We start from the raw sequence: 228,297 nt of genomic DNA on the forward strand, positions 1-228,297 counted from the left end.
CGACCCGTGCGACCCCGTGCGACAGCGGAAAGTACGGCGAAATCCGCGCCATCTGCGGCTCGCTCAGCAGGAACAAATCATCCATCACCGCCTCCTCATCAGAGACGGTGAATCACAGATCATTCCTAATTAATAGGTCCTGAGCCTAGCGGCGCGCGGCCTCGAGCCCGGCGGCCAGTGCGCTCGCCAGGGCAGCTCTCTGGATGGCCATGAACGCCGCTCCATCGATGCGCTGCGGGTTTCCCCCGCGCGCGCGTCGCACCCGTTCGGTCAGGGCCTGGGCAAAAGCCACCGGCTCGTCCGCGAGCGAGAAATTCGCCGGCAGGGCTGTAAAGCCGCGACAGGAGAGTGTCGTCGCCACGGCTGGCATGCCGAGCTGCATCGCCTCGATCGTCTTCAGCTGCACGCCGGTTCCGGCGCGGCTCGACAAGGCCAGCACATGGCAGGATTGGAGGAAGGTATTTGCGTCAGCGATGCGCCCGATCAGTCGCACCTGGGCGGGGACCGGTGGCATCTCCACCGGAAGGCGTCCGGCGACGGCAACCGAGATATCGGTCGGAAGGAGCGGAGCGACCTCGCGCAAGAACCAGTCGAGACCGATGAAGTTCGGCTGCCAGGTCCAGGTTCCGATCATGCCGATGTCGAAGGCCGGTGCGACCGGCTCCGCCATGGCGGCCGGCTGCGGGCCACTGCCCGAGACGAGTGGCAGGACCGCCGCCTTCCCTGCGGCAGGGCCGAGTGCGCGTCGGTCCTCCTCGGCCAGCGTCCAGATATAGCTCACCTCGTTCCAGAGGCGCGTCTCGACGGCTTCCAGCAACCTGGCCTCGCGGGCATAGAGCCAACTCATCAGCCCGGTGCCGGCATGCGCTGCATTCTGCCGGGCGGAGACATGCTCGATATTATGTTCCACCAGCACGCAGGGCCCGAGCGTGGTCAGCTCCGGAAAGGCGCCAGGCAGCATCACCGAGTTGAGAATCAGCGCGTCGAAAGGGCCGCGCGCCCTTACTGCCTCGACCAGTTTGCCGGCTCCGGCGAGCCGCAGCTTGGCGCAGGCGACAGGCAGGCCGTGGCTGAGCGCATATCCGAGCCATTGCAGCTTGCGGCTGGCGGGCGCGACCGCATTCTCGATATCGACGGCGCCGATCACCATGGCCTGAGAGGGGTCGGCCGGCACTTCGCCCGGGCGCAGGAAACCGAAGGCGGTGACCTCGTGCCCTGCGGAGCGCAGCGCATCGAGGATTGCGGCATTGGCGATCTCGAAGCCGGTATCGGGCCTTGCAACCGGGATCAGCGAGGTGATGAAGGCAAGACGCAACGGGGCCGATCCTGACGATAGGGATGGCCGTGAGAGAGGCGTCAGATGTTCGGTCGGGTCAAGTTCGGCGACGAACTATCCTGAACATCAGGTGTGAGAGTGTGCGCGCCGGCGCAGGATCGCCGACACCGAACCTTAAGCGGAGATGTGGCATGCTGGGGCACCATGGCTGACCCCCTCCATCATTCCGCCGGCAATTTGGAAGGCGCCTCGCGACGCCCCGCCATTCCCGGGTTCGATGCACCCGAGACCTTCGAGATCGTCGCAGCTTCGCCAGAGGCGGCGCTGCAAGGCGTCGAAAGCGTGATTTGCGTGCCGACCTTCAAGCGGCCGGAGCTGCTGGAGCGCACTTTGCGCTCTCTGGCCGCGCAGCAAGGCGGGCATGATTTTGCGATCATCGTCGTCGAGAACGAAGGCGTCGAACGCGCCGGCGCGGAGCGGGCGAGTGCCCTTCACGCTGCGGGGCTGTTCAAGGGATATGTCATCGTCGAGCCGCGACAGGGCAACTGCAAGGCCTATAATGCCGCCTGGCGCTGCGGGCTGACCCGCCTTCCCGCGCTGAAGCAGGTCCTCGGCATCGATGACGACGAGGAGGCGCTGCCGCTGTGGCTCGACGCTTTTCTGCGTGCTGCGGCAACTGCGCCGGCCCAGCTCTTCGGCGGCTCGGTGACCCCGGTCTTCGACGATCAATCGCGAGCCTGGCTAAGCGCACACCCGGTCTTTCGATCGCATTATGCTGTCTCGGGCGAAGTGCCGATCCTGTTCTCGAGCGCCAACTACCTGATCCGGCGCGAGGTGCTGGAGGCACTTGGCTTTCCCTTTCTCGACGAGAGCTTCGATTTCACCGGCGGCGGCGACAGTGACTTCTTCCGGCGCAGCAAGGAAGCCGGCTTCCGTTTCTGGTGGGTCCAGGACGCCGCGATGCGCGAGACCATGCCGAGGCGCCGCACGGAATTCAGCTGGATCGCGGCCCGCAGCCTGCGCAACGGCGCGATCTCGGCCACGATCGAGCGTCGACTCGATCCATCGGCGCGGGGGCGGCTCAGGGTTCTGGCGAAGAGTCTAGCGCTGCTCGCAGCCTCGCCCTTTCGCGGGCTCGCGCTCGGCTTGCGCACCGGCTCGGCGACGATCGGGCTCTATCACGCGCAGGTGGCGCTCGGTCGCCTGATGTCGGAGCTCGGCGTCAGCAACGAGCAGTACCGCAAGCCGGACAAGAACTAGGACGTGCGGCATGGCGAGCGGTGATGCAGCTCCGATCGGAGCGGAGCGCTTTTGCTGGGGCATTATCGGAACCGGCGTGATCGCGCGGCAGTTTGCGGCCGATCTCGCGTTGCTGCCGGACGCGCGGATCGGCGCGGTCCAGTCCCGTGCGTTGGAGAAGGCGCAAGCCTTTGCGGCCGAGTTCGGCGCTACCGTCGCCTATGGCGATGCCGAGACCCTTCTCGCCGATCCGGCCATCGATGCGCTCTACATCGCGACGCCGAACGCCTTGCATGTCGCACAGGGCCTCCGGGGTATTGCTGCCGGCAAGCCGGTCTTGATCGAAAAGCCGATCGCCCTCACCGCGGCCGATGTTCACAGCGTGATCGAGGCGAGCCGGGCGCATCGCGTCTTCGCGATGGAGGCGATGTGGACGCGCTTCCTGCCGGCCGTGGTGGCGGCGCGCGAGCAGGTGGCGGCGGGGCGGATCGGCAAGGTTCGGCGCATTCGGGCGGATCTCTCCTATGTCCGCGAGGACATCCCCGGCAGCCGCTTCTTCGACCCCGCGCTGGGCGGAGGCTCGGCATTCGACCTTGGAGTCTATCCGGTCTCGCTTGCCTTGCATTGGCTTGGCAGTCCCGAGCGCGTCACAGGTCGGTGGTTGGAGGCGCGCAGTGGAGTCGACCGGCGTTGCGAGATCGTCCTGCACTATCGGGAGGCGGTGGCGGAGCTCTCCTGCGGCTTTGATCGCAATGGAGGAAACCAGTTCGTGATCGAGGGGGCCGCAGGCGCGATCCGTCTGGATGCGCCCTTCCTCAAGGCGCAGCGGCTGACCCATTATACCACCGCGGCACTTGGGAGCTCGTGGCGAGGGCCACGGCTCCGGAATGGACCGGCCGGAAAGCTGCTCGACCGCCTGCCGATGCCGGGACGCACCCGAGAGATCTACAGCTTTGCCGGCAATGGACTGCAGTTCCAGGCCCGTGCCGTGATGGATGCCGTTCGGAGCGGCGAGACTGGCTGCGCAACCATGCCGCTCACCGAAAGCGCGGCCGTACTGAATATCATCGAGACGGTCCTGGCGCAGCCGCCAGTCAAAACCTTCTGATCAGAAACGGCTCTGCATCCGATAGGGCTGCGGCAGGTCGCGGGCATTGTTCAACGCCAGCGCAAGCTCGGTGATGTGGAGTGCGAGCACGCCCGAGAAGACGGGCTTCTGCTTCGCCGCAATCGCGATTGCCTGGTCGGCGATGCCGCGCGCGAAATCGATTTGCGAGGGGAAAGCCGGCAGCGCGGACCGGCCCGTGGCGGCGGGGTAGGCGAGTTTGCGGCCGGGCTCCGGCTTCCAGGGCAGGAAGCGGCCGAGCCGCGCCTCGACGCGGTTCGCCAGCAGGCGGGGGAGGCTGCGCGGTGCATCCGTGCGCTCGAGATGGATTGCGGATCGGTTGTCCCAAAGGTCGCGGACCGTGATCGTTCCCTTGTCTCCGAGAATCTGCAGCGAGCGGTCCTTGGGTGCGGCCAGGCCACAACTCAACCGGGCGACGGGGCCGGAGCGAAAGGTGAGGCAGCCGACCGAGAAATCCGGGGCCATGGTGATGGTCTCGGTGCCGGGCCCCTTGTCCGGGAATGTCACCGCGGAGAACGCGGTCAGGGCTTCGACCGCGCCGAAGAGCGAGACGAGCCAGGACAGTGCGTAGCCCGCATGCTCCAGCGTGCAGCCGATCTCGAACTCATGCAGGCCAGGCCATGGTGCGCCGGAACGCGACCGCCAGGTCGCCCAATTGCCCCGGAAGACCGGACCGTCCTCCATGGCGGCATAGATCAGCCGCGGCGTTCCGATGGCCCCCTGCGAGAGCGCATCTCTCACCAGCCGATGAGCATCGCTGAGGCCGTTCGCCGGTGCGGTGGCCAACGTCAATCCAGCGGCATCCGCAAGGGCGACGAGTTCGCTGGCCTGCTCGAGCTGCATGGCCAGCGGCTTTTCACAATAGACATGCTTGCCTGCGGCGAGCGCCTGCCTGGTGATCTCGTAATGGCTTTCGGGCGTCGTCAGGTTGACGACGATGTCGACCTGCGAGTCGGCGAGCACAGCCTCCAGGCTCTCATAAGGCCTCGCGCCGTGAAAGGCGCAGAACGCCCGGAGGCGGTCCGGCGAGCGATCATAGACGCCGGCAAGCTGAAGCCCGGGATGGTTGGCCAGCGTGGTCATGTAGTAATCGGCCACGAATCCTGTGCCGATAAGCGCGATCTTCATCACGGTGTCCTGTCTGGCGATCGATGGCGACGGCGGCGCTCAGGCTTCGTTGCTGACGAAGCCGCGGATCTTGGCTGCGTTCCGGCCCAGCGCCGTACTTGCCTGCTGGAGTTCGCCCGCGCCGACCTCACCCTCGCGAACGACCAGCACGATGTCGTCGACCGCATCTGCAAAACGCTCCGTGAAAGCGTCGGAACCCAGCGAGGCACCATCGATGAAGACCGGCCCGAAGCGGCGGGCCGCGCTGAAGAAGTCGTGGCTGATCTGTTCGGCTGTGACGAGTTCCGGATGCCCCTTGCGCGGGACGAAAAACAGGCCGGTGCCCTCGTCCTGCAGCGCCGCACGGATCAGGCTGGCGCTGCCGGAGACGATCTCGTGCACTCCTGCCTGCGCGTCCGGCGCGAAGACCGATGTCAGGCTGTTTCCGCCGAGGCCGGCATCGACCAGCATGGCCGGCAACCCCGCCTGCGCGGCATCGAGCGCGAGGTTGAGCGCCAGCGTCGAGGCGCCGGCATTGCGGCGCAATCCGACGACGAAAACCCGCCGACTGGGACTGCCCTGGCTGGCGAGTTCGGTTCGGATGCCGCGGATCGCCCGGGCGAAGGAGGCATTCGGCTTGTCGATGACGTCGACGAGATGAGCCTTGGCCTGAAAGACCGAGCGCACTTCGCCATCCCGCCGCCAGCGTCGATGCCTCACGGCAGGCAGTTTTGCCAGCAAGGCCAAGGGGGGAGCTGCGGGGGCTCGCACGACCTCCGGAGTACGGGCTGGTTGACCGCCTTGAATCGCCATGAAACGCCGCCATCCGGTCCTGGCGGGGGCCGCGACCGCATCAGGGGAAGGCGGTTCCGTGGCCGCAGCGACCACGGGGACGGGATCGGCAGGAGCGGGCGGGGGCGATGCCTGAGCGGCAACAGGCTCGTGGCGATTGCGGAATGGCCAGCGGCGCAGCCCGGCAGGCGGCGCAGGCAGGGAGCCGCCAAACAGCGCCAATCCGAGTGCGGCGATCGCGCCCAGACCGCCCCCGGCGATGCCTCCGAGCATGACGACGGTGCGCCTGCTGACGCCGCTCTTCTCGAGCGCCGGCATGGCCATGCTGATGACGCGCGCATTGGTCGTGTCGATACCGGACAGTTCCCCGGTCTCACGTGCCCGCCGCAGGAAGGCGTCATAGACGGCGCGCGAGGATTCGATCTCGCGTTCGAGCTCGCGCAACTGCACCGAAGCGCGGCCGGCGCTGTATTGCTGCCTGGTCAGCTCCTCGACGCGCCGCGCGATCTGCCTCTCGGCATCGACGGCGCGGTCGTATTCGATCTTGGCGGCGCGCGCGATCCGGGCAAGTTCCTCGTTGATCTGCCGGCGCGCATCGCGCACCTGAGCCTGCGCCGCGGCGAGCGCGGGGTGACGCGAGCCGAGCGAGGCCAGCAGATCGGCTTCCTTGCTGAGCGCCGCGCCCAACTGGGACCGGAGTGCAGTCATGGTGTTCGAGGCGACCGCCTCGGGTATGGCGCCGGCCTCGATGCTCGAGGCGCGCGTCGCAAGCGTCTGGTCGTATTTCGCCTTGGCTTCGCTGACCCTGGTGCGCAAGGCGACGAGCTGGGCATTGTTCAGCGCAAGCTGTTCTTCGCCGATCGACTTGCCGCCTGCACCGACGAGGCTGTTGGCTTCCTTGTATTTCTCTGCCTTCTCCTCGGCGATGCGCAGGCGGTTGCGCAGTTCCTCCAGGCGCCCGGTCAGCGCGCCGGTGGCGCGTTGCGCAGCGTCGGCACGGACGGAAGCCTGGTCGTCGAGATAGGCGGTGGCAAGCGCATTGGCGATCCGCGCCGCCTTCTCGGGATCGCGCGAGGTCACCGAGATGTCGATGACGAAGGTCCGCTCGCCACGCCGGACCGTGACGTTCTTGTCGAGCGCTGCGAGCGCGTAGAGCAGGCCGTCTCGAGAGGAGGTGCTGCTGCCGGAGAGAAGCCGACCCAGCCCGCTCTTGGGGGCCTCGCCGCCGAATTCCGGATCCTTGTCGAGGCCCTCGCTCTTGACGACGCGCGCCTTGATGCTGTCCGAGGCGATGATGCGCGCCTGGCTTTCGAGATAGGCCGTAAGCGAGGTCGGGTCGCTGCCGACCGCATTGGGCGAAACTTCGTTCTGCAGCACGCGCAGATCGCGCGGATCGATGAAAAGCTGGGCGGTCGAGACGTATTTCGGCGGAATGAACAGGCTTGCCAGAGCGGCAAGGAGGGCGCCTGCCAGCGCCGCCGCTATGATCAGTCCCTTTCGGCTCCACAGCGTCTGAAAGAGCCAGGCCGGGTTGGTCAGGCGCGCCAATGCTGACGGCACGGCTCCGCCGGCCGCCGGCTCCGTGCGGCTGCCGGCCTGTTCGGTTCTGCTGAGCTCGCCATCGGCGGTCTCGGTCGTGAACATGACGCTACGCTTCACTCAAACCTGCCCGGCCCGGGATGATGATGGTCGTCACCCCGGCGGACATCGAACTCACCAACACCGCTCAGCTCGTCCCCAGCCGATAACGGTCAAGTACCTTCATCATCGGCTTCGGCCTGTAGTCCTCATCGAGGGGGAGTGGCCGGGCCTTGGCAGAATCCTTACGCGCGAAGGTCTCTCCGATCCATGAATAGCGGTCGCTGAGGCCCCAGGTGACGATCGCCTTGGGCTGGCGCGCGGAGACCACCGCATTCAGGAAGGTCGAAACGAGGTTTGCCGCGGTGCTGTCGCGCTCCCGCGATACAGCCGGCAGCTTCCAATCGATCACGTCGAGTTCGGTAATCTCGACATCGACGCCGAGCGTGCCGAGATCCTGCATGAAATGCTGCAAGCCGGCCGTATCGATGGCGCGTTCGCCGTACAGATGGGCCTGCATACCGAGCCCATGGACCGGGATGCCCTTGTCGCGCAGGTCCCGGATGATCGAGAGAGCCGCGGCGCGGCGCCTCACGATGCGCGGATCGGTATCCTCGAAATCATAGTCGTTGATCACCAGCCGCGCCTCCGGATCGATCTGGGCCGCGGTCCGGAAAGCGATCTCGATATGTTCGGGGCCGAGCAGGCGCTGCCAGATCGTGTCGCGATAGGGCTCCTCGAGGGTCGGATCGTGGGCGATCACCTCGTTGACCACATCCCAGGTCGCGATGACGCCCTTGTAGCGGTCCACGACGGTCTCGATATGGCTGATCAGCTCGCGCTCGGCTTCCGCCTTCGTGCTCATCTCCTTGGCCCAGGGCGGCAAGGCCATGCCCCAGAGCAAGGCGTGGCCGCGCAGGGCCTGCTTGTTGCCGCGTGCGAAGGCGACCAGCTCGTCGGCTCCGGAGAAGTCGAACCGGGAGCGGTCATGCCGGAGCGCTTCCCATTTGAGGTCGTTCATCGGGACGATGACGTTGCAATAGGTCTTCAAAGCCTCGCGGTAGCGCGGGTCGGCGCGGAAGGGCTCGATCTGCGCGGCCGAGCCGAATGGAATGGCGGGTCGGCCGACCTGCGCGAGACCGGCGCTCGGCCACGCCAGGGCGAGGCCGGCAGTTCCGGCCAGGGCGTCGCGCCTGGTGATGCGGCTCATGTTCCGTTCCGATTCAGGCAGCTGCGCGGGGCAGCGCTTCCCGTGCTTCGTTTAGGGTCGCTCAATGCCTTTGCGTTAAGCCAGGTTCGGGCTCAATTTTGGCGTGAGCAGGGCCCGAGCCAGCTCTCGCCGCCGCCGCAATGGACTCCATGTCGCCAGATCGTGCCACCATATCCGCCTACCTTACGATCCTGAGCGGCTCAGCCGGTCGTCTCATTATCTCTCTTGTATATTTCCTCATCGTTGCGAATACGTTGACCCTTGGTGAGTTTGGCCTGTTCGCGACGGCCTCCTCGACAGGACTCATTCTCTCGCGGTTGCTGGCTTTCGGCTTCGTCTCGCCGGTCTATCGCGTCGCCACGGTCAAGCCGCGTCTCCTCGGCGCCTATCTCGCCGGCTTTGGCGGGCTTGCCGTCCTGTCGCTGCCGCTGATCGCTGCAGTTGCCGCCCTGGCCTATGTCGCCTTGTTCAGGGAGCGGCTGGATCTTCTTCCCTTCGCCCTGATCATCGTCGCCGAGGTGCTCGGCTGGCGCCTCGTCGAGGTCGTCGCCATCATCAATAACGGCCTGAGGCGTTTCAGGCAGTCCGCCCTGCTCGTCATCATCGGCTCCTCGCTGCGCACGCTTGCTGCGGTTGCCTTCTATGGTCTGGGCCATGCGAGCCTGGAAACCTGGGTCTGGGCCTATCTCGGCACTACGATCCTGTCCGCGGTGATCGCGCTGACGCTGTTTCTGCCGCCGCTGCGCCTGCGTTTCGTTAGGGCGCTCTATCCCCGCCGCATGGCCGATGCCGTATTCGCGGGCGCGGCCGACATCGTGTTCTACGTCCAATCCGAACTCGACAAGCTGCTGATGCTGGCGCTCGCGGGAGAACGCACCGCGGGGCTCTATGCCATCGCCATGCGCGTCATCGATCTTACCGCGATGCCGGTGCGCAGCTTCAACCAGATGCTGGTCCAGAAGATCATGAAGGATCGCGGCCTCGGCGGCGGCTGGCGACGCAAGATGCTGGTCGAACTCGCGATCGCGTTGGTCTCGATCGGCGGACTGGTCGCCATCGTCATTCTGCTGATGCCGTTTCCCGGCGCGCTCGGTCGCAACGTCTCCGAGGCCGCCTATCTCTTCCTGCCGATGTTCGCGGTGCCTGCCTTCCGCAACCTCGTCGAGTATCACGCCGAGTTGCTCTATGCGCGGGAGCGCACCGGCTCGCGTATCGCGCTGCTCTGCGCCATCACCGCGCTCAAGGCGGCACTGATCGCCTGGGTGATGATTCGCTTCGGCCAGGAAGAGGCCTGGGCCCCCTGGTTCAACGCCGTCTTCGGCGCAGTCTATCTGCTCTCCGCCACGGTCACCTATCGGTTGCTTGGCCGGGCCCGCTGAACCGGGACTATTGTGCTTCGAACAGCTCCTTCAGGCGCTCGACGGGCTGCCCGATGAAGGATTGCACGCCGACCGCGACCTGTCCCGGTTCCAGGATGTCCTCGAAGCTGCGCAACGTCGCCAGCTCGCCGACATCTTCGGGAAACCAGTAAACCTTGCAGAGCTCGTGCTCGTCCGGCCAGTGGCCGGCGGCTTCGAGCCCGAGCACGCGTTCGACGAAGTAGCCGTAGATCATGTATTCCGAGAATTGCCGGTGCGTGGCGATCGCTTCGACCCAGCTGCGCCCGGCTATCTCCTCGATGCGCGTCATCATCGCCAGCACGGCGTCCCGTCGCCAGCTGACGAGATTGTTGATGTAGTCGGGACTGGGAAATGCTGGTTCCGGCAGTCCGAGCAGGCGGGCCGCCATCATGCACCAGTCGGTATGCTGGGCCATGGCGCCGGTGATGCCGTCGGGCTTGCGGTAGAGGCGGACCGTCCCGTCCCGGCCGAGGCGCGTGACGTCGAAGGGCCGCAGGAACATCATGTCGGAATCGGCGAAGATCACCACGTCCTCGTGGCTCTTCATCGGAAAGGCAAACTTGCGCAGCTGTTGTGCGTGCCAGCCGCGCAGTGGCGGCAGACCTCGCCGCAGGGCACCGAGGCCCGTCCAGACCCGGCGACGTCCGAGCCTCAGGAGATCGGGCCGGGGTTTCAGCCAGGAGGGCAGAAGCTCTGCTTCCGCGATCACCCGCCGTCGCGGACCTTCCAGCGGCTTGAACAGCGCGACGTCCCGATCCTCGACCAGAAGGTAATGGGCCGTGTGGCCGGTGACGAAACGGTCGATGCTGGCGCAGAGCAGCCGGCAGCGTTCGAAGTCCCCGGCATAGCTCGGCGTCGCGATGGCGTAGCTGAGGCTCATTGCGTCGGACCGCGGGGCTGGAACCTGATGCGCAGCATCCGCAGCAGGAACGCGGGGTTGCCGAGCACATAGCGCCGCCACAGCCGGCGGGGCTCCAGCAGGAGGCGGTAGAGCCATTCCAGCCGCAGACGCCGCAGGACGTCTGGCGCGCGCTCGACCTCGCCTGCCACGAAATCGAACAGCGCACCAATACCCGCTGCGATCGTCGCGTGCCGGAGCGTGATCTTCTCTGCAATCCAGCGTTCCTGAAGCGGATTTCCGAAGGCCACGAGCAGGAGATCGGGCGGGCTTTGGGCCAGCTGCGCCAGAAGCCCGGCCTCTTCGCTCTGAGCAAAATAGCCGTGGCTCAGCACGGTGAAGCCGTGCCGTGGGTAATCCTGAGTCAGGCGCGCCGCAGCGCGCTCGGCCACACCTGGCTGTCCGCCCAGCAACGTCACGCGGAGAGGACGGTTTTGCGCGGCGAGCAGGGCCGGAATGAAGTCGGTGCCATTGAGATTTGCGGGGAAGGACGCGCCATAGAGAAGACGGGAGCCGATATCGACGCCGATTCCGTCCGCAAGCACCAGGAAATCCTTGAGCTGCGCCTGCAGCCTTGCGTCCACGGCGGCCAGGTTGACGAGGTTCGCATTGCAGAAGGCGAGCTTCACCTGGCGGTGACGGGCAAGGGCCGTGTCGAGCACGGCGAGCGCCTGCGCGCGATCGAGCACAGCCACATCGATGCCGCCGATATCGCGGCGGGCATGGTCGGGATGGTCGGTTGGCTGCGTGTGCGATGACATGTCGAAGAATGAAATGGCAGTCACGATCTCGTTCATTTCGAGGCGTTTTCGGTTCCCGTCTTGGCCGCTCACGCCGGTGGATCACGCCAAGCCCGATGGACGGTGAACAGCCCTTGACCCTGACTACCATCAGACCGGCTGCCGAGGAGTTGCGGAACGGGATTGGCGCTGTCTCATAACGGGACGCCGTCATGTCGGTCGTTGCAGCCGGATTCCCTGGCCCCTTCGTGTCGCGGCCGAACTCCGCTCTCGGCGTCTCATTCCGGCGCGTGACCGAGCGGCATGGCGCTTGCCGCTCGCAGCCGTGAGAGCAGTTGGAAGGGAGCGTCCTGTTCCGTTCCGGAGCGCTCGCCGCCGGCCGTCAGGCCGTTGTGGCTCCGGAGAGCCTGCCGCGATGATGAGCGTCAACGATCTGAACTATGCGGCGGCTGCTGCCGACGAACGCGCCAATGCCTGGCGGCACTGGATCGGTCTCGTCACGGCGCTGACGGACGCGGTCGTGGTGCTGACGATCGTGTCGCTCGCCTCCGTGGTCTACCACCTCCAGGCCTACGGCCATTTCGGCGATGTCAGGATCACACGCGAGCTGGCGATGATGATCGCGGCGGTCTTCGTCTTCACCAATGTGATGCGCGGTCGCTACCAGCTCAGCCATTATCTCTCTGCCAAGGGGCAGATGGCCTCGGCCTTCACGGTCTGGAACATTACGATGGTGGCCTTCATCGCCGTCGCGTTCCTCGCCAAGATCGTCGATCATTATTCACGCGCCGTCGTGCTCGTGACCTACCTGGCCGGTATTCCGCTAATCACTCTGGCGCGTGCCGGCATTGCCCGCATCATTTCAGTGGCCAGCAAGACCGGCCGCATCACCACGGAGCGGGTGTTCCTGATCGGCCGTGAACCCGACGTGATGTCCTTCGTCTCGCGCCATCAACCCTGGAACATGGGCTTCGCCATCGTCGACGTCGCTTTCCTGCACAGCAACGACGCGCGCCGCATCAACGATCCGATGGCCGCGCTCAAGGCCGATCTGGTCACCGCTGCAGGGCGCTGCCGGCAGATGCGGCCGGACGCGGTGTTCATCGCCTTGCCCTGGTCGGATCAGGAGACGATCGATGCCTGCATCGATGCCTTCATGAACCTGCCGGTCGCGATCCACCTCGCGCCCGAGCGGATCATGGATCGGTTCGACAGCCCCCATATCGTGAGCATCGGCTCGTTCGCCAGCCTGCGGCTGACGCGCCCGGCGCTGTCCACCGCTGCGATCGTCGCGAAGCGCGGCTTCGACATCATTGCCGCTTCGACCATCCTGCTTCTGGCGTTGCCGGTTCTGCTGATCATTGCCGGGTTGATCAAGCTCGACTCGCGCGGACCGGTGTTCTTCCTGCAGCGGCGCTACGGCTTCAACCAGCAGCCCTTCAGGATCTTCAAGTTCCGCACGATGACGACGACCGATGACGGCGACGTCATTCGTCAGGCGACGCGTAACGACCCGCGCATCACGCGCATCGGCCGCTTGCTGCGCCGCTTCAATCTCGATGAGCTGCCGCAGCTCATGAACGTCATCGCCGGTCAGATGTCTCTGGTTGGGCCGCGCCCGCATGCGCTCGCCCATGATCACGCGTTCCAACGCAAGATCGCACTCTATGCCCGGCGCCATAATGTGAAGCCGGGCATCACCGGCTGGGCTCAGGTCAACGGCCTGCGCGGTGAGACCGACACGGACGAGAAAATGGCCAAGCGTGTCGCATTCGATCACTGGTACATCGACAATTGGTCGTTCTGGCTCGATCTCGGCATTCTCCTGCGCACGGTGTTCAGCGCGCGCGCCTATCTCAACGCTCAATAGTCGACGCGCGGCTCTGCCCCGATTTGCGCAGACCGGCATGGCACCGAGCGCGCTGGCCTAGCGGAAATCAGGCCGCTACCGTGCAGTCCGACTTCTCAGCCGGGGGCTTGCCATGAACCAAATCGATTTAGACGGTCGCGTCGCCATTGTGACCGGTGGAGCGCAGGGGATTGGCCGTGCGGTTGCCGAGCGCTTCGCGGCGAGTGGCGCCAAGGTCGAGATCTGGGACCTCGATGGTGCGCTTGCGGCGAAGGCGGCGGGCGAGATCGGCAAGGGCGCGACCGGGATCGCCATCGATGTCACCGATGCTGCGGCCGTGAAGCGGGCGGCCGACGCGCTCGAGGCTCGCCTCGGCAGTGTCGATATCCTCGTCACCAGCGCCGGCATCGCGGGCCCCAACCTGAAGACCTGGGAATACCCGCTCGACGAATGGGCGAAGATCATGCGCCTGAATGTCGATGGCACGCTGCATTGCTGCCAGGCGGTGATACCTGGAATGCTGAAGCGCAATTACGGCCGGCTGGTGCTGGTCGCGTCGATCGCCGGCAAGGAAGGCAACCCCAACGCCTCGGCCTATTCCGCCTCGAAGGCGGCGGTGATCGCCTTGACCAAATCGCTCGGCAAGGAACTCGCCGACAAGGATATCGCGGTCAACTGCATCACGCCCGCGGCGGCGCGGACCCGCATCTTCGACCAGATGAGCGAGGAGCATATCGGCTACATGCTGGCCAAGATCCCGCGCGGCCGTTTCCTGCAGCCTGACGAGGTCGCCTCGATGGTCGGTTTCCTGGCTTCCGCCGAAAACAGCTTCACCACAGGCGCGGTGTTCGATCTGTCGGGCGGGCGCGCGACCTACTGATCCCGATCCGCGCCGCGCGGTTCTGCGCGGCGCGGATCCCCTTCGGTCAGAGGCGCTGGCCGACATTGATCCGGTTGCCGTCCGGATCGGCGAAGACGAAGGACCGCAGCCCGTATTTCTGGTCCCGCAGCCCCTTGATGATGCGCAGCCCTTCGCGCTGGCAAATCGCGTGCAGGGCCTCGGCATCTCCGACCATCAGATGGGCGACGTTGAATGGCGCAGCGGGATGCGTCTTCTGCAGGGTGAGATGCAGTTCGGCTTCATCGCGCTTCAGGATCATGAAGCCGACGGGCACACCGTTCTCGAAGATTTTTCGGAAGCCGAGCACCCGTGTGTAGAAGTCGTGGGCCTTCTCCATGTCGCGTACTGGCAACATAGCGGCAATCCGTCCGAAGCGGATTCCGTGGTCGGTTGGGTCGGTCATGGCAACGTCTCGCGATGGGGAGCCGCTTCATCCGGTACCGGCGGTGCGGCGCGGACGAGTGCTTTCCAGGGGGGTGAAGAGAGACGGTGCTCCGGCTGGATGATTAGCAGGCGGATGGGCCGTCATGCCAGTCATGGAAATTCGATCCTGGGGCGCCTCTGGCTGCTTCCCCCACCGGGCCGATGCGCTATGGTTTCGCCATGACCGCCTCGCTTCCCTCCGCCGCCGTCCTTGGTGCCCGCGCCTTTGCCGCACTCGATGGACTGAACCGCTTCACCGACGAGCCGGGCAAGATCACCCGCCTCTACCTGTCCCCTTCGCATCGGCAGGCTGCCGAGTGGACGAAGGGCGCGATGGAAGTGGCGGGGCTCGACGCCTTCATCGATGCCGCCGGATCGGTCCAGGGCCGACGCGACGGCGCAAAGCCTGGCCTTCCCGCCGTGCTGATCGGCTCGCATATCGATACGGTGAAGGATGGCGGCCGGTTTGACGGCAATCTCGGTGTCATCGCCGGTATCCTTGCAGCACAGGCCCTTCGCGATGCCGGCATCGTCCTGCCCTTCGCGCTGGAGGTCGTCGCCTTCGGGGACGAGGAGACGGTGCGCTTTCCGACCTCCCTTTCGACCTCATCGGCCCTGATCGGGCATTACGATCCGGCCTGGCTCAATTCGCGCGATGAGGATGGCGTGGTGCTGCGCGACGCCCTCGTCGCCTTCGGCGGCGACCCGGCGGGAATTGCTGCGCTGAAGCGCAAGCCCGGCACCGTAATGGCCTATCTCGAAGTCCATATCGAGCAGGGTCCGGTGCTGGAGAGCGAAAACGAGGCCGTCGGCATCGTTACGGCCATCAACGCCCAGAAGCGGGCCCGGGTCCGCGTCACCGGCGAGGCCGGCCATGCCGGGACGGTCCCGATGGCGCTGCGCAAGGATGCACTTGCCGCTGCCGCGGAGATGGCGCTGGCGCTCGAGGACATCGCGGCTGCGCATGAGCAGGCGGTTGGCACGGTCGGTGTGTTCCGGCCCGATCCGGGCGCCACCAATGTCGTGCCCGGCGCGGTCGACTTCTCCATCGATTTCCGTTCTCCGCGCAACGAGACGCTCGCGAGCATGGACAAGGCCATTGCCGAGCGCTTCGCCGCGATCGCGGCTCGGCGCGGTGTCGGGTTGGAGATCACGCCCTATTCGCAGGAAGATGCGACGCCGATGGCGGAGCGGCTGCAGGGGGCCTTTGCGACGGGCATCGCGCGTACGGGCTCGAACCTCGGTGCTCGCCGTCTCCCGTCCGGCGCCGGCCATGACGCCATGGCGATGGCACGCCTCTGTCCCTCAGCCATGCTCTTCGTCCGCTGCGAGAGGGGCATCAGCCATTCTCCGCTCGAGAACATGACCGAACTCGACGCCGGCATCGCGATCCGGGTGCTACTCGAGACCATCCTGGAGCTGGCGCGGCAGGAGGGGTAACCCCTCGTCCTGCTCGGCTGTACGCGCCGAGCAGCTATTTTCGTGCAAAAGCCGCGTGACGGCTGGCCTTACTCGAGCGCCCCGACCACGGCCTCGACCGCCTCGACGATCGCGCCCGAGCGCACCAGCGCCGTCGCCTGATTCATCTCGGCGGCGTACCAGCGGTCGCCATCGAGCGCGGGCGGGATCGTCTCGCGCAAGGCGTCGAGCGCCGCCTGCGTGCCCCGGCCGAGCGGATGGCCCTTGGCGGTCTCCGCGATCAGGGTCAGCGCCTGGCAGGCCATCAGGATTTCCATGGCAATGATCATCTCGACATTTTCGACCACGGTGCGAGCCTTTCGGCCGCACCAGGTCGAGTTCGAGACATGGTCCTCGGCATTCGACTTGCCGGGGATCGAATCGACGGATCCCGGCGACGACAGCGTCCGGTTCTCCATCACCAGCGCCGACATCGAGCACTGCACCGTGGCGAAGCCGGTATTCAGGCCGCGCTTGCCGGCGAGCAGGTTGCGCGGCAGGCCGTAGCTGAGCGTCGGGTCGATCAGCCGGGCGAGGCGGCGCTCGCAGATCGAGCCGAGATCGGTCATGGCAATGGCGAGCAGGTCCATCGCCTGCGCGACGTATTGGCCGTGGAAATGACCGCCGGAGATCACGGTGTAGCTGCCGCTTTCCTCGAAGATCAGCGGGTTGTCCGTGGCCGAGTTGGTCTCGGTGCCGATGACGCGCAGCACGTAGTCGAGGGCCTCGCGTGCCGGACCATGCACCTGCGGGCCGCAGCGCAGCGAATAGACATCCTGCACGCGTGGTGACGGCGGCTTGCCGGGGGTGCGGCCGATCTCGTCGGGGTAGATCGTCTCGCGGGCCGAAGCCGAGCAGCGCTTCGAGCCCTGCGTCAGTTTCAGGATATTGCGGGCCACCAGCCCCTGGCCCGGATGGGGACGCGCGGCGTGGACGCGCGGATCGAAGGCTGCAAGCTCGCCCCGCATCGCCTCCAGCGAAAGCGCGAGCCCGATATCGGCCGCCTTGACCAGGCGTTTGGCATCCTCGCTCGCCAGGACGCCGAGCGCGAGCGAAACCGTCGAGCCGTTGATCAGGGCAGAGGCATCCTTGGCGCCGAGCGGGAAATCCGGTGTGAGGCCAGCCTTCGCCAGCGCATCGCGCGCCGGCATGCGCTTGCCCTTGTAGATCGCTTCGGCTTCGGCGAAGCCACAGACAGCCGCCGACATATGGGCGAGCGGGGCGAGATCGCCGGAGGCGCCGACCGAGCCCTTCTGCGGGATCACCGGGTGCACGCCGGCATTGAGGCAGGCGAGCAGGCGCTCGACGAGCTCGACCTGGGGGCCGGAATAATTCGAGGCGAAGGCATTGGCGCGCAACAGCATGGTGGCGCGCGTCACGTCTTCAGCGAATGGCTCTCCGATGCCGGTCGCGTGCGCGTAGACGCTCTTGCGCTGATATTCGGTCATCTCCGACATCAGCACGCGCTGGTCCTTGAACAGGCCGACACCCGTGTTGAAGGAATACATGAACGGCGCATCGTCGGTCATGAAATGCGCATCGATATGGGCGCGTGTCGCCGCAATGCGCTCGTGTGCCGCCTTGGCGAGGCCGGCCTTCTCGTAGCGACCGGAAGGGCCCGGCCTTGCGACCTTGAGAACCTGCTTGCCCTTGAGCGTGCGCCCGTCGATCGAAACCGCCATGCTCGTCCCTTCCGCGTGGTCCGTTCTGTTTCCTCTGGTCTAGAGCATGGCATCCGAAAGGGGAAACCGGCTTTCCGGCGGTTTTTGCGCCCTAACTCCTTGATCCAAGACGGATTCAGGTTTCAAACCAAGCAGCTTTGCCGTTTCGTGAATAATCGGCCGGTCCTTGTGGCGTGGCTGCAGCAATGAAAACGGCCGTGCACTGATGGGCGAGGTCAAGATTTGGAATTGGTGGCTCAGCCCCCGGCAGCGCATTGTGCGCCGAACGCCTCATCTTGAGCGCTCCTGACAACGGATTCGCCTGCCAATGCCTCGCATGATCGACTATTTCTTCACGCTGTCCTCGCCCTGGGCCTATCTCGGCCATGCGACTTTCCTCGAGACCGCCAAGCGCCATGGCGCGACGGTGACCTACCGGCCGATGCCGGTGCGGGCGGTTTTCGACGAGACGGGCGGACTGCCGCTACCGAAGCGCCACCCCTCGCGCCAGCGCTATCGTCTCGTTGAGCTGCAGCGCTGGCGCGAACGGCGTGGCTTGCCGCTGGTGTTGCAGCCGAAGCATGTGCCGTTCGATCCTTCCCTGGCGGATCGCTTCGTCACCGCCGTGGTGGCGGCTGGCCATGATCCCGATGCGTTCCTGCGCCGCGCCTTCCACACCATCTGGTCGGACGAGCGGGACATGGGCGATCGCTCGGTGATCGCCGGGCTGGCCACTGCGGAGGGGCTTCCGGCCGAGGCCCTGCTGACGGCCGCCGAGAGTGCGGCGAGTTCTGAGCGCTATGAAGCCAATCGCGTCGACGCGATCGCTGCCGGTGTCTTCGGGGCGCCCTCCTATGTGCTCGATGGCGAGGTTTTCTGGGGCCAGGATCGCATCGAACTCCTCGACTCCGCTCTGGCGAGCGGGCGGGCTGCCTATCTCCCGCAAGCCTGATCAGCCTCTCGCAAAGCTGATCTGACGCGACGCCTCGGGTGCCCTGCGCCCGAGGCGCTGGCATGCCGTGCCCCACGCGATATGGTTCAGGAACGCCTCCTTGGCGTGCTCAAGAATTCAATCGATTAAGGGAGAGCCGAGCGCGATGACACAGCATCATTCGACACCGAACTGGCCGCAATTGGCTGATCTCAGGGGCAAGAGAGTACTGATCACCGGGGCCAGCACCGGCATTGGCGCGGCGGCTGCGCGGGCCTTCGGTGCCAATGGCGCTCGCGTCGGCGTTCACTACAATGCCAGCCGTGACAAGGCGCAAGCGGTGGCCCGCGAGATCGAGGCGGCCGGTGGCAAGGCTGTGCTGATTGGCGGCGACGTCACGGAGAGCGGCGAGATTCCGCGCATCATGGCCGAGGCGCTTTCGGGCCTCGGCGGACTCGATGTGCTGATCAACAATGCCGGCGGGTTGGTGAAGCGCGTGCCGGTCACCGATTATGACGATGGCATCATCGACGACATCATCGATCTCAACATCCGCCAGGTCGCGCATTTCATGCGCGAGGCGGCCAGGACCCTGATCGCGCAGGGCACGGGCGGCAGCATCGTCAATGTCAGCTCGGTCGCGGCGCGCATTGGTGGCGGCCCAGGCTCCGTGCTCTACGCCGCCTCAAAGGGGTTCATCTCGACGGCGACCCGCGGCTGGGCTCGCGAACTGGTCAAACACAGGATCCGGGTCAACGCCGTTTCGCCCGGGGTGATCATGACACCGTTCCACGAGCGCTACTCGACCCCCGAGCAACTCGCCGCGATGCAGGCCGGCATCCCGATGGACCGGCTCGGCAAGGCGGATGAATGCGTCGGCGCGTTCCTCTATCTCGCCTCCGAGACACTCGGCAGCTTCGTCACGGGCCAGATTCTCGAGGTCAATGGCGGCCAGTACATGCCGTAACGGTCGTTCCGTAACCGCCCCCGCGACACCGCGCACCATTTCGCGTTAGGCTCCTCTCTCGTAGGAGAGGCCCGTCGCAGGAGGCCACCGATGGACTACGAACACTTCTTCCGCACGGAGCTCGACGCGCTTCGCACGGAGGGACGCTACCGGGTCTTCGCCGATCTGGAGCGAATCGTCGGGCGCTTTCCGCGTGCGCGCTACCATGGCGCGGACGGGCCCCGCGAGATCACGGTCTGGTGTTCCAACGACTATCTCGGCATGGGCCAGCATCCCGACGTGCTGGCCGCGATGCAGGAGGCTCTTGCCGGTTGCGGCGCTGGTGCCGGCGGCACCCGCAATATCAGCGGCACCAACCACTACCATGTGCTGCTTGAGCGGGAACTGGCCGACCTGCACGGCAAGGAGGCAGCGCTTCTCTTCAACTCCGGTTACATGTCGAACTGGGCCTCGCTCTCGACACTGGCCTCCCGGCTCCCGGGCTGCGTCGTCCTGACCGATGCGCTGAACCATGCCTCGATGATCGAGGGCATCCGGCATTCGCGCGCGGAGAAGCTGATCTTCGCCCATAATGATCCCGACGATCTGCGCCGCAAGCTGCAGAGCATCGATCCGGCCCGGCCCAAGCTGATCGCCTTCGAGTCGGTTTATTCGATGGACGGCGATATCGCCCCGGTCGCCGCTTTCTGCGACATCGCCGACGAGTTCGGTGCCATGACCTATATCGACGAGGTCCACGCTGTTGGCCTCTACGGGCCGCGTGGCGGCGGCATCAGCGAGCGCGACGGCCTCAGCGATCGCCTGACCCTGATCGAGGGCACGCTGGCCAAATCCTTCGGCGTGATGGGCGGCTATATCGCTGGCTCGGCCGCGCTCTGCGACTATGTCCGCAGCTTTGCCTCGGGCTTCATCTTCTCGAGCTCCCTGCCGCCGAACCTTGCGGCGGGGGCGCTCGCCGCGATCCGTCATCTCAAGACGAGCTCAGTGGAGCGCGAGCGCCAGGCCGACAGGGTCATGGCGTTTAGGAGTCGGCTCGACGCGGTCGGCATCGCGCATCTCGCCAATCCCAGTCATATCGTCCCGGTGATGGTCGGCGACGCGGGCCTGTGCAAGGCGATCAGCGACGAGCTGCTGGCGCGCTTCGACATCTATGTCCAGCCCATCAACTATCCGACGGTGCCGCGCGGCACCGAGCGGCTGCGCATCACGCCGTCGCCGCTGCACAGCGATGCGGATATCGATCAGCTCGTGGTGGCGCTGACCGAAATCTGGAGCAGGGTGGGACTGAAGCGCGCGGCATAGCCGCGCCGACCTCTCCCGAACGGGAGCTCGGGAACCCATTCCGGAATGCTCTGGGTCCCGGCTCTGCACTTGGCTGAGGGGCGGCCCTCAGACCGCCGCCAACGCACGCTCGAAATCGGCGATCAGGTCGTCGGGATGTTCGAGCCCGACCGAGAAGCGCACCAGCCCGTCGGTGACGCCCATGCTGGCGCGAATCTCCGGCGTGAAGCGCTGATGGGTCGTCGTGGCGGGGTGCACGATCAGGCTCTTGGCATCGCCGAGATTGTTGGAGATGCGGATCAGCTTGAGCGCATTGAGCAGGCGGTAGACGGCCTCCTTGCCGCCACTGACCTCGAAGGCGATCAGGGTCGAGGGACCGCTCATCTGGCGCGCAATGATCTCGGCTTGCGGATGATTGGGGTCGCCCGGAAAGATCACTTTCGGCAGCTTGGGCTGCTTGGCCAGCCAGGCCGCAAGGATCGCGGCGCTCTGCGCCTGCCGGTTGACGCGCAGCGGCAGCGTCTCCAGGGCCTTCAGCATCACCCAGGCGTTGAAGGGCGACATCGCCGGCCCGGTCTGGCGCAGAAAGGTCTGGATCTCGCTCTGGATCAATTCCTCCGAGGCGAGGACCAGTCCGCCGAGGCAGCGGCCTTGCCCGTCGATATGCTTCGTTGCCGAGTAGACGACGCAGTCGGCACCGAGTTCGAGCGGACGTTGGAAGAGCGGGGTCGCGAAGACATTGTCGACCACGAGCTTGGCGCCGACCTCCTTCGCCAGCGCGGCGACGGCCGCGATGTCGATGACCTCGAGTGTCGGGTTCGCGGGGCTTTCCAGGAAGAAGACCTTGGTGTTGGGCTGCACGGCCTTCCGCCAGGCCTCGATATCGGGGCCGTTCACCAGCGTCGATTCCACGCCGTAGCGCGGCAGATGATCCTCGACGACATAGCGACAGGAGCCGAACAGGGCCTGCGCCGCGACGACGTGGTCGCCAGCACGCACCAGGCTCATCACTGCTGCCGTCACGGCGGCCATGCCGGTCGCCGTAGCGCGGCAGGCTTCGGCCCCCTCGAAGGCGGCCATGCGCTGTTCCAGCATGGTCACGGTCGGGTTCGAGAAGCGGGCATATTGGAAGCCCGGATCCTTGTTCAGGAAGCGCGCCTCGCATTGCTCGGCGCTGTCATAGACATGGCCCTGCGTCAGGAAGAGCGCTTCCGACGTCTCGCCGAACTGCGAGCGCAGGGTGCCGGCATGAACCAGCCGCGTTTCGGGATGCAGCGCCTTTGCGCCAGCGTCTGGGCCTGACATGAACTGAACTCCGACCGTTCGTTATAACGGACAAGGGGAATAACAGCTCAGCCATCGTTCGTAAAGACGGACAAAAATTCTCCGGAAGGAACGCCCGAGATCTGCGCCTTAGATCATCGGGCCGGATATAGTATCCGGTCCGTTGATCTAACTATCTGTGATTGCATCGGCTTCCCCGAAAACCGCAATCCACTTTTCGGGCCGATGTCTTAGCGTGACGGTTTCGGCGGGCGCCCGAGCGGGGTGAGGAAGCCGGTGAGGTCGGTCGTGACGTGGTGGACATGGCCGGCTTCAATCGCGGCCTGCTCCCAGGCTTCGCGGAACGGGTCCGGCGTCTGCGGCAGGATCAGCACGGTCTTCATGCCGAGCGCGTTGGGGACCAGCAGGTTCCTCTCGATGTCCTCGAACATGGCGGCGCGGCTGGGATCGACCGCATGTTTCGCCAGGAAATGCTCATAGGTCGCGCGCTCGGGTTTGGGCAGGAAGCCAGCCTCGACGATGTCGAAGATGTCCTCGAAATGGTGGAGGATACCGAGCTTGCCCGCGACATTCTCGGCATGTCCGCGCGAGCCGTTGGTGAGGATGAGCTTGCGCCCCGGTAGGGCGGCGATGGCGTCGCCAAGCGCGGGGTTGGGATCGAGCAGGGAGAGGTCGATCTGGTGCGCGAAATCGAGGAAATCGTCGGGATCGACGCCGTGTTCCTCCATCAATCCCTTCAGGGTCGTGCCGTAGCGCTGGTAATAGTATTTCTGCAGCGCCCGCGACGACAGCCCGTCGAGCCCGAACAGCTCGCCGAGGAACAGCGTGATGCGCTCATCGACCTGCGGCCAGACTTTTGCCTCGTGCGAATAGAGCGTGTTGTCGAGATCGAAAACCCAGTGCTCGACATGCGCAAAGGCTTCCGCATTCGGCAGGAGCGGCGTAACGGCGGATATGATCGGTTTCTGATTCATGGGCTATGTCATGTGGCGACGTCAGCGTCGCATGCAAGTCTTCCGCAAAGGTTTACCGACGTGCGACGACACTGGCCGATCGGCGGTCAGGCTGCTGACCCGCGATCAGAGCAATGATCAGGCGGTTCTCTCAAGCGCCGCATGTGGCGTGAACGGGTCGCGCATGAGACACATGCGGCCCGTCTCCCTACCTTTCGTCCCGAAATGACCTGGCGCTTCGCGCCGGGACACGCGCGATATCCTCTCGCCGTCGTGACGTGGTGCGGACGAGTGCAAGACCGACCATGGCCAGCGAGAGGCCGAGGCCGAGCGCGATGGTGATCGAGTAACCCATGATGGCTCCTCCCGAGACGCCCCCGGGAGGATGATGAACCTGTCGTTGCCGGCACGCATCACCGGCAAAGGTGGATCACCTTCTGATGATGGTGCCCGAGCCGGTATCGGTGAAAAGCTCGATCAGCGCCGCGTGCGGGATCTTTCCGTCAAGGATGACGACCGCCTCGACGCCCTTTTCGAGCGCGTAGATGCAGGTCTCGATCTTCGGGATCATGCCGCCGGAGATGGTGCCGTCCGCGATCAGGCGGCGGCATTGCTCCACCGTAAGCTCCGGAATCAGGTTCTTGTCCTTGTCGAGCACGCCGGGCACATCGGTCAGCAGCAGCAGGCGCTTGGCGTTGAGTGCACCGGCTATCGCGCCCGCAAAGGTATCGGCATTGACGTTGTAGGTCTGGCCGTCGGCGGCGGCACAGACTGGTGCCAGCACGGGGATCAGCTCCGCCTTCAGCACGGCCTCCAGCACGCTGATGTTCACCGCTTCAGGCTCGCCTACAAAGCCAAGATCGAGCACCTGCTCGATCTTGGAATCGGGATCGACGACGGTGCGGGTCACCTTGCGGGCGGTCACCATATTGCCGTCCTTGCCGCAGAGCCCGATCGCCTTGCCACCCTCGCGCGAGATGTAGCCGACGATCTCCTTGTTGACCGAGCCGGCCAGAACCATCTCGACGACATCGACGGTTGCGCGGTCGGTGACCCGCAGGCCCTGCTTGAACTCCGACTTGATGCCGAGCTTGTCGAGCATGCGGGCGATCTGCGGGCCGCCGCCATGGCAAACGACCGGCTTCAAGCCGGACTGCTCGAGCAGGACGATATCCTCGGCAAAATCCTCGGCGGTCGCGGCATCGCCCATGGCGTTGCCGCCATATTTGATCACGATGATTTCCTGATCGTAGCGCTGCATATGCGGCAGCGCCTGAACCAGCAGTTCTGCCGATTGCGACGGCGTCAGGTGGACGGCGGGATTGATCATCGGCAGGCTCCGCGGGACGCGAGGATCGCGCGCCGGGCCTTCTAGCCGAAGAATGCCCGGGGCGGAAGCCGGCGGGCGCGGTTCAGCTACGCCGCGCGAACAGGGCAGAGAAGGCCAGAGCGAGCCAGCCGGCCAGCATCAGGAAGCCGCCAGCAGGTGCGGCGCCCGCAAAGAGCCGCTCATCATAGAAGCCACGCCGGGTGAGATCGGCGGCAAAGAGCGCGACGCCGAGGATGATGACGGAGAGCGCGACACGCGCCAGCAGGTCGGAGAGCAACCCGGCCTTGCGTGCGGCCGTTGCGCCCAGGATCACGGGAGCGTGGGTCAGCAGCATCTGGCCGGCGGTCTGGAGGCCGCTCGTGCCTGGGCCATGCGCTGCCGCAGCCAGGAGCGTCACGCCCGCAAGGCCCATCAGCGCGGCCAGCGTGAGATGAATCTTTGCGGCGCTCATGGCAGGATCACTTTCTCTGGACCGGACCGAAATGCTGGCGTGCGGGGGCTCGCGAGGAGGACTGGCCGGATTGCCTCGCCTCCCTCACCATCACGGCAGCCGCGAGGCTTATGCCCGCTCTGCCAATACGCGCGCGATCGCTGCGCGCAGCTCCGGAATGCCGAGGCCCTTTTCGCTCGAGGTGAGCAGCACCTCGGGGAAGGCGGCCGGCCGGCGCTTGATCTCGTCGAAGGTCGCTTCCTGCATGAACTGCTGGTCGGCCTTCTTGATCGCGTCGCCCTTGGTCAGCACGACCTGATAGGAGACGGCGGCCTTGTCGAGCGTCTCCAGCACCGCGCCGTCGACATCCTTGATGCCATGGCGGGCGTCGATCAGCACATAGACCCGCATCAGGTTGGAGCGGCCGCGCAGATATTCGTGAATCAGATTGGTCCAGGCCGCGACCTTGTCGCGCCCGACGGCGGCATAGCCGTAGCCGGGCATGTCGACGATGGTCAGGCGCTCATCATGCCCGACCTGGCGGAAGAAATTGAGCTGCTGGGTACGGCCCGGCGTATGCGAGGTCCGCGCCAGCGCGTTGCGCCGCGTCAGAGCATTGATCAGGCTCGACTTGCCGACATTGGAGCGCCCGGCAAAGGCGATCTCCTGGCCGACCATGGGGGGCAGGTCGTCGATCTTGGTCGAGGCCCAGACGAAATCCCAGGGACCTTCGAAGAGCTTGCGAGCGCTCTCGATCTCGTCCGGAGTGAAGGGGGTTGTCGTGCTTGCTGTCATGGGTCCTGCCTACACGGCGGCGCGCAAGGCGTCGATGTTGGCGCCGGCGATTGCACCGAGATTGCGGGAGATTGTCTCTGCATCCCAATCCCACCAACGTATGGCGAGGAGTTCCGCGATCGTCTCGGCCGGGAAGCGCATCTTTACGATCTGACCGGGATTGCCGACAACCACCGCATAGGCTGGCACATCGCGCGAGACCTGGGCCCGTGTCCCGATGATGGCGCCGTCGCCAATCGTCACGCCGGGCATGATCACCGCCTCGCGGCCGATCCAGACATCATTGCCGATCACCGTGTCGCCACGCAGGCCAAGCTTGTCCGGCGTCATCTCGGGAGCGCCCTCGAATCCGAACATCTGGAATGGATAGGTCGAGAAGCCGCTCATCGGGTGGTTCGCGCCATTCATGATGAACTGTGCCGCCTGGGCGATGGCAACGAATTTTCCGATGATCAGCCGGTCGCCGATGAAGTCGAAGTGATAGCGCACGCAGCGGCCGACGAAGTGCTCCGGCCCGCGCGAGTCGTCATAATAGCTGTAGTCGCCGACCTCGATCAGCGGGTGGTCGACGACGGCCTTCAGGAAGGCCGTGCCCTTCCAGCCCGGGATCGGGTGAAGGGTCCGCGGATCGGGAAGCGGCATGGAGGCTCCCTTTCGAAGGCAGCGTGAACGAGGTCCGAAAAAAGCAAAAAGCCCCCCTCCCGAGGGAGAGGGGCGTCGCGTCGCAGCCCGGAGGCTTACTTCGCCTTGTTGCTGTTCGCCGGCTTTCCGGGCGCCGGCGTCGCCGTTGCTGCCGCCGCAGCCGGCTTCTTGCTGAACATGCTCTTCAGATTGTCGAACAGTTCGATCTTCACACCGTGCTTGCGCATGATGAAGCCCTGCTGGACGATCGAGAGCAGGTTGTTCCAGCTCCAGTAGATCACCAGACCGGCCGGGAACGAGCCGAGCAGGAAGGTGAAGAACACCGGCATCCAGGTGAACATCATCTTCTGCACCGGATCCGGCGGCTCCGGGTTCATCTTCATCTGGATGAACATGGTGATGCCCATGAAGATCGGCCAAGCGCCAATCATCAGCATCGCGGGCACGGCGAAGGGCAGCAGCCCGAACAGGTTGAAGACCGAGGTCGGATCGGGCGCGGCAAGATCCTTGATCCAGCCGAAGAACGGCGCGTGCCGCATCTCGATGGTGATGAACAGGATCTTGTAGAGCGCAAAGAAGACCGGGATCTGCACCAGCACCGGCCAGCAGCCGGCGAGCGGGTTGATCTTCTGGGTCTTGTACAGCTCCATCAGAGCCTGCTGCTGCTTCATCTTGTCGTCGGCGTAGCGCTCGCGAATGGCGAGCATCTCCGGCTGCACCGCCTTCATCTTCGCCATCGAGGCGTAGGACTTGTTGGCGAGCGGGAAGAACAGGGCCTTGAGCAGCACGGTGACGATCAGGATCGAGACGCCGAAATTGCCGACGTGCTTGTAGACCCAGTCCATCACGAAGAAGAGCGGCTTGGTGATGAAATAGAACCAGCCCCAGTCGATCATCAGCTCGAAGCGCTTGATGCCGAGATTCTTCTCGTAGCCGTCGATGGCCGCGACTTCCTTGGCGCCGGCGAAGAGCCGGGCATTGGCGGTCGCGCTGGCGCCCGGCGCGACCGTGACGGCCTCGCCCAGGAAATCGGCCTGGTAGGTGTGCGAATTGCCGGTCTGGACCGAGGAATAGCGCCCGTCATACTTGCGCTGCTGATCGGGGATGACCGCGGCCGCCCAGTACTTGTCGGTGATGCCGAGGAAGCCGCCGACGGCGTCCTTCCAGACCTTGCCGGTGGTGCCGGGCGAGAGCGCCGGCTCCTTGTCGATCTTGTCGTAGGTGTATTCCTGCAGGCCCTGCTCGCCGAGATTGCCGACGAGGCCTTCGTGCAGCACGTAGTAGCCGAGCGTATGCGGCTTGCCGTGGCGAACCACCTGGCCGAACGGATACAGCGTGACCGGCGCACCGCCCTTGTTCTCGACCTCGTCGCGGATCGAGAACATGGCGTTGTCATCGACCGAGATCATCCGCTTGAACAACAGGCCCTGGCCATTGTCCCAGGTCAGCGTCAGCGGCGTACCGGGGCGCAGCACTTGGGCGTCCGCGGTCCAGACGGTCGTCGCATTCGGCAGCACCACATTGGCGCCGGGTGCGGCGACCCAGCCGAAATCGGAATAATAGGCGTTGGGTCCGCCGAGCGGCGAGAGCAGCACGATGTTCGGGCTGCTGCGGTCTACGGTCTCGTGATAGGCCCTGAGCGAGACGTCATCGATGCGCGCGCCGGTGAGCGAGATCGAGCCGGCGATCTTGGGCGTGTCGATCTTGACGCGCGGACCGCGTGCGAGCGCCTGCTCGCGGGTCTCGACAGCAGCGACGGCCTGGGCCGTGCCGGGAGCGGCGGTCGCTGCCGGCTGGCCTGGAACGGTCGCCGGAGCCGGAGTAGCCGACGAGCCCGGCTGGGCCGTCTGGGTCTGCGCCTGCTGGCTCTGCTGCGCGGCCTGCTTCTGCTTTTCCATCTGCGGCACGCCGTAGAAGAACTGCCAGCCGAGCAGCACGACCACCGACAGGGTGATCGCCAGAAGCAGGTTGCGATTGTCTTCTTTCATCATGACCGGAAACGGATCTCGCTGAATGCCCCGAAGGGCTTTTGGCCTAAGGCTGGGGACGGGTGCCACCACTGGTGGGGCGCTTATCGGTCGGCCTGCGGCCGGGTTTTGCGGGTCTGGCGCGATCGAGCGCGACGGAAAGATCGGCGATCAGCGCGGAAAACGGAGCTGTCAGCACCTCGCGCCGCGCGACGATCACGAGATCGCAGGGCCGGTCGGCCTGGGCGGCAAGGGCTTGTTTCGCGGCGGCGCGCAGACGGCGCCGGATGCGGTTGCGCTCAACGGCATCGCCGACCTTGCGGGAAGCGGTCAGGCCGAGGCGCAGGCCGTGACGGCCTTCTTCACCCGCGGCATCGCGCACCTGCGCCGTGAAGGCAGGCGAACGAAAACGGCGGCCATGCTCGGCCGCCGCCAGAAACTGTTTGCGTTCGGTCAGACGGGCGTGGCGCATGGCGATGGGCCTGTCTTCCGGAAACGGCGCGCAGGTCACGCGCCGGTCGCTCAGGCCGACAGGCGCTTGCGGCCATGCGCCCGGCGGGCGGCGATGACCTTGCGGCCACCCTTTGTCGCCATACGGGCGCGGTAACCGTGGCGGCGCTTGCGAACCAGCTTGCTGGGTTGATAGGTTCTCTTCACGGTCCGTCTCCGGGGCCTTGTTCCGGCATGGCGACCGGGTTCCCGCTGGGGAAAATCGGCCGGCCAAGCCTGTCATGCAAAAGGGGCGGCGCCGCCCGAAAGGCTGCGCAGGTCGCGGGCTTATGGCGGAAGGGCGGGGGCGAGTCAATGCCGAAGGCGCATCCTGCGACGATGCCGCGCGGATCGACAGGCCCGGCTCCTCGGCCCGCCCGTGCCTTGAAGACGTTGATCAACAGGAGCCGCGACGCAGTCGGCGTGCAGAGGGCCTTCGATCGTGAAAAGAGGCAGGGCGTCGCCAGGGGCCGCCCGTGCGGCAAGGCTGACGACGCCGAGGTTCATCGGGCCGGCTCTGTCATAGAGCGGCTCGCGCCGGCGCTGGGGAGGCGGCCGAGCGGCTGGTTTCGGTCAGATGCGATCCTTGATGCCCATGCGCAACATCTCTTCGCGCGGCAAAATCATCTCTTCGCGCGGCAAAATCTCTTCGCGCGGTAGGAGGGGAAGCGCCCGGGCGAACTGCGCGACAAGGCGTAGCTCGCGCTTGCGCTCTCGATCGACATGCACGATATAGCGCCCGGGAGGTTGGCGAGGGACGTCTCACTCGCCAACCGGGTCAGGTCCGGAAGGAAGCAGCCCTAACGAGACCGAACGGGTCTTCGTCCAGCCTCCCACTTTGCGGCTGCCTTGCGCGCTGCTCCCGCTTGCCAGGTCTTCGATCCAAGCCTTGGATCGGGGCCGCTCCTGCCTCGTCCCGGCCGGAGTATTGCAAGTCCGGCGTTGACCGTCGCCTCCCGATTGGCGAAAGCATGCGGATGACCGACGAGACCGCCGCTGCCGATTCCGTTGAAGAGCTGGGTTTTCCCGGCCTCGCGCCAGCGCCCGTCGCGACCGCGGCGCCTTACCGGGTGCTTGCGCGCAAATACCGTCCGGCCCATTTCGGCGACCTGATCGGCCAGGACGCCATGGTGCGTACTCTGACCAACGCCTTCGCCGCCGGCCGCATCCCGCAGGCATGGATGCTGACGGGCGTCCGCGGTGTCGGCAAGACGACCACGGCCCGCATCCTGGCGCGTGCCCTGAATTTCCAGAGCGCGGATGGGGCGGGTGGGCCGACCACCGATCTCTCGCGTTTCGGCTTGCATTGCCGCGAAATCATCGAGGGCAGGCATATCGACGTGATGGAGATCGATGCCGCCTCGAACAATGGCGTCGACAATATCCGCCAGATCAACGACAGCGTGCGCTATGCGCCGGTCTCCGCACGCTACAAGGTCTACATCATCGACGAAGTGCACATGATGACCGGGGCGGCGTTCAATGCCTTCCTCAAGACCCTGGAAGAGCCGCCGCCGCACGCAAAGTTCATCTTCGCCACCACCGAGATCCGCAAGGTGCCGGTGACGGTGCTGTCGCGCTGCCAGCGTTTCGATCTGCGCCGGGTCGATGGCAGCCTGCTCGTCGGCCATCTCTCGAACATCTGCAAGGCCGAAGGGGTCGACGCCGAAGAGGAGGCGCTCGGTGCCGTCGCCCGCGCCGCCGAAGGCTCGGTTCGCGATTCTCTCTCGATCCTCGACCAGGCCATCGCCCATGCGGCCGGCCGAATCACGCTCGAGGATGTGCGCTCCATGCTCGGCCTCGCCGACCGGGCCCGCGTCATCGACCTGTTCGAGTCGGTGATGAAGGGCGATATCGCGGCGGCGCTCGGTGAACTCAGGGCGCAATATGATGCCGGTGCCGATCCGGTCGTGGTGCTGACCGATCTCGCCGAGTTCACCCATCTGGTGACGCGTCTGAAGCTCGTGCCCGAAGCCGCCCGGGATAACGGCCTGAGCCAGGCCGAGCGCGTGCGCGGCAGTGATTTCGCGGCCCGACTGTCGGTGCGCGTGCTGGCCCGCGCCTGGCAGATGCTGTTGCGCGGCATGGCTGAGGTGAAACAGGCCGACAGGCCGGTGATGGCGGCCGAGATGGTGCTGGTCCGTCTCACCCATGCGGCCGACCTGCCGACGCCCGACGAGGCCATGCGGATGCTGCGCGACGGCAATGGCTCTCCCGCCGGATCGGGCAATGGCGGGGGGGGCGCAGCGCCCCGCCCTCCCTCCGGTGGCGGCAACACGGCGCTCGCGGCACGGCCTGTGCTCGCCAGCGCGAACCCCGCGCCCGCTGCCGCCCCTCGTGCGGTTGCGGCCCCGGCCGTGCTCGTCGCTTCGATCGAAGATATCGTCGCGCTCGCCTCGCAGAATCGCGACATCACCTTGAAGATTGCGCTCGAGCGCGATGTGCGGCCCGTTCGCTTCGAACAGGGGCGGATCGAGTTCGCCCTGGTCGAAGGTGGTTCACGCACGCTCGCCAATGATCTGTCGCGCCGCCTCAAGGAATGGACGGGACAGACCTGGATGGTCGTCATCGTCAATACGGAGGGGGGCGCGACGCTGCGCGAGCAGGCCGTTGCCGCCAAAGACCAGCGCGAGAGCGACGCTGCCGCTCATCCAGCGGTGAAGGCTGTCCTGGAGCGCTTTCCCGGCGCCCGCATTGTCAACGTGCGCGATCCGCGCGCGGCTGAAGCTGCCGAGGCGCAATCCTCGGGCTCGGCCGACGATGATTACATGTCTGATGCCGAGCCGCTGTTCGACGACAGCGAGCCGGATTTCGACGGCGTCGATTTCTGACACTTTCGCATACGGAGAGACACCATGCGCGACATGATGGGCCTGATGAAGCAGGCGCAGCAGATGCAGCAGAAGATGGCCGATGTTCAGGCCGAGCTCGACACGATCGAGGTCGAGGGCGCCTCCGGCGGCGGCATGGTCACCGTGACGATGACCGCCAAGGGCGCGCTCAAGTCGGTCCGGATCGACCCGAGCCTGATGATGGCCGACGAGCGCGAGATACTCGAGGATCTGATCGTCGCGGCCAGCACCGACGCCCGCGCCCGCGCCGAGCGGGTGATGCAGGAGCGCATGGCTGAGATCACCAAGGGCCTGCCGATCCCGCCCGGCATGAAACTGCTCTGAGCTGCAGGCCCGCATGTCACGCGCCATTGCCGGCCCCGAGATCGAGCGGCTGATTCAGCTTCTCGCCAAGCTGCCGGGCCTCGGGCCGCGTTCGGCCCGGCGCGCTGCCCTGCATCTCGTCAAGAAGCGCGAGCAGCTTCTGGGCCCGCTCGCCGAGGCCATGGCGACCGCGCGCGAACGCATCGTCGTCTGCACGACCTGCGGCAATATCGATACCAGCAATCCCTGCTCGGTCTGTCGCGACGCCCGCCGCGACGATGGGGTGATCGTCGTCGTCGCGGACGTCTCCGACCTATGGGCGCTCGAGCGCTCGGGCGCTGTTTCAGGGCGCTATCATGTTCTGGGCGGCGTGCTCTCGGCGCTCGACGGCATCCGGCCCGAGCACCTGACGCTCGATGCGCTGGTGGCCCGTGCCTCCGACCCGGCCGTGAAGGAGGTCATCCTGGCGCTCAACGCCACGGTCGACGGGCAGACCACGGCGCATTTCATCACCGATCTGCTTGCCCATTTGCCGGTCAAGGTGACGAAGCTCGCCCATGGCGTGCCGGTCGGCGGCGAGCTCGACTATCTCGACGACGGCACGCTCGCTGCCGCCATTCGCCAGCGCACGGGCTTCTGATCCGGGCTTCGTCCCGTCAGAACTTGTAGCTCAGGCTCGTGCGGACGCTATGCAGCGTCGAATCCTGATCGGTCGTCACGCCAAGGAAGGCGCCGCGCGCCAGGCGGTTGAACCGGCCGAAATCGGTGTAGCGGTATTCGACGCCGGCGATCAGGTGGTCGGTCAGCGCAAAGGAAAGACCGCCGCCCACGCTCCAGCCCGAGCGCGATGTCTGGGCGCTGTCACGTGCTCCCGAAGCCGGATCGAAGAGCTGCTGGTCGAACTCGGTGAAAGTCGCGCCACCCGTGGCATAGATCATGAAGCGGTCCATCGCAAAGCCCAGGCGACCGCGCACCGAAGCCTGCCAGTCGCGTTTCACCTCACCGATGCCGAGGGCATGACGGAAGCGCCCATCGCTATTCAGGGCCTCGATATCGCCTTCGATGCCGAGGACATAGGAGCCGAACTGGTAATTGAAGCCGGCATGTCCGCCGCCGAGCACCGAATCGGTATCGGAGGTGAAAGCCGCGCCGATGCCGTTGGCGGCGATGAAGCGGGTGCGCTCCGAGCCCCAGGAATAACCGATCTGGCCGCCGGCGTAGAACCCGGTCCAGGAAAAGAATTCCGGCAGTGCAGGAGCCGGCGGCAGCGTGCCCTTGCGATAGGGCATGTCCGCCGCGGAGGCCGCGCCGCCAGCCAGAAGTGCGAGGCTCGCAAGGCCGGCTTTCAGGAACATCTTCATCGCAGGTCTCTGTATGTCGTTCGCCGATCGGGTGGCCAGATACGGTGCCTCCCGTCATCCGGGACGAGGAGGTCGCAAGCCTTTGCTGACGCATGTGAAGCGCGCGTTTTCTGGCTCTGATTAGGAACTGTTAAGGTTAACAAACGGATAAGCGGCCTGGGGTGGCCCGCCGCGCAGGGAACAAACTCGTCGTCCGCCCGGTTTGCCCTAGGCTGGTGCCAGGCCGCGTGTCGACCCACCGCGGCGGCGGAGACTTTTCATGGCCTTCTTGAAACGCATCACGGGCGCAGCGGGCGCGGGGGTGGCGCTGGGCTACGTGGCCGAGGCGATCTCGCGCTGGCGTGCGCGGCCTTCGCGAGAGGAGGTTGCACGCGGCCGCGACGCGGCTTCGCCGCTCGAGATGACCTGGCTTGGCTGGAAGGATGTCCTGCTGCGCTTTGCCGGCAATGTTGCCGATAACCGTCTCAGTTCTCTGGCTGGTGCGGTCGCCTTCTTCACCCTGCTTTCGCTTGTCCCGGCGCTCTCGCTCCTTGTCGCGCTGTACCGCTATTTCACCGACCCGCTGACCATCGCCGGCCAGCTCGACAGCCTCACCACGGTCTTTCCGTCCGCCGCACGCGAGTTGATCCGCGAGCAGGCGATGCGGCTTGCGACACAATCCACCACCGGCCTGTCCCTTGCTGTCCTGGTCAGCCTGCTCGTGGCGGCCTGGAGTGCGAACGCCGCGGTCAAGGCGGTCTTCGATGCGCTCAACATCATCTATCGCGAACGGGAGAAGCGCAGCTTCTTCAAGCTGAACCTGATCTCGCTGATGACCACGCTGAGCGGGGTCGTGCTGCTGATGGCGGCGCTGATCGCGATCGCCATCCTGCCGGTCATCTCCGCGTTCTTCCCGTTCCACTACGAACTCGAGCAACTGGTCCGGCTGGTGCGCTGGCCGACCTTCGTCGTGATGGCGACGCTGGCGATCGCTTGCCTCTACTGGATCGGACCGAGCAGGCGGCGGCCGCGCTTCGCCTGGGTCATGCCGGGCGCGGTCGCCGCCTCGCTGCTCTGGGCCGCCGCGTCATGGGCCTTCTCCTGGTATGTCGGCACGCTCGGCAATTACACGGCGACCTATGGCTCGCTCTCGACGGTGGTGGTCTTCATGACCTGGCTCTGGCTGTCGGCGATGATCGTGCTCGCCGGTGCCGAACTCAATGCCGAACTCGAGCATCAGACCGAGCGCGACACCACGATCGGCCGACCCAAGCCTCTCGGCCGCAGGGGCGCGACCATGGCGGACAGGGTCGGTGCTGCCATGGCGGACGAGTAGGCGATGCTGGATCCCGACGACACGCGCCAGAGCGACCTGCGCAGCGGTTCGAGCCCCTGGCGTGCAGATGCCGGACATCCGCGCGGCGAGACGCTTGAAGCGGATCTTCGCTGCGACGTGGCGATCATCGGCGGCGGCATCACCGGCGCGATGCTGGCGGAACATCTGACCGCGCGTGGGCGGAAGGTCGTGCTCGTCGATCGCGAAAGACCGGGCTTCGGCAGCACAGTGGCCAGCACGGCGATGCTGCAATGGGAGATCGACCAGCCCTTGCGGCGGCTTTCGGCGCTCTACGGCTTCGAACGGGCGGCGGATATCTATCGGCGCAGCCTTCGGGCCGTGGTGGGGCTTCGTGAGCTGGTCCTGGACCAACAACTGCGCTGCGCCTTCCATCCCCGTGACACGGTCTATCTCGCAGCTGGCGAGACCGGGGCGCGTGAATTGCTGGACGAGCATCTCCTGCGGGAGCGCGCTGGCCTGCCCGGCTCACTGCTCGGCCATGACCTGCTGCTGCGCGAGTTCGGATTCGACCGGGCGGCAGCCATCGTCTCGCCCGGATCGGCGGAAGCAGACCCCCTTAGCCTGTGCCACGCCCTGCTCGGCGTGGCGGCAGCGCGGGGCGCGCGTCTTATCCGCGACGAGGCGGTGGCATTCGATGGCCAGGGTCGCTCCGCCATGGTCCAGCTCGGCGCTGGCCACACGATCGAAGCCGGACATGTCGTGCTGGCAACCGGCTATGTCATGCCAGATTGCGTCCGGAGCGATCTGCATCGCATCGCCTCGAGTTGGGCATTGGCGACGCAGCCGCAGCCCGCACAGGCGCTCTGGCCTCGGCGTGCGCTCGTCTGGGAGGCTTCGACGGACTATGTCTACTGCCGGACCACGGACGATGGAGGCATCGTCATCGGAGGCGAGGACGAGGCGAGCGATGACGCCGATCTGCGCGAGCGTCTCGGGCCGGAGAAGACAGAGGCGCTGCTCGGCAAGCTCGCGGCCCTTGTGCCGGCTGCGCGGCTCTCGCTTGCTCACACTTGGTCCGGGGCCTTCGGCCAGACCGGGGACGGGTTGCCGCTGATCGGGCGGGTCCCTGGCCAGCCACGCCTGCTGGCGGCCTATGGCTATGGCGGCAACGGCATCACCTTCAGCTTCCTCGCGTCTCGTCTCCTCGGCGCCCTGCTAGAGGGCAGGGAGAAGGCCTGGTTCTCTGATTTTGCGATCGACCGGCCGAGCCCAGTCTGACGGCCCCGCGATATTGCGCGGCTGCAATCTTGGTCTTGCCACGCCAAGGGGCGACACTGGCTCGGTTTCTTGCCATTTGAAGACTGCGGCGGACGTCGGGCCGCATCATTCTCGGAGGCGGCGATGCTCACGGTTCAGGACAAGGTTTCGTCACCGGTACGGCTTGAGGCCTATGACGCGCCCCTTCATATTGGCGCGGTCTCCTTGCGGGTGCGCGATCTGCCGCGCCTGACGGCCTTCTATCGCGACGCGATCGGGCTGACGCTGATCTCGGAAGAGCCCGGCCTCTCCGTGCTCGGTGTCGACGGCGTGCCGCTGGTGCGGCTCGAAGGGGGGGCGAGCGCACCGGTATCGGCCGCCGGCCTCTTCCATCTCGCGATCCTGCTGCCATCGCGCCGTGACCTCGCCAACTGGCTGGCGCATGCGGCCAGGACCCAAGTGCCGCTGGAAGGCGCCTCGAACCATCTCGTCAGCGAGGCGCTCTACCTCTCCGATCCGGAAGGCAACGGCATCGAAATCTATCGTGATCGCAGCCGGCCGGAATGGCCGCGACTTGATGGCGGCGCCATCAAGATGTCGACAGATCGGCTCGATCTCGACCTGCTCCTGCGTGAGTCGGACGGAGCCGCCTATCCCGGCATGCCGACTGGCACGGGCATGGGGCATGTTCATTTGCGCGTCGGCGACACCGCGCAGGCCGAGGGCTTCTACCGCGATGGGCTCGGCTTTGACGTGATGGTGCATTATCCCGGCGCCAGCTTCCTCGCGACCGGTGGCTACCATCACCATATCGCCGTCAATGTCTGGGGCAGCCGGGGGGCAGGCCTGCGGGCTGACAGCGATGCGGGGCTCGCGAGCTTCGAGCTCGTCGCCGCTGACGATCCGGCCTTCGCGGCGATGCGGACGCGGATGATCGCTGCCGGCGGTCGAGATCAGGGAGGCACCGTTACCGTTGCCGACCCCTGGAATAACCGCCTGATCCTGCGTCGCTAACACATCGGCCCGAAAGGTGGGGTGCGGTTTTCGGGAACGCTGATCCAGGCTTCGATCCTAGCGCGTGAGCAGATGGCTGCGGCGTGTACCGCCGCCATCGGGCTTGAAGCCCATGGCTTCCCAGAAAGCGGCCGCGCCGGAATCCGCGGCGTTGAGCGAGAGCCTCGGCGCCAGCGACAGCCCTTGTTGCACGAGTGCGCTCGCCAGCAGGCGGCCGACGCCTCCGCGCCGGCCGGTCGGCCGGACATAGACATGGCGAATGCGCAGGAGGTCGGGCGCCGGGTCATAAGGGTCCGGCGTCACCGCGCCGATCGCGGCGAGCACCCCATCGCGAAACACCGCAAACAGGGTATTCCGCTCGTCGGCGTCACGATAACGGCCGGATTGCCACTCGTCCCGCAAACCGTCGACGAAGCGGTAGCCTTCGGCCGCCGCTTCGTCCTGCAGGGCAGAAAAATCGTCCGGCAGCGTTTCGCTGAGCCGGACGACCTGAAGCGCGCTGGAGATCACAGGCCTTCGAAGAGAGCGCTCGAAATATAGCGCTCGGCGAAGGAGGGGATGATCACGACGATGGTCTTGCCTTCGTTGCCGGGCCGCGCTCCGATTTCCAGCGCGGCAGCGACTGCCGCGCCCGAGGAGATGCCGGCCGGGATGCCTTCGAGGCGGGCCAGCGCGCGAGCCGTGTCGAAGGAGGTCTGGTTGCCGACAGTCACGACCTCGTCGATCACCGAGCGATCGAGCACGCCGGGAACGAAACCGGCGCCGATGCCCTGGATCTTGTGCGGACCGGGTTGACCGCCGGAGAGAACCGGGGAGTCTTCAGGCTCGACCGCGATGACCTTCAGCCCGGGCCGGCGGGGCTTCAGCACCTGGCCGACACCGGTGATCGTGCCGCCGGTGCCGACACCGGAGACGAAGATGTCGATCTCGCCGTTGGTGTCGTTCCAGATTTCCTCGGCGGTCGTCCTGCGGTGAATCTCGGGGTTGGCCGGATTCTCGAATTGCTGCGGAATGATCGCACCCGGGATCTCGGCCCTGAGCTCTTCGGCCTTGGCCACGGCACCGCGCATGCCGCCCGGGCCGGGCGTCAGCACGAGTTCGGCGCCGAGCAGGGCCAGCATCTTGCGACGCTCCAGCGACATCGTCTCCGGCATGACCAGGATCAGGCGGTAGCCGCGCGCGGCAGCGACGAAGGCGAGCGCAATGCCGGTATTGCCCGAGGTCGGCTCGATCAGCGTGCCGCCCGGCTTCAGAACGCCTGAGGCTTCGAGCGCATCGACCATGTTGACGCCGATACGATCCTTGACGCTGGAGATCGGGTTGAAGAATTCGAGCTTGGCAAGGATCGTCGCCTTGACGCCGCGTTCTGCCGGGAGACGGTTCAGCCGCACCAGCGGAGTGTCACCGATCGTATCGGTGATCGACTCATAGACCCGGCCTCGACCGGGCGCCTTGTCCTGTGTGGGATTGAGCTTCTGTGCTGCTTCGGCCATAGCGGCCTCCCTTGCGTCATATGGTCAGGATGGAAGGGCTAACGTATTTCACATCTTCTGTCGAATAATTAAGTTTAATCACATAATTATATTGTGAAATCGGCTCTCTTGGCGATCTCTCCGAAGACCGACTTCTGCTCGGACTGGCGACAAAGATCTTCGACGGTGACGCTGTCGAGCTCGGCCAGGAAGGCATCGGTCGCCCGCCTCAGCGCCGGGCCGACCACCTCGTCGATAAGGCGGGACTGCGGCAGGGGCGTGGTTTCATCGCTCGTTTCCTGCATGGCCGCACGCGCGATATCGCCGGCGGTGATGCGGCGGCGTTCGCGAGCGAGCTCATAGCCGCCGCGCGGACCGCGCACGCCCTTCAGGATGCCGGCGCGCACGAGCGCCTGCAGCATGGTTTCGAGATGGCGCGGCGGCAGGTCGTGGCGTGCAGCCAGGAATTTGGCGGCGACGGGCGACGGGCGAGCATGCAGCGCGATATCGACGACTGCGGCGACGGCGAGAAGGCTGCGGTGCGAGAGCGGCATCATTGGCCGCCACCTTGCGCCGTCGCCTTGCTCCCAGCGATGCCGGTCGAGCCGAAGCCGCCGTCCCCGCGCGCGGTCTCGTCGAGTGTGGCAGCCTCGACCAAGGCCGCCTGTGAGACCGGGGCGACCACGAGCTGGGCGATGCGGTCGCCGTGCCGGATCACGAAGTCTTCTACGCCGAGATTGATCAGGATCACCTTGATCTCCCCACGATAGTCGCTGTCGACGGTGCCGGGCGAATTCAGCACCGTGACGCCATGCTTGAAGGCGAGGCCCGAGCGCGGCCGGACCTGTGCCTCGAAACCTTGCGGCAATTGCAGCACGATCCCCGTCGGGATGAGACCGCGTCCGCCCGGAGCCAGAACGCAGGGCTCATCGGCGGCCAGGGCGGCACGGAGATCCAGGCCGGCGGCGCCGCTGCTCTCATAGGCCGGCAGCGGCAGGTCGGCGCCATGGGGCAGGCGCTTGATGGGAAGCGTGACCATGGCGCTCAGCGGTCCGTCTCGCTGGCCTGCGGCATGCGCGCCAGATGCGCAATCAGCCGGCTTGCGACCTCGCCCTTGGGCAGGGTCGGCCAGGTTTCGACATTGTCGGAGGTGACGAGATGCACGGTGTTGGCGTCGCCGCCCATCACTCCGGTGCCGCCGACATCGTTTGCGACGATCAGGTCGCAGCCCTTCTTTGCCAGCTTGGCGCGGGCATAGTCGATCACGTGGTCGGTCTCGGCGGCGAAGCCGACGACGAGGGCGGGGCGATCGATCTCGCGTGAGGCGATCGTCGCCAGGATGTCGGGGTTCTCGACGAGGGCGAGGGCAGGCGCGCTCGCGCCGGCCTGCTTCTTGAGCTTGCCGGGCGCCTCTTCCGCAACGCGCCAGTCGGCGACTGCGGCGGCGAAGATCGCGATATCCGCCGGCAGCGCGCCTTCGACTGCGGCCAACATATCGCGGGCGGACTCGACATGGATCGTGGTCACCCCCTCCGGATCGGCGATCGCGACCGGGCCGGACACCAATGTCACGCTGGCGCCCGCGTCCGCGGCGGCGGCTGCGATCGCGTGACCCTGCTTTCCGGAGGAGCGGTTGGCGATGTAGCGCACGGGGTCGATCGGCTCATGCGTCGGCCCGGAGGTGATGAGCACGCGCTTGCCGGCGAGCAGCTTGGGGGCACCGGACGCGCCGCCCGGACTGCGACCGAGGAAGCCGATCGTTCCACCCGGGGAGAGCCGGGTTTCGCCGGCCAGTGCCTGTTCGATCGCCGCCAGCAGCTCATGAGGCTCGGCCATGCGGCCGGGTCCGTTCTCGCCTCGCTCGGCCATGGCACCCGAGTTCGGCCCGACCACGAGCACCCCGTCCTTCTCGAGCTGCGCCATGTTGCGCCGTGTCGCCGGGTGCTCCCACATGCGCGGGTTCATCGCGGGCGCGATCAGGATGCGCTTGTCGGTGGCGAGCAGGGCCGTCGAGGCAAGGTCATTGGCAAGGCCCGTCGCCATCTTGGCGATCAGGTCGGCGGTCGCGGGGGCGACGACGACCAGATCGGTCGAGCGCGACAGCGCGATATGGCCGATATCGGCTTCGTCGGTCAGCGAGAACAGATCGGTGAAGCAGCGTTCGCCCGCCAGCGACGATACGGCGAGCGGCGTCACGAACTCTTCGCCGGCTTTGGTCAGGATGCAGCGCGAGGTGACGCCGTGATCCTTCAGGCGCCGGATCAGCTCCAGCACCTTGTAGGCGGCGATACCCCCGCCGATGATCAGCAGAACGGAGCGAGATGCGGACAAGGGCGGGCTCCCGAGGCAAGAAGCCCTTCACCTAGCATCGCGGAGGCGCGGCTGTCATGGGGTGGACGTGCAGGGGCCTCTAGCGGAAGGGCGGCTCGTCGAAGGAGCGCAGCTTGCGTGAATGGATCGTGCTGCCGGCTTCCTTGAGCTTCTCCAGCGCTGCCAGTCCGATTTTCAGGTGCTCGCCGACAGCGCGCTCATAGAAGGCGTTGGCGGCGCCCGGCAGCTTGATCTCACCATGCAGCGGCTTGTCGGAGACGCAGAGCAAGGTGCCGTAGGGCACGCGTAGCCGGTAGCCCTGCGCTGCGATGGTCCCGGATTCCATGTCGACCGCGATGGCGCGCGACAGGTTGATACGGCGGCGCTCCTTGGTCCAGCGCAGCTCCCAGTTGCGATCGTCCTGCGTCACGACGGTGCCGGTGCGCAGCCTCTGCTTCAGCCGGTCGCCCTTCTCGCCAGTGACCTCGGCTGCAGCCTGCTGCAAGGCGACCTGGACCTCGGCGAGCGCCGGAATCGGAATGTCCGGCGGCACATGGTCATCCAGGATGCCGTCCTGGCGGAGATAGGCGTGGGCCAGCACGTAGTCGCCGATGATCTGCGTCTGCCGGAGGCCACCGCAATGGCCGACCATCAACCAGCAATTCGGCCTGAGCACCGCGAGATGGTCGGTGATGTTCTTCGCATTGGACGGGCCGACGCCGATATTGACCAGCGTGACGCCTTCGCCTCCAGCGCGGATGAGGTGATAAGCCGGCATCTGGAAGCGATGCCAGGGCGCGGACATCACGCGCTCGGCGGCGCTGACATCGATGCCTTCGCGGTCGATCCGGATCCCGCCCGGCGCGACGAGTGCCTCGGCGGTGCCGGCCTCGATCTCGGCCAATGCCAGCCGCACGAACTGGTCGACATAGCGATGGTAGTTGGTCAGCAGCACCCAGGGCTGCACCATCCGCCAGTCGGTGCCGGTATAGTGGACCAGCCGCCGCAGCGAATAATCGACGCGCACCGCATCGAAGAGCGAGAGCGGGCGTGGCTCGCCCTCGATGATTTCGAAGGTGCCGTCGGCGATCTCGTCGCCGACCAGCGAGAGCAGCGGCGTCGGGAAATGCCGCGCAAGCTCCGCGGGCGAGATCCGGCCGCCGCCCAGTTCGTCGCCGCCCTCGATTGCATAGGGGTAGGGGATTTCCTGGGTGCTGATGCCCGTCTCGATGGTGGCGCCGTATTCCGTCACCAGGGGGTCGAGCTGGTCGAGCAGATAGGCCCGGAACTCGGCCGGCTGGGTCACCGTGGTCGAGTAGATGCCGGGCGCCGCAAATTTGGCGAAGCCGCGGCGTGTCGCTGCCGGCAGCTTCGACGGCTCATAGGTGACGCGCAGCATCGGGTAGCGATAGCGGGCGCGCTCCTCCGGCGTCGGCGGCTGTCTCGTGTCGAAGAAGCGTTGGAGATCGGCGCGGAGCGCGTCCTTCGCTTCGGCATAAAGCGCCTCCAACCGGTTGATGGCGTCATGCGGTGTGGCGGCGATCTCGAAGCTCATGGCTGACTCTAGCCGGCTGCGGGCGCTCCTGACAACAACTGGCATCGCGCCGGCCGATGGTCGGAAGGCCGGGCGTTCAGCGGTCTCGCAACGGGCGCTTGACGTTACGGCTTTGGTGCATTAGTAAACCGATCAGTTAATTAACCGATCGGTTTAGTTGATGTCGCCGGACCACCTCAGCGCCACGCTCTCTGCCCTCGCCGATCCCACCCGGCGGGCCATCCTGGCGCGCCTCGCGCTGGGGGAAACCTCGGTCAAGGAGTTGGCGGAACCTTTCGCGATGAGCCTCCCGGCCGTCTCGAAACATCTGAAGGTGCTCGAGAAGGCCGGCCTGATCTCCCGTGGCCGCGAGGCGCAGTGGCGGCCCTGCCGGCTCGATCCCGGCCCGCTGCGCGATGTGGCTGCCTGGCTCGAGCACTACCGGGTCTTCTGGGACCAGAGCCTGGACAGGCTGGAGAGCATGATTCTGGAGCTGAGGACTGAGGACCAGAATGCGGCGCTGTCGTTGAGCCCGCCTTCGAAGGGGACGGACGGACAATGATCGCGGCCCGTCATCGCCCCGGAATCCAGGCGGTTTTGCCTGCTCGCCAGGCGGTCTTGTCTGCTCGCAATGAGATCTTAGATCCCAATCAAACAACTTTGGAGAGCATCATGTCTCTATCGATTACCGAGCCCGCCTTCGCAGAGCCAAGAGCCAAGCTCTGGACGGGACGGGTGCTGAGCGGTGTCGTCGTCGCGTTCCTGCTGTTCGACGGCGGTATCAAGCTGGCGCCCCTGCAGGTGGTCAACGATACCCTGCAGCAGCTGGGATATTCGGGAAGCAATGAGCTGGCCCGGGGGCTCGGCGCCATGACGCTGATCATTGCGCTGCTCTATGCCTATCCCCGCACCTCCATTCTTGGCGCCGTGCTGCTTACGGGGCTGCTTGGCGGCGCCATGGCGACGCATCTGCGCGTCGGCAGCCCGCTCTTCAGCCACCTCTTCTTTGGGCTCTATCTCGGCCTCATGGCCTGGGGCGGACTCTACCTGCGCGATCCGAGGCTGCGCGCACTCATCCCGCTGCGAAGCGCCTAGCAGCTTTCGCCACTCCCTCTCGATCCGTCACAGGAGCGTTCCGTGCTCAGCACCCTTCTTTGGGCCATTGTCGCCATTCTCGCCCTCGCCATCGTCGTCGTGCTCGTCCTGGCCGCGATGAAGCCCGACAGCTTTCGCGTCCAGCGTTCGCTCGCCATCAACGCACCGCCGGAGCACGTCTTTCCGCTGATCAACGGGTTCCGGAGCTGGGGTGACTGGTCGCCCTGGGAGAAGAAGGACCCGGCGATGAAGCGCAGCTTCAGCGGCGCGGAAAGCGGCCTCGGTGCGGTCTATGCCTGGGACGGCGACAAGAATGTCGGGCAGGGCCGCATGGAGATCGTCGAGGCCTCGGCTCCCCGCAAGGTTGGATTGAGGCTCGATTTCATCAAGCCCTTCGAGGCTCATAACGACGTCACATTCGCGCTCGAGCCCCGCGGTGGCGCCACCGAGGTGATCTGGACCATGACCGGCCCGGCACCGTTCCTCACAAGGATCATGCACGTCTTCTTCAACGTCGATCGCATGGTCGGGCGCGATTTCGAAACCGGCCTCGCCAATCTGAAGGTGGCGGCCGAGCGCTAGAGCCGTCTCATTCCCGAAGATCAAGCAAGGAGGAGGATGCGCCTATGCAGACTGTCGAACCACAGGACGAACATCGCTGGCTTCAGCAACTCGTCGGCAACTGGGCTTATGAATCGAACTGCTCGCCTGACAAGCCGGACGAAATCTCCAAGGGCTCGGAGACCATTCGCTCCATCGGCGACCTCTGGATCGTTGGGGAGAGCAAGAGCGAGATGCCCGGCGGAGATCCCGCGACCATGCAGATCACGCTTGGCTTCGATCCCCAGAAGGGCCGTTTCGTCGGAACCTGGCTGGGCTCGATGATGGCGATGATCTGGACCTATGAAGGCTCTCTCGACGACAGCGGCAAGATCCTGACGCTCGAATCCGAAGGGCCCAGCTTCTCCGGCGACGGCACGACGTCGAAATATCGGGACATCATCGAGATCAGGAGCCCGACCGAGCGGCTGTTCTATTCGAAGGTTCTCGGTGCCGATGGCAACTGGACCGAGTTCATGAGAGCTCGCTACCAAAGAATCTGATCCGCCACGCCATCCAAGGCCGGCGCGACCGGCCGTTTCTCAAGGGAATAGCCCAATGAAGCTCTCGACCTATCTGATGTTCAACGGCAATTGCGAAGAAGCGTTCACGACCTACCAGAAGGTGCTCGGCGGCAAGATCACCGCGATGATGAGCCATGAAGGCACGCCGGCGGAGAACGACGTCTCGCCGGAATGGCGCAAGAAGATCATCCATGCCTGCCTGGAGCTCGACGGCCAGATGCTGATGGCGTCCGATGCGCCGCCGGACCGCAGCAGCGGCCCGATGCGCAGCGTCTATGTCAACGTCATGGTCAACGAGGTCGCCGAGGCCGAGCGCATCTTCAAGGGGCTCTCGGAGGGCGGCCAGATCCAGATGCCGATCGGGGAGACCTTCTGGTCCAAGAGCTTCGGCATGCTGACCGACCGCTTCGGCACGCATTGGATGGTCAATGCCGAGTTCAAGAACGGATGAGCGCTGGCTTCTCCGAAAAGGCCCTCGCCGACATGGCCGCCGCGATGCGCGGCCATGTCACGCGCGGTGCCGTCGCCGGGATCGTCACGCTGATCGCCCGGGCGGATGACGTGCATGTCGAGACCTTCGGCCTGGCCGATTTCGACAGTGCTGCGCCGATGCGCCGCGATGCGATCGTCCGTATCGCCTCGATGACCAAGCCGATGCTGGCGGTGGTGGCTCTGTCGCTCGTCGAGGATGGAGCGATCGGGCTCGATGACGCCGTCGAGCCTTGGTTGCCGGAGCTGGCGGACCGCCGGGTCCTGCGCAGCATCGCTGGCCCGCTCGACGACACCGTGCCGGCCCGCCGATCAATCACGTTGCGCGATCTGCTGACGCTCAGGCTCGGCATCGGCGCGATCATGGCGCCGCCGGGCCGTTACCCGATCCAGCAGGCAATGGCCGATGCCGGCGTCGCGCCCGGTCCAATGAGCCCCGAGATGTCGCCCGACGCCTGGATGAAACGGCTCGGCTCCCTGCCGTTGATCCACCAACCCGGGGAAGTCTGGATGTATCATACCGGCTTCGACGTGCTCTCGGTGCTCTTGGCCAGGGTTTCCGGCAAGCCGCTTGATGATCTCATGCAGGAACGTCTGTTTCGACCGCTGGGCATGGTCGATACCGGCTTCAGCGTGACGGCGGGCCAGGCCGGACGACTGGCCAGCGCCTATCGTCTCGATTCGGACGCGGGCCGGCTCGTCCTGTTCGATCGCGGCGCCGGAGGCGCGTTTGCGCGCGCGCCCGCCTTTCCCTGCGAGCTGGTCTCGACGGCCGACGATGTCCTGAGATTTGCGCGCGTGCTCCTGGCGCGCGGGCAATACGGCGGGCAGGGCATCCTCTCGCCAGGGACGGTCGAGCAGATGACGCGGGATCAGATCACGCCGGAGCAGAAGGCGGTTTCACCGTTCTTCCCGGGCTTCTGGGAGAGCACGGGCTGGGGCTTCGGTCTTGGGATCGCGACGCAGCCCGATCCGATCTCGGCGGTTCCCGGGCGCTATGGCTGGGAAGGCGGGTTCGGCACCAGTCTCAATATCGACCCGCATCGGAACCTCGTCACGGTCTTCCTGAGCCAGAGACTGATGCAGGGTCCGGAAGACGCCGCCCTCGGCCAGGAATTCCAGGTCCTGGCCTATCGGGCGGTCGCCGGCTGAGGGGCGTCAGCTGAAGATGCTGTAGGCCAGCAGGCCCGCGATCAGCCACAATGCCCAGTTGCCCCAGCGGTTGCGCCGGGCTTCGGCCCGGCCAATCTCCTGGATGCTGCGTTCGTCCAGGACAAAGCCCTGGCGCGAGGCGTCCTCGAGTTGACCCAGCACACGCTCGGCCCGAGCGGCCGTTTCAGGAAGGCTGGCGAGCGTCGAGAGCATGGACTGGGCGCCTCGGCTGACTTCCTCGATCTTGCCGAGAGGGCCGAGATTGCGGGTGATCCACTCGCGCACCACCGGCTCGGCCGTCTTCCACATATCGAGCTGCGGATCGAGCGAGCGCGCTACACCTTCGACCACGACCATGGTCTTCTGCAGCATGACGAGTTCGGTCCGGGTCGCCATATCGAACAGCCCGGTGATCTCGAAGAGAAGGGTCAGAACCTTCGCCATCGAGATCTCGTCGGCACGCCGGTCATGGATCGGCTCGCCGACGGCCCGGATCGCCTGGGCGAAGTCCGCGACATCGTGATGGGCCGGAACATAGCCGGCCTCGAAATGGACCCGGGCCACACGGGCGTAATCGCGCGTGATGAAGCCGAGCAGGATTTCGGCGAGGAACCGCCGTTCCTTGAGGCCGAGCCGGCCCATGATGCCGCCATCGACTGCAACCAGCCGGCCCTGCGCATCGACGAACAGGTTCCCCGGATGCATATCGGCATGGAAGAAGCCGTCGCGGATCGCGTGCTTCAGGAAGGACTGGATGACGGTGCGGCCGAGCGCCACGAGGTCATGGCCGGCAGTACGCAGCGCTTCGACATCGGAGAGGCGAATGCCGTCGATCCATTCGTCGACGAGCACCTCGCGCGCCGTCAGCTGCCAGTCCGGCTTCGGGACGCGGAAATCGGCATCGTCCCTGGTGTTCTCGGCGAATTCCGAGAGCGCTGCGGCCTCGAGGCGAAGGTCCATCTCCATGGTGACGGAGCGCGCCAGCGTCTCGACCACGCCGGAGAAACGCAGGCGCCGCGCCTCGTGCGAGCGGCTCTCGGCGAGTTCGGCGCCGAAGCGCATCGCCGCCAGGTCGCGGTTGAACCGGTCACGGATGCCGGGCCTAAGCACCTTGACCGCGACCTCCGAGCCATCCTTCAACCGTGCGCGATGGACCTGGGCGATCGAGGCGGCCGCGACGGGCTCGCCGAATTCGGAGAACAGCGCCTCGACTGGCTCGCCATGCGCGGCTTCGATCGCGGCGCGGGCCTGTTCCATCGGGAACGGCGCCATCCTGTCCTGAAGCGCCGACAGGTCTTCGGCGATCTTCATCCCGACCACATCTGGCCGCGTCGCCAGAAACTGGCCGAACTTGACATAGGACGGACCAAGCCGGGTCATCGCAGCGGCAAGGCGCGTGGCCGAGGAGCCGGCGCCCCGGCGCTCGATCAGCCGGCCGACCCTGATCAGCGCACGTGCCGCGGGCGGCAGAACCGACGGATCCACCAGCGCGAGCGCGCCTTCGCGAGCCAGAACGAAACCAACCCGCGCCATGCGGGTGAAATGGGCGATTGAGGAGATCATGCTGGAAGGCGGGCCGTCACAGCTTCCAGCCGGAATGCAGTGCCACGACCCCACCGGTCATGGGCGTGAAGCGCGCCCGCCGGAAGCCGGCTGCTGCGATCATGTCGGCGAAAACCTGTGGTTTCGGGAATTTGCGGATCGATTCGACCAGATAGCGATAGGGCTCCGCATCTCCCGTCACGAGCCTGCCCATCGGTGGGATCAGGTTGAAGGAATAGGTCTCGTAGATCTTGTCGAGCACCGGCACGTCGACATGGCTGAATTCGAGGCAAAGGAAGCGCCCGCCGCGCTTCAGGACGCGATGCGCCTCCGTCAGCGCCTTGTCGATGCGTGGCACGTTGCGAATGCCGAAGGCGATCGTATAGGCGTCGAAACTGTTGTCCGGCAGGCCGAGCTCCTCGGCATTGCCCTGTACGAAGCGGATGCGGCCATCGCCTGGAAAGCGCTTCTGCGCGCGTTCGCGCCCGACGCTCAGCATCTCGCCATTGATGTCGAGCACCGTCACATCGGTTGCCGGGCCGCCGGCTTCCAGGACCTGGAAGGCGACATCGCCCGTGCCGCCGGCCACGTCGAGATGGTGGAAAGCCCGGTCGCGCGGCGGCTTCAGCGTCGAGATAAGGGCATCCTTCCAGAGCCGGTGCAGGCCCGCCGACATCAGGTCGTTCATCAGGTCGTAGCGGCCGGCGACCTTGTGGAAGACGTCGTCGACCTTGGCCTGTTTCTCGGCGAGCGGCACGGTCTCGAAGCCGAAATGGGTGGTATCGGAGGCTGCTGTCACGGCTTGGCCCGGAGCTTGTGTTCTGGTGAGGCGGTAACTAGAGCCGGATGAATAGCGAAACGAGCGAGCCTTGTCGCGGCCCGTCTCGACGCATGCTGAAGAGCGAAGTGCAATGCCCGAGCTTCCCGAGGTCGAAACCGTCCGCCGTGGGCTGGAGCCCGCCATGCTCGGCCAGGTGCTGGCCCGGGTCGAGCAGCGCCGGCCTGATCTGCGCTTTCCATTGCCTGAGCATTTCGTCGAGCGCCTGACTGGGCGGCGGGTCGAGGGCCTGTCGCGCCGCGCCAAGTACCTGATCGCCGATCTCGATGATGGCGAGGCGCTGATCATGCATCTCGGCATGAGCGGCCGCTTCGTGGTCGAGGCGCCGGGCACGCCACCCACCGAACCTGGCGCTTATTACAACGAGATCGGCCGGCACCTGCAGCACGATCATGTCGTCTTCCATCTCGGATCGGGAGCGCGCGTCACCTATAACGATGTCCGTCGCTTCGGCTTCATGGATCTCCTGCCGCGTGCCGACCTGGAGAGCTCGAAGCATTTTGCGGGAATGGGAATCGAACCTCTCGGCAACGAGCTCTCCGGCGAAGTCCTGGCAAAGCTCTTTGCCGGCAAGCTCGCGCCGCTGAAGGCGGCGCTGCTCGACCAGCGGCTCGTGGCAGGCCTTGGGAATATCTATGTCTGCGAGGCGCTGTTCCGGGCGGGGCTTCACCCGGAAGCGGCGGCCGGTACGATCACGACGCCAACCGGTCGGCCCCGCGAGGCAGCCCATGCGCTCGCACAGATTATTCGCGAGGTTCTCGAGGAGGCGGTGGCCGCTGGCGGCTCGACCTTGCGCGATTTCGCCCATGCCGACGGCTCGCTCGGTTATTTCCAGCACCGCTTCAAGGTCTATGACCGCGAGGGCGACCCATGTGTCACGCCCGGCTGCGGCGGCCTGGTGAAGCGGCTCGTCCAGTCCGGTCGCTCGACTTTCTATTGCGAGCGCTGCCAACCGAAGCGCTGAGCCAACGTCATATCGCGCGGAGCGGTGTCGGCGGCACGGCTTCCGCAGGGTTCGAAAGCCGCCTTTGCGCGGCCGCGCATGGACCGCGCCCGCGGCCCCCGCTAATGCTGCACGCGAAGCATCATCCGGGAGGCCGCCATGGCTTATGAGACCATTCTCGTCGAGGTGAAGGGCAAGGTGGGCGTCATCACGCTGAACCGCCCGCAGGCGCTGAATGCGCTCAACGGCCAGCTGATCGGCGAGGTCAACACGGCGATCGATGGTTTCGAGAAGGATGCCGGCATCGGCTGCATCGTCATCACCGGCTCGGAGAAGGCCTTTGCCGCCGGCGCGGACATCAAGGAAATGCAGTCCCGCACCTTCCCCGAGACCTATCTCGACGACAAGTTCGAGCCGTGGGACCGCATTGGCCAGCGCCGCAAGCCGATCATCGCGGCGGTCGCGGGCTTTGCGCTCGGCGGCGGCTGCGAACTCGCCATGATGTGCGATTTCATCATCGCCGCGGACAATGCCCGCTTCGGCCAGCCGGAGATCAATCTCGGGGTCATTCCCGGCGCCGGCGGCACGCAGCGCCTGACCAAGGCGATCGGCAAGGCCAAGGCCATGGATCTCTGCCTCACCGGCCGCATGATGGACGTGAACGAGGCGGAGCGCTCCGGCCTCGTCGCCCGTATCGTTCCGCTGGCCGACCTGATGACGGAAGCGCTGAAGGCGGCCGAGGCGATCGCGGCGAAGTCGCTGCCCTCGGTGATGATGGTCAAGGAATCCGTCAACCGGGCCTTCGAGGTCACCCTGAACGAGGGGCTGCGCTTCGAGCGGCGCGTGTTCTCCTCGCTCTTCGCCACGCAGGATCAGAAGGAAGGGATGGCCGCCTTCTCCGAGAAGCGGCCGCCGGATTTCAAGAACCGCTGAACCCAGTCATGAGCGGGGCGAATGCCGGGGCCGACGATCTTTGATTTGCGGCTCAGCCCCGCTTGCTGACACGATGGGGGTTCTCTTCGAAGCTTAGGGATACCAGATGAACGCTGCCGCTCCTTCCGCCACGGGCGGGCTCGTCCTGCCGACCTATGAGGATGTCGTGACGGCGGCGGGTCGCCTCCAGGGCATCGCACACCGGACGCCGGCACTGACCTCGCGCACGGCCAATGCCCGCACCGAGGCCTCGCTGGTCTTCAAGGCCGAGAACCTGCAGCGCATGGGCGCCTTCAAGTTCCGTGGCGCCTTCAACGCGATCTCGGCGCTGAGCGCCGAACAGAAGCGTGCTGGTGTCGTCACCTTCTCCTCGGGCAATCACGCTCAGGCGATCGCCCTGTCGGGCAAATTGCTCGGCGTGCCGACCGTCATCCTGATGCCGCAGGATGCGCCTGCCGCGAAGGTTGCGGCGACCCGTGGCTATGGCGCCGAGGTCGTGCTCTTCGACCGTTACAGCCAGGACCGCGATGCGCTCGGCCGCGAGATGGCCGAGACCCGCGGCCTCTCCCTGATTCCGCCCTATGACCATCCCGATGTCATTGCCGGCCAGGGCACCGCCGCCAAGGAGCTGATCGAGGAGGCTGGCCCGCTCGATATCCTGCTGGTCCCCCTCGGCGGCGGCGGTTTGATTTCCGGCGCGGCTCTCGCGGCCAAGGCGCTCAACCCCGGCCTCCGCGTCTTCGGCGTCGAACCGGAGGCCGGCAATGACGGCCAGCAATCCCTGCGGAGCGGCAAGATCGTCAAGATCGACGTGCCCAAGACCATTGCCGACGGCGCCCAGACCGCCTTCCTCGGCCAATACACCTTCCCGATCATCCAGAACCTCGTCGAGGATATCGTCACGGTGCCGGATGCGGCGCTGATCGAGACGATGCGCTTCTTCGCCGAGCGCATGAAGCTCGTGGTCGAGCCCACCGGTTGCCTTGCGGCTGCAGCGGCCTTCACCGGGGCGGTTCCGGTCACGGGCAAGCGTGTCGGCGTCATCATCAGCGGCGGCAATGTCGATCTTGCTGCCTTCGCACGCTTCGTAGGGCCTTCGGCATGAGCAGGATCGAGACCATCGCCTCGCCCGAGGTGCCGGCCCCGGCGGGGCATTATGCGCATGCCGTGGCCTATAAGGACCTCGTCTTCGTCTCCGGCCAGCTCGCTCCCCGCCCTGACGGCAGCCATAGCTCGGCCGAGCCCTTCGCCGTCCAGGCGCATCAGGCGCTGGTCAACATGCTCGCGATCCTCACGGCGGCCGGCTGTGCGCCGTCCGATGTCGTCAAGGTTACGGCCTATCTGGTCGGGGTGGGCAACTGGCCCGAGTTCAACCGGATCTACGCTGAGGCCTTCGGCGATCACCGCCCTGCGCGCTCGGTCGTGCCGGTGCCCGAGCTGCATCATGGCTACCTGATCGAGATCGAGGCTGTGGCGGTCCGAAGGGGCTGATCTGGCGTTCCTGGCGTGATACGGCCATTCCGGCGTTGACGCGGCCCGCACAAGATACTATAGGCCAGCGTCTCGCGACGGCTAGCGCAAGCAACCGCCGCCGCACATGCATTTCAATCAAGGTAGCGGCCCGAACCCGCCAGGCAAATCCGCCGGGTGTTCGGTCGCAATGAAGACGAGGACGATCGATGGCCAATACGACGTCGGCCAAGAAGGCCACGCGCAAGATCGCGCGGCGCACCGAGGTGAACAAGGCGCGCCGCAGCCGTATGCGCACCTTCCTGCGCAAGGTCGAGGAGGCAATTGCCTCGGGCGACAAGGGGGCCGCTGCGGAGGCGCTCAAGGCCGCTCAGCCGGAGATCATGCGCGCCGCTCAGAAGGGCGTCGTTCACAAGAACACCGCTTCGCGCAGGGTCTCGCGCCTGGCGCATCGGATCAGCGCTCTCGCTTCCTGAGCGGCGTTCTGCAGAGCAGTTTCGGACTAAGAAAAGCCCGGCCGTCAGGTCGGGCTTTTTGTTTGCTGTGTTAACCGACCGTTAGGCAAGCCTGACTGCCGCAGACGAGAAAAATCTCATCCGCGGGGCCGATTCAGTAATCTTTCCGCTGCGTTATGGGGTTGACTTCGGTTGTGGTTTCAGGGCGCCAAAAGGTGCTTTTTTCGCCTTTTGGCCGCGCAAATAAATCCCATATTTTTCATGACGTTAGCGGGCAAAGGAATCTGTTGTCGGGAATCGCCGGAGCTTCTACCTGCGTCTCCGTCGCTTCCCGAAAAAAAGATTCGCGCTCCGCGCGCAGCCTCCGCCGTAAAAAAAACGTTAAGTTCCCCAACCTATTGGGCCTGCCTTGCCCATAGGTCATGGGGCCTCTGAAAGGGCTTGAGTCTCCGAAGCCGGCTGACTGGGATATTGCCCCCGTTCGAGGCGCCCCTGTAAGGTCCCTTCATCGCCGGGCGGACAGCAATGACCTCCGGTGGTTTCCAAAGATTAACGGCGTTTTTGGCTCACGCCCCAGAGGGGAGAGGATGCGGCTCTTTGTCTGTTTGAGTTGAGATGAAGTAGCGGCTCCGTCCTTCGGCGAGCCTTCTAAGCGTAATCAGAAATGGATCGAGAGCCTGTCACCCGCCGGCGCATGCCGTCGAGTGGGCGTCATTCCCTTTGTCCAAACAACAGCTCCGGCAGGCGGTCCACCAAGAGCCGCCGCCGATGGCGCATCTCTTGATATTGAAATGGGGCACGAAATGTTCGAGCGGCAAGCCATGGACGAGATTACCGATGCGAAGGCTGTGCCGGCGTCTGTGATCGCGACCACGACTGCGAGCATCCAGGGGGAGGGAGCAGCGCTTTCCCTGACTGAAGCCTGGGACCGCGTGCGCCGCCGCCTGCGTGCCGAACTCGGCGAGGATGTTTTCTCCAGCTGGTTTGCGCGTGTCGAGATCGGCGGCCTCGTCGATGGCGTGGCCTATCTCACCGTGCCGACCCGTTTCCTGAAGAGCTGGCTGGAGGCGCATTATGCCGAGCGCCTGCGGGCGCATTGCCTGGCCGAGTTGCCTGCTGCCAATGGCATCCTGCTTTCGGTGCGCCAGGCTGCCCGGGATGCCATTCCGGCCGCGGTCCGCGAGGCTGCCATGGCTGCCCCGCGTGCGGCGGCGCCCGAGCCCGTCATGGCCGTTCGCTCGGCGGAGGCCGGGTCCCTGCCCTGTGAGCAGGAGCTTGTTGACGCCTGCGGCACGATGCTCGACCGGCGCCTCAACTTCCAGAGCTTCATCGTCGGCAAGTCGAACCAGCTGGCCTTTGCAGCGGCCGAGCGAATTGCCGCGGCCCCGGCCGGATCGACCCCCTATAATCCGCTCTACCTTCATGCTGGGGTCGGGCTCGGCAAGACGCATCTCCTGCAGGCGATTGCTCAGGATGCGCGCAATCATGGCAAGCGCGTGGCCTATTTCACGGCGGATCGCTTCATGTATGGTTTCGTCGCGGCCCTGAAGTCGCAGACGGCGCTCGCCTTCAAGGAAAAGCTGCGCGGCATCGACCTGCTGATCGTCGACGACGTACAGTTCATCCAGGGGCGCTCGATCCAGCAGGAGTTCGGCCACACGATCAACGCCTTGATCGATGCCGGCAAGCAGATCGTGGTCGCGGCCGATCGGCTTGCCAATGATCTCGAAGCGCTCGACGAGCGCATCCGTTCGCGGCTGGCCGGCGGGCTTGTCGTCGAGGTCGGCGAGCTTGACGAGGCGCTACGCGTGAAGATTCTCGGAAGCCGGCTCGAGTCGCTGCAGGCGGCGCATTCGAGCTTCCACGTCAATTCCGACGTGATCGCCTATGTTGCCCGCGTCATCACCGCCAATGGTCGCGATCTCGACGGCGCCGCCAATCGGCTGCTGGCCCATGCCACCTTGTCCGGCAATGCGGTGACGCTGGAAACAGCCGAGGCGGCGATCCGTGACCTGGTCCGGACCCGCGAGCCGCGCCGCGTCAAGATCGAGGACATCCAGAAGCTGGTCGCCACCCGCTACAATGTCAGCCGGGCCGATATCCTCTCCGAGCGCCGCACCGCGGCAGTCGTGAAGCCGCGCCAGATCGCCATGTATCTGTCCAAGGCGCTGACTCCGCGTTCGCTGCCGGAGATCGGCCGCCGCTTCGGTGGCCGCGATCACACCACCGTGCTGCACGCCGTGCGCAAGATCGAAAAGGCGATCGCCGAAGATCGCCTGCTGCATGACGAGGTCGATCTCCTGAAGCGGATGCTGCAGGAGTGAGCTGCCTGCCGCGCTATGCCCCGAAGGCGAGCGCGGCTTTGGCTGTGGCCGGTTGTGAGAGCGCCCTTGCGCCACCGGCGTGCGTCCTGCAATGTCGCGGGCCATTCCGTCGCCCGCGCAGCCGCTGCTCGGGCGCTAGCACGCCAGAAGACAGACGATGAAGGTCACGGTCGAACGTTCTACGCTGTTGAAGTCGCTGGGTCATGTCCACCGCGTGGTGGAACGCCGCAACACGATCCCGATCCTGTCGAACCTTTTGCTGAGCGCGGACGGTGCCGGCCTCAAGCTGAAGGCGACCGATCTCGATATCGAGGTCGTCGAGACTGTGCCTGCCGATGTCCCGGAGCCGGGCGCGACGACCGTGCCGGCACATACGCTCTACGATATCGTGCGCAAGCTGCCCGACGGCGCCCAGGTCTCGCTCGAGACGACGGGTGAAGCGGGGCTGACGCTCCGCTCCGGCCGCTCGCGTTTCATGCTGCAAACCCTGCCCGAGGGCGATTTCCCCGACATCACCGCGGGCGAGATGGCGCATCGCTTCACGCTCGCCGCGGGTGAGCTCAAGCGCCTGATCGACAAGACCCAGTTCGCGATCTCCACCGAGGAGACGCGCTACTATTTGAACGGCATCTATCTCCACACCATCGAAGTCGAAGGCCGCAGCCTGCTGCGCGCCGTCGCGACGGACGGGCACAGGCTTGCCCGCGTGGATACCGCGGCTCCGAGCGGGGCTGCCGGCATGCCGGGCGTGATCGTGCCGCGCAAGGCCGTGGCGGAGATCCAGAAGCTGCTGGAGGATGGCGACAGCGAGGTCTCGGTCGAGCTCTCCGCCACCAAGATCCGGATCGCGACGCAGGCGGTGGTGCTGACCTCCAAGCTGATCGACGGCACCTTCCCGGATTACCAGCGGGTGATCCCAAGCGGAAACGACAAGCGCCTGACCGTCGACAAGGGCGATTTCGCTGCCTCGGTCGATCGTGTCTCGACGATCTCCTCCGAGCGCGGCCGCGCGGTGAAGCTGTCCATCGCCGATGGCCGCCTGACCCTGTCGGTCACCAATCCCGATTCCGGATCGGCGACCGAGGAGGTCGAGGTCGATTATGATGCGAGCCCGCTCGATATCGGCTTCAACGCCCGCTACCTGATGGATATCGCTGCGCAGCTCGATGGCGACACGGCCCTCCTCAAGCTTGCCGATCCCGGTTCGCCGACCGTGATCCAGGATCGCGAAGGTGCGTCTGCGCTCTACGTGCTGATGCCGATGCGGGTTTAGGCCGCGCTCGCATCTTGACCACGGTCGCGCGCCTGATCCTTCAGGATTTCCGCTCCTATGAGGCCCTCGATCTCGCGATCGGGGGCCAAATCGTTGCGCTTGTCGGTGAGAATGGCGCCGGCAAGACCAATCTGCTCGAAGCCGTGTCTCTGTTCGCGCCGGGCCGGGGGCTGCGCCGCGCCGATCTTTCCGGCATGGCGCGCCAGGCGGGCCCGGGCTCCTTCGCCGTATCGATTGCGCTCGCGGAGGATGGGCCGCGCCTCGGCATCGGGCTTGGCAGCGAAAGCGACGGGAGGCGTGCAAGGCTTGCCCGCATCGACGGGGTCCAGGTCGGCTCGGCGCTGGCTTTCAGCGACTATCTCCGCGTGGTCTGGCTGACGCCGGATCTCGACGGCTTGTTTCGTGGCGCGGCCGGCGACCGCCGCCGCTTCCTCGACCGGCTCGTGCTTGCGGTCGATCCAGGCCATGCGACACGCTCGAACGCGCTAGAACGGGCATTGCGCTCGCGCAACCGGATCCTCGAGGACACTCCGCAAGAGTCGTCCTGGCTTGAAGCGATCGAGCGAGAGATCGCCGAACTCGGCGTGGCTGTGGCTGCCGCGAGGGCCGAGACGGTTGGCCGACTGGCGATGATCATCGCGGCCAATGGCGACGACGCATCTCCCTTCCCCTGTGCCGCGCTCGGCCTTGAAGGCGAGATCGACCGGCTTGTGGCGGGGCTGCCGGCACTCGATGCCGAGGATCGCTATCGCGACATTCTGAGGCAGGGGCGCCAGCGCGACCGCGCGGCCGGGCGCACCCTTGTCGGCCCGCAGGCGTCGGACCTCCTCGTTCGCCATGCCGCCAAGGATATCCCGGCCGAGCAGGGCTCGACCGGCGAGCAGAAGGCCCTGCTGATCGGGCTCGTGCTTGCGCATGCGAGGCTGGTCCGGAGCATGAGCGGGCTTCCGCCACTGGTCTTGCTCGACGAAGTCGCCGCCCATCTCGATCCGCGTCGGCGCGCGGCGCTCTATGCCGAACTCGGCGAGCTGGGCTCGCAGGTCTGGATGACGGGTGCCGATCCGGCGTTGTTCACCGATCTGCCGGCAGGGGCGCAGTGTTTCACCGTGACATCCGGGCAGGTCGAGGCCATCGGCTGACGTGCTTGAGCTGGGCTGATCCGTCAGATCACGCGTCGCAATGAGACGCCTCGGGTGCATTCTGCTAGGGTTGCCGCTGCTCTGAAGAGGCTGCTCCCATGGAACTCACAGGCCTTCTGGTATTTGCCGGCGTCTATTTTCTGGCGGTCGCTTCGCCTGGTCCTGCGGTCGCTGCCCTGGTTGCGCGCTCGCTCGGCACCGGCTTTCGCCGCTCGCTTCCCTTTGCGGCGGGAATCGTCGCAGGCGATCTGATCTGGTTCTCCTGCACGGCGCTTGGCCTTGCGGTGCTGATGCAGAGCTTCCATGGACTCTTCGTCGCGATCAAATATGCCGGCTGTGCCTATTTGCTCTATCTCGCCTGGAAACTCTGGACCGCCCCGGCCGAGGCGCCGCGTCAGCCGCCGAGTGCCCGCGGGGAGGGCTTGCGGCTGTTCTTCGGCGGCATCGCGCTGACGCTCGGCAATCCCAAGGTCATGGTGTTCTTCCTGTCGATCCTGCCTCTCGTCGTCGATCTCGGCCGGATGACGATGCTCGCCTTCGTCGAGGTTGCGTTGCTGCTGACCCTGATCATAGGCTCGACGATGCTCGCCTATGCCTATGCCGCGGATCGGGCTCGGCGGCTGGTGGCGAGCCCGACGGCGATGCGTCGGATCAATCGCCTGACTGGCGGCGTCATGGCCGGTGCGGCGGCTGCTATCGCCGCTAGGAGCTGAAAACCAGTTCCATCGCCCCCAGGATGGTCGCGGCTTGGGGCTGGCCATTGCCGCCAGCCTCGGGCAAACCCTTCGGCATGCCGCAATCTCGCGAATCACAGGCGCGCGCGACGCTGAAATCCGTCTTCGGCTATGACGATTTCCGCCCGGGACAATGGGAGGTCATCGCGGCCGCGCTGGCGGGAAACGACGTCTTCGCGGTGATGCCGACCGGCTCCGGCAAGTCGATGTGCTATCAGCTGCCCGCACTGGTCACGGGCGGGCTGACGCTCGTGGTCTCGCCGCTGATTGCGCTGATGCGGGATCAGGTCGGGCAGTTGACGCGGGCCGGTGTCGCGGCGGCTTCGCTCAACTCGATGAACAGCGAGAGCGAGGCGGCGGACGCCTGGGCGAAGCTCAACGCCGGCGACCTGCGTCTGCTCTTCGTCTCGCCGGAGCGATTGGCGGGGGAGGGACTGGTCGCTCGGCTGCGCAGGCTCGGCGTTGCCCGGCTTGCCATCGACGAGGCGCATTGCGTCTCGCAATGGGGGCATGATTTCCGCCCGGAATACCGCCTGCTTGCCAAGGTTCGCGAGGCGCTCGGGGGCGTCCCGGTCACGGCACTGACGGCCACTGCGGATCGGCAGACGCGCGATGACATCGCCCAGCAGCTGTTCCCGAAGCCGCCTGTCACCGTCATTCATTCCTTCGATCGGCCGAATCTGAAGCTCGCCTTCGCCCCGAAGGACCAGCCGCGGCGCCAGATCGCCGATTTCCTGAAGCGACATCGCGGCGGCAGCGGCATCGTCTATTGTTCGTCGCGAGGCCGGACCGAGCGCCTCGCCGAAGGCCTGCGCGAGCAGGGCTACAAGGCCTTTGCCTATCATGCCGGCATGGAGCAGCAGGAGCGCAACCGCAACCAGGACCTCTTCCTGCAGGAGGATGGTGTGGTGATCTGCGCCACCATCGCCTTCGGCATGGGCATCAACAAGCCCGATGTCCGCTTCGTCGTCCATGCCGACATGCCGGGCTCGATCGAGGGCTATTATCAGGAGATCGGCCGTGCCGGCCGCGACGGACTGCCGGCCGATACGCTCACCCTCTATGGCGTCGAGGACATGGCGCTGCGCCGCCGCCAGATCGACGAGAAAGCGATCGACGACGAACGCCGGCGCATCGAGCATAAGCGTCTCAGCGCGATGACCGATCTGTGCGAGTCGGCACTCTGCCGGCGCTCCACACTGCTCGCCTATTTCGGCGAGGAGACGCCGCCTTGCCGCCATCGGGAGGCACAGTTCCGCTGCGATCTCTGTGGTGGAGAGGCAACGCTCCAGGATGCCACGCTGGATGCCCGAAAGCTGCTCTCGGCAGTGGCGCGCTCGGGACAGCGCTTTGGCGCCGGGCATCTCGCCGATATCCTGACCGGCACGATGAGCGAAGCGGTTCGCCGCCAGAACCATGACGGGCTGAAGACCTTCGGCGTCGGCAACGACAAGCCCAAGGCCGCCTGGGCAGCCCTGACCCGCAAGCTCTTCGCCGCCGGCGCGCTCGCGGAAGCCAGCACCGAACATGGCGGTTTCCGCCTGACGGAGAAGGGCGAAGACATCTTGTTCGGACGCGAGCCGATCGCGCTCAGGGCCGATGCCCTCCCCGTACGGCGCGGTCGCCCTGCCGACCGTGGCGCGCGGGCCGATGGGCTCGATGAAGGCACCGCTGCCCTGTTCGAGCATTTGCGCCAGCTCCGGCTGACGATTGCCCGCGAGGAAGGCGTGGCGGCCTATATCATCTTCACCGACCGCACGCTGATTGCCATGGCGCGCGAGCGGCCGCTCGGGCTCGATCAGATGCGCGGGATCGAGGGCGTCGGCGAGCGCAAGCTCGCCCAGTATGGCGCGGTCTTCGCCGATGCGATCGCGGGCTTTCGGGGATAGCGGGGCAGTCCCGTCACGATGCGCCGGGGCTGCCCCTGCGCGCACGTACGCGTACGCGCGTGAAAAAGCCACCGTTCCCGCCTATATTCATGATACGAATCAAGACGATCGCGGGCATAGCCTCGCCCGCTGAAGGACCCCGACATGAGTGATGCTGCCCGCGACCTTGAAGACGCTGCCTATGGCGCCGATTCCATCAAGGTTCTCAAAGGCCTGGATGCGGTGCGCAAGCGCCCCGGCATGTATATCGGCGACACCGATGACGGCTCGGGCCTGCACCACATGGTCTACGAGGTGGTCGACAACGCCATCGACGAGGCGCTGGCAGGGCACGCCGATCTCGTCACTGTCACGCTGAACGCCGATGGCTCGGTCACGGTCACCGATAACGGGCGCGGCATCCCGACCGATATCCACAGCGAGGAGGGCATTTCCGCCGCCGAGGTCATCATGACCCAGCTCCATGCCGGCGGAAAGTTCGACCAGAATTCCTACAAGGTTTCGGGTGGCCTGCACGGCGTCGGTGTCTCCGTCGTCAACGCGCTCTCGGTCTCGCTCAAGCTGCGCATCTGGCGTGGCGGTAAAGAGCATTTCATGGAGTTCCACCATGGCGACGCCGTCGCGCCGCTCGCCATTGTCGGCCCGGCCGGCGACAAGCGCGGCACCGAAGTCACCTTCCTGCCCTCGACCCAGACCTTCACGATGGTCGAGTTCGACTACAAGACGCTCGAGCATCGCCTGCGCGAACTCGCCTTCCTGAATTCGGGCGTTCGCATCGTCCTCACCGACGCACGCCATGCCGAGGTCGTTCGTGAGGAGCTGAGATATGAGGGCGGCGTGGAGGCCTTCGTGCGCTATCTCGACCGCGCCAAGGCCCCCGTCGTCGACAAGCCGGTGGTTCTCGGCGCCGAAAAGGATGGCATCACCGTCGATGTCGCCCTGTGGTGGAACGACAGCTACCACGAGAACGTGCTCTGCTTCACCAACAACATCCCGCAGCGGGATGGCGGCACGCACTTAGCCGGCTTTCGTGCTGCGCTGACTCGCCAGATCACCGGTTATGCCGAGAGTTCCGGCATGATGAAGAAGGAAAAGGTCTCGCTCACAGGAGACGATTGCCGCGAGGGTCTGACGGCGATCGTTTCGGTGAAGGTGCCGGACCCGAAATTCTCCTCGCAGACCAAGGACAAGCTGGTTTCCTCCGAGGTGCGTCCCGTCGTCGAGAACATCGTCAATCAGGCGCTTTCGACCTGGCTCGAGGAGCACCCGAATGAAGCCAAGACCATCGTCGGCAAGGTGGCGGAAGCTGCCGCGGCCCGCGAAGCGGCCCGCAAGGCACGCGATCTGACCCGGCGCAAGGGCGCGCTCGACATCGCCTCGCTGCCCGGCAAGCTCGCGGATTGCCAGGAGCGCGACCCCGCCAAATCAGAACTCTTCATCGTCGAGGGTGACTCGGCCGGTGGCTCCGCCAAGCAGGGCCGTGCCCGTGAATACCAGGCAGTGCTGCCGCTGCGCGGCAAGATCCTCAATGTCGAACGCGCGCGCGTCGACAAGATGCTCTCCTCCGAGCAGGTCGGTACGCTGATCATCGCGCTCGGAGCCGGCATCCGCGAGGAATTCAACATCGAGAAGCTGCGCTACCACAAGATCATCATCATGACCGACGCGGACGTGGACGGCGCCCATATCCGCACCCTGCTGCTGACCTTCTTCTTCCGGCAGATGCCGGAGGTGATCGAGCGCGGGCATCTCTTCATCGCCCAGCCGCCGCTCTACAAGGCGGCGCGCGGCAAGTCGCAGACCTATCTCAAGGATGAGCGCGCGCTCGAGGAATACCTCGTCGACTCGACCTTGGACGGTGCTGTTTTCCGGACAGGAGACGGCATCGAGCGCGCCGGTCCCGACCTGCGCAGTCTGATCGACGAGGCGCGCGGCGTACGCAACACGCTGTCGCAGCTCCATTCGCGCTATGATCGGCGCATCGTCGAGCAGATGGCGATCGCGGGCGCGCTACATCCGTTGACCAACGAGAGCGATGCGCAGGCCAGCGAGGCCGCGGCCTATGTCGCGCGGCGGCTGGACGCGATCTCCGATGATCTCGAGCGCGGCTGGGAAGGCCGGGTGGAGGACGGCAGCTTCACCTTCTCGCGCCTCGTGCGCGGCGTGAAGCAGGTCGCGGTACTTGATGCCGGCCTGCTTGCGAGCGCCGAAGCGCGCAAGCTCGCTGCGGCAGCCGTCTCGCTGCAGGAAGCCTATGCCAAGCCGGGCGTGCTCAGCCGCAAGGGCGATGATCACATCGTCAATGGCCCGAGCGATCTCTTCGACGCGGTCAGCGCCATCGGCAAGAAGGGCGTCTCGCTGCAGCGCTACAAAGGCCTCGGCGAAATGAACCCCGAGCAGCTCTGGGAGACGACACTCGATCGCGACGTGCGCTCGCTGCTCAGGGTCAAGAACGACCAGAATGACGAGGCTGACGATCTCTTCGTCAAGCTGATGGGCGACGTCGTCGAACCCCGTCGCGACTTCATCCAGAGCAACGCACTGAACGCGACCGTCGATACGTGACGGCGCGGCCCTGGCGGTCCGTGACCCGGACCGATCGTGCCGCCCTGCTCCACGGACGCCTCCCTTGAGTGGTGTGCCAACACCACCACTCAAGCGCGTAGGTGCCGTCGGATGGGGGCGTCCTGGGATGCCCATCAGATCGGCTGATATCAAATCTGCGCGACAGCGAGCTTAGGGAAGAAAACAGAGGCGTAGCGAGATGCGCGCGGACAGAATCGCACTGCGGGCTCCCGCGGCTACGCGGGCAGTCGCTGAGGCCTGAGGCGAGGGCATCAGGGTTTCTTTTCGTTGGGTGCCTGCGTTGCCGCAGTGATTGCCGCGATCAATCGCTGGCGATTGTCGAGCACGAAGGCCGTGAAGGTGTCCTGACCGACGATCGACCTCAGCATGGTCGGCAACATGCCGTAGAGCTTGAGGGCGAAACCGGTCATTGCAGCGTCGTCGTTGATGAGACCGGAGGCCTTCTGCCCCACGAAGTCCGTGATGAGATGCTGGTTCTGGCTCACCAGCGCGACGATCTCCGCTTCGATTTTATCTTTCACGGCTTCGAACATGAATCACCTCGGTCGGCACGATCGGGAAACCAAGAGTATCGGCCCGCAAACGGGAATGTGGCTCTCAGGCTCATGCTAGACGCTATCCGGATCAGGCGGGCGTGTCGCCGAAAGGAGGCAATTGGCTTCAGAGCGCGTCACCTGAACCGAGATGCCGACACGGTTTCCGATGATGTCCGCGGATGTTGCCCTTTCAGCGTCGACTGGTTCGCGTCAGGCGGGTCTGCAATCCGCGCTGCAGGCCCTCGACCGCTGCGATGATTGACCCACCGTGTCTCGCTGTCACCGCGAGCGAGATCAAGGCCGCTGGAATGGCCACGATAATCGCGCCGAAGAGGTCGGATGGGTAGTGGACACCGACGTAGACGCGCGACCAGCCTACGAGCGCACCAACCGCGGCAGCAAGGCAGGCCACCCCGTATTGCCGCACCAAGGCAAGCACAGCCACAACCACCGCGAAGGCGAGGGCGTGATTGCTCGGGAAGGAGGCGCTGGAGCGGTGATCGACCAAGCTGTGCCCGAGGCTGACCATGAAAGGACGAGGCCGAAAGGCGATGAGCCCGATCACGAAACTCATGGTTACTGCGATGACCAGGGCAAGAGTGACGGCAAAGGCGAGAAGCCGCCGCCTTCGAGAGCCGCGGATCCACAGGACGACGATGTAGAAGGGAATCAGGAGAATCACGAAGCGAGTGACCGCTATCGCGAAAAGAGCGACATAAGAGCTTGGGCTCGGCCCGGCATTGAGAGCAAGGAACAGTTCGGTATCGAGTGCGAGCATCGGCGAGAGAATCGGTCACGATCTTGGGGGACGGCTGTCGCACACGATGCGGTGGCGGGCGAATGAAATTTACCGGCCTTTCCTCGACCGTATGGAGGCCGTGCGCCTGCGGCTCCTTGGAGGGTGGGAGCCTGTCTCGGCCCGATTTTCATCGCAGCCTTCGTTCTCGACGCTTCCGGGATCGTCTTCGTCCTGATGCCGAGCCTGTTGCCGCTCTGCTGGAGATCGAGCCCGTATCAGAGGGATGACACCGGTCGGGACCGCCGGCTTTCTGCTTTGCAACGGCGACATCAAGGCCTCCGCATCGATCGAAAGCATGGCGCGATGAGCGCGCGGCGAGCACGGCTGGACCGCTCGTAACGGATGTCCGATTCCGGGCCCTGGCGCCTCGGCAAGTGGCGCTTGAAACGCGGAGATATTTAGCCGTCTGCACATGCTTGCGTTCAGCAGAAATTATTACGATCTAACAATAATTTCTGCTGGCGGAGACCTCGTTCGGTTCCATTTTTGGGAGCCCTGTGCAAATTTGCACAGGAGCGCGCCAAAGGGTTCCCTATGAACAAGCCGATTCGTCCGCCGATCAACGCCCAGCAAGTCGCCGATCGCGCCGGCGTGTCGCGTTCGGCGGTGTCGCGCACCTTCACCGAGGGCGCCAGCGTGTCGGAGTCGACGCGCGCCAAGGTGCTCCTGGCAGCCGCAGACCTCGGCTATCACGTCAACCATCTGGCTCGCGGCCTGACCAGCCAGCAATCCGGCATCGTCTGCCTTTTGATCGGCGAAATCGCCACGCCTTACCAGTCGGCCTTGCTCGATGTGGTGACGCGGCGGCTGCAAGCCATGGGCAAGGTCGTGATGGTCTTGAACACGGCGGGGCAGGCGGAAGCGACAGAGGCCGCGTTACGCCAGACGCTCAATTACCGCGCGGACGCTACCGTGGTCGTGTCGGGCAGTCCTTCATCCTCGCTCGTGGAGACCTGCGTCGCCAACGGCCAGCGCGTCATCCTGATCAATCGCGACGATCTGCTCGAAGGAACCCAGCAGATCCTCGTCGACAGTTCCGGCGCCGCTGCCGAGGCGCTGATGATGCTGCGGCGCGCTGGCTGCGAGCGCATCGCTGTCGTCAGTTCGACCGCCGGCACGCCCAGCATCGTGGCGCGCGAAGTCAGTCTTTCGGTTGCTGCCGCCAAGGCCGGGGTCGACGTGCAGCTGTGCCGTTTCGGCCCGACGGGTTACGCCACGGGCGCTGAGACGGCGCGTCAGCTTTTCGCCTCGGCGGCGCGGCCGGATGGCGTCTTCTGCGTCACCGACCTGCTGGCATTGGGCTTCATGGATGCGGCGCGGAAGGAATTTGGCCGGCGCGTCCCCGAGGATCTCTGTGTCATCGGCTTCGACGATATACCGCAGGCCGGCTGGGCTGCCTACGAGCTGACGACCTTCCGCCAGCCGCTCGACAGCATGGCCGACCATATCGCAACAATCCTGGAGGGCGGCTGCCTGGTCGAAGGCCCCATCAACCTGCCGGCTCAGACGGTCTGGCGGCGCAGTGTCCGCCCCTGAGACGGCGTGACGACGAGCGCCTTGAGATCCAGCGCGACATCAAGGGTCGGCATGCGGTCGAGATAGCGCCCGAGCAGGCTGATGAAGGCGATGAGCCGCCCGGCCAGCCCCATGGCTTCGGCATGATGCAGTTCGCCGATCCAGCGGCGATAGACGGCAAGGCGCGCTTCAGGCACCAGATCGAGCGCGAGGTCTGCTGCCTTGCGCAAGCGGTACCAGTCCTCGGCGAGGGCGGTCAGGGCTATGTCGCCCGTGCTGGCAGCCGGCGTTGCCTGTGGCCAGAGCAGTCTCTCCAGATCGGCGAAGCGGTGGGTGCGTGCGAACTCCGCCATATCTCGCGGCCATTCGCGTGCCATGTAACGGGCCCCGACGAGGGCGCACAGATGACGGTCGAGAAAGCCAAGATGGCCGCCGGCGCTGACAGCCTTCGGTGACGGATCGCCGGCGGCGCCCGCCTCGCGGCTATAGTCATCGAACGCGGCATCGTGACCGGGCACGTCGTCGAGACGGATGGTGCGTAACCGCACGTGGTCCGTGGTGACATCGAGCAGCTTCATCGCCGGAGCGAAGCCGACCGGCGATGGCACGGCGATGTTGAAGAAGCCCCCATATTCGTCCCGGAACACGGCGGTATCGTTCACGTGCAGATGGCCGGAGAGGTGAAGACGCACGCCGGTCTCGGTGAAGCACCGCGCCACCTCCATGGTCGGCGCGCGCCGGGCGAGGCCGGAACTTGGGAAAAGTGTGCACTCCAATGCCGAGGCGCCGGCGAGTGCGTCCAGCACCGGATAATGCGAGAATGCGACGAGAGCCTTGCCGCCGCGCCGAGCTCGCTCGGCGACGTCGCGCATCCAGGGGAGCAGATGCGGACGCGTGCGCAACACTGCAGACCAACCGCCATCCGAGGGATCGAGCATCTGCGCGGGATCATCGAGATCAGTTGCCCCGTCGCGCGGCGCGACGATGTTGGCGTCGATGGAGAGCAGCCACAACCCCGCAACGGGCTCGATCAGATATGATGCGTCGATCATATCAAAGCTCTTGGCTCCGTCAGGGCTGGCGGCACGGACCGTTCGCGAGCTCCAACGGGCATCGCTGCCAAACGGCGTTTCAAAATGCAGGTCGTCGGTGCGAGGTTGGAAGCCGAGATCGGCCATGAGCGTCAGCGCCTCGGGCGCGCCGAGCATGGCAGTCTCCGGCGACGAGATCGCGGCGCCACCCGGTGCGGCGTGGCTCCCGACGATGACCCGGCTGCCGTCGCGCCCGACGAACTCCTTGCGCTGCGGCCGGCCCTTCAGCGCCCAGAAATCGTGATTGCCGGGTGTCATGAATACGCGCAGGCCATGGCGACGCTCGTACTCGGCGATGAGCGCGACGGCGACTTCGATATTGTGCCGCTGACCATCGTCGGTGAGATCGCCGGGAACGATGACAAGCCTCGCGCCTTCCGCAACAGCGCAATTGAGCGCGGCGCGGAAGGCAGGAAGGCTCTCGTTGAATACGCGGGTGGACGCAGCTGTATCGGCCCAGCTGCGCACCGCGCCCGTAAGCCCCGCCCCCGTTGGTCGCCAGGCGACGTCATGCACATGCGGGTCGGCGATGACGGCGATGCGGTATGTTGGGTTCAATCAGCCAACTCCGGCAGAGGGCCGTGCTCTTCCGGATGCGCGGCGATGTCGTCCTCGATCATGCGCGCCCAGCGAGCAGTCCGCGCGGCGGCGGCGATCAGCATGGGCTTGGGCGTCTCATGCCACTCGTCGGGACGGAGTTCGCGCTTGCCGCGAACGTAATTGATGGCGTCCTCCAGGGTGGGAAACTCCGCTGGGAGACGCAGATGCAGAAACAGCGCCACCAGGATGACGGAACGCGACCGCCCGGCCCGGCAGCTGACCAGCACATTGCCGCGCTCGCGCACGGAATAGGACGGCTTCTCCGGCAGAATCTGGTCGAGTGCGCCCTTCAGCTGAAAATAGCCGGCCAGCATCATGGTTTGCGGGTTGCCCGGTCCGTCAACGATACCAAGCTTGTAGTAGCGGATCGGGGCATGCCCGAAATCGACGTCGTTCAGCGCGTCCGGCGCCGGCTCGGCCACGTAGTTGAAGTCGAGATTGACGGCGCAGTTGAGCACGGTGGTGATGCCGTGCCGCTTCAGCAGCGGGATATCGGACGCGCCTTCTCGCCCGCCGACATAGAGATCGATGCCATAGCCGGGCAGGTTCTCGTAGACGCGCGAGATATGCGGTCGGTCATAGCGGGGCGTGGGCATTTCAGTGGCAGAAACGTCTCTGGTCGGAGCCATAAGGGGTACTCGCCAATTCCGGATCGAATGAGTTTGCACAGCTGTTCACTATCGCTCGCTCGCAGCCGCTCGTGCAGATGCAATGACGCAGTCCACTCCTGCGGTGACCGCGCCGCCGCAACGGCACGGCCATCTAGGCGACGCGTCGCCTTCGCCCTTCGGAGACCTCGCGCGCGACGCGATCGAGCGTCGGATAATTCGCCCCCGCGCCTACAGCGACATAGCCCGGGTGGAGGAACGCGGGCGCGGTCGGCGCCACCTTGCCGAGGTCGTGCGGGGTGTAGCGGCCGCCCGCCTTCTCGAGGATCAGGATGGCGGCGGTGACGTCCCAGGCGTTGACGCCGAAACCGGCGGCGGCGTCGACCCAGCCGGCCGCGACATGGGCGATGCTGAGTGCGGCGCTACCCGGTCGTCGCAGGGTCGCGAAGGTGCGTGTCAGTTCGCCGAAACGGCCGAGCGCGACCGCTTCGCCGTCGTTGCGGAAGTCGCGCGGCACCGGATAGCCGGTGATCAGCACGGCGTTGGCCTCGTCGGGGGCGGCACGGCTGGCGAGCGGTTGCCCGTTGAGCCAGGCCCCGTTCCGATCGGCGAGGAACAGGTTGCCACCGATCGGATCGAGGATGGCCCCGGCGACGGTCTCGCCGTCGACCACCGCTGCCACCGACGTGCACCAGAACGCCATCCCGCTGGCGAAATTGGCCGTACCGTCGATCGGATCGACATACCAGTGCACCGCGCCGCTCCCGACCGAGCCGCCTTCCTCGCCGACGAAGGTCGAGTCGGGAACCTCCCGGAACACGAGATCGCGGATCACCGCCTCGGCGCGGCGGTCATGCTCGGTGACGGGGTCGTGCCGGTCGCGCTTGAAATCGACCACCATGCCGGCGCGAAACGCGGCCGTGAGCGGCTCCTGAACGGCGAGAACGGCCTTGCGGGCAATGTCGGCGATCGTCGTATGCAGCATTGTCTGGACTTCCGGCTCAAGGGGCGCGGTGTGTTAGCGCTTGTAGTGGATCTGCCAAAAATCCTGCCAATCCTGCCGCTTGTCCCAGTCGTCGAGGCCGGTCTTGGCGTCGTAGGGAAACAGGCGGTCCAGCACGACGGCGACACCCGACGGCTCGTCCTTGGGGACCGGGATCGCCTTGCTGGTCGGCAGCTTGCCATCTTGCATCTGCGGCATCAGCCCCTCTTCCGTCAGAATGTAGCGGACGAAGAGTTTGGCGGCATTTGGGCTTTTGGTGCCTTTGGCGATGAGCGCAAGCTTGGTGTAGCTCCAGCCGACCCAGGGCTGAAGCGTCTTGCAAAGGCCAAGCTTGTAGCCCTTGTCGGCGTTGTCGCGGAACTTGGCGGAGCTCAGCAGCCCCATGAACGGCGCCTTCTGCCCGGGCGCCCCAACGGCGTCGGAAATGCGGTCGTCATTCTCGGACACGAGCGGCGCGTTCTTCGCCAAAGCCGCGAGCCATTCCGCGGCAGCGGTCTTTTGCCGCGGGACCAGCGCCTTGCCGTAGTGCGCCTTGTAGGCGGCAGCGAGCGCCTCGTTGCCGTGCTGGGCCAATTGGTTGAACCAATCAGTATAGGTTCCCTTGGTCAGCGGATCGATGAAGGCGACGCGACCCTTCCATTCTGGTTCGGTCAGCTGCCAGACATTGGAAATCGGGCAGGTCGCGCCGTGGATTTCGGTGTTGTAGGCCCAGACATTGGCGTTGACGGAAATGGCGAGCGGGTCGCGGTAGCCGGCCGGGATCTCGCCGGCGAGATCGGCAGGCAGGTAGCTTTCCAGTACCTTGGCCGGCAGCATCTGGCCGATGACGGCCGGCGTGTCGGTCAACAGCGCCACGTCTCCCTTGACGTTGCGGCTCTGGCTCTCGCGCAGCAGCATTTCGAGCTGGGTGTTGGCCGACACCTTCTGCCCCGTCGCGCTGAGGCCGTACTTGGCCGAGAACGCCTTGGCCATGTCGACGATCTTGCCGGTGCTGTCGTAGATGGTGATCGGCGGCTCTTTCCTGGCCGCGGCGATCAGACCGCTGAGGTCGAACGGCTCGACGGCGATGGTTGGAGTGGCGGCGGCTGCCAACGCAACGGCCAGCAGCGGTGCTCTCCAGTAGGCGCTCATGGTCGTTCCTCCCTTGTGCGGCTTGCGAGCTGTTGCACCCACGCCGCTTGCTTGTTGGGTTCGCGTGCAGGGCGCCGTCAGCGCCTGAGGTTGACGCGCCACAGGTCCTGCCAATCCTGGCGCCGCTCCAGATCGCTCGTGGACGACGCCAGATCCCACGCCATCATCCGGTCGAGGGAACGGCCGATGCCCGAGGGCTCATCAGCGGGCAAGGCGATCTTGGGGTGCGTCGGCACCTTCCCGTCGACGAGTTGCGGCGCCAGCCCCGGCTCGGTCAGCAGGTAGTTGATGAACAGCTTCGCCGTGTTGGGGCTCTTCGTGCCGGCCGCAACGACAGCCATGCTGGGATAGAGCATGCCGGCGAAGGGTTGCATGTCGCGGCAGATCGTCAGGCTGAACTTCTTGTCGATGTTGTCGCGGAACTTGGCGACCGGCACCATGCCGAAAAACGGCTGCTTTTGTCCGGGCGCGCCGACGGCGGCGGCGACAGCGGTCGAATCGGCGATGAGCGGCCCGTTGGCGGCCAGCGCCTTCACCCAGGCGGCGGTCGCCGAGCCCTGCCGCTTGTCGAACGGCTTGCCGAAATGCGTCGCATATGCGGCCGCCATCGCGGCGTCGTGGTGCGTCTCCAACTGGTTGAACCAGTCGGCATAGGCCGGCCTCTCCAGGGGGTCCATCAGGGTCACCAGACGCGACCATGCCGGTTCGGTCAGTTCCCAAACGTTCTTGACCGGGCAGGATTGCGATGCCGCGCCGTTATAGCTCCAGACATGCGGGTCGGTGACGAAGACCAGCGGATCCCGCGCATTTTTCGGCAACAGGTTCGCCGCGTCGTCGGGCACGTAGGAGGTGACGACCTTCTTGGGCAGCAACTCGGCCGCGACCGACGCCGTGTCGGCCGCAAGCGAGATGGAGGCGAGCGCGGCACCGGCGCGATGCTCCCGAATGAGCAGTTCCACCTGGCCTGCCTCGCTGACCTTCTTGCCGGAGACTCCAAGTCCATAGATCTTGTTGAAGGCGTTGGCCGTATCGACGATCTTGCCGGTAACGGCGTAGACCGTCATCGGCGGCTCGGCCTTCGCACGCTCCGCGAGCAGCTTCAAATCCTCGGCCATGGCGGCCATTGCAGCGACCGACGCGGCGACCGCCAGGCCGGTGCGGAGTGCAGCCCTCGTCATGACAAGCATGGATCCCTCCCGTTTTCTGTCGTTGGGGGCGTTCATTGGACAGCCGTTTGCGCGAGGACGTCGTCGGCACGTTGGAGACGCTGGCCGTCGCGCGAAAACACATGCAGCGCTGCCGGTCGGACGTGGAACCAAATCGTGTCGCCGACCTTGTGGCGCGGCGCCTCGTTGGCGGTCGCGAATGTCTTCTTGCCGCCCGAAGTCAGCTCGACGATCCAACTGCCACCGGTCGGAAGGATGCCGGTCACGACCGCCTCGTCGGCGAAGTTGCCGAGAGGCACCGCGTCGGCCGAGTCGGCAATCTGAATGGTTTCGGGCCGGAGCCCGAGCGAGCCGATATCGGCATCGGGGCCCAGCCGGGCCGTGAGAAAGGTCACCGCGTGCCGCCCGACGACGTCGTGCGGGGCAGCGCCGATCTCGAAAATGTTGATCGGCGGGCTGCCGACGAACTCGGCAACGAAACGGTTGGCTGGCCGGTCATAGATGTCGTTCGGCGTCCCCATCTGTTGCAGCGAGCCCTCGTTCATCACCGCAATTGTGGTTGCGAGCGTCATCGCCTCCCATTGATCGTGCGTGACGAAGACGATGGTGGTGCCGAACTCGGCATGGATGCGCTTCAATTCGGCGCGCATTTCCAGCCTCAGTCGGGCGTCGAGATTCGACAGCGGCTCGTCGAGCAGCAATACGCCCGGATTGACCACAAGCATGCGGGCAAGCGCCACGCGCTGCTGCTGGCCGCCGGAGAGCTGCGACGGATACCGTCCCCGGTATTTTTCGATGTCGAGCGCCTTCATGACGCGGGTGACGAGAGCCTCGCGTTCGGCCTTCGGCACCTTGCGCAGGCGCAGGCCAAAATCGGTATTGCGCTCGATGGTCAAGTGCGGCCAGAGCGCGTAGCTCTGGAATACGAGGCCGAGCTCGCGCTTTTCCGGCCCGACGAACAGGCCCTTGGAAATGCTGTCGACGACGCGCTCGCCGATGCGGATCTCGCCGCCGGAGAGGTTCTCCAACCCCGCGATCATCCGCAAGGTCGTCGTCTTGCCGCAGCCGGATGGGCCGAGCAGGCACATGAACTCGCCATTGGCGATCTCGAGATCGAGATTCGACACTGCGTTGGGCGAACCGGCGCCGTAGCTCTTATTGGCGTTTTCCAGGATGATCGCGGGCATCAGCTGCCTAGTCCTTCCGCCAGGTTCGTCTTGGTGAGCTTCTGCGCCGCCAGAGTGCCGAAATAGGCGATGGCCGCGATGATCAGGACGACCGCGTTGGCCGCCTGCGTGTAGTGATAATCGACGAGGCGCATCGAGAAGGTGGTCAGCACGTCGGTGCTGGGCACGGCGAGCATGACGAACAGGCTGAGCCCCTTGATGCCGGAGATGAAGGGCAGGAGGATGCCGGTCATCAGCGAACCCTTCTGGATCGGTACGACGACAAGGCGCATGCGCGCGAGCCAGCCTGCGCCGACGACCTGGGCCGCCTCCTCCGGATCTCTGCCGAGTTGCATCATGGCGGAGATGCCGGCGCGCGAGGCATAGGGCATCTGGTCGGCGATGAGTGCCAGGATCAGGATGAGCGAGGTGCCATAGAGCGCCGGAATCGGCCCGCGCGGCACCGCAAACAACGAGAGATAGGCGGCTGCGAAGGCGATGCCCGGCACGAGATAGGGCATGAACGTCACCTGGCGCAGGACGGCGGCGAGTGGCCGGACCGCCGTGCGCACCACGACATACCCGGTGATGATGCCGAGCAGGCCCGAGCAGGTCGAGGCCAGGCCGACGATCCATAATGTATTGAACGCCGCCTGCCACAGGTCCGGGCTGAGCAGGATGCCGGTGCGCATGGCGACCGTTGGCAGATTCCAGCCGATCCAATAGTCGAGGGTGAAGTTCGACCATGAAAAATCCGCCGGTACACGCATGACCGTCGACAGGAACAGGGTCAGCAGTGGCACGCCGACGCTGGCGGCGTAGACGCCCGCGGCGAAGCCGGTGGCCGGCCAGCGCCAGATGCCGAGCCGCGCCGGCCGGTTCATGGCGCCCTTGCCGCCGACTGTGACGAAGCGTTGCGCCTCGCGCACCAGATAGGCGTCGATCAGGATCGTGATGATGCCGATCAGCATGATGGCGCCGGCGATCACCCCGGCCACGCCGGTCTGGCGCGAACCGATCGAGCGGTACAGCGAGGTCGCGAGAACGTCGTACTTCACCGGCAGTCCGAGCACATAGGCGACGCCGAACTCGCCAAGGCACTTGGCGAAGATCAGCACCACCGCCGACATCAGCGCCGGGCGCATCAGGGGCAGGATGATCTTCAGCGCGATAGCCCCGCGTCCGGCACCGAGGACGCGAGCCGAATCCTCAAGCTGACTGTCGAAGCGGCGCAGCGCCGAGCCGAAGAGGAGAATGACGAACGGCGTGTAGTGCAGCGCCAGGATGAGTGTGATCGGCACCTGGCCGTAGGCGAGCCAGTCCGGCGGGGTGAAGCCGAGGCTCTCCATCCAGCCGGCCTGTCCGCCGACCGTGCGGTTCTTGAACAGCGTCGTCCAGGCGAGCGCAAAGGTCCAGGCCGGCAGCATATAGGGCACGATAAGGGCCGTCGCGAACCACTGCCGCGCGAACATGTCCGTGCGGCAGATCAGCCAGGCGATCGCCGTGCCGACGACGACGGCGATGCCAATGGCGCCGGCGGCCACCATCAAGGTGTTGCGCAGCGGTTGCCAGAACAGGTTCGCCGCCACCGGCGATGTGAAGGCGCGGGTGAGGTAATAGGTTGTGAGGCTGCCGACCTCCGCGGCGGTCCGGCGCTCGTCGCCGAACTGCACGGTCACCGCATCGCGTAGAATGGAGACAACCGGCACGACGATGAGATAGGCAAACAGAAGCGCGGCGAAGAGGCCGATGATGGTCGTCGGCTCGCGCAGCGCAACGCGGAGCCGGTAGCGCAGCCGACATGTCCAGGCCGGTGACGGGATGGCGTTCGCCCGGGCCCGTTCCCGGCCACTCTCGCGGCGTGGCGCGACGGCGTTACCGGTGGTCATCGAGGCGCCCTATTCCGCGCAAGGGCGGACGCCCGCTGAAGCGGGACACGTCTTGGCCATCGTACCCTCCCTCTCCCCGCACAGCCTTGCAAAGAACGCTCTGCTGTGGGGCAGCTCTTATTTAGCTCTGATCGTGGGGCTGCACGCAGCTTGACCCGATCCGTTGCGTATCAAGCTCAACGCAAACGGCAGGCCTGTCAATCGCAATTTTGCACATGCGTGCAAGCGCGAATCTCGGCAGGTTGTGGTGAACCTCGACCGCGGTTTGCGACGCGATCCTCGCGTTTGAGCACGTTGGGCGGGCGCCGTTGGCCAAAGCGGCTACGGCCCGGCGGCTGCGATCATCCGCCTCGGCGGAACCGTCATGGGAGCACTCTCATCATGGGAGCTCTTGGCGGTCCGACCTCCTCAACCGGGCGGGCCAGACGTCAGATCCAGGCAGCTCGGCGGGGCCGTCACTCCGCATCCAGGCCGGCGTCGCATTCGTCGATCAGCCAGGAGCGAAAGCTCGAGACCTCAGCACGCATTCGGGAGAGCCTCGGCGTGAGAAGATAGAAGGCCCGCTCCGACGCGACACGCAGAGCCGTGCCGAATGGTGCCGCCAGGCGTTGCCCGGCGAGATCCTCCGCAACGAGAGCAGATGGCGCAAGCGCCACGCCCTGGCCGTCAAGCGCGGCAGCAAGGGCCAGCGCGGTCTGGTTGAATCGGCGTCCGACCGTTGGTGGGGTCGATGCGTTCGCCAGTTCCAGCCAGAGCGGCCATGCGTCGTGGGCGTCGTGAAGGAGCGTCGCTCCTGCAAGGTCGTCCAGGCTCGAGAGTGTCTTGGCGATGGATGGGCTGCAGACTGGAAAGAGATCGTCCGCAAGCAGGCGCCGGGCATCGAGCGAGCGCTCGAAGGGCGGAGCTGACAGACGCACTGCGAGATCCGGCAGGCCATGTCCTCCGAGGCGTTCGGTCGATTCCGACGCCAGGACGCGTACCTCGACATCCGGCGCAATCACCGAGAATTTCCCGAGCCGGGGAATGAGCCATCTTGCCGCGAAGGAGGGGGTGACAGTGACCGTCACGCCGCGTCGTTCGCGTTCCTGCGTGGGTTCGATTGCGGCCATGGCGCCCGCGATAAGTGCGAAGGCCCGTCTGATCTGTGGATGAAAGGCCCGCCCGGCCGCGGTGAGCGCGAGGCCGCGCGGCTCCCGCTCGAACAGGGCGACCCCGAGGCTGGCCTCCAGGGCGCGAACCTGTTGGGCGACAGCGCCATGCGTCACATTCAACTCTTCCGCCGCAAGGCGAAGATTGAGATGGCGCGCGGCCGCATCGAATGCGCGCAAGGTCGCGAGAGGGGGCATTCGTGACATGATGAGGGTGTAGCAACGCTACAGGGACACCGCACGGAAAATCCATGGTTCGGGGCGTCCTCGTCGCCTACGACCAGCTGCAGCAGGCAACCAGGGGAAAGTCCATGACTCAGAAAGTCGCGATCATTACGGCCGGTGGCAGCGGGATGGGGGCTGCCGCCGCGCGCCGTCTCGCCAAGGACGGTTTCGCGGTTGCCATCCTGTCCTCATCCGGCAAGGGCGAAGCCCTGGCCCATGAGCTCGGCGGCATCGGAGTGACCGGTTCGAACCAGTCCAATGACGATATCAAGCGCCTCGTCGATGCAACTGTCTCTCGCTGGGGGCGCATCGACGTTCTCGTCAACAGTGCAGGCCATGGCCCGCGCGCGCCGATCCTGGAGATCCCGGACGAGGACTGGCATCGCGGCATGGAGGTCTATTTCTTGAGCGTCGTGCGGCCAGCCCGACTGGTGACGCCGGTCATGCAGGCTCAACGCTCCGGATCGATCATCAACATCTCGACGGCATGGGCCTTCGAGCCCGACGCCATGTTCCCGACATCGGCCGTGTTCAGGGCCGGGCTCGCCTCCTTCTCCAAGATTTTTGCCGACAAGTACGCAGCGGACAATATCCGCATCAACAACGTGCTCCCCGGCTGGATCGACAGCCTGCCGGCCACCGATGAGCGGCGCCAGCGCGTGCCGCTGCAGCGCTATGGCAGGAGCGACGAAATCGCGGGCACGATCGCCTTCCTTGCCTCCGACGATGCCGGCTACATTACCGGACAGAATATTCGGGTCGACGGCGGCATCACGCGCGGGATCTGAGCAACAGCGCGCGCTGGGCTCTTGAACATTTGGGTGGCTTGCGGAAAACGCTCGCGGGCCCCTCAGGCGCGCCCGGAAATGCCCTTTCCCCCACAAGGCTCCTTCCGACAGAGGGCTCTTGCCCGGTTGTCCCGGGGGGAGCGTGGCTCCCGTCAGGGCGGAGGTGCACGCCGGTGACGGGCTGTCTGGATGCTGCCGGCCGCTCACGGGCGGCCGCCTCCGGATGGGCTGAACACCGACCAGCCCGTCGCTTCGGCAATGCGCTCCAGTGCGAGGGTGCCGAGGCGGGAATTGCCGCATTCGTTCAGTCCGGGCGACCAGACGGCGATTGCGGCCTTGCCCGGCGCGATCGCCAGGATGCCGCCGCCGACCCCGGATTTTCCGGGCAGGCCGACGCGGAAGGCGAAGTCGCCGGAAGCATCGTAATGACCGCAGGTCAGCATCAGGGCATTGATGCGGCGGGCTCTTTGCGCCGAGATCACCCGCGCTCCGCCGGGCGAATGCAGGCCGCCGAGCATCAGGTAGCGTCCGGCCATGGCGAGCTGCCGGCAGCTCATGGCGATGGCGCATTGGTGGAAATAGACGCCAAGCGTCAGCGGCGCCGCATGCGTCAGATTGCCGAAGGCCTTCATGTAATTGGCCAGCGCAATGTTGCGGAAACCGGTCTCCTGTTCGGCGCGGGCCACGGTCTCGTCGATGACGATCGTCTCGTCCTCCGCGAGATAGCGGATGAAGCGCAGCAGTTCGCCGATCGCGACGCGCGGTTCATGCCCGGCGAGATTGACGTCGCTGACGACGAGTGCGCCGGCATTGATGAAGGGATTGCGCGGAATGCCCTGTTCGCGCTCGAGCTGGACGATCGAATTGAAGGGGGTTCCGGAAGGCTCGCGTCCGACGCGGCGCCAGAGCGTGTCGCCGACCTTGCCGAGCGCCTGGGTCAACGCGAAGACCTTGGAGACGCTCTGGATCGAGAAGGGCTCTTCGGCATCCCCGGTAGCATGCGTTGCGCCATCGGAGGTGACGATGCAGAGGCCGAACTGTCCGGGATCGACATGGGCGAGCGGCGGAATATAGCTCGCGACCTCGCCCCGCTCGGGATGGGCGGCCATCTCCTCGGCCACCTCGTGGACGATTCGTCCGATATCTGCCACGGCCGCTCTCCACTTTCCCGCACGGCAGGAAGCCCGAGGGCGGCAAGAGGGTCAAGATTGCGGCGCGCCAGACCGACCTTGCAAGGGGCCGTCGTTGCGGTGCTGCGGGCGACGATGCTTCGCTGCCGGACGACGCGGTGGGCGTGCGGCATTGCCTGGCCAGGATCGCTTTGGCGACATGTCGTGGGGGGGAGCGCTGCGAGCTGCAGCAAGCCGCGAATCTTGGGCTCAGTGCAACTGGCGGGCCGAGCTGACCAGCAGCGGCGCGCCGGGGAAGGGCCGGTCGAGTTCGCTCTGCGACGCGGACGCGATCATGCAGCGAGACTTGCCGCGCGACTTGGCCTGATAGAGTGCGCTGTCTGCCGCTGCGAGCAGGGCCATCATGTCGGTCCCGTGCTCCGGAGCAAGCGCAATCCCGACCGAGGCCCCCACGGTGACCTCGTGCTTGTTGTCGAGTTCGTAGGGCCGTGAGATCTCGCGGATCAGCCTTTCGCCGAAGCCGAGAAGTTGCGCGGCTTCGGTTTGCTCGGACAAGACGATGAACTCGTCTCCACCCATCCGGGCGGCGAGATCGCCATTGCGGATCATGCCACGCAACCGCTCGGCGACGAGCTGCAGCAGCCGGTCTCCGGCCATATGGCCGTAGCTGTCGTTGACGGCCTTGAAGCCGTCGAGATCGAGATAGATCAGTGCGAGCCGCTTCTGTCCGGCTTCGCGGGCGAAATGCGCGTCGAGTGCCTTCGTCAGGCCCGAGCGGTTCGAGAGCCCGGTCAACATGTCGTGGCGCGCATGGAACTCGTTCTCGCGCTCGGCGCGCATCGTCGTGACCAGCATCTTGTTGAGCGTGCGGGTCGCCCGGCTCATGCTGAAAAGATAGAAGGGGATCTGCATGAAGACGATCAGCATGATCGGCTCGCCGAGGAAGGGCGCGGCAAAGCAGCAGGCCCCGAGCGTGAGGAAGATCATCACTCCGGCGAGTCGTGGCGCCCCGTAATTGCGGAAGCAGATGCCGCCGACCATTGCGGCGGCCGACAGGCAGGCGAGCGTGGCCACCACCCAGTCGCCGCTGCTCAGGCTGATGAAGGTGCCGTAGCCGACACCGCCGGCCCAGGCGACGCCGAGCAGGATGTAGAGATCCGTTGGTGTTTCCTTGCCCTGCCTCGCCCGCTTCTGGGCGACGAGCAGCACGAAGAGCCGCGTCACGCAGCAGAGGACCTCGAAGGCGCACCAGAGCACGAATGGCAGCGTCGGAATCCGCATCGCGATCAGAAACGACACGGCGATGGTGTTGATCACGCCGCCGGCGAAGATCGGCAAGGTGCCATAGAGGCTCCCAATCAAGGCGACCCTGATGTCGGCGGGCACATCGGGGCCAGCATCGGTCAGCCAGCGCGTCAGGCGCCAGCGCGGCAAACTATAGCTTGATGCCTGGCCATTCATTCGCGTGTTGCAACTCCCTGGCCGTGAGGTCCTGGAAGAGACCGGGTCGAGACCAGTGCTCTTGTTCGCGGCTCATAGGGCCGAGCTGTTACGATTCCGTGTGGAAGGCATAATGACTTGCGAACTTCCCTAGCGTCGGATCGTCACGCCGCCGCGACTACAGGCCCTTGCCGGAAAGTTTGAGCAGTCGGGCCACCTGGGCATCCAAGAAACCGCTGCTGCGCGCATCGGTGAGGTTGCCATCGGCATCAAACATCTTGTCAGCGAAACTGACGGCGACCATCTCGGGCACCATCAGCGCGCCGAAGCCGAGTTCGAGTGAGGTTCGCAACTGGGTCAGCCCGCGATAGGCGCCGAGCGAGCCGGTGGAAGCTCCGCCGAGCGCCACGACCTTGCCTGCAAGGCCGCTGGCGGGGGCGCCAGGCTTGGCCGTCGATGCCCAGTCGAGCGCGTTCTTCAAGGCCGGGGCGTAGCCGGCATTGTATTCGGGGCTGGCGATGTAGAGGCCGTCATGCGCGTCGATCAGCGCGCGCAGCTCATGGGCTGCCTGCGGCGCGTTTCCGAAGCCGGTGGCATCGACCAGGGGAAGCGGATAGTCGCCGAGCGAGATCTGCTTCACCTCTGCGCCGGCGGCACGCAGCCTCCTTGCCGCCAGCGTCGCGAGCTTGGTGTTGAGGGAGCCCTCGCGCCAGGAACCGGCGAAAACGAGAATTCTAGGTTCTGGCATGTGACGACCCCATGACCTGGCCGGAAAGCTCCGGCCTGTCCGCGATCAGGAAAGCCTGCACTCTTGCTGGCGGCCTGGAAACCCGGGCTGCGGTATCGACACCATGCGCGGGAGGGCGGTTGGGACCATCGCCAGGGAGCCGTCGCAGTCCTATGCCGCGCGACGATAGACCCAGACGCGGGCCGGCGGGATATTCCGCAAGACCCAGTCGGACACCATGGCCTTGAGGCCCGAACCCTTCCGCGGCACCGGCGAGATCACGGAGTAAGTGAACTGGATAAAGGGCGCGCCCTGGATGAGCAGCGTGAAAGCGTCCTTGACAAGGGCCGTGCGCGTGGCCGGCGGGCGTGTGAATAGCGGCAGGCTGGAGACGACCGCTACGGCCTTCTCGCTCAGATGCCCGGCAAGCGTCGTCGATAGCGCATAGGCGTCGCCTTCCACCACGGTGGCGCGCGGAAAACGTTCGCGCAGCAGCGTGCAGAATTCGGGGCTGTACTCGACCAGGATCAGCCTGGACTCGTCGATGCCGCGTTCGATCAGCGCCTCTGTCACGGGGCCGGTTCCGGGGCCGATCTCGATCACCGGACCAGGTACGCTCGGATCGACGAAGGAGGCCATGCGGCGCGCCAGGAACGGGCTTGACGGCGTCACCGAACCCGTGCGCAGCGGGTCGTCGATCCAGGATTTCAGGAAGCGGGCATCGTCGCCGAACTTCGCCTTGGCCTCATTGACCCGCGTCTTCAGCTTCCCGGCCGTGTTGCGGACCTCGCCCTCGACCTTGTAGCGCACGGCAGCGACCTTCAGCTTGGCCTCCGCCACGCTATCTGTCAGCTCTGCGGCCGTGACGCGCATTTCACCCTCGATGCGAGCGGCAACGCTCGATTTGCCGAGCCGTCCGGCAAGCGCGCCGCGAGAATCCCGGGTGGTGGAAGAACGCGTCATGAAACCTCAGGCCTCGCCCCGTTAGCCGAAGCATCAGAACGAACAGATACCGCTAGCGAGCAGAATTGACGTTAACCGTCAAGAAGTTCGGGTCAAGAGTGCGGCGTAGCGGTTGAGCTGTTTCAGATCAACGGTCTCGGATGGCGTTCCCGTTCGAAAAGCAGCGCCATGCGCGCGGTCAGCCGCGGGTTGAGCAAGGTGAGCCGTCCTCCGGCAAGCGAGAAGAGGCCGGCGCGGCGCAGGCGGGACCAGGTTTTGCTGGTGTGGACAAGTGACAGGCCAAGCGCGTCTGCGAGGTGCTGTTGCGACAAGGGGAACTGGAAACTGTTGTCGCTGACGAGATCGAGCGCCTCGGCCCGGCGATAGAGCGAGATCACCAGCGCTGCGATGCGCTCGCCCGCATTGCGCTGGCCGACCGAGGTCAGGTTCTCGTCGATCAGGCTCTCCTCGCGGGAGCCGAGCCAGGCGATCTCGTATGAGAGCGACGGCATGTGCACGAAGAGGTCCCAGATCCGCTTGCGCGGAAATGTGCAGAGCTCGACATCGGTCAGCGCCTCGATGCCATGTTGGGCCGCGCTCAGAAGCGAAGCCTGCAGCCCGACCAGATCGCCCGGCAGCAGGAAGTTCAGAATCTGACGCCGCCCGTCTGAGAGCGATTTGTAACGAAAGGCCCAGCCGGAGAATAACGTAAAGAGCTCGGCATCTTCCTGGCCGGGATGAATGACCTCCGATCCGGCAGGAACGGAACGATGATCAATCTTCATCCGCTGGATGAAGCGGACTTCCTCATCGCTCTTGTCCTTGAATGCCGCCTTCAGCCGCAAAGGACAGGCCAGGCAAGGCACTCCGAGCCGGGCTATGCTGGCATGGTCGGGCATGGTCTTCATGACGCCATTATGCGCGGGGGAGCCGGCATAGCTCAATGTCGAATCGCATGCTGCGTGCGGTGCAACATATCCTTTGCAATTGGCGGAACTGGCAGAAGCGTTGCGGCGTTCTAGCGCCGTGGAGCGTGCCGATCTCCAGCCTCCGGTTTATGATTGCGACACCTCGCGATGATGCTCCGGTCAATGACATCTCGGGCGGGAGTTGCAAGGCCATGGCTGAGACGCCGCAACCATCCAGGCGGTCGCGCATGCGGCAGTTTTTCCGCATCGCGCTGCGGTTCTGGAGCGGTGAGACCCGGTTCCGCGCCTGGGTTCTGACGATAGTGGTGCTGGTTTTCGTCGCTGCGCAGACGGCGAGCGCCGTCGGCATCAATAGCTGGAACCGGTACTTCTTCGATGCGCTTGAAAAGCGCGATACCGGCGCTGTCTGGTCGGTGATCGCCTGGCTGCCGGCGCTGGTCATCGCATTCAGCCTGTCGCTGTCTGCCCTCGTGATCAGCCGCATGCTGCTCCAGGCGCGATGGCGGGAGGACCTGACCAGGCGTCTTGCCGGCTGGTGGATCGCTGATCAGCGCTATTACCGGCTCGGCTTCCTCACCAAGAGGCAGACGGCTCCCGAATACCGGATAGCAGATGACGTCCGGCTCGCGATCGAGCCGCTCGCCGAATTCGCGATCGGCTTGATCAGCGCGGCGGTGACGGCCGCGACCTTCGCCGCCATCCTCTGGCAGGTCGCAGGCTCAGCTCACTTCATGCTCGGTGGCGTGGCGATCGTGATCCCGAGCTACATGGCGCTGGCCGCGATCGTCTATGCGGCGGTCGCGTCGCTCGCGGCCTATCTCACCGGACGACCGCTGGTCGCTCGCATCGCGGCCAAGAACGAGGCCGAGGCCCAGTTCCGGGCAGAAATGACGCGATTGCGCGAGAATGCCGAGAGCATCGCCCTGATCAAGGGCGATGCCGACGAGCGTGCATCGGTTGGCGAGAACTATGGCCGCGTCCTGGCCGCCTGGCTCCGCGTCATTCGCCAACAAGGCGTGATCGCCTTGGTGCTCAACACCAATGGTGCCTTGTTTCCGATCGTGCCGCTGCTGCTGATCGCGCCGAAATATCTCTCGGGCGAGGTTACGCTCGGGGCCGTGATGCAGGTCGTCGCGGCGTTCAGCGCCGTTCAGGCCGCGCTGATTTGGTTCGTCGACAACTTCGTCAGGCTGGCCGAGTGGTTTGCCTCCGTCACCCGGGTCGACGAGCTTGTCGAAGAGCTGGAGGCGCTCGATGTCGGCACGATCATGGTCGGCGAGACCCAGATCTCGCTCGGCGAGAGTGATGACGGCGCGATTCATATCAAGGAGCTCTCGCTGGCGCACAGCAATGGGCGCATCGTCATCGCAGACGCGACGGTTATCATCGAACTCGGCGAGAAAGTTCTGATCGTTGGCGAGAGCGGCTCCGGCAAGAGCACGCTGATCCGGTCGCTGGCCGGCCTCTGGCCCTGGGGTTCAGGCTCGATCCAGGTGCCTCGCGGCAAGAGCATCGCGTTCGTGCCGCAGAAGCCCTACTTGCCTCTCGGCAATTTCAGGACAGTCCTGCTCTATCCCGATTCCGAGATCCCCGTCAGCGACGAGACCATCATTGCCGCCCTTCGGCGCTGCGGCCTGGCCTACATGGCCAAGCGCCTGAACGAGGAGGACAATTGGGATCGCGTCCTGTCCGGCGGCGAGCGTCAGCGCGTCGCCTTCGTGCGCTTGCTGATCCAGAAGCCCGATATCATTATCATGGACGAGGCGACTTCGGCCCTCGATGAGGACAGCCAGAATTCGCTCCTTGGACTGTTCGAAGGCGAGCTCGCACACGCGACAGTCATCAGTGTCGGTCACCGCCCCGGCCTTGAGGATTTCCACGACCGCAAGATCACCCTGGAGAAGCGTCTCGCCGGCGCGCATCTGAGCTCGCGCCGGATCGGCAAGTCGCTCTGGCGGCTGTTTCGCAGTCGTCAGCCCGCCAACGAGGACGAGGAGGCCTGAACCGCCGCTCCCGGTTTCGTGATCGCTGCCACCCGCACAACGGGAACCGAACGGCCGGCGTCGCGTTCTATTCGACGTAAACCGGTCAATGGTGACCGGTCGTGGCGTAGGGAGAGACAGATGTTGAATGACAGCCTTGCCCCCATCAAACGCGCCTTCGCCTTCTTTGGAATCATGGGCGCGGTGGTGGCCACGCTGACCTTCGGCTCGGCTCTCCAGAGCGCGACCGATCAAAGTTCGACCTCCGTTGCGGAGGCCAAGATTCGAAACAACGTCCCGACGGATAGCCAGCTGGCATCGGTGGATCCCGCCCAGAGGGTCGCTGATCGGACCAAGCGCGCCATCGCGACCTCCCAGGAGGCTCGCGTGACCGGGCCGGTCGCCAGCGTTATTCGCTGAGCCGGAACCTACTGCGGGATAGCGCAATCAGGGGCGCTCAGTCGCGGTGCGACGGGTGCCCCGCGCGCTTGTCACGCGTGAAGCCGCCTTCGGGCGGCTTGTTTTGTCCGTGGCCGCGCTGACTGCCATGAGGCGCATCGCTTGGCCTGGAGGGTTCTGTGCAGCTGCGTATCCGTCACGCGACGACCTATCGCTACGCCCAGCCGGTCGAGTTCGGACCGCATCGCCTGATGCTGAGGCCGCGGGACAGTTTCGACCTGCGCGTCGTGGAAACCGCGCTCAGCATCACTCCGGCGGCGCATTTGCGTTGGATGCATGATGCCTATGGCAATTCGGTTGCCATCGCGAGTTTCGAGGGGCAGGCCGACAGCCTCGACATCGTCAGCGAACTGGTGGTCGAGCGCTTCGGACCGGCCCTTCCGAGCCCGGTGCTCGCGTCCGACGCGGCCATGACGGGGGTTGTCTACACCCCCTCCGAACGCGCGGCGCTACAGCCCTATCTGGCACTGGCAAGCGCCGATCCGGATGGCGCCCTCGACCAATGGCTTCTCGCCTTTCGCGCGCGGAGCGGCACCGGCACCGGGTACCTGTTGCGGGATCTCGCTCATGCCATCAATGACGCATTGAGCTACGCCATTCGCTATGACGAGGGCACACAACACCCGCTCGACACGCTACAGCTGGGGAGCGGCTCCTGCCGTGACTATGCGTGGCTGTTTATCGAGCTGGCGCGCCGCCTGGGCTTCGCTGCCCGGTTCGTGACCGGCTATATTCACGAGCGTACGCTGGAAAGCGGTGGCCTCGTCTCACCGGCTGGCCTGACGCATGCCTGGGCCGACGTCTTCATCCCCTTCGACGGCTGGGTCGAGTTCGATCCGACCAATGATCTGGTGGCGGACCGCCAATTGCTGCGCATCGCCGTCGCCCGCGTTCCTGAGGACGCATCGCCGGTCTCCGGCAGCTATACCGGGCTCGCTGGAGCCTTCCTTGGCTTGACCGTCGGGGTCAGCATCGAGCCGGTCGAGACGGGCGCCTGCTGAGCAGGCTCAGTCCCGATGCACGATGCGCCAGGAGCCCAGTGAGCGCCCGCCCGGCGCGGAGACCTCGGTCGCCGCGATCTGCGTCAGGAGACCGGCGAAGAGCTTGGGGGGCTCGGCATGGTCGATCTCGCGATCCGCCTTGATGCTGATCTCGATGGTCTCCTCATCGATATCGGCAGCGGTGACCGTCACGGTGAGGCCCGGTCCGTGCCGCAAGGCGCGCCCCACCACGTCGACGATCAGGAAGCCGAGCGGAATGATCCGGTCGACGGAAAGGGACGACATAGTCTCGATCTGGCTGATCAGACCCTGGTCGCGGCGGCGGATGAGGTTCGAGATCATCGTCATGACGTCGTCGAGGAACAGGTCGACGCGGACAGGCTGCATTTCTCCATCGGCGAGCGTGAAGCGATAGGCTGCCGAGAGGACGTGGACGCGGCATTCGGCGTCGGCGAGCGCTAGCCTGGCTTCGCCGCGGGAATCGCGCTTGGTCAGCCCGATATAACTCTGGACGACCTGCAGGCTGTTCTTCACCCGGTGATGTAGCTCGCGCACCAGGAAGCGATTGTCGTCGAGGGCGTTCGAGAGCTTGCGCTGCCGCACCTCCTCCTCCTCGACCATCGCGTTGAAGGCCTCCGCCACGCTCCGCATGTCGCTCGGCATATCCGCCGCAATCGGGGCCCGGGCACTCGAGAGTTTCGCACGTGTCCTGGCCGCCGTTTCGATGCCGCGCAGCCAGCGCACGCAATGCCGGTCGATTGCGCGCAGGTAGACGAAGCAGAGCAAGGCGAGGGTGAGGAGCGGGGTCAGCAGCAAAATGAGGAACTGCGTCTGGGCCGCACGTTCGGCTGCGTTGTCGAAACTCGCGATCACGTAGAGGTCAGGCTCGGCAACCATGCGGGCGGCATAGGCGCGGTTGGGTCCGGCCCTGCTTGCCGCCTCCCAGCGCGCCTTGACCTCGGGCACCACTTCCAGCGCCGGCAGCCAGGACTCGTCGCCTTCATCGGCTCCTCGGCTGGTGACGATTCCGCTGCCCCGATGGATCAGTGCGACTGCAAGGCTTTCATCGCTCTCGCCGAGGTCGAAGACCTTGTTGAGCAGGTCGGAGTCGGCGAGCAGCAGAGCTTCCTGCGCAGGCTGTTCGGGATCGTTACTATGAGCATAGACTGCGAGATAGCGCTGCCGATCGAGGATGAGATCGTCATAACGCACGGTCGCCAGTTCCGTGCCCGCCCAGATTCGGACCGGTGGTTTGGCGCTCAGTCGCTCTGCGGTCGCGGCAAGCTTGGCGGAGGTGACATGCGGATCGAGCGAGACCGAGCAGATCTCGCCGTTGCGCATCTTGAGGTGAAGGGCGCTGTAACCGGTTACCCGCTTCAGAATCTCTTGGGCGGCCGCATCGCAATCCCTGCTGCTCGACGTGCCCACGGCCGCGGCCGCCGTCAGCAACGAGCGCAAGGCGCCGCGATACCAGACGCGAGCGCGCACGGCATAGTCATCCGCCGTGCGGATCTGGAAAGTCTGAATTGAGGCGATGACCGTTCGATAGGTCGTGATCGCGGCGATCGCCGAAAGGCAGGCGATCGGCAACGCGATTGCGACCAGCAGAGCGAGAAGCCTGCCGCGGACGGTCTTGAACCGCGCCAGTCGCATCAGGGTCGGATGGGTTCGGAGCTGGTCCTGTGAACCGCTGCTGCGCTCTGACGATCGGGCCCGAGATCATCGAGACCTTTGATCGACAGCAGCTCCGCAAGCTTGGTGCGCGCCCTGTTGACGCGGCTCTTGATGGTGCCGATCGCGACGCCGCAGATCTCAGCAGCCTCCTCATAGGAAAGGCCCGTTGCGCCGACCATGATCAGCACTTCCCGCTGCTCCTCCGGCAGCTTGGCCAAAGCCTTGCGGAAATCGGCGAGATCGAGATGGCTCTCCTGGTTGCCGTGCACCGCCATGCGCTCGGCATAGGTGCCTTCACTGTCCTGCACCTCGCGGCCGCGCTTGCGGTAGAGCGAGTAGTAGGTGTTGCGCAGGATGGTAAAGAGCCAGGCGCGCAGACTGGTGCCCGGTTCGAACTTGTCCGAGTTGCCCCAAGCCTTGAGCAGGGTGTCCTGCACCAGATCGTCCGCGAGCTGCATCGAACCCGAAAGCGACGCCGCAAAGGCGCGCAGGTTCGGGATTTCCTTGATCAGGCCGTCCTTGAACTCAGGGGCGCTCATCACTTGCTTCCTCAGCGGATGAACGGCTTTCCTTGGCTTCCAGCTGCGCCAGCAGAACCAGGAATTTGTCGGGGATGGGTGCGTTGATCAGATCGTCGTAATGCGCCTTGAGCGACCGGCCGATCGACTCCTGAACCCTGGGGTCCAGAATGGCTTCGAAATCCGTCTCTTCGCCCCCGTTCGGCTCTGGCATCTCGATCTTCATACCACTCATCATACCCTCGCGCCGACGCCGCTCCGCTCTTGCTGCAGGGGCGGCCGGATTGCCCTGTTCAACCGTCTTCCACATCCCGGCCGATCATGATCCGCCGGAGCATCATTGACACGTATGCTGCCAGATAACGGTCTAGTTTCAGAAAAGTTCCGGGCAAATCGTAAAATAAATTGCTTGTCAGAAACACGTTGCGGGTGCTCACTTTCGGCAGGTTGAAGAAGGACCAATCAATGTCGATTGCGAAGGAAATTGCCCCGCATCTGCCCTATCTGCGCCGCTTCGCGCGAGCTCTGAACGGCACGCAGGCGAGTGGCGATGCCTATGTCGTTGAAATGCTCGAAGCGCTCGTCGTCGATCCAAATTCCTTTCCGCGGGACGTCGATGCCCGCACCGGACTGTACAGGACTTTCCTGAAGCTCTGGTCGTCGGTCGGCATCAACAACCAGTCTTCGGGCGGTGTGGAGCGCTCGTCGGCCGAGCGCAATCTCAGTGCGCTGACGCCGCGTCCACGGCAGGCCTTCCTGCTGCGCACCGTCGAGGGCTTTTCGCTCGATGAGGTCGCGGTGATCATGGAGGTCTCGGCGGCGGAGGTGGCAAATCTCGTCCAGGTCGCGGGACAGGAAATCGCCGATCAGGTCGCCACCGACGTGCTGATCATCGAAGACGAGCCCATCATCGCGCTCGATATCGAAACGATGGTCGAAGAGCTGGGACATACGGTGACCGGTGTCGCCCGGACCCATCGCGAGGCGATTGCATCTGTCGCGAAAAAGCGGCCGGGCCTGGTGCTGGCCGACATCCAGCTTGCTGACGGCAGTTCCGGCCTCGAAGCTGTCAATGAGATCCTGAGCGCGATCGACGTCCCGGTGATCTTCATCACGGCCTATCCGGAACGCCTGCTGACCGGAGACCGGCCCGAGCCTGCCTTCCTGATCACCAAACCGTTCCAGCCGGAAGCGGTGAAGGCGGCGATAAGTCAGGCGCTGTTCTTTGACCGGCGCGCCGGTCGCAAGGCCGCCTGATACAGCTCAGTATGATACCGGGGTCCGTGGCGTCATGGCGCAACGGACCCTTTTTCGTGCGCCTTACCAGCCCAGAAAATAGACGATCAGAAGTGCCGGAAACGGCAAGGCGACGATCATCGGCGCAATCCATTTCATGACATCTCTCCTGGCGCGTGGCCGGCTCACGACCGCCGCCTCTTGGTTATTGCAATCAGGCCGGTGATCGCCGCTGCGGCGAGCGCAGCGAAGAAAACGATCCTTGCGGCCATCGTCGCCAGCCCCGGCACACCGCCAAAAGCCAGCATCGCCGCAACAAGCGCTGCGATCAGGAATGTCACGGCCCACCCGGACATCGAGAAACCTCAGAATACAACATGCATCGTTGAAGCAACGGTTCTGCCGCCGCAAAGGTTCCGACTCGGTGGCTCGGGGCAGACGAGAGGTGAAGGGAACAAGTCTTACACACCCTGCGTTGCCTCAGGTGCGTTCCGAAATTTGAAGGACGCCGAGAACGACAAGGCTGATGCTGCTCGATAGCTTTCCGGATGCGACGGACGCGGCCATTTTATTTGGCAGCTACGTATGAACCAGCGCTCAGATCACTCTGGCTGTCCTTCTCGTCGTTGCGCCGCTTTCGCTCCCTTCTGAAATGGTGACGGGGGCCTGAATGAAGGAGGGAATGCTGCGATGACGACCAGGGGCATGGGGCTGGTGGTGCGGGTGTGCTGCATTGGCGCGGTGGCCGCCATGCTGCCCCTTGGCACGCCTTCCAAGGCCGAGCCGGCCCCACGTACTCAGACGGAGCGCACTGCGCCCGTTGGCGTGCCGCCACCGCGCCCTCGGGATTTGGCTATACCTCCGCCTGCGCTGCCCTCCGTGTCGGCTCCCGCGGAACAGTCGCCTGCGAAGCCGGTCGAACCGCAGTCACCCGTCACCTCTACTCCTACTCCGCCCGGAGAAGGCGCCTGCATGCGGGCATTGGCAGCCATCGCGGGCAATCGCATTCGTCAACCCGATGCGAAGCAGTACCGGGCAACGGACCCGGCCTGCCGGGTGCAGGAGCCGGTCGTCGTGGAGGCGCTTACCTACCGTGCGAGCGACGGGCCGGGGACGGTTGTCTTCGCGCCGCCGGTCACGATCAGCTGTGCCATGGCGACGACGGTTTCGCAGTGGCTTGACGATACCGTCCAGCCCCTCGCCCGAGGGCATTTTGGGCGGGAGCTCTCGCGTCTTCAGGTTGGAGGTGGCTATGAGTGTCGTCGGCGCAACCGCTCGACGGCCGGCCCGGTCAGTGAGCATGCGACAGGTCAGGCGCTCGATATCTTCGCTTTTGTCATGGGTGAGGAACGGTCGGGCGGTGTCCGTGTCATGGTCGAGAAGCCGGCAGGATTGGCTCAAGACCGTTTTTTGAAGTCGGTGAGGCAATCGGCGTGCGGGGCTTTCGCGACCAGCCTAGGCCCGGGCTCGGACGCCGCCCATGCCAATCATCTGCATGTCGATATTCAGCCGCGCCGCTCAGCCGCGGCGCGCTTCTGCCAATGACGGTGTGTGCCGTCGCTCAAGCGACGTTGTCGGAGATCTCGTCGAGTTCGACGCGGGTGAGCCGCCAGGGATCGCTTGGGCGAAACAGGGCCACAGGAACCCGGCCGGTCTCGGCCTGCGCGCGGCGGATCGCGAGAATATCGAGCGCCGTGGTTCGGTCGAATCCCGACGCAATCAAATCCTCAAGTTCCCAAAAGGGAGGGAGCCGATCCGGCTCGCTGCCTGTCGGGATCAGCGTCGCTTGCAGAGGAGGGCTAATACGAGTGAACATCTCACGTTTCCGTCCAGGGGCGGAATTGGAACGCAACGCTCCTGCCTAGGTTCCAGACTGATTGGGAACTGTGGAGCTATTGCGGCATTTTTTGGTAACCATGTTGTCAGGAGATTCGTCATGATCCATCGGCCTGCCAAAATTGTCGCCGCAACCGCGTTCTGCGTTGCCGCCTTGAGCGCTCTTACAACCACGGCTGCGAACGCACAGAGCGGGGCCCCGGCAGGTCGGCTGAGTTGCCATGTCGGCGGCGCACTCAACCTTATCGTGACATCGCAGAAGCCCATGGAGTGCCGCTTTACGCCGCGCCGCGGGCCCGTGCAGCGCTATACCGGCGTTGTGCGCGGTTTCGGGCTCGATGTCGGCTCGTTCAAGCGCAGCAGCATGGGCTGGCGTGTCTTTGGTCCCTATGCGCGAGCCCCCCTGGGGGCGTTGGCGGGCACTTATGTTGGCGCAAGCGCCGGAGCTTCGGCGGGGACGGGAGGATCGGTGAACATGCTCATCGGCGGCGTCGAGAAGGATGTCACGCTGCAGCCTCTCTCACTGCAGACCCTGCGCGGCTTCAATGTCGCCGTCGGCGTTACCGGTCTCGAGCTTACGCTCGCGCCGTCGTCTTCACCGTCGCGTGGGCGCCGCTGACGTCTCGCAACTTGCTCAAGACGGCTTCTGCAAAGGGTTACGCTTCGATAACCTTCTTGCCGCATGTTTAGCTCAATTTGGAGCTTTCCGTCGCGGTGCGTCCCGCGTGCCGGAACAACGCCATGCTTCGCCGCGTTCTTCACCCAGAGGCGAAAGTTCCATGGCAGGTCGAGAAAGGACGCGGGATTGATGAGCCAGATCCGCATCCTGATCGTCGAGGACGACCCGTTCATCGCGATGGATATCGAGTATGCCGTGATGGACAAGCTCGGGGAGGATGCCGAGCTCATCATTGTCGGTTCCGTCGAGGAGGCTCGACGCGCCATCGGCTCGCCGGTTTCCTGCGCATTGCTGGACATCGACGTTGTCGGCGGCAAGACGTTCGACGTTGCCAAGAGCCTGCTCAGCAAGGGGACGCCGATCGCGTTCGTGTCCGGTGCGACACCGGGCGATGTGCCGGACGCGCTGCGCCAGGTGCGCTTTCTGCGCAAGCCATTCTCGCCGCGCGAGATTGCAAGCTTCGTATCACGGGCATTGAAGGCGAACTGACGGCACCCTGCTGTTCCGTTCAGGGCAGCTCACTGTGCTCAGTCTCTCTTGGGGAATATCAGCGTGACCCGGGTTCCAGGGCGCTCTGTGCCCGGGGTGCGGGCGGCGACGTCCATGGTTGCCCGCATGCTGCGTAGCAGGCTCGCAATGACCGTCTGACCCAGCCCCTTGGCCTCGGCCTGGGGCGGCATTCCGACGCCGTCATCTTCGATCGTCAGGACGAGTGTCGGGGCTTCGGTGCCGTCACCTCTGCCGAAGCGAATGACGACCCGCCCGGTCATGTTCCCGGGAAAGGCATGTTTGATCGCGTTGGTGACGAGTTCGTTGACGATCACCACGAAGGAGACCGCGTCGCGCCCGGGCAGCCGGATCGAATCCATATCGAGATCGATCGAGATGGGGCGGCCCTCCGCCGCCTTGCCGATCTCGTCTAGCAGGTCCTCCATATAGGGGCGGGCGTCGATCTCGTCGGTCTCGATGTCGAGACGCAGCCGGCGCTGTCCGGCGGCGATCGCCTGGATGCGCGATTGCGCCTGGGCGAGGGCCGCCTTCACCGCTGGCTCGCGCGTCTGCCGGCTCTGAACATTGAGCAGCGCGGAAACCATGGCGAGGTTGTTGCCGACGCGGTGGTTCACGTCACGCAGAAGCGCCTCGATGCGTAATCGCTCCGCTTCGAGCTGCTGCGTGCGCTCACTGACGATCTGTTCGAGTTCCGCATTGGTCATCGCGAGCGCTGCAGAGCGGCGCTGGCGCGTACGGACCTGCAGCCATGCCGCGAATGCGAGCCCTGCCAGCGCCACCACGATTCCGATGCTGGCCCAGAGCCGGCGGCGCTCCTCACGGCTGCTTAAGGCGACCAGCTTGATATTCTCGGCGAGCTGGATCTGCTGGATTGTCCCGCGCAGTTCGTCCATCGCCGCAATGCCGTGCCCGTCGCGGATTTGGGCCAGCGCCTCAGCCTGCCGGCCTTCGCGAGCAAGCGCTATCGCTGCCTCGAGTTCCTCGAATTTGCGGGCCATTTGGGCGCGCACCAAGGCCACCCGCTCGCTCTGCTGCTTGTCGTCGGAGACGAGGCGCTCAAGCGCCTCAAGGTCGGACGGAGCGGCCGCACGGCCAGACGTATAGGGGGCAAGATAGAGGGGCGTACCAGTCAGCATATAGCCGCGCTGCCCGGTTTCAGCATCCCGCATGTGCCCGAGCAGGCGTTCGGCCTGTTCACGAATCTCGACCGAATGAGCCACCTCGCGCGAGGTTTCGATCGCTTGCGAATTGATCCAGGCCGCCAGGATGATCGCAACCCCGACGACGGTGATGGCAGCAATGGTCGTGGTCGCGGAGCGCAGCCGCCGGGCCAGCGTCGGCAATGGCGATAGAAAGATCGGGCCTTGCGGCCTTGCTTGGGCGGACATGGGCACCGTGATAGCCGACCGAAGTCACAATCCCTATGTAAAAAGACAGGATTCGTCCATCCTCAGGGCCGCGCAACGCCAATGAGGGCGCCGCGACGGGGCTCCGGAGCGAGGTTCTCAGCTCTCTCCCTCGGCGCCATCGTCCCCCTTGAAAAGCTGACGTCCGAGGATCGCGCCCAGGATCACCACGCCGCCGACGAGAACGGTGCTCCACTTCTTGCGGGAGCTCAGCAGCGAGGCCGCGACCGGAGCGGCGGCCAGGGCGGTTGCAGCGAAGGGCGGGGGCGGCCGGCGACGGCTGTTGATGAAAGCCGCGATCGCGAAGACCAGAAGACCGGCAATAACCAGCCCGCCGGCGATGATCAGGCTCGCCTGGACCTTGCCATAATGCAGCTCCAGCACCGCATGCAGGGCGCCGAGCGCGAAGCCGACGGCGCAGATCATCAGCAGGACCGCCAACCCGTACAGGCCGTAGACGACGATATTGCGCTTCACCCTGCCGCGGATTTCCGACGCCAGCAGTGCTCCCAGCCCCCCGATCATGATCTCAGCGTGCCGAAAGGAAGCCGACGAACAGACCGACCGCTGCGGCCACGCCAAGCGCGCGCAACGGGCGTTCCTGGATTTCCGCGACGATCAGGCGCTGCAATTCGGTCGCCTGCTCCTTGGCGACGTCGACCATCTTGTCGGTATCGACCCCGACGGCCCTGAGCTTTTCGCTCACCGTCGCCGCGAGGTCTTCGGCGCTGCGAGACAGGCTCTCCTCGACATTCTCGGCTTCGCCGCGAACGCGGCGCCCGGCTGTAGTCGCGCGCTTGGCGATGTCGTCGGCGCCGGCTGCGATCTCATCCCCGGCGCTCTTGACGGAGGTCTCCGCCTGACGCTTCGCGGAAGTGGCGGTCTTGGCCATGTCTGTCGTTCCCTATGTCTGGAAAACCGGTTCCGTCGAGAAATCGACGCGTCATGGTGGCAACGCGCCATCCTCGCTCCGGTTCCGCGAACTGCTCGGTGATCAGCCTGGCCGTTAAGCCGGTTTGGTCTCCTCGCCAGCGTCGTCAAGCTGCGTCTTGCGATACCGCGCGAACTCCTCTTGCGCCACCATGGCAACGAGGAGGATCGGAGTCGAGAGCACTGCGCCCGCCGGCCCCCAGAGCCAGAGCCAGAAGATGAAGCCGATGAAGACCAGGAAGGGCGACACCGTCAGCGTACGGCCAACGAAGACGGGGGTGATCGCGTTCCCCTCGAGAAGGTGGAGCACGAAATAGGTGGCTGCCGGCCAGGCCGCGCTGAGGAGCGAAGGCGCATCGAGCAGGGCGCCGGCAAACAGCATCACTGTGACGATGATCGGGCCGATGAAGGCGAGATAGTTGAGGAGGAAGGCGAGTGCACCCCAGAATACCGGAAAGGGGAGTCCAGCGAGCCAGGCGATCGCCATCGAGGCCAGGCCCATGCCGAGATTGATCAGAGTGACGAGGCCGAAATAGCGGGCGACCCGCACTTCGATCTCCTCGAAGAAGGATCCGGCGGACCGGCGTGCGCCATGGCCGAGGCAGAGCCTGAGGACGCGCGCCTTGAAAATCCGGCGGGTCGCCAGCCAGAAATACACTGTCGCCACGAAGATCAGCAGCCCGCCGGCGGCAGTGGAGGAGCCGAGCGCGATATCGAAAAGCGGATTGCCTTGCGAGACGTTCAGTTCCATCCCGCTCTTGCCGGAGAGGCTGGCCGCCATCTTCTTGAATTCGTCCATGAAGACAAGGACGCCGGCCAGTTTCGAGCGCAGCGCGGCCAGCATGGCCGGGAACTGATCGCTCCAGCTTGCGATCGGCACTGCCAGCACCGTCAGGGAACCGACCAGGAGCAACACGCCGACAAGGACCACGATAAAGGCAGCCAGGAGCTGCGGCACGCCATGGCGCACCAGCCAGTCGACGACCGGGCCGAGCACGAGGCCGAAGATCACCCCCGCGGTGACAGGCAGGGCAATGACCTTGGTGATGGAGAGTGCCGCAGTGGCCAGGATCACGAAAATGCCGACGATGGCATAACGCAGGATCAGGTCATGCTCGTAAGGCGTGACGGTGCTGCCGCTCTCCTCCTCAACGACCTCAGGCTCCACCATATAGCGCGGAAAAGGCCTCCAGGCCGACGTGTTGAGCATGATGCGTTACCCCCGCGCGCGCCGAGGCACGACGGAACGATAACGTCAGTGCGGCCGCTCTGGTTCCCGCCCGGTCTGGCTCGCGGTCAGTGCGCCTCGTCCCAATTGCCGGCCGCGCGCGCATCGACCTGGAGCGGCACCCGCAGCTGTACGGCCGGGTGCGGCGCCTCGACCATCACCTTGGTGATCACCGGCAAGGTTGCCTCGACCTGAGCGTCTGGCACTTCGAAAACGAGCTCGTCATGCACCTGCAGCAGCATGCGGGCATCGAGCCTGGCCTCAGTCAGGGCTCCTTCCATCCGGATCATGGCACGGCGGATGATGTCGGCCGCCGAGCCCTGGATCGGTGCGTTGATCGCCTGACGCTCGACAAAGGCGCGCTCGGACGGGTTCTTCGAGGCGACGGCCGGGAAATGGCAGACCCGGCCGAAGATCGTGGTGACATGACCGTTCGCTCTGACCGCCGTCTTGGTCTGATCCATATAGTCGCGGATGCCGGGGAAGCGCTCGAAATACTTGCGGATATAGGCGCCCGCTTCCTCGCGCCCGATGCCGAGCTGATTGGCGAGGCCGAAGGCCGAGATGCCGTAGATGATGCCGAAATTGATCGCCTTGGCGCGCCTGCGCACCTCGCTCGGCATGCCCGCGACCGGCACGCCAAACATTTCCGACGCGGTCATGGCGTGGATGTCGATTCCGTCGGCAAAGGCCTGCCGGAGCTGCGGTATGTCCGCGATATGGGCGAGAAGGCGCAGCTCGATCTGGCTGTAGTCGGCCGAGATCAGTTTGTGACCCTTCTCCGGAATGAAGGCCGTGCGGATCTTGCGACCCGCTTCGGTGCGGATCGGGATGTTCTGGAGATTGGGCTCAGAGGAGGAGAGCCGCCCCGTCGTCGTCGCGGCCAGGGCATAGGACGTGTGCACCCGGTTGGTCGCCGGGTTCACGTAGGCCGGCAGTGAATCGGTATAGGTCGATTTCAGCTTGGCGAGCTGGCGCCATTCCAGGATCTTCGACGGCAGCGGGTGGCCCTGCTCTGCGAGATCTTCGAGCACGCCGGCGCCGGTCGCCCATTGTCCGGTCGCGGTCTTCTTGGCGCCAGCGAGTCCCATCTTGCCGAACAGGATGTCACCGAGCTGCTTGGGACTGCCGATCGTGAACTTCTCGCCGGCGATCTCGTAGATCTCATCCTCGAGCCGCGCGAGCCCCTGCGCGAAGTCGCCCGAGAGCCGCGACAGGATCTGCCGGTCGATGGCGATGCCGCGGCTTTCCATGCGCGCGAGAACGGCAACCAGGGGCCGCTCGAGCGTCTCATAGACGGTGGTCTTGCTTTCGGCTGTCAGGCGGGGCCGGAGCGCGCGCCAGAGCCGCAAGGTGACGTCGGCATCCTCCGCCGCATAGGCGGTCGCCTTTTCCAGATCGACCTTGTCGAAGGTCACCTGTGCCTTGCCGGTGCCCGCGACCTGCGAATAGGGGATGGTCTCGTGGCCAAGATGCAGCTCCGAGAGCTTGTCCATGCCGTGGCTGTTATTGCCGGCATCGAGCGCATAGGAGATCAGCATCGTGTCCTCGATCGGGGACACGGCGAGTCCGTGACGCTGCAGGACGAGCAGGTCGTATTTCAGGTTCTGGCCGATCTTCAGCACGCCGCTATCGGCAAGCAGCGGTTTCAGCGCCGCGACTGCGTCGGCGACGGGAATCTGGCCCTCCAGCATACCACCGCCGAACAGGTCGGTGCCGCCACGATGCTGCAACGGGATATAGCAGGCGCGGCCTGGCGCGACGGCGAGCGAGATGCCGATGAGATCGGCCTGCATTGCATCAAGCGAGTTCGTCTCGGTGTCGAGCGCGACCTGGCCGGCCTCATAGGACCACGCGATCCAGCGCTGGAGATCGGCGAGCGTGCGCACGCATTCATAGGTCGAGCGGTCGATCGGCAGCTTCGCGACCTCGTCGCGCCGCTGTGCCACGAGATCGGCCGGCTTCATCCCGCCATCTGTCGCGGAGGCTGCCGCGATGGGCGCTTGCGCCGAGCCTGGAGCCGCGACCGTTCCGTTGGTCGTGGCGGCGATCGCGTCACCGGCCGGTCCGTCCGTGCCGGCATAGAGCGCCTTGAGCTCGGCTGCACGCGATCCGCCGGGTGCGAGCGCCGGGTCGGGGTCGACTGCCGCGACATCGACCTCGTAGGCCTCGGCAACGCGCTTGGTGATGGTGGTGAACTCCATCGCCTTGAGGAAGGCGACCAGCCTGGCCGGATCGGGCTGGTTCAGTGTCAGGTCGGCAAGCGGTGTCTCGACCGCGACATCGTCGACCAGGGTGACGAGCTTGTGCGAGATCCGGACCTTCTCGACCACCTCGGGATTGGTCAGCGTCTCCCGGCGCTTCGGCTGCTTGATCTCGCCGGCGCGCGCCAGCAGCGTCTCCAGATCGCCGAACTCGCCGATGAGCTGGGCAGCGGTCTTGATGCCGATCCCGGGCGCGCCCGGCACATTGTCGGTGGCATCGCCGGCAAGCGCCTGCACGTCGACGACCTTGTCGGGCGTCACGCCAAAATACTCGACCACCTCGGGCTCGCCGATCTTGCGCTCGGCACGAAAGCCCTTGCCCTTCGATGCGTCGCCGGAGGCAGGGTCGTACATGGCGACGCCCGGCCGCACGAGTTGCATCAGGTCCTTGTCGGCCGAGACGATCAGCACGTCGGCCCCAGCCTCGCGCGCCTGCCTGGCATAGGTCGCGATCAGGTCGTCGGCCTCGTAGACATCCTGCTCGACCGGGATCAGGCCGAAGGCACGGACCGCCTCTCGCATCAGCGGGAACTGCGGAATCAGGTCGGCCGGGGGCTCGGAGCGATTGCCCTTATAGGCCGGGTAGAGAGCCTTGCGGAACGAGTTCTCCGTCTTGTCGAAGACGATGGCGAGGTGGGTCGGCTTCACGCCGAGCACGCCCTCGCGCACGAACTGGAAGAGCTTGGTCGCAAACAGCCTCACTGCGCCGGAGGGCAGTCCATCCGAGCGCGAAAGATACTTCCGGTCCTGATTGATCGACTGGAAATAGGCGCGGAAGATGAAGTTCGAGCCGTCGACGAGAAAGAGATGGTCGCCGGGCTTGAGGTCTGGTGCGGTCGTGCTCATGGCGCGGACCTTATGCGGGCGGCGCGGCCGGGTCCATTGCATCCGGGGCGCGATTCGCAGCAAGCTGCGCCAAAACACGTCAGGAGCGAAACGTCATGAGTCCCCACGTCACCATGCCTCTGGTTTTCGAGGGGGTTCCCGAGGATCAGATGCAGGGGCGCGCCGAGGCCTTCCTTACCCGCATGCGCAAGCGCCGCACGGTGCGCGACTATTCGCAGCGGCCGGTTCCGCGCGAACTGATCGAGACGGCGGTTCGGGCTGCCGGAACCGCTCCGTCCGGTGCGAACCAGCAGCCCTGGACCTTCGTCTGCATCTCCGATCCGGAGCGCAAGAAGCTGATCCGAGAGGGGGCTGAAGAGGAGGAGCGTGCCTTCTATGCCGGTCGGGCCGGCGAGGAATGGCTCGGTGCGCTTGCCCATCTCGGCACCGACGACAACAAGCCCTTCCTCGAAGAGGCACCCTGGCTGATCGCAATCTTTGCGCAACGCTGGGGTTATGATGCGCAGGGCCGCAAGGTGAAGCACTATTACGTACCGGAATCGGTCGGCATCGCGACCGGCTTCCTGATTGCGGCGCTGCACGATGCCGGGCTCGCGACCCTGACCCATACGCCGGCGCCGATGAATTTCCTGAACGAGATCTGCGGGCGGCCGGACAATGAGAAGGCGTTGATCCTGCTCGTCGTCGGCTATCCCGCCGATGACTGCCTCGTTCCGGCGATCGGCAAGAAGCCGCTGGAGGAGATCGCGAGTTTCCTTTGACTGGGTCGGAGCCTGATGCTCGCCGCTGCGGCGAGCATCAGGCTCCTGAACACGAGCCTCGATTGCCGAGGGGCGCGCATGGTCGGAGCGGACTTGGCCATGACGGACCCTATTTGGGCTCAGGGGCCCCGCCGGCTTACGCGGTGATCGCGTCGATCTCAGCCAGTTCATCGGCATTGAGCGTCCAGCTCGCGGCCTTCACATTGGCTTCGATCTGCTCGGGCCTGGTGGCGCCCGCGATGACGCTGGAAACGACGGGCTGAGCCGCCAGCCAGGAGAAGGCCAGCTCGACCATCGTCTTGCCGTGCTTCTCGCAGAAGGCGGAAAGCTTCTCGGTCTTCTGCCAGTTCGTCTCGGTCAGGACCTCGTTGGCGCGCTGGGCCTCACGCGTCATGCGCGCGCCGTCCGGCATCGGCTGATTGCGCTTGTATTTGCCGGTGAGCATGCCGTTCGCGAGCGGGAAATACGGCAGGAGCCCCATGCCAAAATGGCGGGCAGCCGGAATCAGCTCCTTTTCCGCGCCGCGCACCAACAGGCTGTACTCGTCCTGGCAGGAGGCAAAGCCCTCGATGCCATGGTTGCGCGCCGTCCAGTAGGCATCGGCGACCTGCCAGCTCGGCAGGTTCGAGCAGCCGATATAGCGCACCTTGCCCTGGCGGATCAGGTCCTCGAGCGTGCGCAGCGTTTCCTCGATGGGGGTCAGCGGGTCCGGCCGGTGGATCTGGTAGAGGTCGATCCAGTCTGTCTTCAGCCGCTTCAATGAAGCTTCGACGGCCTCCACGATATAGCGCCGCGAGCCGCCCTTCTTGATGCCCTCGGCATCCATGTCCATGCCGAACTTGGTCGCCAGCACGATGTCCTTGCGGCGTGCGCCCAGGAGTTCGCCGAGAGCCGTCTCCGAGCCGCCCCGGCCGCCATAGATGTCGGCGGTGTCGAACAGGGTGATGCCGCTCTCGATCGCCTTGTCGACGACTTTGCGGGCCGCCTCGAGATCGATCCGGCCGCCGAAATTGTTGCAGCCGAGGCCGACGAGCGAAACGCGCAGGCCGGTACGGCCGAGATTGCGGGTAAGCATGATGTGATCCTCCCAGAGAGGGCGGCAGAGGATCAGAGCCAAGGCGACGTGGCAATCGCCGCTATCGTCATTCGCGGGCTGCGCGAGGCGCAGGTTCGCAGAAGCCCGCAGATGCCAGGTCGTTCACAACGAAAAATGGCCGGGCGAGGGGCCCGGCCATCCTGCAGTCGCCGTTACGCCACCGCTTCCTTCTGCTTCTGCGAACGCTTGCGCTCGTTGGGGTCGAGCACGCCCTTGCGCAGACGGATCGACTTCGGCGTCACTTCGACCAGCTCGTCGTCGTCGATCCAGGCGAGCGAACGCTCCAGCGTCATCCGGATCGGCGGCGTCAGGCGCACGGCCTCGTCCTTCGAGGTGGTGCGGATGTTGGTGAGCTTCTTGCCCTTGAGCACGTTCACCTCGAGATCGTTCTCGCGGGTGTGCTCGCCGACGATCATGCCCTGATAGACCTTCCAGCCGGGCTCGATCATCATCGGGCCGCGATCCTCGAGGTTCCACAGTGCATAGGCCACGGCCTCGCCGGTTTCCATCGCGATCAGCACGCCGTTGCGGCGCCCGCCGATCTCGCCCTTGTAGGGCAGGTAGGCATGAAACAACCGGTTCATGATGGCCGTGCCGCGCGTGTCGGTGAGCAGCTCGCCCTGGTAGCCGATCAGGCCGCGGGTCGGAGCGTGGAAGACCAGACGCAGGCGATTGCCGCCCGAAGGCCGCATCTCAAGCATATCGGCCTTGCGCTCCGACATCTTCTGCACGACGACGCCGGAATGCTCCTCGTCGACGTCGATCACGACCTCTTCGATCGGCTCGAGCAGCTGGCCGTCCTCGCCGCGCTTCAGCACGACGCGGGGGCGCGAGACGCCGAGCTCGAAGCCCTCGCGCCGCATCTGCTCGATCAGGATGGCAAGCTGCAATTCGCCGCGGCCGGAGACGATGTAGCTGTCCTTGTCGGCGGCTTCCTCGACCTTGAGCGCGACATTGCCCTCGGCCTCCTTCAGGAGCCGGTCGCGGATGACGCGGGTGGTGACCTTGTCGCCCTCGGTGCCGGCCAGCGGGGAATCGTTGACCATGAAGGTCATCGACACGGTCGGCGGATCGATCGGCTGCGCCTTGATCGCGGTCTCGACCGACGGGTCGCAGAAGGTGTCGGCGACCGAACCCTTCACCAGTCCGGCGATCGAGACGATGTCGCCGGGAATGGCTTCTTCGATTGGTGTGCGCTCGAGGCCGCGGAAGGCCAGGATCTTGCTGATACGGCCGGTCTCGACGACGGTGCCGTCGCCCGACAGCACCTTGATGGTCTGGTTCGGCTTGGCCGTGCCGGAGACGACGCGGCCGGTGATGATGCGGCCGAGATAGGGGTTGGCCTCGAGCAGCGTCCCGAGCATCCGGAACGGGCCTTCCTCGATGCGCGGCTCGGGCACATGGCTGAGGATCAGGTCGTACATCGGGGCAAGGCCCTGGTCCTGCGGACCGGCCGGATCATGCGCCATCCAGCCCTGCTTGCCCGAACCGTAGAGGATCGGGAAATCGAGCTGCTCGTCATTGGCGTCGAGCGCGGCGAAGAGATCGAAGACCTCGTTGATGACTTCCTGGACGCGAGCGTCGGGCTTGTCGACCTTGTTGATCGCCACGATCGGGCGCAGGCCAAGCTTCAGTGCCTTGGAGACGACGAACTTGGTCTGGGGCATCGGGCCTTCGGCCGCGTCGACCAGCACGATGGCGGAGTCGACCATGTTCAGGATGCGCTCGACCTCGCCGCCGAAATCGGCGTGGCCCGGAGTGTCGACGATGTTGATGCGCGTATCCTTCCAGACCACGGAAGTGGCCTTGGCCAGGATGGTGATGCCGCGCTCTTTCTCGAGCTCGTTGGAATCCATCACGCGCTCGATCACGCGCTGGTTTTCGCGATAGGTACCCGACTGCTGGAGCAGCTTGTCGACCAGAGTCGTCTTGCCATGATCGACGTGGGCGATGATGGCGATATTGCGCATGGACATGCGTGGGGTACCTTTTCAGGACCGCGAGCCGGCGCGGAAAGCCCGGCCGGCGCAGTTCACTTTCGTATGGGATTCTGGAATTCGTTGCGCTGCACATAAACGCTAGAGGGCGTTTGGGCAACCTTGATCGACAGCTGCCCGGCAACAGGGGCAGCGCTGGCGCATGAAACTCAGCGGGCGGTGGTCTGCAATTGCCGCCAGACCCAATAGGAATAGCTGAAGGTTGCGGCCATCAGGGCGGCCAGCCCGAGCAGCGTGGCCGTGGCCAGGACGAGGGGTGCCGCGGCGCCCAGCGCGAGGCCGAAGAGGGCAAGGCCGAGGCAGACGGAGCCCCAGCCATAGAGCCTGTGGGTCCTCTGCCAGACCCGCTCGTCCGAAAGCGTCCATGGCGTCCTGACGCCAAATAGCTGCATCGAGCGCGTCTTGGCTGCGACATTGCCGGTGACGACCAGGAAGAGGCCGAGCATCGCGGTCACCAGGCGTGGAACATCGGCCGCATACCCAAGTGCGTGCGCAATCAGAAGCGCGTGGCACGCCGCGATCATGAGCATAACGGCGCTCCATGTTGCGGTGTAGGCCTTGCCGGAGCGGGCAAGATTGTCGGCGCGGGGCTCCATGCGCGGCAGCAGCGCGAACAGTGCCGTGACGAACCCCGCGATGACGGGCAGGCTGAGGAACGCCACCCAGGGCCCGGCGAAGCCGTCTGGCTGGCCGTCGATCCCGAAATGAATGGCGATCCGGGCATCGGGCGACACATGCATCAACGCATAGGTCGAAGCGACGAGCATGCTGCCGAGGACGGCAAGGCTCAGGGTCATGGTGGAGCGGATCATGATTGAGCGTCCTTTGGTTTGGCCGCGCGAGGCCTCGGTTCGAGAGCGAGCCCGAAATGGTCGAGGAACAGACACATTGCCTCTTCGAGCACGGACAGGTTCAGGCGGTAGGTGATGGTGGTGCCGAGCTTGTCGCTCTGGATCAGGTCCGCCTCGCGCAAGACGGCGAAATGGCCGGACAAGGTGGGTTTGGCGAGGTTGAAACGGGCCGCGATCTCTCCGGCCGTCATGTCCCGTTCGCGCAGCAGCCGCAGGATTTCACGGCGTGTCGGGTCGGAGAGCGCTTTGAAGACCATGTTCATCTTCGTTATTTAGGAAATTACCGAAGTAAAAGCAAGCTGCCATGCTCATGCATGCCCCAAGTGGCGGGGCTGGAAGCTGCCGGATCACGCGGCCGGCGTGCCCTCGGCGTCGAGAAGGGTCTGCCTGCGCTCGGCTACGGCGCGCCCGACCTGATCCATGGCGAGCCGGTATGCGGCGAGGCCGCTGGCGTCGACATCGCCGCTCGAAAAATTCGAGAGCACCTCGGCCAGGATCGCATCGGCCGTGCGTTCGAAATTCTGGAGGGCGGTCTCGTCCTGTTCGGAGCGGATGGCGGAGAGCATCGCGACAAGCCGGTCTAGCCCCGCCATGGCCTTGCGTCGGCGGAGCGTGCTGTCATGGCTGAGCAGGCCGGCGAAACCGGTGCCTAGCAGCGAAAGCGCCATCACGCCCAGATAGAACCAGTCGCCATAGCGTTCGAAGAAGGTTTCCTGCTCTCCGTCGATGAAGGCCGCCGCGCCGGAATGAACCGGCAGCGGTGTGTCCTTGTCGGTCGAGGGTGTCTCCAGTCCCTGGATCGACGGGAGCTCAGCCGCCAGCGTCAGCCTGAGGGCCAGCAGGTCCTTGACGAGATCCCCGACGACGGCGTCGTCGAGGCTTTGGGCCGCAACCAGCCGTGAAGTCACGGAGATCGTCGTCAGGCTCTCGGAGGGGCGCGGCGGGTCTCCGCCGAGCGCGCCGCGCACGATCTCTCCGGTTTCGATCGATCTGTGCCGCGCGGTGATCGCATCCGCCGCGCTGATCGGAATGAGGACCGGGTCGTCGCCCCAGGCCAATTTGAGCTTGCTCAGGCCGTCATTGTTGATGCGCGAACCGACGGCGTTGATCGAAAAGAACGCATCGATCCTGCGTTCGCGCGCGGCGGGTACGATCTCTTCGGAGTTCAGCCCGACGATCTCGACCTCCTCCGGCTTGACCTCGTATTGCGCCAGCACGCGCTTGAGCAGCGCGATATTGCCTGCCGGATTACGCACCACGCCGATCCTGCGCCCGCGCAGATCGGCGATACGCCCGATTGCGGTTTCCTTGTTGGTGATCAGGAAGGGGAAGGTGCGGCGGGTGATCAGGGCGGTGTCGGCATTCTCCGGCAGCGCGATATCGGGACGGATGATGGCGAGATCGGCCTGGCCGCTGTCGACGCGCTTGGCGCTCTCCTCGGAGCCCTCCGTGAGGATCAGGCGAAGCCGGATCGAGGATTTTTCGCGGCTGAGCCCCTGTACGAAGCCTGCGGCCATGCGCGCATCCTCCGATCCGAGCGGGCCGACGGCGAGTCTGAGCGTCCGGGGTTGGTTCAGGACGTAGAAGACCGACGCGGCGATACCGAAGATCGCCAGCAGGCCCGCCAGAGCCATGAAACCGCGCCGCCCCATGCCGGACCAATCCTGACCGCTTTGCCGTCGCCCCCGCGACGCGCTTGGCTTCGCTCGTGATCATGTCGCAAGTGGGGCGCGCCGCAAGAGGGCATGGCGCACGGGGACATGGAGGTTGCCGGGCCCGCGGCAGATGTCCTATTGCCGGGGAATGTCGCAAAGCTCCGATGCCTTCACCGTCAAGATTTGCGGTCTCTCCACGCGTGAGACGATGGCGGCGGCGCTCGCCGCCGGTGCCGACATGGTCGGGCTGGTCTTCCACCCGAAGAGTCCGCGCTTCATCGATATGGCTCGCGCGATGGCGCTCGCCGAGATGGCGCGCGGCCGCGCCGAGATCGTGGCCCTGATCGTGGATTTCGATGTGGCGCGGGCAAGGGAACTCGTGGACGCGCTCAGGCCGGACTGGCTTCAGCTGCATGGCCGCGAGACGCCGGAGCAGGCGCTGGCGCTCAAGGCCGCGACCGGTCTTCGCGTGATGAAGGCGCTGGGTGTCGCTGCTCCGTCCGATCTTGCCGCCATGTCCTCTTATGTCGCGGTGACGGACCGCATCCTGCTCGATGCCAAGCCGCCGAAGGATGCGGCCTATCCCGGTGGCCACGGCCGGCCCTTCGACTGGACGATCCTGTCTGGCCTCGACCCGGCTTTGCGCTTCATGCTATCGGGCGGCCTCGATCCGGCGAATGTTGCCGATGCCATCCGCATTGCCCGGCCTGCCGGGGTAGATGTGTCGTCCGGCGTCGAAAGCGCGCCCGGCGTCAAGGATATCCGCCGGATCAGGGATTTCATCGCCGCCGCACGTCAGGCGGCGCAGGATTTGAAGAAGGCAGGCCCGACATGAACGCGCCCCGCAATCCGAATACTTATCGTTCCGGGCCCGACGAGAACGGCCGGTTCGGCATGTTCGGTGGTCGTTTCGTTGCCGAAACGTTGATGCCCCTGATCCTGGAACTGGAACAGGCCTATGATGCCGCCAAGGCCGATCCGGCCTATCACGCCGAGATGGCTGGTGGCCTCAAGCACTATGTCGGCCGGCCGTCGCCGCTCTATCTGGCCGAGCGCCTGACGGATCATTTCGGGGGCGCAAAGATCTATCTCAAGCGTGAAGAGCTGAATCACACCGGCTCGCATAAGGTCAATAATGTACTCGGCCAGATCCTGCTGGCGCGGCGCATGGGCAAGAAGCGCATCATCGCCGAGACCGGCGCCGGTCAGCACGGCGTCGCCACCGCAACGCTTTGCGCGCGCTACGGCCTCGAATGCATCGTCTATATGGGCGCGGTCGACGTCGCCCGTCAGGCGCCGAACGTCTTTCGCATGCAGATGCTGGGCGCCACCGTGGTGCCGGTCGAATCCGGAACCAAGACGCTCAAGGACGCGATGAACGAGGCCCTGCGCGACTGGGTGACCAATGTCGCGACGACCTTCTACTGCATCGGCACGGTGGCCGGCCCGCATCCCTATCCCGCCATGGTCCGCGACTTCCAGTCGATCATCGGCAGGGAAACGCGCGAGCAGATGCAGGAGCTCGAGGGGCGCCTGCCGGATTCGCTGATCGCCTGCATCGGCGGCGGCTCGAACGCCATGGGGCTGTTCCACCCCTTCCTCGACGATCCCACGGTCGAAATCTATGGCGTCGAGGCGGCCGGGCACGGCATCCCGAGCGGCCTGCATGCCGCCTCGCTGACGGGCGGGCGTCCCGGCGTGCTGCATGGCAACCGCACCTATCTGCTGATGGATGATGACGGGCAGATCAAGGATGCGCACTCGATCTCGGCCGGTCTCGACTATCCCGGCATCGGCCCTGAGCATTCCTGGCTCAACGATGTCGGCCGGGTCAAATATCTGTCCGCCACTGACGAGGAGGCGCTGGAGGCCTTCCAGCTCATCTCCAAGCTCGAAGGCATCATTCCTGCCTTGGAATCGGCACATGCGCTTGCTCGTGTAGCCGAGCTTGCGCCGCAAAAGCCGAAGGACCACCTGATGGTGGTCAATCTTTCCGGTCGTGGCGACAAGGATATTCCGCAAGTGGCGGAGATTCTGGCGGGACGGTGATGCCGGCCCCGTCCGATAGCCTGAGGATAAAACGATGAAGAAGACGATTCTGCTCGCCGCCATGCTGGTTCTGTCTGGCCCCGTCATGGCCCAGACCGCGAACACGGTGGCTCCCGCCGAGGGAATCGTCATCCGGACCGAGGGCGAGGTCAGGGTCAGGCCCGATATCGCGATCCTGCAGGCCGGCATTGTCAGCGAGGGCAAGACGGCCGCCGAGGCTCTCGCCCAGAACACGCCGGCGCTGGCCAGGCTGGTCGAAGCCGTCAAGGCGGCGGGCATCGCCCCAGCCGATCTGATGACCTCGCAGGTCTCGCTGATGCCGCGCATGACGCAGCCTTCCATGTCTCCCGGTCCGAAGCCGCCGCGCGCCGCCACGATCGACGGCTACGAGGCCCGCACCGGCTTGACCGTCACCGTGCGCGATCTCGCCAAGGCCGGTCCGCTGATCGACGCGCTGGCAAAGGCCGGCGCGAACGAGATGTCCGGCATAAGCTTCGGGCTGGCGGACGAGAGCAGGGCCAAGGATGCCGCGCGCCTGAAGGCGGCGGAGGCGGCGCGTGCGCGGGCCGAACTCCACGCCACGGCACTCGGCGTCAAGGTCGGCGAGCTGGTCTCGATCGTCGAGGCTGAAGCCGAAATCCCAGGCCGCGCCGCGGGCGATGTTCGTGCCTTCCGCATGGCGGCTGGTGCTGCACCGATTTCGGTCGAACCCGGCGAGATCACGATGACGAGTTCGCTGCGTACGGTTTGGCGCATCGCGCCCTGAGCCCTCGCCAGCCCGCCCCCTTCATGCTAACCGCACGCTCATGACAGAGACCGGCCAGACCCGCATCCAGTCCCGCTTCGCCGCTTGCGCTGCCCAAGGTCGGGCAGCGCTGGTGACCTTCGTCACCGCTGGCGACCCGGATTTCGAGACCGCAAGCGCGATCCTCAATGCCCTGCCTGAGGCAGGCGCGGATGTGATCGAGCTCGGCGTGCCCTTCACCGATCCGATGGCCGACGGCGTCCCGATCCAGCTCGCGGGCCAGCGGGCCTTGAAGGCGGGGCAGACGCTGAAGAAGACGCTGGCCATGGTCGAGTCCTTCCGCAAGGCCGGCCATGACACGCCGATCGTGCTGATGGGATACTACAATCCGATCTGGGCCTATGGCGTCGAGCGCTTCCTGCAGGATGCGCGTCGGATCGGCGTCGACGGGCTCATCGTTGTCGACCTGCCGCCGGAAGAGGATGTGGAGCTCTGCCTGCCGGCTCTTGAGGCCGGTATCAGCTTCATCCGTCTGGCCACGCCGACGACCGACGACAAGCGCCTGCCGAAGGTGCTCAGCAACACCTCTGGCTTCGTCTATTATGTCTCGATGACGGGCGTAACCGGTGGCGCGATCGTGAGCTACGACGCGGTCGGCGATGCGGTGGCCCGGATCAAGCGCCACACCGATCTGCCGGTCGCTGTCGGCTTTGGCGTGAAAACGGCGGCCGATGCCGCAGCCATCGCGAAGGGCGCCGACGGGGTCGTCGTCGGCTCCGCGCTCGTCGAGCGGGTTCGCCTCTCGCTGGATGCGGACGGCAAGGCCACGGACAAGACGGTTTCGGCGGTCACCTCGCTGGTTGCGGAACTGGCTGCCGGCATCCGCACGGTCTCCAAGGCGGCCTGACCCGGCCGCTCCAGTCACACGTTTCAAGGATGATCCGATGAACTGGATTTCCGAAGTCGTTCGCCCGCGCATCAAGACCCTGTTCAAGCGCGAGAGCCCCGAGAACCTCTGGATCAAGTGCCCTGATTCCGGGCAGATGGTCTTCCACAAGGACGTCGAGGCCAATGGCTTCGTCATTCCGGGCTCCGACCATCATATGCGCGTCACCGCGCAGGATCGGCTGCGCCTGACTTTCGACGAGGGCAAATGGGTCGATGTCCCGCTGCCGGAGGTCGCGGTCGATCCGCTGAAGTTCCGTGACGAGAAGCGCTATGTCGACCGCCTCAAGGACGCGCGCGCCAAGACCGGCGCGGCCGATGCGTTCAAGGTCGGCTTCGGCCGCGTCCAGGGCCTGCCCCTGACGATTGCCGTGCAGGACTTCCACTTCATGGGCGGCTCGCTCGGCATGGCGGCGGGCGAAGCCTTCATCAAGGGCGCCGAGACTGCGCTCGAGAAGAAGACACCCTATGTCGTGTTCGCCGCCTCCGGCGGTGCGCGCATGCAGGAGGGCATCCTCTCGCTGATGCAGCTTCCGCGGACGACGGTCGCGATCAGGCGTCTGCGCGCGGCTGGGCTGCCCTATTTCGTGGTTCTGACCAACCCGACCACCGGCGGCGTCACGGCTTCCTACGCGATGCTGGGCGACGTCCACATCGCCGAGCCGGGCGCCCTGATCGGTTTCGCGGGCCCGCGCGTCATCGAGCAGACCATCCGCGAGAAGCTGCCCGAGGGCTTCCAGCGCGCCGAATATCTCAAGGATCACGGCATGGTCGACATGGTTGTCCATCGCCATGAGATTCCGGCGACGCTGGCGCGGCTGGGCCGCCTGCTGACCAAGCAGTCCGAGCCGGCAGCTGATGCCAAGCAACCGGTCGGGCCGGTCCCCGAAGCGGCCTGACACGGATAACGGACGGCCGGAGGCCGAGCGCATCATGGGGTCTTCCGACACGCTGCTGGCGCGCTTCCTGGCGCTGCATCCCAAGCTGATCGATCTCTCGCTCGGCCGCATCCTGACCTTGCTGGAGCGGCTCGGCGACCCGCACAAGCGCCTGCCGCCGGTGATCCATGTCGCCGGCACCAATGGCAAGGGTTCGACCATCGCCTTCATGCGGGCGATTCTCGAGGCGGCGGGTCTCAGCGTCCATGTCTACACTTCGCCGCATCTGGTGCGCTTTCATGAGCGCATCCGGCTCGGTCAGCCGGGCGGCGGTCGTTTCGTCGACGAGGCCGTGCTGGTCGAGGCACTGGAGCGCTGCGAACGGGCCAATGCCGGCGACCAGATCACCTTCTTCGAGATCACCACTTCGGCCGCCATGCTTCTCTTCTCCGAGCACAAGGCCGACGTTCTGCTGCTCGAGGTCGGTCTCGGCGGTCGCTTCGACACCACGAATGTCGTCGCCCATCCCGCCTGCACGGTGGTGACGCCGGTCTCGATGGACCATGCCGAGTATCTCGGCGATACCGTCACCAAGATCGCGGGCGAGAAGGCCGGCATCTTCAAGCGCGGCGCCCCGGCCGTGATTGCGCCACAGGAACCGGAGCCGACGGCCGTGCTCGAAGCCGCGGCCGAACGCGTGGGCGCCTCGAAAATTCTGATCGGCGCGCAGGACTTCAACATTCACGAGGCGGGTGGACGGCTGGTCTACGAGGATGGCGACGGCCTGCTCGATCTGCCGTTGCCGCGCCTCACCGGGCGTCATCAGCACGTCAATGCCGGTACGGCCATAGCGGCCTTGCGCGCAGCCGGATATGGCGGCCTGCCGGCCCGCGCCTTCGAGCAGGGCATGCTCAATGCCGAATGGCCGGCACGGCTGCAAAGGCTGGCGCGCGGCCAACTCGCCGAACTCGTGCCTGCTGGCGCCGAGCTATGGCTCGATGGCGGCCACAATCCCGATGGCGGCCGCGTTCTTGCGCAGGCGATGGCCGACCTGGAGGAGAAGAACCCGGCTCCGCTCGTCATGATCGCGGGATTGCTCTCGACCAAGGACGCAACGGCGACGCTCGGGCATTTCAAGGGGCTCGCGCATGCGCTCTTTGCCGTGCCGATCCACAACCAGCTTGCTGCTCGCCCGGCCGAGGAGGTTGCGGCTCTCGCGCGGGTCGCCGGGTTGAATGCCGAGGTCGCGGGCTCGGTCGAGCAGGCGTTGCGCGAGATTGCAGTGCGGACCTGGCGGGGGCCGCCGCGCATCCTGATCTGCGGCTCGCTCTATCTGGCCGGCGAAGTGCTTTCGGCCAACGGTACGCCACCGGTGTAGTACCGGCACGGATGGGGAGAGTGCGATGCAGGCCCGGCAATTCGGAGCAAATGGCCCGTCGCTCCCCGTCATCGGCCAGGGCACCTGGAACATCGAACTCGCCGATCAGGCCGGCGCGGTGGCGGCATTGCGTCGCGGGCTCGACCTTGGCCTGCGCCATCTCGACACGGCAGAGATGTATGGCTCTGGCCGCTCGGAGGAGATTGTCGGAGAAGCCATCGCCGGGCGACGAGACGAGGTCTTCCTCGTTTCCAAGGTGCTGCCGTACAACGCCTCTCGTGCGGGGACGCGCAGGGCCTGCGAGGAATCGCTGAGGCGGCTGCGCACCGACAGGCTCGACTGCTTCCTGCTGCATTGGCGCGGCTCGTACGCGCTGGAGGAGACTTTCGCAGCCTTCGAGGACCTGAAGCGCCAGGGCAAGCTTCTGTCCTGGGGCGTCAGCAATTTCGACGTCGATGATCTCGACGAGGCGCTGGCGATTGCCGGCGAGGGCATCATCGCCTGCAACCAGGTCCTTTATCATCTCGGCGAACGTGCCATCGAGCATATGGTCATCCCGTGGTGCGAGCGCCACGGCGTTGCGGTGACCGCCTACAGCCCATTTGGTCAGGATGATTTTCCCTTAGCCGCAAGTGCCGGCGGCCGCGTGCTCACCGATGTTGCGATCACGCATGGAGCAACACCGCGTCAGGTCGCGCTTGCCTTCCTGACCCGCCAATCCCCGGTCTTCGCGATCCCGAAGGCCGCCAGGGCCCAACATGTCGAGGACAATGCCGGTGCGCTGAGGCTGCACCTGAGCGGCAGCGAGATCGCGCGGATCGACGCTGCTTTTCCACGTGGACCCAAGCCCCGTTCCCTGCCGATGTTGTAGTGGCGCCTGCAGGTCAAGCCGGCCGCGCGGAAACCAAGTTGCGGCTTTCTGCTTTACAACTGGGGGCTGAAGGGCGTTTCCTAGAGTAAAGGCGGCGGAGCATCGCATCCGACAACGCCGAATTCTTGCAACGGTTGCGTCTTCAGGAGTGGTGTGATGCGTCGCGTCCTCGGCGTCCTCGCCGTATTGTTTCTTTCGCTTGCCGGCTTGGCTTCGGCCCAGGCCGGCGTTCAGGTCCGCGTCGACCTTGCTGCCCAGCGCATGCAGGTGACGACCACTGACGGAGAGATCTACAATTGGGCGATCTCATCCGGCCGCAAGGGGTTCCGCTCGCCCAACGGCGTCTATAGCCCGACGCGGCTGGAGCGGAGCTGGTACTCCCGTAAATATGGCGGAGCGATGCCCTATTCCGTGTTCTTCCGTGGTGGCTATGCCATCCACGGCACGACAGCGGTGGGCGCACTCGGCCGGCCGGCATCGCATGGCTGCATCCGGCTGCATCCCGCCCATGCCGCCAAGCTGTTTGCGCTGGTCAAGAAGCACGGTGCCGGCCAGACGCGCATTGCGCTGAATGGAGCCAGCTCGGACGGGCTGTCGCAATTTGCCAGGGCAGGCGGTGCCAAGAGCAAGCTCGCGAAGGCGCCTCAAAAGAGCAAGGTCGCCCTCGCGCAGTCGAAATCCAAGCAGCGTGCGGCCGCGATCGCGCATCAGCGTGGCGCGCCGAACTGGGACGCGGCGCGTGATCAGCTCTTCATGCGGCCGACCCTGCCGCCCAACGCCTATGGCTACCAGCCCTACCGGGCCGGGCCGACCTGGAGATAAGGGGTCAGATCGCCTCCACGGCGATCCGCATCCAGCCGCTGAGCGTCTCGCCCGGCTGAAGCCGGGTGAGCGGAGAGGCCGCGCGCGCTGCAGCCTCGCTCGGCGAACCGATGGCGTGGCTTTGCGGCTCGACGCAGAGGAAGTCGGCACCAGGAGGCGCCCATACGACCGGGCAGCGAAGCGTTTCGCTTGCCGTGACGGTGATGGCGACGCCGCGCGACGGTGTTTCCATGCGCGCAGTGCCATCCCAACTGAGGAAGCTCCAGGCCGTTTCTGCCTGAGTTGCGAAGAGCGGGTTGGCGGCATAGGGGCCGCCATCTGCGAGCGGTTGCGAGCCGGTCGCGCGGAAGCCGTTGCCGAGGATCAATGCGCCGTCGGAGCGCATCCTGAGGCGCGTATCCGCCGCCGCGGGAAACCAGGGATGCAGCCCGAAACCAAAGGGTAGGGCCACATCCGCCTCGGTTATGATCGCAAGGGCGATGGTCATACCGGAATCGTCGAGGCTGATCTCCTGCCGCGCGCGGTAGCGGTAGGGATCTTCACCGGCGCTGCGCCGATGTTCCAGGACGGTATGGCCGTGGTCATACCGCAGGACCTCCCAGTCCGACTGCCAGCCGAAGCCATGAATGCTGCCTGTTCCCGCAGGATCGTTGGCCGGCACCCGAAAGCGCTGCTCGCCATCGTCGATGACGCAATCGAAGGCGCGATTGGCAAAGGGCAGCATGGCCCAGCTGCCGAAGCGATTGGGGGCCGCGATCGAGGGAACCGCCCCCGCCGGCGCCCGCAGAAGCGAACGCAACTGCCCGTCAGGCGCGCGCCATTCGAGCGCGGTCACCATCGCACCGACCTCGGGCGCGATCGCGGCGGAGAGAGGCCCGGACTGCAGGGTAAGCATCGTGATGTCCTTACTTGATCAGCGGGCGTAGCATCGCCTGCATCGAGCGCATGCGCGGCAGGAACTGCGCCACCATCTCCTCCGCCGAGGTTCGCTGCACCTGCCCGGAAATATTGAAGGCGGCAACGGTCTCGCCACGCGCATTGGCGAGGGGGAGTGCCATCGAGATCAGGCCAAGTTCCAGTTCCTGATCGACCACGCTGTAACCCTGTTCGCGTGCCGCCGCCAAGGCGGCCATGATCCGTTCCGGCTCCGTTACGGTATGAGGCGTCAGCGCTCGCGGCCGGCCGGCCAGAATCCGTTCGCGGGCCTCGTCCGGTGGCAGCGCTGCGAGAAGGACGCGCCCCATCGAGGTGCAGAAGGCGGGCAGGCGCGAGCCGACGGAAAGGCCGACGGACATGATCCGCCTCTGCGCCGAACGCGCGATATAGACGATCTCGTGCCCGTCGAGCAGCGAGGCCGAGGAGGATTCATGGGTTTCCTCGGACAACCGCTCCAGGAAGGGCTGGACGAGCTGGGGCAGGGCGCTGGAGGCCAGCCAGGCATGGCCGAGCCTGAGCACGCGCGGCGTCAGCCGGAAGAACTTGCCGTCGAATTCAGCGTAGCCGATCCTTGTGAGCGTCAGAAGGCAGCGCCGGGCCGCCGCGCGAGACAATTCGGTGGCGCGCGCCACGTCTGCAATCGTGAGCTTCTCATGCGCCGCGTCGAAGCATTCGATCACGGCCAGCCCCTTTTCCAGGGCGGCCATATGGTCGCGATCCGACGTTGCAGTGTCCAATCTTGACCCCTGTTGACGCAATGGGTATTGTTCGAAAATCAAAACTATGTGCGATTAACGCACAAAACGAGGGGATGTCAAGGTGGCTGAGTTCGTCTCCCTCGCCGAGGGAATCGAGACGGTGGTGCGTGACGGCTGCTCCGTCGCGATGGAAGGCTTCACTCACCTCATCCCGCATGCTGCCGGGCATGAGGCGATCCGTCAGGGCCGCAAGCGGCTGACGCTGATCCGCATGACGCCGGACCTGATCTATGATCAGATGATCGGGGTGGGCTGCGCCGAGAAGCTGGTCTTCTCCTGGGGCGGCAACCCTGGCGTAGGCTCGCTGCATCGCCTGCGCGATGCAGTCGAGAATGGCTGGCCGCATAAGCTCGAGCTTGAAGAGCACAGCCACGCCGCCATGGCCAATGCCTACGAGGCGGGCGCCGCCAACCTGCCCTTCGCGGTGTTTCGCGGCTACAAGGGCGTCGATCTGCCCAAGGTCAATCCCCGGATCAAATCCGTCACCTGCCCCTATACCGGGGAAGTCCTGGCGACAGTTCCCGCCATCCGGCCCGACGCCGCCGTCATTCATGCACAGAAGGCGGATCGCGAAGGCAATGTCCTGCTCGAAGGCATTGTTGGCGTGCAGAAAGAGGCCGTACTGGCGGCCAGGCGTTCGCTGGTTACCGTCGAGGAGATCGTCGAGGACTTTGGTCCACGCAATGCCAATGCCGTCATCCTGCCGTCCTGGGCGGTGACCGCCATCGCCAGGGTGCCGGGCGGAGCCTACCCATCCTACGCCCACGGTTATTACAAGCGCGCCAACGACTTCTACATTGCCTGGGACAAGATCGCCCGGGAGCGCGACACATTCATGGCCTGGATGAAGGCAAATGTCCTGGAGCAGGGGCCGGAGGTGTTTGCGCACCATGCCGGCCTTGCTCGGCAGGCAGCGTGAGGATCAGCGCCATGAGCGATACTCCCATGAGCCATACTCCCATGAGCCACACGCCCACCGAGATGATGAGCATTGCGGCTGCCCGCCTGCTGACCAATGACGATGTCTGCTTCGTCGGTATCGGCGCACCCTCGGCCGCCTGCAACCTGGCGCGCCTGACCCATGCCCCGAAGATCACGCTGATCTACGAATCCGGTACGCTCTCGACCCGTCCCTCGGTGCTGCCGCTCTCGATCGGCGACGGCGAACTCTGTGATACCGCGCTGACCACGGTCGGCGTGCCCGAGATGTTTCGCTACTGGCTGCAGGGCGGCCGGATCACCATTGGTTTCCTGGGCGGTGCGCAGATCGATCGCTACGCCAATCTGAACACCACGGTCGTCGGGGACTATGCCGCGCCGAAGGTGAGGCTTCCCGGCGGCGGCGGCGCGCCGGAAATCGCCAGCAATTGCGGCGAGATCTTCATCACGATGGCGATGGGCTCGCGCGCCTTCGTCGAAACGCTGCCCTTCATCACGTCCTTCGGCCACGGCAAGGGCAGGGGCGATCGGGAACGGCTCGGCCTCAAGACCAAGGGGCCGACCAAGGTGATCACAGATCTTTGCGTCATGGAACCCGATGCCGAGACCGCCGAGCTGACTGTGACTGCGCTGCATCCTGGCGTGACGCGGGATCAGGTTCAGGCCGGTTGCGGCTGGACCTTGCGTTTCGCTGGCGAACTCGTCGAAACTCCGGCGCCGACCGTGCAGGAGATCGAGATCCTGCGCGATCTGCACGCCCGGACCAAGCGAGCGCATGGAGTAGCGGCATGAGCCTGATCTATCCACGCGATGGCCTGAAGGCCCATCCGCTCAACGCGTCGCCGGCCTATACGAGCACGCTGAAGCGCGCCCCTTCGCAGCCGTTGATCCTGCTGCCGCATACGCTGTCGGAGATCAGCGGTCCGGCGTTCGGTCATAGCGCCGTGCAAGCCGGCGATTCGGATCTCACCCTGCAGCATGAGGGCGAGCCGCTCGGCGAGCGGATCATCGTGACGGGCCGGGTGCTCGACGAGGATGGCAGGCCGGTGCCGCATACCCTGGTCGAGATCTGGCAAGCTAACGCGGCAGGGCGCTACGTCCATCTGCGCGATCAGCATCCCGCGCCGCTCGACCCGAATTTCACGGGAGCTGGCCGCGCCATGACCGATGCGGAAGGGCGCTATCGCTTCGTCACGATCAAGCCCGGCGCCTATCCCTGGCGCAACCATCACAATGCCTGGCGCCCGGCCCATATCCATTTCTCGTTGTTCGGGCCGAGCTTCCTCTCGCGCGTGATCACCCAGATGTATTTCCCGGGCGATCCGCTCTTCGCCTACGACCCGATCTTCCAGTCGATCCCGGACGCGAAGGCACGGGAGCGCCTGATCTCGCGCTTCGACATCGACACGACCGAACCGGAATGGGCGCTCGGATACCAGTTCGACATTGTCCTGCGCGGTCGCGACGCGACGCCGCTCGAGGAGCCGCATGATGACTGAGCGCAAAGCCCCCTTGGGCCTCACCCCCTCGCAGACGGTCGGCCCCTTCTACGCCTATGCGCTGACGCCCCGCGCCTATGGCGGTTCGGAGCTGGCCAATGAGCGGATTGCAACCGAAGGCGTCGCGGGCGAACGCGTCACCATTCGCGGCCATGTCCTCGATGGCGATGGCGAGCCGGTCCCGGACGCCATGATCGAGGTCTGGCAGGCCGACGCGGATGGACGCCACAATGCCGGGAGCAATGCCGGCTTCACAGGCTTCGGCCGGGCGGAAACCTCGCCGGAGGGCTTTTTCCACTTCGAGACGGTGCGGCCGGGCGCCGTGGAGGGGCTAAACGGTACGAGGCAGGCGCCCCATCTCGCTGTCTCGGTCTTCGCGCGCGGGCTCCTGCTCCGGCTGGTGACCCGCGTCTATTTCTCGGACGACCCTGCCAATGCGTCCGATCCCGTGCTCGCGCTGGTCCCGCATGAGCGGCGTGAAACGCTGATCGCGCAACGTGGCCCGGACGGCGTCTTCCATTTCGACATCCGGCTGCAGGGCGAAGGCGAGACGGTGTTCTTCGACGTCTGAGCCCGTGCGGCATGTGCGGGCTTGACCCCGGCTTGCGGGCCAAGGAGATAGTCGGGTCAGCGCTCTGCTTCGCCCGCGCCTGATGCGGCAAGGCAGGGCCATGACCGACGCCGTGCCGGAGCCCGCCATGCCGAAACCCTTGATCGCGCTCGACTGGGGCACCACCCGTGCCCGCGCCTTCCTCATCGGCGCGGACGGCCACGTGATGGACCGGCGGGTTGCGGATCAGGGCATCCAATCCGTGTCGGCGGGAGGTTTCCCGGCCGCTTTCGAGGGGATCGCCGGTGATTTCCGCCGCAGGCGGCCGGATGCCGCGATCGTGCTCGCCGGCATGGTCGGCAGCCGCAATGGCTGGGTCGAGGCGCCTTACGTCGCGTGCCCGGCCTCAATCGAAGCGCTGGCAGATGCCGGCATCGCGGTGACGCTGGAGGACGGAACACGCGCAACCGTGCTGCCCGGCCTGTCCTGGGACGATGGTTCCTTCGATGTCATGCGTGGCGAGGAAACTCTGATCGTCGGACTCGGTCTCGACGAGGGCATTGCCTGCTTGCCCGGCACCCATTCGAAATGGGCTGAAGTGCGGGCCGGCCGGATCGCGCGCTTTGCCAGCTTCATGACCGGCGAGATCTACGGCCTGCTGCGTCAGCATTCGATTCTGGCGCGCCTCGCCGAAGAGCCCTCTGGAGACGACGCAAGCACCGGCGCCGCACGCGGTTTTGCTGCAGCAGCGCGGCCTGCCGGGCTGCTCAACGCAGCCTTTGCGGCGCGTACCGAGGTGCTGGCGGGGCGAATGGGCGGCGGCGCGGTCGGGCCCTATCTCTCGGCGCTTCTGGTCGGCCAGGAGATTGCCGGCGTGCAGGCGTTGTTCGGACGCCCTGCCACGGTCCATCTCGTGGCCGATGGAGCGCTGGCTGCGAGCTATGGAGCGGCGTTCGAGACGGCGGGCCTGCCCTTCCGAATCACGACACCGGAAGACGCCTTTGTCGCGGGTGTGAAGCGTCTGGCTGCGAGGCTGGTGGCGTGATCACCGTCTTCGGATCGCTGAATGTCGATCTGGTCACGCCCGTCGAGCGCCTGCCGGGAGCCGGCGAGACGGTGATCGGACCGGGCTATGCGCTGCATCCCGGCGGCAAGGGGGCGAACCAGGCGCTTGCCGCCCGCCGGGCGGGCGCCGAGGTCGTGCTCGCCGGCGCTGTCGGGCGTGACGCCTTTGCCGAGATCGCCCTGTCCCTGCTGGCCGTCGACGGAGTCGACCTCGCGCTTGTCGAGCGGGTCGAGGCGCCGACGGGTGCCGCCTTCATCGCGGTCGATGCAGCCGGCTCCAATCAAATTGTGGTGGCGGCCGGCGCGAATGCCCAGGCCCGGGCCGCTGGCTTGCGCGACCTGCCGCTTGGCCAGCGTAACATCCTGTTGCTGCAGCGCGAGGTTCCGGAGACGGAGTGCATCGCGGCGGCCCGGCTGGCGAGGCAGGCGGGCGGGCGCGTCATCCTGAACCTGGCGCCGGCCGGCACGCCTGCTCCCGAATTGCTCGATTGCCTGGACATGCTGATCGTCAACGAGCACGAGGCGCTGGTGCTTGCCAGCGCTTGGGGTTGGGCCGAGCGGGAGCCTGACGCCTTTGCGCAGCGCGTCGATGCCGAGCGCGGCATTGCCTGTGTCGTCACGCTCGGTGGCGAGGGCGTCGTCGGCTGGCATGGCGGCGTTCGCCGCCGCCTCGAAGCGCCGAAGGTCGAGGTTGTCGACACGGTCGCGGCCGGAGACAGCTTCGTCGGGGCCTTCGCGGCGGCGCTCGATGCCGGCTATGGTTTTTCAGGCGCGCTTCAGCGCGGGCTCGCAGCCGGCTCGCTCGCCTGCACGGTGTCCGGTGCGCAACCAAGCGTGCCACGCCGGCCGGAGATCGAGGCACTGGCCGGTGCCGGCTTCCTCTGAGATGCCCTCGATGTGGATGACGATACGTTAAGCCTGTTTGGATTCATCGGGTCGGAGCTTGGCCGAACCCGCCAATCCGCCCCTTCCCATTCATTCTTCGGCAGTGTCCCAGGTGCAGCATCCCGGGAACGTGGCGGAGACTGAAAGCAGATGGCGCAACGGCCCATCATCTGGGCACTCGGAATAGCCTTTACCGTCGGTTATGGCGCGATGTCATACGGCACGCGTCTGGCAGGCTATGTCGAGGATGATGACACGCCCCGCGCGGCGGCTGTCGCCACCGGTGCGCGACCGCCCGCGTCACCGCCTCCAGTCGCCCGATCGATCGAACCTCCGATGGTCACCGTGGCGGCCGATTCTCGCGGTCACTACATGGTCCATCCGACCATCGACAATTACCGCGTCAGGATGCTGGTCGATACCGGTGCGAGTTTCATCGCGTTGACGGAGAGCGATGCCCTGGGGCTCGGCATCCGCCCTGCAGCTTCCGACTACAAGATCACGCTGCGCACAGCCAACGGCGTCGTACGGGGCGCCCGGGTGAACCTGCGCGAGGTCAGGCTCGGTGCTATCATCGTGCGCAATGTCGAGGCCATGGTGCTGCCCGCAGGCGCCCTCTCCGTCAGTCTGCTTGGAACCTCTTTCCTGAGCAAGCTCAAGGGCTACGAGGTCCAGACCGGTCGCATGATCCTGCGCGGTTAGGCGGTCTCCGGCGTTTCCTAATCGGCCGCGATCCGCTATGCCAAGTGTCCGTCAAGACGGCGTCGCTGCCGTGTCACGGTCAGGCTGCATTCATGTGGCTTGATGCTTCGTTCGCCCTGCATGTTCCCTTGCAATGGATGCCTTGATGTTCCCGAAGCCACTGCCTGAGCTGTTCCCGAATACCTTCGAGTATGAATCCCTACCGATGGTGAAGCCGACGGGGTTCCGCGAATATGACGCGCGCTGGTTCTTCGGCAAGGAACTGAACCTGATGGGCGTGCAGGCCGTCGGCATGGGCCTCGGCACGCTGATCAAGCGCATGGGCATCAAGCCCGAGATCGTCACCGGCCATGATTTCCGGGGCTACTCGTCGTCGATCAAGATGGCGCTGGTCACCGGCCTGATGGCGGCGGGCTGCAAGGTCCATGATATCGGCCTCGCCATGTCGCCGATGGCGTATTTCGCCCAGTTCGCGCTCGACGTTCCCTGCGTCGCGATGGTCACGGCCTCGCATAACGACAATGGCTGGACCGGCGTGAAGATGGGCGCGCAGCGCCCTGTCACCTTCGGCCCCGACGAAATGGGCCAACTCCGCGACATCGTGCTCGCGGCCGATTTCGAGCTGTCGGGCGGCGGCTCCTATGTCTTCGTTCCCGATTTCCCGGCTCTCTACATCAAGGACCTGACCAACCGGCCGAAGATCACGCGCAAGCTCAAGGTCATCGCGGCTTGCGGCAACGGCACGGCTGGCGCCTTCGCCCCGCAGATCCTGGAGGCGATCGGCTGCGAGGTCATCCCGATGGATGCCGAGCTCGACCACTCCTTCCCGCGTTACAATCCCAACCCCGAAGACATGAAGATGCTGCATGCCATGGCAGATGCCGTGAAGCAGCATGGCGCTGATGTTGCGCTCGGCTTCGACGGCGACGGCGACCGCTGTGGCGTGGTCGACAATCACGGCGAGGAGATCTTCGCCGACAAGATCGGCGTGATGCTGGCGCGCGACCTCGGCAGGCTGCATCCGGGAGCGCAGTTCGTCGTCGACGTGAAATCGACCGGTCTCTTCATCACCGACCCCGAGTTGCAGAAGCTCGGGGTGAAGACCGATTACTGGAAGACCGGCCATTCCTACATCAAGCGCCGCGTCCGCGATCTAAATGCGCTGGCGGGGTTCGAGAAGTCGGGCCATTTCTTCTTCAACGCGCCGGTCGGGCGCGGCTATGACGATGGTGTGGTCACGGCGCTGGCGGTCATCGACATGCTCGACCGCAATCCGGACAAGTCGATGGCGGAACTCTATGCCGCGGTTCCCAAGACCTGGGGCACGCCGACCATGGCCGCCAAATGCGCCGACGAGATCAAGTACGAGGTCAGCGATCGCGTGACGAAGCGGATCGAGGCCATGCAGACCAAGGGCGAAACCATCGCCGGCCAGAAGATCCGCGACGTGATCACCGTCAACGGCGTTCGCGTCGTCAACGAGGATGGCACCTGGGGGCTGGTCCGCGCTTCCTCAAACAAGCCGGAGCTTGTCGTCGTCTGCGAAAGCCCGGTCTCGGAAGCGCGGATGCGCGAGATGTTTGCAGCCATCGACGGCGTGCTGCGCGAAAACCCGGAGGTCGGCGCCTACAACCAGACGATCTGAGATCGTCAGGCCGGTTCGCTCTGCGCGAGCCGGCCCTGTCCGGTATGGATCATCGGTCCGGCTATCCGATCCAATGATCTAAACTTCTATATTTGCATGGGCTTTCCCGAAAGCTGCAACCCAATTTTTGGGCCCGTGCTTCAGGTCGGACACATCGCCAAGTTTGCGCGCTCCACCTGTTCGACCTTGGTGGTGCCGCCGATCTTGCCCAGGCGCGGGCGCATGTAGAGATCGGTGCTCTTGATATTGATCGTGCCCGTGATGGCTGAGCCGATCGTGGGAGTGTAGCGATAGGTGGTGCGGGCCAGAATCACCGAACTGTTTGGCACTCGCAGGTCTGTCGGCAGGGCGAATGCGGAGCCGCGCGACAGCGCGCTTCCGGTCGGGTTCGAGTCGCTCCAGCAGACTTTGGCGTTCCCAGAGCCGTCGACCACGATACTGGCGACCACCATGCTAGGGGGTACCTTGGTAAATGGCTCCATCACCATGGTGCTCGCGGCGAAGATGTTGGCGAGTTCGGTATTGCTGATCGTGGCCGCTTGCGAGGTGAGATCGGCCAAGGTCCGGTTGAGCTGAGTGACCTTGCGATCGATCATCACGCCTTGAGCCACCTGGACCACACCAAAATAGATGGTGAGCATCGGCACGAGGATCAGTGCAAACTCGACCGCAGCCACGCCCTCGCGCTCATGAAGCAAACGTTGAAGGCGGTGCTGAAACCGCGCCGCCGAACCATGGGAAGAGGGAAACTTCGCCATGATGTGCTCTTAACTTTTCAGGCCAAGAAATGGCTCGGTACGGAACGTCGTGGTGGCGATGAGTGCGCGTCGATCGGTGCCAAGGTTCACCAGCGCGCTATTCCAGCTGCTGACCAAGACGGGGTATTCAAGCACCGCTCGCACGACGAGGATCTGGCTGGGCTGTGGATCGGCGTAGCCAAAGCCGGACGTATCGAGCGCGCCCCCTTTGACCGGATTGCTTCCGGTCGTGCCAGTGCGAGCAGTTGCGAAAGACGTATAGGTCCGGACATCGATCGTTAGATTGTCGCAGTTCATCAGTCCCGGAGCGTTGTTGCAGAGGTCTCGCTTGAAGGCCTCCGTTTTTGCGGCGGCGCTGCCTGAATAGCGCGTGAGCGCTTCACCGGTCAGGAGTTGGCGTGACGTCTGGGACACAGCTTCCTCGAGAATCTGGCTTGTCCAGAACATCAACGCCGTTTCGAGAATGGCGAACATCAGCATGAGGAACGGGATGCCGATGAACCCGAATTCCACGGCCGTGACGCCGGCCTCGTCGCTCCGGAAGCGCTTGATGACGTGCCAGGGACGCTGTCTCTCGCGGCGGCTCCGGATGCTGTCTCGCACGGTCACGTGAATCGTCATGGCCTGATACATCCGATAGCGGCTTGACCACACGTCCTGAGCCAGCGCGATGCGACGGCTTGCCCCAAGCGGGAACGGCGGTGCCACCACCGATCCACTCGGAGGCTACACAGAAAGGATTTCCGATCTGTTAGGGGCCCATGCGGTGAAGCGCTGTCAGCGTTAGCTAGTCATTCACCCTGCTGCGCCAATCGCTCCGTCTTCGCCTATTTTTCGTTGCCGGTCGCCAGGGCGTTGCGGCGAGTGGTCTGGCCACCGACCTCGCCGAAATAGCGATTGGCGTCGCCGAGCTGCATCGAAGGCTGGCAGGTTGGTGTGCAGGAGTAGCTCTCGCGCTCCAGCCCGCGCTGGACTGTGAGAATGGAATCCGCGGCGGCGCTCACGCGCACGAGGGATTCGGCCAGAAGGGTGCCGCTTGCGTCGAGTGCGATCAGGTTGGTCACACCGAAGCTCTTGCCGGTCACCACCATGATTCCGTTCTTCTGGACGGTGACGTCGGCGATGCCGGGATTGCCAACGATAACGGTCTGCGCCCTTTCCGGCAGCCTTACGACCTTGGCATGATCAACGGTGACGACGACGGTCTCCGGTCTGTTCTGCTCGGCTGCAGCCTGAACCACCCGGGCCGGGGCCAGCAGGAACAGAGTCGACAGGGTCGCTGCCAATATCCAGCCGCGAAAGCGATGAGGGGCCGTGGAGGGCAGGACAGTCGACATGGCGTGCGGCCCAAGATTTCCAACATCGGGAGCAAAGCCGAAAATGATGAATCAATCCCTAAGGCCTTCAGAATGAGGCGATTAGACCGGTCTCTGCATCTAGAAGGCGCCGTGTTCAGTTTTGTATTTGACCTATCAATGCCAGAGTGTCGTTCGTAACCTAAGGAAATATGCTTCTGATGGAGCGTATAATATTAGAAAATAGAAACTTTGAGTAAAAATTCACTATTCTAATGGCTCATCTATGTTGTAAATTCGACGTTAACCATCGAGTAGATGTTTTTGAGATCGCACGAATTCTTCGGTTCGTTTAACTGATCGGCAATAAGCGAGAGGTAATGTCCTCCTTGTCGCTGACCGAAGCCGCTCAGAGCGAAGGCAGCAGTCAAACCGTGGTGTAAAAGGAGTTCTCCCATGAAGAATCTGTTCGCTCGCTTCGCCAAGGACGAGTCCGGCGCGACCGCTATCGAGTACGGCCTGATCGCCGCTCTTATTGCCGTTGTCGCCATCACCGCGATGACCTCGGTCGGCACCGGCCTGACCGCCAAGTTCAACGAGATCGCGACCGAGCTCAACAAGTAAGCGACTCGCGGGCAGCGTCGCCGCTGCATGCAAGAGCTCTGGAGCGCTCCGGTTTACCGGGGCGCTTTTGCCTTTGAGGTAAGGCTTTGGTGACGTCGCTCCAGTCATGATGCATGGAGCCCTCTCTGCTCCTGGGTAGCCTCATGACGCTCGTTCTTATCGCCATGCTCGTGGTCTTTCCTGCTGCGATGGCTTACGCCGCGGCAAGCGATCTCTTCACCATGACCATTTCGAACAGGCTCTGCCTCCTGGTCATCGCCCTGTTTGCGCTGTGCGCCGGGCTTCTCGGAATGCCGTGGGGGCAGATCGGCTGGCATGTGGCGGCGGGCGGTCTGATGCTCGTTGTCTGTTTCGGCCTATTCGCCGCTGGTTGGATCGGTGGTGGCGATGCCAAGCTGGCGGCTGCAACAGCGCTTTGGTTCGGCTTCGAACAGCTCATGCCCTATCTCATGCTCGCTGCGGTGCTCGGTGGCGTGTTGACGCTCCTGATCGTAAAGCTGCGCTCGGGCCCGTTGCCGGCTCTCGCCGAGAACTGGTCATGGGCGAAGCGCCTGCATGCGGCAAACCAGGGCGTACCCTACGGAATAGCGCTGGCCTTGTCGGCGTTGATTGTCCTCCCGGAGACGGCTGTCTGGCGTGCTGCCATCGGCGTTTGAAGCCAGAGCTGAGGGTGAGACCGGCGAAAAATATACGTCCGATTAACCATAAGTTGACGATTCCCGCGGCACGATCCCCGACCAGAGCCAGCTCGTGTTGGCTGGGGATCGGTTGCCATGAGTCCTGCCCGCATCATCATCCTTGCTGTCGCGCTGATTGCGGGACTGGGCGCAGCGCTGCTGATCCAGCGCCCCAAGACGCCCTCGACGCCGGTGACGCGCTACGAGCCTGCACCCACGATCCCGGTTCTGGTCGCTTCGGCGGATATCCCCGTCGGCAACACGCTCACATCCAGCGACATGAAGTGGATCGACTGGCCCCTCGCCAGCATTCCATCGGGCGTCGTACGCAAGGACGAAGCACCCGAGGCTGAGACCGAGCTCGCCGGTCAACTGGCGCGCTTTGCGGTGTCGGGCGGCGAGCCGATCCGGCGCGAAAAGCTCATCCGTACGGACGGCACGGGCTTCCTCTCCGCGGTGTTGCCAGCGGGAAAGCGGGCCATCGCCATCAGCACGGACAGCCGTGGTGCCAATACGGCAGGCGGTTTCATCCTCCCCAACGACCGGGTCGACGTCGTCCGTACCTACAAGGAGGATAACGGCCCCAACGCGAACGAGAATTTCGTGAGCGAAACCATCCTGGTCAATGTCCGCGTGCTGGCGATCGGCCAGAACATCCAGGAGCGCAACGGCGAGAAAGTTGTCATCGGCGAGACGGCTACGCTCGAACTCGAGCCGCGTCAGGTCGAGGTCGTGGCCCAGGCGCAGAAGACCGGCACGCTCTCGCTTGCTCTACGCAGCCTCAAGGATGCAGGCGATGCCGGCCGACCCGCTGAAGAAGGCGGTTTGACCCTCGTGCGCTACGGCGTGACTAGCAGAAGTGTGAAGCCATGATCGTCAATCGCACTTTCGCATCTGCCGTTTCGGTCTTCGCGCTTCTCATCTCGGCTGCTTCGGCCGGAGCCCAGTCCAGTGGGCCGGCCCCCGTTCTGAACGTCAGTTCCAGTGAACACGCCATTGCGCGCAAGCTCGACCTCTCGATCGGCCGCTCGGTGATCGTTGAGCTGCCGCGCGACGCCAAGGAGGTCTTCGTCGCCAATCCGAAGGTGGCCAACGCAGTCGTTCGCTCGGCCCGCAAGCTCTTCATCATCGGCATTGCCGACGGCTCGACCTCGATGTTCGTCATCGATGCCGAAGGTCGCCAGATTTCCGCACTTGAGATCGAGGTCGGCCGAGATCTGAACGTACTGCGTCAGACGCTACGCGCGGCAATGCCGAGGGCGCAGATTGATGTCAAACCGGCGGGAAACTCGATTCTGCTGACCGGCAATGTCGCCAACGCTTCTGAAGCGACCCAGGCGGTCGACATCGCCAATGCCTTCGTTGGAACCTCGAGCGGATTGTTCACCTCGTCCAAGGGAGCAGTAATCAATTCGATGACCATCCGGGGCCGCGATCAGGTCATGGTCAAGGTCGTGGTTTCCGAGGTCTCGCGAAAGGCGATCAAGCAGCTCGGCATCAATTCGACAGGCGAATGGAAGCTGGGCAATTTCTCGGTCATGCCGACCCTCGACAATCCCTTCCCTCTGCAACCGCAGGCATTGGCCGCTACCGCCGTTACTGCTGGGATCGGCAATTCCAGTAACTTTACCCTGCGTGCACTTGAACGCGCGGGCCTCGCGCGCGTGCTGGCCGAACCCACCGTCACGGCAATCTCAGGTGAGAGCGCCAAATTCACGGCCGGCGGCGAAGTGCCGGTGCCGAAGGGCTACAACTGCCAGGATCCAACCGCCGCTTCCGTCTATGGGCGCTGCATGTTGCAGATCGAATACAAGCAGGTCGGTGTCGCTCTCAACTTCACGCCGATTGTCATGTCCGACAACAAGATCAGCATGCGCATCGCGACCGAGGTCACGGAACTCGATTTCGAGAACCAGCTCCGGCTGACCGACACGCGCAACTCGGGGCAGGAAGCCATCAACGCCCCAGCCTTCCGCGTCCGGAAATCGGACACCACTGTCGAGCTGCCATCGGGAGGGACATTGGCAACCGCGGGCCTGATCCAGCGCGTTTCGAAGCAATCGATCAACGGCTTCCCCGGTTTGATGAACCTGCCTGTCATCGGCGTGCTCTTCCGCTCGCGCGACTACCAACGCGAGGAGACGGAGCTGATGATCACGGCCACCCCCTATATCGCCAAGCCGATGGAGCCGAACCAGATCCAGCGCCCGGACGACGGCTTTGTCGATGCGCATGACGCACAGGCCATTCTGCTTGGACGATTGAACAAGATTTACGGCACCAATGGCGGGCCGCTGCCCCAGGCCTACAAGGGCCGGGTCGGCTTCATCGCCGACTGAGGATGCTTTCATGAACATGCAAGGGGTGGCTCTGGCCATGACCGATCGAGGACCGTCGAGGACAAGCCGCTGGCCTCTTGCCGTCGTTCTGGCTGCTGGCGTCGCGCTCGGGGGGTGTGCATCGAAGACCGACGTTACAGGTTCGATCAGCGCCAGCGATCTGCGCGAGCGGCATCCGATCGTGCTGCGTGACGCGCCTCGTTCGCTTGATGTCTTTGTCGTACGGGCCGGTGCGGGGCTGGACAATCGCCAGGCCGAGGATGTCGCGAGCTTTGCCGCAGAATACCGGCGCAGCGGGCGCGGGGGGCTCGTTGCCCAGGTGCCGACTGGCGGCGGCCGGGAAATGGCAACGCATGGCACGCTCGAATCGGTGCGCAGGGCCCTGGCGCGTGGCGGTGTGTCGCCTGCCTCGCTCTCGATTAGGACCTATCCCATCGCAGACCCGAATCTCGCCTCGCCCATCCGCCTGTCATTCGCCTCGCTGCAGGCGGGCCTGCCGCATTCCTGCGGGCAATGGACCCAGGATGCGGGTGTGTCCGACTGGAAGTTCGACGGCTCGAACGAAACCATGTGGAATTTTGGCTGTTCCAGCCAGGCGACGCTCGCGGCACAGGTTGCAGATCCGATCGATCTGGTCCGCGGCCGTAGCGAGGGGCGCTCCGACATCGTCAAGCGCATGAATGCGATCGGCAAGTTGCGTGAGGGCAAGGATCCCTCGACCCAGTATCGGCAGGAAACGCCGCAGATCAACTCGGCGGTCGGAGGGCGCTGATGGATCCGACGCAGAATTTCGAGACTCAGTTGGCGGGCGGTGCCGGGGACGAGGTCATCGCGCCGTTGCCGCGCATCACGCTCCAGGCCTTCTGCGAAACGCCGGCCATCGCCGCTGCCATGCAGACTGCGAGTACCGATCGCCGCATGGAGAAGACGCATTCGCGCGTCCAGATGGGGGGGGCGGCGGCCGCAGTCGAGGCGTTCCGGACCGCACCTACGCCCAATGTCATTGTGCTGGAAACGGTGTCCGACGGCGCCACGCTCGTCAGTCATCTCGATGCTCTGGCCCAGAGCTGCGATGCTGGCACGAAGGTCGTCGTCATCGGCCATGTCAATGACGTCCAGCTCTATCGCGATCTGATCCGCCGCGGCGTCAGCGATTATCTGATCGCTCCGCTCGAACCGCTCGATATCCTCCGCACCCTGTCCGAGCTCTATGTCGCGCCCGGGGCTCGCAATCTCGGCCGCATCGTCGCCGTGATGGGTGCCAAGGGCGGTGTCGGCGCCTCGACCGTGGCCCATAATGTCGCCTGGGCCATGGCACGCAATCTCGATGCCTCGACCGTAATCGTCGATCTCGACATCGCCTTCGGCACGGCGGGGCTCGATTTCAACCAGGATCCGCCGCAGGGCATCGCGGAGGCCGTATTTGCGCCGGATCGGCTCGATGCCAATATGCTTGATCGCCTGCTCTCGCGTTGCAGCGACAATCTCGCCTTGCTGGCGGCGCCGGCGATTCTGGACCGGACGCTCGACCTGCCGGAGGACGCCTTCGAGCAGCTCTTTGACCTGTTGCGAGCCAGTGTGCCTTGCGTGGTTCTCGATGTGCCGCATCTCTGGAGCGGCTGGGTCAGGCGCTGCCTGATCGGTGCTGACGAGGTCATGGTCGTCGCGGGGCCCGAACTCGCCTCGCTGCGAAACGCCAAAAATCTGATCGATCTGGCGCGGGCCAGTCGCCCAAATGATTCCCCGCCGCGTCTGGTGCTCAATCAGGTCGGCTTGCCCAAGCGGCCCGAGATCGATGCGGGGGAATTCGCCAAGGCCCTGGGTGTCGAGGTGCTCGCCACGATTCCCTTCGACGCGCAGGTCTTCGGCACAGCCGCCAATAATGGGCAGATGATTGCGGAGGTCCAGTCCGGCGGCAAGATCAATGAGGCCTTCATTCAGATTGCAAGCACGCTGACCGGTCGCGGCGAGGCCCGGCGCGGTAAGCGCAGCCTGCTGGAGCCGCTGGTCGCCAAGCTCAAGCGTCGCAGGGCTTGAGCGGTGGGGGTCTTGTTCGCCACTGCCTGCTCGCTCCGACCGGCCGGCTGGCCGTTTCCCGGCGCGAAAGGGGGATGACATGTTCGGAAAGCGATCCACGAACGCTGCGACGGCACCAGCTCTGAACCCAAGGCCCGCCGGCCCGGCTGCGGCTGCGCGCCTGCCTGAGTTGACTGTGCCTCCGACCGACATGCGCCGTCAGGTGCCGGCAGCTCCCGTGGCTCCGGTCGAGACACCGAAGTCCGATGACTATTACCAGATGAAGAGCATGATCTTCGGGGCGCTGATCGAGGCGATCGACCTCTCTCAGCTCGCGAAGCTCGACGGTGAATCGGCGCGGGAGGAAATCCGTGACATCATCAACGAGATCATCTCGCTCAAGAACGTCGTGCTCTCGATCGCCGAGCAGGAGGAACTGCTCGACGACATCTGCAACGACGTGCTCGGCTACGGTCCCCTGGAGCCGCTACTGGCGCGGGACGACATCGCAGACATCATGGTCAACGGTGCCTCACGCACCTTCATCGAGACCGGTGGCAAGATCCAGCTGACCAATGTTCGCTTTCGCGACAACGCGCAGCTGATGAACATCTGCCAGCGCATCGTCAGCCAGGTGGGCCGGCGCGTCGACGAATCCTCGCCGATCTGCGACGCTCGCCTTGCCGACGGTTCGCGTGTCAATGTCATCGCGCCGCCGCTGGCGATCGACGGACCGGCCCTCACCATCCGCAAATTCAAGAAGGACAAGCTGACGCTGGATCAGCTTGTCCGCTTTGGCGCGATCTCTCCGCCTGGTGCGGAAATCCTCAAGATCATCGGCAAGGTGCGCTGCAACATCGTGATTTCCGGTGGTACGGGCTCAGGCAAGACGACGCTGCTGAACTGCCTGACCAATTATATCGACCTGGATGAGAGGGTCATCACCTGCGAGGACGCTGCCGAATTGCAGCTCCAGCAGCCGCATGTCGTGCGGCTCGAGACGCGCCCACCCAATCTGGAGGGGACAGGCGCGGTCACCATGCGCGATCTCGTCAAGAACTGCCTGCGCATGCGGCCTGAGCGAATCATCGTCGGCGAGGTGCGTGGCCCGGAAGCCTTCGACCTGTTGCAGGCGATGAACACGGGCCATGACGGTTCAATGGGGACGCTGCACGCCAATACGCCGCGCGAATGCTTGAGCCGTATCGAATCCATGATCACCATGGGCGGGTTCAGCCTGCCTTCGAAGACATTGCGGGAGATGATCTGTTCCTCCGTCGATGTCGTCATCCAGGCGCAACGCATGCGCGACGGCTCGCGCCGGATCACCCATATCACCGAGGTGATGGGGATGGAGGGCGACGTCATCATCACCCAGGACCTGATGAATTATGAGGTTCTCGGCGAGGATGCCGCAGGCAAGCTGATCGGGCGGCACCGCTCGACGGGCATCGGCCGCCCGCGCTTCTGGGAGCGGGCCCGCTATTTCGGCGAAGAGCAGCGGCTTGCCACGGCGATTGACCAACTCGCGGTCCAGGATGAAGCCAATGCTGCTTGACCGCGGCGATGGACGGAACTGAGCCATGGACCTGAGTGTCATCGCGGTTGTCGTACTTGCGACCCTCGCGGCGGGGGGCGTGGTCTACGCGCTGTTTTATCCGCTGTTGAGCGGCCAGAACCGGGCGGAGAAGCGTCGCAAGGAGTTTACAGGGCCGGTCGCCGCAAGGACGGTCGATCGTGAGGTCCAGGCGCGGCAGAAGCGCGGCCAGATCGCCCAGAGCCTCAAGGATATCGAAAGCCGCGAGAACGCCCGCAACAAGCTCACGCTTGAGGTCCTGTTGCTGCAGGCTGGGCTGAACTGGAATCGTCGCAAGTTCTACGTCATCAGCGCGATATCGGCGGCGGTAACCGGCATTCTGTTCTTCCTTGCGACAGCCAATTCACTGCTCCTGCTGGTGGGGCTGTTCATTGGCGGCTTCGGCCTGCCGCGCTGGTTCCTGTCGCGGACCCGATCGAAGCGCCTCAAGAAGTTCGGTAACGAATTTCCGAATGCAATCGACGTCATCGTGCGCGGTATCAAGTCCGGCTTGCCGCTCAATGACTGCCTGCGGATCATCGCCGCCGAAGCCGTCGAACCGGTCCGGTCGGAGTTTCGTCTGATTATCGAAAGCCAGGGGCTGGGGCTGCCGCTGACCGAGGCCGCAGCCAAGCTCTATGAGCGTATGCCCTGTGCCGAGGCTAATTTCTTCGGAATCGTGCTGGCGATCCAGCAGAAGACCGGCGGCAATCTCGCGGAGACCCTTGGCAATCTGTCGAAGGTCATTCGCGAGCGCCGGAAGATGCGCGACAAGATCCAGGCGGTTTCGATGGAAGCGAAGGCCTCGGCTGCGATCATTGGATCTTTGCCGCCGGTCGTTGCGATCCTCGTCTATCTGACCAGCCCGCGATATATCGAACTGCTTTGGCTTACTCAGATGGGCAAGGTTGCGCTCGTAGCGAGTGGCGTCTGGATGCTGATTGGCATCATGACAATGCGCAAGATGATCAATTTCAGCATCTGAGGCTGCACAAATGATCGCCCTCATCGCAGATAAGCTCGCTGACAGCCAGTTCCTGGTCGCACTGCTCGCCGCCGTTGCCGCAGCCGCGACGGTGCTGACTCTTGCGATGCCGCTGGTCGAGGGCAACGATCTCAACAAGCGCATGAAAAATGTGGCGATCGAGCGCGACAAAATCCGGGCGCGTGAACGGGACCGCCTGAACCGGCAGAAGGACAAGGTCTCGCTGCGGCAGGAACCAAAGGCGTTCATGCGGCGCATCGTCGATCAGTTCAAGCTGGGCGACTGGCTCGGGACCGAAACGGCGAAGAAGCAGCTCGCGATGGCGGGTTATCGCGGGCCGCAGGCCGAGATCGCTTTCCTGTTCTTCCGGTTGGTAACGCCGATCTGCCTCTTTCTGTTCGCGCTCTTCTACGTCTTCTTCATCAATGATTTTGGTCAGCCGCTTCCGATCCGGATAGGCATCGCGATTGGCGGTGCCTATCTCGGCATCAAGGCGCCGGAGATCTTTCTCTCGAACCAGATCTCGAAGCGCCAGGCTTCGATGCAGCAGGCCTTTCCCGATGCACTCGACCTGCTGCTGATCTGTGTCGAGGCGGGCATGTCGATCGAACATGCCTTCCGCAAGGTCTCGACCGAGATAGGTGGCCAGTCGGTACCCCTGGCCGAGGAGTTTGCGCTGTGCACGGCCGAGCTGTCCTACCTGGCTGAGCGTCGCCAGGCGTACGAGAACCTTGCGGTCCGCACCGGGCTCGAGGGTGTCAAGTCAGTTTCGACGGCACTGGTTCAGGCAGAGCGCTATGGCACGCCGCTGGGCACCGCGCTGCGTACGCTGGCGCAGGAAAGTCGCGACCAGCGCATGATGGCGGCTGAGAAGAAGGCTGCCGCCTTGCCACCAAAGCTGACGGTACCGATGATCCTGTTCTTTCTGCCGGTGCTCTTCGTCGTCATCATGACGCCGGCAATCATCCAGGTGATGAAGCTGAAGTAACCTCGTGGGCTCGACCGGCGAGCCGCCACGCGCATATTGGCGCTGAGCAAGGGCAAAGGGGCGCGCAGCGAATGCAGCAGATCCCTCCCGACGGCTCATATGCTCGTGGGTTGAAGGCCTCGCCGTGGTGACCGGCCTGCCTAACCCTGTGGGATGGACCGATCCGCTTGCTCAGGCTGCGCAGATGCCGCGGTCTTTGCCTTGCTGCCGCCCTTGAGCATGTTCCAGCTATTGGGCTGGCTGACGCTGCGCTTGAGATAGGCGATGGTTGCGGCTGCTTCGGCCGGGCTCTGGTCCTGCTGTGCCAGCGTTTCCGCTTCGCCAAACCTGCCCTGCAGGCCGAGCACCAGCACGAGATTCTGCCGTATTCGCGCGTCGGCCAGGTTGGAGTTCGACGCCTCGCGCAGCACGCGCTCGGCCTCGGGCAGGCGCTTTGACAGCGCGAGCGACAGGCCGAGATTGGACATCACCGTGGGCTCGCCGGGAGCGAGCTTGAGGGCGGTCTCATAGATCTGCTGGGCGCGGGCATGTTCGCCAAGCTGGTCGGCGACGGTGCCCTGCGCCGACAGGATGCGCCAGTCCGGACGCTCCGGCGAATGGGCGCGCGAGAGCACCTCGTCTGCTTCCTTGTAGCGGCCGTTATCGGCCAGCGAACGGCCATAGGCACCGAGCATCTCGCGATCGTCGTTGTGTATGAGGACAGCGTTCTGCAGAACGGCGAGAGCCTGGGCATTCTGGTCGAGCGCCCGCAGCGCGCGGGCATAGTAGAAGGCGGAGTTCCGGTCCTTCTGGTTCGCGTCGTAGCGCTTGCCCCATTGGTCGGCCTCAGTGCGCCATTCGGCGGGTCCGCGTGGCTGGGTCGGGGCGGATCGCCCGATGGAGCCGGTGATGTCGCCGATCCCGCCGCGGCTTTGGCAGCCGGCCAGGGCGAGCGAGGCGAGGCAGACGGCTGCCAACACCCGGACGCGGGAGGCCGCAGACGAAGGATACAAAACTGCGGAGAAGCAGCGGGACATGGGCCAGAGTGCCTTGCCACGAGAGAGAACTGGTCGTTCTGGTGGTAAAACGTTAACCCTAATGCTTCCTTAACTGGCCTCGCCGCTCACTCCTTCGAACAGGTTCCTTCAGCCGTGCACAGCCTGCTCCTTGCCTCTGCGCCATCCGCCGTCCCGGTTCATCTCGTCTCGAAGGCGGGCTGGCCGGCACTCATCGAGCGCCTCGCGCCCGAGGCCGCGCGCTTTGCGAAGGCCCATGGCTTCGCCGCGCGTCCCGGGCAGCATGTCGTGCTGCCGGATGGGCTGGGCGCTGTCAGCGCGGTGCTCCTTGGTGTCGAGGGGGCATCGGCGCGCCGACGCGATCCATTTGCTCCCGGCCGGCTCGCCGCGGTACTGCCGGAGGGCGATTATCGTCTGGAGGGCGAGATCGATGATTTCGGCCTTGCGGCGCTGGGTTGGCTGCTTCAGTCCTATCGTTTCGAGCGCTACCGCAAGCCGCAGCCGGTCCGCGCTCGGTTGGTATTGCCCGAGGGCGTGGATGGTGTGGAGCTGAGCGCGCTCGCCGAGGCGGTCGCCTTTGCCCGCGATCTCATCAATACGCCGGCAAGCGACATGGGGCCCGCCGAGATCGAGGCCGCGATCCGTCAGCTCGGGCAGGATTTTGGTGCGAGCGTCGCCAGCCAGGTCGGGGACGATCTGCTCGAGCACAACTTCCCGATGATCCATGCCGTGGGCCGGGCGTCGCCGCGCGCTCCGCGCCTGATCGACCTTGTCTGGGGCAATCCGGCCGATCCCAAGGTGACGCTCGTCGGCAAGGGGGTGGCGTTCGATACGGGCGGGCTCAACCTCAAGACAGATGCCGGCATGCTGCTGATGAAGAAGGACATGGGCGGTGCCGCGGCCGCGGCTGCCGCTGCGCGGATGATCATGCAGGCGAAGCTTCCGGTACGGCTGCGCCTCCTTGTGCCCGCCGTCGAGAATGCCGTTTCCGGTACATCGTTCCGCCCGGGCGATGTGCTCCGGAGCCGCAAGGGGCTGACGGTCGAAATCGGCAATACCGACGCCGAAGGCCGGCTCATCCTGGCCGATGCGTTGGCCTTGGCGGATGAGGAAGCCCCGGAGCTGCTGATCGACTATGCGACGCTGACCGGTGCCGCCCGCGTTGCGCTCGGTCCCGAGCTGCCACCCTTCTACACCCATGACGAGGGGCTTGCGGTCGAAATCTCCCGGCTGGGGCAGGCGGTAAACGACCCGGTCTGGCGCATGCCGCTCTGGCCGCCCTATGACGGGCTGCTCGACTCCAAGATCGCCGACGTCAACCACGTCTCCGGGGGCTCGTTTGCCGGCTCCGTCACGGCTGCGCTCTTCCTCAATCGTTTCGTCGAGAAGACACAGTCCTACGCGCATTTCGATATCTATGCCTGGAACCCATCGTCGAAGCCCGGCCGCCCCGAGGGCGGCGAATGCCAGGCCGCGCGTTTGACCTATGCATTGGTCAAGCAGCTCTATCCGAAGGTCCAGGGATGAAGCCCGGCGATCTCCGCGCGGCATGCCATCGATAGTCGGCGGTTAAGTCTGTTCGACGAGAGCGATTGCAGCTGCGGCTTGGCGCGATAATGATACGGACCCGTAACGATCGGGGTTCGTATCAGTCATGGCGTTGGAGATCAGGCCTTCGCAGGCGCTCAGGCTCTGGCGGCAGGTGCATCTCGATCTGGTGCATGACGGTCAGGCGGACCTCTCGGCCCGCCAGACCGCGATCCTGCTGACGATCTATCTCGAGTTGCCACCGCATACCGTGCGCGGCCTTGCTCAGCAGCTCGGCGTCACCAAGCCCGTGATTACCCGCGCGCTCGACACGATGGGCAAGCTCGGCCTCGTCACGCGCAGGCGCGACGAGTTCGACCGGCGCAATGTCGTGATCCAGCGGACCGTGGCCGGGGCCCTCGCTGTCGAACGGCTTGCCGACCTGGTGGTGCAACGGGCGCGTGATCTCGGGCCGGGTTGAGCAAAGGCGTCTTCGCGCAATGACAGGCGCCGGCTATGGTGCCCGCATGAACACGATTCTCGACCGCCGCCTGACCCCAGCCCGTCCCGACCTCGCCGCCCGGCATCTGATCGGCCAGGTCGAGGCGCGCGCCTTCGCCGATCCCGTCACCATGCGCGTCGTTGCCCCTTCCGCACCGGTTCGGCGCGAGCCGCGCCCCGATGCCCCGCTCGATACCGAGGCACTCGCGGGCGAGGTCGTGCTGGTTTACGAGCAGCATGAGGGCTGGGCCTGGGGCCAGCTCGGCGCCGACGGCTATGTCGGCTATTTGCCGGACGATGCGCTGCGCGCCGATGTGCCCGCGCCGACGCACTGCGTTCGTGCATTGCGGACCTTCGTCTATCCCGGAGCCTCGATCAAATTGCCGCCGCTTGCCGCGCTCTCGCTCGGCGCCGGCCTGGCCGTTGCCGGCGAGAGCGGCAATTTTTTCGTACTCGCGGATGGTGGCCATGTCTGGCGCACGCATCTCGCGGAACTCAGCGAGGGCGAGACCGATTTCGTCGCCGTTGCCGAGCGCTTCGAGCATGTCCCCTATCTCTGGGGCGGCAAGACAAGCCTCGGTCTCGATTGCTCCGGCCTCACTCAGTTGGCTCTGGCCGCGGCCAGGATCGCTTCGCCGCGTGATTCCGACATGCTGGAAGCGGCGATAGGCGAGCCAATCGCCTTCGACGAGAGTCTCCTCGGCCTGAAGCGCGGCGACCTCGTTTTCTGGAAGGGGCATGTCGGCATCATGACCGATGCCGAGACGCTGCTGCACGCCAATGGCTATACGATGACGGTCCATCGCGAGCCGTTGCGCACCGCTCGCGACCGGATCCTGGACAAAAGCTTCGGCGCCATCACCAGCATCCGGCGGATTGCTGGCGCTTAGATCATCGGACCGCAATCGTATCCGGTCCGATGATCTAAGTCTTTGTGTTCGCATCGGTTTTACCGAAAATCGCAATCCACTTTTCGGGCTGATGCTTTAATCCAGCGCTTTCAGCCGATAGAGTGCGTCAAGCGCAGCGCGTGGCGTCATCTCGTCGAGATCGAGCGCGGCGAGCGCTTCGCGCAATACGTCCGGGCCAGGTTCGGCCGCCGCAACTGGTGCAGGTCGCCGGGCTGGAGCCGCAAAGAGCGGCAGATCATCGACCAGCGAGGCGACAGGCTTCTCGCGCTCCGTCTTCTCCAGCTCTCCGAGAATGGCGCGGGCCCGCTCGACCACGGCCGGCGGCAGGCCGGCAAGCTTGGCGACCTGGATGCCATAGGAGCGGTCGGCGGCACCGGGCACGACCTCGTGCAGAAAGACGACCTCGCCATTCCACTCTGTCACGCGCACAGTGGCATTGGTGACGCGGGCCAGCCGGTCTCCAAGCGCTGTCAGCTCGTGATAATGAGTCGCGAACAACGACCGGCAGCGATTGATCTCGTGCAGGTTCTCGATGGCGGCCCAGGCGATCGACAGGCCGTCGAAGGTCGCCGTGCCGCGGCCGATCTCGTCGAGAATGACGAGCGCGCGCGGCCCGGCCTGATTCAGGATCGCGGCGGTCTCGACCATTTCGACCATGAAGGTCGAGCGCCCCCTGGCGAGATCGTCGGCGGCGCCGACGCGTGAGAACAGCCGGTCGACAATGCCGATATGGGCGCTGGCGGCGGGCACATAGGAGCCCATCTGCGCCAGCACGGCGATCAGTGCGTTTTGCCGCAGGAAAGTCGATTTACCCGCCATGTTCGGGCCGGTGATGAGGCAGATGCGTCCGCCGGTGTCGGCTCCGCCAAGAGCCGAGAGCTCGCTGTCATTGGCGACGAAGGGTTTTCCGTCGCGCTTCAGTGCGGCTTCGACAACCGGGTGGCGCCCCCCCTTGATGGTGAAATCGGCGCCGTCATCGACGAGGGGCCTCGTCCAGTTTTCGTTGGCCGCGAGTGCCGCAAGGGCCGCGGCAACATCGATCTCGGCGAGCGCGAGCGCTGCCGCCTTCACAGGCTCGGCTTCGTCGAGAACGGCGGCATTGAGCGAGGCGAAGACCGAGAGTTCGAGCTTCAGTGCGCGGTCGGCGGCGGAGGCGATCTTCGATTCGAGCTCGCCGAGCTCGACCGAGGAGAAGCGCATCGCGTCCGACATGGTCTGACGGTGGACGAAGGTGGCGCGCCAGGGCTCCCTCAGGAAGTCCTCGCCGGCGGCCTGCGGCACCTCGACGAAATAGCCGAGCATCGAATTATGCTTGATCCGCAGGGTGCGGCAGCCGGTTTCGGCCGCATAGCGCGCCTGGAGCTGGGCAATGACCTTTCGCGAATCGACCTGGAGCAGCCTGAGTTCGTCGAGGGCCGGGTCATAGCCGTCGCGCACGAAGCGTCCGTCGCGGCGGTTGAGCGGAAGATCGTCGGCCAGCGCCTCGGTCAACCGGGCGGGCAGGGCCGGGTCGGTTGCGGCCAGCGTTCGGGCGGCCTGGGTCAGGGCTTCCGGCAGAGTGTCTTGGTCGGCGAGCGACTGCGCGATCGCCCGTGCCGCACTCAGGCCTGCGCCCAGCGCCGCCAGGTCGCGCGGACCGCCGCGATCGAGCGAGAGCCGGGCGAGGGCGCGGGCGATATCCGGCACGTGGTCGAGCTCTCCGCGCAGGGTCTCGCGCAGGGGCGCATCGTTCAGCAGCGCCTCGACGGCGTCGTGCCGCATGGCGATCGCCGCCGGCTCGGTCAACGGCCCGGCAAGCCGCTCCGCCAGCAGCCGCGCTCCGCCGGGGGTCACCGTCCGGTCGATGCTGGAGAGAAGGCTGCCGGTTCGCTCGCCCGAAAGCGTGCGCGTCAGCTCGAGATTGGCGCGTGTCGCAGCGTCGATCAGCATGGTCGCGCTGCCGGAATCGCGTACGGGTGGCGACAGGGGTGGGCGCGCGCCGAACTGGGTCCGCTCGACATAGGCTAGCGCTGCGCCTGCGGCTGCAATCTCGGCGCGGCTGAAGGCGCCGAAGGCATCCAGAGTGGCTACGCCGAAGAACTCCTTGAGTCGGCGCTCGGCCGAAGCCGCATCGAGGCCCTCGCGAGCCAGTGGGGTCACCGGCACTGTGAGTTCGCGCCAGAATTCCTTCAGCTCGGGGTCGTCGTGGATCGCCTCCGGGCAAACGATCTCGCGCGGCTCAAGCCGGGCGAACTCGACGGCGAGCCGCTCCGGCGGGGCCTCCATGACCGAGAAACGTCCTGTCGAGATGTCGACCGACGCGAGGCCGTAGAGCGCGCTCGAATCGCTGAGCTTGCGGCGTGCAACCGCGACCAGAAGGCTGGCGCGGCCGGGTTCCAGCAATCGCTCTTCGGTGATGGTGCCGGGCGTCACCAGTCGCACGACGTCACGCTGGACCACGGATTTGCCGCCGCGCTTCTTGGCTTCAGCGGGGTCTTCGGTCTGCTCGCAGACGGCGACACGGTGTCCGGCGGCGATCAGGCGCTGGAGATAGTCATCGGCGCGGTCGACCGGCACACCGCACATCGGGATGTCCTCACCGAGATGCTTGCCGCGCTTGGTCAGCACGATGCCGAGCGTGCGCGAGGCGATCTCGGCGTCCCGGAAGAACAGCTCGTAGAAATCGCCCATCCGGTAGAACAGCAGGCAATCGGGATTGGCCGCTTTGATCTCGACATATTGCGCCATCATCGGCGTGACGCGGCCGGCGTCGACCGCGGCCGCAGCTTTCGGGACTGAACTCGCTGCTTCGGTAAGGCTCGGGGATTCTGGAATGTCGCGGCGCATGGCTGGCGGACGCTATCAAAAACCACGCGCGCCGCCATCCGTTAGCGAGACTTTCAACAATTGAAAGCACGGTCATTTCATCATTCCGGCCCAAGGCCCGTTCATGCTGCTTCTGATCAGTCTCGTCGAAAGCCTTTCGTTCCTGCTGCTTGCGGCGTTGATCCTGACCATTGCGGCCCCGTTGATCGAGGGACGGCCCTGGCTGCGCCAATGCTGTGTCGGAGTCCTGTTTTCGATCGGCGGCCTACTCAGCATGGCGCATCCCTTTGTGCTCCAGCCCGGCATCGCCATTGATTCCCGCAATGTCTTCGCCATTCTGGCCGGGCCGGTTGGAGGGCCCCTGGCCGCCGCTGTCACTGCTGTTTCGCTTGCCGCCATGCGTTACGCCAATGGCGGGGCCGGTATGCCGACCGGGGTTGCGGGAATCGTGCTGCACGCCCTTGCCGGTGTCGCCTACGCCGCCTGGCTGAGCCGGTGCAGGCGACCGCTGGCGTTCCGCGATCTTGCGGCGCTGAGCCTGGTCGGGGCCGGTTGCCTGCTCGCCTCGGTGATCTTCATACCGAGCTGGGTTGTCGCCGAGCGGTTTCTCCGCGAGGCCGTGCCGGCCATGATTGCCGTCAGTGCTGCGGGCACGATGCTCGTTGGCCTCGTCATCAATAATGATCGTGAGCGGCGCGAGAATTCCTACAGGCTACGGACATTGATCCAGCGGGCGCCGGGCACGCTCTATCAACGCATCCTTCATCCCGCGGGTGGGACGAGCTATCGGTTCGCCTCCTTCTCCATAGACAAGTCGCTTGGCATTGCCAGGGAAGAGGTCGAGCGCGACCCGGAGATCTGGCTCGGCAGGATGCTGCCCGAGGACCGGGAGCGCTTCGAGCAGCTGCGGGCGGCTCCGGAGGGGGCCGCCACGCTCTGGCGTTTTGAGGCGCGCTACCGCGGCGCTGGCGGATCGATCGTCTGGCTGCGCAGCGAATCGACGCGGCGCAAGATGGCGGATGGCTCTGTGGTCTGGGACGGCATCCTGCTCGATATCACCGACGAGAAGACCCTGGAAGCGCGCCAGCAGACCCTGGAGGAACAGCGCAAGGCAGCCTTGACCGAACTTGCCGGTGACCTCGAGGTCACCGTGGGGCAGGCTTTGCGGCAGGTTGGCGCTTCGGTGCGCGACATGCACCAGGCTGCGAGCCAGATGGCCGAGAATGCCAATAGCACGGCACTGCGCGCCGTCGATGTGACGCGCCAGGCCGAGAACGCCTCCCAGCGCGTCGGCAGCGTCGCGGTCGCCGCCGAGGAGATCGATGCCTCGATCCGCGAGTTGACCCGCCAGACCTTGCACGCCGACGACACCGCACGCGAGGCGGCAAGCTATGTCCGCTCCACGCGCCGCGATGTTTCCGGTCTCACCGAGGCTGCCGACAAGGTCAGCTCCGTGCTCGCCTTCATCGAGGACATCGCCTCCCGGACCAATCTGCTCGCGCTCAATGCCACGATCGAGGCGGCGCGTGCCGGGGCGGCAGGGCGCGGGTTTGCCGTCGTTGCCGGGGAGGTGAAGAACCTGGCGGAACAGACGCAGAAGGCGACGCGCGACATTGCCGATACGCTTCAGGATATCCGCTCTGCCGCCTCCACCGCTTCAGACGCGATCGCGCGGATCGAAGGCACGATGAGCGTGATCGAGCAGACCTCCAGCGCCATTGCCGAGCTCGTCGGCCGGCAGGCCGGGATCGTCTCCGGCATCGCCTCGGACGCGGTGCTTGTCGCCGGCAGCACCAATGCGGTCAGTGAGAGTGTCGGCAGCGTCGGCGGCGAGGCCCGGATGACCGGCGAGAGCGCCATTCAGGTGGTGGAGGCTGCGCGCCAGGTCAGCGAGCAGACGGTTGCGCTCGATCGCTATGTCGGTGATTTCGTCCGCAGCGTTCGGGGCAGGCTCTGAAGTCGGCGACCGCCCTTCATTCTTGCGTCATCGTCATCAGCCCTGATCCGCAATCGCGCCTTGTGGAGCGGCTGCCGGCTGACCTAATGTCGGTACCCTTCAGGAAACGCTCACAAAAAGAACAGTCGCATGAACGATAGCCCGCCGACCAAACGCGCCCGCCCGACCTTCACCGATCAGGAGGCGTTGCTGTTCCACTCGCAGGGGCGGCCGGGCAAGCTCGAGATCGTGCCGACCAAGCCGATGGCGACCCAGCGAGACCTCTCGCTGGCCTATTCGCCGGGCGTTGCGGTGCCGGTGCTGGCGATCGCGGAAGATCCGTCGCGGGCCTATGACTACACCACCCGTTCGAATCTCGTGGCGGTGATCACCAACGGAACGGCGATCCTCGGTCTCGGCAATCTTGGCGCGCTTGCCTCCAAGCCGGTGATGGAAGGCAAGGCGGTGCTGTTCAAGCGCTTCGCCGATGTCGACTCGATTGATCTCGAGGTCGACACCGAAGACGCCGACGCCTTCATCAATGCGGTGCGCTATCTCGGACCGTCCTTTGGCGGCATCAATCTCGAGGACATCAAGGCGCCGGAGTGCTTCATCATCGAAGAGCGCCTGCGCGAATTGATGGATATTCCGGTCTTTCATGACGACCAGCACGGCACTGCGATCATCGCGGCCGCCGGTCTGATCAATGCACTCGATCTGACTGGCCGCGACGTCAAGACGACCAGGCTCGTCGTCAATGGCGCGGGCGCTGCTGCCATCGCCTGCACCGAGTTGCTCAAGGCGATGGGCTTCAAGCCCGACAACGTCATCCTCTGCGACACCAAGGGCGTGATCTATCAGGGCCGCACCGAGGGCATGAACCAGTGGAAATCGGCGCATGCAGCCATCACCGACCGGCGCACGCTCGCCCAGGCGATGGAGGGCGCCGACGCCTTCTTCGGCCTCAGCCAGAAGGGTGCGGTGACGTCGGACATGGTTCGCTCCATGGCTCCGAACCCGATCATCTTCGCCATGGCCAATCCCGACCCGGAGATCACGCCGGAAGAGGTCGCAGCAGTGCGTGACGACGCCATCATGGCGACGGGTCGCTCGGATTATCCGAACCAGGTCAACAACGTCCTCGGCTTTCCCTTCATCTTCCGTGGCGCACTCGATGTCCGCGCCACCACGATCAACATGGAGATGAAGATCGCCGCTGCCGAGGCTCTTGCCTCGCTCGCACGCGAGGATGTGCCGGACGAGGTAGCAGCCGCCTACCAGGGTGCGCGCCCGCGCTACGGCAAGGACTATATCATCCCGGTCCCGTTCGACCCGCGTCTGATCCATGTCGTGCCGATGGCTGTCGCCAAGGCCGCGATGGAAACAGGCGTTGCCGGCAAACCGATTGTCGATACCGGCGCCTACAAGGCGCAGCTCTCGGCGCGGCGCGATCCGGTCGCGGGCACGCTGAACCGCATCTTTGAGCGGGTTCGCCGCTACCCCAAGCGCGTCGTCTTCGCCGAGGGCGAGGAGGAGCAGGTCATTCGCGCCGCGACCTCCTTCGTCAATCAAGGACTGGGCCACGCCATTCTGGTCGGCCGCGAGGACCGGATCAGCGAAACCGCGACCTTCCTCGGTGTCGATCTTGAAGCCAAGGGCATCGAGATCCAGAACGCGCGGCTCTCGCATCGAAACACCGCCTATGCCCAGTATGTCTATGAGCGCCTGCAGCGGCATGGCTACCTGTTCCGCGACTGCCAGCGCCTGATCAACCAGGATCGCAACCATTTCGCTGCTGCGATGGTGGCGCTCGGTGATGCCGACGCGATGGTGACGGGCGTCACCCGCAACTACTCGATCGCTCTGGAGGAGGTCCGGCGTGTCATCGACGACAAGCCGGGGCACCGGCTGATCGGCGTCTCCGTCGTGATCTCTCGCGGCCGCACGGTGCTTGTCGCCGACACGGCGATCACGGAGATGCCTTCGGCGCGGGAACTGTCCGAAATCGCCATCGAGGCAGCAGGTGTGGCGCGGCGTCTCGGCTATGAGCCGAAGGTTGCAATGCTCGCTTTTTCGACCTTCGGCCATCCGGCGGGCGAGCGCTCCGAGAAGGTGCGCGAGGCGGTCAAGATCCTCGATGGGCAGCGCGTCGATTTCGAATATGACGGCGAGATGGCGGCCGATGTCGCGCTCAATCGCGACGTGATGAGCCAGTACCCGTTCTGTCGCCTGAGCGCGCCGGCCAATGTGCTTGTCATGCCGGCGTTCCACTCGGCGTCGATCTCGACCAAGATGCTGCAGGAACTCGGAGGCTCGACCGTGATCGGTCCGCTGATCGTCGGTCTCGACAAGCCGGTGCAGATCGTGCCGCTCGGCGCCAAGGATTCCGACATCGTCAACATGGCGGCGCTGGCCGCCTTCAATATCGGCGGCTGAGCGCGCTCGGCAATCCAGCGCCCCGGTGCTGGATTGCGTCGCGGCCTCTTGGCGACGACGCCCAGGGGTTCGGGACGCCTTCTTCCTGCGGGTCTCGGCCGTCTTCCCGGCCGGGGCCGAGCGTTCGGGGTCCGGCCTTTGGTGCGGCCGCTCGCAATCGGTATGCCCCGGCCCGAACAGGTCTTGTTGCCGCCGCCGCTCTCATTCGTGCGCCCGGCCTCGCGCCTTTGCTTGTCGGTGCAGGCGGATTTGTTGCCGTGCGGCATGGCTCCATCGCAGGTTTCTCGGTGGGGCAACTCACTGTTCCAGATCGGGTTCGAGCCGGGCGCCGGCGCAGCTCGAAGGCTGGGCCAGTCCTGAAATTGCCACGGATAGCGCAGAATCTGCGCTCTCGGGCCTTCTTCTGCTCAACCCAACTTGGAACGGGACTCGTCCGTCGATGCCGGATGAGTTCGCTCGACCGGGAGGACGTGATGCGTGAACCCGATATGCAAAAACTTGACGCCCTGATCGGCAATCTCGTGGGCGATGTCGGCGCCTCCGTTTCGGGCGCGCTTGTTGTGCTCGGGGACAGACTTGGGCTCTTCAAGGCGATGGCGGATGGAGAGCCCGTCAGCCCGCAGATGCTCGCGCAAAGGACCGGCTTGAAGGAACGCTATTTGCGGGAGTGGCTGTCAGCGCAGGCGGCCGCCGGCTATGTGACCTATGACGAGGGCAAAGACCGCTTCAGCCTGACCGCGGAACAGGCGATGGTCTTCGCCGAGGACGACAGTCCCGCCTTTTTCGCGGGCGCCTTCGAAATCGTCCAGTCGATGTGGATCGATGAACCCAAGGTCGCAGAAGCGTTCCGGACCGGCAAGGGCTTAGGCTGGCATGAGCACAGCAACTGCCTGTTTCGCGGCACCGAGCGCTTCTTCCGGCCCGGGTACAACAGCCACCTTGTGGCAGACTGGCTCCCGGCACTGGACGGTGTGCAGGAGCGCCTGGAGGAGGGCGCCGTCGTTGCCGATGTCGGCTGCGGCCATGGCGCTTCGACCATTCTGATGGCCTTGGCCTATCCCAAGTCCACCTTTACGGGCTTCGACTATCACGGGCCCTCGATAGAACGCGCGCGCGTCGCGGCGGAGGAAGCCGGTGTCGCCGAACGCGTGTCCTTCGCACAGGCCAGCGCGAAGGACTTTCCAGGTCGGTCCTGGGATCTCGTCGCCATGTTCGACTGCCTGCACGACATGGGCGATCCCGTCGGTGCAGGCAGGCACGTCAAGGAGACCTTGGGCCCGAACGGCACCTGGATGATCGTCGAGCCCTTTGCGCATGATAGCCTGAAGGACAATCTCAATCCGGTAGGCCGGATCTATTATGGCGCCTCGACTTTGATCTGCACGCCGGCCTCCCTGTCTCAGGAGGTGGGCCTCGGGCTTGGCGCCCAGGCCGGCGAGATGCGCCTTCGCAAGGTTGTGCTCGATGCCGGATTCTCGCATTTCCGGCGTGCGACCGAGACCCCGTTCAACATGGTCTTCGAGGTTCGGGCCTGAGAGAGCCCCCGCCGGCGTTTCAGCCGGTGGCCGTCGCCGCGTCATAGGCATCCTGCAGCATCAAGCGGCAGGCTTCCGCCTGGTCCCGTGCCGAGGGGAGGGTGATGTACTGGGTGATCTCGGCAAGGTCGCGCAGCGCGACGTCGACGGCCGTCAGAAGGTCGATGTCCAGCGGTTCCGGCATGGTGAGCGGCTGTACGGGTAAGCGGAACTGGAGGATCTGGCCCATTGGGAACTCTAACTGACGGCGAATCGTGCCGTCAGTTTCGTTCCGCAGGGTCAGTAAGACGTTAACGCCGAAGCGGAATGTGACGGGAACAGCGTCCTGCCCGAAATCCGTGGCCGCGCTCGCTCTACGCAGTTCAATCATTGTTGAACTATTTGCAAGGATGCTGAAGTATCCAGGCCCCGCGCTGGACTAGTCGATGAGGCCGCAGTCGCGCCGAAATGCTCCCCGGGAAATGATCCCGCGCACTCTGCTTAAAGCGTTCTTTACAGATTTTGGTGATTTGATGGGAAATGCACGGCTCTGCCGTGCAGCCTGTCCGCCAGCCCTTGCCTGCAAGGGCTCCTTCTTCTTGGCCGCAACCACGCGCGAGCGTGTCGCGTTGATAACAAAAAATATAATGCGTCGGGGCGCAGTTCGATGAAGTCCATCCGTATCAAGATCCTGACCATGCTGCTCATTGTTGCAGCGGCCGCGCTCATTTCGGCAGTGCTGAGTTTCTATGCACTCTCGAAGGCGGATAGTCTGAACGAACGCGCAAGCAACCAGGGCGACATCGCCTTGCTGACGGAGCGGCTCAACGGGCACGTAACGGGTGTCGTGATGGAGTCGCGCGGCATCTACATGGCCAAGAACGCGCAGGAGATCGAGCAATATGGGAAGGGGATGGAAGATCGCTTCCCGCAGATGCGGCAGCTCGTCGAACGGCTGAAGGCGCTTTCCCCGGCAAGCGAACAGGAACGTGTTTCTCAGATCGAGAAGGCGGTCGCGGATTTTATCACCTATCGGACTGAAACCGTTCGTATCGGGCGGCAGGTTTCGGCCGCTGCGGCCAATGCGCAGGGCAATACCGATCTGAACCGGGCGAACCGGAAGGCCGTGAACGATCTCCTGGTCGCATTCGGTAAGCGCAACGAGGATGCCGGAAACGCGCTCGGCGACGAGGCGGCGGCCTTCACGACGCAGGCCAGGCTGGTTCTGCCGCTGGTGCTGCTCGTGACCCTGGTGGGTGCGCTCGGTGCGGCATTGATCTTCGCGCAGCGCTCGATCACCTCGCCGATCCTCGCCCTCAGTGCTGTCATGGAGCGCCTGACCGCCGGCGATACCAAGGTCGATGTGCCGCATGTCGCCCGTCAGGACGAGATCGGCACCATGGCCCGCGCCGTCTCGGTGTTGCGTGAAAGCACCGAGCAAGTCGCCGCACTGCAGGCGGAGGAGCGCGCAAGTGCGGAGCGTCGCCTGCGTCAGGCCGAGTCGATGGCCTCGGTCGTGTCGGATGTCGGCGAGGTCGTTGCGGCTGCTGCGTCCGGTGACTTCTCGGCGCGGCTCGCCATCGATGGCGCTGACGAACAGATGCAGAAGCTGATCAGCGGCATCAACGAGATCAACGCGGTGGTTGATTCTGCCACGACCGAGTTCGCGAAGGTGTTGCAGGCTGTTGCCTCCGGTGACCTGACGAACCGGGTCGATACCACTTATCGCGGTCGCTTCGCCGATCTGAAGGGCGCGATCAACGAGACCGTCGATCGCCTGTCCTCGACCGTGCGCACAATCCAGGTGACCGCCGGCGATGTCGGTCTGGCGTCCCGCGAGATCAACACAGGCGCCGACGACCTGTCGAAGCGCACCGAGGAGCAGGCGTCCTCGCTCGAGGAGACCGCCGCGACGACGGAGGAGCTTGCTGCTTCGGTCAAGGCTTCGGCCCAGTCTTCGAAACAGGCCGCGACGATCGCCGAGGACGCGATGCGAGCTGCGCAGTCGGGCGGCGAGATTGCCGGCAGGGCCGTCGAGGCCATGGCGCGCATCGAAAGCGCTTCGAAGAAGATCTCCGACATTATCCGCGTGATCGACGATATTGCCTTCCAGACCAATCTGCTCGCGCTCAACGCGGCGGTCGAGGCGGCGCGAGCCGGAGATGCCGGCAAGGGGTTTGCGGTCGTTGCGTCGGAAGTGCGTACCCTGGCGCAGCGCTCAGGCGCCGCCGCCAAGGACATCTCGGGGCTGATCTCCTCCTCGAATGCAGAGGTCACCGAGGGCGTCGAACTCGTGCGTCAGGCCGGTGCGGCCCTGACCGAAATCCTCGATGCGTCGCAGAAGGTCGCTGCCACCATCGCTGAGATCTCGACCGCGTCCGGCGAACAGGCCAATGGCATCGACGAGATGAGCCAGGCTGTCGCGCATCTCGATGAAATGACCCAGCAGAACGCAGCTTTGGCCGAGCAGAGTGCTGCCTCCGCTGCGTCGCTGACGTCGCGGATCGGCCAGCTCAACGACCTCGTCGCGGCCTTCCGGACCGGGCCGGAGCAGGCAGGGCAGATGACTGCCCCGATCGCGACCGCTGCCGTCACCAAGATGGCGCCCCGCCCGGCGCGCCTTGCGACCAGGGCAGCGTCTTACGCGCCGCCCGCGTTGCGCGCTTCCGATATCGAGGCGATCGATGCAGGAGGCCCCGAGCCCGAGCGCCTGCGCCAGCTTGCCGAGGCGGCCTTCGCGCAGACCAAGGCTGCGCCGAAGCGCCCCGTCATGCCGGCCAAGAAGGTCGTCAACGGCCGCGCGTCCGATGCGGGCTGGGAAGAGTTCTGAGCCTGCCGCCTAAGGGCACGATGCACACCAAATGAAGAGGCCACCGGGTTCGCCCGGTGGCCTTTTCGTATCAGCGGAGAAGCGCGGCCTGTGCGAGGCTGCTCAGGCCCATTCGCCCTGACGGAAGACTGCGACGCGGCTGCCATCGGCATGCACACCGTCGATATCGACCTGGTTCGAGCCGATCATCCAGTCGATATGGATGAAGCTCTTGTTGCCGCCTTGCGCCGCGATCTGCTCGGGCGTGAGTCTGGCACCATCGACGAAACATTTCGAATAGCACTGGCCGAGCGCGATATGGCAGGAGGCGTTCTCGTCGAAGAGCGTATTGTAGAACAGGATGCCACTCTGCGAGATCGGCGAGGAATGCGGCACCAACGCCACTTCGCCGAGGCGACGCGCACCCTCATCGGTGTCGAGAACCTTGTTCAGCACCTCCTCACCACGCGTGGCCCTGGCCTCGACGATACGCCCTTCTTCAAAGCGCACCGAGATGCCATCGATTAGCGTGCCCTGATGCGAGAGCGGCTTGGTACTGACGACATGGCCGGAGACCCGCCTTGCATGCGGCGTGGTGAAGACCTCTTCGGTCGGGATGTTGGCATTGCAGGTCACGCCGTTTTTGGCAGTCGAGGCGCCGCCCTGCCACTCATGGCCGTCGGCAAGCCCGATCGTCAGGTTCGTGCCCGGCCCGGAAAAGTGCAGCGAATGGAAGTTCTGCCCGTTCAGCCACTGCGTCCGGCTGCGGAGCGTCGCATTATGCGCAGCCCAGGCCGAAATGGGGTCGGCACGGTCAACCCGTGAGGCAGCGAATATCGCCTCGGCCAGCTTGGCGACAGCGATGTCCTCTGCCTCGTCCGGGAAGACCTGGCGGGCCCAGGACGCGGTCGGATAGGCCAGGATGTTCCAGTTGATATCGAAGCCGGCGATTTTCTCGAGAGCGGGCTGATAGGCGATCGAATTGGCCTTGTTGGCGCGCGCGACCTTGGCTGGATCCTGGCCTGAGAGCAGCATCGGGTTATCGCCAACGATGGCGAGGCGCGCGGTGTTGGCGGCAAAGGCTTTGCCGACGCCTTCATAGAGCCAGCCCGGCGCCCGGTCGAAGCTTGCATCCGGGGCATGGCGATAGCGTGAGAGCGTTACCTCCTCATCCGCCAGCATCGGCGTCACGAGCCCGGCACCGGCCTTGTAGGCGTGCTCGGCGATCCGCCGGACCAGTGGCAGGGCGGCGACCGGCGCGGTCAGGAACAGATCCTGCCCGGCCTCGAGATTCAGGCCGACCTTGACGGCGACTTCGGCGAGCCTGTCGAGCTTGGCCGGATCGATCGATGCCAGGATATTCGGCTGATGCGTGGTCATGGAATACGGCCTCTCATGCTTGGCAAATCCCTGATCCGCATCATGCAGCCGATCAGGGCGTCTTTGCGGTTTGGCAACAAGAACATCGCCCCCTTGGTCAGGTGCAATGGGCTCAGGCACCGGCCCGAAAAGTGGATTGCGGCTTTCGGGAAAGCCGATGCAAATGCCGAGGCTGGGTCCTCGGTTCGGATACGATATCGGGTCCGAGGATCTAGCCGAGCAAATTGCGCAGCGTGCGCATGAAGGCGCGCGAACCGGGCTCGATCAGGGCATCGGGAAAATCGAAATCCGGGTTGTGCAGCTGCGGCGAGGTTTCGCCCGAGCCGAGGATGAACATCGCCGATTTCGCCTGGCGGCCGAACAGGCCGAAATCCTCGGAGCCGCGCGAGGGCGAGCCCTCACCGTGCCGCAGCTTCTCGTCATCGAAGGCCTTGCGCAGGAGCGCCACCGCCTCGGCATCGTTTTCGCAGTGATGGAAGACGTCGTGATAGCTCAGCTCGATGCCAAGACCCGATGCTTCAGCCGCTTCGCGCACCAGCGCTTCGGCCCGTGTGCAAAGCGCGCCCATTTGTGCATCGTTCAGCGTGCGCAGCGTCGCCCAGATTTCGGCCCGTCCGGGTGCGATCCCAAAGGCAGCTTCGCCGATCGCAGCATGGGTCACGGTGACGAGCGCATAGGCCGCATCGAGCGGACCGCCGGGGCCGAGCGCCGTCAATGCCGGCATCAGCCGGGCTACCGCCGCAACCGGGGAGATGCCGTGTTCCGGCATGGAGGCATGCGAGGTCTTGCCGGTCAGCACGATCTGCAGTCCGCGCGAGGCACAGTTCGCGGGGCCTTCGGAGAGCGTGATGTAGCCCAATGGCAGGCCGGGTTTATTGTGCAGCGAGAAGGCGTAATCCGGCGCGATTTCTGCGAATTTCGGGTCGGCGATGACGGCGGCGGCACCTGCGCCGTTCTCCTCTGCCGGCTGGAACAGCAGCACCGCACGGCCGCGCTGCGGCCGTTGGCGGCCGAGCCCGCGCGAGAGCGCAGCGACCATGGTCATGTGCCCGTCATGGCCGCAGGCATGGGATTTGCCCGGCGCCTGGGAGCGATGGGGGCTCTCGGAGATTTCCTCGATCGGCAGGGCGTCGAGTTCGCAGCGAACCATCACTGTCGGCCCCGGCTCGCGCCCTTCATAAATAGCCGCGACGCCGTGGCCGCCGAGCCCGGTCACGATACGGTCCGGCTCGCTCGGGGCAAGGAAGGCAACCACTGCCGTCGCCGTCTCCTGCTCCTCGCCCGATATCTCGGGAGAGCGGTGCAACTGCTGCCGCCAGGCGACAAGCTCGACCATGTCGGAGTTGGTGAGAAACATTCCGCTATCCCCTGAGCGCCGGCTGAACCGGACCTGATGCCGGCTTCGTATGGCCAGAGAATTATCAACTTGCGTGGAGCGGCAAGCGCCATTCTTGCCTGCGGGGGGCGCGCTGTGCTCATTCCTGGCCCACAAGCCGAGTTTACTGCGGAGGCAGCCCCCCGACGCAAGGCCTCACCGGCTGCCTTCGAAACCCGCCAGGTACTTGCCCAGCAGTGCGTTGAGGGCCGCGTTCTCATCCGCGGAGAGAATGGAACTCAGCTGCGCCTGGGTTGCGACATGTGCCGTGACAGCAGCCTCGATTGTCGCAAATCCACGCTCGGTCAGTGAAATGATGAAACTGCGGCGATCTTCGGGGTTATGGGTGCGCTCGACGAGGCCCGTCTTCTCGAGCTGGTCGATGCGGTTCGTCAGCGTGCCCGAGGTGATCATCATCGTCGCCAGCAGATCTCCCGGCGACAGTCTATAGGGAGGGCCGGAGCGCCGCAGTGTCGCCAGCACGTCGAAACTTGCGCTGTTGAGGCCATGCTCGGCGAAGGTCTTCTCCATCTCACGGCCGAGATGCTGCGAGAGCCGCTTCATGCGGCCGAACAACCCCATCGGCGTGACATCGAGGTCCGGTCTTTCCCGGTTCCACTGCGCGAGAATTCCGTCGACATGGTCCATGCCGCCATCGTTGCGACCAAATATCTTGACGTCAAGATATTTGTCATTATCTTGACGTCAAGATAATGAGCGAGACCGCCATCATGGCCCGCAATGCCGACTTGCTGCTGACCGCGATCGCCCCAGCTATCTGGGGCAGCACCTATCTGGTGACGACGGAGTTCCTGCCGCAGGGCTACCCACTGACCGTGTCGATGCTGCGTGCGCTCCCGGCTGGCCTCCTGCTGCTGCTCGCCGTCCGGCAATTGCCGCAGGGAATCTGGTGGGGACGGGTTCTCCTCCTCGGCGCGCTCAATTTCTCGCTGTTCTGGTGGATGCTGTTCATCGCAGCCTATCGGCTGCCGGGCGGTGTCGCGGCGACCGTAGGGGCGATCCAGCCGCTCGTCGTCCTGCTCCTCGCGCGTCTGCTGCTCGGTTTCGCCATCCGCCCGCTCGCCATCGTCGCGGCCATCGCCGGCATGGCAGGTGTCGCGCTGCTGATTCTGACGCCGCAGGCTGCGCTCGATCCGCTCGGCATCGCCGCTGGTCTCGCCAGTGCGCTGTCGATGGCGGCGGGCACGGTCCTGAGCCGGCGCTGGCAGCCGCCGGTCTCGCCACTGACCTTCACCGCCTGGCAGCTGACCGCGGGAGGAGCCCTGCTGCTGCCGGTGGTCCTCTGGCTCGAACCCGCACCGCCGACGCTGACCGGCACGAACATCCTCGGCCTTGCCTATCTCGGGCTGATCGGCGCTGCCCTGACCTATATCCTCTGGTTTCGCGGCATTGCCCGGCTGGGTCCCTCGACGGTCTCGCCGCTCGGCTTTCTCAGCCCGGTGACGGCTGTCATGCTCGGCTGGTCGGTGCTCGGCCAATCGCTCAGCCCTGCCCAGATCGCCGGCATGGCGATCGTCCTCGGCAGCGTCTGGCTGAGCCAGCGCGCTCAGCAGACTGTGCCGGCCAGCGCTCCCACGGTGGCGAAACCCCGGGAGGCGTGACGGGGCACGCCTCCTCGCGCGTGTCGTCGGTTATCCCTGAAACAGCTCTTCGTAGGCGAACAGTCCCTGATGGCCGCCGGTGTGCCAGAACACCACTGTCTCGTCGGGCCTGAACGCGCCACGCCGCACCAGCGAAAACAGCCCGGCCATAGCCTTGCCGGTATAGACGGGATCCAGAAGGATGCCCTCGAGGCGCGCGACACTGGTCACGGCTTCGAGCATCGCCGTCGTCGGCTGGCCGTAGCCGGGCCCGATCTGCGTTGCGTCGATCGTGATCGAGACATCGGCGACGCTCTGGCTCCCAGCAAGCGCGAGCGTGTCGCGCGCAAGGCCGGCGACGATACCGCGGGCCTCTTCGGCCTGCCGCGAGACGCTGATGCCGTGGACGGCGCAAGCGAGGCCCAACGTCTGCACACCTGCAACGATGCCGGCATGAGTGCCACCGCTGCCGGTCGCCAGCACGATATGGTCGATCTGTCGGCCTGCGGCCTTGGCCTGCCCGGCGAGTTCGACCAGCGCATCATGATAGGCGAGGCCGCCCAGTGCATTGGAGCCGCCGATCGGGATGAAATAGGGCCGTCGGCCCTGCGCACGCAGCGCAGCCAGGGTCTGTTCGAGCGCCTCCATGGCGTCCTGCTCGGCGGTCAGGATGCGAATATCGGCGCCGAGCAATCGGTCGAGCAGGATATTGCCGTTGGCCCGGTAGCTCGCGCTGCGTCCGCTGATCTTGTCGGTCAGGAGCAGAACGCAGCCGAGGCCGTTCCTGGCGGCGGCCGCAGCCGTCTGCCGCGCATGATTGGACTGGATGGCCCCGAGCGTGACCAGCGTATCGGCCCCCTGCTGCAGCGCTTCGCCGACGAGATATTCGAGCTTGCGCGCCTTGTTGCCGCCGCCGGCAAGGCCCGTGCAGTCGTCCCGCTTGATCCAGATCGAGGGAGCGGGGCCATGGCGCCCGAGTTCCCGCGACAGCCGGGGCAGTTCCTCGAAGGGGGTCGGCAGGATCGAAAGCGGAGCCCGGCTCCGCTCAGCCAATGACCAGGGCTTGTTCATGTCGATTGTTCCTCACCAAGACCGGCGCAGTGGCGCTGCGGCCCACCATAGCGGCGGGTTGGAAAAAGGCAGCCGCGCCAGGGCGGGACAGCCATGCGCCTGGCTGTCACATCCTCCTCGAAATTCGCGGATCGAGCTTGTCGCGCAGCCCGTCGCCGAGCAGGTTGACCGCGAGCACCACCAGCGCCAGCGCGATCGCCGGACAAAAGATCGTCCAGGGCGCGCGCGCCAGGTAGAGTCTGCTGGAGGCGATCATGTTGCCCCAGCTCGGCGTTTCCGGCGGCACGCCGGCGCCGAGGAATGACAGCGACGCTTCCACCAGGATTGCCGATGCGCAGATATAGGTCGCCTGCACGATCAGGGGCGCGATGGTGCTCGGCATGATGTGAAGCACCAGAATCCGCGGCGTCCGCGCCCCACAGGCGATCACCGCCTCAACGAAAGGCAGCTCGCGGACACTGAGCACGATCGAGCGCACGAGCCTGACCACGCGAGGCAGTTCCGGAATGGCGATGGCGGCAATGACGATTCCGATGCTGCCCTGGTTGAGGGCGACCAGCGCGATCGCAAGCAGGATCGCTGGAATCGCCATCAGCCCGTCCATCAGGCGCATGACCGGGGTCTCGATCCAGCGGTAATAGCCGGCCATCAGGCCGATCAGCAGCCCGGCGCTGATCGAGATCGTCGCGACGGTGAGGCCGACGATCAGTGAGACGCGTGCTCCGTAGACGGTGCGGGCGAAGACATCCTGGCCGAGATGGTCGGTGCCGAACCAGAACTGCGCGGATGGCGGCAGCAGCCGGCGTGTTGGCGCCTTCAGCATCGGGTCGCCGGCGAGCAGTGGCGCGAAGATCGCGATCGCGACGAAGAAGATCAGGATGGCGCCGCCCAGCAGCATCGTCGGGTTGCGCCGGGCGAAGCGCCTGAACCGGGCGCCGAGACTGCGCGGCGCAGGGCTGAGGGTGGAAGGGGCGGTATGGGCCGTGATCACGCTCATCGCTTCGCTCTCTCAGTACCGGATCCGGGGATCGATCAGCGAATAGGAGAGATCGACGAGCAGATTGACCAGGACATAGATGCCGGAGAACAGCAGGATCACGCCCTGGATGATCGGATAGTCGCGCTTCGAGATGGCATCGACAACGAGCCGTCCGATGCCGGGTATGTTGAACACAGTCTCCGTGATGACGACGCCGCCGATGAGAAGCGCGACGCCTATGCCGATCACCGTGATGATCGGTACGCCGGCGTTCTTGAGCGCATGCTTCATCAGCATCGTCTTCGTCGTGACACCTTTGGCCTTTGCCGTCCGGATATAGTCTTCCTCGAGCACCTCCAGCATCGAAGCGCGCGTCATGCGCGCGATCAGCGCGATATAGGCGAGGCCGAGCGTGACGGTCGGCAGGATTAGGTGGAGCAGCCACGGCCCCACGCCATCGGCGAGCGGCTTGTAGCCCTGGACGGGAAGCCAGCGCAGCTCGATAGCGAAGATGTAGATCAGGCCGTAGCCCACGACGAAGGCCGGCATTGAGAATCCGAGCACGGAGAAGCCCATCAGGGCACGGTCAACCAGGCTTCCGACCCTCCAGGCCGCGATCACACCGAGGCTGACCGCGATGCTGACGGCGAAGAGCATGGTCAGCAGCGCGAGCGAAAGCGTCGGCTCCAGTCGTTGGAGGATCAGCCTGCTGACTGGCGTGTTCGAAAAGATCGAAACCCCGAGATCTCCGCTCAGCACGCGTGCGGCCCAACGCCAGAATTGTACCAGCAGCGGATCGTCGAGCCCGAGCCGCTGACGGATGGCGACGATCTGCTGGGGCGTCGCGTAATCGCCGGCGATGATCGCGGCTGGATCGCCGGCCGAGAAATGCAGCAGCAGGAAGACGAAGATACCGACGAGCGTCATCACCAGCAGGGTTTGGGCCAGCCGTTGGGCGATGTAACTGAGCATGGGGTCGATCGTCCTCCTTCAGCCTAAGCAGGCTGGAAGCGGCAGGCCGGTCGCGCCGCGCGCCGGCTGCGCCGTCCACCAGCCCGCCGGAATGGTCCGACGCCGGCCGGGGCGGAGCCCGGCCGGCGGAGGCGGCTACCCCTTCTTGACATTCCAGAACGGGATCAGCTCCGGCATGCCGATCAGCCCGGTGAGATTGCGCAGGGCCGCGGGCTGGAACCATTGCCCGTAATACATGTGCGGCACGAAATCCCAGGCGTTCTGCTGCATGTCGCGCGCGATCTGCCGGCGTTCGGCATCATTCGAGGCGGCCGCCCATTTGTCGCGGAAGGCTTCGTGCTTCTCGTCGGTCGGCCAGCCGAACCAGCCCTTCTCGCCATTGGCGGCATGGCCGCTGAGCGCCACGGGATTGCCGAAGGCATTGACCGAACCCGAGGTGAAGAAGACGTTCCAGCCGCCCTGGTCCGGGGGGCTCTTGACGGCACGCCGCGTGATGACCGCGCCCCAGTCCGAGGCCTGCAGCGACACGTTGAAGCCAGCCTGGCGCATCCACTGCGCGATCAGGTTCGCGGCATTGTTCATATAGGCGATGTTGGTAGCGTGCAGCACGACGACGGGGCGGCCGTCATAGCCGGATTCCTTGACGAGCTGCTTGGCCTTCTCGATGTTCTGGCCGCCCTTGAACCAGTCGATATTGGCGTCATTCTCCATCGGCGTGCCCATGCCGAACAGCGAAGAGCAGCCCTTGAAGTATTTCTCGTCGCCGAAGGTCGCCTTCATCACCTCGGTCGGGTGAATCAGGTAGAGCATCGCCTGGCGGGCCTTGACGTTGTTGAACGGCGGGTGGAGCCAGTTGACGCGAGCCCAGCCGAGCTGGCCCTGTTTGTTCAGGACCTCGAGCTTGATCTCTTTCTCGCCCTCCAGCGAGGACAGCAGATCGACATTCGGGTACTCGATCATGTCGATCTCGCCGGCGCGGATGGCAGCGATCGCCGTGGCCTCGTCCGCGATGTTCTCGTAGACGACGCGGTCGACATTCACGACCTTGCCGCCGGAGGTGAAGACGGCCGGCTCCGAACGCGGCACATAGTTCGGGTTCTTGTCGTAGACGTAGCGCTGGCCCTGGACGACGGCGTCCTGGTTCATGACGAACGGGCCTGAGCCGATGATCGTCTGGATCTGCTGCATCGGGTCGGTCTGCGCTTCCTTCTCGCGCATGATGTAGCAGGCATTGGTCGCCGCCTTGGCGAGCCAATCGACAGCCAGGCTGTAGGGTTCCTTCATCACGATCTGGAAGGTCTTGTCGTCCTTGATCGGCGTATCGGCGAGGCGAGCCATCATGTGCTGGCCGCCGCCGTCGCGCGCGCCCCAGCGCCGGATCGAGGCGACGCAGTCGCGCGCCGTCACCGGCGTGCCGTCGGTGAAGCGCAAGCCGTCACGGAGTTCGAAATTATAGGTCTTGCGATCGTCCGAAAGGCTCCATTTCGAGACCATCTGCGGCTTGGCGTCGAATTTGTCGTCGACCCCGAACAGCGTGTCGTAGACCATGGCAGCATGGTAGGAGGTCATGTTCGCGGTCGTCCAGACCGGGTCGAAGACGCGAAGATCGCCATGCAGCACGGCGCGGACGGTGCGTGAGACGGGTGGGGTGGTCTGGGCCCTCAGGCGGGCAGGCGCGGCGGTCAGTGCTCCAGCGGCGAGACTGCCCTGGACGAATCTGCGGCGTGTGGTCGTCATGTCTCTCTCCCTCCAAGAGATGCTGAATGACCGCGAGCATTCGCTTCGTCTGGCCACCCTCGGTGATCAAATCACGGTCAAGTCTCCATCCACGTGGCCAGGCTCAGACGACGATGCGGCCGGGCGGCAGCGGGTCGTGGGGCCAGAGCGGCCGGGCGATCTTGCGATAGGGGTATTTGCGCACGTCGAGATGCGAGGGGCCGCCGCCGTCGGTGTAGATCACCGCACTGGCGATCGGCCCATAGGCGGCATGGAAATGGTTGGTCGACTTGACGCTGACGATGCGCTTCTGCGTCGGGTCGATGCCGACGCTGGTAAAAATCTCGAGCCCCAGCGCCTGCGTGCGATGCGATAAGAGCGCGACGTCGATGCCGTCGATGCGGATGCCGACGGCATTGCCGATCGGGACCTTGGCTGTGCCGAAGCTCTGGGTGCCGTTGCGGATGGCTCCGAGCACGGTGACGTCGCCGTCGACCGGCTTGCCCGAGGTCGAGGCGGCCTTGCCGCCGAAGCGCAGCGGGATGGTGGCGCCGACACCGGCGGTAAGGCAGAATTCGACGGCGACAGGGTCCCAGACCGGACCGATCGCCGCATCGCGAATACCCCGTTCGCGCAGGCGGTGGATGATGTTGGTATTGTCGGACGCCGCACCCCCTCCGGCATTGTCGGTCGAATCTGCAATCACGCTCGGGCCGTTGGCAGAACTGCCGAGAGCCCGGTCAAGCGCTTCGTCGAGCGGGACCACCGGCGGAGCGAATTGCCCCTTCAGGGAGCGGAACTCCTCGCCGAGCCGCGCGGCGAGCGCATCTCCGGCGGCCTTGGCATTGTCGGTGACGACCAGGACCCGCGTGCCGATCTCCGGCACGTCGCCTTGCTGGAAACCGTGAGCGAGCGAGACCGAAAGCACGGCGTCCTTGCCCTCGAGTGCGCTCATCCGGTCGACGAAGGAGCGCCCGGGCTCACGCGTGGTCGGCACCAGCTCGATCATCCGGCAGTCATAGAGCGACATCACCGGCTTGATCGTGCCACGGATCGTCGCAAGGATGATGTCGACCAATTCCTCGGCCCGCTCGACGAAGTCGATATGCGGGTATTCCTTGTAGAGGATGATGGCGTCCGCCAGCCGCACGCGCTTTTCGGTCAGGTGGCAATGCGGATCGAGCTCGACACCGATCGGCACCTTCGGGCCGACGATGGCGCGGACATGTTCTAGAATGTCGCCCTCGCAATCGTCATAGCCATGCGCGACCATGGCCCCGTGCAGCCCGAGCAGGACGCCGTCGACCGGCATTGCGGCGTTGAGTTGGCCGAGGATCTCGTCCCGCATCTCCTCGTAATCGGCCTGGGCACAGGTTCCCGACGGCTCGGCCCAGAAGCAGGAACCTTCGATCAGCGTGAAACCGTCTCGCTCTGCCCGCTGGCGCGCCACGTAAAGTGGCGCGGTGCAATGCGTCGCCCGGTCGGGATGCTGACCTGCGGGAAAATAGGCCGATGCCTCGAAATTCGCGCGGGATGTCGGGATAGGCGAAAACGTATTCGTCTCGGTAGCAAGCGACGCGGCGAACAGACGCATAATCAGAGCCTTCCCGTTTCGTGCGGAGGCAAGCTCCGACGTCAGCAATGCACCTGTCAAGCTGCGTCGCAGCAAGAAATCCTGCTTTGTGATGCTCGCAATCCCGGAGCTGAGGTCAATGGCCATTGACGACGGCAATGGGGGCATTCGTCATTCTACATCCTATCCGCGCAAATCCACTTTTCCCGGTCATCAGGGGTGTAGGAGAATCCCGCCGGCCGCGTGAAGCTTGGGCCCCCGGATACCGCCCATCATGTCGCTGCGGGCCGCTGTGGCCGTCGGCCCGCCTGCGCTTTGGACGACTTCGGGCCACACCGCGTTGGAACCGCCGGCCGTCGGCGGCGTTAGCCAGCAAGACGGGTCGCGAGGATTTGCCCCATGAACAGCACTCGAATTGGCGGGCTGCTCAGCATTGGCCTGAGCACCTTTGTTCTTGTGACACCCGCTCACTCTGCCGGGTTCTTCGATGAACTGGCCCGAGCCGTGTTCGGGAGACCTCCTCCGCAGGTTTACCCGACTGGGCCTGAACCGCTCGATGTGACCGTTCGGCCGACGCGTCGTTCGCATCAGCGGAAAGCCGTCGTATCCAGGCCGACGCCTCCAGTCGTAAAACTCGATCCGGCCACCGATCACTATTGGTATCTGGACGACCCGACCCTGCGCCGCGGCGATATCGTCGTTACACGTTCGGACGTTCTGGTCTTTGAGGGGCGCGCCAGTCAAAACCACAGTGCCAGCGATTTTACTGCCCTCGGGAAGTCTCGCCTCGTATCCAGGTCCACCCAGCAGAGGGTCGAGGCGGCGGCGGGCGGTCGCAAGTTCGAACCAGACCCCGGCCCACGAACCATCGCCGAGCGCGACCCTGCGAATTGATCCGCGGCGCATGGATCATTGCACGGCAGGCGGCCGCTCGCAGGGCGGCGTAACCCGTTGCTGCTTCGCGAGCTCGCTCTCACGATGCGCCCCGCATCGCGTTCGAGCGAGAAGTGCTGCTGATCCCCGCGGAGAGCGATATAATCAGCCCGATCGAGAGGAACCCGCCTGACCATATCTGCTGCTGACCGTTGAAATCCCCTGGAGGAGGACCCGGATCATGGCCGCCAAGGAGTTGAAGTTCTCGTCCGATGCCCGCGAGAGGATGCTGCGCGGTGTCGAAATCCTGGCCAACGCCGTCAAGGTCACGCTTGGTCCCAAGGGGCGCAACGTCGTGATCGAGAAGTCATTCGGTGCGCCCCGCATCACCAAGGATGGCGTCGCCGTCGCCAGGGAGATCGAACTTGCCGACAAGTTCGAGAACATGGGCGCAAGGATGGTGCGCGAGGTCGCTTCAAAACAGCATGACGCCGCCGGCGACGGCACCACGACGGCAACTGTATTGGCCCACGCCATCGTCCGTGAGGGAGCCAAGGCCGTCGCCGCTGGCATGAACCCGATGGATCTGAAGCGCGGCATCGACATGGCGGTCGAGGCTGCGGTGGCAGATTTCAAGAAGAGGGCCAAGACGGTCACGGCCAATAGCGAGATCGCTCAGATCGGCACCATCTCGGCCAATGGCGACACCAAGATCGGGGCGATGATCGCCGCGGCGATGAAGAAGGTCGGCAACGAGGGTGTCATCACGGTCGAGGAGGCAAAATCGCTCGAGATCGAGCTCGATGTGGTCGAGGGCATGCGGTTCGATCGTGGCTATATTTCACCCTATTTCATCACAGATGCGGAGAAGATGCGGGCCGAGCTCGAAGACGCCTATATCCTGATCCACGAGAAGAAACTCTCCTCGCTCCAGGCCATGTTGCCGCTGCTCGAGGCGGTGGTGCAAACCGGCAGGCCGCTGCTGATCATCGCCGAGGACGTGGAAGGGGAGGCTCTCGCCACGCTCGTGGTCAACAAGCTGCGGGGTGGCCTCAAGGTCGCGGCCGTCAAGGCTCCGGGCTTCGGCGATCGCCGCAAGGCCATGCTGGAGGATATTGCGATCCTCACTGGCGGAACCGCCATTTCCGATGATCTCGGCATCAAGCTCGAGACCGTCACGCTCCAAATGCTCGGCAGCGCCAAGAAAGTCATGATCGAGAAGGAAAGCACCACAATCGTTGACGGTGCCGGCAGGAAGAAGGAGATCGGCGCTCGCGTGGCACAGATCAAGGCGCAGATCGAGGAGACCAGCTCGGACTACGATCGTGAGAAGCTCCAGGAGCGTCTGGCCAAGCTCGCCGGTGGCGTTGCGGTCATCCGCGTCGGCGGCGCGACCGAGATCGAGGTCAAGGAGAAGAAGGATCGTGTCGACGATGCCATGCACGCGACCCGCGCGGCGGTCGAGGAAGGCATCCTGCCGGGGGGCGGCGTGGCGCTGCTGAGGGCGATGAAGGCCCTTGCCGCCGTCAAGCCCGCCAATGCCGACCAGAGAACCGGCGTCGAGATCGTGCGCCGCGCGCTGCAGGCTCCGGCCCGACAGATCGTCGAAAACGCCGGCGCCGACGGTGCGGTCATCGTCGGCAAGCTGATCGAGAAGGATGACTACAACCAGGGCTACAATGCCGCGACAGGGGAGTATCAGGATCTTGTGGCGAATGGGGTGATCGATCCGGCCAAGGTGGTGCGGACCGCCCTTCAGGATGCGGCGTCGATCGCCTCGTTGCTGATCATGACCGAGGCGATCATTGCCGAGCTGCCGAAGAAGGAAGCGCCGCAGGCGATGCCGGGCGGCATGGATTTCTGATGATTGATACGGGCGGACTCGATCGGGTGTCGCTTGCGAAGGAGATCCGGCTGGATCATTGGGGGTGCATCGCGCGCGCCAGCTCGGAGGTTTCTGGCGCTGTCTCTCACGCGTCACCACGGTGCGCCTGCTATTCGTGGGTCAGCTTCAGCGGGTGTACCGGCTTGTTTCGCCTCACGCGCATTGCAACGGCGAGCCCTGGAATGAGATCGAGACGCCTATAGACACAAATGCCGGTCGCGACATTCCAGAGCACCATGGTCGCCGTGGTGGCCACTGCCGCGCCGATTGCTCCGTAGAGCGCGATTCCTATGGCGCAGGCTGCGACGTTCGCGGCGGCGCTCGCAACCATGATGACCGCGGCGGCGCGCTCATGGCCGGTCATGGTCAAGAGGTTCTGATGCGGGCCGGCCGCCGCGGCAAAGACCTGACCGATCATCAGGATCTGAGCAACATGAACTGCGGCGACGAAATCCTTGCCAAACCATCGTAGCCCCGGCTCGAGTACCACCAGAAGCGGCACAGCCAGCATGACGGCCCCGACGAAGGACAACACGCTGGCGCGCGCGAACAGCGCCTGCAGGCCCAGCCGGTCGCCGCGCGCGTGAAGGTCTGCGATCGTGGGGGCAAATACGGTGCTCACGGCGACGCGCGGCAACAGGAGCAGCATCGCCACATTGAAACCGACCGCAAACGTACCAGCATCCCGGATGTTGCCGGTCCAGCCGAGCAGCATCACCCCCGTGCGGTTCATCAGGGTGTCGACGGCCGTCATGATCATGATGGGAAAGACGGCGGTCAACCAATAGCGCGGAGCGTAGGTCGAGTTGACGCCTCGCAGAGCAAGAGGCCAGAGCTGGCGCATGATCACGCAGACCACGCCCACCGTGACCGCCGAGCTGATCAACAGCGCAGCCATGACGAGCGCTGCGTCCAGCCGCCATGAAGCCGCGGTGGCGGCCAGGACGACAAGCACGAGCAAGAGGCCGTCACGGACGATGCGTTCCGGCAAAAGAGCCGAAACGATTCCGCCGAAAGCGCGTAGCAGCGTCGCACCGATCAGATACATCGTGACCAGCGGGACTGTGGCCATCCCGATCAGCAGGCTGATGCTAAGCTCCGAGTGCGGGCGAGCGGAGGAAACGGCCACGATTCCGGCGCCGATTCCGGCGAGAACGATGGCTGCCACGAGGGTCCAGCCCACGGCAAACTGAATCACACCACGCGCCAGAGACCACTCCCCCTTCGCACCATAGGCCGGCACGAACCGAAGCAGGGCAACATTGAAGCCGAGGGTCGCGCTGTAGGCCAGGAGGCTGACCCAGGCAAAGGCGTAGGAATATGTGCCATAGCTGGAAAGGCCGACCAGCCGGGCGATCTCGAACTGCGCAACGCTCGTAAGTCCTGCGCCGCCGACATAGACGACCAGAGCCCAAACGCTCCCGGATGAGAGCCGGTGAGCGAGGTCACTGCTGCCCTTCGCACTGGTTTCGCCGCTTGCCGGCGCGGCCGCGGGCTCAGATAGAGCGGTCGCTGTCGGCGCATTATCGCTGCGGGCCAGCCGGGTGATGGTGGCGTAACTTGTCAACATCAGATCAATACCCAGCGTTGTGACTGTAATCGATCATGACCGACGCCAGCTCATGAAGCTGCGGATGTCTTTGAAATGGAAGCCGGCATCGTGCTCGGTATCGACCCAGGTCAGCACCGACGCCACTCGGGGAGCGCCATCGGCGTCGGGCCCCGGAGCGCCGCCGACCAGCCGTAGCGCACTCTGCGCCATTTCCCGGCCGGTCTGTGCCCAGCGCACCACGAGCAGTATCTGGTCGGCCCAGCCCGCCAGAAAACTCGCTTCCAGCCGATCGACCGCTGCGGGCCCATCGATCACGATGAAGTCGTAGGTCTCGCGGAACTGATCAAGCCAGTGCGGAACTTGCGGGTTTGCGAGGAAATGAAGCAGGTTGCCATCGAGTCGAGGCGGCGGAATGTAGTCGACCCCAAGCTCAGGAAGGTGCTCCACCGCATCGGCGATCGGTCGGCCGCGGCTCAGGACGTCGACGAGATCGACGCCGGGGGCGGCCGCGCGCGCCATCGTCACGATGTCCCGTTCAGGGAGCCCGCTTGGCTCGCCGAGGTCGATCAGGAGCACGCGCAGTCGAAGGCGCGCCGCCGAGAGGACAAGGCTCCGCGCGACCGTGGTCTTGCCTTCGCCCGGAAGGGCGGAGCTGACAAGGATGATCTTCGACGCGAAGCTGCCGGAGCCCCTTGGCAACACGGAGATCAGCAATGAGCGGATTGACCGCGCATAGACTGATTGAGGCTGCTGCCGCAGCAGATCCTCGATCCGCTTTGCGTGCCGGAGCGTGACCCGCGGGACCTGCCCGAGGCAAGGAACGGCCAGAGCTTCGGCGGCTTCATCCGTGCTGCGAAGAGTGTGATCAAGTCTGTCGATGCCGAGCGCAAGCAGCACGCCCATGATGCCGAAGACCATCACGCCGGGCGGAATGAGGAAGGCCGGGTGAATCGAACTTGGCCTTTCCGGCGGCCACGCCGACGCCATCACCCGGACGTCCGGCTGAATGAGCTGGACCTGTTCGTTTGCCTGCTGCTGACGGCTCAGAAGGGCATCATAGAGCTGGGCTACTGCGGCCGCCTGACGCTCGAGAGCCCGCAAACCGGACATGCTGGCCGCGGTTTCGGTCGCCGCCGCCTTCAGGGACTGCAGCCGCTCCTCGATTGATCTGGCCTGAGCCTGGAGAATGCGACCGTCGGTCTCTACCTGGCTGAACGCCTGATCGATCGCCTGCTCTGTCGCACGGTCCGCTTTCCGGCGCGGCTCCGGCTGAGGCTCCTGACCGACTGTCGCTGGTGCTGCTTCGTTATGGGCGAACTCGGCCAGGCTCGCTGATCCCAGTGCATCCGCAAGGGCGGAGGTGGGTGCGCCGCGCTGGCGCAAGTCGTTGAACCGGTTCAGCCGTTGTTGCGTCGCGGCGAAATCGGACTTGGCCAGGGCCAATTGCCGGGCCAGCTGTGCGATCTGCTGGCCGGTTACATCAGGGGTGCCATCGACCGCTGCGCCATGGAGCAAGCGGTAGGCCTGCAGCTCCTCTTCGGCACGCGCCACCTCCAGCCTCATTTCGGGAACGCGCTTGGCGAGCCAGACCACAAGCTGCTCCGCGTCGGTGCGCTTTCGTTGCGCAATATCCTCGATGTAGACATTCGCGACGGTGTTCGCGATCTCGGCTGCACGTCCCGGATCGGAATCCGTTGCAACAACTGACAAGACTCTCGAACGTCGCTCTTGGCCGATCTTTACGGAGCGCTTCAACTGCTGGGCCAGCGCGCTTTCGTTACTGTCAGGGGAGTGGCTGTCAGCGCTACGCCGAAACGGCTGCGTGAGAAACGACCAGGCGGCACCGAGCCCATCCTGGACACGGTGCAGCCAGGAGTCCGGTTGCTTCCCTGCCGCCACCACTTCCTCATGGGCAAGAAGGAGCGCCGAAGCGACCCGTCGCAGATGCGCATCGGACGAAAGCACGGCCAAGTGCGTGTCGATCGCCGCATCGTCGATGGCTTGGGAGGCCTGGGATGTGCCACTCGACCCTTCCGAGGCGCGATCGACCACGATTTGCGTCGTTGCCGTATAGGTGGGCGACATGATCATGCCAACGATCGCGACCCCTCCGCCGCCGAGGAGCATCATTGCAAGGATCAGACCCCGCCGCCTCGACAGCGCGTGGACGATCCGCTGGAATGGCAGCGGCCCTGGCGCCGATCCAATGATCGGTCTGGTTATCCGCGTCGTCGGTTCGAGTGGCGGCAGATCCGAAGGTCGTGCCGTCGCGATGAACCGCTGGCCCTTGCCGGTCAACGCTTCCATCGTCAGCTCCCCTGCAATGCGAGGTCGAATTCACCGACCGGTGTGGTGGCCGGCGGACCTGCGCCCTCGTCGAGCCAGGCCTCGAGCATCAGCACAGCCCAAAGCGCAAGCGAATGGTCGCGGCGGCCGCTCAGGTGCTCCGCCCAGCACGCCTGGACCGCCGCCACGTCGAGAAGATCGTGGCGCCGCAGCCGCGATTCGGTCAGCAGGTCGGCCGCCCAGGCCCGTAGCGGCCCCTTCAGCCAGGCACCGACAGGCACGTCGAAGCCCTGCTTGGGGCGCTCGAACAGGTGCCGGGGCAAGTAGCGCGCAAGAACCTGTCGCAAGATCCACTTGCCCTGGCCGTGGCGGACCTTGACCGCTGTCGGCAGGCGCCAGGCGAATTCGACGACGCGATGATCCAAAAGCGGACAGCGGGCTTCCAGGCTCGTCGCCATGCTTGCCCGGTCGAGCTTCACCAGAATGTCGCTCGTCAGATATCCAGTCATGTCCCGAAAGATCAGTTGCGACACCAGATCGTCGAGGACGGGAGCATCGGGCTCGGCAGCTTCGGCGTCGCGCGCCAGGGTTAGCTCCGAGACACGTGTCAGCCGCCGGTAGATTTCCTGGTCTCCGTTCGCGGCGAAGAGATCGGAAAGACGCCTCAGGCGGTCGCCGCGCAGCGAGCGCCTCAGCCGGTCCGGCACCGGCAGCCGATTGACGAATTCCTCGCTGGCGCCATTCGCCAGGTGAACCAGGAAATCTGCAGCGGTGCGGCGGAGAATGGGGGGCAGGCCAAGCAGGGAAGCCAGCCGCACCGCAAGAAAATGCCTGGAGTAGCCGGCAAAGCATTCATCGCCGCCATCGCCCGACAGAGCCACGGTCACATCAGTGCGAGCGAGGCGGGAGACGAGCAGGGTCGGGATTTGCGACCAGTCGGCGAATGGCTCGTCCCAGATGCGTGGCAATTCGGGGATGACCTCGCGAGCCTCCGCCGGCGTCAGATGCAGCTCCGTATGATCTGTCCCGAGGTGCCGGGCGATACGCCCGGCCTCGACCGACTCGTCATAGCCTCGTTCGCGAAATGCGATCGTGAACGTGCGCACCGGCCTGTCGGACTGGGCCTGCATCAGCGCGACGACGGTCGAGCTGTCGATTCCTCCGGAGAGGAATGCGCCGAGCGGAACGTCGGCGACCATCCGCTCGCGCACGGCGAGACGAAGCAGTTCGTCAAGCTCCGCGACCAGTGCGACATCGTCGGAAACGAACGGATTCTTCCGCCCCTCTTCGGCCACGGCAGCCAGGGACCACCACTGGTGGATCCTCGACTTGAGAGTTGCTGTGTCGGGAGCGTCGGCGATCTCGTCCACGCTCACCGACAGCATGGCTCCAGGGGGCAGCTTGAACACATCGTGCCAGATGCAGCACCGATCCGGCATCGTGCCGCGCGCCAGCATGGCGGCCACAGCCTCTCGATCGATCCGGGCTTGAAAGCCCGGAAAGGTGCGAATTGCCTTCAGCTCGGAGGCAAACACAAGGGCACGTCCGATGCGCGCGATGTAGAGTGGCTTCTTCCCCATCCGATCTCTGACCAAATGGAGAACACGCGCCCTTCGGTCCCAGAGGCCGAGTGCGAACATGCCGGTGAAGCGCTGGAGCGCCCTCTCCAGACCCCAGCTTTCGATCGCGCCGAGCATCACCTCGGTGTCGCTGCCACCACGGAAGCTATGCCCGAGTTCTTCGAGTTCGCGGCGCAGGGTATGGAAATTGTAGACCTCGCCGTTGAAGGTCATGACCAGCCGTCCGCTGTGGGAAAGCATCGGCTGGTGGCCGCCCTCGGTCAGGTCGACGATTGCGAGGCGTCGATGACCCAGTGCGACGCCTGCCTCACGGTCACTCCAAAACCCGTCGCTGTCCGGCCCACGATGGCGAATGGAAGCCGTCATCGGCTTGATCGCACCCAGTAACCCGGGGTCCGCAGCGTCGGGGGGCAGAATGATACCCGCAATCCCGCACATCCTGTCATCTCCCGTAGTGAGCGGACACCGTCGGCCTTCGCGTGCAGCCCTCGGCCAAACACAGGGCGAGGGCGAACCAGAAGATCGGGTGGCGAAGAATGAAGTGGCTGATGCTGAACACCGCCACAGAGCAGATCAGTGCCGAGAGGGCATCGAACCGGGCGTGCAGCGTGAGCAAGAGGGTACTGCCGACGAGCCACGCCAGAGTGGCGAGGCCAAGCACGCCTCCTTGGGTGTACAGGTCCAGGGGCGTGCTGTGCGCCTCGAACGGGCCGGGCAGGTTCTGCGGGTTAGGACCCGTGGGGCGTTCGGAATGCGGCCCCGGACCGAGGCCCAGGGAGGCCGACCCTAACCCTTTCAGCAGTGCTTGCTGCCAAAGCAGAAACCGCAGATTGGCTGTGGCTACGGTCCCGTCCCCGCCTTTGTCCTTGGCCAGGCTTTTGGCGAAATCCTCCGCCTCATCGGCAGCGGCGATGCCGTAGGGCAACAGCGCGATCGTGGTGGGCGGGGCCGCCAGGATGAAGAGGACGGCTGCGATGTAACGCATGCTGTATCCTGGCATGGCCAGCCAGGTCCGCAGCCGCAACCCGATCAGGAACGTGCTCGAGATGACCGTGGCACCCAAGAAGGCGTCGCTCTTCGTCAATCGCCCGAAGACCACGGGCAGGATCGCCAAAGCAAAGCCGGAGACGCGGCCGAAGCCCGTCTCCGCGCTCATCGCCAGATGGAGCGCGAGCGGACCAAACACGGCGCAATAGAGCGCAGCCTGGTTGGGGTTCTCGGACCAGCCGCGAAAGCGGTCCCAGTACCATGGATCGAGCGAACCCTGAGGGAGCAGCCCCCAGCCGATGGCAATCTGCAGCGCGAGGCCGATATTGCCGAAGACGATGACGAACCAGGCCGTCTGCCGCAGGCGGTTGTCACTGTCTGGTTCGGCCACGGACAATATCGTCACACAGGCCATGAGCAGATAGGCGGTGGAGTCATGCACCATGGCGCCGACGTCGGTCAGCGGATCGAAGAGAAGTCCGATGCACGCGCCTATGCTCAAGGTGAGCGCGAACACGGCCCAGAATGCGCTCAGTCGGGTCAAGGCTGAACTGGCCGCCATCGGGTACCCGGCCAGAAATCGGGTCGCCGACAGGCCGATCCAGAGCGCAAGGCAGAGTTCGCCTAGGCCGATCGGCAGGCCGGGCAGGCGGAGCTGCGATGCGGAAGACAGCACGAGCCCCGCTCCGAGGAGCGCATTTCGGATCATTCCCCTTCTCCGACACCGCGGAGCGCGCCGGCCCCCTCCAGAATCGGCGATCGCGACCTGCCCGCAGCCTTGTCCGTACCACCCTGTTCCGACAGAACCTGCCGATAAAGCTCCGTGTAATGTCCGACGATCGTCGAGAGCCCGAATTCGCGTCGAACCAGCGCTACGGATCGACCACCCATTTCAAGCGCTCTGCGCCGGTCTTCGAGCAGCTCGAGGATGCTGCTGGCGAGAGCGCCCGGGTCGCGCGGTGGCACGAGGAGGCCGTTCCAGTGATGCGTGACCACATCGCTGCAGCCGGGCATGTCGGTCGTGACGATCGGCAAGCCCGCAAGGCCGGCCTCCAGCAGCACGCGCGGGATCCCCTCCCGATATTCCGTCGGCAGGACGAACAGATCTGCAAGGGCGAGCAGGGCCGGCACGTCTTTCCTCGCGCCCAGCGCCATCACATGGGGAGCCTGCCGGTCGATCTCGTCCTGAGCGACTGCGAAGGGCCCTTCACTTTCTCGTGGACCGACGAGCAGGAAGCGCACACCCGGGCGCACCTTCCTGACCAGCGAAGCGGCCTCCAGCAGCGTCGGAATTCCCTTCTGTTGCGTCAGCCTGCTGACCGTGATGACGATCTCGTCCATCCCGAGGCCGAGCTGTTCCCTTAGCGCCGCAGTGACGGGGGCACGGGCGTGCGATCGATCGAAGGCGGCAATGTCGATGCCCGATCCGCGGATCAGATGAGCGCGGTCCCCTCGAACCAGCCTGTGACTCTCGAAATAGGCCTTGTCGGCGCGGTTCTGGAAAACCGTAGCCGCGGTCCAGCGGGAGGCGAGCCATTGCAAGGCGCAGTAGACCGGCCGGAGGGCGAGCGCGCGGGCCGTCTCGGACGAGAATACCCAACCCATCCCATTGATGGTTCGCACCACGGCGACCTTGCCCCGGACCGCGAGGGGTGCCAGCAGATTGGGCTTCGTATCGAAGCTTTGGACGATGTCTGGGCCGATATCCGCGATCATCTTCGCGAGCTGGCGGATGGCAGCGAGATCGGCGCCGCGACTGTCGAACCGGTCGAATTGATAACGCCGATGAGCCAGGCCGGCTTGCAAGAAGGCGGCCCCGTCTGTGGTCGAGGCTGCCGTTATCCGAAAGCCGCGGTCCTGCAAGGCTGCTAGGAACGGGATGCGCAGCGAATGGTCCTCCCCTCCCACGCAAAGCACATGCGGAACCATTTTGACTCCTCCTGCCAGGAGCTGGGACTGCGGGGGCCTGACCCCTGAGTGCAAGCGCTCGGCCTGATGACCTTTTCCGGCGCGTTCCTGCCCCACAGGACCGTATCCGGTAGGAAATCACGGTATGGAGCAGGCTCTGCACTGTCCTCATTCATTTGGATGACGGATCGGAACCGGACGTAAATGGCGTAGGGCGCCGGCATCGGTGCGTTTCCGCATGGTCGGGGGAAGAATCCGGCGATCGCCGGCCTCATCGCTTCAGAGGCGGCAGGGTGTTCGCCTTGAAGCCGACAGCTTCTGCCTCACGCTATGGTTTGCGTGGAAGAGGCCGGCTCGGCCCGGCTGACAGCGGGTTCACGTGCTGGCAGGCGTAGGATGCCAGCATTGGCGCGGGGCCGCCGGAAGAGGCGTCGCGGTAGCGGCCGTGGCGCGAAAACCAGACAGCCGGCCAACTGTGCAGGGACCGGAGAGAACATGTAGTCTCCCGACGCATCTTCAGGTCGTCACGAATTTGTGCGTGCAGCCGCCGGGTTTGAACTCGAAACGGCCTCGGAGCGAGCCTGCCCGGATGGAGGGCGAGCCCCGGGGCTCGAGTCTGTCGAGCGCGACCACTTCCAGGGGCTCTATCTCCATGCGCGCATGGCGACGATCACCTCTACCCACGGGGGACCGTCAGCATTCCGTGGCACGCTGGCATGAGCCCGCCTGCTGCCCCGCCGCGGCCCGTTCGTCCAATTTGGGTAGACCTTCCTTGCCGGGGACAGCAGCCGGTGTATGCAGGCCGGCCGGCATGGCCTTTCGGGGGGGCGGGACCTTAACCTTTGGGTGTAGGCTGACTGGCTCCTTTGAATGCGTTTTCGCTCCGGGGTTTTCTGATATTGTTCCCTCATGGTTCCGATATTGTTCTATAGCAATGTATTCGGAGCGCGCGAATATATAAGATAATTTTCCAAATTGACGACATAATCAAAGGTAATTTGAGTATAATATATAGTAATTCCTCTCTCCTTGTGCGCGATGTCTTGCAGCAATTGAGTTTACCAGAGCTGTGAGTGGCCGCGTCATCTCAACCGACATGGTTTGCGGAGTGAGGTTAAGCGGATGGTCTCTGGTCCGGAATGCGGAACATCGAGGAGAGTGCCGATATGTCATTGGTCAGCGGATCTGTCGAAGCGCCGGCGCCCCTGGGTGCGTCCGTCCGTCATGCGATGCCCTTGAATGCCGGCCTCGTCGGGCCTCTTTGCGCGTCCCCAGTTCTCGACCAGGAAGAGGGCGGGGCGGGCGTAGCCCCCCCAAGCAATTATCGCGGCACCGTGGCTCTGAGCATGCTCGACCGCATCGGCTGCGGCTATCTTGTCCTCGAGGACCGCCGGAAGATCGTCGAAGCCAACGCCACGGCCCGGCTGATCCTTGGCCGTGAGGCGGGCTCGGTTCAAGGCCTCGACCAACTGACGAGCGCCTTCAAGCGATTGATCGCGCGCGCGCCGAACCGCCCGTCACTCGGCCCGCTGACCTGGATCGTCATTTCGGACAAGGACGATGCGCCTCTCGTTCTCAATCAGGTCGCGGACGACATGCCGGACGGCACCAGCGTAGTCATGCTTCTCGATCTTGATGCTCATCTGGAGCCCAATCCCTTCATGCTTCAGCGCATGTTTGGCCTGACCATGGCCGAGACGCGCCTGGCGATTCAAATGGCGCGCGGCGATGTGCCGGCGGATGTCGCCCGCAGTCGGCGTCTCAGCCGAACCACCATTCGCTCCCAGCTGGCCTCGGTCTTCGCCAAGACGCAGACCAGGCGCCAGGCGGAGCTGGTCACGTTGCTTGCCCGTGTCGCGGTCCTGCCGTGAGGGGCGGGCTTGCTTCGGCGCGCCGCCTCGACCCGGAGCAACGCAGCGCCGGTATCGACAGGCTTGTCCGCTGGAAGCACTGGCGGGCTGTCGCCTGGTGCGCCTTCTCCCTCGTCGGCATTGCCTCGATCCTGCCCGGAAGCATCGAGTTCAGAACCCGGGCGCCCCCCGAGCTGGAGCACGTGTTCGCCTATGCGGTCACGGGCGGAATTTTCGCTGTGGTCTACGGGCGCAAGGGCGCCCCCTTGTCTGCCGCCTTGCTGATCATTGGCGCCGTCGGGTTCGAACTGGCCCAATTTTGGATTCCGGGCCGCACGCCACGAGTCGTCGATGCGGCGTGCAGTATTGCCGGCAGCATGATCGGGCTGGCGGCGGGTCTCGTCCTGCGCCGAGCGTGGTCGAAGCGATATCGGGTTTCGAAGTAGCACGTTCGGCGAGGCGGATTGGTGATTTGACTTCGGCTGGTGACATCGGTTGCTGTGGCGGAGCCAAGACATTGCGGCGATGCGGGCAGCTCGGCGAACGGAAGCTCTGCATCGCTTCTCCTCACATCGCAAGGACAGGTGAGAAACCGGCCGCTACGCCCTTGCGGATGCGCCGGTCTGATGCGGCAAACACGGACGTCTGTCGCAACTGCAGGCTTTCACGCGCGCGCCAGCCTGTTGCCTGCCTTGCTCCGACGCCGGAGTGGTCTGACGGGGCAATGGCGTTCCAGGTGGATCGCTGGCGAAGGCGTGATCTCGCCAGCGATCGGATGGCATTCCTGACGGCCCTTCGCGGGGGGGCGCCCGCAGTATCCTTCGAATGGACGATGACGCTCACAAGGCGTCTCCATAGTGTCCTCTGACGGCCTGACCCGCTGCTTCGCGAGACTGTGCAGCCATGATGTGCTCGGGCCACAGGCAGAATTCGATTGGCGCCGGGGCTCGACGAGACGCATGGAGCGACGTTCCGTCGATCAGGGTGGATGGATGCTTGGATAGGAATGGGCCGGGCGCGTGGCAGGTGAGGCCGCACATCGCTCAAGGCGTATTGCGGTCATGGAGGTAGGAATGACTAACGCCGCAATGGGGGCAGCCGGACGTCTCAGTGCCAGACTCTCGGCGAAGCTTCAGCAGTCAGCCGACGTCTTGCAGGACGAGGGTGCACTCCGATTTCTGGAGCTGTCCGCTCTATCGCTGAGCGCGCCAGTTCGATCAATGCGCGTGCGGATCGCCGTGTCCGCTGACGCCAAGCGCGCTATCGCCAAGATAAAGAGCAGCTCTTGCGGGCGAGGGCTTTTCATCGATTGCGGATCAAATGTCGGGCAGGGGTATGGCGTATTCAGTCGGTACTATACCGAAGAATATTTTGATTTCATCATGATAGAGCCCAACAAGAGTTGTCTGCCATATCTTCAGGCCCTCCAGGCGAGTTCGAGTGCCAATATCGAGATCATCGGTAAGGCGGCGAGCGTCCGGGAGGGCTTCACCAAGTTGTTTGGGCCTCCGTCGGATCGACGCCAACCTACCTATGAAGGGCGATCGATCGTTCCCGAGCACAATAGCAGCCTGTATGCCGCGGGGGATGCAGATTCTGACGTCGTAGAGACATTCTCGCTGTCGAACCTCATTATGGCAAAGAAAATGCTGTATGATGTCGTCGTTCTCAAGCTCGATGTCGAAGGTGCGGAATACGAAATACTATTTGATATGATAAATACAGGAGCTCATAGAGAATTATACGCGGCATATATAGAATTCCATTCCATTTACATGAAACGTCTTGAGAGAGAAATCAAAGTAGTGGCGGAATCCAATATCCGAAAGACGATAGAGAGCGATGGGATATTGTTTAGGGAGTGGATATAAGGCCTCTTCGATTTGGATAGACCAGACTCCCATGGCGGTTTTCTGGACATGGAGATCAACATCTCTCTGTTCGGCCTAATTTTCCGAGGTCAGGACGCGGCTCTGAGCGTCAAGGCAAGAGGAAGAGGCTTGTAATGATCCTCGAGATGTTCGGGCCGTCCGGGGCGGGAAAGACGACGATGGCGTCCGCCCTGACCGCCCATCTGCGCGGTCTTGGCTATGTCGTGACCCCCCTGATCGGCGTGCGGGCTCACCCGCTGAGACGCGTTGTCCTCAAATGCCTGGCCAGCGCCCGGTTGCTCAACTCCGCCGGTTCGGCCGACGGCGTCGCGGATCTCTTCAGGATCCTGCCACCGAAGGATCGGCTATGGGGCGTTCGCCTGCATTGGCACCTGGCGCTGCTCCACCGCGAATGGACTGCGGCGCAATCCTCGGATGCGATCACGATCTTCGATCAGGGCATGGTCCAGGCGGTGGCCTCGCTCGTTCTGCTCAGCGGCATAACCGAGCGCGACCCTGTCGGACGCGCGCTCGACTGCGTGCCGAAGCCGGACCTGCTCATCCGCTTCGAGGCGCCGCGCCCCCTCCTGGAGGCGCGCCTTCGGGATCGTCGGCAGAGGATCGGCCCGCTTCAGCGCTACCTCGAGATCGACCTGCAAGGCAGCCTGGACCACGTGGACCATGTCGACCTGATCTCCGGCCTGGTCGGCGCGCGCGGGCTCCCCATGATCCGAGTCAGCAGCATCGATGCCCCGAGCCGCAATCTGTCGATCGATCGGATCAGCGCCGCAGTTCTCGCCAGGATGCGCCCCTCGCGAGCCGTTGCGGAGGAGCCCGCAGCACGCGGCTATGCGGCGCTTTCCCATTAGAGCATCGGACCGGACCCCGTTTTCCGGTCCGATGACCCAGCTTTCCCGAGAGCCGGAAGCCATTTCACGGGCCGATGCTTTTGATCCGGCGTCGGGGCGGGGGACAGGCATTGGCCGGGGTGGCTCGAGCTGCCGCCAGCGGCGGAGGCGACCGCGATCATCGGCCCTGCGGCAGGGGCTGTCGCCCGTGAGAGCCAGGATATCACTCAGCGCCAGGTGGATTGTGCAGGGCGAGGGCAGCCGCTGTGCAGGCCGCGGTCAGCGGGCGCCCGTAGCCCGTGTCGCGCAGCCTGGTCACTGAAGAGGGACCAGAGACACGCGGCATCGGGAATCCTCTCGTCGAAGGGGCCGCCTGGACCCTGCATCGGACCGGCCAGCCGGCTTCTCAGGAGAGGCGGGATCGGGAGGCGCGCCGGCCGGGAGTGAAGGCTATCGCGGGAAATACGCGGCGCCGGGCCCGGAGGCAGAAGAGCCGATGGCGGCATGCCCCGCCTCCATCATGCAAACGAACGAAGACAGTGGGTTACGGCGCTCATAGCATCCTCTCCCAGATGACCGGGTGAACTATGTGCGTGGTGATCCAACCGGTGCCTTGTGCCGTGACGTGTCAGGCACTCCGACACCGCTCCACCGCTGTCATGCCCGGCGCCACACGTAGCAAGCCGGAGCGGCACGTAGCCGCAGACCACTTATAGGAGGCTCGGATGAAGGCTGTGATCCAATGCGGCGGCAAGGGCACCCGTCTGCGCCCCTATACTTCGGTCCTGCCGAAGCCGCTAATGCCGATCGGATCGAGGCCGGTCCTGGAGCTGCTGCTCAAGTGGCTCCGCCGGAACGGAATCCAGGAGGTTTTCGTCACGACCGGATATCTCGGCCATCTCATTCGCAGTTTCTGCGGAGACGGCGCGCAGTGGAACATGAAGATCACCTATACCCAGGAAGTCGAGCCGCTCGGTACGATCGGCCCGCTTTCGCTGCTGCGGGACCAGCTCGACAGCACGTTCCTCGTGCTCAACGGCGACGTGCTCACCGATATCAGCCTCAGCCAGTTTGCCAGCTTCCATCGGCACCATCCGGGCCCGGTAACCATCGCGACGACCACTCGCACGATCAAGATGGATTTCGGCGTGATCGACGAGGTTGATGGCGAGGTCAAGACCTTCCGGGAAAAGCCGGCGCTGCCGCATCTGGTGAGCATGGGCCTGTACTGCATGGATCCATCAGTGTTCGAGTTCATTCCGTCGGGAGTGCCCTTCGGGTTCGACGACCTGATGTTCCAGATGCTGGAAACTGGCACGCCCGTGCACGTCTTCAAGCACGAGGGTGTGTGGCTCGACATCGGTCGCGTCGACGACTTCCACAAGGCGCAGGACGTCGCCTGGGACGAGCAGTCGGTTGTGATCGAGCACCCTGTCGCGGCCTGACGACGCCGGTCCGGCCGGCGCCGCTCGGCGCCGGCGACTTGTCCGCCACGCGTGATGGAGCCTTCCATGTTGCTGGTTGCCGAGCCCATCCTGGGCCCCGAAGAGAAGACTGCCCTTGCAGAGGTCATCGACAGTGGCTGGCTGACCATGGGGGACCGGGTCAGAGCTTTCGAGCAGGCCTTTGCCGAAGTCCATGGCGTCGAGGATTCCGTCGCGGTCAATTCCTGTACGGCGGCCCTCCACCTCATTCTGCATGCCCTGGGACTGGGGCCAGGTGACGAGGTCCTGGTTCCTGCCCTGACCTTCGTCGCTACCGCCAATTGCGTGGTCTATGTCGGCGCGACGCCCGTCTTCGTCGATATCGAGTCGGCGGATGTTCCGCTGATGTCGCTGGCCGACGCCGAGGCCCGCTGCACCGCGCGGACCAAGGCCGTCATTCTCGTTCATTTCGCCGGCTATCTCGCCGATCGCGAGGCCTGGCGGGACTTCGCTCGCCGGAAAGGGCTGCTGGTGATCGAGGACGCTGCACATGCGCCCGGGTTGAGGCAGGTCGGGACTTTCGGCGAAGCCGCTGCGTTCAGCTTCTACGGCAACAAGAACATGACCACCGCCGAGGGCGGCGCGATCATCGCCCGCGATTCCGCCTTGCTTGAGACGATCCGGCAGGCGCGGGGGCACGGCATGACCAGCGGAACGCGCCAGCGCCTGAACGCGCGCACGCCGACCTACGATGTCACCATGCTTGGCTTCAACTACCGCATGGACGAGATGCGGGCCGCCATCGGTCTTGTCCAACTGCGGAAGCTGCCGGGCTGGAACGAGATCAGGAGCCGCCTGGTGGCCGATTACCGGCAGCTCATCGCCGAACGCTGCCCATCCGTCACGGTACCTTTCCAGCAGCCGCGGCTATCCACGTTCCACATCATGCCGGTTGTCTTGCCAGCCGGTGTGGTGCGGCAGGAGGTCATCGATCACCTGCGGGAGAACGGCATTCAGACGACGATACACTACCCTCCGGTCCATCTGATGACGCTTTACCGTGAGCTCTGCCCCGGCGTGCAGCTGCCGAGGACCGAAGACTTCGCGCTGCGTGAGCTGACCTTGCCCCTCCACCCGCGGATGGCAGCCGAAACCGTCGAACTAGTCGTGGGCACATTGGCGCGTGCCGTGCAGGCCGAAACCGTCGTCAAGGCCGTCGCATGATGCCCCGCCAGATCCGTGTCGGGCATTCTGCGGTGGGCGTCGATATGAACGCGATCGCGAGTCGCGCCTTCGACATCATCGTCGCATCTGCAGCGGCCCTGGTCCTGGCCTTGCCCATGCTGGTCATTGCCTGCGCCATCTGGTTGGAGGGCGGTCGCCCGATCCTGTTTTCCCAGGCCCGCCTGGGAAAGGGCGGGCAGCCCTTTCGCATGTACAAGTTCCGTAAGTTCGCAGCCACCTGCGGCACCGAGGGGTGTCCCCTGACCATGGCCAAGGATGGGCGGATGACACCGGTCGGCCGCGTTCTGGCCGCGACCAAACTCGATGAGCTTCCGCAGCTTTGGAACGTCCTGAGGGGCGACATGGCCATTATCGGGCCGCGTCCCGAGTCGCTGGCCTTTGCCGATTGCTTCCAGAATGGCTTCGAACAGGTTCTGGAGCACAAGCCAGGTCTGTTGGGGCCTAGTCAGATCCTGTTCCGCAACGAGGGCAGTCTCTACCCGCCGGACATGGACCCGACGCGCTTCTATCGGGATGTGCTGTTTCCGACCAAGGCACGGCTCGATCTCGCCTATTTCCCCCATCACAGCGTCGTCGGCGACATTGGTTGGCTCATGCGGGGCGTTCTGGCCGTCTTCGGCTGGGTCCCGTCGCAGGCCGTGCCCGCTCAGCGGACAGTCCGGCCAGGTGTTGCCGAAACCCGTGAAGCAACCAAGTCCGAGGGAGCAGCTCAATGAGCTACAGCGGCATGCGCGTGCTGGTGACCGGAGCCGATGGTTTCATCGGGTCCCATCTGACCGAGGCGCTGGTGCGCGACGGCGCCAAGGTTACGGCCCTTGCCCTCTACAACTCCTTCGATAGCCATGGCTGGCTCGACGATGTTCCCGAGGCCACCCGCAATCAGCTGAATCTCGTGCGGGGGGACGTTCGCGACGCCGCGTTCATCGGGCGAATCGTGCAGGGCCAGGAGATCGTTTTCCACCTCGCCGCTCTGATTGCTATTCCCCATTCCTACTTGGCTGCCCAGTCCTATGTGGAGACCAACGTGTTGGGGACGCTGAACGTGCTCGAAGCGGCGCGCCAGCATGGCACGGAGAGGATCGTCCACACCTCGACCAGCGAGGTCTATGGCACGGCGCTGACGATGCCGATCAGCGAAACCCATCCGCTCCAGGGCCAGTCGCCCTATTCGGCGTCCAAGATCGGCGCCGATATGATGGCCGAGGCCTTTGCGCGGTCGTTCGGGCTTCCGGTCGTGACACTCAGGCCGTTCAACACGTTTGGACCGCGTCAAAGCGAGCGGGCAATCATCCCCACCATCATTCGCCAGGCGCTCGACCCGGCCTGCACGGCCATCATGGTGGGCGACACAACGCCGATCAGGGATCTGACCTTCGTCGAGGACACCGTCGCGGCGTTCATGGCCGCAGGCAGTGCGGTCGCGGTCGATTACGGACACGCCTATAACGCGGGCAGTCAGCGGGCGGTGACCGTTGCGGACCTGATCGAGCTGATCCGCGAACTGAGCGCGTGCCAAAAGCCGGTTCTGCGCGACGAGACGCGGATGCGGCCGGTCAATTCCGAGGTGCGGGCACTGCTGGCCGACTGCTCCCGCTTCGAGCGCGAAACCGGTTGGCGACCGCGCACGAGCCTGCGCGAGGGCCTGGAACGGACGATCGCGTGGTGGCTCACCCGCGTGGCGGCGGGGCAGGTTCGCCGCCAGAAGGACTTCATCACATGAGGTCGGTTCTTCCGAGATCATGGCTTGGGGCGTTCCTGGCCGCCGCGCTCGTGCCGGCATTCTGGCCCGCGGCCGCAGCCGACAACCTCTCTGCCGCGCAGCTGGTCGCGCCGGTGGACATGCCGCTGCCCGGATATCTGCAGCCTGCATCGGACCCGGCCTTCGGCGTGGCATTCACGCGGGTGACCCGGCCGGGGCCACTGGGCTCGGGCATCGTGTGCGGCCCCGGCCACTGCAGCCATCGTTATTCGAGCGCTCAGGCCTGGAACGCGGATCAGAGCCTGCTCGTCATCGTCAATGGCTGCAACGGCCTGTGCTTTCTCGATGGCCGCAGCTATGCGCCGCTCTTCCGGCGCACCCGGAGCGGCGAATGCGAATGGCACCCGCGCAATCCGGAGCTGATGATCTGCGTCGGGGGGCAGACCGTTTCGTTCTGGGCACCGCGAACCAATCTCGAGCGCGTGGTCTACACCGCAGACCATCATCGCAACCTTCAATTCGGCCCCTACAAGGGAAACCCGTCCTGGGACGGTCGTCGCATCGTCGTGCGGGCACTTTCGGAGAGTGGGGCACTGGTTGCCTTCGCCTACGACCTGACGACCCGGACGAAGTTTCCCGACATCGCGCTCGCCAAGCTCCCAGGCCAGAGCAATGCCTGCTCCATCTCTCCCTTGGGCGTGCATGTCTATTGCCTCCAGAGCTTGCCGGACGAGACCAACCAGACCTTCATTTTCACGCTCGAGGGGGCTCTGGTGCAGAGCTGGACAGAGAACCACCGGCCCGGTCATGGTGACATGACGGTCGATGCGGACGGCCGCGAGGTCTATGTCGGCATCAGCAAGGCGCCCCCCGACCAGTTCCAGGTCATCAAGCGGCGTCTCGATGATGGGGTCGTCACCGCCTTGACCCGCTACGGCGAGGCTCAGCACGCTTCTCTCGCTATGCGGCGGCCCGGCTGGGTCTTCCTGAGCTATTCCGGAATGCCGGACGAGGTCGGTCGCCACGCGGAGTGGGCGCCGTTCGCGCAGGAAATCCTGGCACTCAAGATCGACGGCAGCGGCGAGTTCCGGCGGATCGCGCAGACCAGAAATGCGCCCCATGACTACTGGAGCGAGACCCACGCTTCGCCGTCGCCCGATGGGTCGCAGATCATCTGGTCGAGCAACTGGGGGCAGGCAGGCGGCCCCGTCTTCGAATTCGTCTCGCGCCTGGATTGGCCCGACGAGGTCGCCCCTGCCGGACAGCACGCGAGAGGCCAATGAAATGACCCTGTTTGCAGTCAAGCTTTCCAGCCTCGGCAGGCTCGCATCGGGTGCGGTTCTGGCCGCCTGCCTGGGTGGTGGAGCCCATGCCGGCGCTCCGTACCGGCTCGCTCCGGGCGATACCATCGAGCTGGCCCTGGCCGGATTGCCGGATCAGCGTCAGCGCGCGACGGTCCAACTCGACGGCACGATCGCATTGCCGGCTGTCGGCTCGGTCGTCGTCGCAGGGCTCACCCCGGCAGAGTTCCAGAGCCGGATGGAGGCCTTGATGCCGACCAAGGTCTTCCGATTTCGCGCTCCAGACGGCCGCGAACAGGTCCAGGTCGTCAGGCCGGGCGACGTGACCACCTGGGTCGCCGAATACCGGCCGATCTATGTCGCCGGCGACGTGCTCACCCCCGGCCAGCAGGCCTATCGGCCGACCATGACGGTCCGGCAGGCCATTACAGTCGCCGGCGGATACAGCCTGCTTCGCTCTCGCGCCGGGCAGCTCGGCCCGGATCCTGTCGATATGAGGCGCGATCACGACTCGCTCTGGACCGAGTATCTGAAGGAATATTTCCACGCGCTGCGCGTGCGCGCTGAATTGGATGATCAGGAGACCTTTGATCTGCGCCCGCCGAGGAGTTCGCCCCTGCCCACGATCGTGGCCTCGGGCGTTGCCCAGAGCGAGGCGGAATCGCTCAAGATCTCGCTGGCCGATTTCCGCGACGAGCGGAGTTTTCTGGAGCGCGCCGTAAAGGAGGCAGGCGAACAGGTCACGGTGCTGATCCAGCGCGAGCAGGAAGAGGAAAAGGGAGTGCAGGCCGATTCCCAGGAGCTTGAGCGGGTCAATAAGCTGTTTGGAAGCGGCGCCCTCGTCAGCCAGCGTATCAGCGAGAGCCGACGCGCGCTGCTGCTATCGTCATCGCGCCGCCTGGAAACCACCGCTCAGTTGATGCGGACGCGGCTTCAGGTCGAAGAATATGGTCGCCAACTCGAGCGCGTCGCCAATCAGCGGCGGATCACTCTGTTGCGCGAGCTGAGGGACTCCAATCTACGCTTGGCGGATCTCAGCGTGAGAATTCAGGCGATCAGCGAAAAGCTCCGCCCCCTCGGCAATGTGAGCTCCATGCCAGCTGCAGGCAACGACCTTCGCTCGGAGGTCGTCATCGTCCGGAAAGCTGGCCAGCAATGGCAGCGCTTGCCCTCCACCGAGGACACCGAGGTCGAGCCGGGCGATGTCATCGAGGCCGTGTTCCGCGGAGAGGGGGCCACTGCTGCAGCCGTCCAGTAACGGTCAGCAGGATCGAGACCCGACGCCGTCCGCGCATTCGTCAGGAAACGCCGAGCCAGCTGTCCGCTGCGCCCTCCCCATCGGCGTCTCGACGCGCGCATCCGGCATTGGGGCTACGTTGGGCCGCCGGCACGCGCTGGCGATCAGGCCGGGCAATCGACGTCGCCGGGCCAGGCAGCTGCCCTTGGCAAAGGCTCTGGCTGGGTTTGAAATTTCCAAGGCACCTATGGTGCGCGGGGCAGCACGTCGTTGCCAAAGAAGTCCGTTTGCCGTGGACCGCTTGCCGTGTTCGCCTGGAGATAGGCCGGGCCGCCTCGGCCGGGAGCGGGGCCCACGTCGAGATAGCTGCGCTCGGCCGAGGCACGGGGCGCTGCGGTGGATACAACGGAGGGTGAGGCGAATTCCTCGCGCGGCGTGCAGCCTGCAATACTGGTCAATAGAATAAGACTGGAAACAACCAGAGCAGCTCTCATCGCGCGATCTTTCAACTCATTTCATGGGATAATAGTATCCGAGAAAAACACGGGACCGGCAAGTTGGCGATCTCCAACGGCCTGATCCATCAATCACGTCAGAACGGCGGTCGTGGAGCTTGAACGCCGAGGCCGCGCGGGAGAACACTGCGCTCCGGCCCCCTGCTTCCAGTGATGGTCCTCAGGCTCGTGACAGGGAAGTGCCATTCATCGCCGGTACGGCTTGCTGCCGGCGCGCGAGGAGATGCCGTTCGTTCGCCTCAGCATCTCCTGGAATCAGGTCGCCATGGCTGAGGCTGCACTGACCGGTCCATGCAGGAGAGAGCTCAGCAATTCGCTCGCTCCTGACCACAGGATCTGTACACCCAGGCAGAACAGAATGAACGCCGAAAGGCGAACCGCAATTTCGGTGCCGCCTTGCCCGAGAAGCTTTTGCACGCGGACGGCATAGGTAAAGCAGAGCCAGATGCTGAGGGCGATTACGGCGATGGCAAGGAGGCTGGCGAGAACGAAAGCGACCGCGCCAGAGGACGCCGTGAACGTTGCGCGTGAAAGGCCGATACTGATCGTGACAGCGATCGTGCCGGGGCCGGTGGTCAGTGGCAGGGTCAGCGGATAGAAGGCCTGCGTCAGGAGGTTGGCGCGCGACACATCGTCCGCATGCGCGTCGAAATCCTTCTGGCTGCCTTCGTTGAGCAGCTTCCATCCGGATACCGCCACGATCAGCCCGCCCGCCACGCGCAGGATGGGGATCGAAATTCCGTAGAACTGCAGGATGAGCGCGCCCAAAAGGAACGCTCCCATCAGGACGAAGAGCGAATTCACCGCGATACGCCGCGCGAGGATGCGCCGGGTGTCGGGCACTGCGCCGCGTGTCAATCCCAGGAAAACGAGTGCTGACCCTGGCGGATTGACCACGGGAAAGATGGCTGCGAGCACGACCAGGAACGTATTGATGGCCGCCGACATTCAAGCCGGCCCGATATGGTGGGGGCTGACGATGCACAGGTTTGGGCGCTTCTGCGCGGGAGGCAGCTCTCCGGAAAGAGCAAAGCAGGCGCGAACGCCTTGCCCACCTCGCTGAACAGGGTGCCCCTCAAGGTCGTCTCCGATCGCATCCTTCATCGCGAAGCCTTCAAATTGAAATGGCGCCCTGTTCAGGTTCTCCGCTGGGCTGCGCATCCATGGGACCGCTTTCGAGATTGATCCTCGCTACGTGAGGCTGGCTGCGGGTGGATCAGGTCAAAACGATCATGAGCAACTTTCTCTATAGTGCCGGGCAGTGGGAGGCATCGGACTGCCCACCGCATCAAGCCGGACTGCGACGGCGTCCCTGCTGCTCGACCGGAAAAGCCGGTTCGCGCGGCGGATGATGCACGGCCCGGCCCGCGATGATCACCGTACGCCTTGCGGCATTCGGACGTCAAAGCCTGTCATTCGGGTTCTGGCTTGGAACGGAGCCATCAAATACCAGGCCCCCCGCGTGCGGTTTGTGGTGATGGTCCCTGGGGGGGCGATCGGTTCGATCGGCCGCGGTCTCGCGGCGTGTCGGCGTGCTGCCGGCTAGTCTGCCGACCAGATGAGGCGTTTCAGGCGACGTGAAACATCAAACGGAGCTCGCCGGAATTCTGCTCGCCCTGCGAGTCGTCCCCGCAGGCGCGCTCGCCTTTGCGCTGGCGAATCTGCTGAGACTTGAGCATTCGGTCTATTCGTTCATTGCAGCCGTCCTGACGGCCTCCTTCAGAAGATCGGCAAGTTTATTTTGATCTGCGGCGTGTCGTTCGCTCCCTCCTTCATCTTTCACTATATCGTCACCGTTCTCATGAAGCTGGACCAGTCCGACGCTGTGATGAGGAGCATCATGGCTACGCCGATATGTACCTCTTGAGGTCCACATGAGCCCACTGGAGAGACACAAGCCCTCCGCGCCTCATGCCTGTCTCGATGGCGAGGACGATGAAGGGCTTTTGATGCCATGTGGTCCTTGGGCCTATCGCGCCGAACAGCTTGGCCAGTTCGCTCTCATGAAGCCTTCTGTCTCTGGCCTCAGAGTCCTTGGGCACCTTGATGACTCGCACGGGATTGCTAGGGAGCGGAATGCTCCACTCCTTGATGGCGACCTCGAACACATGCCGCAGAATGACAAGCTCACGGCGCACGGTGGCAGGCTTCGCCGTCTTGAGGCGATCATCCCTGTGCGGGCCACGGAAGCCCCTGAGACTCCTCCTAGGCGCTCCTCAGCGACCTTGTGCGTGAGCATGAACTTGATACCCGCCCTCTCGTAGCGAGCACCACGCTTGGAAGGGCCGACCTCCTCGTCATATCGCTCAAGGAGGTGCGCAACGGTCATCGTGCGGAGATCACGGATCGAAGGTGATAGGTGAGCTGTGTCTATCTGAGCCTCAAGGCCTCTCGCCCATGCAGACGCAGCAGCCTTCGTGGGGAAACTCTTGGAGACGGGAGGGCTACCCTCGCGCCTAACCTGAGCTTGCCAACTGGAACCTCTCTTGCCGATCGTAGCCAAAAGCACCCTGTGACAGCTGTGACAAATGCTGTGACAGACAGGGATTCTGATGGTCTCTGAGGAGGGGATTACAAAGCATAAGCCCTTGAGAACAAAGGCTATCTAAAATGGCGCGCCCGACACGATTCGAACGTGTGACCTTTGCCTTCGGAGGGCAACGCTCAGCCCTTTTCGGGCGGTGACTCTTCATCGCGAGCGCTTGCCGGAGCCCCGTAAACACGCCACAAATCGGGCTCTAGGTAAAGCAAAGCTCACACTGGTCATTACTCGAAATTCCAGTTTCGCGGTGACTCTGTGGTGACTCTGGCCACAGCAGGTTCATTCCATGCCGCGATTGACCAAGCGTGTCGTCGATGCCGCCCCAGTGAAGGGCGCATCCTATTTCCTCTGGTGCAGCGAGCTGAGCGGCTTCGGCGTCAGGCTCTGGCCGACCGGCAGGGCGGCGTTCTACGCCGACTACCGCAACGCCGACGGCACAAGGCGCCGGATGATGATCGGCGAGCACGGCAAGGTCACCTGTGAAGAAGCGCGGAAGCTGGCGCTCGGCATTCTCGGCAGTGCGGTCAAGGGCGCGGATCCGGCCGAGGAGCGCGCCAGCAACCGCAAGGCCCTGACGGTCAGGGAGCTGTGCGAGAAGTATCTCTCGGCGGCCGAGCGCGGCCTGCTGATGGGCAAGCGCGGCCTGCCGAAGAAGGCCTCGACCGTCTATGTCGACCGCGGCCGTATCGCCCGCCACATCCTGCCACTACTCGGCAACAGGCGCGTCCGCGATCTGGCGCAATCCGACATCAACAAATTCATCCGTGACGTCGCCGACGGCAAGACCGCGCTGGTCGAGAAGACCGGCAACAAGCGCGGCAAGGCTGTGGTCGAAGGCGGCCTTGGCACGGCGGCGCGCACCGCGGGCCTGCTCGGCGGCATCCTGAGCTTCGCCGTCTCTGAAGGCGTGATCGAGAGCAATCCGGCCCGAGGCGTGCGCAGACCGGCGGGACAGAGGCGCAAGCGGCGGCTCAGCGGTGAGGAGTACCGGGCTCTGGGGCGGGCACTGGCCGAGGCCGACGCGCATCATGAGCCATGGCAGCTGATCGCCATTACTCGCCTGCTGGCGCTATCCGGAGCGCGCTCGGGCGAGATCATCAATCTCAGATGGTCCGAGTTCGATCACGCCGCACACTGCCTTCGCTTGCATGACTCCAAGGAAGGCGCCTCAACAAGGCCACTCGGCAAGCCGGCTCGTGATCTCCTCGCCGGGCTCGAACGCAGCGGCGAACATGTCTTCCCGGCGTCCCGGCGCGGCGAGGGCGCCTTTGGCGGCATGGCCGGCGGCTGGATCCGGCTGATGAAAAGGGCCGGACTGGAGGGCGTGACGCTGCACACCTTGCGGCACTCTTTCGGCTCCGTCGCCGATGATCTCGGCCTGTCGCTGGCTACGACCGGGGCCCTGCTCGGCCATTCGTCTGGCAGCGTGACGGCAAGATATGTGCACAAGACGGACCCGGTACTGATCGCCGCCGCTGACAATGCTGCCGGCCATATCTTCGAGGAGATGAATGCGGGCGGTGCTGATGGCGAAGAGCAGCGCCGGCTGCTGCAGGCCTACGCTGCCGAGCCATGGCATGAGAAGGGCGCCACCGCCGCACGCGACGGCAGGCGCCCGGAAGCTGATGACCGGCTGCTCTGGGAAATGGCACGGCTGCTCGCAAGGCAGCCGGCCTTGAGCCAGCGCGAGGCCGCCAAGGTCGTCGTCGACGCCAGCGCGGACAGGACGCATTCGCTGGACGCGGCGGCCGATCGCCTGCGCCGGAAATACCGGGAGCACGCGGAGCTGCTGCAATCGGTGTTGGCGGCGGTGTGGGACAAAACTCAGCCGGCGAGATAAGTCCCAAGCAACCGACCTGCGCCTGTACTTACCCTTGCTGACAGTCGATCGACGTCACGAGGGTCACATCATGAGTTCCACCCGTCCACTGGATCGTCGCGAGGCCAGCCGGTACCTGTTTGATCGCTACGGCATCAGGCGCGCGCCGGGCACGCTGGCGAAGCTCGCCTGCATCGGCGGCGGGCCGCTCTACCGGCACGCCGGGCAGCTTGCCATCTATGACGTACCTGCGCTCGACGAGTATGCCGCGCAGCTGACCACCGCGCCCGCCCCCAACAGCAAGGCGCATGCTGCGCGCCGCGCTGCCAGCGGAGGGGGGCGGTGATGCCGGTGCTTCGCTTGTCCAAGACCAGCATAGAGCAGCTGGCGGTACCGGACCCGTCGGAGAAAACCACCGATTACTTCGACACCGCCATAAAGGGGTTCGGGGTGCGGGCCGGCCGCAGGCGAAAGAGCTACACTGTCATGAGGCGGTGTCGTCGCATCCCGTACCGCTACCGGAAACAGCTGCGCGAAACCGACAAGCGCCTCGCCAGCAGACGCGGCAAGGCGGAACGTTCTCCTTGCCGTGATCAACGCCGGGCTACGCCAGAGCCTGTTCGGGCTCAAAACCGACCAGAACTGATGGCCCGGCTACGAGCCCCGCGCCCGAAGACTGGCGACTACATCTACGACTTCGAGATCGAGGGGATTTCGGCAATGGCCTGCGTCATCGACGCCGGGTGGGATGAACTATGCCCCAACATCATCCTCTGGCCGACGCCTGAAGCCCGGCGCTGGATCATCTGCGCCAATGTCTTGACCGGCTGCGGCGCCGAGGCAGGGCAGGTCGTTGCCTCGGGCTGGCTCGAACGACAGGACGGCATCTACCTGCAGCCGCAGACATCGCTGCTCTACTGCAAGCGCGAGCGAATGGCGCTGGTCTTCGGGCTGAAGATCTCGCCGAGGGGGTACAAGGATCGCGGGCTGTTTCGCCTGTGATGCGAAGAGGCGGCCGAAGCCGCCGTTTCCTGACTGAGACTTCGGCGCGAGGGGCGCACACGAAGGACTGCGGACCAACGTCCTTTGTACCTGATTTCCCCCCGCGCCGGCAACGGCTCACGGGCAGCCGGCGTTCCCGGCTGCCCAAGAGGAACACGAAGCAGGAACCATGAACAGGAGCATCCACCCGCGGCCCGCAAGCCGCCCGCTAATCCTATGGGGACATTCGATGCACGACAGGACCGCACCCTCACCGATCGAACTGACCGTCTTCACCAAGGCAGGCGGGCCGCTGACCAAGCGGATATCGCTAGGTCCGGACGACACGCTGATGCAGGACAAGTCTGCCTGCGTGATGAGCCGGGGGGCTGCCGCGCGGGTCATGGTCGACGGCGTCGATGGGCTCGGCGCACTGATCGAAAACCTGACGCCATCGCAGGCACTCGCGCTCGGCGCACTGCGCGTCGAGCTGTCCGACAAGGTAGGGGTCACCACCAAGAAGATGCTGCGCAACGGCTCGGCGCGGCCGGACCTGATCGCCCGCGTCGCCAGCAACATCACCTATCGTGGACCGGCCTTCGCCCTGATCGATTTCGATACCAAGTCAATGCCCGACCCGGTCGCGGTCGAACTGAAGCGGCATGGCGGCTTCTGGCCGGCGCTGCTGGCGGTGCTGCCGGTCTTGGGTGGCGTGGCGCGACTGACGCGGAGCTCGACCAGCGCCGGCCTGTCGCGCAGCGATACGGGTGCGGCCCTGCCGGGCTCGGACGGCGTCCATGTCTACCTGATGGTCGAGGACGGCTCCGATATCGAACGCTTCCTGCGCGCCCTGCACGACCGCTGCTGGCTTGCCGGTCTGGGGTGGTTCATGGTCAGCCGCTCTGGTGCTCTGCTCGACCGCTCGCTGGTCGATCGCATGGTCGGGCAGGCGTCGCGGCTGGTCTTCGAGGGCGGGCCGATCCTGCAGCCGCCGCTGCAGCAGGACCGGGCGCGCCGTCGCCCGACCAGCATTCCCGGCACTGTACTGGACACGCTGAAGGCCTGCCCGCCGCTGACGATTGTCGAGAAGTCGCGCCTCGACGAACTCAAGGCCAAGGCGCGCGAGCGACTGGCACCAGAGAAGGCGAAGGCGCAGGCCGCCTTCGTCACAGGAAAAGCCAAGAAGCTGGCTGAGCGGACAGGAGTAACGGAAGCCTTCGCGCGGCAAATCGTAATCAGACAATGCGAAGGCATCCTGCGGCCGCCGGTCGAACTGGTCTTCGACGATCCGGAACTGGCCGGGAGCACCGTCGGTGACGTGTTGGTCGACCCGGAACGCTTCGAGGGCGAGACGCTGGCCGACCCGCTGGAAGGCGAGGAGTACGGACCGTGCAAGGCGCGGATCATGCGCGGGGACGATGGCACACCGTGGATCCACAGCTTCGCGCACGGCCGCACCGTCTACGAACTGAAGCACGACGCCGCGAGCGTGCGCGCAGTGATGGAGAAGGCGGCGAAGGAGGACGTGGTGGCAGTCCTCGCCCGGCTCGCCGCGGTTGCCGATCTCGATGCGGTCGAGCTCACGTCGTTGCGGGAACTGGCCGCGACGCTGTCCGGTGTCGGGCAGAGCACCGTCAACGCCATGCTCAAGGCGGCGCAGAAACAGCACAGCACGCAGCAAGCCAAGGGGGCGCGGAGGCGGCAGGCCGCCCATCGGCAAGACCCCCGGCCGATGATCCGAGCGCCGGCCGTGTACGAACCGTGGCTGCCGCAGATGGAGGTGCTGAACGAGGTGATAGGTGCCGTTGTGGCGGAGATCGGGCCGGTCCGCAACATCGATGCTAATGCGACCCGCGTGCACAAGGTCCGGGTCCGCGACATGCATGCATTCACCACTGCGAATGAAGGAGACGTCGCATGACCGGACTGCCTGCGCCCGAGCAATGGGTGTTGTCGGTAATGACCGACATGGAGGTTGCCGAGATGATCGAGCAGCACATCGAGCACTATACCGAGGATGCGGATGGCAATCGCCGCCCGGTGCATTACCCGACGCCGTTCGTGCGGCACTACATGAACCGGGATGACGGTGCCTTGCCGATCGTGGTGGCGATTGCGACGGCTCCGATCGTGCTGGCCGATGGCGGGATGCTGGCACCGTTGGGGCTCGATCGCCTGCGCGGCATCCAGTTCATCATTCCCGAGGAGCTGCGCGCGGTCGTGCCGCGGCGCGAGGCGTGCACGGATGAGGCGGTCAGGAAGGCGATGACCTTCCTGTGTGACACGTGGCTGGTCGACGTCGCCACTGACTATGCCGGCAAGTGCAGCATCGTCGCGGCGGCGCTGACGCTGATCGAGCGGCCGCTGCTCGACCAGAGGCCCTGCTTCTTCGTGACAGCCGGGCGGCGCGGCAGCGGCAAGACCACGGCGCTGACAATGCTGATCTACGCCGTGACCGGGATCATGCCATCGGCGGCGGCGTGGTCGACGAACGAGGAGGAGCGGCGCAAGGCGTTGTTAGCCTATTTCATCGCCGGGGTTCCCTATATCCTCTGGGACAACATCGCGCGCGGCTCGCAGATCTCGTGCCCGCATATCGAGAAGTCCTGCACGGCGACCTATTACTCCGATCGCAAGCTCGGCTTCAGCGAAACGGTCAACACGGCTGCTGCGACGATCCACCTGTTCACAGGCAATAACATCAGAGCGAAGGGGGACCTTGCCTCGCGCAGCCTCGAGATCCGTCTCGATGTCGATCGTGTCGACCCGGAGAACCGGGAGGTCAAGCACCCGTTCCCGATCGAATGGACCGGGGACCATCGCGCCGAGATCTTGGCAGCGCTCTACACCATTCTGCTGGGCAATCCGCAGCTCAAGGCGAAGCGCGATGCTGCGGGCAAGACCAGGTTCAAGATGTGGTGGCGGCTGGTCGGATCGGCGGTTGAACACGCCGCCAATCTGACCGGGCACAAACTGGACTTCCAGACGCTGTTCCTCGCGCAGGAGGAGGATGACGAAGAATCGGCTTCGCTCGCCGACATGCTCGAAGCCTTGGCGAAGCACCTGGGCGACGCAGTGTTCGCGGCCAGCGCCGTGACGGCGATGATCAACGATCGGAGCAGGCCCGAAGACGCCCTGATCGTGCGCGATGTCCTGTTTCCAGGTGCCATGGCCGAGCACGTGTTCACAGCAAAAACCGTAGCCAGAATGCTGAAGAAGCATATCGACGAGCCGGTTCGGAGCGGCCAGCGCACGCTTGTGCTGCGTCGGAAGGTCGATCCGCACAGCAAGGTGCATGTGTATCGTATAGTCATTACCCGGGCCGCAGACTGAGGGTGCGTAGCCTTGCGGGTTTCGCGGGGTTTGCGGGTTTCGCTACAACGCTAAAAATTTCAAAATAACATTACTTTTGCGGTGAACCAGCACCGCGAAAGATTATTGCTAAAAAAAGTGGGACTGTAGGAAACACCGCGAAACCTGCGAAACCCGCAAGGCTCCGCCCCATCAAGGTTGGGCGCGGCGAATGCGATACGGTCTGGTGCCGGATTAATTTGACGGAGTATCTGCCGTCATTGACTACCGCCCGGCGACGTTGACTCCACGAGCCCCCACGCCCAGAAGCCTGGCGTGCCCGCAGAACTCGTAGTCACCATTCGTGGCGCGCGGCGCCTGCGCAACGCCGATACGCTTGAACTCCGTGATGGTGATCAACACGTCAGGCGGCAACTTTTTTCGGAGCCCCTCCCGCACCGAGCAGGTCGAGCAATTCTCCATGAATGGCCGGCCAAGGCTGATCGAGATTGACCGTGCAAACGCGAATTCGATGTCTCGGCATTTGGTAATCCAAACGCACGGGCGCGCCGCTGACCTGAGGAAAGAGCAAGAGCCCCTCGATGGCGGACGTGCATTTGCAATGGTCGAGATAGGTTTGGATCTGGAAAAGCGGCGCCGAATGGACTTTAGGATGCCCGCCAAAGCGGCCGGAAGAGAATGTGGCTCTGTAGTATTTTGCGTCGATGATGATGGTGCGGGCGGGGGAGCGGAGAGTGATATCCGTGATCATATCAGGGAGGTATCTCAATTCACTCAACGGCGAGGATGTTACTGGCCAAGTGATGCGCTCGCTCGCCACTGAGAAGAGAGCTTGCTCGGTTCGGTAGAAATTTCGGAGAAAGGTTTCAAACACCGCTGACATGCGCGTCTCGTCATCAAGAATGTCGCGAAACTGATGACCTGAGCCTTGCCGATCAGGTAGGGACAACTCCATTACGAGGCGGGAAATATGCATGAGCAGGCCGTATTGGCTTTGATTGCGCATGACCTGAAGTGACCGGAAAAGGCTCGGCCTAAGCCGCAGATCAGGGACGCCGTGGAGCCTTCGCTCGAGCCGGCGGAGTTCTTCGCTTAGTCCTCTCTTAATATCGGGCGATTGATGCAAATGCCGGATCGCGGCTTTGAGAATGCGATTTGGCACGGTGTCGATGGCAAGTTCATCGAACTCACAAACGAGGCGGCCAGCGCGGAGACTGCTCTGCTTGATGGTCTCCGGGAAAAGGAATTTGCCGCGCGGCGCAGCAAGCTCCTCGACCTGCTCGACATAGCGACGATCGAGGCCGCGTCGGAACTGACGCTGTACGCCTTTGATAAGAACGCTGGCAAGAAAATTTGGAAGATCCGAATTTGAATCAATGTCGACGTCGACTTGTTTGCCTTCCTTGAAGCACTCCCACGCGTATAGAAACAGGTAGTAGATATTTTTTATGGGTATCATAGGCGTTAAGAGGTCAGTTTCGCTTGCCATTGCCCAACTAGCTCGGGCTGATCAAACCAATATTCTTCAAGAAGCGGGACTATATCGTTGTTGACTACTTGGTTGTACCACGCCTCGTCGTACGCACCCTTTGCGCTCGGGGTGAAGAAGCTGTGCCCGATGCAATAGCCGCGGCCGAGATTGGTCGTATCCGTGGCGATCGCCTGATTGAGTTCTGACATGCGCACGATGATTTTATCGGCTACGGCGCCCTCGACACCCGCTGCGAGGAGGTATGAGCGGAAAGTGGCAGAGCCGAAGGCGGGTGTGACGGTCGCGAAACTGAAGCGGCGGCGCAGAGCGTAATCGACGACCGCGAGGCTGCGATCAGCCGTGTTCATCATGCCAAGAATGAAAACGTTCTCGGGCACGTAAAAGCGTTCCTCGGCTTTCTCGGCGTAAGCAAGTTTAACGCCCCAATCCGAATGTCTCTTGTCAGATTCGATGAGAAGCATAAGCTCTCCAAGAATCTTTGACAGATTTCCGCGGTTAATTTCATCAATGACGAAAACATAGAACTCATCCGGATCGTTGAGCGCACGCTTACAGAAGGTCATGAATACGCCATCGCGGAGGGCGAAGCCCTTTTCCGTTGGCCGATAACCCTGCACAAAATCCTCATATCCATAGGATTGGTGAAATTGCACCGTGCGTAGGCGAGTCGGATCTTTGTAGCCCATAAGGGCATAAGCGAGCCGTCGGGCCACATAGCTTTTGCCAACGCCCGGTGCACCTTGAATGATGAGATTCTTCTTCGCCCGCCACGTTTCCAGCAGCCGAGCGACAGCCTCGCGCTCGAGAAAAAGCCCCTCGCAGGCATTGTCGATCGTGAAGGGCTCGCGACGAGAGACAGAGATAACGGGTGGCGGGCTCTGATCACTGTTAGCCGCCTGGGGACTGAACAGCGCTTCGACCTTTTGGAGCGCGTCAGGATAGTTCGTCCACTCAGTTAGCGATTTTTGGGGCAGTTGTTCCAACCAGCGCCATTCGCCACGATTGGTCCAACGTACGCTTCGCAGATGCGTGTAGGGCTTGCGTTCCGCATCATAGCTGTAGTCACCTTCGACGATGCCGCGGCCGATGATCATGTGCTGTCCGCGCTTTACATAAACGATGTCGCCCGGCTGCATTGTGAAAGTGAAATCAAAGCACATCCGAGCGTTCTTCGCCTGATCTTTGCCGTTTACTGCGATCCTATTGAGTGCCTGGCGAACGTCCTGAATCGTTTGATAGTCTTTAAAATCGCCAAGATTGTTCCAACCAAGCGCCATCACCCCTTCTTCGTAGAACTCGTCCCAATACGCCGCCTTCTCACCGGGAGCGTACATCCATGCGCGCCGCACCTGCGCCAGCGGCCGTTCGGCGGGCTCCTGCCCCTCGTCTTCCTCTACTTCTTCACTGGCGGACAACGTAGGAGGTAAGCCCTCAATATGTTTGCTCGTATGCCGCAGGTAGGCGAGATCGAGCGCTTGGATAAGGCTTTGGGGCGCTTCAGTCAGATAGGCGCCCTGATTGAGCTCGAGCTTACTATTGTAGAACAGCCCCCTGCTGCGGGGCTGGGCTGAGAGTGAACGAAGCTGCTCAGCAATCTCGCTATCGCTGAAGAACCATTCACGACGCAGCGGCGGATCAAGCTGGCAAAAATCTCTAAGCGGCACACGGTAGCAAGGCCGATCCGCCCAGGCAGACCCAGCGACGCCGGTAAACGATTCGTCGGCGGCTGTTTCGACGGTCGAGAGGCCGGTGATCGCATCATTATCGATCAGGTGAAGTACGAGGTCGCCGGACTTCACGGCTCGCATATTGGCGTAGATATCGCGGCCGTCAGCAGAGCGCTGCGGCGACCATAGCGCGGCCCCTAACCGATTAGGACCCTCATTTCGGTCCGGTCGATCTTGGACAATCGTCTTTTCGATCCAAACAGTGGGTATAGCAACGGGCGAAACGAGCGGTGACGGCATGAAAACGTGAGCACTCGAAGAGGACGGGTCTTTGATCCGGGTGCGGCACGAGACGCATGCCGCCGGTGCCGAAAACTCTATGCTGATGACTAACAGTTACAACCCAAATTTCTCTCGGACGACAAGGGGCCGGCGGCTTCGACGGATATCTCGAATTTCAAGCGCACCGCACCCGAAAGGTCTGCGCCCGGCTGCTCGGCCGCCTGCTGCCGACCAACCGGACGTCCGACACTCCGATCACCGGCGGGCTCACGGTCAACATCGTCGGCGTCGAGAGCGGCACCTTCCTGTCGCAGGACGAGGTCAACGCGATGCGCCTCGAGCTGCCGCCACCGTTTGAGCTGACCATCAACCACGACGAGCCGGCGACCGCATCCTGAGATCGACCCGCCGTTGTCGGGACTTGTCCCGTCAACGGCCGACCGCCGCCGCTCGACGAGCCGTCCCGCCTGACGCTTATGGCCGATCCTGCCTTAGCTGACGCAATGTGAACTTGGTCTTTGAATGTAAACTTGGTCTTTGGCGGTCGGGCGTCGCAGAGAAGGTCTGTTTACAAAGGCTAATGACGAACGTTATATGCCTCATTAAGAGGGCGACGCATGACACCCCACCACGGCAAATTCATCTCCTACCTGCGCGTCAGCACCAAGCGTCAGGGTGAAAGCGGTCTCGGCCTCGAAGCGCAGCGCGCTTCGGTCACCAGCTTCCTGAACGGCGGCAACTGGCAGCTGGTCGAGGAGCATGTCGAGGTCGAGAGCGGCAAGCACGACCACAACCGGCCGGCCCTGCACGCGGCGCTGGAGGCCTGCAAGATCTACGGGGCAACTCTGGTGATCGCCAAGCTCGATCGCCTGTCCCGCGACGCTCATTTCCTGCTCGGCCTGCAGAAGGCAGGCGTGAAGTTCGTCGCCGCCGACATGCCGGAAGCGAACGAGATGGTCGTTGGCATCATGGCGCTGGTCGCACAGGCCGAACGCCGGATGATCTCCGAGCGCACCAAGGCGGCGCTTGCCGCGGCAACAGCGCGCGGTAAGCGACTGGGCAAGCCGAAGGGCTACCAGATATCAGCTGCTACCAGCGAAACGCGGGCGAGGGGCTCGGCCGCCACGGCGGCTAACGCGCAGGTCTTCGCCCAGCGCCTGCGCCCGGTCTTCGCCGAACTGACGGACCTGAGCGCCAACGCCGCGGCGATCGAGCTGAACCGGCGCGGCATCGCCACGGCGCGCGGCGGCGTGTGGAGCGCGGTCTCGGTCATCAATCTGCGCACCCGGCTGGAGGGCTGACCATTGTGCACGGCAAACCGATCTGCGCTTGCTGCGGCAGCCTCCCCGGCGTCGAGGATCATCACCTCTACCTGCTGCCGATGGCTGCCGGACGACCTGACGGTCTGGCAGCGTCTGCCTTTCTGACTCTTTGCAGCGGCGGGCCCGCTTAGTTTATCTCGCGCCTGCGGGGGGCACCCGGGAGCACAGGGCCCGTGAGCGGAAGAAGGCGGATGCCCAGCTGTCTCACCCCTCGTCGTACGGGTCCTCAAGCACACCATTGACCCCGAGCCTCGCCAGTTCGGCTTCAACTTGCGCAAGCGACATGCGCTCGACTGGCGGAAGCATGGTGTCGGCTTCGATCGACTGCCGCGGCGAGCCCCAGCCCCGGTTGAGCAAGGCGTTGGCCGCCGCTCCCTTCACGGTGTCCGGAAAGCCATTGCGCATCAGTTCGACAAGCGTCCGAACCGCCTCCTCGGTGTGCTCCCGTGCCAGCGCCTCCACGGGCCCTTTGATCGAGGGCCGCCCCTTCGGATTACCACTCTGACCGCGCTGCCAGACACCCTTCCGGTTCGGCATCTGATACGCCTCTGCTAGCAGGCCACTGGCCCCACAAGATACGACGGCAATGCGGCTGCCTTAGGCCGCCCTCAGCAGCACTCCATCAAGTCTGTCGCTGCACTATTCGACGCAGCGCGCCCGATCGGATCGGCCGATCCAATAGCGAAGCGCCATGTTGTTTTCCTTTGCCGGGGGGTGGGTTCAGGGGACGACGAGATATTGCGGCGGCGGATCAATCGTGGTGCCGGGGCCGTAGTTGACCAGATAGGCGCTGATCCAGATTCTCTTGCGATCGAGCCGACCCGGACCGAAGGCTTGGTCCTTGTAATGGCCGGAGCGCACATGCGGCTTAACGTGGCCTCGGCCTTCTTCGTAGACGTGTTTTTTGCCATGTTGATCGGTGACGTAGCCGATATGCACGGTGCGGTAATCCTTGGTGATCGGCGGCTTGCCTTTCTTGATCCGTGCCGCATCGAGCTTCGGACTGACCGGCGCGGGCGGTCGAGTCATGATGCCGTGCACATGCAGCGTCATGGCGAGGCCGAGCGCCATTCCTGCCGCTGGGCGGTATCCGTCAACTGAGGGAAAGTGCGACGGGATTGGGCCATCATATGGCTCTACGACGACATCGCCGCTCGGGTGGAACGAAGCGGTAAAGGGATAATTGAAGACAAGATCGCTAACGCGGGGAAAATGCACGGCCCACCAAATGCGATAACTGTTCGGTGCGGCTTCCTTAATGAGCCAGAACATGCGCTCCGGCCCTTCCTTCTTCTCCCATTCGACCAGCATCGTTTCGTAAGGAAGCTCGGTGCGGCCTGCGCCGATCGCAATAGCCACCGCATGGGAATAGTCAACGGAATGCTCCTTGATCCACTCGATCACATCACGCGAAAAGACGAATTTTGGCGCGGTCTGCATCCGGGCAAAGACCTCCGCCGCTCCCGGAAAATCGAGGTGCGGCCGGAAGCGCAGGTCATGAAAACGGCTAACCGGCAATTTCGCCCCCTTCGGACGAGCCCGATCCAGCAAGGTGACTGAGACGCGGACGAGCTTGCGGAACCGTACCGCAACCCCATCGAGTGAAGCAATTTGCGCCAATGATGAGATGCAGATCCTGACCGACGCCATGTCCTTTTCCCGGTACCGGGTCACGATCTCGCTGAAGCAGCGGAGTACAATCGAGAACGTGCTTAGCAGGTGCAACGAGCGACCGACGCAGGCGCAGATTCCGCCAGTGGGAGGAGTACCGGGACACGCTGACGATGGCGCTGAACCTCACCGGAACCCGGATTGGGGTCGTTGAGGTCAAGCTGCTCGTTCTGGTCTCACCCTCTCGTTTCTCCGGTCCGTGTCGCCCCGTGGGTCACACGCTTCTCTTCGCGGTCGGCGGTGACGCGCCCGCTGGAATCGCTCACGCCAAGAGATGCTGGAAGATCCGGGTGGCGAAGGCTTCCACTTGGCCCAGAGTACCGTCACGAGGCCGAACCAGTGGGCAATTGCGAATAGGGCCATCCACCAGAGCAACCGTAACGTAATGCGGAGGCTCGCCGCCTGCCGCTCATCCTGAACGATGATGAAGATGTCGGCCGTCATGGACGCCGCCGAGCCGCTCAAGGCGGACGACCGAGCCGCCTTTCTGAGGCGGTTGCTGTCGAACTGGCGCGATATCCTGAACTCGGCCCCGGCCTGATCAGCCGCTGCTGCCGGGCGCTGCTGCCGGGCGCTGCAGGGGCAATTCCTCGACCCGGCGGTCGGCCGAAGCAAGTCTCGACCCGCTCAACCCGGTGACCGAGACGCGCGTGCGTTCGTGCAGCAGGGGATACAGCGGCATTTCGACGGAAAGTCCGAGGGCATCGAGGACTGGGCCGCTCTGCCTACTGCAGCGCTGGACGCGGGCGCTCGAACTAGATCCGCGCCGACTTGCCGCTGCCGTCCCAGTTGATGCACACCACGACGACCGGCGAGGCCATTTCTGGCGCGCGGCTGCAAAGCTCTGTCCCGGAGCGGATTTTAGCTTACGTCCCTGATCTTGCATCTCACTTCGGTCAGCTTTGCACGCACGGCTCCCGTGGAAAACGAAAAGCTTATTTCGACGCGCCCGCTTTCGTCCTGCCCTGATACGCTTATGGACTTAGATTCTTCGCTTGAGTCGGTACGTTGCATTCCGTTTTTATCGACATATGACACCTCTGCCTCGCATCTGACACGAGCGGTGGGGGTATCACTGCCATTGTAGTTTGTCGTGATGCTAAACTTTACTTCTACCTCGCATCCATTATACGCCCCTGAATACCCCCCGTTGCAATTCAAATCGGCATTGAGAACCCCAACAGAAAATTTTGCGCCCTTGCTGGTAGTATACGTATCGCTCGAACCAAGCACGCGACGTCTTTGAGCTTGCATCTCTGCGATCTGACGCTGGTAAGCAGCGAGCTCCGTCGGTGACATTATTTGGCACACGTTTCCCACTTGCTTGAAGCCAAAGCTGCACGTCCAACCGCTGCCATAGGCGTCSAGCTGGGCATTCTGCGGAATCTGGACGGCAACACATTGACCGTTGTTGTTGCTGAAACCACGCTGGCACGTCCAACCGCTGCCATAGGCGTCCAGCTGGGCATTCTGCGGAATCTGGACGGCAACACAYYGRCCGTTGTTGTTGCTGAAACCACGCTGGCACGTCCAACCGCTGCCATAGGCGTCCAGCTGGGCATTCTGCGGAATCTGGACGGCAACACAYTGRCCGTTGTTGCTGCTGAAACCACGGTCACACGTCCAGCCGCTGCCGTAAGGATGGGCGTGAGCGTTTCGTGGAATTGGCTGCGCAATACTGACGTTCGAAAGGACGCACACGAGGAAGCTCAGCGAAACTCTGAATGCGGATTTCCGGATACCGCGCATCTGATCTCCAGCCCTTCGAAATTCAAAATGATACGGATTGATAGTGAACAATCAGCCGCCTAGCATTTCCCCCCGTTCGGCGCTTGTTACTTCGCGCCAAACATTTGCTCGCCGCCGTCGTCTTCGGCGCTCGCTGTCAGGAGATAGAGCGCCGGGATATTCCGAGAGTTCTCGGAATTTCGAGCGCCGAAACTCCCGAAGGGAGCTTGCGTCGCCGCCGCGTTAATACAGGACGGATCGGGAAGTCGCGCCCGTAGAGGCTTTTCCTATTGGGAGGTTCAGGCGAGCGTGATAGCGAGCCCTGCCATTAGGACCACGCACCGATACGTCTGCGTTGGGATCAGGGGGGACGGCGCGATGAACGTCGGTCGAGGACTATTTCGCGCGTGGATTGTCGCAACGTTACTATGGATAATCGGCGTCGCCGCACTCGCGTACACTCTCATTCCTGATAGCTTGCGCGGGGAAAGATACCAGTACGTCTACCAGATGCGCCCAGACCTAAAGCCGTCGGAGGAAAACGACTTCACGCGGCCAGTGTATGACTTGATGCGCTCTCCCTCCAAAGAAAGCCTTCCGGTCAAATTTGGCGGACTGGAGTATCAATACTGGGACGAGTGGGATAAGAGCGTGGCCGCAGGAACCTTGATGGTTCCCAAAGTGCCGGACGGCGCGAAACTTTATCTGAATTCATCGCTTACCAACGAGGACAAAAACTACATTATCAAGGCCTTTTGGGATCAGCGGTGGGAGCGCTGGCTGCCGCATATCTGGCCTTGGATCATCGGCACCGGGGTGCCCCCGATCATTCTGTTTATCCTGGGATGGGCGCTGCTCTGGATAGGTCGCGGCTTCCGGCCGGGATAGCGGTGCGGACTTGCTCAGGTTGTCCTGAACTTGGCCGCATCCACATGGCGCAGAAGGTTCGCATCGCATCCTTGCAGTGACCGCCGACCGCGAAAGAACGCCGCCGAGTGTTCGAGGCGAGGTGATTGCCGTGCCTCGCTCGAGAGGCGGGTGGTCGCGGCATCAACGAACCGCCGGAAGAGCTGCGGCACCAACAACGGCCGATGAACTGAGTGATGCACTCCGTTTGTGGTTGCGCCTCCGATGTAGCTCCGCAGTTGGGCTGGCCCACACGAGCGAGAGTGTTTTCGCTCGGTACCCGCGTGCCGAGGTGCATCGCCGCTCTTCTTTACGGCAATCATCGCTCAGGCCAAATTCCATTTATACGACCCCTCCAGAAAGCGGTGGCTGAAAACAACAAGAAACAGTCAGGAAATCGCAAGTCAATCGGCGAAGCTAACCCCATCTGACTGGTTGCGTGCGACGGTTTCGCAAAAATCGCGTCTCTGACAATCAAACTTCGCTTTCGGTTGAGCACGCCATCAAAACGAAACTACGTCGCCAAATGGAGTCCTTCCGATGAAAGTCGTCCTCTTGTCCGCAAGTCTGCTTGTCGCAACCGCCGGAGCGGGCCAAGCTGCCTGTTATTCCGGATACTGCTCGCAGGGTTATGTCAATCCATATAGCAATCCGGGCATCGTCAGTAGCGACGGAAGCTACCGCGGCCGCTTCAACAACAATCGATACGACCCCGATTCAATCAGTAATCCATACGGACGTTACGGTAGTCGATACTCGTCCGACAGCCTTAACAACCCTTATGGTGGAGGAAATCGATACTCAGGTCAGCGCCATTACTTGTTTGGTCAGTAATATTTAAGCGTGAGCAGCGAGGAAGGGCCATGAGCCACCCCAGTGACACCGAATTTCGGCTTCCGCTCGAAGTGCGCCCATTAACCGACGCCCGGATCGCCGTTCGTGACTACTATCGTCGTAAGGGACTGAACCTCGAATTCTCGTTCGACGGCAACTTGGTCGGCGACTTCGGGGAGGCTTGCGCCGTCGAGGAATATGGCATGAAACTCGTCAAGGCTCGGTCAAACGCCGGGTTCGACGGCCACACCCCCGACGGAAAACGGACTATCCAAGTCAAGGCCAAAGGCCCTTCCACCAAAAGCATCGCATTCACCTATTCGGAAATGCATGCCGACCACCTGCTCGTCCTCGAACTCGATTTTGATCGTGGCATCGGCCGCGCCGTCTACAATGGTCCAGAGCACTATGTGCGGACGTTTCTACCCGGCGAGCCGTGGAAGGGACAGAAGCAGGTCTCCCTTTCCAAGCTTCGACAAGCGGCGGCACGGATTGGCGATGACGAGCGTCTCCCAATGGTCCGCGTGGACGACCGGCTCTGAGGCCGCACGGAATTGCGCACCATTCGCGCGCGCCGCGCGCAGGCGCGGAAGAGCACGCCATGCAGCGAAGGAGCCTGCTCAACGCCCGGGATCGACCTCGTCCATTTTAAAATGCTCACAACGGAGCGCCTCCAGCTCATGTCAGCGCCGCTCATAAGGCGCAGGCTGGGGTGAGCAAACCTTTGGCGGGGAATAACAAGCGGCGGACGCGGCGGAAACGTACTTTACGCGCGGCGAAGATGCGCCGCAGAGGGATCAATCGATGAAATTTCGTCCTGCCCTGATCGTCGCGACCATGCTTTGTGCCGGACCGGTGCTCGCCTGCCAGATGACCCAGCAGGAGGCCAGTCTCATGGCCACCGCCGTCAGGAGCGGTAATCCCGCTCTGATCGCCGCCTCCCAGAATATCACCGCGATGCGCTGCGGCTTGGCGCCGGCCCCCATCCCCGGCCCGCCGCCGGCGTCTGGACCCATTCAGGTTCGTCCGAGCTATGGCGGCGATTTCACAATCGATGACGGTGGCCGGAAACTCACCTGCAGCCGCGTCTATGGCGGCGGCTTTGATTGCAGATGAAGGGGAAAACTGTGTCTAGCAGGGACTAGCCGGCCGCACCCGTTCGAAAGGCGAATAACGTCAGTTGGTGCAGGCTAGCTCGAATTCCTGCACACGGGGAAAGCTCGCCCCAATCGCCATTTGGTGCGGTCGCAGCTCGGTTCAACAATGCGTTTTAAACCACAGTCAGCATTTTGACTTGCAGATCATGTTCGGCCCCGGCGGGTCCGGCAACCGATCGCGAACTTGGATAGCGGTCGAGATGGCCGACCCGTCAATGGTAGCAGGGCGGTAATCGCGTTCATTCTTGTTGTATAGCGGCAAGATATTTCCATCGGAGCGTGAGCAGAAGGCGTTGCGATTCGCGCCATCTTTAGCTCCTAACCACCCCGAAACGCCGTGAAATGGAGGAACAGTATGACCAGCCGTCACATTGCTTCCCGCGGACGCAGGCTCCCGCGTTGCTCGAATTTTTGCATACGATTCACGGCTTTCCTCGCCGTATTTATTATTTTTACTAACGGCGCCGAAGCAAAAAAGCACAGACCGATCAATCTCGTCATTGGCAATAACGTCCAAAGCTTTCACGTTGGGATCAATGGTAAAAAAATTCATGCTGGATGGCCAAGCAACGAGCACGATCAAAATTTTCTCGAAGATATCATAAATATATCTGGAATGACCCAAGACATACTAATGCTCGAAGCTGATGTACCTAACGCTTACGCCCTTATAGATTACCAAAAATCTCCGCCCTTCAAGCTCGTAATTTACAATTTTGACTGGGTAAGAAAGCACGCCATTGACCCCACCCTTCTGCGATATCTCGTCATTGCACACGAGATTGGGCACCATGCATGCACGCATCCCGCAGGGCGCCTCTCAGGTTTACCTTTAAATCAAGAATTAGAAGCAGATCGATTCGCCGGATCCGTCATCAGACGCTTGTCGGATGCACAAATTATGGTCGGATCAACTCCAGATCTAGGTCATATGTTGGAATCGTTACGACAAATTCTTCCTTATGCTGGATCCGATACCCATCCCGCACTGAAAGATCGAATGAATGCTTTTAGCGAAGGTTGGACCGGCGATAAAATTCCATGCCGATAAAGCCATATCCCATGACTGGGGAAAGCCAATCTGAAGCCGGGACCCGGCGCACAGCGAATCGCGAGTGCACTCCAAATCTGGATCCCGGGACATTCCCAGTGGCCGGGACCGGCGCGCCGGAGGTAAGGCCTTGCCGGTGGGAAAATTAGCGCTCCAAACTTTTGGATTGGCTTCGGGGGCCTGACGCGCGTCGGCAAACATCAGGCTAGTTTTTCTGCCTGAACGCTGCCTGAACCGCCTTCGGAGGCGCTGCAGTAACATGAAACGTAATTTCGTTGCTGCCACTGCCGTCTTGCACGCGTCCAGCGCTCTTCGTTACGGGGCGACGGCCTGAATGGCGCGACCACCGCGGCCGCAGGCGCAGGTTTCGGCAATTCGAAGGGTGTATGGACCGGAGCCCATGACCCGACACGGGTTCCGGCTCGGCGCGATGCGTGACATCGCCGCAGTGTTATCAGGAACGTTGGTGACTCCTTGGTGACTCCGAGGCCGGCGCTCACCAAGGATTTCTCTAAGCCATTGTTTTAATGGCGCGCCCGACACGATTCGAACGTGTGACCTTTGCCTTCGGAGGGCAACGCTCTATCCAGCTGAGCTACGGGCGCAATCCGTGGATGGTGGATAGCTGATTGCCGGACGCTCGGCAACAGGCGTTTGAACGAGGCGGCGAAGGCCGAGTTGGCAGAGCTCTCCGGTTCGTATCGTGTCGGGCGGCCGCGGTTGGGGCTGGATTTTAAGCCGCCCTCGCGAAACCGCCGCTCATCGCCTGTTGCCAGACATGCACAGAGGCGCGGCGCACCTTCTCGGCGGAGAAGGCCATGGGCTCACTCTTGCCGCTGCCCTGCGTCGGCAATGCTCTCTTAGGCGCCGCTGGAATGATTCCGTCATCCTGCGCATCGAGCAGGGCGCCAGCCCAGCGGCCGTGATGCCGCCAGCGCTTAGGACTTGCTTCCCCGGATTGTCGAAAAGACGTGAGTGCCAGTCACTCTCCAAATCAGCCCTTTTCATCAGCGCCAACGAAATGCGCTTCATCGGCCGGAGTGCCCAGGCGCGAAGCGTATGGACGATACGCTCGGCCGCTCACTAAACGAGAGGGCACGCTCCCTGGCCAAGCTTCATGTCGCAGGCGACGATCTTGTCGGCCACTCCATCTTGACGGCGCGCCAAAAAAAATAAATTATAATTTATAATATCGGAGGCACGACGTTGAAGATTTCTCGACTCAGGGCGATCCAGCTCGAAGCACGGTTCGCGGATGTGTTCGGCGGCATCGAGAAGGTGCCCGCAGAACTGCTCGCTCCGGCCGCTCATTTTCGGCGGATTCCCCGCGCCGGCCAGGTTTCGACGCTGGTCATCGTTGAGAGCAATGACGGCGCCATCGGCTATGGCGAGGCTTTTGGCCTGCCCCATGCCGGCGCGGCGACTGCGATCATCAACGGTGTCATCGCGCCGGTGCTGATCGGCGCCGAGATCGGCGATCCCAACGAGATGCTCGGGGACCTCGAGCGCTATTTCACGGCGATGGGCAGCACGCGCGGACCCGCCATCGAAGCTCTGAGCGGCGTCGACATCGCCTTGTGGGATCTCAAGGCGCGGGCCGCCGGCCTGCCGCTCGCGACGCTGCTGGGCGGCTCGCCGGGCCCGGTCGCGACCTATGTCAGCCCCGTCGGCTTCCAGGATCATCCCGACAAGTCGGCGCGCGCCGCGCGGGCCTATCTCGATCAGGGCTACACCGCCATCAAGCTCAAGGTCGGCCGCGGCCTCGCGATCGATATCGATCATATCGCTGCCGTGCGCGGCGAAATGGGGTCTGACAAGGCGCTCTATCTCGATGCGAATTGCGCCTATGACGTGCCTACGGCGATCGCGGTCGCCAAGGCGCTCGCTCCCTACAATATCGGCTGGTTCGAGGAGCCGGTGCCGCCTGATGATCCCCAGGCCCTCGCCGAGGTGCGCAGGGCTTCGCCCGTGCCGGTAGCAGCGGGCGAGAACGATTTTACGCTCGCCGCTCACGCCAAACTGGTCGCTGCCGATGCGGTCGATTTCCTGCAGCCAAATATTTCACGCGCGGGTGGCGTGTCGGGTCTGATGGCGATCGGCGCGCTCTGTGCGCGCTCCGGCATCCTGATGGCACCGCATGGCGTCGGCAGCTGCGTCGCCGTCTCGGCGGCAGTGCATACCTGCCGGGCGGCGCCAGCCGTCCATGGCTATGAGGCAAACCGGCTGCTGAACCCGCTGCGCGACAACATGGCGGTGCGCCCACTCGTCACGGAAGCCGGGCAACTCGTCGCTCAGGATTTCCCGGGTCACGGGGGCGAGCCGGATCTAGCACGCCTTGCCCGTTACGTCGTGAACGGCCTCGAGACCAACGCGGAGCGGGGCGATGTCATCCATATCAGTGCGTAGCCCCGGCGACATGGGCGAACTCGTCGGCAAGCCCGGCGAGACGCTCGCCGAGACCTTGCGGCGCACGCTGCTCGACATGATCGTCTTCGGCTACTTCGAGCGGGGCACGCGGCTCTATCCGGAAAAGCTCGCCGAGCATTTCAATGTCAGCCCGACTCCGGTGCGCGAGGCCCTGATGCGACTGGCGGCGGAGGGCTTCATCGAGGTCATCCAGCGGCGCGGCTATCACATCCGCGACCCCGACGCGAAGCAGGTTCTCGACCTCTGGCAGGTGCGGCTCGCAATCGAGCTGATGGCCGGCGAACTGATGATCGGACGCCTGAACGAAGGCAGCCTCGACATCACGGCTGTCGACGCGATCGAGGAGGTCCAGCGCCGCCTCGAAGTCGATCCGCAGGAGATCTCGCACAAGAATCGACATGAGCAGAACGCGAGCTTCCATCACAAGATCGTCGAGTTCAGCGGCAACGACCTGCTGCTCTCGACCTATCGCGGAATCCAGATGCAGGTGCTGAACGCCTGGATCCAGCGCGGCATCGAATCCTGGCGCACGCGCCATGCCTCGGAAGCCGTCGAGCACCGCGCCATCATCAAAGCGCTGCGCGACCGCAATCCCAACGACTACGCGAAGGCGGTGCGCGCCCATCTGGGCCGCTCGCTCAAGGACGCGCTGGCTGATCTCAAGGCCCGCAATCTGATCGAAGAACTCGCACAGAGCCGAACCTAATCGGCCGCTTTTTCATGGGGAGGAAATGAACATGAAGAGACGTCACGTTCTAAATGGCCTGGCGGCGCTCGGTTTCGCGGCTGCAGGCGCGCTTGTTCCACAGGCCCCGGTCTTGGCGCAGACCAAGACGATCCGCATGTGGACGTTCCTGAGCGCCACAGGGACGACGCCGCGCGAGGTGGCCCTGGCGCAGATCATCAAGAATTACGAGGCCGCCAATCCCGGCACGAAGATCGTCGTGGAGACGCAGGTCTGGGATCAGATGACACCGAAGTTCCTGGCGGCCCATCGCGCCGGCAACGCGCCCGACATCAGTTGGGTGGTGACCGATTTCCTTGGCGACGCGATCGGCTCCGGATCGCTGGCCGACCTCAACGAGCTGTTCATCAAAAAATGGCCGGCAGAACAGGTCAAGGACCATGCCAGCGCCTATTGGGACCTGACCAAGAAGGGCGACAAACAATATGCCTTGTTCGCCTCGCCGAACTACATCTCGATCGTCTACCGCGCGGATCTGATGAAGGCTGCCGACATTGACCCGGCTTCGATCAAGACCTGGGATGACTTCCGCGCCGCCGCCGAGAAGCTGACGGTGAAGAACGCCGGAGGCCAGGTGACGCGCTATGGCTATGCCCAGGGCTTCAGCGAGCAGCAGGCCGACCCGCACATGATGATCCCCTATCTTCTCGGAGAGGGCGAGAGGCTGTTCAAGCCGGACGGAAAAGCCAATTTCGCCAGCCCCGCGGGCGTCGCCGCCATGACCTTCGCGACCGACCTGGTCAAGAAATACAATGTCTCGCCGCCCCAATCGGCGACCTGGACGGTCGACGACCTCTTCGAACAGTTCTCCTCCGACCGCGTCGCCATGATCCAGGGCCCGAGCGTGCGCGTCTCGACGTTGCAGGCCAAGCTCGGCAAGGAGAATGTCGGCCTGATGCTTTGGCCGGGCAACGGCAAGTCCGCCCATTCGCCGGCTGTCATGGCCGGTTGGGCCGTCGGCGTCTGGTCAAAGGGCACGCAGAAGGAGGAGGCCGGCAAGTTCGTAGACTACCTGTTGGGCGCGGAAGCCGAGAAGATCTGGGTCACCATCGGCGGGCAGTCGCCCCTGATGGCATCAACGGCGAAGGCGGTCGCCCCCTTCGTCGACCAGCCGGGCAACGGCTATATCCGCGTCGCCGCCGAGGGGGCGAGCAAATATGGCTGGCTCACTCCGATTGAGTTCAATGTCGGCGGCTACCGGCAGGCGCTGAACAAGGCGACGCAACGCATCATCGTCGAAGGCGTCGCCGTCAAGGCGGCCCTCGAAGAGGCAGAAACCCGCTTCAACCGTCAGAACAATCGCTGACGTGAGCCAGGCGGAGTCGAATCCGGCTCCGCCTTCGATCAGGGATCGCTCTCGATGACGATGTATTCGCGCCTCGCCGGCGTCAATTACGTGCTGCCTGCGATGGCCCTGCTCATGCTGGTGCTGTTCTCGCCGGTCCTCTACGGCTTCTGGTTCAGCCTGTTCCGCATCCAGTATGGCGCGCCGACGGATTTCGCGGGCCTGGAAAACTATGCACGGCTGCTCGACGATCCAGTGCTCGCCGCCACGTTCGAGCGCAGCGCGCTGTTCACCTGCGCCGCCGTCGCGCTGACACTGGTCATCGCGCTTGCTCTCGCCGTCTGGATCAACCGACTCGGCCAGCGGCTCGGCTTCGTCGTCCAGATGATCGTCATCCTGCCCTGGATCATCTCGACGGTGGTGGCGACGCTGCTGTTCCGCTGGGTCTTCGTCAGCGATATCGGGCTGGTGGGATCGCTGATCCGGATGGCGGGCATCCCCGACGTGCAGCTCCTCAACAGCCCCGGCAGCGCCATGGCCTTGCTGATTGGCGTCTCGGTGTGGAAGCGGGTTGGCTATGCCGTGATCATCCTGCTCGCGGGGCTCAAGGGCATTCCCGACGATTACGAGGAAGCCGCCAAGATCGATGGCGCCAATCCTTGGCAGATCTTCTGGCTGATCGTGCTGCCGCTCTTGAAGACTCCGCTGTTGCTGGTCACGATCGTGCTGACCCTGTCCAACCTCAATACCGTCGAGACACCGCTCGTCCTGACCGGCGGCGGACCGGGCGATGCGACACGAATCCTGCCGATCGAGGTGTTCGACCGCGCCTTCGTGAATTTTGACCTCGGCTCGGCCACGGCGCTCGCCCTGGTGATGTTTGCCGGCAATATCCTGCTCGTCCTGGCCTATGTCAGGCTCGCGAAGTGGAAAACGTGATGAGCGCTGCCTCTTCCGCCGCTCATCCCAGGCCCGTCCCAGCGCAGAATGCCCAGCCGGTCGGAGCCCGCGCGATCCTGCCCGGCCCGCTCGGCTTCGTCATCGCCGCCCTCTTCCTGGTGCTGGCCGGCCTCAATTTGCTGCCCCTGTTCTGGGGCGTGCTCACCTCGCTCAAGTCGCAACCGGACCTGTTCAGGACGCCTCCGGTGCTGTTTGATTTCATACCGACGGCCGAGAACTACCAGCGCGTCGTCGACAGCGGCTTTCTCGGCAATATGCGTGTGAGCGTGTTCTATTGCGTGGTCACGGTGGCGAGCGTGCTGCTGCTCGCGCTGCCTGCCGCCTATGCCTTCGACCGCTTCGATTTCCCACTGCGCCGGGCGCTGTTCATGCTCGTCGTCGCCAGCATTCCGCTGTCGCTCGGCGCGGCCGCGCTGCTGATCCCGAACTATCTGTATTTCACCCGGCTGGGCCTGACCAATTCCTGGTTCACGCTGCCGGTGATCTACACCGCCTACCAGCTGCCAATGGCGATTTGGATCATCAAGGGCTCGCTGGAAGCCATCCCGCGCGAACTCGATGAGGCCGCGATCATAGACGGCGCCACGCATTTCCAGATCCTGACGCGCGTGATGCTGCCCCTGACGCGGCCCGCACTGGGCGCGGCCGGGGTGCTGACCTTCGTCGCCTGCTGGAACGAATTCGTGGCCGGCTCGGTGATGATCGACACGCCGGACCTGCGGCCGATCCAGCCGGCGATCTACAATTTCATCGGCTATTTCGGGCGCGAATGGGGCCCTCTGACAGCCTCCGCGACGCTCGCCATTCTCCCCATCCTCATCGCATTCGCCTTGCTCAGCCGCCTCATCGTGTCCGGCCTGACCAAGGGTTCGGTCAAGGGCTGAGACATGCATACCATCTCCAATATCGGCTGCGACGAGGCTGAGGCCGTCATCACTGCCGCAGCCAGGGAAGCGGCGCAGATCGGCGTGCCGCAGAACATCGCGATCGTCGATGCCGCTGGCCACCTGGTGGCCTTCCGCCGAATGGACGGGGCGAAATTCACCTCGATCGAGATCGCGCTGGCAAAGGCCTTCACTGCGGCCGGCACCCTGGTCGAGACCCGGGCGATCGGGCCCAAGACCCTACCGGGTGAACCCGGCTTCGGCATCCAGAACATGCATGGCGGCCGCTTTACCACGCTCGCCGGCGGCATGCCGCTGAGAGCCGGGACACAGGTAGTCGGCGCGATCGGCGTCAGCTCTGGCTCGACCGCTCAGGACCAGCAGGTGGCCGAGGCCGGGGCGGCTGCCTTCGCTGCCCTCGGCCTCTCCGCCTGATCCGCCTTTCCCTGCCTCTGCAAGCATCGTGAGCCTCACCATGTGGGATATCATCATCGTGGGCGGCGGTTCGGCCGGCTGCGTCCTGGCCAATCGCCTCTCCGCCGACCTATCGAGAAAGGTCCTGCTGATCGAGGCCGGGCGCGACCTCAAGCCCGGGGAGGAAGGTGCGGCGATCCTCGACACTTATCCCGGCAAGGCCGCGTTCGACCCGCAGAACCACTGGCCGGACCTGCTGGTGCAGACTCAGCCGCATCTTCACAATGTGGCCAACCGTCCGCCCGCAAAGCGCTACGAGCAACCGATGCTGATCGGCGGTGGCTCCAGCATCAACGGCCAGATCGCCAATCGCGGCACGCCCGACGACTACAACGAATGGGGTCAGGCCGGCGCCGAGGGCTGGGACTGGGACGCCGTGCTACCCTATTTCATCAAGGCTGAGACGGATCTGGACTATTCGGGACCGCTGCACGGCAAGAGCGGGCCGATCCCGATCCACCGCATCCCGCATGAGCGCTGGCCGGCCTTCTCCATTGCCGCCGAGGCCGCCATGGAAGCGCAGGGTTTACCAGACATCAAGGACCAGAACGGTGCCTTCGGCGACGGGCATTTTGCTATAACGCTGTCAAACAACGGGCAGCATCGCGTGTCGACCGCCATGGCCTATCTCGACGCCGCGACCCGGCGACGGCCCAATCTCACGATCATGACCAACACTCAGGTGCTCACTCTGGCGATGCAGGGCAATCAGGTCGTCGGCGTCGACATCGCAAGGGGCAAGGGCCAGGAAAGGCTGGCGGCCCGCGAGGTCGTGGTGTCCTCCGGCAGCATGCACTCGCCGGCCCTGCTGATGCGCTCCGGCATCGGCCCAGGCGGGCATCTGCGCTCGCTCGGCATCGAGGTCCGGGCCAATCTGCAGGGCGTGGGCGCCAATCTGCAGGAGCACCCCGGCATCTCGCTCTCGGGCTACATCAAGCCAGCGGCGCGGCTCGGCAACTCGACGCGCCGCCATATCCATGTCGGCATGCGCTACAGTTCCGGCGTCGAGGAGTGCGGGCCGTCCGACATGTTCCTGATGGTCGCCGCCAAATCCGCCTGGCATCCGCTGGGACCGCGGATCGGCACAATCATCTCCTGGATCAATAAGGCTCATTCGCGCGGCGAGGTGCGGCTGGCATCGTCGGATCCGCGCAAGGAGCCGACAGCGGACTTCAATTATCTCTCCGACCATCGCGATCTCCAGCGCATGGGCGCGGCCGTCCACCTTATTGCAAGGCTCTTTGCCACGCGGCCCCTTGCCGATCTCGTCGAGATGCCGGGCGCCTCGAGCTATAGCGGCTTTGCCAAGTCGCTGGGCCGCCAGACCGTGCGCAACTACCTGATCACCGCGCCGATTGCGCTCGCCATCGATGCTCTGCCGCCGCTGCGAAAGCTGTTCTTCCAGCGCGCCGTCTCAAGCGGCATCAGCTTGCAATCGCTGCTGAACGAGCCCGACATCCTCGAGGCCTACGTCAAGGCACATGCCTTCGGCCAATGGCACTGCTGCGGAACCTGCCGCATGGGCGCTGCGGTCGACCCCGACGCGGTCGTGGACGGCGCCACGGGGCGGGTGCATGGCGTGGGCGGCCTCAGCGTCGTCGATGCCTCGATCATGCCCACCGCGCCACGCGCGAACCTGAACCTGCCGGTGATCATGATGGCCGAGCGCATGGCAGACCTGATCGCGGCCCGACCAACCTAGGCTATACCTGCCAGTGCGGACGGACGTGGCAGCATCGTCGAACATGCCGATCACCGAGCGAGCGGCACGCTGAACGCCACCGCCCAGCCGGAGATCAACGACGAGGCGCCTCGATCTACGGCCGAATACTGGTCAGGTTGGGCACGATCGTGGGCTGGTCGAGCGCGGCGAAGCAGATTTCGCAGCACGCCCTCTAAGCCGCAATGAACCCCGGCGCCTGGTCAAAACTCGCCAACTGTGGATCGGACGAGGAGTGCCGGCCCCTGCGTCGGATTGAATGGCCCAGACAGCACCAGGGGATGTCGTCTTTTCTGTCCATGCGGAATCGAAGCCGACGATGGTTCAGAAGCAACAACTCATTTTGGGTTAGTTCACCGAGCTGATGTTCTGCGCGACAGCACCGGCTGATCCAAATTTGCGGTGCGATTTTGCGTCAGGGCTACCTAACGCCGCCAGCCAGTCACGCGCTCGCGCAGCCGGGACACGCTGCAGCCGGTGCAGCACGTCGTCATCGAAATGCTCGGCGCGACAAAGAGAGCGTGCGTCTGCGCAGATGCGATCGAATAGGTGCGCGGTCACGAAAGTATCTGCACTCGCTCGATGGAGCCGTCCAGGGAACGAAATGCCCATCTCTTCGATGAGGCCGCCCAATCGATAACTCTTCCGGCCCGGAAACATGCGCCGAGCCAACAGCAGAGTGCAAAGAGTGCGAACGGGCTGCCCCTCAAGGAATTCACTCGCCTCGTGCTCGTAGAATTTTCGGTCGAAGCCCGCGTTGTGGCAAACGACGGGCGACGATCCAATGAAGGAAGCCAGCTGACGCATGGCTATAGCCGAGGTCGGTGCACCGCTCAGCATCGCAGTGGTTATTCCGGTGATCTGAGTGATCTCCTGGGGCACGCGAACGCCTGGGTCGACAAAGGTGAGTAACTCGTGGCCCGCTCGACCATCCAGCACTTCGCGGGCTGATACTTCAATCACACGAGCCCCCAAGGCAGGGCTGAGGCCGGTCGTCTCGAAGTCGAGCACGACAAAGCGTCCGCCGGGAATGCTGTTCAAGGTAGAGACTCCTGGCGCCTGCTTCGTTGATTCGAGGACAGGATATCATTCAAGGACGGTCGGCCGCGCCTGAAGTCCTCGGGCATTCGGGCGGGGGGATATAACCGAATGGGGCGGCTCGTTGACCATTTATCTGCGGCAGGCGGACTAGAGAGATGACGCTGCACAGCGGGGGGGCATCGGCAGCAATCATCGCTTTAGAAGTGCTCCGTCGATGACGAAGACAGTGTCTCTGGTGGCTCATTGGGATCACGACTCGCGTCGGATTTTTGAGGCGAAGCTTTTGGAAATTAAAGGGATTTATCTCGCGCTCGGCAAACTCAAATCCAGCTTCGGAGGGCAACGCTCTATCCAGCTGAGCTACGGGCGCAATCCGTGGATGGTGGATCGCTGATTGCCGGACGCTCGGCAACAGGCGTTTGATCGAAGGCCGAACTGGAGACGGCACTGGTTCAAATCCTGTTGGGCGGGCCGATTAAGTCGAAGTTAATATTCCGGGGCTGGCAGCCGTGGCGGACCGGCGTCTCGTTGCGATCATCAGGGGCAGCTTGCCGGATGGGGCCATGCCCACTTCACGACGGATGCATCCGCCTATCGGCCGGCCGCGCCCCGAAGCGCCGCCGACCGATTGGTCCGTTTCGATGATCCGTGGCCAATCGATCGTCACTCCAGTGCGGGCAACGGGCTCGCGGAGAGCGCGTGCCAAGCGGCGGTTTTCAGCCTTCGGTACAGAGCGGCAAGAAACGCCATGCACATAGATTGGGACGCAGGGCGATGGCAGGTTCGGCTGCTTGGCCTAGATTGATGCGTTCGCATTCGCGCGCACTCTTGAACAAGGAGCCCCATAATGATCCGTTCGATCACATTCGCCGGCTTTATCGGCCTCGGCCTCTTCCTCGCAGGCTGCAACCCTGAGTCTCAGTCGCAGCGCACGCTTGGCGGCGCTGCAATTGGCGCTGGCGGCGGTGCGCTCATTGGTGGGATCGCGGGCGGCGGACGGGGGGCCGCGATCGGTGCCCTCGCTGGTGGCGTGACCGGTGCGGTCGTCGGCCGGGCGACAACCCCGAACAACTGCATCTTCCAGGACAGGAGCGGTCGCCGTTTCACGGGGCCCTGCCCATAAGGCGCGCCTGAGCGCAGCTGCGGGCCAAAGGGCCGGCCGCCTGGCAGCATCTGGTCTTGTACACGGCCGCTCCGATGGGGTGGTCGGGCCAAGACCGCAACCCTATCGGGGCGGCCCGTCGCACCGGCGACGGTCCGGCCTTCATGAGTGAACGAAACTGCGTCGGATGCCGAAGCAGTCAATGGCGGGATTCCGAGCCAGGACCTGATTGCCGGTTGCAATTTGATCGAGCGGTTGGACCGAATCGGCTATGTGCCGGAATGTCAGTTACGTAACCAGCCATCGTGCGACGGTGCCGGAGAGCGAATGAGGCTGCTTGCTGAGAAGGGCGTGAAGGCCATCTGGCTGATGGCCACGCTCATCCTCTGCGCCTGCTCGGCTGCGGATGTCGGGCCCGTCAATAGTCACGCGGAGAAGACGCCGCCACCGTCGCCGGAATTCGTCCCCGATCGCGGGGATGACGGCTCGATGGTCGTTGGCCTCGCCTTCTCGGGAGGTGGCGTTCGCGCTTCAGCCTTTTCCTACGGCGTCCTGCGTGCGCTTGACGATATCGTCGTCGACGAGAAGCCTTATCGACGTACGATGGTCGATAATGTCCGGATGATTTCCGGGGTCTCCGGCGGCGCCATTACCGCGGCCTATTTCGGCTATCGTGGCCGCGACGACTACCGTGATTTCGATGATCGCTTCTTGTTCCAGCACGCAGAAGCGAGCATGGAAACATCGCTGGCGTCACCCTTCAGCCTGTCCCGGGCAGTGGCTGGCGGCGTCAATGACCGAAATACATTTGCACGCTGGTTGAACGATAATCTGTTCGATGGGGCAGATTTTACCCGTTTCAAATGGGCGAACGCACCGTCCGTCTGGATCAGCGCTTCGGATATCTACAATCGGACGCCTTTTCTATTTAGCTACGATACCTTTGCGGCGCTCTGCAGTGATCTCGACAAGCTGAAGATTTCGGATGCGGTGGCAGCCTCCGCCGCCGTGCCTGTCGTCTTTGCGCCCGTCGTGCTGGCTGCCACCAAACAGGATTGCGGCTATAGCCGCCCCGCCTGGTTGAAGGAGGCGCTGAGTGGCTCCAACCCATCCACGCGACTGACGGCCTACGCCAACGCATTGCACTCCTATCATGCCGAAGACGGCATCAAGTTTGTGCGGCTGATGGATGGCGGGCTGACGGACAATCTGGGCATAACGGGTTTCGTCCTCGAAAGAAGCGCGTCAAAGACACCGCACGGACCATTATCGGCGGAGCAGGCCGTCAAGCTGCGCCATTTCCTGTTCATCGTTGCCGATGCTGGCCGCGGGCAAACGGATGATTGGGGGGCTTCGATGAATGGCCCCTGGCTGGCGCCGCTGGTCGAAGCGGCAATCGATACCGGCATGACCTCATCGTCTCGCCATGGTCTCGACGCTTTGAACTTTGCCGTCGAAAGGTGGAAGGAGCGGGTGGTCCGCTATCGTTGCGGGTTGCCGTTGGAAACCGTGCGCCGGATCCGGGGCAGCGCTGACGGCTGGGACTGCCGTAAGGTGGATTTCAAGGTCGAACACCTTGAATTCGCTGATCTGGAACAGAACGTCGCGTCCCACCTGAACCGCGTCGAAACGCGGCTCTCGCTGCCGCGCGAGCAGGTCGAGCTGCTCATCGAGGCCGGAAGGACGGTTGTTCACCGGAGCGCGGCCGTGAAGCAGGCGGTCGACGATGTCCGCCGCGCTGCGGGCGTCAGCGGGGGAAATTGATCGCGAGGCCCCTGTCGTTCAGACAACGGCGCGTCTGCCAGAACCGGGCCTAACCAAATGGATTGAACGGCGTCGGGAAACGTCCGGTGGGAGCGATTTCCGCATAGGCCGATCGCGCAATCAGCTGTCCGGCTCCGGGCTGCGCAAGCACATTGGTGCCGTCGAAGATCAACTGGCCGCGCTGGTAGGTCGCAGTGGGGTAGCCGAGCACCTCGAGCCCCTCATAGGGCGTGTAGTCGCTGCCATGGTGCTGCAGCGCGTTGGTCAGGCGCATGCGCTTGGTCGGATCGAAGACGACGATATCGGCATCGGCGCCGATCGCGATGGAACCCTTGCGCGGGGCAAGCCCGAAACGGCGCGCCGGATTGGTCGCAACGAGCGAGACGAACGTGCGCAGATCGATGCGCCCCTTGGCGACCCCCTCGGAATAGAGAATCGGCAAGCGCGCTGCGAGGCCGGGAACGCCGTTCGGGATCTTGTTGAAGGGGGCCGTTTCGCCGTGCTGCTTCTTGCCGCGCGGATCGTCGAAACGCAGCGGCGAGTGATCGGACGAGACGATATCGATGACGCCGTCTCGGATGAGCTGCCAGAGCGCCTCGCGATCGGATGGCGGCCGCAGCGCCGGCGAGATCATGAACTTGGCGCCTTCGAAGCCCGGCCGGTCCATGTCGGATTCGCCGAGCACGAGATACTGCGTGCAGGTCTCCGCCCAGGCCTTCTGGCCGCGGGCCTGGGCCCGCGCCACCTCCTCCCCGGACTGTGCGCCCGAGACGTGGAAGACCTGGACCGGGGTGTCGAGCGCCTCCGCCAGCGCCAGAATGCGGTGGGTCGCTTCGCGTTCGACCACCATGGGTTTCGCCCAGGCAAGATGCTTTGGTGCGCTCAGCCCTGCCGCCAGCAGCGCCTGCGTCAGCCAGCCGATCAGTTCGTGATGTTCGGCATGCACGCAGACGAGTGCTCCGGCACGTCGCGCCGCCGCGAGCGTCTGCAGGATCTGCGCATCGGCGAGGCGATTGCTCTCATAGGTCATGAAGACCTTCACGGAGCGATGCCCCGCTGCAACCAGCGCCGGCAGTTCTCGCTCGATCACCTCGGGCGTCGGGTCGTTGATCAGCAGGTGAAAACCGTGATCGATGCGCGCCTGCTTCGCTTTCGCGCCATAGGCCGCAACCGCCTCGGCAAGCGACCCGCCGCGCGTCTGAGGCGCGTGGCAGACGATCGTTGTCGTGCCGCCCGCCGCAGCTGACGCTGTCCCGCTCGCAAAATCGTCGGCGATGTCGGCGCCGGACGAGAAGGGCTGGTCGAGATGCACATGCGTGTCGACCCCGCCCGGAAGGACCAGCAATCCCTTCGCATCGATATCGGTGTCGCCTCGAGGCAGACCGGCGCCGATCGCGGCAATCAACCCATCCTTGACGCCGACATCGCAAACAGAGATGTCGGACGCGGTCACCGTCGTTCCGCCACGAATGACGAGATCGAAATCGCTCATTGCAGTTCTCCGGTTCTGGCGGCTGGCTCGCCATTCACAAGCCGGCGCGGCTGCGCCGCAGTCTCGAGGGGATGATGAAGACGGAATTGCGCGTCCGGTTGGGCGAGCGGAGCTTTGGCGTCGAGCGGCCTTGGGGCGATTTGTCCCAAACGTCGGGAAAGATCACCGACGTCACGAACGATGCCGAAGGTCGCGCCTATGTGCTGCTGCGCTCCGACGTCGCGGTCGACGCTCCCGGCCCCTGCGTCGTGGTTCTCGACCGTGAGGGATGCCGGATCGCGAGCTGGGGCGAAGGTCTCTGCGTCGATGCGCACAAGATTGCGGCAGGCCCCGATGGCGTGATCGCCATTGTCGATCGTGATGCTCACCGCATCCTGTTCTGCGACCGGGATGGCGCGGTGCGGAGCCAGATCGGCGAGACGCATCAGCCGGGCGCGCCGTTCAGTCATCCCAGCGATATCGCCTTTGCCCCGGACGGAGGATTCTATGTGGCGGATGGCTATGGCCACGCGCTCGTGCATCGTTTCGACCGCGCCGGGCGGCATCTGTCGAGCTGGGGCTCCGTCGGCACGGCGCCGGGCGCGTTCCTGACGCCACATGGCATCTGCGTTCTCAGCGATGGCCGCGTGATCGTCGCCGATCGCGAGAACAGCCGCGTGCAGGCCTTCACAGCCACCGGCGATCTGCTCGCCATCTGGGATGGGTTTCTGCGGCCGCAGGATGTCGTCGCCGATGCCGCCGATCGCATCCATGTCTGCGATTCGATTCCCACGCTCAGCCTGCTCGCCCCTGATGGGAGCCTGCTCGGCCGCTGTCGTCCTGTGCTGAACGGTGCGCATGGCATGTGGCTCGCGCCGAACGGCGACATACTCCTTGCGGAGACCAGCCCCAACCGCCTGACGCGGCTGTTCCCGGTCTAAGGCATCGGCCCGAACGTTGGATTGCGGTGTTCGGGACAGCCGATGCGAACACGGATGACCTCGCCGCTGGTCCGGACGCGGGCCGGCACTCATCCGGCCTGCGCGACGGCCCTGTGCTGCAGGCGCGACACCATCCGGACGAACGGCCAGAACATCAGGAAATAGACGATCGCGACCGCAACCAGCGGCGTCGGGTTGTACAGAAGGCCCTGGGCGAGCTGCGCGGAACGCAGCAGTTCCTGCAGGGCGACGGCTGAGGCGATCGAGGTCTGTTTGACCAGCTCGACCGTGTTGCTGATCAGGTCGGGCAGCACATTGCGGGCGCCTTGCGGCACCACGACATAGGTCATGCTCTGGCGCCAGGTCAGCCCGGTGGAGCGCGCCGCTTCGCGCTGACCCTTCGGCACGGACTCGATGCCGGCACGGAAGATCTCGGCAAAGTAGCTGGACCCGTTGAGGGTCAGTGCGAGCACGGCGGCGGTGAACTCGTTCAGCTTCAGCCCGAGGAAGGGCAGGCCGAAGAAAATGAAGATCAGCAGCACCAGCGGCGGGATCGCCCGCATGACGTCGACATAGGCGACCAGCAGCATCCGCAGCAGCCTGCTGGGCGAATCCTGCGCCATCGCGATGGCGACACCACAGGCGACGGATAGCGGCACGGCGACCGCCGCAAGCGCCAGCGTCATCCAGAAGCCCTGCAGGAGCAGTGGCCAGACTTCCCGGAGGACGTCGATATTGAGAAATGTCGTGACGAGTTCGTCCATCACGACCTCGGATGAGCGTAAGCGCGTTCGAGCCAGCGCGTGAAGCGCACGAATGGCAGGAACAGGGCGAGGAACAGCAGCGCGCCAACGGTGAGGGCTGTCGGATTGGCGACGTTCGACTGAATGCTCGATGTCACATTGAGCAGTTCGGGGACCGCGACGACCGAGCCGAGCGTCGTGCCCTTGCTGATACCGATCGCGCGGTTGGTCAGGGGCGGGATCGAGATCCGCACGACCTGCGGCAGGATGATATGGACCAGCGTCTGGTTGAAGCCGAGGCCCGTCGAGCGCCCGGCTTCCCATTGGCCCTTGGCAACCGCATTGATGCCGGCCCAGAAGATCTCTTCGGAGAAGGCCGAGAGCACGATCGCCAGCGCCAGGACGGTGGCGGTGAACGGCCCCAGCATCAACCCGAAGGAGGGCAGCGCGAAATAGGCCAGCATGATCAGCACGAGCTGCGGGATCGAGCGAAAGAAATCGATATAGAGGATGATCAGCGCGTTCAGCGGCCTGAAGCCGTAAAGCCGCAGGATCGCGATGGCGAGGCCGAGCGGCACGCCGATCAGCACCGTCAGGATCGACATTTCGATGGTGATGAGGAAGCCGCGCAGGATATCCGGCCAATAGGCGGACATCAGCGAGAAGTCGAAGAAATAGCGGACGATCTGGTCCATGACGTGCTGTCAGGCCCTGGAGCGCGTGACGAAGTCGCGGATGCGCTGGTGTTGCGGCGAGACCAGAATGTCTTCCGGGGTGCCTTCCGCCAGCACGGCACCATGATCCATGAACACGACGCGGTCGGCCACGTCGCGCGCGAAATGCATCTCATGCGTCACGACGATCATGGTCATGCCCATCTCCTTGGTGCGGACCATGACGTTCAGGACCTCGCCCACGAGCTCAGGGTCCAGCGCCGAGGTCGGCTCGTCGAAAAGCATCACCTGAGGCTCCAGCGCCATGGCGCGGGCAATGCCGACGCGCTGCTGCTGACCGCCCGATAGTTGCGCCGGATAGGAGTCGGCCTTGTGCGCGAGCCCGACCAGTTCGAGATGCTGGCGCGCCTTCTGCTCGGCCTCGGCCTTTCCGAGGCCTGCCACCTTGCGCAGTGCCAGGGTCACGTTTCCCAGGGCGGTCTTGTGCGGATAGAGGTTGATGCCCTGGAAGACCATGCCGATGCGCCGGCGCAGCAGGTTGAGATCGACCTTGGCGCCGGTCACTTCCTCGCCGCCGACGCGGATGGTCCCTGCCGTCGGTTCCTCCAGCCGGTTGATGCAGCGCAGGCAGGTGCTCTTGCCCGAGCCGGACGAGCCGACGATCACGACGGCCTCGCCCTTGGCGACCCTGAGATCGACGCCGCGCAGGACCTCGACATTGCCGAAGCTCTTCCGCAGACCGTCTATGGCGACGATCGGGTCTGCGGATGCAGGCGTGATTGCGGTCGCCGACCTCACTTACAGACGGCCTTGTGCTCGGTCGCGTCATAGCCCTCGAAGTCCGGGGCACCGATGCCCGGATAGATCTTCGCCGAGGAGGACGAGGCGTCCGGCTTCACGCCGAACCATTTCTCATGGATCTTGGCGAGCGTTCCGTCCGTCTTGATGCATTCGAGGGCTTCCTCGACCTTGGCGCGAAACGCTGCGTCCTCCTTGCGGAAGGCGATGCCGAAATTGCGACCGCTGTCGAGCACGAACGCAACCTCGGCAGCGGGCGTCTGCGTCGAAACATAGCGCGAGACCGGTGCATCGGCGACGTTGGCGAAGGCACGGCCGATCATCACGGCCTGCACCGCGTCGGCATTCTTGTTGTAGCGCTGGATCGTATAGCCGTACTTGGCTTCGTTGTCGGTCAGCCACTTGTCGGAAATGCTACCATTGTTCACGGTCAGCGCCTTGCCCTTCAGCTCCTCGAGATTGGCGATCTTGCCGCCTTTCTTGACGAGGAAGCCGAGGCCGGTCGGCATGTAGGGCTCGCTGAACAGCATCTGCTGGGCGCGCTCCGGCGTGATGTTGGTCGGCGCCGGGATCATCTCATAGCGCTTGGAGAAGAGGCCGGCGAAGATCGCCGAGAAGTTCGAGTCGGTTACGTCGACGCCCGGGCGGCCCAGCTTCTGCGCCAGCGCCAGCGACATGTCATAGGTGAACCCGGTGGTCTCGCCGGCCGCCGTCTTGAAGCAGAATGGGGCAAAGCCGAGGTCGCAAGCCACTTTCAGCTTCTCATTGGCTGGATGATCGGCGTCCTGGGCCAGCACAGGGGTGACAAGGAGCGCCGCCACGGCGAATCCCTGAACAGCCGTGCGCGCCGCTTTGACCGACAAAAACCTCATCATCCTGCTCCCGTTAGATGTTGTCCCCGGGGGCCGCGATCGCCGCGCCTGTCGCTTGCAACGATCCGGCCGCCCAGAGGCAAAACTCTAACAGTGCGAATTCATGCCTTACCAATCACTTGTTGTCGGGTTGCCATAACCTTGTGTTAAGTCCCCGGCGTCGGCCTCCTCGCCATGTCCGCCAGGCGGAGGCGGGACAAGATCGCGCAGGATGTCGACGAAGGCGCGTGCCGTGCGTGACAGGGGTTCGTAGCGAAGTGTCAGCAGATGCGCGCGCACACGCGTCTTGGGCGCGAGCGGACGTGAGACCAGTTCGGGCCATGTCCGGCCGCGCAGGACGAATTCGTCGACAACGGCAACCCCCGCTCCGGCTCTGACCATCGCGCAGGCGACGGGGGTGAAGCGAACGACGGTGCTGATGCGAAGGGGCTCGGGGCCGCAAGCCAGTGCCCTTTGGACAATGTCTCCGTAGGGCGTCTGCGGCCCGAAACCGATCAGCGGATAGGGGGCGATATCGGCTGGCCGGACGACGCGCAATCGGGTCAGCGGGTGGTCGCGCGGCATGATCGCCATCAGGCGCCCCTCCGTGACCACCTCCGATTGAATGGTCGGCTCGTCCACCGGCAGCACGGAAACACCGAGATCGGCCGCGCACTGGTGATCTTGGCGATCACTTCGAGCAGCGTCAGGATCTCGAACTCCACGCGCAGATCGGAAAAGCGCCCGCGCAGCCGCGCGATCGCGTCGGGAACCATGGTCTGGCCGACGCTCGGGCTGGCGACGATGCGGACCGTGCCGGTCCCGCGCTCGCGCAGTTCCTCGGCGAGTTCGTTGACGCGCAGCACGCCCTGGTGGACCTGGTCGACCTCGGTGAAGAGGCGCCGCGCTTCCGGCGTCGGCTGGATCCGACCGCGGACGCGCTCGAACAGGCGCAACTCCAGCCGGTCCTCCGTATAGGCCAGGAGCCGGCTGATGGCTGGCTGCGAGACCGAGAGCAGGCGCGCCGCGCCGCTGATCGATCCGGTGATCATGATCGCGCGGAAAACTTCCAGCTGCCGCAGGTTCAATCGCATGCGAATAACATTCAGTTATGACCTCCAGCCGAATTAGCATGTTTGCTTGGACGTGCCGCCATCTAAGTTCGTCCGGGCTCGGCGGGATGCCGGCATGCCAGGTTGATTCGAGGCTGACCGATGGGACGTTTTCTGACGATTGGGGATGTCGAGGCGGCTATTGCAGGCGGCTCGATCTTTGCTGCGGGCGGCGGTGGCTGGGCCGAGCACGGGCGCATGCTGGGGACTGCAGCGGTGATGGCCGGCCGGCCGGAGTTGGTCTCGATCGAAGAGGCGCCGGACGACGCGATCATCGCGACCGCGGCTGCAATCGGCGCTCCTGCCGGCACGACGGACTGGGAGATGCAGGGCGTCGACTACGTCCGGGCCGTCCAGCTGCTGCAGGATGCGCTGGGCAAGCCAGTCTATGGCCTGATCATCGGCCAGAACGGCATGTCGAGCACGCTCAATGCCTGGCTCCCGAGCGCCCTCCTCGGCGTGAAGGTGATCGATGCCGTTGGTGATATCCGCGCCCATCCCACCGGCGACATGGGGTCGATCGGCCTTGCCAACAGCCCCGAGGCGACGATCCAGACGGCTGTCGGCGGCAATCGCGCCAAGAATTCCTATATCGAGCTCGTGACGCGCGGCGCGACGGGGAAGGTCTCGCCGATCCTGCGCACGGCCTCGGACATGTCGGGCGGGTTCATCGCGTCCTGCCGAAACCCGGTTCCGGCGTCCTATGTGCGCAAGCACGCGGCGCTCGGCGGTATTTCCATGGCGCTGGCGCTCGGGGAGCGCATCCTGGCCGCCACGCCCAAGGGCGGGCCCGCGGTCATCGACGCAATCTGCGACCAGGCCGGTGGATCGATTATCGGGCGTGGGACTGTTGTCCGCAAGGCGGTGCAGTACACCAGCGAAGCCTTTGATATCGGAACCATCCAGGTCGGCTCCGGCGCCGCGGCACGGATTCTCCATGTCATGAATGAGTACATGGCGGTGACCGATCTCGATGGCGCGCGCCTGGCGAGCTATCCCGATGTCATCACCACGCTCGGTTCGGATGGCCGGCCCATCAGCGTCGGCCATGTCACTGAGGGCATGGAGCTCTCGATCCTGCGCATTGCCAAGGATCGCATCCCGCTGAGCTCCAGCGTGACGGATCCGAGTGTCTACCCGATCGTAGAGAAGGCGCTCGGGATGGATTTCACGGGCTATGCGCTCGGGTGATCCGCCTGACGCGCACATGCACTGCTTCCGCTGTCGCGATAACGACCGATTATGGGCGACGGCGAAATTGGTATGTTTGGCTCTGAGGCCGAGCAGCTATCGTGACACGCATGGCCTGCGGGCCAGACAGCATCAACCGGGCATCTGACCATGAGTGATTTCGATCTCGTTCTTCGCGGCAATGTCGTTCTGTCCGACCAGATCATCGAGGATGGCTATGTCGCCGTCACTGGTGGCAAGGTCGGCGCTGTCGGTGCGGGTACACCGCCTTCGGCGCGCGAGACGCAGGATTTCCGCGGGCAGTGGATCATCCCGGGCGTGATCGACGGCCAGGTCCATTCCGGGAGCCAGGCCAACCACGAGGGCATCGGCATGTGCTCGCGCGCGGCCGCCGCCGGTGGCGTCACCGTCATGGTCGACATGCCCTATGACGAGCCCGAGCCGGTCACCAACGCCAGGCTTTTCAACGAGAAGGTCGCGATCGTCGAACGCGACGCACATGTCGATGTCGCGCTCTATGCCACGATCACCATCGAAAACGGCCTGCATGCCATTCCGGGCCTCGTCGATGCCGGCGCCTGCGCCTTCAAGTTCTCGACCTTCGAGGCGAACCCGACGCGCTTCCCGCGCATCGGCGACGACACGCTCTACGAGGCGTTCAAGCTGATCGAGCCGACGGGGCTCCTTTGCGGTGTCCACAACCAGGACCAGGAGATGACGCGCCGGAACATCGCGCGCCTGATCGAGGCCGGCGATACCGGCTCCGACGCCTTCCTGCGCGCCCATACCCCGCTGGTTGAGAACCTCGCCACGGCGCGGATCTACGAGATCGGCGCCGAGACCGGCGCCCGCGCCCATGCCGTCCATGTCTCGACCTCGCGCGGCTTCGAGATCTGCAACCTCTACAAGCGCGCCGGCTACAGGGCGACGGTCGAGAGCTGCGTGCAGTACTTCATGCTCAACGCCGAGGAGCACGCGCCTCGCTTCGGTGCCAAGATCAAGCACTACCCGCCGATCCGGCCGAAGGCGGAGAGCGAGCTGCTCTGGAGCCACCTCGCCGCCGGTCATTGCGACTTCATCTCCTCCGACCACGTCTCCTGGGGGCTGGAGAAGAAGGGCGACCCCAACATCTTCAAGAACACCTCCGGCGGTCCCGGCATCGAGACCCTGCTGCCGGCGCTGTGGACCGGCTGCGAGGAGCGCGGCATCTCCCCGACCATGGCGGTGAAGCAGCTTTGCGAAGGCCCGGCGAAGGCGTTCCTGCTCGCCGACAAGGGCCGTCTCGCGCCAGGCTCGGATGCCGACATCGTCGTGCTCGAGCCCGGCCGCTTCATCCATGATCCGAGCAAGAGCCTTGCGGCGGTGAAGTGGAGCTCGTTCGAGGGCCGCGAATTCCGCGTGCGGGTGGCTGCGACCTATGTCCGTGGCGCTCTTGCCTGGGATGGCGCGAAGATCTGCAACGAAGCGGGCGACGGCCGCTTCCTGCGGCCTGCGGCGTAAAGCGGCGAACGATGTCGATCGACGCAGAGCGTTTGTGGCGGCGTATCGAGGCGCTGTCCAAGATCACCGATCCCGATCGTCCCTGGACGCGGCGCTCCTTTACGCCGCGCTTCCTCGAAGGACGCAAATGGCTGGCGGCCGAGTTCCGCGCTGCCGGTCTGGAGACGACGATCGACGCAGGCGGCAATCTCGTCGGCCGCCTTGCGGGCGCCGATCCCTCGTTGAAGCCGATCATCATCGGCTCGCATTCCGACACGGTGCCCTCGGGCGGACGCTATGACGGGATTCTCGGCGTGCTGGCGGGACTGGAAGTCGCGCAAAGCTTCATCGAGCGCGGCGACCGGCTGCGGCATTCGCTCGAGGTTTACGATTTCCTGGCCGAGGAGCCGAGCGAGTTCGGCCTCTCCTGCATCGGCAGCCGTGCGCTTGCCGGTGCGCTCTCCGACGAGATGCTGGCGATGACGCGCCCCGACGGCATGACGCTGCGCGAGGGTATCGGCTTCGTCGGCGGCCGGCCCGACGAGATCGCCTCGGTGCGGCGTACCGCCGAGAGCGTCGCGGCCTATGTCGAGGTGCATATCGAGCAGGGGCGCGTGCTGGAGAGCGAGGGCACGGCGATCGGTGTCGTTACAGACATCGTCGGCATTCGGCGCGAGCGCATCATCGTGTCCGGGCGGGCCGACCACGCGGGTGCGACGCCGATGCCCTTGCGCGCCGATGCGCTCGTCGGCGCGGCCAAGCTGATCGAGGCCGCTTACGAGCGTGCCGGCGCGCGATCGAACGATCCCCAACCCCTGGTCGCCACCTTTGGTCGCATCGAGATCAGCCCCAATGCCGCCAATGCCGTGCCTGGTGAGGCGGTTCTGACGCTCGAGGTGCGTTCGGGCGACGAGGCGGCGGTCAAGGCGTTCGGCGAGGAACTGGTCAGCGATCTGAAGCCGGCACTGGCGGCGCTGCGTCTCACTGTGCGGTCGGAACCGATCAGCCATGTGCCGCCGACGGCCTGCGCGCCGGCCGTGCGCTCGGCGATCGCCGCTGCCGCGGCCTCGCTCGGTCTGTCGACGCGGGACCTGCCGAGTGGTGCCGGGCATGATGGCGTGTTCGTCGCCCGCACCGGTCCGATCGGCATGATCTTCGTGCCCTGTCTCGATGGCCGCAGCCACGCCCCGGAAGAGTCGATCGAGCCACAACAGGCCGGGGATGGCGCACGCGTCCTCGGTGAAACGGTGCGCCTGCTCGACGCGACCCTGGGTTGACGCGATGGAGTGGTCCGTCACCGATCTGGCCGAGCGCGATCTCTACAAGCTGCTCGTCAACACCGTGTTGCCGCGGCCGATCGCGCTCGTCACCACCGTGAATGCGCAGGGGCACGCCAATGCTGCGCCCTTCAGCTTCTTCAACGTCTTCAGCCACGCACCGCCGCTCGTCGTGCTTGGCATCGAAGGCCGCGATCTGGGGGATGCCCCGCTGAAGGATACGATGCGCAACATCCGCGCGACGGGGAGTTTCGTCGTCAACCTCGTCGACCGGGCGCTCGTCGACGCGATGCAGGTCTGCGCGATCGATTTTCCCGGCGATGTCGACGAGATCGCAGCCGCCGGGCTTGAAACAGCGCCCGGCCGCAAGGTCGCCGCGCCACGCCTCGCAGCGTCACCGGTCCAGCTCGAATGCCGCGAGACGGTGTCGCTGTCGCTGGGCACACGCCATCGCAACCTCGTCGTCGGCGAAATCCAGCACATCCATATTCGGGATGGCGCGGTCGATGAGCGGCTGCATGTCGACATCGACAAGCTCGACCTTGTCGGCCGCCTGCATGGTTCCGACTGGTATGTCACGATGCGCGACCGCTTCCAGGCGCCGCGCCAGACGCTCGACACCTGGCGCGCGCAACAGAGCGCGCTGCGTGCGAAGCCCGAAGGAGAGGCCCCGTGAGCGGCACGATCTTTGTCATCAACCCCAATTCGAACGGGGCAGTGACCGCCGGCATCGATACCGCGGTGGCGCCGCTGCGCTCGGTCGATGGTCCGCCGATCGAGTGCCTGACCCTGGCCGAGGGGCCTGCTGGCATCCAGTCCCAGCGCGATATCGACGGCCTGATACAGCCCATGCTGAGGCGGGCCGCCGCGCTGGAGAACGAGGCTTCGGCCTTCGTGATCGCCTGCTTCTCCGACCCGGGCATGTACGCGCTGCGCGAGCAGAGCGAGAAGCCGGTGCTGGGCATTGCCGAGTGCGGGGTCCTGACCGCTTTGACGCTGGGCCAGCGCTTCGGCGTGATCGCCATTCTGCCGGCCTCGATCCCGCGTCACTTGCGCTATTTCGGCGCGATGGGTGTGACGGACCGCCTGGCCGGCGATCTTTCGATCGGCCTGACGGTCGCCGAGCTTGCCGATGACGCGCGGACCATGGGACGGATGACCGATGTCGGGCGCACCTTGCGCGATACCCATCACGCCGATGTGCTGGTGATGGGCTGCGCCGGCATGGCGCGTTTCCGGGACCCGCTCGAGCAGGCGCTCGGCGTACCCGTGGTCGAGCCGACGCAGGCTGCGGTGACCATGGCGATCGGCCGCGCCCGGCTCGGCTGGGGCGGCCGCCCGCTTCGGGGACATGCCGCGTGACGGATCTAGTTGCGCGCCTCGCCGACATCGTCGGTGAGAGGCATGTGCTTGTCGATGCCGAAGCGCAGGCGCCGTTCCTGACGGATTGGCTCGGAAAATACAGGGGGGCTGCTGCCGCCATCGTCCGGCCCGGCTCGACCGAGGAGGTCGCGGCCGTGATGGCGCTTTGCACGGCGCGGAGGATTCCGGTCGTACCCCAGGGCGGCAACACCAGCATGTCGGGCGGCGCGACGCCGGATATGTCGGGGCGCGCCATCGTCGTGTCGCTGACGCGCATGAACCGCATCCGCGCGGTCGATCCGATCGGCAACACGATGACGGTCGATGCCGGCACAGTGCTCGCCAAGGTCCAGGAGGCCGCGAAAGCGGCTGGACGCTTCTTCCCGCTCAGCCTTGGAGCCGAGGGGAGCTGCACGATCGGCGGGAATCTTGCGGCCAATGCCGGCGGCGTCGCCGTGCTGCGCTACGGCACCATGCGTGAACTGACGCTCGGGCTCGAGGTCGTTCTGCCGGACGGAAGGATCTGGGATGGCCTCACCGCGCTGCGCAAGGATAATACCGGTTACGCCTTGCGGGATCTGTTCATCGGATCGGAAGGGACGCTGGGCGTCATCACCGGCGCGGTCCTGAAACTGTTTCCTCAACCCTTGGCGCGCGCGACCGCTTTCGTCGCCTTGCGCGACGCGAACGCTGCCCTGTCCTTGCTGTCTTCGGTGCGTGCGCGCTGTGGCGATCGCCTGACCGCCTTCGAATTCATGACCGGCGATTGCCTCTCGCTCATCCTGAAGCACAGCGCCGAGGCGCGGTTGCCGCTTGGCGCCGTTCCGCCTGCGGCGGTGCTGATCGAATTGTCCGATGCGGATGACGAGTTGGCGCTGACCGAGCGGCTCGAAGGCGCGCTGGCAGAAGCCGTCGAGACGGAGATCGTTCTCGACGCCGCCATCGCCCAGGATGGTGTGCAGGCCAAGGCGTTCTGGCGCATCCGCGAAGGCGTCTCGGAAGCGCTGGTGCGCGAAGGCAAGGCTGCCAAGCACGATGTCTCGGTGCCGGTCGCGGCCATGGCCGATTTCGTCGCAGCCACCGATGCGGCTGTCATCGCTGCTGCTCCCGGGGTGCGCCCCATCGTGTTCGGCCATCTCGGCGACGGCAACCTGCACTACAATCTGCTGCCGCGTATGGGACAGAGCGATGCGGACTTCGCCGCCCTCGCACCGGAACTCACCCGCATCGTTCATGACGAGACGTGCAAGCGCCGCGGATCGATCAGCGCCGAGCATGGCATCGGTCAGCTTCGGGTCGCGGAGATGCCGCGCTGCAAGGCGCCGATCGAGCTGGACCTGATGCGCTCGCTCAAGACCCTGTTCGACCCCCACAATCTGCTCAATCCGGGCAAGTTGCTGCCCGACCCCGTCGAGAACTGAGGATCATCATGGCGTTGTTGGATGAAGGCGCGAAGGGCGTCTATGTAATCGCGGTCACTCCGTTCACGGAGGACGGCGCGCTCGACCTGCCGAGCACCGACCGCATGGTCGATTTCTACCTCGAGAAGGGCGCCACCGGCCTGACCGTGCTCGGCATGATGGGCGAGGCGCCGAAACTGACGGCAGAGGAATCGCGGATATTCGTGCGGCGGGTCCTGGCGCGGGTGCAGGGGCGTGTTCCGGTCGTGGTCGGCGTCTCGGCGCCGGGCTTTGCCGCGATGCGGGAGCTGAGCGACAGCGTCATGGCTGACGGAGCCGCGGGCGTGATGGTGGCGCCGCCCGCAAGTTTGCGGACGGACGACCAGATCGTCTCCTATTACGACATGGTCGCAAAGACGCTCGGACCGAAGACCCCCTTCGTGCTGCAGGATTTCCCACTGGTCACCAATGTCCAGATCGCCTCCTCGGTGATCCTGCGCATCGTCGCGGCGCAGCCGAGCTGCGTGATGCTGAAGCACGAGGACTGGCCGGGGCTTGCCAAGATCTCGGCCCTGCGTGCGGCCAGCGACAAGAACGGCGGGCGGCGCATATCGATCCTGGTCGGGAACGGCGCGATGTTCCTGCCCGAGGAACTGTCGCGCGGGGCCGATGGCGCCATGACCGGATTTGCCTATCCCGAGATGATGGTCGATGTCTGGAAGGCCCATGCCGCCGGGGACGTCGAACGCGCCCATGACCTGTTCGACGCCTATCTGCCGCTGGCGCGCTATGAGCAGCAGCCTAGTCACGGGCTCGCCATTCGCAAATATCTGCTCGCCAAGCGCGGCGCGATCGCGTCGGGCATGGTACGCAGCCCCGGGTCAGCCCTTT

Annotated in this window: 209 protein-coding genes, 1 tRNA gene, 1 other RNA gene and 1 pseudogene (1 of these 212 only partly in view); 116 read left to right on the plus strand and 96 right to left on the minus strand. The window is 64.6% G+C overall.

Annotation, left to right across the window (positions count from 1 at the left end; translation table 11 throughout):
* Positions 1–145 precede the first annotated feature (145 nt).
* A complete protein-coding gene (locus tag AB4118_RS15170; RefSeq protein ID WP_441490508.1) occupies positions 146–1,315 on the minus strand; it encodes a glycosyltransferase in 1,170 nt (389 codons plus the stop codon).
* 165 nt (positions 1,316–1,480) lie between these two features.
* Here AB4118_RS15170 and AB4118_RS15175 point away from each other — a divergent pair, with 165 nt between their 5' ends.
* Entirely contained in the window at positions 1,481–2,536 is a 1,056-nt protein-coding gene (locus tag AB4118_RS15175) for a glycosyltransferase family 2 protein (RefSeq protein WP_441490509.1), read from the plus strand.
* 10 nt (positions 2,537–2,546) lie between these two features.
* Complete coding sequence (locus tag AB4118_RS15180; RefSeq protein WP_441490510.1) at positions 2,547–3,623, plus strand: Gfo/Idh/MocA family protein; 1,077 nt, start codon at positions 2,547–2,549, stop codon at positions 3,621–3,623.
* Here the strand turns inward: AB4118_RS15180 and AB4118_RS15185 are convergent, their stop codons facing one another.
* From AB4118_RS15185 to AB4118_RS15195, 3 genes are all read right to left on the minus strand, one after another.
* Positions 3,624–4,769 carry a Gfo/Idh/MocA family protein gene (locus AB4118_RS15185; protein WP_441490511.1) on the minus strand — a complete coding sequence of 382 codons (1,146 nt, stop codon included), beginning with the start codon at positions 4,767–4,769 and terminating at the stop codon, positions 3,624–3,626.
* Between the two features lie 39 nt (positions 4,770–4,808).
* Positions 4,809–7,199, minus strand: coding sequence for an exopolysaccharide transport family protein (locus tag AB4118_RS15190; RefSeq protein ID WP_441490512.1), 2,391 nt, complete (start codon positions 7,197–7,199; stop codon positions 4,809–4,811).
* Between the two features lie 67 nt (positions 7,200–7,266).
* Positions 7,267–8,328, minus strand: coding sequence for an endo-1,4-beta-xylanase (locus tag AB4118_RS15195; RefSeq protein ID WP_441490513.1), 1,062 nt, complete (start codon positions 8,326–8,328; stop codon positions 7,267–7,269).
* 254 nt (positions 8,329–8,582) lie between these two features.
* Here AB4118_RS15195 and AB4118_RS15200 point away from each other — a divergent pair, with 254 nt between their 5' ends.
* Positions 8,583–9,707, plus strand: coding sequence for a lipopolysaccharide biosynthesis protein (locus AB4118_RS15200; protein WP_441490514.1), 1,125 nt, complete (start codon positions 8,583–8,585; stop codon positions 9,705–9,707).
* 7 nt (positions 9,708–9,714) lie between these two features.
* Here AB4118_RS15200 and AB4118_RS15205 read toward each other — a convergent pair whose 3' ends face one another.
* Entirely contained in the window at positions 9,715–10,608 is an 894-nt protein-coding gene (locus AB4118_RS15205) for a DUF6492 family protein (protein ID WP_441490515.1), read from the minus strand.
* Positions 10,605–11,411, minus strand: coding sequence for a WecB/TagA/CpsF family glycosyltransferase (locus tag AB4118_RS15210; RefSeq protein ID WP_441490516.1), 807 nt, complete (start codon positions 11,409–11,411; stop codon positions 10,605–10,607). Before AB4118_RS15210 ends, AB4118_RS15205 begins: the two co-directional genes overlap by 4 nt.
* Positions 11,412–11,781: 370 nt before the next feature.
* Here AB4118_RS15210 and AB4118_RS15215 point away from each other — a divergent pair, with 370 nt between their 5' ends.
* Both AB4118_RS15215 and AB4118_RS15220 read left to right on the plus strand, forming a co-directional pair.
* The gene (locus AB4118_RS15215) at positions 11,782–13,236 is read left to right on the plus strand and encodes an undecaprenyl-phosphate glucose phosphotransferase (protein WP_441490517.1); all 1,455 of its coding nucleotides are present in this window, start codon (positions 11,782–11,784) and stop codon (positions 13,234–13,236) included.
* Positions 13,237–13,348: 112 nt separating this feature from the next.
* Complete coding sequence (locus tag AB4118_RS15220; RefSeq protein ID WP_069878438.1) at positions 13,349–14,095, plus strand: SDR family NAD(P)-dependent oxidoreductase; 747 nt, start codon at positions 13,349–13,351, stop codon at positions 14,093–14,095.
* A 46-nt stretch (positions 14,096–14,141) separates the two neighbouring features.
* Here AB4118_RS15220 and AB4118_RS15225 read toward each other — a convergent pair whose 3' ends face one another.
* The gene (locus AB4118_RS15225; RefSeq protein ID WP_441490518.1) at positions 14,142–14,519 is read right to left on the minus strand and encodes a glyoxalase superfamily protein; all 378 of its coding nucleotides are present in this window, start codon (positions 14,517–14,519) and stop codon (positions 14,142–14,144) included.
* Positions 14,520–14,719: 200 nt separating this feature from the next.
* Here AB4118_RS15225 and AB4118_RS15230 point away from each other — a divergent pair, with 200 nt between their 5' ends.
* On the plus strand, positions 14,720–15,979 hold the full coding sequence (locus tag AB4118_RS15230; protein ID WP_441490519.1) for an allantoate amidohydrolase: 1,260 nt from the start codon (positions 14,720–14,722) through the stop codon (positions 15,977–15,979).
* A gap of 68 nt (positions 15,980–16,047) precedes the next feature.
* On the opposite strand, the gene AB4118_RS15235 is transcribed toward AB4118_RS15230, so the two are convergent.
* Positions 16,048–17,679 (minus strand): HAL/PAL/TAL family ammonia-lyase, encoded by a 1,632-nt coding sequence (locus tag AB4118_RS15235; protein WP_441490520.1) that lies wholly within the window; start codon positions 17,677–17,679, stop codon positions 16,048–16,050.
* 307 nt (positions 17,680–17,986) lie between these two features.
* Between AB4118_RS15235 and AB4118_RS15240 the strand changes: the two genes are divergently transcribed.
* The 3 genes from AB4118_RS15240 to hemA all read left to right on the plus strand — a co-directional run bounded on the left by AB4118_RS15240 (position 17,987) and on the right by hemA (position 20,858).
* On the plus strand, positions 17,987–18,610 hold the full coding sequence (locus AB4118_RS15240) for a 2-hydroxychromene-2-carboxylate isomerase (protein WP_441490521.1): 624 nt from the start codon (positions 17,987–17,989) through the stop codon (positions 18,608–18,610).
* 145 nt (positions 18,611–18,755) lie between these two features.
* Positions 18,756–19,556, plus strand: coding sequence for an SDR family NAD(P)-dependent oxidoreductase (locus tag AB4118_RS15245; RefSeq protein WP_441490522.1), 801 nt, complete (start codon positions 18,756–18,758; stop codon positions 19,554–19,556).
* Between the two features lie 90 nt (positions 19,557–19,646).
* On the plus strand, positions 19,647–20,858 hold the full coding sequence (gene hemA, locus AB4118_RS15250; protein ID WP_441490523.1) for a 5-aminolevulinate synthase: 1,212 nt from the start codon (positions 19,647–19,649) through the stop codon (positions 20,856–20,858).
* An 87-nt stretch (positions 20,859–20,945) separates the two neighbouring features.
* Here the strand turns inward: hemA and AB4118_RS15255 are convergent, their stop codons facing one another.
* From AB4118_RS15255 to AB4118_RS15305, 11 genes are all read right to left on the minus strand, one after another.
* Complete coding sequence (locus tag AB4118_RS15255; protein WP_441490524.1) at positions 20,946–22,142, minus strand: O-succinylhomoserine sulfhydrylase; 1,197 nt, start codon at positions 22,140–22,142, stop codon at positions 20,946–20,948.
* A 209-nt stretch (positions 22,143–22,351) separates the two neighbouring features.
* On the minus strand, positions 22,352–23,095 hold the full coding sequence (locus AB4118_RS15260; protein WP_441490525.1) for a pyrimidine 5'-nucleotidase: 744 nt from the start codon (positions 23,093–23,095) through the stop codon (positions 22,352–22,354).
* 187 nt (positions 23,096–23,282) lie between these two features.
* Entirely contained in the window at positions 23,283–23,429 is a 147-nt protein-coding gene (locus tag AB4118_RS15265; protein WP_441490526.1) for a hypothetical protein, read from the minus strand.
* A gap of 75 nt (positions 23,430–23,504) precedes the next feature.
* Positions 23,505–24,404 (minus strand): acetylglutamate kinase, encoded by a 900-nt coding sequence (gene argB / locus AB4118_RS15270; RefSeq protein ID WP_043234901.1) that lies wholly within the window; start codon positions 24,402–24,404, stop codon positions 23,505–23,507.
* Positions 24,405–24,486: 82 nt separating this feature from the next.
* The gene (locus AB4118_RS15275) at positions 24,487–24,855 is read right to left on the minus strand and encodes a DUF423 domain-containing protein (RefSeq protein WP_441490527.1); all 369 of its coding nucleotides are present in this window, start codon (positions 24,853–24,855) and stop codon (positions 24,487–24,489) included.
* Between the two features lie 108 nt (positions 24,856–24,963).
* Positions 24,964–25,629, minus strand: coding sequence for a ribosome biogenesis GTP-binding protein YihA/YsxC (gene yihA / locus AB4118_RS15280; RefSeq protein ID WP_441490528.1), 666 nt, complete (start codon positions 25,627–25,629; stop codon positions 24,964–24,966).
* A 9-nt stretch (positions 25,630–25,638) separates the two neighbouring features.
* The gene (locus AB4118_RS15285) at positions 25,639–26,271 is read right to left on the minus strand and encodes a CatB-related O-acetyltransferase (protein ID WP_441490529.1); all 633 of its coding nucleotides are present in this window, start codon (positions 26,269–26,271) and stop codon (positions 25,639–25,641) included.
* 95 nt (positions 26,272–26,366) lie between these two features.
* Positions 26,367–28,259 carry a membrane protein insertase YidC gene (gene yidC, locus AB4118_RS15290; RefSeq protein WP_441490813.1) on the minus strand — a complete coding sequence of 631 codons (1,893 nt, stop codon included), beginning with the start codon at positions 28,257–28,259 and terminating at the stop codon, positions 26,367–26,369.
* Between the two features lie 46 nt (positions 28,260–28,305).
* The gene (rnpA, locus tag AB4118_RS15295) at positions 28,306–28,749 is read right to left on the minus strand and encodes a ribonuclease P protein component (protein ID WP_441490530.1); all 444 of its coding nucleotides are present in this window, start codon (positions 28,747–28,749) and stop codon (positions 28,306–28,308) included.
* 11 nt (positions 28,750–28,760) lie between these two features.
* Positions 28,761–28,895: a 50S ribosomal protein L34 gene (gene rpmH / locus AB4118_RS15300; protein WP_038364779.1), complete on the minus strand. Its 135-nt coding sequence runs from the start codon at positions 28,893–28,895 to the stop codon at positions 28,761–28,763.
* A 405-nt stretch (positions 28,896–29,300) separates the two neighbouring features.
* Positions 29,301–29,456, minus strand: coding sequence for a hypothetical protein (locus AB4118_RS15305; RefSeq protein WP_441490531.1), 156 nt, complete (start codon positions 29,454–29,456; stop codon positions 29,301–29,303).
* 12 nt (positions 29,457–29,468) lie between these two features.
* On the opposite strand from AB4118_RS15305, the gene ffs reads away from it, so the two are divergent.
* The 4 genes from ffs to recR all read left to right on the plus strand — a co-directional run bounded on the left by ffs (position 29,469) and on the right by recR (position 32,522).
* Positions 29,469–29,565: signal recognition particle sRNA small type (gene ffs, locus AB4118_RS15310), an RNA gene on the plus strand.
* A gap of 139 nt (positions 29,566–29,704) precedes the next feature.
* The gene (locus AB4118_RS15315) at positions 29,705–31,558 is read left to right on the plus strand and encodes a DNA polymerase III subunit gamma/tau (RefSeq protein ID WP_441490532.1); all 1,854 of its coding nucleotides are present in this window, start codon (positions 29,705–29,707) and stop codon (positions 31,556–31,558) included.
* Between the two features lie 24 nt (positions 31,559–31,582).
* On the plus strand, positions 31,583–31,903 hold the full coding sequence (locus AB4118_RS15320) for a YbaB/EbfC family nucleoid-associated protein (protein WP_441490533.1): 321 nt from the start codon (positions 31,583–31,585) through the stop codon (positions 31,901–31,903).
* 13 nt (positions 31,904–31,916) lie between these two features.
* Positions 31,917–32,522: a recombination mediator RecR gene (gene recR, locus AB4118_RS15325; RefSeq protein ID WP_441490534.1), complete on the plus strand. Its 606-nt coding sequence runs from the start codon at positions 31,917–31,919 to the stop codon at positions 32,520–32,522.
* A gap of 16 nt (positions 32,523–32,538) precedes the next feature.
* On the opposite strand, the gene AB4118_RS15330 is transcribed toward recR, so the two are convergent.
* Positions 32,539–33,243 (minus strand): outer membrane protein, encoded by a 705-nt coding sequence (locus AB4118_RS15330; protein ID WP_441490535.1) that lies wholly within the window; start codon positions 33,241–33,243, stop codon positions 32,539–32,541.
* A 259-nt stretch (positions 33,244–33,502) separates the two neighbouring features.
* Here AB4118_RS15330 and AB4118_RS15335 point away from each other — a divergent pair, with 259 nt between their 5' ends.
* From AB4118_RS15335 to AB4118_RS15345, 3 genes are all read left to right on the plus strand, one after another.
* Positions 33,503–34,558: a YihY/virulence factor BrkB family protein gene (locus AB4118_RS15335; protein ID WP_441490536.1), complete on the plus strand. Its 1,056-nt coding sequence runs from the start codon at positions 33,503–33,505 to the stop codon at positions 34,556–34,558.
* 3 nt (positions 34,559–34,561) lie between these two features.
* Positions 34,562–35,797 carry an NAD(P)/FAD-dependent oxidoreductase gene (locus AB4118_RS15340; protein WP_441490537.1) on the plus strand — a complete coding sequence of 412 codons (1,236 nt, stop codon included), beginning with the start codon at positions 34,562–34,564 and terminating at the stop codon, positions 35,795–35,797.
* Positions 35,798–35,920: 123 nt separating this feature from the next.
* Positions 35,921–36,790 (plus strand): VOC family protein, encoded by an 870-nt coding sequence (locus AB4118_RS15345; protein ID WP_441490538.1) that lies wholly within the window; start codon positions 35,921–35,923, stop codon positions 36,788–36,790.
* Between the two features lie 57 nt (positions 36,791–36,847).
* Here the strand turns inward: AB4118_RS15345 and AB4118_RS15350 are convergent, their stop codons facing one another.
* The 6 genes from AB4118_RS15350 to AB4118_RS15375 all read right to left on the minus strand — a co-directional run bounded on the left by AB4118_RS15350 (position 36,848) and on the right by AB4118_RS15375 (position 42,127).
* Positions 36,848–37,300 (minus strand): GNAT family N-acetyltransferase, encoded by a 453-nt coding sequence (locus AB4118_RS15350; RefSeq protein ID WP_441490539.1) that lies wholly within the window; start codon positions 37,298–37,300, stop codon positions 36,848–36,850.
* Positions 37,297–38,283: a cysteine synthase A gene (gene cysK, locus AB4118_RS15355; protein ID WP_441490540.1), complete on the minus strand. Its 987-nt coding sequence runs from the start codon at positions 38,281–38,283 to the stop codon at positions 37,297–37,299. Before cysK ends, AB4118_RS15350 begins: the two co-directional genes overlap by 4 nt.
* Positions 38,284–38,369: 86 nt before the next feature.
* Positions 38,370–38,819, minus strand: coding sequence for an RrF2 family transcriptional regulator (locus tag AB4118_RS15360; RefSeq protein WP_441490541.1), 450 nt, complete (start codon positions 38,817–38,819; stop codon positions 38,370–38,372).
* Entirely contained in the window at positions 38,816–39,301 is a 486-nt protein-coding gene (gene dut, locus AB4118_RS15365) for a dUTP diphosphatase (protein ID WP_441490542.1), read from the minus strand. Before dut ends, AB4118_RS15360 begins: the two co-directional genes overlap by 4 nt.
* A gap of 5 nt (positions 39,302–39,306) precedes the next feature.
* Complete coding sequence (locus AB4118_RS15370; RefSeq protein ID WP_441490543.1) at positions 39,307–40,593, minus strand: phosphopantothenoylcysteine decarboxylase domain-containing protein; 1,287 nt, start codon at positions 40,591–40,593, stop codon at positions 39,307–39,309.
* Positions 40,594–40,672: 79 nt separating this feature from the next.
* Positions 40,673–42,127 (minus strand): AMP nucleosidase, encoded by a 1,455-nt coding sequence (locus tag AB4118_RS15375; RefSeq protein WP_441490544.1) that lies wholly within the window; start codon positions 42,125–42,127, stop codon positions 40,673–40,675.
* A 160-nt stretch (positions 42,128–42,287) separates the two neighbouring features.
* Here AB4118_RS15375 and AB4118_RS15380 point away from each other — a divergent pair, with 160 nt between their 5' ends.
* The 6 genes from AB4118_RS15380 to AB4118_RS15405 all read left to right on the plus strand — a co-directional run bounded on the left by AB4118_RS15380 (position 42,288) and on the right by AB4118_RS15405 (position 45,966).
* The gene (locus tag AB4118_RS15380) at positions 42,288–42,668 is read left to right on the plus strand and encodes an ArsR/SmtB family transcription factor (protein WP_441490545.1); all 381 of its coding nucleotides are present in this window, start codon (positions 42,288–42,290) and stop codon (positions 42,666–42,668) included.
* 110 nt (positions 42,669–42,778) lie between these two features.
* Positions 42,779–43,201 carry a DoxX family protein gene (locus AB4118_RS15385; protein WP_113517055.1) on the plus strand — a complete coding sequence of 141 codons (423 nt, stop codon included), beginning with the start codon at positions 42,779–42,781 and terminating at the stop codon, positions 43,199–43,201.
* A 42-nt stretch (positions 43,202–43,243) separates the two neighbouring features.
* Positions 43,244–43,783: an SRPBCC family protein gene (locus tag AB4118_RS15390; RefSeq protein ID WP_441490546.1), complete on the plus strand. Its 540-nt coding sequence runs from the start codon at positions 43,244–43,246 to the stop codon at positions 43,781–43,783.
* 44 nt (positions 43,784–43,827) lie between these two features.
* Positions 43,828–44,304: a DUF1579 domain-containing protein gene (locus AB4118_RS15395; protein ID WP_441490547.1), complete on the plus strand. Its 477-nt coding sequence runs from the start codon at positions 43,828–43,830 to the stop codon at positions 44,302–44,304.
* Positions 44,305–44,359: 55 nt separating this feature from the next.
* Positions 44,360–44,776, plus strand: a complete 417-nt coding sequence (locus tag AB4118_RS15400; RefSeq protein WP_441490548.1) for a VOC family protein — start codon at positions 44,360–44,362, stop codon at positions 44,774–44,776.
* The gene (locus tag AB4118_RS15405; protein ID WP_441490549.1) at positions 44,773–45,966 is read left to right on the plus strand and encodes a serine hydrolase domain-containing protein; all 1,194 of its coding nucleotides are present in this window, start codon (positions 44,773–44,775) and stop codon (positions 45,964–45,966) included. Before AB4118_RS15400 ends, AB4118_RS15405 begins: the two co-directional genes overlap by 4 nt.
* A 6-nt stretch (positions 45,967–45,972) precedes the next feature.
* Here AB4118_RS15405 and ubiB read toward each other — a convergent pair whose 3' ends face one another.
* Together ubiB and ubiE are read right to left on the minus strand one after the other, a co-directional pair.
* Complete coding sequence (ubiB, locus tag AB4118_RS15410; protein WP_441490550.1) at positions 45,973–47,529, minus strand: 2-polyprenylphenol 6-hydroxylase; 1,557 nt, start codon at positions 47,527–47,529, stop codon at positions 45,973–45,975.
* 16 nt (positions 47,530–47,545) lie between these two features.
* Positions 47,546–48,307: a bifunctional demethylmenaquinone methyltransferase/2-methoxy-6-polyprenyl-1,4-benzoquinol methylase UbiE gene (gene ubiE / locus AB4118_RS15415; RefSeq protein ID WP_441490551.1), complete on the minus strand. Its 762-nt coding sequence runs from the start codon at positions 48,305–48,307 to the stop codon at positions 47,546–47,548.
* Between the two features lie 112 nt (positions 48,308–48,419).
* Here ubiE and mutM point away from each other — a divergent pair, with 112 nt between their 5' ends.
* The 11 genes from mutM to gyrB all read left to right on the plus strand — a co-directional run bounded on the left by mutM (position 48,420) and on the right by gyrB (position 62,071).
* Positions 48,420–49,310 (plus strand): bifunctional DNA-formamidopyrimidine glycosylase/DNA-(apurinic or apyrimidinic site) lyase, encoded by an 891-nt coding sequence (gene mutM / locus AB4118_RS15420; RefSeq protein ID WP_441490552.1) that lies wholly within the window; start codon positions 48,420–48,422, stop codon positions 49,308–49,310.
* A gap of 138 nt (positions 49,311–49,448) precedes the next feature.
* Positions 49,449–50,222 (plus strand): enoyl-CoA hydratase, encoded by a 774-nt coding sequence (locus tag AB4118_RS15425; RefSeq protein WP_069878406.1) that lies wholly within the window; start codon positions 49,449–49,451, stop codon positions 50,220–50,222.
* 106 nt (positions 50,223–50,328) lie between these two features.
* A complete protein-coding gene (locus AB4118_RS15430; protein WP_441490553.1) occupies positions 50,329–51,327 on the plus strand; it encodes a threo-3-hydroxy-L-aspartate ammonia-lyase in 999 nt (332 codons plus the stop codon).
* Positions 51,324–51,713: a RidA family protein gene (locus AB4118_RS15435; protein WP_441490554.1), complete on the plus strand. Its 390-nt coding sequence runs from the start codon at positions 51,324–51,326 to the stop codon at positions 51,711–51,713. The genes AB4118_RS15430 and AB4118_RS15435 overlap by 4 nt, the downstream gene beginning before the upstream one ends.
* A gap of 188 nt (positions 51,714–51,901) precedes the next feature.
* Positions 51,902–52,168, plus strand: a complete 267-nt coding sequence (rpsT, locus tag AB4118_RS15440) for a 30S ribosomal protein S20 (protein ID WP_069878404.1) — start codon at positions 51,902–51,904, stop codon at positions 52,166–52,168.
* A 782-nt stretch (positions 52,169–52,950) separates the two neighbouring features.
* Positions 52,951–54,471, plus strand: a complete 1,521-nt coding sequence (gene dnaA, locus AB4118_RS15445) for a chromosomal replication initiator protein DnaA (protein ID WP_441490555.1) — start codon at positions 52,951–52,953, stop codon at positions 54,469–54,471.
* 157 nt (positions 54,472–54,628) lie between these two features.
* Complete coding sequence (gene dnaN / locus AB4118_RS15450; RefSeq protein WP_441490556.1) at positions 54,629–55,744, plus strand: DNA polymerase III subunit beta; 1,116 nt, start codon at positions 54,629–54,631, stop codon at positions 55,742–55,744.
* A 14-nt stretch (positions 55,745–55,758) separates the two neighbouring features.
* Positions 55,759–56,883, plus strand: a complete 1,125-nt coding sequence (gene recF, locus AB4118_RS15455) for a DNA replication/repair protein RecF (protein WP_441490557.1) — start codon at positions 55,759–55,761, stop codon at positions 56,881–56,883.
* 98 nt (positions 56,884–56,981) lie between these two features.
* Positions 56,982–57,596, plus strand: a complete 615-nt coding sequence (locus tag AB4118_RS15460; RefSeq protein ID WP_441490558.1) for a LysE family translocator — start codon at positions 56,982–56,984, stop codon at positions 57,594–57,596.
* Between the two features lie 77 nt (positions 57,597–57,673).
* The gene (gene recQ, locus AB4118_RS15465) at positions 57,674–59,506 is read left to right on the plus strand and encodes a DNA helicase RecQ (protein ID WP_441490559.1); all 1,833 of its coding nucleotides are present in this window, start codon (positions 57,674–57,676) and stop codon (positions 59,504–59,506) included.
* 144 nt (positions 59,507–59,650) lie between these two features.
* Complete coding sequence (gyrB, locus tag AB4118_RS15470) at positions 59,651–62,071, plus strand: DNA topoisomerase (ATP-hydrolyzing) subunit B (RefSeq protein ID WP_441490560.1); 2,421 nt, start codon at positions 59,651–59,653, stop codon at positions 62,069–62,071.
* 272 nt (positions 62,072–62,343) lie between these two features.
* Here the strand turns inward: gyrB and AB4118_RS15475 are convergent, their stop codons facing one another.
* Together AB4118_RS15475 and AB4118_RS15480 are read right to left on the minus strand one after the other, a co-directional pair.
* Complete coding sequence (locus AB4118_RS15475) at positions 62,344–62,625, minus strand: hypothetical protein (RefSeq protein WP_441490561.1); 282 nt, start codon at positions 62,623–62,625, stop codon at positions 62,344–62,346.
* A gap of 193 nt (positions 62,626–62,818) precedes the next feature.
* Positions 62,819–63,406: a phosphatase PAP2 family protein gene (locus tag AB4118_RS15480; protein ID WP_441490562.1), complete on the minus strand. Its 588-nt coding sequence runs from the start codon at positions 63,404–63,406 to the stop codon at positions 62,819–62,821.
* A gap of 555 nt (positions 63,407–63,961) precedes the next feature.
* Here AB4118_RS15480 and AB4118_RS15485 point away from each other — a divergent pair.
* Positions 63,962–64,963: a LacI family DNA-binding transcriptional regulator gene (locus tag AB4118_RS15485; protein WP_441490563.1), complete on the plus strand. Its 1,002-nt coding sequence runs from the start codon at positions 63,962–63,964 to the stop codon at positions 64,961–64,963.
* Here the strand turns inward: AB4118_RS15485 and AB4118_RS15490 are convergent.
* The 9 genes and pseudogenes from AB4118_RS15490 to AB4118_RS15530 form a co-directional block, all read right to left on the minus strand.
* The gene (locus AB4118_RS15490) at positions 64,930–66,150 is read right to left on the minus strand and encodes a hypothetical protein (protein WP_441490820.1); all 1,221 of its coding nucleotides are present in this window, start codon (positions 66,148–66,150) and stop codon (positions 64,930–64,932) included. The genes AB4118_RS15485 and AB4118_RS15490 overlap by 34 nt on opposite strands.
* 102 nt (positions 66,151–66,252) lie before the next feature.
* Positions 66,253–66,591, minus strand: a pseudogene (locus AB4118_RS15495) (metallophosphoesterase family protein); the annotation flags it as partial.
* Positions 66,588–67,262, minus strand: a complete 675-nt coding sequence (locus AB4118_RS15500) for a dual specificity protein phosphatase family protein (protein WP_441490564.1) — start codon at positions 67,260–67,262, stop codon at positions 66,588–66,590. The pseudogene AB4118_RS15495 and the gene AB4118_RS15500, both read right to left, overlap by 4 nt.
* Positions 67,263–67,395: 133 nt before the next feature.
* Positions 67,396–68,226, minus strand: coding sequence for an inositol monophosphatase family protein (locus tag AB4118_RS15505; RefSeq protein ID WP_441490565.1), 831 nt, complete (start codon positions 68,224–68,226; stop codon positions 67,396–67,398).
* Positions 68,227–68,259: 33 nt separating this feature from the next.
* Entirely contained in the window at positions 68,260–69,375 is a 1,116-nt protein-coding gene (locus AB4118_RS15510; RefSeq protein WP_441490566.1) for an ABC transporter substrate-binding protein, read from the minus strand.
* Positions 69,376–69,452: 77 nt separating this feature from the next.
* Positions 69,453–70,598 (minus strand): ABC transporter substrate-binding protein, encoded by a 1,146-nt coding sequence (locus AB4118_RS15515; protein WP_441490567.1) that lies wholly within the window; start codon positions 70,596–70,598, stop codon positions 69,453–69,455.
* Entirely contained in the window at positions 70,595–71,728 is a 1,134-nt protein-coding gene (locus AB4118_RS15520) for an ABC transporter ATP-binding protein (protein ID WP_441490568.1), read from the minus strand. Before AB4118_RS15520 ends, AB4118_RS15515 begins: the two co-directional genes overlap by 4 nt.
* Positions 71,728–73,596, minus strand: coding sequence for an ABC transporter permease (locus tag AB4118_RS15525; RefSeq protein WP_441490569.1), 1,869 nt, complete (start codon positions 73,594–73,596; stop codon positions 71,728–71,730). Before AB4118_RS15525 ends, AB4118_RS15520 begins: the two co-directional genes overlap by 1 nt.
* 455 nt (positions 73,597–74,051) lie before the next feature.
* Positions 74,052–74,942: a LysR substrate-binding domain-containing protein gene (locus tag AB4118_RS15530; protein WP_441490570.1), complete on the minus strand. Its 891-nt coding sequence runs from the start codon at positions 74,940–74,942 to the stop codon at positions 74,052–74,054.
* 113 nt (positions 74,943–75,055) lie between these two features.
* Here AB4118_RS15530 and AB4118_RS15535 point away from each other — a divergent pair, with 113 nt between their 5' ends.
* Entirely contained in the window at positions 75,056–75,757 is a 702-nt protein-coding gene (locus AB4118_RS15535; RefSeq protein WP_441490571.1) for an SDR family oxidoreductase, read from the plus strand.
* Positions 75,758–75,960: 203 nt separating this feature from the next.
* Here AB4118_RS15535 and AB4118_RS15540 read toward each other — a convergent pair whose 3' ends face one another.
* From AB4118_RS15540 to AB4118_RS15560, 5 genes are all read right to left on the minus strand, one after another.
* On the minus strand, positions 75,961–76,908 hold the full coding sequence (locus tag AB4118_RS15540) for a glutaminase (RefSeq protein WP_441490572.1): 948 nt from the start codon (positions 76,906–76,908) through the stop codon (positions 75,961–75,963).
* Between the two features lie 228 nt (positions 76,909–77,136).
* A complete protein-coding gene (locus AB4118_RS15545; RefSeq protein WP_441490573.1) occupies positions 77,137–78,348 on the minus strand; it encodes a diguanylate cyclase domain-containing protein in 1,212 nt (403 codons plus the stop codon).
* A gap of 157 nt (positions 78,349–78,505) precedes the next feature.
* Positions 78,506–79,075 (minus strand): NADPH-dependent FMN reductase, encoded by a 570-nt coding sequence (locus AB4118_RS15550; RefSeq protein WP_441490574.1) that lies wholly within the window; start codon positions 79,073–79,075, stop codon positions 78,506–78,508.
* 150 nt (positions 79,076–79,225) lie between these two features.
* Entirely contained in the window at positions 79,226–80,017 is a 792-nt protein-coding gene (locus tag AB4118_RS15555; RefSeq protein WP_441490575.1) for a class I SAM-dependent methyltransferase, read from the minus strand.
* A gap of 122 nt (positions 80,018–80,139) precedes the next feature.
* Positions 80,140–80,904 (minus strand): Crp/Fnr family transcriptional regulator, encoded by a 765-nt coding sequence (locus AB4118_RS15560; RefSeq protein ID WP_441490576.1) that lies wholly within the window; start codon positions 80,902–80,904, stop codon positions 80,140–80,142.
* Between the two features lie 248 nt (positions 80,905–81,152).
* On the opposite strand from AB4118_RS15560, the gene AB4118_RS15565 reads away from it, so the two are divergent.
* The 3 genes from AB4118_RS15565 (at position 81,153) to AB4118_RS15575 (ending at position 84,367) form a co-directional block, all read left to right on the plus strand.
* The gene (locus AB4118_RS15565; protein WP_441490577.1) at positions 81,153–82,928 is read left to right on the plus strand and encodes an ABC transporter ATP-binding protein/permease; all 1,776 of its coding nucleotides are present in this window, start codon (positions 81,153–81,155) and stop codon (positions 82,926–82,928) included.
* A gap of 120 nt (positions 82,929–83,048) precedes the next feature.
* Entirely contained in the window at positions 83,049–83,327 is a 279-nt protein-coding gene (locus AB4118_RS15570; protein ID WP_441490578.1) for a hypothetical protein, read from the plus strand.
* A gap of 158 nt (positions 83,328–83,485) precedes the next feature.
* On the plus strand, positions 83,486–84,367 hold the full coding sequence (locus tag AB4118_RS15575; protein WP_441490579.1) for a transglutaminase family protein: 882 nt from the start codon (positions 83,486–83,488) through the stop codon (positions 84,365–84,367).
* A 6-nt stretch (positions 84,368–84,373) separates the two neighbouring features.
* Here AB4118_RS15575 and AB4118_RS15580 read toward each other — a convergent pair whose 3' ends face one another.
* From AB4118_RS15580 to AB4118_RS15590, 3 genes are read right to left on the minus strand one after another with little or no spacing between them, the layout of a single operon-like run.
* Entirely contained in the window at positions 84,374–86,020 is a 1,647-nt protein-coding gene (locus AB4118_RS15580) for a sensor histidine kinase (protein ID WP_441490580.1), read from the minus strand.
* Positions 86,020–86,580 (minus strand): sigma-70 family RNA polymerase sigma factor, encoded by a 561-nt coding sequence (locus tag AB4118_RS15585; RefSeq protein WP_043234959.1) that lies wholly within the window; start codon positions 86,578–86,580, stop codon positions 86,020–86,022. Before AB4118_RS15585 ends, AB4118_RS15580 begins: the two co-directional genes overlap by 1 nt.
* Positions 86,567–86,869, minus strand: a complete 303-nt coding sequence (locus tag AB4118_RS15590; protein ID WP_441490581.1) for a NepR family anti-sigma factor — start codon at positions 86,867–86,869, stop codon at positions 86,567–86,569. The genes AB4118_RS15585 and AB4118_RS15590 overlap by 14 nt, the downstream gene beginning before the upstream one ends.
* A 155-nt stretch (positions 86,870–87,024) precedes the next feature.
* Here AB4118_RS15590 and AB4118_RS15595 point away from each other — a divergent pair, with 155 nt between their 5' ends.
* Complete coding sequence (locus tag AB4118_RS15595) at positions 87,025–87,816, plus strand: response regulator (protein ID WP_441490582.1); 792 nt, start codon at positions 87,025–87,027, stop codon at positions 87,814–87,816.
* A 164-nt stretch (positions 87,817–87,980) separates the two neighbouring features.
* On the opposite strand, the gene AB4118_RS15600 is transcribed toward AB4118_RS15595, so the two are convergent.
* The gene (locus tag AB4118_RS15600) at positions 87,981–88,151 is read right to left on the minus strand and encodes a DUF1328 family protein (RefSeq protein ID WP_069878382.1); all 171 of its coding nucleotides are present in this window, start codon (positions 88,149–88,151) and stop codon (positions 87,981–87,983) included.
* A 334-nt stretch (positions 88,152–88,485) separates the two neighbouring features.
* Here AB4118_RS15600 and AB4118_RS15605 point away from each other — a divergent pair, with 334 nt between their 5' ends.
* Positions 88,486–89,340 (plus strand): extensin-like domain-containing protein, encoded by an 855-nt coding sequence (locus AB4118_RS15605; RefSeq protein WP_441490583.1) that lies wholly within the window; start codon positions 88,486–88,488, stop codon positions 89,338–89,340.
* A gap of 16 nt (positions 89,341–89,356) precedes the next feature.
* Here AB4118_RS15605 and AB4118_RS15610 read toward each other — a convergent pair whose 3' ends face one another.
* A complete protein-coding gene (locus tag AB4118_RS15610; RefSeq protein ID WP_441490584.1) occupies positions 89,357–89,647 on the minus strand; it encodes a hypothetical protein in 291 nt (96 codons plus the stop codon).
* An 84-nt stretch (positions 89,648–89,731) separates the two neighbouring features.
* On the opposite strand from AB4118_RS15610, the gene AB4118_RS15615 reads away from it, so the two are divergent.
* Together AB4118_RS15615 and AB4118_RS15620 are read left to right on the plus strand one after the other, a co-directional pair.
* Positions 89,732–90,250: a DUF992 domain-containing protein gene (locus AB4118_RS15615; protein ID WP_441490585.1), complete on the plus strand. Its 519-nt coding sequence runs from the start codon at positions 89,732–89,734 to the stop codon at positions 90,248–90,250.
* Between the two features lie 189 nt (positions 90,251–90,439).
* Complete coding sequence (locus AB4118_RS15620; RefSeq protein ID WP_441490586.1) at positions 90,440–90,799, plus strand: response regulator; 360 nt, start codon at positions 90,440–90,442, stop codon at positions 90,797–90,799.
* Between the two features lie 38 nt (positions 90,800–90,837).
* Here AB4118_RS15620 and AB4118_RS15625 read toward each other — a convergent pair whose 3' ends face one another.
* The 5 genes from AB4118_RS15625 to polA form a co-directional block, all read right to left on the minus strand.
* The gene (locus AB4118_RS15625; RefSeq protein WP_441490587.1) at positions 90,838–92,208 is read right to left on the minus strand and encodes a sensor histidine kinase; all 1,371 of its coding nucleotides are present in this window, start codon (positions 92,206–92,208) and stop codon (positions 90,838–90,840) included.
* Between the two features lie 117 nt (positions 92,209–92,325).
* Positions 92,326–92,751: a hypothetical protein gene (locus AB4118_RS15630; protein ID WP_441490588.1), complete on the minus strand. Its 426-nt coding sequence runs from the start codon at positions 92,749–92,751 to the stop codon at positions 92,326–92,328.
* 4 nt (positions 92,752–92,755) lie between these two features.
* Entirely contained in the window at positions 92,756–93,118 is a 363-nt protein-coding gene (locus tag AB4118_RS15635) for a glycine zipper domain-containing protein (protein WP_441490589.1), read from the minus strand.
* Between the two features lie 114 nt (positions 93,119–93,232).
* Positions 93,233–94,366, minus strand: coding sequence for an AI-2E family transporter (locus AB4118_RS15640; protein WP_441490590.1), 1,134 nt, complete (start codon positions 94,364–94,366; stop codon positions 93,233–93,235).
* 86 nt (positions 94,367–94,452) lie between these two features.
* Positions 94,453–97,494 carry a DNA polymerase I gene (polA, locus tag AB4118_RS15645; RefSeq protein ID WP_441490591.1) on the minus strand — a complete coding sequence of 1,014 codons (3,042 nt, stop codon included), beginning with the start codon at positions 97,492–97,494 and terminating at the stop codon, positions 94,453–94,455.
* A 95-nt stretch (positions 97,495–97,589) separates the two neighbouring features.
* Here polA and AB4118_RS15650 point away from each other — a divergent pair, with 95 nt between their 5' ends.
* The gene (locus AB4118_RS15650) at positions 97,590–98,255 is read left to right on the plus strand and encodes a nitroreductase family protein (protein ID WP_441490592.1); all 666 of its coding nucleotides are present in this window, start codon (positions 97,590–97,592) and stop codon (positions 98,253–98,255) included.
* Between the two features lie 136 nt (positions 98,256–98,391).
* Here AB4118_RS15650 and AB4118_RS15655 read toward each other — a convergent pair whose 3' ends face one another.
* The 5 genes from AB4118_RS15655 to AB4118_RS15675 all read right to left on the minus strand — a co-directional run bounded on the left by AB4118_RS15655 (position 98,392) and on the right by AB4118_RS15675 (position 103,851).
* Positions 98,392–99,330, minus strand: coding sequence for an aldo/keto reductase (locus AB4118_RS15655; protein ID WP_441490593.1), 939 nt, complete (start codon positions 99,328–99,330; stop codon positions 98,392–98,394).
* Between the two features lie 173 nt (positions 99,331–99,503).
* Positions 99,504–101,327 carry a translational GTPase TypA gene (gene typA / locus AB4118_RS15660; RefSeq protein WP_441490594.1) on the minus strand — a complete coding sequence of 608 codons (1,824 nt, stop codon included), beginning with the start codon at positions 101,325–101,327 and terminating at the stop codon, positions 99,504–99,506.
* Between the two features lie 170 nt (positions 101,328–101,497).
* Positions 101,498–102,160, minus strand: coding sequence for an SdpI family protein (locus tag AB4118_RS15665; protein ID WP_441490595.1), 663 nt, complete (start codon positions 102,158–102,160; stop codon positions 101,498–101,500).
* The gene (locus AB4118_RS15670; protein ID WP_441490596.1) at positions 102,157–102,456 is read right to left on the minus strand and encodes an autorepressor SdpR family transcription factor; all 300 of its coding nucleotides are present in this window, start codon (positions 102,454–102,456) and stop codon (positions 102,157–102,159) included. The genes AB4118_RS15665 and AB4118_RS15670 overlap by 4 nt, the downstream gene beginning before the upstream one ends.
* Before the next feature lie 90 nt (positions 102,457–102,546).
* Positions 102,547–103,851: a TAXI family TRAP transporter solute-binding subunit gene (locus tag AB4118_RS15675; protein WP_441490597.1), complete on the minus strand. Its 1,305-nt coding sequence runs from the start codon at positions 103,849–103,851 to the stop codon at positions 102,547–102,549.
* 151 nt (positions 103,852–104,002) lie between these two features.
* Between AB4118_RS15675 and AB4118_RS15680 the strand changes: the two genes are divergently transcribed.
* From AB4118_RS15680 to AB4118_RS15715, 8 genes are all read left to right on the plus strand, one after another.
* Positions 104,003–104,689 (plus strand): phosphoribosylanthranilate isomerase, encoded by a 687-nt coding sequence (locus tag AB4118_RS15680; RefSeq protein WP_441490598.1) that lies wholly within the window; start codon positions 104,003–104,005, stop codon positions 104,687–104,689.
* Positions 104,686–105,903 carry a tryptophan synthase subunit beta gene (trpB, locus tag AB4118_RS15685; RefSeq protein WP_441490599.1) on the plus strand — a complete coding sequence of 406 codons (1,218 nt, stop codon included), beginning with the start codon at positions 104,686–104,688 and terminating at the stop codon, positions 105,901–105,903. Before AB4118_RS15680 ends, trpB begins: the two co-directional genes overlap by 4 nt.
* 34 nt (positions 105,904–105,937) lie before the next feature.
* A complete protein-coding gene (locus tag AB4118_RS15690) occupies positions 105,938–106,669 on the plus strand; it encodes an SIMPL domain-containing protein (RefSeq protein WP_441490600.1) in 732 nt (243 codons plus the stop codon).
* Between the two features lie 40 nt (positions 106,670–106,709).
* On the plus strand, positions 106,710–107,555 hold the full coding sequence (gene trpA / locus AB4118_RS15695) for a tryptophan synthase subunit alpha (protein ID WP_441490601.1): 846 nt from the start codon (positions 106,710–106,712) through the stop codon (positions 107,553–107,555).
* 37 nt (positions 107,556–107,592) lie between these two features.
* Positions 107,593–108,492 carry an acetyl-CoA carboxylase, carboxyltransferase subunit beta gene (gene accD / locus AB4118_RS15700; protein WP_441490602.1) on the plus strand — a complete coding sequence of 300 codons (900 nt, stop codon included), beginning with the start codon at positions 107,593–107,595 and terminating at the stop codon, positions 108,490–108,492.
* Positions 108,493–108,526: 34 nt separating this feature from the next.
* Entirely contained in the window at positions 108,527–109,849 is a 1,323-nt protein-coding gene (locus tag AB4118_RS15705; RefSeq protein WP_441490603.1) for a bifunctional folylpolyglutamate synthase/dihydrofolate synthase, read from the plus strand.
* Positions 109,850–109,874: 25 nt separating this feature from the next.
* On the plus strand, positions 109,875–110,720 hold the full coding sequence (locus tag AB4118_RS15710) for an aldo/keto reductase (RefSeq protein WP_441490604.1): 846 nt from the start codon (positions 109,875–109,877) through the stop codon (positions 110,718–110,720).
* Between the two features lie 156 nt (positions 110,721–110,876).
* Entirely contained in the window at positions 110,877–111,542 is a 666-nt protein-coding gene (locus AB4118_RS15715) for a L,D-transpeptidase (RefSeq protein WP_069878361.1), read from the plus strand.
* Positions 111,543–111,546: 4 nt separating this feature from the next.
* Here the strand turns inward: AB4118_RS15715 and AB4118_RS15720 are convergent, their stop codons facing one another.
* Together AB4118_RS15720 and AB4118_RS15725 are read right to left on the minus strand one after the other, a co-directional pair.
* On the minus strand, positions 111,547–112,437 hold the full coding sequence (locus tag AB4118_RS15720; RefSeq protein WP_441490605.1) for an aldose epimerase family protein: 891 nt from the start codon (positions 112,435–112,437) through the stop codon (positions 111,547–111,549).
* A 10-nt stretch (positions 112,438–112,447) separates the two neighbouring features.
* Positions 112,448–113,185, minus strand: a complete 738-nt coding sequence (locus tag AB4118_RS15725; RefSeq protein ID WP_441490814.1) for an IclR family transcriptional regulator domain-containing protein — start codon at positions 113,183–113,185, stop codon at positions 112,448–112,450.
* Positions 113,186–113,297: 112 nt separating this feature from the next.
* Here AB4118_RS15725 and AB4118_RS15730 point away from each other — a divergent pair, with 112 nt between their 5' ends.
* The 8 genes from AB4118_RS15730 (at position 113,298) to AB4118_RS15765 (ending at position 120,521) form a co-directional block, all read left to right on the plus strand.
* Positions 113,298–114,155 carry a CoA transferase subunit A gene (locus AB4118_RS15730; protein WP_441490606.1) on the plus strand — a complete coding sequence of 286 codons (858 nt, stop codon included), beginning with the start codon at positions 113,298–113,300 and terminating at the stop codon, positions 114,153–114,155.
* A gap of 41 nt (positions 114,156–114,196) precedes the next feature.
* Entirely contained in the window at positions 114,197–114,967 is a 771-nt protein-coding gene (locus tag AB4118_RS15735) for a CoA-transferase subunit beta (RefSeq protein ID WP_441490815.1), read from the plus strand.
* The gene (pcaH, locus tag AB4118_RS15740) at positions 114,964–115,674 is read left to right on the plus strand and encodes a protocatechuate 3,4-dioxygenase subunit beta (RefSeq protein ID WP_069878356.1); all 711 of its coding nucleotides are present in this window, start codon (positions 114,964–114,966) and stop codon (positions 115,672–115,674) included. The genes AB4118_RS15735 and pcaH overlap by 4 nt, the downstream gene beginning before the upstream one ends.
* Positions 115,667–116,245 (plus strand): protocatechuate 3,4-dioxygenase subunit alpha, encoded by a 579-nt coding sequence (pcaG, locus tag AB4118_RS15745; protein WP_441490607.1) that lies wholly within the window; start codon positions 115,667–115,669, stop codon positions 116,243–116,245. The genes pcaH and pcaG overlap by 8 nt, the downstream gene beginning before the upstream one ends.
* A gap of 100 nt (positions 116,246–116,345) precedes the next feature.
* Positions 116,346–117,269, plus strand: a complete 924-nt coding sequence (locus tag AB4118_RS15750; protein WP_441490608.1) for a 2-dehydro-3-deoxygalactonokinase — start codon at positions 116,346–116,348, stop codon at positions 117,267–117,269.
* Positions 117,266–118,174, plus strand: a complete 909-nt coding sequence (locus AB4118_RS15755) for a ribokinase (protein ID WP_441490609.1) — start codon at positions 117,266–117,268, stop codon at positions 118,172–118,174. Before AB4118_RS15750 ends, AB4118_RS15755 begins: the two co-directional genes overlap by 4 nt.
* A 150-nt stretch (positions 118,175–118,324) precedes the next feature.
* Positions 118,325–118,876, plus strand: coding sequence for a retropepsin-like aspartic protease family protein (locus tag AB4118_RS15760; protein WP_441490610.1), 552 nt, complete (start codon positions 118,325–118,327; stop codon positions 118,874–118,876).
* Positions 118,877–119,021: 145 nt separating this feature from the next.
* Complete coding sequence (locus tag AB4118_RS15765) at positions 119,022–120,521, plus strand: phosphomannomutase/phosphoglucomutase (protein ID WP_441490611.1); 1,500 nt, start codon at positions 119,022–119,024, stop codon at positions 120,519–120,521.
* Positions 120,522–120,661: 140 nt separating this feature from the next.
* On the opposite strand, the gene AB4118_RS15770 is transcribed toward AB4118_RS15765, so the two are convergent.
* The 3 genes from AB4118_RS15770 to AB4118_RS15780 all read right to left on the minus strand — a co-directional run bounded on the left by AB4118_RS15770 (position 120,662) and on the right by AB4118_RS15780 (position 122,616).
* The gene (locus AB4118_RS15770) at positions 120,662–121,279 is read right to left on the minus strand and encodes a TadE/TadG family type IV pilus assembly protein (protein ID WP_441490612.1); all 618 of its coding nucleotides are present in this window, start codon (positions 121,277–121,279) and stop codon (positions 120,662–120,664) included.
* Between the two features lie 9 nt (positions 121,280–121,288).
* Positions 121,289–121,987, minus strand: a complete 699-nt coding sequence (locus AB4118_RS15775) for a TadE/TadG family type IV pilus assembly protein (RefSeq protein WP_441490613.1) — start codon at positions 121,985–121,987, stop codon at positions 121,289–121,291.
* Between the two features lie 119 nt (positions 121,988–122,106).
* A complete protein-coding gene (locus AB4118_RS15780; protein ID WP_441490614.1) occupies positions 122,107–122,616 on the minus strand; it encodes a pilus assembly protein N-terminal domain-containing protein in 510 nt (169 codons plus the stop codon).
* A 414-nt stretch (positions 122,617–123,030) separates the two neighbouring features.
* Here AB4118_RS15780 and AB4118_RS15785 point away from each other — a divergent pair, with 414 nt between their 5' ends.
* From AB4118_RS15785 to AB4118_RS15825, 9 genes are all read left to right on the plus strand, one after another.
* Entirely contained in the window at positions 123,031–123,198 is a 168-nt protein-coding gene (locus AB4118_RS15785; RefSeq protein WP_441490615.1) for a Flp family type IVb pilin, read from the plus strand.
* 143 nt (positions 123,199–123,341) lie between these two features.
* Complete coding sequence (locus AB4118_RS15790; RefSeq protein ID WP_441490616.1) at positions 123,342–123,854, plus strand: A24 family peptidase; 513 nt, start codon at positions 123,342–123,344, stop codon at positions 123,852–123,854.
* A gap of 117 nt (positions 123,855–123,971) precedes the next feature.
* Positions 123,972–124,748, plus strand: coding sequence for a Flp pilus assembly protein CpaB (cpaB, locus tag AB4118_RS15795; protein ID WP_441490617.1), 777 nt, complete (start codon positions 123,972–123,974; stop codon positions 124,746–124,748).
* Complete coding sequence (locus AB4118_RS15800) at positions 124,745–126,214, plus strand: type II and III secretion system protein family protein (protein ID WP_441490618.1); 1,470 nt, start codon at positions 124,745–124,747, stop codon at positions 126,212–126,214. Before cpaB ends, AB4118_RS15800 begins: the two co-directional genes overlap by 4 nt.
* 10 nt (positions 126,215–126,224) lie before the next feature.
* Positions 126,225–126,986: a CpaD family pilus assembly protein gene (locus AB4118_RS15805; protein WP_441490619.1), complete on the plus strand. Its 762-nt coding sequence runs from the start codon at positions 126,225–126,227 to the stop codon at positions 126,984–126,986.
* Positions 126,986–128,251, plus strand: a complete 1,266-nt coding sequence (locus tag AB4118_RS15810; protein ID WP_441490620.1) for a CpaE/TadZ family protein — start codon at positions 126,986–126,988, stop codon at positions 128,249–128,251. The genes AB4118_RS15805 and AB4118_RS15810 overlap by 1 nt, the downstream gene beginning before the upstream one ends.
* A gap of 79 nt (positions 128,252–128,330) precedes the next feature.
* Positions 128,331–129,788, plus strand: coding sequence for a CpaF family protein (locus tag AB4118_RS15815; RefSeq protein ID WP_441490621.1), 1,458 nt, complete (start codon positions 128,331–128,333; stop codon positions 129,786–129,788).
* A 25-nt stretch (positions 129,789–129,813) separates the two neighbouring features.
* A complete protein-coding gene (locus AB4118_RS15820; RefSeq protein ID WP_441490622.1) occupies positions 129,814–130,791 on the plus strand; it encodes a type II secretion system F family protein in 978 nt (325 codons plus the stop codon).
* A gap of 10 nt (positions 130,792–130,801) precedes the next feature.
* Positions 130,802–131,779: a type II secretion system F family protein gene (locus AB4118_RS15825; RefSeq protein ID WP_441490623.1), complete on the plus strand. Its 978-nt coding sequence runs from the start codon at positions 130,802–130,804 to the stop codon at positions 131,777–131,779.
* Between the two features lie 140 nt (positions 131,780–131,919).
* Here the strand turns inward: AB4118_RS15825 and AB4118_RS15830 are convergent, their stop codons facing one another.
* Entirely contained in the window at positions 131,920–132,738 is an 819-nt protein-coding gene (locus AB4118_RS15830) for a tetratricopeptide repeat protein (protein WP_441490624.1), read from the minus strand.
* A gap of 171 nt (positions 132,739–132,909) precedes the next feature.
* Here AB4118_RS15830 and AB4118_RS15835 point away from each other — a divergent pair, with 171 nt between their 5' ends.
* The 3 genes from AB4118_RS15835 to AB4118_RS15845 all read left to right on the plus strand — a co-directional run bounded on the left by AB4118_RS15835 (position 132,910) and on the right by AB4118_RS15845 (position 135,692).
* Positions 132,910–134,301: a leucyl aminopeptidase family protein gene (locus AB4118_RS15835; RefSeq protein WP_441490625.1), complete on the plus strand. Its 1,392-nt coding sequence runs from the start codon at positions 132,910–132,912 to the stop codon at positions 134,299–134,301.
* A gap of 127 nt (positions 134,302–134,428) precedes the next feature.
* Positions 134,429–134,782 (plus strand): MarR family transcriptional regulator, encoded by a 354-nt coding sequence (locus AB4118_RS15840; RefSeq protein ID WP_069878324.1) that lies wholly within the window; start codon positions 134,429–134,431, stop codon positions 134,780–134,782.
* A gap of 46 nt (positions 134,783–134,828) precedes the next feature.
* The gene (locus AB4118_RS15845; protein WP_441490626.1) at positions 134,829–135,692 is read left to right on the plus strand and encodes a C40 family peptidase; all 864 of its coding nucleotides are present in this window, start codon (positions 134,829–134,831) and stop codon (positions 135,690–135,692) included.
* Between the two features lie 96 nt (positions 135,693–135,788).
* On the opposite strand, the gene mutS is transcribed toward AB4118_RS15845, so the two are convergent.
* Positions 135,789–138,539 carry a DNA mismatch repair protein MutS gene (gene mutS / locus AB4118_RS15850; RefSeq protein ID WP_441490627.1) on the minus strand — a complete coding sequence of 917 codons (2,751 nt, stop codon included), beginning with the start codon at positions 138,537–138,539 and terminating at the stop codon, positions 135,789–135,791.
* Positions 138,540–138,642: 103 nt separating this feature from the next.
* Here mutS and AB4118_RS15855 point away from each other — a divergent pair, with 103 nt between their 5' ends.
* The 3 genes from AB4118_RS15855 (at position 138,643) to AB4118_RS15865 (ending at position 144,425) form a co-directional block, all read left to right on the plus strand.
* Positions 138,643–140,475: a methyl-accepting chemotaxis protein gene (locus AB4118_RS15855; RefSeq protein WP_441490628.1), complete on the plus strand. Its 1,833-nt coding sequence runs from the start codon at positions 138,643–138,645 to the stop codon at positions 140,473–140,475.
* A gap of 129 nt (positions 140,476–140,604) precedes the next feature.
* A complete protein-coding gene (locus AB4118_RS15860) occupies positions 140,605–142,890 on the plus strand; it encodes an NADP-dependent malic enzyme (protein WP_441490629.1) in 2,286 nt (761 codons plus the stop codon).
* Between the two features lie 473 nt (positions 142,891–143,363).
* Positions 143,364–144,425, plus strand: a complete 1,062-nt coding sequence (locus tag AB4118_RS15865) for a class I SAM-dependent methyltransferase (RefSeq protein ID WP_441490630.1) — start codon at positions 143,364–143,366, stop codon at positions 144,423–144,425.
* Positions 144,426–144,444: 19 nt separating this feature from the next.
* Here AB4118_RS15865 and AB4118_RS15870 read toward each other — a convergent pair whose 3' ends face one another.
* A complete protein-coding gene (locus tag AB4118_RS15870) occupies positions 144,445–144,795 on the minus strand; it encodes a hypothetical protein (protein WP_441490631.1) in 351 nt (116 codons plus the stop codon).
* Positions 144,796–145,071: 276 nt separating this feature from the next.
* Here AB4118_RS15870 and AB4118_RS15875 point away from each other — a divergent pair, with 276 nt between their 5' ends.
* Positions 145,072–147,234, plus strand: coding sequence for a methyl-accepting chemotaxis protein (locus AB4118_RS15875; protein ID WP_441490632.1), 2,163 nt, complete (start codon positions 145,072–145,074; stop codon positions 147,232–147,234).
* Between the two features lie 102 nt (positions 147,235–147,336).
* Here the strand turns inward: AB4118_RS15875 and AB4118_RS15880 are convergent, their stop codons facing one another.
* The 3 genes from AB4118_RS15880 to AB4118_RS15890 all read right to left on the minus strand — a co-directional run bounded on the left by AB4118_RS15880 (position 147,337) and on the right by AB4118_RS15890 (position 150,616).
* Positions 147,337–148,593 carry an aminopeptidase gene (locus AB4118_RS15880; protein ID WP_441490633.1) on the minus strand — a complete coding sequence of 419 codons (1,257 nt, stop codon included), beginning with the start codon at positions 148,591–148,593 and terminating at the stop codon, positions 147,337–147,339.
* 211 nt (positions 148,594–148,804) lie between these two features.
* Positions 148,805–149,950 carry an amidohydrolase gene (locus AB4118_RS15885; RefSeq protein WP_441490634.1) on the minus strand — a complete coding sequence of 382 codons (1,146 nt, stop codon included), beginning with the start codon at positions 149,948–149,950 and terminating at the stop codon, positions 148,805–148,807.
* 174 nt (positions 149,951–150,124) lie between these two features.
* Positions 150,125–150,616 (minus strand): MarR family winged helix-turn-helix transcriptional regulator, encoded by a 492-nt coding sequence (locus tag AB4118_RS15890; RefSeq protein ID WP_441490635.1) that lies wholly within the window; start codon positions 150,614–150,616, stop codon positions 150,125–150,127.
* A gap of 83 nt (positions 150,617–150,699) precedes the next feature.
* On the opposite strand from AB4118_RS15890, the gene AB4118_RS15895 reads away from it, so the two are divergent.
* Positions 150,700–151,590, plus strand: coding sequence for an EamA family transporter (locus AB4118_RS15895; protein ID WP_441490816.1), 891 nt, complete (start codon positions 150,700–150,702; stop codon positions 151,588–151,590).
* 30 nt (positions 151,591–151,620) lie between these two features.
* On the opposite strand, the gene AB4118_RS15900 is transcribed toward AB4118_RS15895, so the two are convergent.
* The 5 genes from AB4118_RS15900 to AB4118_RS15920 form a co-directional block, all read right to left on the minus strand.
* A complete protein-coding gene (locus AB4118_RS15900; RefSeq protein ID WP_441490636.1) occupies positions 151,621–152,640 on the minus strand; it encodes a D-cysteine desulfhydrase family protein in 1,020 nt (339 codons plus the stop codon).
* Between the two features lie 106 nt (positions 152,641–152,746).
* Complete coding sequence (locus AB4118_RS15905) at positions 152,747–153,637, minus strand: ABC transporter permease (protein ID WP_441490637.1); 891 nt, start codon at positions 153,635–153,637, stop codon at positions 152,747–152,749.
* A gap of 12 nt (positions 153,638–153,649) precedes the next feature.
* Complete coding sequence (locus AB4118_RS15910) at positions 153,650–154,591, minus strand: ABC transporter permease (protein ID WP_441490638.1); 942 nt, start codon at positions 154,589–154,591, stop codon at positions 153,650–153,652.
* Positions 154,592–154,726: 135 nt separating this feature from the next.
* A complete protein-coding gene (locus AB4118_RS15915; protein ID WP_441490639.1) occupies positions 154,727–156,328 on the minus strand; it encodes an ABC transporter substrate-binding protein in 1,602 nt (533 codons plus the stop codon).
* Positions 156,329–156,431: 103 nt separating this feature from the next.
* Positions 156,432–157,901 (minus strand): M81 family metallopeptidase, encoded by a 1,470-nt coding sequence (locus AB4118_RS15920; protein WP_441490640.1) that lies wholly within the window; start codon positions 157,899–157,901, stop codon positions 156,432–156,434.
* Positions 157,902–158,279: 378 nt separating this feature from the next.
* On the opposite strand from AB4118_RS15920, the gene AB4118_RS15925 reads away from it, so the two are divergent.
* Both AB4118_RS15925 and groL read left to right on the plus strand, forming a co-directional pair.
* Entirely contained in the window at positions 158,280–158,774 is a 495-nt protein-coding gene (locus AB4118_RS15925) for a hypothetical protein (protein WP_441490641.1), read from the plus strand.
* Positions 158,775–158,994: 220 nt separating this feature from the next.
* Positions 158,995–160,617 carry a chaperonin GroEL gene (gene groL, locus AB4118_RS15930; protein ID WP_441490642.1) on the plus strand — a complete coding sequence of 541 codons (1,623 nt, stop codon included), beginning with the start codon at positions 158,995–158,997 and terminating at the stop codon, positions 160,615–160,617.
* A gap of 130 nt (positions 160,618–160,747) precedes the next feature.
* On the opposite strand, the gene AB4118_RS15935 is transcribed toward groL, so the two are convergent.
* From AB4118_RS15935 to AB4118_RS15955, 5 genes are read right to left on the minus strand one after another with little or no spacing between them, the layout of a single operon-like run.
* A complete protein-coding gene (locus AB4118_RS15935; protein WP_441490643.1) occupies positions 160,748–162,208 on the minus strand; it encodes a lipopolysaccharide biosynthesis protein in 1,461 nt (486 codons plus the stop codon).
* A gap of 33 nt (positions 162,209–162,241) precedes the next feature.
* Positions 162,242–164,497: a GumC family protein gene (locus AB4118_RS15940; protein WP_441490644.1), complete on the minus strand. Its 2,256-nt coding sequence runs from the start codon at positions 164,495–164,497 to the stop codon at positions 162,242–162,244.
* 2 nt (positions 164,498–164,499) lie between these two features.
* Complete coding sequence (asnB, locus tag AB4118_RS15945; protein WP_441490645.1) at positions 164,500–166,494, minus strand: asparagine synthase (glutamine-hydrolyzing); 1,995 nt, start codon at positions 166,492–166,494, stop codon at positions 164,500–164,502.
* A gap of 4 nt (positions 166,495–166,498) precedes the next feature.
* Positions 166,499–167,752 carry an O-antigen ligase family protein gene (locus AB4118_RS15950; RefSeq protein ID WP_441490646.1) on the minus strand — a complete coding sequence of 418 codons (1,254 nt, stop codon included), beginning with the start codon at positions 167,750–167,752 and terminating at the stop codon, positions 166,499–166,501.
* Positions 167,749–168,972 (minus strand): glycosyltransferase family 4 protein, encoded by a 1,224-nt coding sequence (locus tag AB4118_RS15955; protein ID WP_441490647.1) that lies wholly within the window; start codon positions 168,970–168,972, stop codon positions 167,749–167,751. The genes AB4118_RS15950 and AB4118_RS15955 overlap by 4 nt, the downstream gene beginning before the upstream one ends.
* A 1,325-nt stretch (positions 168,973–170,297) precedes the next feature.
* Between AB4118_RS15955 and AB4118_RS15960 the strand changes: the two genes are divergently transcribed.
* The 10 genes from AB4118_RS15960 (at position 170,298) to AB4118_RS16005 (ending at position 180,447) form a co-directional block, all read left to right on the plus strand.
* Complete coding sequence (locus tag AB4118_RS15960) at positions 170,298–170,822, plus strand: helix-turn-helix transcriptional regulator (RefSeq protein ID WP_069882281.1); 525 nt, start codon at positions 170,298–170,300, stop codon at positions 170,820–170,822.
* Positions 170,823–171,004: 182 nt separating this feature from the next.
* Positions 171,005–171,247: a VanZ family protein gene (locus AB4118_RS15965; protein WP_441490648.1), complete on the plus strand. Its 243-nt coding sequence runs from the start codon at positions 171,005–171,007 to the stop codon at positions 171,245–171,247.
* 627 nt (positions 171,248–171,874) lie between these two features.
* The gene (locus AB4118_RS15970) at positions 171,875–172,672 is read left to right on the plus strand and encodes an FkbM family methyltransferase (protein ID WP_441490649.1); all 798 of its coding nucleotides are present in this window, start codon (positions 171,875–171,877) and stop codon (positions 172,670–172,672) included.
* Positions 172,673–172,806: 134 nt separating this feature from the next.
* Positions 172,807–173,541, plus strand: coding sequence for a hypothetical protein (locus AB4118_RS15975; protein WP_441490650.1), 735 nt, complete (start codon positions 172,807–172,809; stop codon positions 173,539–173,541).
* Positions 173,542–174,245: 704 nt separating this feature from the next.
* Positions 174,246–174,965 carry a nucleotidyltransferase family protein gene (locus AB4118_RS15980; RefSeq protein ID WP_441490651.1) on the plus strand — a complete coding sequence of 240 codons (720 nt, stop codon included), beginning with the start codon at positions 174,246–174,248 and terminating at the stop codon, positions 174,963–174,965.
* Positions 174,966–175,031: 66 nt separating this feature from the next.
* Complete coding sequence (locus AB4118_RS15985) at positions 175,032–176,168, plus strand: DegT/DnrJ/EryC1/StrS family aminotransferase (RefSeq protein WP_441490652.1); 1,137 nt, start codon at positions 175,032–175,034, stop codon at positions 176,166–176,168.
* A gap of 44 nt (positions 176,169–176,212) precedes the next feature.
* A complete protein-coding gene (locus tag AB4118_RS15990) occupies positions 176,213–176,905 on the plus strand; it encodes a sugar transferase (RefSeq protein WP_441490653.1) in 693 nt (230 codons plus the stop codon).
* The gene (locus AB4118_RS15995) at positions 176,902–177,909 is read left to right on the plus strand and encodes an SDR family NAD(P)-dependent oxidoreductase (protein WP_441490654.1); all 1,008 of its coding nucleotides are present in this window, start codon (positions 176,902–176,904) and stop codon (positions 177,907–177,909) included. The genes AB4118_RS15990 and AB4118_RS15995 overlap by 4 nt, the downstream gene beginning before the upstream one ends.
* Positions 177,906–179,171, plus strand: coding sequence for a hypothetical protein (locus tag AB4118_RS16000; protein ID WP_441490655.1), 1,266 nt, complete (start codon positions 177,906–177,908; stop codon positions 179,169–179,171). Before AB4118_RS15995 ends, AB4118_RS16000 begins: the two co-directional genes overlap by 4 nt.
* A 1-nt stretch (position 179,172) precedes the next feature.
* Positions 179,173–180,447, plus strand: a complete 1,275-nt coding sequence (locus AB4118_RS16005) for a polysaccharide biosynthesis/export family protein (protein ID WP_441490656.1) — start codon at positions 179,173–179,175, stop codon at positions 180,445–180,447.
* A 749-nt stretch (positions 180,448–181,196) separates the two neighbouring features.
* Here AB4118_RS16005 and AB4118_RS16010 read toward each other — a convergent pair.
* Complete coding sequence (locus AB4118_RS16010; RefSeq protein ID WP_441490657.1) at positions 181,197–181,889, minus strand: MarC family protein; 693 nt, start codon at positions 181,887–181,889, stop codon at positions 181,197–181,199.
* A gap of 1,880 nt (positions 181,890–183,769) precedes the next feature.
* On the opposite strand from AB4118_RS16010, the gene AB4118_RS16015 reads away from it, so the two are divergent.
* The 5 genes from AB4118_RS16015 (at position 183,770) to AB4118_RS16035 (ending at position 189,616) form a co-directional block, all read left to right on the plus strand.
* A complete protein-coding gene (locus AB4118_RS16015) occupies positions 183,770–185,323 on the plus strand; it encodes a tyrosine-type recombinase/integrase (RefSeq protein WP_441490658.1) in 1,554 nt (517 codons plus the stop codon).
* Between the two features lie 70 nt (positions 185,324–185,393).
* Positions 185,394–185,648 carry a helix-turn-helix transcriptional regulator gene (locus tag AB4118_RS16020; protein WP_441490659.1) on the plus strand — a complete coding sequence of 85 codons (255 nt, stop codon included), beginning with the start codon at positions 185,394–185,396 and terminating at the stop codon, positions 185,646–185,648.
* Positions 185,649–185,662: 14 nt separating this feature from the next.
* Positions 185,663–186,304 carry a hypothetical protein gene (locus AB4118_RS16025; RefSeq protein WP_441490660.1) on the plus strand — a complete coding sequence of 214 codons (642 nt, stop codon included), beginning with the start codon at positions 185,663–185,665 and terminating at the stop codon, positions 186,302–186,304.
* Positions 186,305–186,686: 382 nt separating this feature from the next.
* On the plus strand, positions 186,687–188,204 hold the full coding sequence (locus AB4118_RS16030) for a hypothetical protein (protein WP_441490661.1): 1,518 nt from the start codon (positions 186,687–186,689) through the stop codon (positions 188,202–188,204).
* Entirely contained in the window at positions 188,201–189,616 is a 1,416-nt protein-coding gene (locus AB4118_RS16035; protein ID WP_441490662.1) for a hypothetical protein, read from the plus strand. The genes AB4118_RS16030 and AB4118_RS16035 overlap by 4 nt, the downstream gene beginning before the upstream one ends.
* A gap of 382 nt (positions 189,617–189,998) precedes the next feature.
* Here AB4118_RS16035 and AB4118_RS16040 read toward each other — a convergent pair whose 3' ends face one another.
* Complete coding sequence (locus tag AB4118_RS16040) at positions 189,999–191,084, minus strand: 5-methylcytosine restriction system specificity protein McrC (protein WP_441490663.1); 1,086 nt, start codon at positions 191,082–191,084, stop codon at positions 189,999–190,001.
* A complete protein-coding gene (locus AB4118_RS16045) occupies positions 191,060–193,054 on the minus strand; it encodes an AAA family ATPase (protein WP_441490664.1) in 1,995 nt (664 codons plus the stop codon). The genes AB4118_RS16040 and AB4118_RS16045 overlap by 25 nt, the downstream gene beginning before the upstream one ends.
* A 599-nt stretch (positions 193,055–193,653) precedes the next feature.
* Between AB4118_RS16045 and AB4118_RS16050 the strand changes: the two genes are divergently transcribed.
* Entirely contained in the window at positions 193,654–194,337 is a 684-nt protein-coding gene (locus AB4118_RS16050; protein WP_441490665.1) for a recombinase family protein, read from the plus strand.
* A gap of 225 nt (positions 194,338–194,562) precedes the next feature.
* Here AB4118_RS16050 and AB4118_RS16055 read toward each other — a convergent pair whose 3' ends face one another.
* The 4 genes from AB4118_RS16055 to AB4118_RS16070 all read right to left on the minus strand — a co-directional run bounded on the left by AB4118_RS16055 (position 194,563) and on the right by AB4118_RS16070 (position 197,829).
* Positions 194,563–194,895, minus strand: coding sequence for a DUF5681 domain-containing protein (locus tag AB4118_RS16055; RefSeq protein WP_441490666.1), 333 nt, complete (start codon positions 194,893–194,895; stop codon positions 194,563–194,565).
* Between the two features lie 183 nt (positions 194,896–195,078).
* Positions 195,079–196,008: an AcrVA2 family anti-CRISPR protein gene (locus AB4118_RS16060; RefSeq protein WP_441490667.1), complete on the minus strand. Its 930-nt coding sequence runs from the start codon at positions 196,006–196,008 to the stop codon at positions 195,079–195,081.
* Positions 196,009–196,570: 562 nt separating this feature from the next.
* Positions 196,571–196,711, minus strand: a complete 141-nt coding sequence (locus tag AB4118_RS16065; RefSeq protein ID WP_441490668.1) for a hypothetical protein — start codon at positions 196,709–196,711, stop codon at positions 196,571–196,573.
* A gap of 179 nt (positions 196,712–196,890) precedes the next feature.
* Complete coding sequence (locus AB4118_RS16070; protein WP_441490669.1) at positions 196,891–197,829, minus strand: hypothetical protein; 939 nt, start codon at positions 197,827–197,829, stop codon at positions 196,891–196,893.
* A gap of 306 nt (positions 197,830–198,135) precedes the next feature.
* Between AB4118_RS16070 and AB4118_RS16075 the strand changes: the two genes are divergently transcribed.
* From AB4118_RS16075 to AB4118_RS16090, 4 genes are all read left to right on the plus strand, one after another.
* Positions 198,136–198,645, plus strand: coding sequence for a hypothetical protein (locus AB4118_RS16075; protein ID WP_441490670.1), 510 nt, complete (start codon positions 198,136–198,138; stop codon positions 198,643–198,645).
* A gap of 881 nt (positions 198,646–199,526) precedes the next feature.
* Positions 199,527–200,039: a DUF6998 domain-containing protein gene (locus AB4118_RS16080; protein ID WP_441490671.1), complete on the plus strand. Its 513-nt coding sequence runs from the start codon at positions 199,527–199,529 to the stop codon at positions 200,037–200,039.
* 262 nt (positions 200,040–200,301) lie between these two features.
* Complete coding sequence (locus AB4118_RS16085; RefSeq protein ID WP_441490672.1) at positions 200,302–200,613, plus strand: hypothetical protein; 312 nt, start codon at positions 200,302–200,304, stop codon at positions 200,611–200,613.
* A 396-nt stretch (positions 200,614–201,009) separates the two neighbouring features.
* Positions 201,010–201,705 (plus strand): M48 family metalloprotease, encoded by a 696-nt coding sequence (locus tag AB4118_RS16090; protein ID WP_441490673.1) that lies wholly within the window; start codon positions 201,010–201,012, stop codon positions 201,703–201,705.
* 528 nt (positions 201,706–202,233) lie between these two features.
* On the opposite strand, the gene AB4118_RS16095 is transcribed toward AB4118_RS16090, so the two are convergent.
* Positions 202,234–202,310: transfer RNA gene (locus AB4118_RS16095), tRNA-Arg, on the minus strand.
* A gap of 601 nt (positions 202,311–202,911) precedes the next feature.
* Here AB4118_RS16095 and AB4118_RS16100 point away from each other — a divergent pair.
* Genes AB4118_RS16100 through AB4118_RS16130 form a run of 7 tightly spaced genes read left to right on the plus strand, consistent with a single transcriptional unit; the run spans position 202,912 to position 210,182 of the window.
* Positions 202,912–204,111: a mandelate racemase/muconate lactonizing enzyme family protein gene (locus AB4118_RS16100; protein ID WP_441490674.1), complete on the plus strand. Its 1,200-nt coding sequence runs from the start codon at positions 202,912–202,914 to the stop codon at positions 204,109–204,111.
* Positions 204,089–204,838: a GntR family transcriptional regulator gene (locus tag AB4118_RS16105; protein ID WP_441490675.1), complete on the plus strand. Its 750-nt coding sequence runs from the start codon at positions 204,089–204,091 to the stop codon at positions 204,836–204,838. The genes AB4118_RS16100 and AB4118_RS16105 overlap by 23 nt, the downstream gene beginning before the upstream one ends.
* Positions 204,839–204,869: 31 nt before the next feature.
* Positions 204,870–206,183 (plus strand): ABC transporter substrate-binding protein, encoded by a 1,314-nt coding sequence (locus tag AB4118_RS16110; RefSeq protein ID WP_441490676.1) that lies wholly within the window; start codon positions 204,870–204,872, stop codon positions 206,181–206,183.
* 54 nt (positions 206,184–206,237) lie between these two features.
* Complete coding sequence (locus AB4118_RS16115) at positions 206,238–207,101, plus strand: carbohydrate ABC transporter permease (RefSeq protein ID WP_441490677.1); 864 nt, start codon at positions 206,238–206,240, stop codon at positions 207,099–207,101.
* Positions 207,101–208,006 carry a carbohydrate ABC transporter permease gene (locus AB4118_RS16120; protein ID WP_441490678.1) on the plus strand — a complete coding sequence of 302 codons (906 nt, stop codon included), beginning with the start codon at positions 207,101–207,103 and terminating at the stop codon, positions 208,004–208,006. The genes AB4118_RS16115 and AB4118_RS16120 overlap by 1 nt, the downstream gene beginning before the upstream one ends.
* A gap of 3 nt (positions 208,007–208,009) precedes the next feature.
* Complete coding sequence (locus AB4118_RS16125) at positions 208,010–208,441, plus strand: GlcG/HbpS family heme-binding protein (protein ID WP_441490679.1); 432 nt, start codon at positions 208,010–208,012, stop codon at positions 208,439–208,441.
* 40 nt (positions 208,442–208,481) lie between these two features.
* On the plus strand, positions 208,482–210,182 hold the full coding sequence (locus AB4118_RS16130) for a GMC family oxidoreductase (RefSeq protein WP_441490680.1): 1,701 nt from the start codon (positions 208,482–208,484) through the stop codon (positions 210,180–210,182).
* 366 nt (positions 210,183–210,548) lie between these two features.
* On the opposite strand, the gene AB4118_RS16135 is transcribed toward AB4118_RS16130, so the two are convergent.
* Positions 210,549–211,241 (minus strand): 3'-5' exonuclease, encoded by a 693-nt coding sequence (locus AB4118_RS16135; protein WP_441490681.1) that lies wholly within the window; start codon positions 211,239–211,241, stop codon positions 210,549–210,551.
* Between the two features lie 214 nt (positions 211,242–211,455).
* Between AB4118_RS16135 and AB4118_RS16140 the strand changes: the two genes are divergently transcribed.
* From AB4118_RS16140 to AB4118_RS16150, 3 genes are all read left to right on the plus strand, one after another.
* Positions 211,456–211,635: a hypothetical protein gene (locus tag AB4118_RS16140; protein ID WP_441490682.1), complete on the plus strand. Its 180-nt coding sequence runs from the start codon at positions 211,456–211,458 to the stop codon at positions 211,633–211,635.
* A 453-nt stretch (positions 211,636–212,088) separates the two neighbouring features.
* Positions 212,089–212,364, plus strand: coding sequence for a YMGG-like glycine zipper-containing protein (locus tag AB4118_RS16145; RefSeq protein WP_441490683.1), 276 nt, complete (start codon positions 212,089–212,091; stop codon positions 212,362–212,364).
* 147 nt (positions 212,365–212,511) lie between these two features.
* Positions 212,512–214,107 carry a patatin-like phospholipase family protein gene (locus AB4118_RS16150; RefSeq protein ID WP_441490684.1) on the plus strand — a complete coding sequence of 532 codons (1,596 nt, stop codon included), beginning with the start codon at positions 212,512–212,514 and terminating at the stop codon, positions 214,105–214,107.
* Between the two features lie 49 nt (positions 214,108–214,156).
* Here the strand turns inward: AB4118_RS16150 and hydA are convergent, their stop codons facing one another.
* Positions 214,157–215,599 (minus strand): dihydropyrimidinase, encoded by a 1,443-nt coding sequence (gene hydA / locus AB4118_RS16155; protein WP_441490685.1) that lies wholly within the window; start codon positions 215,597–215,599, stop codon positions 214,157–214,159.
* On the opposite strand from hydA, the gene AB4118_RS16160 reads away from it, so the two are divergent.
* Complete coding sequence (locus AB4118_RS16160; RefSeq protein ID WP_441490686.1) at positions 215,599–216,519, plus strand: NHL repeat-containing protein; 921 nt, start codon at positions 215,599–215,601, stop codon at positions 216,517–216,519. The two genes, hydA and AB4118_RS16160, sit on opposite strands and share 1 nt — an antisense overlap.
* 89 nt (positions 216,520–216,608) lie before the next feature.
* Here the strand turns inward: AB4118_RS16160 and AB4118_RS16165 are convergent, their stop codons facing one another.
* The 6 genes from AB4118_RS16165 to AB4118_RS16190 form a co-directional block, all read right to left on the minus strand.
* Positions 216,609–217,283, minus strand: a complete 675-nt coding sequence (locus AB4118_RS16165) for an amino acid ABC transporter permease (protein WP_441490687.1) — start codon at positions 217,281–217,283, stop codon at positions 216,609–216,611.
* Positions 217,283–217,957 (minus strand): amino acid ABC transporter permease, encoded by a 675-nt coding sequence (locus tag AB4118_RS16170; RefSeq protein WP_441490688.1) that lies wholly within the window; start codon positions 217,955–217,957, stop codon positions 217,283–217,285. Before AB4118_RS16170 ends, AB4118_RS16165 begins: the two co-directional genes overlap by 1 nt.
* Positions 217,958–217,966: 9 nt before the next feature.
* Positions 217,967–218,734 (minus strand): amino acid ABC transporter ATP-binding protein, encoded by a 768-nt coding sequence (locus AB4118_RS16175; RefSeq protein WP_441490689.1) that lies wholly within the window; start codon positions 218,732–218,734, stop codon positions 217,967–217,969.
* Positions 218,731–219,555 carry a substrate-binding periplasmic protein gene (locus AB4118_RS16180; RefSeq protein ID WP_441490690.1) on the minus strand — a complete coding sequence of 275 codons (825 nt, stop codon included), beginning with the start codon at positions 219,553–219,555 and terminating at the stop codon, positions 218,731–218,733. The genes AB4118_RS16175 and AB4118_RS16180 overlap by 4 nt, the downstream gene beginning before the upstream one ends.
* 159 nt (positions 219,556–219,714) lie before the next feature.
* Positions 219,715–220,236: a LysR substrate-binding domain-containing protein gene (locus AB4118_RS16185; protein ID WP_441490691.1), complete on the minus strand. Its 522-nt coding sequence runs from the start codon at positions 220,234–220,236 to the stop codon at positions 219,715–219,717.
* Positions 220,179–220,679, minus strand: coding sequence for a LysR family transcriptional regulator (locus tag AB4118_RS16190; protein ID WP_441490692.1), 501 nt, complete (start codon positions 220,677–220,679; stop codon positions 220,179–220,181). Before AB4118_RS16190 ends, AB4118_RS16185 begins: the two co-directional genes overlap by 58 nt.
* A 120-nt stretch (positions 220,680–220,799) precedes the next feature.
* On the opposite strand from AB4118_RS16190, the gene AB4118_RS16195 reads away from it, so the two are divergent.
* From AB4118_RS16195 to AB4118_RS16225, 7 genes are all read left to right on the plus strand, one after another.
* A complete protein-coding gene (locus AB4118_RS16195) occupies positions 220,800–221,888 on the plus strand; it encodes a DUF917 domain-containing protein (protein ID WP_441490693.1) in 1,089 nt (362 codons plus the stop codon).
* A 150-nt stretch (positions 221,889–222,038) separates the two neighbouring features.
* A complete protein-coding gene (locus tag AB4118_RS16200) occupies positions 222,039–223,388 on the plus strand; it encodes a dihydroorotase (protein ID WP_441490694.1) in 1,350 nt (449 codons plus the stop codon).
* Between the two features lie 11 nt (positions 223,389–223,399).
* A complete protein-coding gene (locus tag AB4118_RS16205; protein WP_441490695.1) occupies positions 223,400–224,644 on the plus strand; it encodes a Zn-dependent hydrolase in 1,245 nt (414 codons plus the stop codon).
* Between the two features lie 4 nt (positions 224,645–224,648).
* On the plus strand, positions 224,649–225,320 hold the full coding sequence (locus tag AB4118_RS16210; RefSeq protein WP_441490696.1) for a flavin reductase family protein: 672 nt from the start codon (positions 224,649–224,651) through the stop codon (positions 225,318–225,320).
* The gene (locus AB4118_RS16215; RefSeq protein WP_441490697.1) at positions 225,317–226,006 is read left to right on the plus strand and encodes an aspartate/glutamate racemase family protein; all 690 of its coding nucleotides are present in this window, start codon (positions 225,317–225,319) and stop codon (positions 226,004–226,006) included. The genes AB4118_RS16210 and AB4118_RS16215 overlap by 4 nt, the downstream gene beginning before the upstream one ends.
* Positions 226,003–227,427, plus strand: a complete 1,425-nt coding sequence (locus AB4118_RS16220; RefSeq protein ID WP_441490698.1) for an FAD-binding oxidoreductase — start codon at positions 226,003–226,005, stop codon at positions 227,425–227,427. Before AB4118_RS16215 ends, AB4118_RS16220 begins: the two co-directional genes overlap by 4 nt.
* Before the next feature lie 8 nt (positions 227,428–227,435).
* Positions 227,436–228,297: the 5' portion of a dihydrodipicolinate synthase family protein gene (locus AB4118_RS16225; protein WP_441490699.1), read on the plus strand. It continues 71 nt past the right edge of the window; 862 of the gene's 933 nt are visible here — the first part of the coding sequence; its start codon is at positions 227,436–227,438; the stop codon falls past the right edge of the window.

Origin of the sequence: Allobosea sp. 2RAB26, assembly GCF_052115465.1 — a bacterium.
Lineage (GTDB): Bacteria > Pseudomonadota > Alphaproteobacteria > Rhizobiales > Beijerinckiaceae > Allobosea.

Coding starts and splice junctions, on each gene's coding strand:
- AB4118_RS15175 (WP_441490509.1), top strand. CDS start 1,481: ATGGCTGACCCCCTCCATCATTCCGCCGGCAATTTGGAAGGCGCCTCG.
- AB4118_RS15180 (WP_441490510.1), top strand. CDS start 2,547: ATGGCGAGCGGTGATGCAGCTCCGATCGGAGCGGAGCGCTTTTGCTGG.
- AB4118_RS15185 (WP_441490511.1), bottom strand. CDS start 4,769: ATGAAGATCGCGCTTATCGGCACAGGATTCGTGGCCGATTACTACATG.
- AB4118_RS15195 (WP_441490513.1), bottom strand. CDS start 8,328: ATGAGCCGCATCACCAGGCGCGACGCCCTGGCCGGAACTGCCGGCCTC.
- AB4118_RS15205 (WP_441490515.1), bottom strand. CDS start 10,608: ATGAGCCTCAGCTACGCCATCGCGACGCCGAGCTATGCCGGGGACTTC.
- AB4118_RS15215 (WP_441490517.1), top strand. CDS start 11,782: ATGATGAGCGTCAACGATCTGAACTATGCGGCGGCTGCTGCCGACGAA.
- AB4118_RS15220 (WP_069878438.1), top strand. CDS start 13,349: ATGAACCAAATCGATTTAGACGGTCGCGTCGCCATTGTGACCGGTGGA.
- AB4118_RS15225 (WP_441490518.1), bottom strand. CDS start 14,519: ATGACCGACCCAACCGACCACGGAATCCGCTTCGGACGGATTGCCGCT.
- AB4118_RS15230 (WP_441490519.1), top strand. CDS start 14,720: ATGACCGCCTCGCTTCCCTCCGCCGCCGTCCTTGGTGCCCGCGCCTTT.
- AB4118_RS15235 (WP_441490520.1), bottom strand. CDS start 17,679: ATGGCGGTTTCGATCGACGGGCGCACGCTCAAGGGCAAGCAGGTTCTC.
- AB4118_RS15240 (WP_441490521.1), top strand. CDS start 17,987: ATGCCTCGCATGATCGACTATTTCTTCACGCTGTCCTCGCCCTGGGCC.
- AB4118_RS15245 (WP_441490522.1), top strand. CDS start 18,756: ATGACACAGCATCATTCGACACCGAACTGGCCGCAATTGGCTGATCTC.
- hemA (WP_441490523.1), top strand. CDS start 19,647: ATGGACTACGAACACTTCTTCCGCACGGAGCTCGACGCGCTTCGCACG.
- AB4118_RS15255 (WP_441490524.1), bottom strand. CDS start 22,142: ATGTCAGGCCCAGACGCTGGCGCAAAGGCGCTGCATCCCGAAACGCGG.
- AB4118_RS15260 (WP_441490525.1), bottom strand. CDS start 23,095: ATGAATCAGAAACCGATCATATCCGCCGTTACGCCGCTCCTGCCGAAT.
- AB4118_RS15265 (WP_441490526.1), bottom strand. CDS start 23,429: ATGGGTTACTCGATCACCATCGCGCTCGGCCTCGGCCTCTCGCTGGCC.
- argB (WP_043234901.1), bottom strand. CDS start 24,404: ATGATCAATCCCGCCGTCCACCTGACGCCGTCGCAATCGGCAGAACTG.
- AB4118_RS15275 (WP_441490527.1), bottom strand. CDS start 24,855: ATGAGCGCCGCAAAGATTCATCTCACGCTGGCCGCGCTGATGGGCCTT.
- yihA (WP_441490528.1), bottom strand. CDS start 25,629: ATGACAGCAAGCACGACAACCCCCTTCACTCCGGACGAGATCGAGAGC.
- AB4118_RS15285 (WP_441490529.1), bottom strand. CDS start 26,271: ATGCCGCTTCCCGATCCGCGGACCCTTCACCCGATCCCGGGCTGGAAG.
- yidC (WP_441490813.1), bottom strand. CDS start 28,259: ATGAAAGAAGACAATCGCAACCTGCTTCTGGCGATCACCCTGTCGGTG.
- AB4118_RS15315 (WP_441490532.1), top strand. CDS start 29,705: ATGACCGACGAGACCGCCGCTGCCGATTCCGTTGAAGAGCTGGGTTTT.
- AB4118_RS15320 (WP_441490533.1), top strand. CDS start 31,583: ATGCGCGACATGATGGGCCTGATGAAGCAGGCGCAGCAGATGCAGCAG.
- recR (WP_441490534.1), top strand. CDS start 31,917: ATGTCACGCGCCATTGCCGGCCCCGAGATCGAGCGGCTGATTCAGCTT.
- AB4118_RS15330 (WP_441490535.1), bottom strand. CDS start 33,243: ATGAAGATGTTCCTGAAAGCCGGCCTTGCGAGCCTCGCACTTCTGGCT.
- AB4118_RS15335 (WP_441490536.1), top strand. CDS start 33,503: ATGGCCTTCTTGAAACGCATCACGGGCGCAGCGGGCGCGGGGGTGGCG.
- AB4118_RS15340 (WP_441490537.1), top strand. CDS start 34,562: ATGCTGGATCCCGACGACACGCGCCAGAGCGACCTGCGCAGCGGTTCG.
- AB4118_RS15345 (WP_441490538.1), top strand. CDS start 35,921: ATGCTCACGGTTCAGGACAAGGTTTCGTCACCGGTACGGCTTGAGGCC.
- cysK (WP_441490540.1), bottom strand. CDS start 38,283: ATGGCCGAAGCAGCACAGAAGCTCAATCCCACACAGGACAAGGCGCCC.
- AB4118_RS15360 (WP_441490541.1), bottom strand. CDS start 38,819: ATGATGCCGCTCTCGCACCGCAGCCTTCTCGCCGTCGCCGCAGTCGTC.
- dut (WP_441490542.1), bottom strand. CDS start 39,301: ATGGTCACGCTTCCCATCAAGCGCCTGCCCCATGGCGCCGACCTGCCG.
- AB4118_RS15375 (WP_441490544.1), bottom strand. CDS start 42,127: ATGAGCTTCGAGATCGCCGCCACACCGCATGACGCCATCAACCGGTTG.
- AB4118_RS15380 (WP_441490545.1), top strand. CDS start 42,288: ATGTCGCCGGACCACCTCAGCGCCACGCTCTCTGCCCTCGCCGATCCC.
- AB4118_RS15385 (WP_113517055.1), top strand. CDS start 42,779: ATGTCTCTATCGATTACCGAGCCCGCCTTCGCAGAGCCAAGAGCCAAG.
- AB4118_RS15395 (WP_441490547.1), top strand. CDS start 43,828: ATGCAGACTGTCGAACCACAGGACGAACATCGCTGGCTTCAGCAACTC.
- AB4118_RS15400 (WP_441490548.1), top strand. CDS start 44,360: ATGAAGCTCTCGACCTATCTGATGTTCAACGGCAATTGCGAAGAAGCG.
- AB4118_RS15405 (WP_441490549.1), top strand. CDS start 44,773: ATGAGCGCTGGCTTCTCCGAAAAGGCCCTCGCCGACATGGCCGCCGCG.
- ubiB (WP_441490550.1), bottom strand. CDS start 47,529: ATGATCTCCTCAATCGCCCATTTCACCCGCATGGCGCGGGTTGGTTTC.
- mutM (WP_441490552.1), top strand. CDS start 48,420: ATGCCCGAGCTTCCCGAGGTCGAAACCGTCCGCCGTGGGCTGGAGCCC.
- AB4118_RS15425 (WP_069878406.1), top strand. CDS start 49,449: ATGGCTTATGAGACCATTCTCGTCGAGGTGAAGGGCAAGGTGGGCGTC.
- AB4118_RS15430 (WP_441490553.1), top strand. CDS start 50,329: ATGAACGCTGCCGCTCCTTCCGCCACGGGCGGGCTCGTCCTGCCGACC.
- AB4118_RS15435 (WP_441490554.1), top strand. CDS start 51,324: ATGAGCAGGATCGAGACCATCGCCTCGCCCGAGGTGCCGGCCCCGGCG.
- rpsT (WP_069878404.1), top strand. CDS start 51,902: ATGGCCAATACGACGTCGGCCAAGAAGGCCACGCGCAAGATCGCGCGG.
- dnaA (WP_441490555.1), top strand. CDS start 52,951: ATGTTCGAGCGGCAAGCCATGGACGAGATTACCGATGCGAAGGCTGTG.
- dnaN (WP_441490556.1), top strand. CDS start 54,629: ATGAAGGTCACGGTCGAACGTTCTACGCTGTTGAAGTCGCTGGGTCAT.
- AB4118_RS15460 (WP_441490558.1), top strand. CDS start 56,982: ATGGAACTCACAGGCCTTCTGGTATTTGCCGGCGTCTATTTTCTGGCG.
- recQ (WP_441490559.1), top strand. CDS start 57,674: ATGCCGCAATCTCGCGAATCACAGGCGCGCGCGACGCTGAAATCCGTC.
- gyrB (WP_441490560.1), top strand. CDS start 59,651: ATGAGTGATGCTGCCCGCGACCTTGAAGACGCTGCCTATGGCGCCGAT.
- AB4118_RS15475 (WP_441490561.1), bottom strand. CDS start 62,625: ATGTTCGAAGCCGTGAAAGATAAAATCGAAGCGGAGATCGTCGCGCTG.
- AB4118_RS15480 (WP_441490562.1), bottom strand. CDS start 63,406: ATGCTCGCACTCGATACCGAACTGTTCCTTGCTCTCAATGCCGGGCCG.
- AB4118_RS15485 (WP_441490563.1), top strand. CDS start 63,962: ATGAACAAGCCGATTCGTCCGCCGATCAACGCCCAGCAAGTCGCCGAT.
- AB4118_RS15490 (WP_441490820.1), bottom strand. CDS start 66,150: ATGCTCGGCGCGCCCGAGGCGCTGACGCTCATGGCCGATCTCGGCTTC.
- AB4118_RS15500 (WP_441490564.1), bottom strand. CDS start 67,262: ATGGCTCCGACCAGAGACGTTTCTGCCACTGAAATGCCCACGCCCCGC.
- AB4118_RS15505 (WP_441490565.1), bottom strand. CDS start 68,226: ATGCTGCATACGACGATCGCCGACATTGCCCGCAAGGCCGTTCTCGCC.
- AB4118_RS15510 (WP_441490566.1), bottom strand. CDS start 69,375: ATGAGCGCCTACTGGAGAGCACCGCTGCTGGCCGTTGCGTTGGCAGCC.
- AB4118_RS15515 (WP_441490567.1), bottom strand. CDS start 70,598: ATGAACGCCCCCAACGACAGAAAACGGGAGGGATCCATGCTTGTCATG.
- AB4118_RS15520 (WP_441490568.1), bottom strand. CDS start 71,728: ATGCCCGCGATCATCCTGGAAAACGCCAATAAGAGCTACGGCGCCGGT.
- AB4118_RS15525 (WP_441490569.1), bottom strand. CDS start 73,596: ATGACCACCGGTAACGCCGTCGCGCCACGCCGCGAGAGTGGCCGGGAA.
- AB4118_RS15530 (WP_441490570.1), bottom strand. CDS start 74,942: ATGCCCCCTCTCGCGACCTTGCGCGCATTCGATGCGGCCGCGCGCCAT.
- AB4118_RS15535 (WP_441490571.1), top strand. CDS start 75,056: ATGACTCAGAAAGTCGCGATCATTACGGCCGGTGGCAGCGGGATGGGG.
- AB4118_RS15545 (WP_441490573.1), bottom strand. CDS start 78,348: ATGAATGGCCAGGCATCAAGCTATAGTTTGCCGCGCTGGCGCCTGACG.
- AB4118_RS15550 (WP_441490574.1), bottom strand. CDS start 79,075: ATGCCAGAACCTAGAATTCTCGTTTTCGCCGGTTCCTGGCGCGAGGGC.
- AB4118_RS15555 (WP_441490575.1), bottom strand. CDS start 80,017: ATGACGCGTTCTTCCACCACCCGGGATTCTCGCGGCGCGCTTGCCGGA.
- AB4118_RS15560 (WP_441490576.1), bottom strand. CDS start 80,904: ATGAAGACCATGCCCGACCATGCCAGCATAGCCCGGCTCGGAGTGCCT.
- AB4118_RS15565 (WP_441490577.1), top strand. CDS start 81,153: ATGCGGCAGTTTTTCCGCATCGCGCTGCGGTTCTGGAGCGGTGAGACC.
- AB4118_RS15570 (WP_441490578.1), top strand. CDS start 83,049: ATGTTGAATGACAGCCTTGCCCCCATCAAACGCGCCTTCGCCTTCTTT.
- AB4118_RS15580 (WP_441490580.1), bottom strand. CDS start 86,020: ATGCGACTGGCGCGGTTCAAGACCGTCCGCGGCAGGCTTCTCGCTCTG.
- AB4118_RS15585 (WP_043234959.1), bottom strand. CDS start 86,580: ATGAGCGCCCCTGAGTTCAAGGACGGCCTGATCAAGGAAATCCCGAAC.
- AB4118_RS15590 (WP_441490581.1), bottom strand. CDS start 86,869: ATGTGGAAGACGGTTGAACAGGGCAATCCGGCCGCCCCTGCAGCAAGA.
- AB4118_RS15595 (WP_441490582.1), top strand. CDS start 87,025: ATGTCGATTGCGAAGGAAATTGCCCCGCATCTGCCCTATCTGCGCCGC.
- AB4118_RS15600 (WP_069878382.1), bottom strand. CDS start 88,151: ATGTCCGGGTGGGCCGTGACATTCCTGATCGCAGCGCTTGTTGCGGCG.
- AB4118_RS15605 (WP_441490583.1), top strand. CDS start 88,486: ATGACGACCAGGGGCATGGGGCTGGTGGTGCGGGTGTGCTGCATTGGC.
- AB4118_RS15615 (WP_441490585.1), top strand. CDS start 89,732: ATGATCCATCGGCCTGCCAAAATTGTCGCCGCAACCGCGTTCTGCGTT.
- AB4118_RS15620 (WP_441490586.1), top strand. CDS start 90,440: ATGAGCCAGATCCGCATCCTGATCGTCGAGGACGACCCGTTCATCGCG.
- AB4118_RS15625 (WP_441490587.1), bottom strand. CDS start 92,208: ATGTCCGCCCAAGCAAGGCCGCAAGGCCCGATCTTTCTATCGCCATTG.
- AB4118_RS15630 (WP_441490588.1), bottom strand. CDS start 92,751: ATGATCGGGGGGCTGGGAGCACTGCTGGCGTCGGAAATCCGCGGCAGG.
- AB4118_RS15635 (WP_441490589.1), bottom strand. CDS start 93,118: ATGGCCAAGACCGCCACTTCCGCGAAGCGTCAGGCGGAGACCTCCGTC.
- AB4118_RS15640 (WP_441490590.1), bottom strand. CDS start 94,366: ATGCTCAACACGTCGGCCTGGAGGCCTTTTCCGCGCTATATGGTGGAG.
- polA (WP_441490591.1), bottom strand. CDS start 97,494: ATGAGCACGACCGCACCAGACCTCAAGCCCGGCGACCATCTCTTTCTC.
- AB4118_RS15650 (WP_441490592.1), top strand. CDS start 97,590: ATGAGTCCCCACGTCACCATGCCTCTGGTTTTCGAGGGGGTTCCCGAG.
- AB4118_RS15655 (WP_441490593.1), bottom strand. CDS start 99,330: ATGCTTACCCGCAATCTCGGCCGTACCGGCCTGCGCGTTTCGCTCGTC.
- typA (WP_441490594.1), bottom strand. CDS start 101,327: ATGTCCATGCGCAATATCGCCATCATCGCCCACGTCGATCATGGCAAG.
- AB4118_RS15665 (WP_441490595.1), bottom strand. CDS start 102,160: ATGATCCGCTCCACCATGACCCTGAGCCTTGCCGTCCTCGGCAGCATG.
- AB4118_RS15670 (WP_441490596.1), bottom strand. CDS start 102,456: ATGGTCTTCAAAGCGCTCTCCGACCCGACACGCCGTGAAATCCTGCGG.
- AB4118_RS15675 (WP_441490597.1), bottom strand. CDS start 103,851: ATGGGGCGGCGCGGTTTCATGGCTCTGGCGGGCCTGCTGGCGATCTTC.
- AB4118_RS15680 (WP_441490598.1), top strand. CDS start 104,003: ATGTCGCAAAGCTCCGATGCCTTCACCGTCAAGATTTGCGGTCTCTCC.
- trpB (WP_441490599.1), top strand. CDS start 104,686: ATGAACGCGCCCCGCAATCCGAATACTTATCGTTCCGGGCCCGACGAG.
- AB4118_RS15690 (WP_441490600.1), top strand. CDS start 105,938: ATGAAGAAGACGATTCTGCTCGCCGCCATGCTGGTTCTGTCTGGCCCC.
- trpA (WP_441490601.1), top strand. CDS start 106,710: ATGACAGAGACCGGCCAGACCCGCATCCAGTCCCGCTTCGCCGCTTGC.
- accD (WP_441490602.1), top strand. CDS start 107,593: ATGAACTGGATTTCCGAAGTCGTTCGCCCGCGCATCAAGACCCTGTTC.
- AB4118_RS15705 (WP_441490603.1), top strand. CDS start 108,527: ATGGGGTCTTCCGACACGCTGCTGGCGCGCTTCCTGGCGCTGCATCCC.
- AB4118_RS15710 (WP_441490604.1), top strand. CDS start 109,875: ATGCAGGCCCGGCAATTCGGAGCAAATGGCCCGTCGCTCCCCGTCATC.
- AB4118_RS15715 (WP_069878361.1), top strand. CDS start 110,877: ATGCGTCGCGTCCTCGGCGTCCTCGCCGTATTGTTTCTTTCGCTTGCC.
- AB4118_RS15720 (WP_441490605.1), bottom strand. CDS start 112,437: ATGCTTACCCTGCAGTCCGGGCCTCTCTCCGCCGCGATCGCGCCCGAG.
- AB4118_RS15725 (WP_441490814.1), bottom strand. CDS start 113,185: ATGGCCGCCCTGGAAAAGGGGCTGGCCGTGATCGAATGCTTCGACGCG.
- AB4118_RS15735 (WP_441490815.1), top strand. CDS start 114,197: ATGAGCCACACGCCCACCGAGATGATGAGCATTGCGGCTGCCCGCCTG.
- pcaH (WP_069878356.1), top strand. CDS start 114,964: ATGAGCCTGATCTATCCACGCGATGGCCTGAAGGCCCATCCGCTCAAC.
- pcaG (WP_441490607.1), top strand. CDS start 115,667: ATGACTGAGCGCAAAGCCCCCTTGGGCCTCACCCCCTCGCAGACGGTC.
- AB4118_RS15750 (WP_441490608.1), top strand. CDS start 116,346: ATGACCGACGCCGTGCCGGAGCCCGCCATGCCGAAACCCTTGATCGCG.
- AB4118_RS15760 (WP_441490610.1), top strand. CDS start 118,325: ATGGCGCAACGGCCCATCATCTGGGCACTCGGAATAGCCTTTACCGTC.
- AB4118_RS15765 (WP_441490611.1), top strand. CDS start 119,022: ATGTTCCCGAAGCCACTGCCTGAGCTGTTCCCGAATACCTTCGAGTAT.
- AB4118_RS15770 (WP_441490612.1), bottom strand. CDS start 121,279: ATGGCGAAGTTTCCCTCTTCCCATGGTTCGGCGGCGCGGTTTCAGCAC.
- AB4118_RS15780 (WP_441490614.1), bottom strand. CDS start 122,616: ATGTCGACTGTCCTGCCCTCCACGGCCCCTCATCGCTTTCGCGGCTGG.
- AB4118_RS15785 (WP_441490615.1), top strand. CDS start 123,031: ATGAAGAATCTGTTCGCTCGCTTCGCCAAGGACGAGTCCGGCGCGACC.
- AB4118_RS15790 (WP_441490616.1), top strand. CDS start 123,342: ATGACGCTCGTTCTTATCGCCATGCTCGTGGTCTTTCCTGCTGCGATG.
- cpaB (WP_441490617.1), top strand. CDS start 123,972: ATGAGTCCTGCCCGCATCATCATCCTTGCTGTCGCGCTGATTGCGGGA.
- AB4118_RS15800 (WP_441490618.1), top strand. CDS start 124,745: ATGATCGTCAATCGCACTTTCGCATCTGCCGTTTCGGTCTTCGCGCTT.
- AB4118_RS15805 (WP_441490619.1), top strand. CDS start 126,225: ATGAACATGCAAGGGGTGGCTCTGGCCATGACCGATCGAGGACCGTCG.
- AB4118_RS15810 (WP_441490620.1), top strand. CDS start 126,986: ATGGATCCGACGCAGAATTTCGAGACTCAGTTGGCGGGCGGTGCCGGG.
- AB4118_RS15815 (WP_441490621.1), top strand. CDS start 128,331: ATGTTCGGAAAGCGATCCACGAACGCTGCGACGGCACCAGCTCTGAAC.
- AB4118_RS15820 (WP_441490622.1), top strand. CDS start 129,814: ATGGACCTGAGTGTCATCGCGGTTGTCGTACTTGCGACCCTCGCGGCG.
- AB4118_RS15825 (WP_441490623.1), top strand. CDS start 130,802: ATGATCGCCCTCATCGCAGATAAGCTCGCTGACAGCCAGTTCCTGGTC.
- AB4118_RS15840 (WP_069878324.1), top strand. CDS start 134,429: ATGGCGTTGGAGATCAGGCCTTCGCAGGCGCTCAGGCTCTGGCGGCAG.
- AB4118_RS15845 (WP_441490626.1), top strand. CDS start 134,829: ATGAACACGATTCTCGACCGCCGCCTGACCCCAGCCCGTCCCGACCTC.
- mutS (WP_441490627.1), bottom strand. CDS start 138,539: ATGCGCCGCGACATTCCAGAATCCCCGAGCCTTACCGAAGCAGCGAGT.
- AB4118_RS15855 (WP_441490628.1), top strand. CDS start 138,643: ATGCTGCTTCTGATCAGTCTCGTCGAAAGCCTTTCGTTCCTGCTGCTT.
- AB4118_RS15860 (WP_441490629.1), top strand. CDS start 140,605: ATGAACGATAGCCCGCCGACCAAACGCGCCCGCCCGACCTTCACCGAT.
- AB4118_RS15865 (WP_441490630.1), top strand. CDS start 143,364: ATGCGTGAACCCGATATGCAAAAACTTGACGCCCTGATCGGCAATCTC.
- AB4118_RS15870 (WP_441490631.1), bottom strand. CDS start 144,795: ATGATTGAACTGCGTAGAGCGAGCGCGGCCACGGATTTCGGGCAGGAC.
- AB4118_RS15875 (WP_441490632.1), top strand. CDS start 145,072: ATGAAGTCCATCCGTATCAAGATCCTGACCATGCTGCTCATTGTTGCA.
- AB4118_RS15880 (WP_441490633.1), bottom strand. CDS start 148,593: ATGACCACGCATCAGCCGAATATCCTGGCATCGATCGATCCGGCCAAG.
- AB4118_RS15885 (WP_441490634.1), bottom strand. CDS start 149,950: ATGTTTCTCACCAACTCCGACATGGTCGAGCTTGTCGCCTGGCGGCAG.
- AB4118_RS15890 (WP_441490635.1), bottom strand. CDS start 150,616: ATGGACCATGTCGACGGAATTCTCGCGCAGTGGAACCGGGAAAGACCG.
- AB4118_RS15895 (WP_441490816.1), top strand. CDS start 150,700: ATGGCCCGCAATGCCGACTTGCTGCTGACCGCGATCGCCCCAGCTATC.
- AB4118_RS15900 (WP_441490636.1), bottom strand. CDS start 152,640: ATGAACAAGCCCTGGTCATTGGCTGAGCGGAGCCGGGCTCCGCTTTCG.
- AB4118_RS15905 (WP_441490637.1), bottom strand. CDS start 153,637: ATGAGCGTGATCACGGCCCATACCGCCCCTTCCACCCTCAGCCCTGCG.
- AB4118_RS15910 (WP_441490638.1), bottom strand. CDS start 154,591: ATGCTCAGTTACATCGCCCAACGGCTGGCCCAAACCCTGCTGGTGATG.
- AB4118_RS15915 (WP_441490639.1), bottom strand. CDS start 156,328: ATGACGACCACACGCCGCAGATTCGTCCAGGGCAGTCTCGCCGCTGGA.
- AB4118_RS15920 (WP_441490640.1), bottom strand. CDS start 157,901: ATGCGTCTGTTCGCCGCGTCGCTTGCTACCGAGACGAATACGTTTTCG.
- AB4118_RS15925 (WP_441490641.1), top strand. CDS start 158,280: ATGAACAGCACTCGAATTGGCGGGCTGCTCAGCATTGGCCTGAGCACC.
- groL (WP_441490642.1), top strand. CDS start 158,995: ATGGCCGCCAAGGAGTTGAAGTTCTCGTCCGATGCCCGCGAGAGGATG.
- AB4118_RS15935 (WP_441490643.1), bottom strand. CDS start 162,208: ATGTTGACAAGTTACGCCACCATCACCCGGCTGGCCCGCAGCGATAAT.
- AB4118_RS15940 (WP_441490644.1), bottom strand. CDS start 164,497: ATGGAAGCGTTGACCGGCAAGGGCCAGCGGTTCATCGCGACGGCACGA.
- asnB (WP_441490645.1), bottom strand. CDS start 166,494: ATGTGCGGGATTGCGGGTATCATTCTGCCCCCCGACGCTGCGGACCCC.
- AB4118_RS15950 (WP_441490646.1), bottom strand. CDS start 167,752: ATGATCCGAAATGCGCTCCTCGGAGCGGGGCTCGTGCTGTCTTCCGCA.
- AB4118_RS15955 (WP_441490647.1), bottom strand. CDS start 168,972: ATGGTTCCGCATGTGCTTTGCGTGGGAGGGGAGGACCATTCGCTGCGC.
- AB4118_RS15960 (WP_069882281.1), top strand. CDS start 170,298: ATGCTCGACCGCATCGGCTGCGGCTATCTTGTCCTCGAGGACCGCCGG.
- AB4118_RS15970 (WP_441490649.1), top strand. CDS start 171,875: ATGACTAACGCCGCAATGGGGGCAGCCGGACGTCTCAGTGCCAGACTC.
- AB4118_RS15975 (WP_441490650.1), top strand. CDS start 172,807: ATGATCCTCGAGATGTTCGGGCCGTCCGGGGCGGGAAAGACGACGATG.
- AB4118_RS15980 (WP_441490651.1), top strand. CDS start 174,246: ATGAAGGCTGTGATCCAATGCGGCGGCAAGGGCACCCGTCTGCGCCCC.
- AB4118_RS15985 (WP_441490652.1), top strand. CDS start 175,032: ATGTTGCTGGTTGCCGAGCCCATCCTGGGCCCCGAAGAGAAGACTGCC.
- AB4118_RS15990 (WP_441490653.1), top strand. CDS start 176,213: ATGAACGCGATCGCGAGTCGCGCCTTCGACATCATCGTCGCATCTGCA.
- AB4118_RS15995 (WP_441490654.1), top strand. CDS start 176,902: ATGAGCTACAGCGGCATGCGCGTGCTGGTGACCGGAGCCGATGGTTTC.
- AB4118_RS16000 (WP_441490655.1), top strand. CDS start 177,906: ATGAGGTCGGTTCTTCCGAGATCATGGCTTGGGGCGTTCCTGGCCGCC.
- AB4118_RS16005 (WP_441490656.1), top strand. CDS start 179,173: ATGACCCTGTTTGCAGTCAAGCTTTCCAGCCTCGGCAGGCTCGCATCG.
- AB4118_RS16010 (WP_441490657.1), bottom strand. CDS start 181,889: ATGTCGGCGGCCATCAATACGTTCCTGGTCGTGCTCGCAGCCATCTTT.
- AB4118_RS16015 (WP_441490658.1), top strand. CDS start 183,770: ATGCCGCGATTGACCAAGCGTGTCGTCGATGCCGCCCCAGTGAAGGGC.
- AB4118_RS16020 (WP_441490659.1), top strand. CDS start 185,394: ATGAGTTCCACCCGTCCACTGGATCGTCGCGAGGCCAGCCGGTACCTG.
- AB4118_RS16030 (WP_441490661.1), top strand. CDS start 186,687: ATGGTCGACGGCGTCGATGGGCTCGGCGCACTGATCGAAAACCTGACG.
- AB4118_RS16035 (WP_441490662.1), top strand. CDS start 188,201: ATGACCGGACTGCCTGCGCCCGAGCAATGGGTGTTGTCGGTAATGACC.
- AB4118_RS16040 (WP_441490663.1), bottom strand. CDS start 191,084: ATGGCAAGCGAAACTGACCTCTTAACGCCTATGATACCCATAAAAAAT.
- AB4118_RS16045 (WP_441490664.1), bottom strand. CDS start 193,054: ATGCCGTCACCGCTCGTTTCGCCCGTTGCTATACCCACTGTTTGGATC.
- AB4118_RS16050 (WP_441490665.1), top strand. CDS start 193,654: ATGACACCCCACCACGGCAAATTCATCTCCTACCTGCGCGTCAGCACC.
- AB4118_RS16055 (WP_441490666.1), bottom strand. CDS start 194,895: ATGCCGAACCGGAAGGGTGTCTGGCAGCGCGGTCAGAGTGGTAATCCG.
- AB4118_RS16060 (WP_441490667.1), bottom strand. CDS start 196,008: ATGGCGTCGGTCAGGATCTGCATCTCATCATTGGCGCAAATTGCTTCA.
- AB4118_RS16065 (WP_441490668.1), bottom strand. CDS start 196,711: ATGCCGCTGTATCCCCTGCTGCACGAACGCACGCGCGTCTCGGTCACC.
- AB4118_RS16075 (WP_441490670.1), top strand. CDS start 198,136: ATGAACGTCGGTCGAGGACTATTTCGCGCGTGGATTGTCGCAACGTTA.
- AB4118_RS16080 (WP_441490671.1), top strand. CDS start 199,527: ATGAGCCACCCCAGTGACACCGAATTTCGGCTTCCGCTCGAAGTGCGC.
- AB4118_RS16085 (WP_441490672.1), top strand. CDS start 200,302: ATGAAATTTCGTCCTGCCCTGATCGTCGCGACCATGCTTTGTGCCGGA.
- AB4118_RS16090 (WP_441490673.1), top strand. CDS start 201,010: ATGACCAGCCGTCACATTGCTTCCCGCGGACGCAGGCTCCCGCGTTGC.
- AB4118_RS16105 (WP_441490675.1), top strand. CDS start 204,089: ATGTCATCCATATCAGTGCGTAGCCCCGGCGACATGGGCGAACTCGTC.
- AB4118_RS16110 (WP_441490676.1), top strand. CDS start 204,870: ATGAAGAGACGTCACGTTCTAAATGGCCTGGCGGCGCTCGGTTTCGCG.
- AB4118_RS16115 (WP_441490677.1), top strand. CDS start 206,238: ATGACGATGTATTCGCGCCTCGCCGGCGTCAATTACGTGCTGCCTGCG.
- AB4118_RS16120 (WP_441490678.1), top strand. CDS start 207,101: ATGAGCGCTGCCTCTTCCGCCGCTCATCCCAGGCCCGTCCCAGCGCAG.
- AB4118_RS16125 (WP_441490679.1), top strand. CDS start 208,010: ATGCATACCATCTCCAATATCGGCTGCGACGAGGCTGAGGCCGTCATC.
- AB4118_RS16130 (WP_441490680.1), top strand. CDS start 208,482: ATGTGGGATATCATCATCGTGGGCGGCGGTTCGGCCGGCTGCGTCCTG.
- AB4118_RS16140 (WP_441490682.1), top strand. CDS start 211,456: ATGACGAAGACAGTGTCTCTGGTGGCTCATTGGGATCACGACTCGCGT.
- AB4118_RS16145 (WP_441490683.1), top strand. CDS start 212,089: ATGATCCGTTCGATCACATTCGCCGGCTTTATCGGCCTCGGCCTCTTC.
- hydA (WP_441490685.1), bottom strand. CDS start 215,599: ATGAGCGATTTCGATCTCGTCATTCGTGGCGGAACGACGGTGACCGCG.
- AB4118_RS16165 (WP_441490687.1), bottom strand. CDS start 217,283: ATGGACGAACTCGTCACGACATTTCTCAATATCGACGTCCTCCGGGAA.
- AB4118_RS16170 (WP_441490688.1), bottom strand. CDS start 217,957: ATGGACCAGATCGTCCGCTATTTCTTCGACTTCTCGCTGATGTCCGCC.
- AB4118_RS16190 (WP_441490692.1), bottom strand. CDS start 220,679: ATGCGATTGAACCTGCGGCAGCTGGAAGTTTTCCGCGCGATCATGATC.
- AB4118_RS16195 (WP_441490693.1), top strand. CDS start 220,800: ATGGGACGTTTTCTGACGATTGGGGATGTCGAGGCGGCTATTGCAGGC.
- AB4118_RS16200 (WP_441490694.1), top strand. CDS start 222,039: ATGAGTGATTTCGATCTCGTTCTTCGCGGCAATGTCGTTCTGTCCGAC.
- AB4118_RS16205 (WP_441490695.1), top strand. CDS start 223,400: ATGTCGATCGACGCAGAGCGTTTGTGGCGGCGTATCGAGGCGCTGTCC.
- AB4118_RS16210 (WP_441490696.1), top strand. CDS start 224,649: ATGGAGTGGTCCGTCACCGATCTGGCCGAGCGCGATCTCTACAAGCTG.